Source organism: uncultured Microbacterium sp. (genome assembly GCF_947488465.1).
Lineage (GTDB): Bacteria > Actinomycetota > Actinomycetes > Actinomycetales > Microbacteriaceae > Microbacterium.
In genome coordinates, this window is the sequence record NZ_CANKZA010000001.1 from 286,390 (window position 1) to 511,294 (window position 224,905).

Annotated in this window: 222 protein-coding genes, 10 tRNA genes, 1 other RNA gene and 4 pseudogenes (2 of these 237 running past the window's edge); 161 read left to right on the forward strand and 76 right to left on the reverse strand. The window is 67.5% G+C overall.

Going from position 1 to position 224,905, the window contains the following annotated elements:
* Nucleotides 1–648, forward strand: the 3' end of a protein-coding gene (locus tag Q0653_RS01330) for an ATP-dependent helicase (RefSeq protein ID WP_298942050.1). 1,083 nt of this gene lie to the left of the window's left edge; the window shows 648 of its 1,731 coding nt (coding positions 1,084–1,731); its start codon lies beyond the left edge, outside the window; the stop codon is at nt 646–648.
* A gap of 760 nt (nt 649–1,408) precedes the next feature.
* On the opposite strand, the gene Q0653_RS01335 is transcribed toward Q0653_RS01330, so the two are convergent.
* The gene (locus tag Q0653_RS01335) at nt 1,409–2,830 is read right to left on the reverse strand and encodes a zinc-dependent metalloprotease (protein ID WP_298942051.1); all 1,422 of its coding nucleotides are present in this window, start codon (nt 2,828–2,830) and stop codon (nt 1,409–1,411) included.
* Between the two features lie 136 nt (nt 2,831–2,966).
* Between Q0653_RS01335 and Q0653_RS01340 the strand changes: the two genes are divergently transcribed.
* Together Q0653_RS01340 and Q0653_RS01345 are read left to right on the forward strand one after the other, a co-directional pair.
* Entirely contained in the window at nt 2,967–4,085 is a 1,119-nt protein-coding gene (locus Q0653_RS01340) for a S16 family serine protease (protein ID WP_298942053.1), read from the forward strand.
* Between the two features lie 37 nt (nt 4,086–4,122).
* The gene (locus Q0653_RS01345) at nt 4,123–7,020 is read left to right on the forward strand and encodes a UPF0182 family protein (RefSeq protein WP_298942055.1); all 2,898 of its coding nucleotides are present in this window, start codon (nt 4,123–4,125) and stop codon (nt 7,018–7,020) included.
* Nucleotides 7,021–7,047: 27 nt separating this feature from the next.
* Here Q0653_RS01345 and Q0653_RS01350 read toward each other — a convergent pair whose 3' ends face one another.
* The 7 genes from Q0653_RS01350 to idi are packed head-to-tail and all read right to left on the reverse strand — an operon-like array spanning nt 7,048 to nt 12,543.
* Nucleotides 7,048–7,923 (reverse strand): prenyltransferase, encoded by an 876-nt coding sequence (locus Q0653_RS01350; protein WP_298942057.1) that lies wholly within the window; start codon nt 7,921–7,923, stop codon nt 7,048–7,050.
* A complete protein-coding gene (locus Q0653_RS01355; protein ID WP_298741664.1) occupies nt 7,920–8,225 on the reverse strand; it encodes a lycopene cyclase domain-containing protein in 306 nt (101 codons plus the stop codon). The genes Q0653_RS01350 and Q0653_RS01355 overlap by 4 nt, the downstream gene beginning before the upstream one ends.
* Nucleotides 8,222–8,551, reverse strand: a complete 330-nt coding sequence (locus Q0653_RS01360) for a lycopene cyclase domain-containing protein (RefSeq protein ID WP_298741662.1) — start codon at nt 8,549–8,551, stop codon at nt 8,222–8,224. Before Q0653_RS01360 ends, Q0653_RS01355 begins: the two co-directional genes overlap by 4 nt.
* Nucleotides 8,551–10,083 (reverse strand): phytoene desaturase family protein, encoded by a 1,533-nt coding sequence (gene crtI, locus Q0653_RS01365; protein WP_298942060.1) that lies wholly within the window; start codon nt 10,081–10,083, stop codon nt 8,551–8,553. The genes Q0653_RS01360 and crtI overlap by 1 nt, the downstream gene beginning before the upstream one ends.
* Nucleotides 10,080–10,940: a squalene/phytoene synthase family protein gene (locus Q0653_RS01370; protein ID WP_298942062.1), complete on the reverse strand. Its 861-nt coding sequence runs from the start codon at nt 10,938–10,940 to the stop codon at nt 10,080–10,082. Before Q0653_RS01370 ends, crtI begins: the two co-directional genes overlap by 4 nt.
* Nucleotides 10,937–11,998: a polyprenyl synthetase family protein gene (locus Q0653_RS01375; RefSeq protein WP_298942064.1), complete on the reverse strand. Its 1,062-nt coding sequence runs from the start codon at nt 11,996–11,998 to the stop codon at nt 10,937–10,939. Before Q0653_RS01375 ends, Q0653_RS01370 begins: the two co-directional genes overlap by 4 nt.
* Nucleotides 11,995–12,543: an isopentenyl-diphosphate Delta-isomerase gene (gene idi, locus Q0653_RS01380; RefSeq protein WP_298942066.1), complete on the reverse strand. Its 549-nt coding sequence runs from the start codon at nt 12,541–12,543 to the stop codon at nt 11,995–11,997. Before idi ends, Q0653_RS01375 begins: the two co-directional genes overlap by 4 nt.
* 156 nt (nt 12,544–12,699) lie before the next feature.
* On the opposite strand from idi, the gene Q0653_RS01385 reads away from it, so the two are divergent.
* The gene (locus tag Q0653_RS01385; protein WP_366521947.1) at nt 12,700–13,086 is read left to right on the forward strand and encodes a MarR family transcriptional regulator; all 387 of its coding nucleotides are present in this window, start codon (nt 12,700–12,702) and stop codon (nt 13,084–13,086) included.
* Between the two features lie 61 nt (nt 13,087–13,147).
* Here the strand turns inward: Q0653_RS01385 and Q0653_RS01390 are convergent.
* A tRNA-Met gene (locus tag Q0653_RS01390) sits at nt 13,148–13,221 on the reverse strand.
* An 84-nt stretch (nt 13,222–13,305) separates the two neighbouring features.
* On the opposite strand from Q0653_RS01390, the gene Q0653_RS01395 reads away from it, so the two are divergent.
* Both Q0653_RS01395 and Q0653_RS01400 read left to right on the forward strand, forming a co-directional pair.
* A complete protein-coding gene (locus Q0653_RS01395; protein WP_298741650.1) occupies nt 13,306–13,818 on the forward strand; it encodes a DUF6328 family protein in 513 nt (170 codons plus the stop codon).
* Complete coding sequence (locus Q0653_RS01400; RefSeq protein WP_298942071.1) at nt 13,815–14,630, forward strand: carbon-nitrogen hydrolase family protein; 816 nt, start codon at nt 13,815–13,817, stop codon at nt 14,628–14,630. The genes Q0653_RS01395 and Q0653_RS01400 overlap by 4 nt, the downstream gene beginning before the upstream one ends.
* Here the strand turns inward: Q0653_RS01400 and Q0653_RS01405 are convergent.
* Nucleotides 14,614–15,822, reverse strand: coding sequence for an aminotransferase class I/II-fold pyridoxal phosphate-dependent enzyme (locus tag Q0653_RS01405; RefSeq protein ID WP_298942073.1), 1,209 nt, complete (start codon nt 15,820–15,822; stop codon nt 14,614–14,616). The genes Q0653_RS01400 and Q0653_RS01405 overlap by 17 nt on opposite strands.
* A 100-nt stretch (nt 15,823–15,922) precedes the next feature.
* Here Q0653_RS01405 and Q0653_RS01410 point away from each other — a divergent pair, with 100 nt between their 5' ends.
* The 3 genes from Q0653_RS01410 to Q0653_RS01420 are packed head-to-tail and all read left to right on the forward strand — an operon-like array spanning nt 15,923 to nt 20,174.
* On the forward strand, nt 15,923–17,446 hold the full coding sequence (locus Q0653_RS01410) for a trypsin-like peptidase domain-containing protein (RefSeq protein ID WP_298942075.1): 1,524 nt from the start codon (nt 15,923–15,925) through the stop codon (nt 17,444–17,446).
* 50 nt (nt 17,447–17,496) lie between these two features.
* On the forward strand, nt 17,497–18,729 hold the full coding sequence (locus Q0653_RS01415) for a CDP-glycerol glycerophosphotransferase family protein (RefSeq protein ID WP_298942077.1): 1,233 nt from the start codon (nt 17,497–17,499) through the stop codon (nt 18,727–18,729).
* Nucleotides 18,726–20,174, forward strand: a complete 1,449-nt coding sequence (locus Q0653_RS01420; protein WP_298942079.1) for a CDP-glycerol glycerophosphotransferase family protein — start codon at nt 18,726–18,728, stop codon at nt 20,172–20,174. The genes Q0653_RS01415 and Q0653_RS01420 overlap by 4 nt, the downstream gene beginning before the upstream one ends.
* A 13-nt stretch (nt 20,175–20,187) precedes the next feature.
* On the opposite strand, the gene Q0653_RS01425 is transcribed toward Q0653_RS01420, so the two are convergent.
* Complete coding sequence (locus tag Q0653_RS01425; RefSeq protein ID WP_298942080.1) at nt 20,188–21,279, reverse strand: glycosyltransferase family 2 protein; 1,092 nt, start codon at nt 21,277–21,279, stop codon at nt 20,188–20,190.
* A 64-nt stretch (nt 21,280–21,343) separates the two neighbouring features.
* Between Q0653_RS01425 and Q0653_RS01430 the strand changes: the two genes are divergently transcribed.
* Nucleotides 21,344–22,618: a CDP-glycerol glycerophosphotransferase family protein gene (locus Q0653_RS01430; protein WP_298942081.1), complete on the forward strand. Its 1,275-nt coding sequence runs from the start codon at nt 21,344–21,346 to the stop codon at nt 22,616–22,618.
* A 4-nt stretch (nt 22,619–22,622) separates the two neighbouring features.
* Here the strand turns inward: Q0653_RS01430 and Q0653_RS01435 are convergent, their stop codons facing one another.
* From Q0653_RS01435 to Q0653_RS01450, 4 genes are read right to left on the reverse strand one after another with little or no spacing between them, the layout of a single operon-like run.
* On the reverse strand, nt 22,623–23,915 hold the full coding sequence (locus Q0653_RS01435; protein WP_298942082.1) for an aminoglycoside phosphotransferase: 1,293 nt from the start codon (nt 23,913–23,915) through the stop codon (nt 22,623–22,625).
* Nucleotides 23,912–24,121: a hypothetical protein gene (locus Q0653_RS01440; RefSeq protein ID WP_298741633.1), complete on the reverse strand. Its 210-nt coding sequence runs from the start codon at nt 24,119–24,121 to the stop codon at nt 23,912–23,914. The genes Q0653_RS01435 and Q0653_RS01440 overlap by 4 nt, the downstream gene beginning before the upstream one ends.
* A 4-nt stretch (nt 24,122–24,125) precedes the next feature.
* Nucleotides 24,126–25,064, reverse strand: a complete 939-nt coding sequence (locus tag Q0653_RS01445) for a hypothetical protein (RefSeq protein WP_298942084.1) — start codon at nt 25,062–25,064, stop codon at nt 24,126–24,128.
* A gap of 44 nt (nt 25,065–25,108) precedes the next feature.
* On the reverse strand, nt 25,109–25,801 hold the full coding sequence (locus Q0653_RS01450) for an NTP transferase domain-containing protein (protein WP_298741629.1): 693 nt from the start codon (nt 25,799–25,801) through the stop codon (nt 25,109–25,111).
* A gap of 193 nt (nt 25,802–25,994) precedes the next feature.
* Between Q0653_RS01450 and Q0653_RS01455 the strand changes: the two genes are divergently transcribed.
* The 3 genes from Q0653_RS01455 to Q0653_RS01465 are packed head-to-tail and all read left to right on the forward strand — an operon-like array spanning nt 25,995 to nt 29,231.
* Complete coding sequence (locus Q0653_RS01455) at nt 25,995–27,374, forward strand: ATP-binding cassette domain-containing protein (RefSeq protein ID WP_298942086.1); 1,380 nt, start codon at nt 25,995–25,997, stop codon at nt 27,372–27,374.
* Complete coding sequence (locus Q0653_RS01460; RefSeq protein WP_298942087.1) at nt 27,350–28,906, forward strand: hypothetical protein; 1,557 nt, start codon at nt 27,350–27,352, stop codon at nt 28,904–28,906. Before Q0653_RS01455 ends, Q0653_RS01460 begins: the two co-directional genes overlap by 25 nt.
* Before the next feature lie 40 nt (nt 28,907–28,946).
* Nucleotides 28,947–29,231, forward strand: coding sequence for a DUF3039 domain-containing protein (locus Q0653_RS01465; RefSeq protein ID WP_298741623.1), 285 nt, complete (start codon nt 28,947–28,949; stop codon nt 29,229–29,231).
* A 294-nt stretch (nt 29,232–29,525) separates the two neighbouring features.
* Here Q0653_RS01465 and Q0653_RS01470 read toward each other — a convergent pair whose 3' ends face one another.
* Both Q0653_RS01470 and Q0653_RS01475 read right to left on the reverse strand, forming a co-directional pair.
* Nucleotides 29,526–30,683, reverse strand: coding sequence for a S1 family peptidase (locus tag Q0653_RS01470; RefSeq protein WP_242089264.1), 1,158 nt, complete (start codon nt 30,681–30,683; stop codon nt 29,526–29,528).
* Nucleotides 30,684–30,954: 271 nt separating this feature from the next.
* Nucleotides 30,955–31,266, reverse strand: a complete 312-nt coding sequence (locus Q0653_RS01475; protein ID WP_196382795.1) for a hypothetical protein — start codon at nt 31,264–31,266, stop codon at nt 30,955–30,957.
* 314 nt (nt 31,267–31,580) lie between these two features.
* Between Q0653_RS01475 and Q0653_RS01480 the strand changes: the two genes are divergently transcribed.
* Nucleotides 31,581–32,987, forward strand: a complete 1,407-nt coding sequence (locus Q0653_RS01480; protein WP_298942094.1) for an IS1380 family transposase — start codon at nt 31,581–31,583, stop codon at nt 32,985–32,987.
* A gap of 141 nt (nt 32,988–33,128) precedes the next feature.
* Here the strand turns inward: Q0653_RS01480 and Q0653_RS01485 are convergent, their stop codons facing one another.
* Nucleotides 33,129–34,454 (reverse strand): nicotinate phosphoribosyltransferase, encoded by a 1,326-nt coding sequence (locus Q0653_RS01485; RefSeq protein WP_298741621.1) that lies wholly within the window; start codon nt 34,452–34,454, stop codon nt 33,129–33,131.
* 53 nt (nt 34,455–34,507) lie between these two features.
* Here Q0653_RS01485 and murI point away from each other — a divergent pair, with 53 nt between their 5' ends.
* From murI to Q0653_RS01510, 5 genes are read left to right on the forward strand one after another with little or no spacing between them, the layout of a single operon-like run.
* Complete coding sequence (murI, locus tag Q0653_RS01490) at nt 34,508–35,335, forward strand: glutamate racemase (protein WP_298741619.1); 828 nt, start codon at nt 34,508–34,510, stop codon at nt 35,333–35,335.
* A complete protein-coding gene (gene rph, locus Q0653_RS01495; protein WP_298741617.1) occupies nt 35,332–36,066 on the forward strand; it encodes a ribonuclease PH in 735 nt (244 codons plus the stop codon). The genes murI and rph overlap by 4 nt, the downstream gene beginning before the upstream one ends.
* 21 nt (nt 36,067–36,087) lie before the next feature.
* Nucleotides 36,088–36,681 carry an RdgB/HAM1 family non-canonical purine NTP pyrophosphatase gene (gene rdgB, locus Q0653_RS01500; RefSeq protein WP_298741615.1) on the forward strand — a complete coding sequence of 198 codons (594 nt, stop codon included), beginning with the start codon at nt 36,088–36,090 and terminating at the stop codon, nt 36,679–36,681.
* A 59-nt stretch (nt 36,682–36,740) separates the two neighbouring features.
* Entirely contained in the window at nt 36,741–37,652 is a 912-nt protein-coding gene (locus Q0653_RS01505) for a cation diffusion facilitator family transporter (protein ID WP_298942098.1), read from the forward strand.
* The gene (locus Q0653_RS01510; RefSeq protein ID WP_298942100.1) at nt 37,653–37,988 is read left to right on the forward strand and encodes a hypothetical protein; all 336 of its coding nucleotides are present in this window, start codon (nt 37,653–37,655) and stop codon (nt 37,986–37,988) included.
* A gap of 6 nt (nt 37,989–37,994) precedes the next feature.
* On the opposite strand, the gene Q0653_RS01515 is transcribed toward Q0653_RS01510, so the two are convergent.
* Nucleotides 37,995–40,373 (reverse strand): ATP-dependent DNA ligase, encoded by a 2,379-nt coding sequence (locus tag Q0653_RS01515; protein ID WP_298942102.1) that lies wholly within the window; start codon nt 40,371–40,373, stop codon nt 37,995–37,997.
* An 80-nt stretch (nt 40,374–40,453) separates the two neighbouring features.
* Between Q0653_RS01515 and Q0653_RS01520 the strand changes: the two genes are divergently transcribed.
* Nucleotides 40,454–41,314, forward strand: coding sequence for a Ku protein (locus Q0653_RS01520; protein WP_298942104.1), 861 nt, complete (start codon nt 40,454–40,456; stop codon nt 41,312–41,314).
* A gap of 9 nt (nt 41,315–41,323) precedes the next feature.
* Here the strand turns inward: Q0653_RS01520 and Q0653_RS01525 are convergent, their stop codons facing one another.
* The 3 genes from Q0653_RS01525 to Q0653_RS01535 all read right to left on the reverse strand — a co-directional run bounded on the left by Q0653_RS01525 (nt 41,324) and on the right by Q0653_RS01535 (nt 43,145).
* Complete coding sequence (locus tag Q0653_RS01525; protein WP_298942106.1) at nt 41,324–42,151, reverse strand: DedA family protein; 828 nt, start codon at nt 42,149–42,151, stop codon at nt 41,324–41,326.
* Nucleotides 42,152–42,217: 66 nt separating this feature from the next.
* Nucleotides 42,218–42,299: transfer RNA gene (locus tag Q0653_RS01530), tRNA-Leu, on the reverse strand.
* 12 nt (nt 42,300–42,311) lie between these two features.
* The gene (locus tag Q0653_RS01535; RefSeq protein WP_298942108.1) at nt 42,312–43,145 is read right to left on the reverse strand and encodes a formate/nitrite transporter family protein; all 834 of its coding nucleotides are present in this window, start codon (nt 43,143–43,145) and stop codon (nt 42,312–42,314) included.
* A gap of 93 nt (nt 43,146–43,238) precedes the next feature.
* On the opposite strand from Q0653_RS01535, the gene Q0653_RS01540 reads away from it, so the two are divergent.
* From Q0653_RS01540 to Q0653_RS01570, 7 genes are read left to right on the forward strand one after another with little or no spacing between them, the layout of a single operon-like run.
* On the forward strand, nt 43,239–44,417 hold the full coding sequence (locus Q0653_RS01540; RefSeq protein ID WP_298942110.1) for an ATPase, T2SS/T4P/T4SS family: 1,179 nt from the start codon (nt 43,239–43,241) through the stop codon (nt 44,415–44,417).
* The gene (locus Q0653_RS01545) at nt 44,414–45,274 is read left to right on the forward strand and encodes a type II secretion system F family protein (RefSeq protein WP_298741598.1); all 861 of its coding nucleotides are present in this window, start codon (nt 44,414–44,416) and stop codon (nt 45,272–45,274) included. The genes Q0653_RS01540 and Q0653_RS01545 overlap by 4 nt, the downstream gene beginning before the upstream one ends.
* Nucleotides 45,271–46,188 (forward strand): type II secretion system F family protein, encoded by a 918-nt coding sequence (locus tag Q0653_RS01550; RefSeq protein WP_298741597.1) that lies wholly within the window; start codon nt 45,271–45,273, stop codon nt 46,186–46,188. Before Q0653_RS01545 ends, Q0653_RS01550 begins: the two co-directional genes overlap by 4 nt.
* Before the next feature lie 26 nt (nt 46,189–46,214).
* Nucleotides 46,215–46,406 carry a hypothetical protein gene (locus Q0653_RS01555; protein ID WP_298741595.1) on the forward strand — a complete coding sequence of 64 codons (192 nt, stop codon included), beginning with the start codon at nt 46,215–46,217 and terminating at the stop codon, nt 46,404–46,406.
* Between the two features lie 6 nt (nt 46,407–46,412).
* Nucleotides 46,413–46,799: a TadE family protein gene (locus tag Q0653_RS01560; protein ID WP_298741593.1), complete on the forward strand. Its 387-nt coding sequence runs from the start codon at nt 46,413–46,415 to the stop codon at nt 46,797–46,799.
* The gene (locus tag Q0653_RS01565) at nt 46,774–47,238 is read left to right on the forward strand and encodes a TadE family protein (RefSeq protein WP_298741591.1); all 465 of its coding nucleotides are present in this window, start codon (nt 46,774–46,776) and stop codon (nt 47,236–47,238) included. The genes Q0653_RS01560 and Q0653_RS01565 overlap by 26 nt, the downstream gene beginning before the upstream one ends.
* The gene (locus tag Q0653_RS01570) at nt 47,238–47,654 is read left to right on the forward strand and encodes a pilus assembly protein TadG-related protein (protein WP_298942114.1); all 417 of its coding nucleotides are present in this window, start codon (nt 47,238–47,240) and stop codon (nt 47,652–47,654) included. The genes Q0653_RS01565 and Q0653_RS01570 overlap by 1 nt, the downstream gene beginning before the upstream one ends.
* Nucleotides 47,655–47,673: 19 nt before the next feature.
* Here the strand turns inward: Q0653_RS01570 and Q0653_RS01575 are convergent, their stop codons facing one another.
* Nucleotides 47,674–48,915, reverse strand: coding sequence for an MFS transporter (locus tag Q0653_RS01575; protein WP_298943087.1), 1,242 nt, complete (start codon nt 48,913–48,915; stop codon nt 47,674–47,676).
* A 61-nt stretch (nt 48,916–48,976) separates the two neighbouring features.
* On the opposite strand from Q0653_RS01575, the gene prfB reads away from it, so the two are divergent.
* From prfB to smpB, 6 genes and pseudogenes are all read left to right on the forward strand, one after another.
* Nucleotides 48,977–50,086, forward strand: coding sequence for a peptide chain release factor 2 (gene prfB / locus Q0653_RS01580; protein ID WP_298942117.1), 1,110 nt, complete (start codon nt 48,977–48,979; stop codon nt 50,084–50,086).
* Nucleotides 50,087–50,226: 140 nt separating this feature from the next.
* Nucleotides 50,227–50,762: pseudogene (locus tag Q0653_RS01585) on the forward strand (DUF4397 domain-containing protein); the annotation flags it as partial.
* Between the two features lie 106 nt (nt 50,763–50,868).
* Nucleotides 50,869–51,462: an anti-sigma factor gene (locus Q0653_RS01590; RefSeq protein WP_298942119.1), complete on the forward strand. Its 594-nt coding sequence runs from the start codon at nt 50,869–50,871 to the stop codon at nt 51,460–51,462.
* Nucleotides 51,463–51,483: 21 nt separating this feature from the next.
* Entirely contained in the window at nt 51,484–52,497 is a 1,014-nt protein-coding gene (ftsE, locus tag Q0653_RS01595; protein WP_298942121.1) for a cell division ATP-binding protein FtsE, read from the forward strand.
* Complete coding sequence (gene ftsX / locus Q0653_RS01600) at nt 52,494–53,408, forward strand: permease-like cell division protein FtsX (protein ID WP_298741581.1); 915 nt, start codon at nt 52,494–52,496, stop codon at nt 53,406–53,408. Before ftsE ends, ftsX begins: the two co-directional genes overlap by 4 nt.
* A 54-nt stretch (nt 53,409–53,462) precedes the next feature.
* The gene (gene smpB / locus Q0653_RS01605) at nt 53,463–53,939 is read left to right on the forward strand and encodes an SsrA-binding protein SmpB (RefSeq protein WP_261606014.1); all 477 of its coding nucleotides are present in this window, start codon (nt 53,463–53,465) and stop codon (nt 53,937–53,939) included.
* Between the two features lie 138 nt (nt 53,940–54,077).
* On the opposite strand, the gene Q0653_RS01610 is transcribed toward smpB, so the two are convergent.
* A complete protein-coding gene (locus tag Q0653_RS01610) occupies nt 54,078–54,743 on the reverse strand; it encodes an SIMPL domain-containing protein (RefSeq protein WP_298942127.1) in 666 nt (221 codons plus the stop codon).
* Between the two features lie 121 nt (nt 54,744–54,864).
* Between Q0653_RS01610 and ssrA the strand changes: the two genes are divergently transcribed.
* Nucleotides 54,865–55,233: a transfer-messenger RNA gene (gene ssrA / locus Q0653_RS01615) on the forward strand.
* A gap of 72 nt (nt 55,234–55,305) precedes the next feature.
* Here ssrA and Q0653_RS01620 read toward each other — a convergent pair.
* Together Q0653_RS01620 and Q0653_RS01625 are read right to left on the reverse strand one after the other, a co-directional pair.
* Entirely contained in the window at nt 55,306–55,896 is a 591-nt protein-coding gene (locus Q0653_RS01620) for a nitrate ABC transporter substrate-binding protein (protein ID WP_298942129.1), read from the reverse strand.
* 14 nt (nt 55,897–55,910) lie between these two features.
* Nucleotides 55,911–56,741 carry an inositol monophosphatase family protein gene (locus Q0653_RS01625; RefSeq protein ID WP_298942131.1) on the reverse strand — a complete coding sequence of 277 codons (831 nt, stop codon included), beginning with the start codon at nt 56,739–56,741 and terminating at the stop codon, nt 55,911–55,913.
* 94 nt (nt 56,742–56,835) lie between these two features.
* On the opposite strand from Q0653_RS01625, the gene Q0653_RS01630 reads away from it, so the two are divergent.
* The 10 genes from Q0653_RS01630 (at nt 56,836) to Q0653_RS01675 (ending at nt 65,658) form a co-directional block, all read left to right on the forward strand.
* A tRNA-Lys gene (locus Q0653_RS01630) sits at nt 56,836–56,908 on the forward strand.
* Nucleotides 56,909–57,071: 163 nt separating this feature from the next.
* Entirely contained in the window at nt 57,072–58,277 is a 1,206-nt protein-coding gene (locus tag Q0653_RS01635; protein WP_298942133.1) for a substrate-binding domain-containing protein, read from the forward strand.
* 18 nt (nt 58,278–58,295) lie between these two features.
* A complete protein-coding gene (locus Q0653_RS01640) occupies nt 58,296–59,075 on the forward strand; it encodes an ABC transporter ATP-binding protein (protein ID WP_298942135.1) in 780 nt (259 codons plus the stop codon).
* A complete protein-coding gene (locus Q0653_RS01645) occupies nt 59,072–59,782 on the forward strand; it encodes an ABC transporter ATP-binding protein (RefSeq protein WP_298942137.1) in 711 nt (236 codons plus the stop codon). The genes Q0653_RS01640 and Q0653_RS01645 overlap by 4 nt, the downstream gene beginning before the upstream one ends.
* Nucleotides 59,779–60,654 carry a branched-chain amino acid ABC transporter permease gene (locus Q0653_RS01650; protein ID WP_298741564.1) on the forward strand — a complete coding sequence of 292 codons (876 nt, stop codon included), beginning with the start codon at nt 59,779–59,781 and terminating at the stop codon, nt 60,652–60,654. Before Q0653_RS01645 ends, Q0653_RS01650 begins: the two co-directional genes overlap by 4 nt.
* A complete protein-coding gene (locus tag Q0653_RS01655; RefSeq protein ID WP_298942140.1) occupies nt 60,651–61,793 on the forward strand; it encodes a branched-chain amino acid ABC transporter permease in 1,143 nt (380 codons plus the stop codon). Before Q0653_RS01650 ends, Q0653_RS01655 begins: the two co-directional genes overlap by 4 nt.
* Nucleotides 61,794–61,798: 5 nt before the next feature.
* Nucleotides 61,799–63,334: an AMP-binding protein gene (locus Q0653_RS01660; RefSeq protein WP_298943088.1), complete on the forward strand. Its 1,536-nt coding sequence runs from the start codon at nt 61,799–61,801 to the stop codon at nt 63,332–63,334.
* On the forward strand, nt 63,331–64,017 hold the full coding sequence (locus tag Q0653_RS01665; RefSeq protein WP_298942142.1) for a TetR/AcrR family transcriptional regulator: 687 nt from the start codon (nt 63,331–63,333) through the stop codon (nt 64,015–64,017). The genes Q0653_RS01660 and Q0653_RS01665 overlap by 4 nt, the downstream gene beginning before the upstream one ends.
* Nucleotides 64,010–64,762, forward strand: coding sequence for a 3-hydroxybutyrate dehydrogenase (locus Q0653_RS01670; protein WP_298942144.1), 753 nt, complete (start codon nt 64,010–64,012; stop codon nt 64,760–64,762). The genes Q0653_RS01665 and Q0653_RS01670 overlap by 8 nt, the downstream gene beginning before the upstream one ends.
* Nucleotides 64,759–65,658: an alpha/beta hydrolase gene (locus Q0653_RS01675; protein ID WP_298942146.1), complete on the forward strand. Its 900-nt coding sequence runs from the start codon at nt 64,759–64,761 to the stop codon at nt 65,656–65,658. The genes Q0653_RS01670 and Q0653_RS01675 overlap by 4 nt, the downstream gene beginning before the upstream one ends.
* A 5-nt stretch (nt 65,659–65,663) precedes the next feature.
* Here Q0653_RS01675 and Q0653_RS01680 read toward each other — a convergent pair whose 3' ends face one another.
* Nucleotides 65,664–66,455: an IclR family transcriptional regulator gene (locus tag Q0653_RS01680; RefSeq protein WP_298942148.1), complete on the reverse strand. Its 792-nt coding sequence runs from the start codon at nt 66,453–66,455 to the stop codon at nt 65,664–65,666.
* A 106-nt stretch (nt 66,456–66,561) separates the two neighbouring features.
* Between Q0653_RS01680 and Q0653_RS01685 the strand changes: the two genes are divergently transcribed.
* Genes Q0653_RS01685 through Q0653_RS01695 form a run of 3 tightly spaced genes read left to right on the forward strand, consistent with a single transcriptional unit; the run spans nt 66,562 to nt 69,200 of the window.
* A complete protein-coding gene (locus Q0653_RS01685; RefSeq protein WP_298942150.1) occupies nt 66,562–67,362 on the forward strand; it encodes a CoA transferase subunit A in 801 nt (266 codons plus the stop codon).
* A gap of 3 nt (nt 67,363–67,365) precedes the next feature.
* Entirely contained in the window at nt 67,366–68,019 is a 654-nt protein-coding gene (locus Q0653_RS01690; protein ID WP_298741550.1) for a 3-oxoacid CoA-transferase subunit B, read from the forward strand.
* A complete protein-coding gene (locus tag Q0653_RS01695) occupies nt 68,016–69,200 on the forward strand; it encodes an acetyl-CoA C-acetyltransferase (protein ID WP_298942152.1) in 1,185 nt (394 codons plus the stop codon). The genes Q0653_RS01690 and Q0653_RS01695 overlap by 4 nt, the downstream gene beginning before the upstream one ends.
* Nucleotides 69,201–69,351: 151 nt before the next feature.
* Here Q0653_RS01695 and Q0653_RS01700 read toward each other — a convergent pair whose 3' ends face one another.
* Nucleotides 69,352–69,606 carry a hypothetical protein gene (locus Q0653_RS01700; protein ID WP_261606030.1) on the reverse strand — a complete coding sequence of 85 codons (255 nt, stop codon included), beginning with the start codon at nt 69,604–69,606 and terminating at the stop codon, nt 69,352–69,354.
* Nucleotides 69,607–69,695: 89 nt separating this feature from the next.
* On the opposite strand from Q0653_RS01700, the gene otsA reads away from it, so the two are divergent.
* The 10 genes from otsA to serA all read left to right on the forward strand — a co-directional run bounded on the left by otsA (nt 69,696) and on the right by serA (nt 80,424).
* Complete coding sequence (otsA, locus tag Q0653_RS01705; RefSeq protein ID WP_298942155.1) at nt 69,696–71,123, forward strand: alpha,alpha-trehalose-phosphate synthase (UDP-forming); 1,428 nt, start codon at nt 69,696–69,698, stop codon at nt 71,121–71,123.
* Entirely contained in the window at nt 71,120–71,887 is a 768-nt protein-coding gene (gene otsB, locus Q0653_RS01710) for a trehalose-phosphatase (RefSeq protein ID WP_298942157.1), read from the forward strand. Before otsA ends, otsB begins: the two co-directional genes overlap by 4 nt.
* A 9-nt stretch (nt 71,888–71,896) precedes the next feature.
* The gene (gene ilvD / locus Q0653_RS01715; protein ID WP_298942159.1) at nt 71,897–73,603 is read left to right on the forward strand and encodes a dihydroxy-acid dehydratase; all 1,707 of its coding nucleotides are present in this window, start codon (nt 71,897–71,899) and stop codon (nt 73,601–73,603) included.
* A 35-nt stretch (nt 73,604–73,638) separates the two neighbouring features.
* Nucleotides 73,639–75,441 carry an acetolactate synthase large subunit gene (locus Q0653_RS01720; RefSeq protein ID WP_298942161.1) on the forward strand — a complete coding sequence of 601 codons (1,803 nt, stop codon included), beginning with the start codon at nt 73,639–73,641 and terminating at the stop codon, nt 75,439–75,441.
* Nucleotide 75,442: 1 nt separating this feature from the next.
* Nucleotides 75,443–75,952 (forward strand): acetolactate synthase small subunit, encoded by a 510-nt coding sequence (ilvN, locus tag Q0653_RS01725; protein WP_261606035.1) that lies wholly within the window; start codon nt 75,443–75,445, stop codon nt 75,950–75,952.
* Between the two features lie 35 nt (nt 75,953–75,987).
* Nucleotides 75,988–77,013, forward strand: coding sequence for a ketol-acid reductoisomerase (gene ilvC, locus Q0653_RS01730; RefSeq protein WP_298741538.1), 1,026 nt, complete (start codon nt 75,988–75,990; stop codon nt 77,011–77,013).
* Nucleotides 77,014–77,162: 149 nt separating this feature from the next.
* Nucleotides 77,163–77,888, forward strand: coding sequence for a copper homeostasis protein CutC (locus Q0653_RS01735; RefSeq protein WP_298942164.1), 726 nt, complete (start codon nt 77,163–77,165; stop codon nt 77,886–77,888).
* The gene (locus Q0653_RS01740; RefSeq protein WP_298942165.1) at nt 77,885–78,364 is read left to right on the forward strand and encodes a DNA polymerase III subunit gamma/tau; all 480 of its coding nucleotides are present in this window, start codon (nt 77,885–77,887) and stop codon (nt 78,362–78,364) included. The genes Q0653_RS01735 and Q0653_RS01740 overlap by 4 nt, the downstream gene beginning before the upstream one ends.
* Nucleotides 78,364–78,708: a bacitracin resistance protein gene (locus tag Q0653_RS01745; protein ID WP_298942166.1), complete on the forward strand. Its 345-nt coding sequence runs from the start codon at nt 78,364–78,366 to the stop codon at nt 78,706–78,708. The genes Q0653_RS01740 and Q0653_RS01745 overlap by 1 nt, the downstream gene beginning before the upstream one ends.
* A 111-nt stretch (nt 78,709–78,819) precedes the next feature.
* Nucleotides 78,820–80,424: a phosphoglycerate dehydrogenase gene (gene serA, locus Q0653_RS01750; RefSeq protein WP_298741530.1), complete on the forward strand. Its 1,605-nt coding sequence runs from the start codon at nt 78,820–78,822 to the stop codon at nt 80,422–80,424.
* Between the two features lie 138 nt (nt 80,425–80,562).
* On the opposite strand, the gene Q0653_RS01755 is transcribed toward serA, so the two are convergent.
* A complete protein-coding gene (locus Q0653_RS01755) occupies nt 80,563–81,105 on the reverse strand; it encodes a TetR/AcrR family transcriptional regulator (protein WP_298942167.1) in 543 nt (180 codons plus the stop codon).
* A 65-nt stretch (nt 81,106–81,170) separates the two neighbouring features.
* Between Q0653_RS01755 and Q0653_RS01760 the strand changes: the two genes are divergently transcribed.
* From Q0653_RS01760 to Q0653_RS01780, 5 genes are read left to right on the forward strand one after another with little or no spacing between them, the layout of a single operon-like run.
* Nucleotides 81,171–82,718, forward strand: coding sequence for an MFS transporter (locus tag Q0653_RS01760; protein ID WP_298942168.1), 1,548 nt, complete (start codon nt 81,171–81,173; stop codon nt 82,716–82,718).
* Between the two features lie 32 nt (nt 82,719–82,750).
* A complete protein-coding gene (locus Q0653_RS01765; RefSeq protein ID WP_298942171.1) occupies nt 82,751–83,800 on the forward strand; it encodes a 3-isopropylmalate dehydrogenase in 1,050 nt (349 codons plus the stop codon).
* 43 nt (nt 83,801–83,843) lie between these two features.
* Nucleotides 83,844–84,953: a branched-chain amino acid aminotransferase gene (locus Q0653_RS01770; RefSeq protein WP_298942173.1), complete on the forward strand. Its 1,110-nt coding sequence runs from the start codon at nt 83,844–83,846 to the stop codon at nt 84,951–84,953.
* Complete coding sequence (locus Q0653_RS01775) at nt 84,950–85,717, forward strand: fumarylacetoacetate hydrolase family protein (RefSeq protein ID WP_298942176.1); 768 nt, start codon at nt 84,950–84,952, stop codon at nt 85,715–85,717. Before Q0653_RS01770 ends, Q0653_RS01775 begins: the two co-directional genes overlap by 4 nt.
* Nucleotides 85,710–86,942 (forward strand): MFS transporter, encoded by a 1,233-nt coding sequence (locus Q0653_RS01780; protein WP_298942180.1) that lies wholly within the window; start codon nt 85,710–85,712, stop codon nt 86,940–86,942. The genes Q0653_RS01775 and Q0653_RS01780 overlap by 8 nt, the downstream gene beginning before the upstream one ends.
* A 3-nt stretch (nt 86,943–86,945) precedes the next feature.
* Here the strand turns inward: Q0653_RS01780 and Q0653_RS01785 are convergent, their stop codons facing one another.
* On the reverse strand, nt 86,946–87,995 hold the full coding sequence (locus tag Q0653_RS01785) for an aminotransferase class V-fold PLP-dependent enzyme (protein WP_298943090.1): 1,050 nt from the start codon (nt 87,993–87,995) through the stop codon (nt 86,946–86,948).
* A gap of 84 nt (nt 87,996–88,079) precedes the next feature.
* Between Q0653_RS01785 and Q0653_RS01790 the strand changes: the two genes are divergently transcribed.
* The 3 genes from Q0653_RS01790 to Q0653_RS01800 all read left to right on the forward strand — a co-directional run bounded on the left by Q0653_RS01790 (nt 88,080) and on the right by Q0653_RS01800 (nt 90,720).
* Nucleotides 88,080–89,051 (forward strand): LysR family transcriptional regulator, encoded by a 972-nt coding sequence (locus tag Q0653_RS01790; protein ID WP_298942182.1) that lies wholly within the window; start codon nt 88,080–88,082, stop codon nt 89,049–89,051.
* A 10-nt stretch (nt 89,052–89,061) separates the two neighbouring features.
* Nucleotides 89,062–90,576 (forward strand): glutamate--tRNA ligase, encoded by a 1,515-nt coding sequence (gene gltX / locus Q0653_RS01795; protein ID WP_298942184.1) that lies wholly within the window; start codon nt 89,062–89,064, stop codon nt 90,574–90,576.
* 72 nt (nt 90,577–90,648) lie between these two features.
* A tRNA-Gln gene (locus Q0653_RS01800) sits at nt 90,649–90,720 on the forward strand.
* Between the two features lie 46 nt (nt 90,721–90,766).
* Here Q0653_RS01800 and Q0653_RS01805 read toward each other — a convergent pair.
* On the reverse strand, nt 90,767–92,794 hold the full coding sequence (locus tag Q0653_RS01805) for a DUF262 domain-containing protein (RefSeq protein WP_298942187.1): 2,028 nt from the start codon (nt 92,792–92,794) through the stop codon (nt 90,767–90,769).
* Between the two features lie 127 nt (nt 92,795–92,921).
* Here Q0653_RS01805 and Q0653_RS01810 point away from each other — a divergent pair, with 127 nt between their 5' ends.
* Complete coding sequence (locus Q0653_RS01810; RefSeq protein WP_366521955.1) at nt 92,922–93,695, forward strand: hypothetical protein; 774 nt, start codon at nt 92,922–92,924, stop codon at nt 93,693–93,695.
* Between the two features lie 68 nt (nt 93,696–93,763).
* Here the strand turns inward: Q0653_RS01810 and Q0653_RS01815 are convergent, their stop codons facing one another.
* Nucleotides 93,764–95,605: a hypothetical protein gene (locus Q0653_RS01815; protein ID WP_298942189.1), complete on the reverse strand. Its 1,842-nt coding sequence runs from the start codon at nt 95,603–95,605 to the stop codon at nt 93,764–93,766.
* 292 nt (nt 95,606–95,897) lie between these two features.
* Between Q0653_RS01815 and Q0653_RS01820 the strand changes: the two genes are divergently transcribed.
* Genes Q0653_RS01820 through Q0653_RS01835 form a run of 4 tightly spaced genes read left to right on the forward strand, consistent with a single transcriptional unit; the run spans nt 95,898 to nt 100,006 of the window.
* Entirely contained in the window at nt 95,898–96,680 is a 783-nt protein-coding gene (locus tag Q0653_RS01820) for a DeoR/GlpR family DNA-binding transcription regulator (RefSeq protein WP_298942190.1), read from the forward strand.
* Entirely contained in the window at nt 96,677–97,624 is a 948-nt protein-coding gene (locus Q0653_RS01825) for a 1-phosphofructokinase family hexose kinase (RefSeq protein ID WP_298943092.1), read from the forward strand. The genes Q0653_RS01820 and Q0653_RS01825 overlap by 4 nt, the downstream gene beginning before the upstream one ends.
* A 40-nt stretch (nt 97,625–97,664) precedes the next feature.
* Nucleotides 97,665–99,704: a fructose-specific PTS transporter subunit EIIC gene (locus Q0653_RS01830; protein WP_298942191.1), complete on the forward strand. Its 2,040-nt coding sequence runs from the start codon at nt 97,665–97,667 to the stop codon at nt 99,702–99,704.
* 29 nt (nt 99,705–99,733) lie between these two features.
* Nucleotides 99,734–100,006 (forward strand): HPr family phosphocarrier protein, encoded by a 273-nt coding sequence (locus Q0653_RS01835; protein ID WP_298741499.1) that lies wholly within the window; start codon nt 99,734–99,736, stop codon nt 100,004–100,006.
* Nucleotides 100,007–100,069: 63 nt separating this feature from the next.
* On the opposite strand, the gene Q0653_RS01840 is transcribed toward Q0653_RS01835, so the two are convergent.
* Nucleotides 100,070–100,708, reverse strand: a complete 639-nt coding sequence (locus tag Q0653_RS01840; RefSeq protein ID WP_298741497.1) for an MBL fold metallo-hydrolase — start codon at nt 100,706–100,708, stop codon at nt 100,070–100,072.
* Between the two features lie 114 nt (nt 100,709–100,822).
* On the opposite strand from Q0653_RS01840, the gene Q0653_RS01845 reads away from it, so the two are divergent.
* Both Q0653_RS01845 and Q0653_RS01850 read left to right on the forward strand, forming a co-directional pair.
* Nucleotides 100,823–100,895: transfer RNA gene (locus Q0653_RS01845), tRNA-Glu, on the forward strand.
* A 77-nt stretch (nt 100,896–100,972) separates the two neighbouring features.
* Complete coding sequence (locus Q0653_RS01850; RefSeq protein WP_298942192.1) at nt 100,973–102,442, forward strand: NAD(P)/FAD-dependent oxidoreductase; 1,470 nt, start codon at nt 100,973–100,975, stop codon at nt 102,440–102,442.
* Nucleotides 102,443–102,451: 9 nt separating this feature from the next.
* Here Q0653_RS01850 and Q0653_RS01855 read toward each other — a convergent pair whose 3' ends face one another.
* Nucleotides 102,452–103,543: a DUF4349 domain-containing protein gene (locus Q0653_RS01855; RefSeq protein ID WP_298942193.1), complete on the reverse strand. Its 1,092-nt coding sequence runs from the start codon at nt 103,541–103,543 to the stop codon at nt 102,452–102,454.
* Complete coding sequence (locus tag Q0653_RS01860) at nt 103,540–104,100, reverse strand: sigma-70 family RNA polymerase sigma factor (protein ID WP_298741491.1); 561 nt, start codon at nt 104,098–104,100, stop codon at nt 103,540–103,542. The genes Q0653_RS01855 and Q0653_RS01860 overlap by 4 nt, the downstream gene beginning before the upstream one ends.
* Nucleotides 104,101–104,336: 236 nt before the next feature.
* Between Q0653_RS01860 and Q0653_RS01865 the strand changes: the two genes are divergently transcribed.
* The 7 genes from Q0653_RS01865 to Q0653_RS01895 all read left to right on the forward strand — a co-directional run bounded on the left by Q0653_RS01865 (nt 104,337) and on the right by Q0653_RS01895 (nt 112,123).
* A complete protein-coding gene (locus Q0653_RS01865; protein WP_298741489.1) occupies nt 104,337–105,446 on the forward strand; it encodes a TerC family protein in 1,110 nt (369 codons plus the stop codon).
* Nucleotides 105,447–105,759: 313 nt separating this feature from the next.
* On the forward strand, nt 105,760–107,205 hold the full coding sequence (leuC, locus tag Q0653_RS01870; RefSeq protein ID WP_298741487.1) for a 3-isopropylmalate dehydratase large subunit: 1,446 nt from the start codon (nt 105,760–105,762) through the stop codon (nt 107,203–107,205).
* Between the two features lies 1 nt (nt 107,206).
* Nucleotides 107,207–107,803, forward strand: coding sequence for a 3-isopropylmalate dehydratase small subunit (gene leuD, locus Q0653_RS01875; RefSeq protein ID WP_298741485.1), 597 nt, complete (start codon nt 107,207–107,209; stop codon nt 107,801–107,803).
* Between the two features lie 68 nt (nt 107,804–107,871).
* Nucleotides 107,872–109,248, forward strand: coding sequence for a UDP-N-acetylglucosamine 1-carboxyvinyltransferase (gene murA / locus Q0653_RS01880; protein ID WP_298741483.1), 1,377 nt, complete (start codon nt 107,872–107,874; stop codon nt 109,246–109,248).
* 5 nt (nt 109,249–109,253) lie between these two features.
* Nucleotides 109,254–110,018: a lysophospholipid acyltransferase family protein gene (locus Q0653_RS01885; protein ID WP_298942197.1), complete on the forward strand. Its 765-nt coding sequence runs from the start codon at nt 109,254–109,256 to the stop codon at nt 110,016–110,018.
* Nucleotides 110,008–111,135, forward strand: a complete 1,128-nt coding sequence (locus Q0653_RS01890) for an NAD(P)H-dependent glycerol-3-phosphate dehydrogenase (protein WP_298942198.1) — start codon at nt 110,008–110,010, stop codon at nt 111,133–111,135. Before Q0653_RS01885 ends, Q0653_RS01890 begins: the two co-directional genes overlap by 11 nt.
* Nucleotides 111,041–112,123, forward strand: a complete 1,083-nt coding sequence (locus Q0653_RS01895) for a D-alanine--D-alanine ligase family protein (protein WP_298942200.1) — start codon at nt 111,041–111,043, stop codon at nt 112,121–112,123. Before Q0653_RS01890 ends, Q0653_RS01895 begins: the two co-directional genes overlap by 95 nt.
* A 2-nt stretch (nt 112,124–112,125) precedes the next feature.
* Here Q0653_RS01895 and Q0653_RS01900 read toward each other — a convergent pair whose 3' ends face one another.
* Nucleotides 112,126–112,596 carry a DUF3515 family protein gene (locus tag Q0653_RS01900; RefSeq protein ID WP_298741477.1) on the reverse strand — a complete coding sequence of 157 codons (471 nt, stop codon included), beginning with the start codon at nt 112,594–112,596 and terminating at the stop codon, nt 112,126–112,128.
* A gap of 22 nt (nt 112,597–112,618) precedes the next feature.
* On the opposite strand from Q0653_RS01900, the gene thiL reads away from it, so the two are divergent.
* Nucleotides 112,619–113,602 (forward strand): thiamine-phosphate kinase, encoded by a 984-nt coding sequence (gene thiL, locus Q0653_RS01905; RefSeq protein WP_298741475.1) that lies wholly within the window; start codon nt 112,619–112,621, stop codon nt 113,600–113,602.
* Nucleotide 113,603: 1 nt separating this feature from the next.
* Here thiL and rsmD read toward each other — a convergent pair whose 3' ends face one another.
* Both rsmD and Q0653_RS01915 read right to left on the reverse strand, forming a co-directional pair.
* The gene (gene rsmD / locus Q0653_RS01910; protein ID WP_298942203.1) at nt 113,604–114,161 is read right to left on the reverse strand and encodes a 16S rRNA (guanine(966)-N(2))-methyltransferase RsmD; all 558 of its coding nucleotides are present in this window, start codon (nt 114,159–114,161) and stop codon (nt 113,604–113,606) included.
* Entirely contained in the window at nt 114,158–114,736 is a 579-nt protein-coding gene (locus Q0653_RS01915) for a 1-acyl-sn-glycerol-3-phosphate acyltransferase (RefSeq protein ID WP_298741471.1), read from the reverse strand. Before Q0653_RS01915 ends, rsmD begins: the two co-directional genes overlap by 4 nt.
* Before the next feature lie 30 nt (nt 114,737–114,766).
* On the opposite strand from Q0653_RS01915, the gene Q0653_RS01920 reads away from it, so the two are divergent.
* The 6 genes from Q0653_RS01920 to mutM all read left to right on the forward strand — a co-directional run bounded on the left by Q0653_RS01920 (nt 114,767) and on the right by mutM (nt 119,862).
* Nucleotides 114,767–116,932, forward strand: coding sequence for an ATP-dependent DNA helicase RecG (locus Q0653_RS01920; protein ID WP_298942205.1), 2,166 nt, complete (start codon nt 114,767–114,769; stop codon nt 116,930–116,932).
* Between the two features lie 9 nt (nt 116,933–116,941).
* The gene (gene coaD, locus Q0653_RS01925) at nt 116,942–117,436 is read left to right on the forward strand and encodes a pantetheine-phosphate adenylyltransferase (RefSeq protein WP_298942207.1); all 495 of its coding nucleotides are present in this window, start codon (nt 116,942–116,944) and stop codon (nt 117,434–117,436) included.
* 70 nt (nt 117,437–117,506) lie between these two features.
* Nucleotides 117,507–118,055 (forward strand): YceD family protein, encoded by a 549-nt coding sequence (locus Q0653_RS01930; RefSeq protein WP_298942209.1) that lies wholly within the window; start codon nt 117,507–117,509, stop codon nt 118,053–118,055.
* Between the two features lie 2 nt (nt 118,056–118,057).
* Nucleotides 118,058–118,267 carry a 50S ribosomal protein L32 gene (gene rpmF / locus Q0653_RS01935; protein WP_100810879.1) on the forward strand — a complete coding sequence of 70 codons (210 nt, stop codon included), beginning with the start codon at nt 118,058–118,060 and terminating at the stop codon, nt 118,265–118,267.
* A gap of 16 nt (nt 118,268–118,283) precedes the next feature.
* Nucleotides 118,284–118,976, forward strand: coding sequence for a ribonuclease III (rnc, locus tag Q0653_RS01940; protein WP_298741460.1), 693 nt, complete (start codon nt 118,284–118,286; stop codon nt 118,974–118,976).
* Entirely contained in the window at nt 118,969–119,862 is an 894-nt protein-coding gene (mutM, locus tag Q0653_RS01945) for a bifunctional DNA-formamidopyrimidine glycosylase/DNA-(apurinic or apyrimidinic site) lyase (RefSeq protein ID WP_298741458.1), read from the forward strand. Before rnc ends, mutM begins: the two co-directional genes overlap by 8 nt.
* A gap of 242 nt (nt 119,863–120,104) precedes the next feature.
* Here mutM and Q0653_RS01950 read toward each other — a convergent pair whose 3' ends face one another.
* Nucleotides 120,105–121,202 (reverse strand): GNAT family N-acetyltransferase, encoded by a 1,098-nt coding sequence (locus tag Q0653_RS01950; protein WP_298942213.1) that lies wholly within the window; start codon nt 121,200–121,202, stop codon nt 120,105–120,107.
* A gap of 37 nt (nt 121,203–121,239) precedes the next feature.
* Nucleotides 121,240–121,512 (reverse strand): hypothetical protein, encoded by a 273-nt coding sequence (locus Q0653_RS01955; protein ID WP_298741454.1) that lies wholly within the window; start codon nt 121,510–121,512, stop codon nt 121,240–121,242.
* 367 nt (nt 121,513–121,879) lie between these two features.
* Between Q0653_RS01955 and smc the strand changes: the two genes are divergently transcribed.
* From smc to Q0653_RS01970, 3 genes are read left to right on the forward strand one after another with little or no spacing between them, the layout of a single operon-like run.
* The gene (gene smc, locus Q0653_RS01960) at nt 121,880–125,380 is read left to right on the forward strand and encodes a chromosome segregation protein SMC (RefSeq protein ID WP_298943094.1); all 3,501 of its coding nucleotides are present in this window, start codon (nt 121,880–121,882) and stop codon (nt 125,378–125,380) included.
* A 31-nt stretch (nt 125,381–125,411) separates the two neighbouring features.
* Complete coding sequence (gene ftsY / locus Q0653_RS01965; RefSeq protein ID WP_298741452.1) at nt 125,412–126,284, forward strand: signal recognition particle-docking protein FtsY; 873 nt, start codon at nt 125,412–125,414, stop codon at nt 126,282–126,284.
* Nucleotides 126,285–126,340: 56 nt separating this feature from the next.
* Nucleotides 126,341–126,841, forward strand: coding sequence for a DUF2004 domain-containing protein (locus Q0653_RS01970; protein ID WP_298741450.1), 501 nt, complete (start codon nt 126,341–126,343; stop codon nt 126,839–126,841).
* A 1-nt stretch (nt 126,842) separates the two neighbouring features.
* Here Q0653_RS01970 and lipA read toward each other — a convergent pair whose 3' ends face one another.
* A complete protein-coding gene (gene lipA / locus Q0653_RS01975; RefSeq protein ID WP_298942216.1) occupies nt 126,843–127,865 on the reverse strand; it encodes a lipoyl synthase in 1,023 nt (340 codons plus the stop codon).
* Nucleotides 127,862–128,542, reverse strand: coding sequence for a lipoyl(octanoyl) transferase LipB (gene lipB / locus Q0653_RS01980; protein WP_298942219.1), 681 nt, complete (start codon nt 128,540–128,542; stop codon nt 127,862–127,864). Before lipB ends, lipA begins: the two co-directional genes overlap by 4 nt.
* A gap of 51 nt (nt 128,543–128,593) precedes the next feature.
* Here lipB and Q0653_RS01985 point away from each other — a divergent pair, with 51 nt between their 5' ends.
* Nucleotides 128,594–129,142 (forward strand): TetR/AcrR family transcriptional regulator, encoded by a 549-nt coding sequence (locus Q0653_RS01985; RefSeq protein WP_298942220.1) that lies wholly within the window; start codon nt 128,594–128,596, stop codon nt 129,140–129,142.
* Between the two features lie 46 nt (nt 129,143–129,188).
* Nucleotides 129,189–130,745 (forward strand): signal recognition particle protein, encoded by a 1,557-nt coding sequence (gene ffh, locus Q0653_RS01990; protein ID WP_298942223.1) that lies wholly within the window; start codon nt 129,189–129,191, stop codon nt 130,743–130,745.
* Nucleotides 130,746–130,758: 13 nt separating this feature from the next.
* Here ffh and Q0653_RS01995 read toward each other — a convergent pair whose 3' ends face one another.
* Nucleotides 130,759–131,922, reverse strand: a complete 1,164-nt coding sequence (locus Q0653_RS01995; RefSeq protein ID WP_298942225.1) for a glutamate--cysteine ligase — start codon at nt 131,920–131,922, stop codon at nt 130,759–130,761.
* A gap of 185 nt (nt 131,923–132,107) precedes the next feature.
* Here Q0653_RS01995 and rpsP point away from each other — a divergent pair, with 185 nt between their 5' ends.
* The 4 genes from rpsP to trmD are packed head-to-tail and all read left to right on the forward strand — an operon-like array spanning nt 132,108 to nt 134,064.
* Nucleotides 132,108–132,536, forward strand: coding sequence for a 30S ribosomal protein S16 (gene rpsP / locus Q0653_RS02000; protein ID WP_298741443.1), 429 nt, complete (start codon nt 132,108–132,110; stop codon nt 132,534–132,536).
* 5 nt (nt 132,537–132,541) lie between these two features.
* On the forward strand, nt 132,542–132,772 hold the full coding sequence (locus Q0653_RS02005) for an RNA-binding protein (RefSeq protein WP_261606087.1): 231 nt from the start codon (nt 132,542–132,544) through the stop codon (nt 132,770–132,772).
* Nucleotides 132,735–133,361 carry a ribosome maturation factor RimM gene (gene rimM / locus Q0653_RS02010; RefSeq protein ID WP_298942226.1) on the forward strand — a complete coding sequence of 209 codons (627 nt, stop codon included), beginning with the start codon at nt 132,735–132,737 and terminating at the stop codon, nt 133,359–133,361. The genes Q0653_RS02005 and rimM overlap by 38 nt, the downstream gene beginning before the upstream one ends.
* Before the next feature lies 1 nt (nt 133,362).
* A complete protein-coding gene (gene trmD, locus Q0653_RS02015; protein ID WP_298942228.1) occupies nt 133,363–134,064 on the forward strand; it encodes a tRNA (guanosine(37)-N1)-methyltransferase TrmD in 702 nt (233 codons plus the stop codon).
* A 2-nt stretch (nt 134,065–134,066) separates the two neighbouring features.
* Here trmD and map read toward each other — a convergent pair whose 3' ends face one another.
* Nucleotides 134,067–134,849 carry a type I methionyl aminopeptidase gene (gene map, locus Q0653_RS02020; protein ID WP_298741435.1) on the reverse strand — a complete coding sequence of 261 codons (783 nt, stop codon included), beginning with the start codon at nt 134,847–134,849 and terminating at the stop codon, nt 134,067–134,069.
* Between the two features lie 25 nt (nt 134,850–134,874).
* Between map and Q0653_RS02025 the strand changes: the two genes are divergently transcribed.
* The 10 genes from Q0653_RS02025 to Q0653_RS02070 all read left to right on the forward strand — a co-directional run bounded on the left by Q0653_RS02025 (nt 134,875) and on the right by Q0653_RS02070 (nt 142,195).
* Complete coding sequence (locus tag Q0653_RS02025; RefSeq protein WP_298942231.1) at nt 134,875–135,396, forward strand: MFS transporter permease; 522 nt, start codon at nt 134,875–134,877, stop codon at nt 135,394–135,396.
* A 178-nt stretch (nt 135,397–135,574) separates the two neighbouring features.
* Nucleotides 135,575–135,922, forward strand: coding sequence for a 50S ribosomal protein L19 (gene rplS / locus Q0653_RS02030; RefSeq protein ID WP_298741926.1), 348 nt, complete (start codon nt 135,575–135,577; stop codon nt 135,920–135,922).
* A gap of 159 nt (nt 135,923–136,081) precedes the next feature.
* On the forward strand, nt 136,082–136,819 hold the full coding sequence (lepB, locus tag Q0653_RS02035; protein WP_298942233.1) for a signal peptidase I: 738 nt from the start codon (nt 136,082–136,084) through the stop codon (nt 136,817–136,819).
* Nucleotides 136,816–137,475, forward strand: coding sequence for a ribonuclease HII (locus tag Q0653_RS02040; RefSeq protein ID WP_298942234.1), 660 nt, complete (start codon nt 136,816–136,818; stop codon nt 137,473–137,475). The genes lepB and Q0653_RS02040 overlap by 4 nt, the downstream gene beginning before the upstream one ends.
* 28 nt (nt 137,476–137,503) lie before the next feature.
* Nucleotides 137,504–137,827, forward strand: a complete 324-nt coding sequence (locus Q0653_RS02045; protein ID WP_144807996.1) for a DUF2469 family protein — start codon at nt 137,504–137,506, stop codon at nt 137,825–137,827.
* Nucleotides 137,828–137,930: 103 nt separating this feature from the next.
* The gene (locus tag Q0653_RS02050; protein ID WP_298741418.1) at nt 137,931–138,293 is read left to right on the forward strand and encodes a YraN family protein; all 363 of its coding nucleotides are present in this window, start codon (nt 137,931–137,933) and stop codon (nt 138,291–138,293) included.
* On the forward strand, nt 138,290–139,822 hold the full coding sequence (locus tag Q0653_RS02055) for a YifB family Mg chelatase-like AAA ATPase (RefSeq protein ID WP_298942236.1): 1,533 nt from the start codon (nt 138,290–138,292) through the stop codon (nt 139,820–139,822). Before Q0653_RS02050 ends, Q0653_RS02055 begins: the two co-directional genes overlap by 4 nt.
* Nucleotides 139,819–141,015, forward strand: coding sequence for a DNA-processing protein DprA (gene dprA / locus Q0653_RS02060; protein ID WP_298741413.1), 1,197 nt, complete (start codon nt 139,819–139,821; stop codon nt 141,013–141,015). The genes Q0653_RS02055 and dprA overlap by 4 nt, the downstream gene beginning before the upstream one ends.
* 48 nt (nt 141,016–141,063) lie before the next feature.
* Nucleotides 141,064–141,963 carry a tyrosine-type recombinase/integrase gene (locus Q0653_RS02065; protein ID WP_298741411.1) on the forward strand — a complete coding sequence of 300 codons (900 nt, stop codon included), beginning with the start codon at nt 141,064–141,066 and terminating at the stop codon, nt 141,961–141,963.
* A gap of 25 nt (nt 141,964–141,988) precedes the next feature.
* A complete protein-coding gene (locus tag Q0653_RS02070) occupies nt 141,989–142,195 on the forward strand; it encodes a hypothetical protein (RefSeq protein WP_298942239.1) in 207 nt (68 codons plus the stop codon).
* Between the two features lie 9 nt (nt 142,196–142,204).
* Here the strand turns inward: Q0653_RS02070 and Q0653_RS02075 are convergent, their stop codons facing one another.
* A complete protein-coding gene (locus tag Q0653_RS02075) occupies nt 142,205–142,771 on the reverse strand; it encodes a peptidoglycan DD-metalloendopeptidase family protein (protein WP_298741407.1) in 567 nt (188 codons plus the stop codon).
* Between the two features lie 247 nt (nt 142,772–143,018).
* Between Q0653_RS02075 and rpsB the strand changes: the two genes are divergently transcribed.
* The 9 genes from rpsB to Q0653_RS02120 all read left to right on the forward strand — a co-directional run bounded on the left by rpsB (nt 143,019) and on the right by Q0653_RS02120 (nt 149,649).
* Nucleotides 143,019–143,921: a 30S ribosomal protein S2 gene (gene rpsB, locus Q0653_RS02080; RefSeq protein ID WP_298942242.1), complete on the forward strand. Its 903-nt coding sequence runs from the start codon at nt 143,019–143,021 to the stop codon at nt 143,919–143,921.
* 92 nt (nt 143,922–144,013) lie between these two features.
* Complete coding sequence (tsf, locus tag Q0653_RS02085) at nt 144,014–144,841, forward strand: translation elongation factor Ts (protein ID WP_298942244.1); 828 nt, start codon at nt 144,014–144,016, stop codon at nt 144,839–144,841.
* A gap of 85 nt (nt 144,842–144,926) precedes the next feature.
* Entirely contained in the window at nt 144,927–145,646 is a 720-nt protein-coding gene (gene pyrH, locus Q0653_RS02090; RefSeq protein ID WP_298741401.1) for a UMP kinase, read from the forward strand.
* A 56-nt stretch (nt 145,647–145,702) separates the two neighbouring features.
* On the forward strand, nt 145,703–146,257 hold the full coding sequence (frr, locus tag Q0653_RS02095; RefSeq protein WP_298741399.1) for a ribosome recycling factor: 555 nt from the start codon (nt 145,703–145,705) through the stop codon (nt 146,255–146,257).
* Nucleotides 146,258–146,265: 8 nt separating this feature from the next.
* Entirely contained in the window at nt 146,266–147,285 is a 1,020-nt protein-coding gene (locus tag Q0653_RS02100; RefSeq protein WP_298942247.1) for a phosphatidate cytidylyltransferase, read from the forward strand.
* Nucleotides 147,282–147,848 (forward strand): DivIVA domain-containing protein, encoded by a 567-nt coding sequence (locus Q0653_RS02105; RefSeq protein ID WP_298741395.1) that lies wholly within the window; start codon nt 147,282–147,284, stop codon nt 147,846–147,848. The genes Q0653_RS02100 and Q0653_RS02105 overlap by 4 nt, the downstream gene beginning before the upstream one ends.
* 136 nt (nt 147,849–147,984) lie before the next feature.
* Nucleotides 147,985–148,650: a lytic transglycosylase domain-containing protein gene (locus Q0653_RS02110; protein ID WP_298943096.1), complete on the forward strand. Its 666-nt coding sequence runs from the start codon at nt 147,985–147,987 to the stop codon at nt 148,648–148,650.
* Between the two features lie 4 nt (nt 148,651–148,654).
* The gene (locus Q0653_RS02115) at nt 148,655–148,936 is read left to right on the forward strand and encodes a hypothetical protein (RefSeq protein WP_298741393.1); all 282 of its coding nucleotides are present in this window, start codon (nt 148,655–148,657) and stop codon (nt 148,934–148,936) included.
* Between the two features lie 2 nt (nt 148,937–148,938).
* Nucleotides 148,939–149,649 carry an alpha/beta hydrolase gene (locus Q0653_RS02120; RefSeq protein WP_298943098.1) on the forward strand — a complete coding sequence of 237 codons (711 nt, stop codon included), beginning with the start codon at nt 148,939–148,941 and terminating at the stop codon, nt 149,647–149,649.
* A 7-nt stretch (nt 149,650–149,656) separates the two neighbouring features.
* Here Q0653_RS02120 and Q0653_RS02125 read toward each other — a convergent pair whose 3' ends face one another.
* On the reverse strand, nt 149,657–150,736 hold the full coding sequence (locus Q0653_RS02125) for an AI-2E family transporter (protein ID WP_298942249.1): 1,080 nt from the start codon (nt 150,734–150,736) through the stop codon (nt 149,657–149,659).
* Between the two features lie 154 nt (nt 150,737–150,890).
* Between Q0653_RS02125 and Q0653_RS02130 the strand changes: the two genes are divergently transcribed.
* Together Q0653_RS02130 and Q0653_RS02135 are read left to right on the forward strand one after the other, a co-directional pair.
* Nucleotides 150,891–152,678, forward strand: coding sequence for a glycosyl transferase (locus Q0653_RS02130; protein WP_298942250.1), 1,788 nt, complete (start codon nt 150,891–150,893; stop codon nt 152,676–152,678).
* A complete protein-coding gene (locus Q0653_RS02135; protein ID WP_298942251.1) occupies nt 152,675–153,631 on the forward strand; it encodes a tetratricopeptide repeat protein in 957 nt (318 codons plus the stop codon). The genes Q0653_RS02130 and Q0653_RS02135 overlap by 4 nt, the downstream gene beginning before the upstream one ends.
* A 29-nt stretch (nt 153,632–153,660) precedes the next feature.
* Here the strand turns inward: Q0653_RS02135 and glgB are convergent, their stop codons facing one another.
* The 3 genes from glgB to glgX all read right to left on the reverse strand — a co-directional run bounded on the left by glgB (nt 153,661) and on the right by glgX (nt 160,059).
* Nucleotides 153,661–155,799, reverse strand: coding sequence for a 1,4-alpha-glucan branching protein GlgB (gene glgB / locus Q0653_RS02140; protein WP_298942253.1), 2,139 nt, complete (start codon nt 155,797–155,799; stop codon nt 153,661–153,663).
* Complete coding sequence (locus Q0653_RS02145) at nt 155,796–157,769, reverse strand: maltotransferase domain-containing protein (protein WP_298943100.1); 1,974 nt, start codon at nt 157,767–157,769, stop codon at nt 155,796–155,798. Before Q0653_RS02145 ends, glgB begins: the two co-directional genes overlap by 4 nt.
* 202 nt (nt 157,770–157,971) lie before the next feature.
* On the reverse strand, nt 157,972–160,059 hold the full coding sequence (gene glgX / locus Q0653_RS02150; protein ID WP_298942255.1) for a glycogen debranching protein GlgX: 2,088 nt from the start codon (nt 160,057–160,059) through the stop codon (nt 157,972–157,974).
* A 54-nt stretch (nt 160,060–160,113) separates the two neighbouring features.
* Here glgX and Q0653_RS02155 point away from each other — a divergent pair, with 54 nt between their 5' ends.
* The 3 genes from Q0653_RS02155 to ligA are packed head-to-tail and all read left to right on the forward strand — an operon-like array spanning nt 160,114 to nt 164,814.
* The gene (locus tag Q0653_RS02155; RefSeq protein WP_298942257.1) at nt 160,114–161,292 is read left to right on the forward strand and encodes a cysteine desulfurase family protein; all 1,179 of its coding nucleotides are present in this window, start codon (nt 160,114–160,116) and stop codon (nt 161,290–161,292) included.
* A gap of 9 nt (nt 161,293–161,301) precedes the next feature.
* Nucleotides 161,302–162,399, forward strand: coding sequence for a tRNA 2-thiouridine(34) synthase MnmA (gene mnmA / locus Q0653_RS02160; protein ID WP_298741378.1), 1,098 nt, complete (start codon nt 161,302–161,304; stop codon nt 162,397–162,399).
* A gap of 33 nt (nt 162,400–162,432) precedes the next feature.
* Nucleotides 162,433–164,814 carry an NAD-dependent DNA ligase LigA gene (gene ligA, locus Q0653_RS02165; protein WP_298942260.1) on the forward strand — a complete coding sequence of 794 codons (2,382 nt, stop codon included), beginning with the start codon at nt 162,433–162,435 and terminating at the stop codon, nt 164,812–164,814.
* Here ligA and Q0653_RS02170 read toward each other — a convergent pair whose 3' ends face one another.
* A complete protein-coding gene (locus Q0653_RS02170) occupies nt 164,815–166,524 on the reverse strand; it encodes a long-chain-fatty-acid--CoA ligase (RefSeq protein WP_298741374.1) in 1,710 nt (569 codons plus the stop codon).
* A gap of 56 nt (nt 166,525–166,580) precedes the next feature.
* Here Q0653_RS02170 and gatC point away from each other — a divergent pair, with 56 nt between their 5' ends.
* The 6 genes from gatC to Q0653_RS02200 are packed head-to-tail and all read left to right on the forward strand — an operon-like array spanning nt 166,581 to nt 172,121.
* The gene (gene gatC / locus Q0653_RS02175; RefSeq protein ID WP_298942262.1) at nt 166,581–166,880 is read left to right on the forward strand and encodes an Asp-tRNA(Asn)/Glu-tRNA(Gln) amidotransferase subunit GatC; all 300 of its coding nucleotides are present in this window, start codon (nt 166,581–166,583) and stop codon (nt 166,878–166,880) included.
* Entirely contained in the window at nt 166,877–168,388 is a 1,512-nt protein-coding gene (gene gatA, locus Q0653_RS02180; protein ID WP_298741370.1) for an Asp-tRNA(Asn)/Glu-tRNA(Gln) amidotransferase subunit GatA, read from the forward strand. Before gatC ends, gatA begins: the two co-directional genes overlap by 4 nt.
* Nucleotides 168,388–169,902, forward strand: a complete 1,515-nt coding sequence (gene gatB, locus Q0653_RS02185; protein WP_298741368.1) for an Asp-tRNA(Asn)/Glu-tRNA(Gln) amidotransferase subunit GatB — start codon at nt 168,388–168,390, stop codon at nt 169,900–169,902. The genes gatA and gatB overlap by 1 nt, the downstream gene beginning before the upstream one ends.
* 39 nt (nt 169,903–169,941) lie before the next feature.
* A complete protein-coding gene (gene dinB / locus Q0653_RS02190; RefSeq protein ID WP_298741366.1) occupies nt 169,942–171,207 on the forward strand; it encodes a DNA polymerase IV in 1,266 nt (421 codons plus the stop codon).
* A 43-nt stretch (nt 171,208–171,250) separates the two neighbouring features.
* On the forward strand, nt 171,251–171,568 hold the full coding sequence (locus Q0653_RS02195; protein ID WP_298942266.1) for a hypothetical protein: 318 nt from the start codon (nt 171,251–171,253) through the stop codon (nt 171,566–171,568).
* Nucleotides 171,552–172,121: a hypothetical protein gene (locus Q0653_RS02200; protein WP_298942268.1), complete on the forward strand. Its 570-nt coding sequence runs from the start codon at nt 171,552–171,554 to the stop codon at nt 172,119–172,121. The genes Q0653_RS02195 and Q0653_RS02200 overlap by 17 nt, the downstream gene beginning before the upstream one ends.
* Here the strand turns inward: Q0653_RS02200 and Q0653_RS02205 are convergent, their stop codons facing one another.
* From Q0653_RS02205 to Q0653_RS02230, 6 genes are all read right to left on the reverse strand, one after another.
* Nucleotides 172,122–172,610: a DUF2017 family protein gene (locus Q0653_RS02205; RefSeq protein WP_298942270.1), complete on the reverse strand. Its 489-nt coding sequence runs from the start codon at nt 172,608–172,610 to the stop codon at nt 172,122–172,124.
* Nucleotides 172,607–172,897 (reverse strand): ATP-dependent Clp protease adapter ClpS, encoded by a 291-nt coding sequence (gene clpS, locus Q0653_RS02210; protein WP_298741358.1) that lies wholly within the window; start codon nt 172,895–172,897, stop codon nt 172,607–172,609. Before clpS ends, Q0653_RS02205 begins: the two co-directional genes overlap by 4 nt.
* Nucleotides 172,897–173,247, reverse strand: coding sequence for a metallopeptidase family protein (locus Q0653_RS02215; protein ID WP_298942272.1), 351 nt, complete (start codon nt 173,245–173,247; stop codon nt 172,897–172,899). Before Q0653_RS02215 ends, clpS begins: the two co-directional genes overlap by 1 nt.
* A gap of 24 nt (nt 173,248–173,271) precedes the next feature.
* Nucleotides 173,272–173,347, reverse strand: a tRNA-His gene (locus Q0653_RS02220).
* Nucleotides 173,348–173,381: 34 nt separating this feature from the next.
* The gene (gene orn, locus Q0653_RS02225) at nt 173,382–174,005 is read right to left on the reverse strand and encodes an oligoribonuclease (RefSeq protein ID WP_298741355.1); all 624 of its coding nucleotides are present in this window, start codon (nt 174,003–174,005) and stop codon (nt 173,382–173,384) included.
* Nucleotides 174,006–174,076: 71 nt separating this feature from the next.
* A tRNA-Arg gene (locus Q0653_RS02230) sits at nt 174,077–174,148 on the reverse strand.
* Between the two features lie 114 nt (nt 174,149–174,262).
* Between Q0653_RS02230 and Q0653_RS02235 the strand changes: the two genes are divergently transcribed.
* Complete coding sequence (locus Q0653_RS02235) at nt 174,263–174,466, forward strand: methyltransferase (protein ID WP_298741353.1); 204 nt, start codon at nt 174,263–174,265, stop codon at nt 174,464–174,466.
* A 12-nt stretch (nt 174,467–174,478) separates the two neighbouring features.
* On the opposite strand, the gene Q0653_RS02240 is transcribed toward Q0653_RS02235, so the two are convergent.
* Nucleotides 174,479–175,093, reverse strand: coding sequence for a hypothetical protein (locus Q0653_RS02240; protein ID WP_298942275.1), 615 nt, complete (start codon nt 175,091–175,093; stop codon nt 174,479–174,481).
* 61 nt (nt 175,094–175,154) lie between these two features.
* Between Q0653_RS02240 and Q0653_RS02245 the strand changes: the two genes are divergently transcribed.
* The gene (locus Q0653_RS02245) at nt 175,155–176,585 is read left to right on the forward strand and encodes a PLP-dependent aminotransferase family protein (RefSeq protein WP_298942277.1); all 1,431 of its coding nucleotides are present in this window, start codon (nt 175,155–175,157) and stop codon (nt 176,583–176,585) included.
* Nucleotide 176,586: 1 nt separating this feature from the next.
* Here Q0653_RS02245 and Q0653_RS02250 read toward each other — a convergent pair whose 3' ends face one another.
* Nucleotides 176,587–176,835, reverse strand: coding sequence for a hypothetical protein (locus tag Q0653_RS02250; RefSeq protein WP_298942279.1), 249 nt, complete (start codon nt 176,833–176,835; stop codon nt 176,587–176,589).
* A gap of 261 nt (nt 176,836–177,096) precedes the next feature.
* Here Q0653_RS02250 and ssb point away from each other — a divergent pair, with 261 nt between their 5' ends.
* Genes ssb through Q0653_RS02270 form a run of 4 tightly spaced genes read left to right on the forward strand, consistent with a single transcriptional unit; the run spans nt 177,097 to nt 180,378 of the window.
* Nucleotides 177,097–177,642, forward strand: coding sequence for a single-stranded DNA-binding protein (ssb, locus tag Q0653_RS02255; protein WP_298741345.1), 546 nt, complete (start codon nt 177,097–177,099; stop codon nt 177,640–177,642).
* A gap of 39 nt (nt 177,643–177,681) precedes the next feature.
* Nucleotides 177,682–178,182, forward strand: coding sequence for a hypothetical protein (locus tag Q0653_RS02260; RefSeq protein WP_298741343.1), 501 nt, complete (start codon nt 177,682–177,684; stop codon nt 178,180–178,182).
* 35 nt (nt 178,183–178,217) lie between these two features.
* Nucleotides 178,218–179,897, forward strand: coding sequence for an energy-dependent translational throttle protein EttA (ettA, locus tag Q0653_RS02265; protein ID WP_298741341.1), 1,680 nt, complete (start codon nt 178,218–178,220; stop codon nt 179,895–179,897).
* Nucleotides 179,890–180,378, forward strand: a complete 489-nt coding sequence (locus tag Q0653_RS02270) for a thioesterase family protein (RefSeq protein ID WP_298741339.1) — start codon at nt 179,890–179,892, stop codon at nt 180,376–180,378. Before ettA ends, Q0653_RS02270 begins: the two co-directional genes overlap by 8 nt.
* A 19-nt stretch (nt 180,379–180,397) precedes the next feature.
* Here Q0653_RS02270 and Q0653_RS02275 read toward each other — a convergent pair whose 3' ends face one another.
* Complete coding sequence (locus Q0653_RS02275; protein ID WP_298942283.1) at nt 180,398–181,273, reverse strand: acyl-CoA thioesterase II; 876 nt, start codon at nt 181,271–181,273, stop codon at nt 180,398–180,400.
* A 49-nt stretch (nt 181,274–181,322) separates the two neighbouring features.
* Here Q0653_RS02275 and Q0653_RS02280 point away from each other — a divergent pair, with 49 nt between their 5' ends.
* Nucleotides 181,323–181,994: a hypothetical protein gene (locus tag Q0653_RS02280; protein ID WP_298942285.1), complete on the forward strand. Its 672-nt coding sequence runs from the start codon at nt 181,323–181,325 to the stop codon at nt 181,992–181,994.
* Nucleotide 181,995: 1 nt separating this feature from the next.
* On the opposite strand, the pseudogene Q0653_RS02285 reads toward Q0653_RS02280, so the two are convergent.
* The 6 genes and pseudogenes from Q0653_RS02285 to pepN all read right to left on the reverse strand — a co-directional run bounded on the left by Q0653_RS02285 (nt 181,996) and on the right by pepN (nt 189,438).
* Nucleotides 181,996–183,433: pseudogene (locus Q0653_RS02285) on the reverse strand (FAD-binding protein).
* Complete coding sequence (locus Q0653_RS02290; protein ID WP_298942286.1) at nt 183,430–183,927, reverse strand: globin; 498 nt, start codon at nt 183,925–183,927, stop codon at nt 183,430–183,432. Before Q0653_RS02290 ends, Q0653_RS02285 begins: the two are co-directional and overlap by 4 nt.
* The gene (locus Q0653_RS02295) at nt 183,924–185,030 is read right to left on the reverse strand and encodes a mechanosensitive ion channel domain-containing protein (protein WP_298942288.1); all 1,107 of its coding nucleotides are present in this window, start codon (nt 185,028–185,030) and stop codon (nt 183,924–183,926) included. The genes Q0653_RS02290 and Q0653_RS02295 overlap by 4 nt, the downstream gene beginning before the upstream one ends.
* Nucleotides 185,031–185,066: 36 nt before the next feature.
* Nucleotides 185,067–185,879 carry an ABC transporter permease subunit gene (locus Q0653_RS02300; protein ID WP_298942290.1) on the reverse strand — a complete coding sequence of 271 codons (813 nt, stop codon included), beginning with the start codon at nt 185,877–185,879 and terminating at the stop codon, nt 185,067–185,069.
* Nucleotides 185,876–186,787 (reverse strand): ATP-binding cassette domain-containing protein, encoded by a 912-nt coding sequence (locus tag Q0653_RS02305; protein ID WP_298741327.1) that lies wholly within the window; start codon nt 186,785–186,787, stop codon nt 185,876–185,878. The genes Q0653_RS02300 and Q0653_RS02305 overlap by 4 nt, the downstream gene beginning before the upstream one ends.
* 107 nt (nt 186,788–186,894) lie before the next feature.
* A complete protein-coding gene (gene pepN / locus Q0653_RS02310; RefSeq protein ID WP_298942293.1) occupies nt 186,895–189,438 on the reverse strand; it encodes an aminopeptidase N in 2,544 nt (847 codons plus the stop codon).
* Between the two features lie 97 nt (nt 189,439–189,535).
* Here pepN and Q0653_RS02315 point away from each other — a divergent pair, with 97 nt between their 5' ends.
* The 4 genes from Q0653_RS02315 to Q0653_RS02330 are packed head-to-tail and all read left to right on the forward strand — an operon-like array spanning nt 189,536 to nt 193,215.
* On the forward strand, nt 189,536–190,069 hold the full coding sequence (locus Q0653_RS02315) for a ribose-5-phosphate isomerase (RefSeq protein WP_298942295.1): 534 nt from the start codon (nt 189,536–189,538) through the stop codon (nt 190,067–190,069).
* The gene (locus Q0653_RS02320) at nt 190,069–191,064 is read left to right on the forward strand and encodes a DNA-formamidopyrimidine glycosylase family protein (protein ID WP_298741321.1); all 996 of its coding nucleotides are present in this window, start codon (nt 190,069–190,071) and stop codon (nt 191,062–191,064) included. Before Q0653_RS02315 ends, Q0653_RS02320 begins: the two co-directional genes overlap by 1 nt.
* Nucleotides 191,065–191,071: 7 nt before the next feature.
* Entirely contained in the window at nt 191,072–191,722 is a 651-nt protein-coding gene (locus Q0653_RS02325; protein ID WP_298942298.1) for an FMN-binding negative transcriptional regulator, read from the forward strand.
* On the forward strand, nt 191,719–193,215 hold the full coding sequence (locus Q0653_RS02330) for an amidohydrolase family protein (RefSeq protein WP_298942300.1): 1,497 nt from the start codon (nt 191,719–191,721) through the stop codon (nt 193,213–193,215). The genes Q0653_RS02325 and Q0653_RS02330 overlap by 4 nt, the downstream gene beginning before the upstream one ends.
* A 104-nt stretch (nt 193,216–193,319) precedes the next feature.
* Here Q0653_RS02330 and Q0653_RS02335 read toward each other — a convergent pair whose 3' ends face one another.
* Nucleotides 193,320–193,805 carry a DNA starvation/stationary phase protection protein gene (locus Q0653_RS02335; RefSeq protein ID WP_298741314.1) on the reverse strand — a complete coding sequence of 162 codons (486 nt, stop codon included), beginning with the start codon at nt 193,803–193,805 and terminating at the stop codon, nt 193,320–193,322.
* Nucleotides 193,806–193,924: 119 nt separating this feature from the next.
* On the opposite strand from Q0653_RS02335, the gene Q0653_RS02340 reads away from it, so the two are divergent.
* On the forward strand, nt 193,925–194,461 hold the full coding sequence (locus Q0653_RS02340) for a gamma carbonic anhydrase family protein (RefSeq protein ID WP_298942303.1): 537 nt from the start codon (nt 193,925–193,927) through the stop codon (nt 194,459–194,461).
* Nucleotides 194,462–194,619: 158 nt separating this feature from the next.
* On the opposite strand, the gene Q0653_RS02345 is transcribed toward Q0653_RS02340, so the two are convergent.
* Nucleotides 194,620–194,693: transfer RNA gene (locus tag Q0653_RS02345), tRNA-Gly, on the reverse strand.
* A 96-nt stretch (nt 194,694–194,789) separates the two neighbouring features.
* Here Q0653_RS02345 and Q0653_RS02350 point away from each other — a divergent pair.
* The 5 genes from Q0653_RS02350 to clpX all read left to right on the forward strand — a co-directional run bounded on the left by Q0653_RS02350 (nt 194,790) and on the right by clpX (nt 199,280).
* Nucleotides 194,790–194,863, forward strand: a tRNA-Pro gene (locus tag Q0653_RS02350).
* Between the two features lie 73 nt (nt 194,864–194,936).
* The gene (gene tig / locus Q0653_RS02355; protein WP_298942305.1) at nt 194,937–196,430 is read left to right on the forward strand and encodes a trigger factor; all 1,494 of its coding nucleotides are present in this window, start codon (nt 194,937–194,939) and stop codon (nt 196,428–196,430) included.
* Nucleotides 196,431–196,585: 155 nt separating this feature from the next.
* Entirely contained in the window at nt 196,586–197,188 is a 603-nt protein-coding gene (locus Q0653_RS02360) for an ATP-dependent Clp protease proteolytic subunit (RefSeq protein ID WP_298741308.1), read from the forward strand.
* A gap of 47 nt (nt 197,189–197,235) precedes the next feature.
* On the forward strand, nt 197,236–197,868 hold the full coding sequence (locus Q0653_RS02365) for an ATP-dependent Clp protease proteolytic subunit (protein ID WP_298741918.1): 633 nt from the start codon (nt 197,236–197,238) through the stop codon (nt 197,866–197,868).
* Between the two features lie 143 nt (nt 197,869–198,011).
* Nucleotides 198,012–199,280: an ATP-dependent Clp protease ATP-binding subunit ClpX gene (clpX, locus tag Q0653_RS02370; protein WP_298942307.1), complete on the forward strand. Its 1,269-nt coding sequence runs from the start codon at nt 198,012–198,014 to the stop codon at nt 199,278–199,280.
* A gap of 344 nt (nt 199,281–199,624) precedes the next feature.
* Here clpX and Q0653_RS02375 read toward each other — a convergent pair whose 3' ends face one another.
* Nucleotides 199,625–201,682 (reverse strand): M3 family metallopeptidase, encoded by a 2,058-nt coding sequence (locus Q0653_RS02375; RefSeq protein ID WP_298942309.1) that lies wholly within the window; start codon nt 201,680–201,682, stop codon nt 199,625–199,627.
* A gap of 88 nt (nt 201,683–201,770) precedes the next feature.
* Between Q0653_RS02375 and Q0653_RS02380 the strand changes: the two genes are divergently transcribed.
* Both Q0653_RS02380 and Q0653_RS02385 read left to right on the forward strand, forming a co-directional pair.
* Nucleotides 201,771–201,965 (forward strand): helix-turn-helix domain-containing protein, encoded by a 195-nt coding sequence (locus tag Q0653_RS02380; RefSeq protein WP_298942311.1) that lies wholly within the window; start codon nt 201,771–201,773, stop codon nt 201,963–201,965.
* Between the two features lie 46 nt (nt 201,966–202,011).
* A complete protein-coding gene (locus tag Q0653_RS02385; RefSeq protein WP_298942313.1) occupies nt 202,012–202,347 on the forward strand; it encodes a hypothetical protein in 336 nt (111 codons plus the stop codon).
* 7 nt (nt 202,348–202,354) lie between these two features.
* On the opposite strand, the gene Q0653_RS02390 is transcribed toward Q0653_RS02385, so the two are convergent.
* Nucleotides 202,355–202,603 carry a hypothetical protein gene (locus Q0653_RS02390; RefSeq protein ID WP_298741301.1) on the reverse strand — a complete coding sequence of 83 codons (249 nt, stop codon included), beginning with the start codon at nt 202,601–202,603 and terminating at the stop codon, nt 202,355–202,357.
* Nucleotide 202,604: 1 nt separating this feature from the next.
* Nucleotides 202,605–205,175: a valine--tRNA ligase gene (gene valS / locus Q0653_RS02395; RefSeq protein WP_298942315.1), complete on the reverse strand. Its 2,571-nt coding sequence runs from the start codon at nt 205,173–205,175 to the stop codon at nt 202,605–202,607.
* A 315-nt stretch (nt 205,176–205,490) separates the two neighbouring features.
* On the opposite strand from valS, the gene Q0653_RS02400 reads away from it, so the two are divergent.
* On the forward strand, nt 205,491–206,342 hold the full coding sequence (locus Q0653_RS02400; protein ID WP_298942317.1) for a type IV toxin-antitoxin system AbiEi family antitoxin domain-containing protein: 852 nt from the start codon (nt 205,491–205,493) through the stop codon (nt 206,340–206,342).
* Between the two features lie 82 nt (nt 206,343–206,424).
* Here the strand turns inward: Q0653_RS02400 and Q0653_RS02405 are convergent, their stop codons facing one another.
* Entirely contained in the window at nt 206,425–207,009 is a 585-nt protein-coding gene (locus tag Q0653_RS02405) for a hypothetical protein (protein WP_298942319.1), read from the reverse strand.
* Between the two features lie 319 nt (nt 207,010–207,328).
* On the opposite strand from Q0653_RS02405, the gene ileS reads away from it, so the two are divergent.
* From ileS to ndk, 4 genes are read left to right on the forward strand one after another with little or no spacing between them, the layout of a single operon-like run.
* On the forward strand, nt 207,329–210,721 hold the full coding sequence (gene ileS / locus Q0653_RS02410; RefSeq protein WP_298943103.1) for an isoleucine--tRNA ligase: 3,393 nt from the start codon (nt 207,329–207,331) through the stop codon (nt 210,719–210,721).
* Entirely contained in the window at nt 210,718–212,070 is a 1,353-nt protein-coding gene (locus tag Q0653_RS02415) for a folylpolyglutamate synthase/dihydrofolate synthase family protein (protein WP_298942321.1), read from the forward strand. Before ileS ends, Q0653_RS02415 begins: the two co-directional genes overlap by 4 nt.
* Nucleotides 212,067–212,465 carry a DUF4233 domain-containing protein gene (locus Q0653_RS02420; protein ID WP_366521948.1) on the forward strand — a complete coding sequence of 133 codons (399 nt, stop codon included), beginning with the start codon at nt 212,067–212,069 and terminating at the stop codon, nt 212,463–212,465. The genes Q0653_RS02415 and Q0653_RS02420 overlap by 4 nt, the downstream gene beginning before the upstream one ends.
* A 1-nt stretch (nt 212,466) precedes the next feature.
* Nucleotides 212,467–212,880: a nucleoside-diphosphate kinase gene (gene ndk / locus Q0653_RS02425; protein WP_298741290.1), complete on the forward strand. Its 414-nt coding sequence runs from the start codon at nt 212,467–212,469 to the stop codon at nt 212,878–212,880.
* Nucleotides 212,881–212,913: 33 nt separating this feature from the next.
* Here the strand turns inward: ndk and Q0653_RS02430 are convergent, their stop codons facing one another.
* Nucleotides 212,914–213,528, reverse strand: a complete 615-nt coding sequence (locus Q0653_RS02430) for a vitamin K epoxide reductase family protein (protein ID WP_298942327.1) — start codon at nt 213,526–213,528, stop codon at nt 212,914–212,916.
* 282 nt (nt 213,529–213,810) lie between these two features.
* Between Q0653_RS02430 and Q0653_RS02435 the strand changes: the two genes are divergently transcribed.
* Nucleotides 213,811–216,138: an Rne/Rng family ribonuclease gene (locus tag Q0653_RS02435; protein WP_298942329.1), complete on the forward strand. Its 2,328-nt coding sequence runs from the start codon at nt 213,811–213,813 to the stop codon at nt 216,136–216,138.
* A 7-nt stretch (nt 216,139–216,145) separates the two neighbouring features.
* On the opposite strand, the gene Q0653_RS02440 is transcribed toward Q0653_RS02435, so the two are convergent.
* Nucleotides 216,146–216,418 (reverse strand): DUF4031 domain-containing protein, encoded by a 273-nt coding sequence (locus tag Q0653_RS02440; RefSeq protein ID WP_298942330.1) that lies wholly within the window; start codon nt 216,416–216,418, stop codon nt 216,146–216,148.
* Between the two features lie 191 nt (nt 216,419–216,609).
* On the opposite strand from Q0653_RS02440, the gene rplU reads away from it, so the two are divergent.
* The 11 genes and pseudogenes from rplU to Q0653_RS02495 form a co-directional block, all read left to right on the forward strand.
* Nucleotides 216,610–216,918, forward strand: a complete 309-nt coding sequence (gene rplU, locus Q0653_RS02445) for a 50S ribosomal protein L21 (RefSeq protein ID WP_298741282.1) — start codon at nt 216,610–216,612, stop codon at nt 216,916–216,918.
* A gap of 18 nt (nt 216,919–216,936) precedes the next feature.
* The gene (gene rpmA, locus Q0653_RS02450; protein WP_261606169.1) at nt 216,937–217,200 is read left to right on the forward strand and encodes a 50S ribosomal protein L27; all 264 of its coding nucleotides are present in this window, start codon (nt 216,937–216,939) and stop codon (nt 217,198–217,200) included.
* 70 nt (nt 217,201–217,270) lie between these two features.
* Nucleotides 217,271–218,794, forward strand: coding sequence for a GTPase ObgE (gene obgE / locus Q0653_RS02455; RefSeq protein ID WP_298942331.1), 1,524 nt, complete (start codon nt 217,271–217,273; stop codon nt 218,792–218,794).
* The gene (proB, locus tag Q0653_RS02460) at nt 218,791–219,624 is read left to right on the forward strand and encodes a glutamate 5-kinase (protein ID WP_298942333.1); all 834 of its coding nucleotides are present in this window, start codon (nt 218,791–218,793) and stop codon (nt 219,622–219,624) included. The genes obgE and proB overlap by 4 nt, the downstream gene beginning before the upstream one ends.
* 30 nt (nt 219,625–219,654) lie before the next feature.
* Nucleotides 219,655–220,923 (forward strand): glutamate-5-semialdehyde dehydrogenase, encoded by a 1,269-nt coding sequence (locus Q0653_RS02465; protein WP_298942335.1) that lies wholly within the window; start codon nt 219,655–219,657, stop codon nt 220,921–220,923.
* A gap of 39 nt (nt 220,924–220,962) precedes the next feature.
* Nucleotides 220,963–221,187: a hypothetical protein gene (locus Q0653_RS02470; RefSeq protein WP_298741264.1), complete on the forward strand. Its 225-nt coding sequence runs from the start codon at nt 220,963–220,965 to the stop codon at nt 221,185–221,187.
* An 8-nt stretch (nt 221,188–221,195) separates the two neighbouring features.
* Nucleotides 221,196–221,792 carry a nicotinate-nucleotide adenylyltransferase gene (gene nadD, locus Q0653_RS02475; protein WP_298741262.1) on the forward strand — a complete coding sequence of 199 codons (597 nt, stop codon included), beginning with the start codon at nt 221,196–221,198 and terminating at the stop codon, nt 221,790–221,792.
* Complete coding sequence (locus Q0653_RS02480; protein WP_298942338.1) at nt 221,789–222,811, forward strand: hypothetical protein; 1,023 nt, start codon at nt 221,789–221,791, stop codon at nt 222,809–222,811. The genes nadD and Q0653_RS02480 overlap by 4 nt, the downstream gene beginning before the upstream one ends.
* Complete coding sequence (gene rsfS / locus Q0653_RS02485) at nt 222,808–223,185, forward strand: ribosome silencing factor (RefSeq protein WP_298942340.1); 378 nt, start codon at nt 222,808–222,810, stop codon at nt 223,183–223,185. The genes Q0653_RS02480 and rsfS overlap by 4 nt, the downstream gene beginning before the upstream one ends.
* Nucleotides 223,186–223,258: 73 nt before the next feature.
* Nucleotides 223,259–223,334 (forward strand) — tRNA-Ala (locus tag Q0653_RS02490).
* A 199-nt stretch (nt 223,335–223,533) separates the two neighbouring features.
* Nucleotides 223,534–223,689 (forward strand): annotated as a pseudogene (locus tag Q0653_RS02495) (helix-turn-helix domain-containing protein); the annotation flags it as partial.
* A gap of 39 nt (nt 223,690–223,728) precedes the next feature.
* Here the strand turns inward: Q0653_RS02495 and Q0653_RS14030 are convergent.
* The 3 genes and pseudogenes from Q0653_RS14030 to Q0653_RS02505 form a co-directional block, all read right to left on the reverse strand.
* Nucleotides 223,729–223,788, reverse strand: a pseudogene (locus Q0653_RS14030) (twin-arginine translocation signal domain-containing protein); the annotation flags it as partial.
* Nucleotides 223,789–223,950: 162 nt separating this feature from the next.
* Complete coding sequence (locus tag Q0653_RS02500) at nt 223,951–224,265, reverse strand: hypothetical protein (protein WP_366521949.1); 315 nt, start codon at nt 224,263–224,265, stop codon at nt 223,951–223,953.
* Nucleotides 224,266–224,543: 278 nt separating this feature from the next.
* Nucleotides 224,544–224,905, reverse strand: partial view of an NADP-dependent oxidoreductase gene (locus Q0653_RS02505; RefSeq protein WP_298742486.1) — the end only. 547 nt of this gene lie beyond the right edge of the window; only the last 362 of its 909 coding nucleotides appear in the window; its start codon lies beyond the right edge, outside the window; its stop codon occupies nt 224,544–224,546.

Below are 224,905 nucleotides of genomic sequence, written 5' to 3' on the forward strand. Positions count from 1 at the left end.
CAGTCCGCACCGCTCTTGGCGGCGCTGGCGGTACGCGGGATCGCGGCGTCGGTTCTCGGAGGCAAGCGGTTCTTCGACCTTCCCGAGGTGCGGCAGGCGGTCATGGCGTTGCGGGGTGCATCGGTAGCTCCGTTGGAGACGACCTTCGTGGCGGCTGTCCGAGATGTGCTGCGTTCCCTGGGGCTCACGGATGAACCGCCGCCGGCCGGTGGCGCTCTCCGGGATGCGTGGGAAGCGCGTGCGGCAGTCTTGCGCCTCGCGGAGGAGGCGCCGGCGGGCACGTCCCTGCGCGTCTTCACAGACGAACTGCTCGCTCGCGCGAAAAGCCAGCACGAGCCGACGCTGCGCACCGTGACGCTCGCGACGCTGCACGCGGCCAAGGGCCTCGAATGGGAGCACGTCCACCTCGTCGGCATGAGCGAGGGTTTGCTGCCGATCTCGTACGCGACGACGTTCGAACAGGTCGATGAGGAACGGCGTCTCGCCTACGTGGGCATCACGCGGGCCGGTCGCACGTTGTCGCTGTCGTGGTCGCAGGCGAGTGGAACTCGACCTCGCCAGATGTCGCGATTCCTTCAGGAGATCGGCACCAGCACGTTGCGTGCGTCCGGTGCCCGTGCCAGCTCCGGCGGACGTTCGCGGCGCTGACGGTGACTGACGCCGTCTGCGGCGCAGCCGGGGCCAGCAGGCGTCCCGCCAGGATGCCGGCCTCCCACAGCAGCGCCTGGTCGGTGCGCACGGGACCACGTTCGAGCATTTGCGCCGCCAGCAGGGGCCAACTGGGGTCGGCGTCACGTCGATGCGCGTGGGCACACGCCAGACATGGGGTGACGCCGGGGATCACGAAGGGTCCGACCGTGACGCGGTCGCCGGCGAGCTCGAGGGGAAGGTGCGGTACATCGCGGGCCATCAGTGTGGCGGCGCGGCGCGGGTCGACCAGGCGGTAGGCCACGAGAATCACCGGCACCGCCGGATCCGGCTCCGGCTCCGCCCATCGCGTCGTGGCCACGACCTCCACCCCGCCGACGTCGAGAGCTCCGGCGAGCGCCGCGGCGTCGGCCGCATCGACGTCAGCGGGGAGTTCCACGCGCACCCGCAGACGCGGCCGCGCGCCCGCTATCAGTGCGGGGGAGATGCGGGCAACGAACGCGGCCGCGGCGTCGGCGGGAGCCCCGGCGACCGTGGCCAGCGGGAGGAGCATCGCATCGGGGATGCCGTCGTGCAGAGCCGAGAGCAGACTCTCCTGCCAGGGCGTGACATCGTCCACACGGATGCCGGGTTCGGCCCCCAGCTGCAGGCTCGACGGCGTGCGCCAGAGCGGTGCGTGCGAGGGAGCCAGCCGGAGCATGTGCCGATTGTGCCGCGGTTCCCGTCCGCGAGACGCCGACTATCCACAGTCCCCCGGAACTCACACCGGACGCGGCTCCTCAGGGCCGTCCGCATCGCCCGGCCCCTCCGACAGCGCCGCCCCGGGGCGTGGGCCGCGATCGGCCTCGTTCAGGAGGGCATCGAGGGCGTCGTCGAAGGCGTCGCGTTCGGGCTGTTCGCCGCGGGCCCGGGCTTGCAGGCGCGCCACAAGAGCGCCCGGGTCATCGATGTCGGCGGCATCCGGCATGAGATCGGGGTAGTCCCACAGGCTGTCGCGGTCGGCGGTGCCCACCGCGTCGGTGACGGCGCGCCACATCGCCGCGGCCTCGCGGAGGCGCCTCGGGCGCAGCTCCAAGCCGACGAGCGATCCCATCGCCTGCTCGGCCGGGCCGCCGACCGCGCGACGACGCCGCACCGCTTCGGCGATCTTCGCCGCCTCCGGGAGACGTGCGGTCGCATCGGCGGTGACGACGTCCACCCAGCCTTCGATCGTGGCGAGCAGGTTCTCGAGGCGGCTGAGGGCCGCATCCTGCTCCGCCGTGCGCTGCGGGAGCAGCGCGCCCGACTCGAGCGCTGCGCGCAATTCGTCGGGAGAAGACGGATCGAATCGCGAAGCGAGGTCCTCGAGGGCGCTGGTATCGACGTGGATGCCGCGCGCGAATTCCGTCACCTGCGAGATCACGTGCAGGCGCAGCCACCGCGCGTGGCGGAACAGGCGGGCGTGGGCGAGTTCGCGCGTCGCGAGATACAGCGCCAGCTGGTCGCCGTCGACCTCCAGGTCTCGACCGAAATCGGCGAAGTTCTGCGGCAGGATCACGGCTTCGCCGTCCGGCATGATCGGGATGCCGACGTCACCGCCGGAGACCACCTCGAGCGACAGTCGGCCGATAACCGCCCCCAGCTGTGCCGCGAACAGAGATCCGCCGATTCGGCGCATGAATTGCCCGGCACCGGCGATCATGCTCTTCATGTCTTCCGGAGTGTGGTCATCGATCGCGGCGGTCAACGCCCCGGCGATCGAGTCTGCGACAGGCTCCGCCAGCTCCTGCCACACCGGCAGGGTCGCCTCGACCCATTGGCCGCGCGTGATGGCGCGCGGCGGCTGGGGCAGGTCGGAGATCGTGGTCGCCTCGCTCAGCCAGAGGGTCGCGAGGCTGAAGGCCTGATCGAAGTCCTGGCGATTGCCGGACGTGATGCCCAGCCCGTCCTTGTTGGCGAGGTGCAGCGCCCCCGTCTTCGCTGCAGACCAGTCGATACCGCCGTCACCACCGCCGGCGAAGGCCGCCTGCATCTGCTGCATCATCTGCTGAAGCATCGCGGGGTCCACGCCGAGGCCGGACAGCGCCTCCAGGCGGCTCGCGTCCAGACCCTCGGCACCCCCGCCGAGGAGGTTGCGGAGCATCTCGGCGAACTGGTCTTCGGGAGACTCGCCATCGGGTCGGTCGAGATTGTCATCAGCCATATCAGGCGCCTTTCAGCGGGCAGAACTCGTCGCGCTCTACGCTAGTCGCACGTCCTCTCGCCCTGGCCCGGATCTGGCCTGATAGAGGATCTCCCGTGTACGCCGGTCGCGAACGGCCGGCCAGGAAGGCTCCTCCGTGGCACTGTTCGACGAGAACACGACGATCGTTCCCGCCCCGCGCCGGCAGCTTCCCCGGTCGACCGTCGCCGGTATCTGGGCCCTGACGGTCGCCCTCGTCGCGCTGCTGGGCCTGACGTTCCTGCCGAGCTCGTTCGTCATCCAGCAGCCCGGCCCGGTCTTCAACACGCTCGGCACGGTCGCCACGAGTGGCGGCGAGGAAGTCCCGCTCATCAGTATCGACGGTGCCGAGACGTTCGAGACCGCCGGGGCGCTGGATCTTCTGACTGTTCAGGTCGTGGGTAACCGTGACCGCACGCCGTCGTGGTTCGAGCTCGCCCTGGCATGGTTCGATACGTCGCGCGCGGTGATTCCGCTCGACGATGTCTTTCCCGAGGGACAGAGCACGGATGAGCGCAATGAGGAGAGTGCGGTCATGATGGTCGACTCGCAGAAGGAGGCGACTGCTGCCGCGCTCACCGAACTCGGCTACGACGTGAACGCGATGGTGCGGGTCTATTCGCTCACCGAGGACTCGGCCGCGCAGGGAATCCTTGAACCCGACGACATCATCCGTGCCGCGAACGGCACTCCGCTGACCGAGACCGAAGAACTGCGCACGATCATCAACGCCGGCGACGGCGCACCGGTCGAGCTGACGGTCGACCGCGATGGGGAGACAGTGACGGAAACGGTGACGCCGACGCAGTCGACTGTCGACGGCGAGACGGTGTGGCTCGTGGGGATCTCGACGATGCACGACTACGACTTCCCGATCGACGTGACCATCCAGCTCGACAACGTCGGCGGACCCAGCGCCGGCCAGATGTTCGCCCTGGGGATCATCGACACCCTCACTCCGGGGGAGCTCAACGGGGGAGAGAACGTTGCCGGCACCGGCACGATCGATGCCGGCGGCACGATCGGGGCGATCGGCGGTGTCCGGCAGAAGATGTACGGCGCGGTGGATGCCGGGGCCGACTTCTTCTTGGCACCGGAGAGCAACTGCGGGGAGGTCATCGGTCATATTCCGTCCGGTCTGCAGGTGTTCTCGGTCGCCACGTTGGATGATTCGCTCGCGGTCCTACGCGCGATCCGCGACGACGGCGATCTCGCTTCCCTGCCCACCTGTCGCTAGCGCGTCCGGTCGTACACGGCCCGCTTAGGATGGAACAGTGACCACGACCTCAGCGCCGACCCAGGCCACGCCCAGTCCCTTCCGACGTGCGATCGGCATCACGCTTGCCGTGATCGCGGTGATCGTCGTGGCGTTCTTCATCTTCGCCAGCCTCTACGCCGATTGGCTGTGGTTCGATCAACTCGGCTTCGCGAGTGTGCTGTGGACGCAGTGGACCGCGCGTGTCGTGACGTTCCTCGTCGGCTTCGTCGCGATGGCGGTACCGGTGTTCCTGGCCATCCAGCTCGGTTACCGCTTGCGCCCCGTCTACGCGCGACTGAGTTCGCAGCTCGATCACTATCAAGAGGTGGTGGAGCCGCTCCGCCGCCTGGCGATGTGGGGGATTCCGATCTTCTTCGGATTCTTCGCCGGCTTCGCCGCATCCGCGCAGTGGGAGACCGTGTGGTTGTGGATGAACCGGGTCGATTCGGGTGACCTCGACCCTCAGTTCCAGATGGACACCGGGTTCTACCTCTTCTCGCTGCCGTTCTTCTCCTCGCTGCTCGGCTTCGTCTCTGCCGTCATCCTGGTGTGCCTCGTCGTCACGGTGCTGGTGACGTATCTCTACGGATCGATCCGGGTCGGACAGGGTGAACTGCGCATTTCCAAGCCCGCCCGCATCCAGCTGGCGATTCTCGCCGGTGTCTACCTGCTCGTGCAGGCCGCAAGCCTCTGGCTGGACAGATTCAAGACGCTGACGACGCAGAGCGAGCGCATCACGGGTGCGACCTACGTCGACGTGAATGCGATCATTCCGGGTCTCACGATCCTCGCTGTGGCGGCGATCCTCGTCGCGGTGCTGTTCTTCGTCACGGCGGTCATCGGCCGCTGGCGTTTCCCGCTCATCGGGACCGGCCTGCTCATCGTCTCGTCGCTCGTCGTCGGTATCGCCTACCCGTGGGTGCTCTCCAACATCCAGGTGCGTCCGAACCAGGAGACGCTCGAGAGCGAGTTCTATCAGCGCAACATCGACGCCACCCAGAAGGCCTACGGCATCGACGGGCTGGAAAAGAGCGACTTCCAGGCGGTGACCGACGCAGAGCCCGGCCAGTTGCGCGAAGACGCAGACACCACCGCCTCCATCCGCATCATGGACCCGGCGATCATTTCACCCACGGTGCGACAACTCGAGCAGTACCGCTCCTACTATCAGTTCACCGATCCGCTGGATGTCGACCGGTACCAGATCGACGGCGAATCGCAGGACACTGTGGTGTCCGTGCGTGAGCTGAATCTCGAACAGCTCGGCAACGCCGCGTCCTGGTACAACACGACCCTCGTCTACACGCACGGCTACGGAATGGTCGCGGCCAAGGGCAACGAACGCACCGCAGACGGCAACCCCGTGTTCGTCGAGCGCGGCATCCCCACCACGGGTGACCTGACCGACGGTGAAGACTACGAGCCGCGGATCTACTTCGGAGAAACCTCGCCGCTGTACTCCATCGTGGGAGCTCCCGAAGGCTCCGAGAACATCGAGCTCGACTACCCGCGTGGTGAGGACGGTGCCGCCCAGACCAAGACCACCTTCACCGGTGACGGCGGCCCGCTCGTGGGCAGCATCTTCAACCGGCTGATCTACTCGCTGAAGTTCCAGGCGACCGACATCCTGTTCTCCGACGGGATCAACGACGACTCGCAGATCCTCTACGACCGTGATCCGGTCGCGCGCGTGCAGAAGGCAGCGCCCTACCTGGAGCTCGACAACGACCCGTATCCGTCGGTCGTCGATGGACGGATCGTCTGGATCGTCGATGGCTACACGCTCAGCGCCGACTACCCGTACTCGTCGATCGTGAGTCTGCGTGACGCGATCAGCGATACGACCAACACGGCACCGCGCGTGGCGCTGGACGACGTCAACTACATCCGCAACTCGGTGAAGGCGACCGTCGACGCCTACGACGGCTCGGTCACGCTGTACGCGTGGGATGAAACCGACCCGCTGCTGCAGGCCTGGCAGAAGGTCTACCCGTCGACGCTCAAGCCGATCAGCAAGATGAGCGGTGACCTGATGAGCCACGTGCGCTACCCGACGGATCTGTTCAAGGTGCAGCGCGCGATGCTCGGCACGTACCACGTCGACGACGCGGCGTCCTTCTACGCGCGCGACAACGCCTGGAAGACGCCGAACGACCCCGTGTCCGAGCTCGAGGTTCTGCAGCCGCCGTATTACCTGACGATGCAGATGCCCGGCCAGGAAGCGCCGACCTACTCCATGTTCACCACCTTCATCCCCGGCGGTGAAGACACACGGAACGTCCTCATGGGGTATTTGTCCGTCGACTCCGATGCCGGCGCAGCCGACGGTACGCGCAGCGACAGCTACGGCAAGCTCCGGATGCTGGAGATCAATGCCGAGACTCCCGTTCCCGGACCGGGCCAGGTGCAGAACACCTTCGATGCCGATCCGAGCGTGTCCGCGTTCATCAACATCCTCAAGCAGGGCCAGTCCGAGGTGCTCAACGGCAACCTGCTGACGCTGCCGGTCGGTGGCGGTCTGCTGTACGTGCAGCCGGTGTTCGTGCAGTCGTCGGGCTCCACGAAGTTGCCGACGCTGCAGAAGGTGCTCGTGGCCTTCGGCAACGAGGTCGCGTTCGAAGACACGCTGCAGGGCGCGCTGGACACGTTGTTCGGTGGCGACTCCGGGGCGAACGCCGGCGATGGCGATGCCACCCCGGCGCCTGAGCCGAGCGAGTCCGCCGATCCCGGCGGCGAGACCGGTGGGGGTACCGGCAGCACGAGCATCGCCTTCCAGGCTGCTCTCGCCGACGCGCAGCAGGCCATGCTCGACCGTGACACCGCGTTGAAGTCCGGCGATCTGGCTGCGTTCGCCGAGGCTGACGCTCGCCTGACCGCAGCCGTGACGCAGCTGCTCTCCCTCTCCGGAGAGTGACGATCCGCTGAATCCGGTGGTGGCGGCTCAGTCGGTGAGCAGCCACCACCAGATCAGCAACAGCGTGACGAGGAACCCCGCCAGCTGGTTGATCCAGAGGAAGCGCCGCCATCCGGTGGTCGCGCGCTCCGCCTCGGCGTCGGACAGGTTGCGGTACGGCCAGACTGCCGCGAGGTACGGGAGGACGATCGCGGCCGCGAGCGGCCCGGGCCAGCTGACACCGAGCATGGTGAGCCCCGCCGCGGCGTAGCAGGCCAGCGCGAATCGCACGGTCCAGCGCGCACCGCGTGCCGTCGCGATCGACGCGATCCCCGCCTCGCGGTCGGCGACGACGTCTTGCACAGCGCCGAACGCATGCGAGGCGATGCCCCACAGGGCGAACGCGACGATGAGGAGGAGAAGCGACAGATCCGCCGTCGCACCGCCGAGGACCAATCCGTAGACGGCGGGGGAGAAGAAGTGGATGCTGCTCGTGATCGAATCGGCGAACGGCCGTTCCTTGAGGCGGAGCGGCGGCGCACTGTAGAACGCGACGAAGAAGAGGCTCGCCGCAAGAACGACCCAGGACAGGGGACCGCCCACAGCGACGAGATAGACGACGAAGGGCAGGCAGGACAGGCCGGCCGCCCAGAGCGTGACCGCGTGCAGGCTGCGATCGAGCACGGCCCCCTGCACCCCGCCCTTGCGCGGGTTGCGGAGGTCCGACTCGTAGTCGAACACGTCGTTGATGCCGTACATCGCGAGGTTGTAGGGGATCAGGAAGAACACGGTGCCGACGATCAGGGTGAGATCGATCTGCCGGGTCGTCAGCAGATAGGCGGCCGCGAACGGGTAGGCCGTGTTGATCCAGCTCACCGGGCGGGAGGAGACGATCAGGTGCCCGAGCACTCCTGCCGTGCTCATGCGTCACGCTCCCGTGAGAGCAGGGTGAAGACCGCCGGGACCACGAAGGCCGCGCAGAGCGGATACGAGAAGTCCTCGAGCGGCGCGAGACCGATGCGGATGCCCGAGAGATGTTCGGGAGGATAGGTGAACAGGCCGACGGCGATCATGATGTTGTCGAACACGGCGGTAAGCGCGATGAGGACCAAGGCCGCGATCGCCGAGGACCCCATGCGGCGGCCGAATCGGGGGCGGCGCACCGTGGAGAGGGTCACGAGGAGGGTGAGCACCGCGAACGGAACGATCAGCAACGCGTAGGTCACGGCATCCGCTCCCGTCGCCGGGCACCGCGTCGCTCCGCGGCAGCCCAGACGGTGAGAGCGAGTTGGCACAGGAACGCGAGGAAGAACGGTTCCTCCACCGGCAGATGCGGCGCCAGGTCGATGCCGAGGAGCAGAGGACTGTCGCCCTTGACGAAGACGCCCGCCGCGATGCCGGCGAGGTCCCACACCAGCAGCAGCAGTGTTCCGGCGAGGACGGCGAGCGCCGCGCGGCCGGGGCGGTGCCAGAAGGCGAGCCGGAACCGGGCGTCGAGCGCGGCGATGCCGGCCGCGGACACGACGATCGCGAGGAGGTAGAGGCCCGGCATCAGCGCACGGCGGCCGGGGCGTCGCGGTGGATGCGTTCGACGGCCAGCTCCGCTGAGATGAGACACATCGGCAGCCCGATCCCGGGCAGAGCCGACGCTCCCGCGTAGTACAGTCCGGACACACGGCGAGACGCGTTCTTCGGGCGGAACATCGCGCTCTGACCGAGCGTGTGGGCAAGCCCCAGCGAGTTGCCCCGCCACGCGTGCAGATCGTGGGCGAAGTCGCCCGGGGCGATGGTGCGGCGCACACGAATGCGCGCGGCGAGATCCGGGATGCCGGCCCACTGCGCCAGTTGTGCGATCGCACGGTCGGCGGCCTGCTCCACGCGCGCGTCGCCGTCACCGTCGATTCCTCCGCGGCCGATCGAGGGGTCCGCGGGGATCGGGACCAGCATGAAGACGTTCGAGGACCCGGCGGGTGCGACCGTCGGATCGGTGATGCTGGGAGTGCAGACGTAGAGTGACGCCGGGTCGGGGATGCGCGGGTCATTGCCGAAGATGGCGTCGAAGCCTTCCGACCACTCCCGCGTGAACAGGAGGGTATGGTGGGCGAGCTCCGGGAGTTCCCCGTCGACCCCGAGCAACACGAGGAGTGCGCCGGGGCTGGGGGTGCGCTTGTCCCACCACCGTTGCGGGTAGGTCTGCAGTTCCGGGGGAAGCAACGCGGTCTCGGTGTGGTGGAGATCCGCCGTGGAAACCACCGCATCCGCCGCGATGATCTCGCCGGATTCGAGAGCGACGCCGGTGGCGCGACGCCCCGCGGTGACGATGCGCGCGACCGGCGCCGCTGTGCGGATCTTCACCCCCGCCCGCCGCGCGAGCCCCTCGATCGCGCGGATGACTTCGGTCAATCCACCGGCGGGGTACAGCACGCCCTGCGTCAGGTCGAGGTGACTCATGAGGTGGTACAGGCTCGGCACGCCGTACGGTGAACCGCCGAGGAACACGGCGGGGTACCCGAGGATCTGTTGCAGCACGGGCTCGGAGAAGCGACGTTCGATGTGTCGGGAGAGCGAGGTCGTGAGCAGCGGTGCCAACTGCGGCAGTCGCCGCAGCACCTCGCGATCGCGCAATCCGGCCGTCGTGGCGTAGGAATCGTAGAGGAAGCGGGAGACGGCCAGGTCATAGGCCTCGCCGGCGGAATCGAGGTAGGACTCGATGCGGTCTCCCGACCCAGGCTCGCGCTCTTCGAAGAGCGCCCGGACCTCGTCTCGCCCGCTGATGACGTCGACCCGTTCGCCCGGGCCGTCGCCGGTGGGCTCGGCGTAGACCCGGTAGGCGGGGGTGAGTGGCGCGAGGTCGAGTTCCGCGGCCGCTGAGGTCCCGAGCAGCTCGAAGAACCGCTCGAAGACCTCGGGCATGAGGTACCAACTGGGGCCGGTGTCGAAACGGAACCCGTCCTGTTCCCACGACCCCGCGCGTCCGCCGAGCTCGTCGCGTCCTTCGACGAGTGTCACGCTGTGGCCTTCGTGTGCCAGGAGCGCCGCGGTGGCGAGGCCGGCGATGCCGCCTCCGATGATGACGACGTTCACTCGTTGACCTTTCGCGTTCCGCCGGCCACCGCGGCGCGGGCAGCGATGGCAGCTTTCTTCAGGCCCGGTACCCGCACTCGGACGTCGAGGTTCTCGGCATGACGCAAGCGTTGGGCAAGCTCTGCGAAGAGGTCGTGAGCCGTGCGCACCGCGCGCCGACAATCGGCCGGCAGATCATCGATGACCGCCGCCGCGGCGGAAAGATCGGCATCGATGCGGTCCAGGACGTCGTCGCGGGTCACCGCGCGGCCGTCCATACCCAGGTAGTCGCGCCCCAGGATGTCAGAGTCCACGGCGCGGTCGCGCAGGAAATTGATGTCCTGAAACGCGGCGCCGAGCCGACGTGCTCCGGTGACCAGGGCGTCATCGGGCGTGACCGTGAGTGCGGCACCCGCGTTCATGAACACGTGCAGGCACATCAGGCCGACGACTTCTGCCGACCCGTAGACGTACGCGTCGTGCGATGCCGGGTCATGGGTGGAGACGTCGAGGTCGGTGCGCATGGAGGCGAAGAACGGACGGATGAGGTCGCCACCGATACCGCACTCTCGTGCCGTGAGGGCGAAGGCGTGCACGACGACGTTGGTGCTGAACCCTCGGCTGAGGGCGATGAGGGTTTCGGCTTCGAGTTCGTCGAGAACGCGCCGCACGGTCGCAGGATCCAGGCCCGCTTCCGCGGCCGCCCCGTCCACGATCTCGTCCGCAATCCGCACCAGGGCGTACACAGTGCGGATATGAGGCCGAGGTCGCGCGCCGAGGAGCCGGGCGGCGAGCCCGAAGGAGGTCGAGTACTCCCCGATGACGGTCGCCGAGGCTTCGCGCGCGGCGCTGTTGTAGGTGCGGAGTGAGGTGGTCACGGCATCCGCTTCTCAACGCGGTCGGCGATGCCGGCCAGGAGTTCCACCGCGGGGGCGGGGAGCACGGGGTCGGCCGCAACGACCCGGGCCTGCTCGATCATCGATGCGATCAGATCGACCAGCGCCGCGCGCGCGCCGCTCGTCGTGAGGACCTTCTGCGCCCGTCGGATGGCGATGGGTCCGGTGGGGGCGAGGTCGAGCGCGACGCTCACGCGGGCCCAATCGGGGGAGCGCTGAGCGAGGGCGATCAGCGTGGTCCGCTTCGACTCGCGCAGGTCCGCGCCGGCTGCGCGGCCGGCTTGGGCGGGAGAGCCGAACGTGCCGATGAGGTCGTCGACCAGTTGGAAGGCCAGCCCGAGGCGGCCGGCTGCATCGCTCATCTGCGCGCGTTGCGTGGGGGAGGCACCGGCCAGGAGGGCGCCGGCGGCGATGGGGGCCTCGAAGGAGTACACCGCGGTCTTCTCGTACGCGGTGGAGAGGAGTTCGTCGGCGTCGGGAACGCGCGGGAGGATGGCGTGCTCCACGTCACGCAGTTCCCCGCCCGCCGAGCGCAGCACCGCGTCGTCCACGAGGTCGAGAAGGCCATCGCGATGCGGTTCGCTCAGCGGCGCCGAGGCGATGAGGCGGACGGTCTCGAAGAGCAGCAGGTCACCCGCGAGAACGCCGGCCGCGCTCCCCAGGAGTGCGGCATTGTCGGGGGTGGCTCCGGCATCCTCGCCGCGCCGACGGAAGCTCCCCGACACGTTCGGCACGCCTCGACGTTCGACATCGCGATCGATGACGTCATCGTGCACGACGAAGGCCGTGTGCAGCAGTTCGAACGCCGCCGCGACGTCCCAGATGGCCGGCAGCTCTTCGGTGTCGCCGCCGAACGCGCGAAACGAGGCCACGACCAGCGCCGGGCGAAATCGTTTGCCGCCGTCCGCGGCCAGCGTCGTCGCCTGCACGAGATGTGCGAGTGAGGGCGAGTAGCGCGCACCGCGCGCGCTGAGTCGCGCGAGGCTCCGATCGATCGCTGCGTCCACACGGGCGGCACTGTCCGGGGGAAGGGCAATCATGAGGCGTGACGCAATCGGGGGGCGTCGAACAGGTGCAGCTGCTCAGCCTGCAGCACGAGCCAGGGGCTGAAAGCCCACGGTGTCGCGGACAGGGCGGAGGCGAGTTCGGCGGGGTCTACCCAGCGCGAATCCATGACTTCGGCCTTATTGGGCTCCGGCTCGGCGTCGGCATACGCGATGTAGACCGGGCAGATTTCGTTCTCGACGATGCCTTCGGCATCGACGGCACGGTAACGAAAGAGAGGGAGTGCGAGTTCGAGTCCGTGGATCGACAGGCCGAGTTCATGGCCAGCGTGACGGTGCACAGCGGTAGCCACGGGCTCGGCCGGGCGCGGGTGGCCGCAGAACGAGTTGGTCCAGACACCGGGCCAGGTCTTCTTCGCCAGAGCGCGACGTGTCACGAGTACTTCGCCTCGGGCGTTGAGGACGTGGCAGGAGAAGGCGAGATGAAGGGCGGTGTCACTGCCGTGGACGCTGGACTTCGGCGCCGTGCCGATTTCGTTCCCGCTGTCGTCGAGCAGAACGACCAGATCCAGGTCTGTCATCTTTCCTCCTTTTTCGCTAGTTTATCTAGCGATATCTGGAATGCTACAGAATGGATCAGGGGGTGTCCAACGATGCAAGAGCGATGGATACCCGACGACGAGCGTGGTCTTCTCGTGCTTCGTACACTAGAGGCGGTCCAGGTCTTCAGTGATGCGATGGACCAGATGCACGGCGGGATGCGCAGCGACATGGACATGAACGCCACCGACGTCGCTGCGCTCCGAATGCTCATTATGCGCGAACGCTCCGGTCACGATGTCCAGCCGCAGGACATCGCCCGCCACCTCGCGATCTCGACCGCCTCGACGACGAAGCTCCTGGACCGTCTGAGTGCCAGCGGCCATGTGGAGCGTCGCCCACACCCGTGTGACCGGCGTGCCCGCATCGTCGTCGTCACCGATGTCGCGCGCGCCGACTTCTATCGACACTTCGGGGAGCTTCTCGGGCGCATGCGCCAGGGGATGGCTGCCTATACCGACGACGAGCTGCGAGCGATCGTGCGATTCCTCGGCGACATGTCCAGCGCACTGACCGCGAAGTGATCGGACGCAAGCGAAAGGCCCTGTAATCAGGATGTTTCCCGATCACAGGGCCTTTCTTTCGTTGCGGGGACAGGATTTGAACCTGCGACCTCTGGGTTATGAGCCCAGCGAGCTACCGAGCTGCTCCACCCCGCGTCACAAGGAATTACTCTAGCACGGGTTTGCGGCACTGCTGAACCGCGGTTGCCGTCGCGACGGTGTGCAGGCGAGGATGAGGGCATGGCATCCCCCCCTCCTGCGCGCGACCGCCCGCCTGGCGACGACCGTGTCGACGGGCGTGACGAGAGCCCCAACGAGCGGTCAGATCGTCAATGGATCGACGTCCTGCAGGAGCTGCGCGTTCTGCAGACGGGCACCCAAATCCTCACCGGATTCCTTTTGGCGCTCGCGTTCCAGCCGGGCTTCGTCGATCTCGGCGACGCGCAGCGGACCTTCTACCTGGTTCTCGTCGTGCTCGCCGCGCTCAGCGCCATCATCGCGCTCGCTCCCGTGGCACTGCACCGGATCCTCTTCCAACGTCGTGAAAAGCAGATCGTGGTCGCGTACGGGCATGCCGCTCTCGTGACGGCGCTGGTCACGGTCTCGCTCCTGCTCGTGGGCGTCGTGGCGTTCGTCTTCGACGTCGTGCTGGGCGATACCGCTGCGTGGACGGCCGGCATCGTCTTGGGGCTTCTGGTGACGGTGCTGTGGGTCATCATCCCGACGGTGCTGCGCATTCGGAGCCGGTCGTGACAGCGATCGCCGTCGCGCAGTTCGCGCCGACGACGGATCCCGACGCCAACCTTCGCGTGATCGATGAACTCGCGGCGCGGGCCGCTGCGCGCAGTGCTCGAGTCGTGGTGTTCCCGGAGTACTCGAGCTACTTCATCCATCCGTTCGACGACTCACTGGCGACCCACGCCGAGGAGATCGGAGGCCCGTTCACACAGGGGATCGCACAGATCGCACAGGCTCACGATCTCGTCATCGTCGCGGGGCTGCTCGAGCGTTCACCGGTGGCCGGGCACGTCCGCAACACGGTCATCGCCGTCGGGGCAGACGGAGTGCGCGCGACCTACCGGAAGGTGCACCTCTACGACGCGTTCGGCCAACGCGAATCGGACTGGGTGGAGCCAGGCGAGATCGTCGCACCGGAGACCTTCGCGGTCGACGGCGTGCGGTTCGCCCTCATGACGTGTTACGACCTGCGGTTCCCCGAGGTCGCGCGCACGCTCGCCGACGCCGGTGCGCACGTCGTGCTGGTGGCAGCGGAATGGGTGCGAGGACCGATGAAGGAACACCACTGGCGCACGCTGCTCCACGCCCGCGCTATCGAGAACACCGTCTACGTCGCGGGGGCCGATCACCCGCCGCCGCTCGGCGTCGGAGCCTCGATGATCGTCGATCCGCAGGGTGTGGAGATCGCAGGGGTCGGCACCGCCACCGACGTGGCGATTGCGTGGGTCGATGTCGAGACCGTCGAACAGGTCCGCCTCGTCAACCCGGCACTCGCCCTCCGGCGCTTCGACGTGCGCCCGCGCGAGGGGATCAGCGGGCGAGGGTAGCCAGTCGCTGGGATGCCTCCGCGATCACCGACGGCTTCTTGCACGCCGCGAAGCGGACAAGGGTGCGGTATTGCGCTGACCGCTCGGTGCCGACGAACGCCGTCAGCGGGATCGCCACCACCCCTGCCCGCGCGGGGAGCGCGCGGCAGAAGTCGGCGGCATCCTCGTCGGGGCCGAGGAAGGGATCGGCATCGGCAACGGTGAAATACGATCCCGCCGGACGTGAGACGGCGAATCCGGCGGCGCGCAGCCCGGAGCCCAACTGTTCGGCTTTCGCCTTCAGAGCGTCGGCGGCACCGGTAAAGAACGCATCGGGAAGTGCGAGTCCGACAGCGATCGCGGGTTGGAACGGGGCGCCGTTGACGTAGGTGAGGAACTGCTTCACCGACAGGATCGCGGTGACGAGCTCGGCGGGAGCGGTGATCCATCCGATCTTCCACCCCGTCGTAGAGAAGGTCTTCCCCGCCGACGAGATCGAGACAGTGCGCTCGGCGGCTCCCGGCAGAGACGCCAACGGAACGTGGGAACCGTCGAAGACGAGATGTTCGTAGACCTCGTCCGTCACGATGATCGCCCCGTGACGATCGGCGAGTCGGACGATCTCGGCCCGTGCTTCGGCCGAGAAGACCGCCCCCGTCGGGTTGTGCGGATCGTTCACCAGGATCAGCCGTGTGCGATCGGTGATGGCACGACCGAGCGCCTCGATGTCGGGCTGGAACGTCGGCCAGGCGAGCGGGACCGGGACCAGACGGGCGCCGGCGAGAGCGACGAGCGCCGCATAAGCGTCGTAGTACGGTTCGAACACGACGATCTCGTCGTCCGGCCCGTCGACGAGCGCAAGAATCGTCGCCGCGAGGGCTTCGGTCGCGCCGGCAGTCACGAGCACCTCACGTTCCGGATCGACCTGCAGGCCGTAGAAGCGCTGTTGGTGTGCCGCGATCGCGTGGCGGAGCGCGGGCATGCCGAGGCCTGGCGGGTATTGATTGACGCCATGGGCGATCGCTGCGCGGGCAGCATCCAACACGTCGCTCGGGCCGTCCTCATCCGGAAACCCTTGGCCCAGATTGATCGCGCCGGTGTGGGCGGCCAGCGCCGACATCTCGGCGAAGATCGTCGGCGCCGCCCTGCCGTGTCCGTCCAACAGTCCGGCACCGATTGCGGTGCGCCGCCACGCCCCCGGAATCTCTCGCATCCCGCTCACGCTACATGCATAGGCTGATGGGGGCGCGGGCATAAGGAACGCACAGAATCGCGGGGCATCCTGAAGGTGTCTTGGGAAGAAGGAAACACCGATGAGCGAACACACGCCCTCCACCGATCAGCCGTCCGACGCGCAACCGACCACTCCGCAGCCCGCTCCGGCAGCCGGCGAGCAGTCGCCCCCGGCGGCGGCGATCCCGCCGGTTCCTCCGGTGCCCGCCCAGGCGGCAGCCGCAGCGTCGGCGCCGGCCTCGGACGCCGCGTCCTACGCCACGCAGGCGCCCTACACGGCGCCGGCGGGAAGCGGGTATGCGCAGCCGGGTTTCGGGACCGCACCCACGGCGCCCTACGGAGCGTCGCCGACGTCGCCGTACCCTTCCGCGGTGCAGGCGGCGCCGGACGCGCCGGCCGCAGCGTCCGGCAAGGTCGGCGCGGGAAAGATCGTCGGAATCATGGTCGCCGCTGCCCTCGTCGGTGGTGCAGCCGGTCTCGGTGGCGCGGCGGCAGGCGCCTCGTTCTTCCCGTCGTCCCAGACGGTGGTCACCACGGGGGCCGGCACGGTGACGGTCAACAACACTGACTCGGTGAACCAGACCACGGCGATCGCCGCGAAGGTGCTGCCGAGCGTCGTCACGATCTCGGCGTCGTCGGGCTCGTCCGGCGGCACCGGCTCGGGAGTCGTGCTCACCGAGGACGGCTACGTCGTCACGAACACGCACGTCGTCACGCTCGACGGCGAAACCTCCGACCCGACGCTGAGCGTCACCACCTCCGACGGCACCGTCTACCAGGCGGAGCTGGTCGGCACCGACCCGACGTACGACCTTGCCGTCATCAAGCTGGTGGATGCCGAGGGACTCACCCCGATCGAGTTCGGTGACTCGTCGAACCTGAACGTCGGAGATCAGACGGTGGCCGTGGGCGCTCCGTTGGGGCTGGCGAACACCGTGACGACCGGTATCGTCAGCGCGCTGAACCGGTCGATCCAGATCGCATCGTCCGCGGCGCCCGAGGGAGATGCGCCTCAGCAGGAAGAGGAGGACGGCGAGAGCGAGTCGCCCTTCCGGTTCGACTACGGTCAGGGCCAGGCACCCTCCTCGGGAGCCGGTTCGATCTCGATCGCGGTCATCCAGACGGACGCGGCGATCAACCCGGGCAACTCCGGCGGCGCGCTCGTCGACGGTGAGGGAAAGCTCATCGGCATCAACGTGGCGATCGCGACGGCGGGCGGGGCGAGTTCCAGCGAGTCCGGCTCCATCGGTGTCGGGTTCTCGATCCCGTCGAACATCGTCCAGCGTGTCACCGATGAGCTGATCGCCGACGGCGTGGCCACCCACGGGCTGCTGGGCGCGATGGTCGGAGACGCCGCCACGCGAGAGGACGCGACCACTGCCGGTGCATACATCAGCGAGGTGACCGCGGGTGGAGCGGCGGCCGACGCCGGACTCCGGGCCGGTGATGTCGTGACGTCCTTCAACGGATACCCGGTCACGGATGCGACCGATCTGACCGCGCAGGTCCGCGCGCTCGCCGGCGGCAGCACGGCGACGGTCGTCTATCTCCGCGACGGCAAGACGCTCTCGGCTGACGTAACGCTCGGCACGCTCACTCCGTAGGCCACGGATCCGGCGAAGAAGGACGCCACCCCGCGCGATAGGCTCGCGGGGTGGCGTCCTTCTCTTTCGGCGCCGGCAACGCCGGGAAGCTTCTGCGCATTCCGCTGTACGCGGCGGGGCGTCTCGTGACCGCCGTCGTCCCGCGCAGCCGCGACCTGTGGGTCTTCGGGTGCGCGGCCGGCATCACCGACGGAGCCTGGGCCCTGTGGCGACACGCTGCCGACGCCGGCGAGCGGGCGGTGTGGCTCACCGCGACGCCCGCCGAGGCTCGTGAAGCGGACCGCCGGGGCATTGCGCACACGCCGAAGGCCTCGCTACGCGGGTTCTGGTGGACGGCGCGAGCGCGGGTCATCGTTGTGACCCACGGGTTCGGAGACGTCAACCGTTACGCCGCCACGAGCGGCATCATCGTGCAGCTGTGGCACGGCATCCCCCTGAAGCGCATCGGACTCGACTCGCCGGTGACGACCCAGAGCCCCCTGCCCCTTCTGAGCGGGGTGTTGCGGGGGTTCTACCGTCGCACGCAAGCGCGCATCCGCATACTCCCCGCCGCGTCGGAGCTCGTCCGGGGCCGCCTCGAATCGGCGTTCGGAGTGTCCGAAGGCCGGGTCCCGGTGGTGGGCGAGCCGCGCGTCGACGTGCTCTCGAGGGGGAGCGCGGGCGAGCGACGCCAGACCGCGCGGGCGGAACTCACGCGCCTGACTGGTCCGGCCGCGCCCGGCATCCGTCGCATCTTGTACGCGCCGACCTGGCGCGACGGCGCCCCCGACCCGGCCATTCCGACTGTTGCCGACTGGGCGAAGATCGTCGAGGTGCTCGAGGAGACCGGCGCGATGCTGCTCGTTCGCTCGCACCCCCTCGGTGCCGGCGAGTACGCGAGCCCCGACGGATCCGATCGGGTGCGCGCGCTGGGAAGCGATGTCGTCCCCGACGTCACCCCGCTCCTTCCCGGAATGGACGTCCTCGTGACGGATTACTCGTCGCTCGCCTTCGACGCGTCTCTCGTGCCCTTGCCGACCGTGTTCCTTGCTCCGGACCTCGCCGACTACGCGGGACGTCGTGGCTTCTACGGCACCTACGAGGAGGTCGCCGGAGCGGATGCGGCCGAGGACTGGGATGCGGTCATCGCGGAGCTGCGCAGAGTCCTCACGGACGACAACCACCGCGCCGCGCGGATCGAGCGATCGGCGCGCCTGAGTTCGCGCGTGCACGCCTACGTGGACGGTCGAAACACGGAGCGGGTCTACGCGCGGATCCGCGCACTGATGGAAAGAGAGTCATGACGCTTACCGCTCGGATCGACGTCGATCCCGTGCCGATGCTCACGCTGGACGGGGACGGTCCTGCCCCGACCGTTGTCGAGTTGACCGGGCGTCGTGCCCTCGTGCACGCCGACGTCTCCGCCCGCGGGGCGGGTTGGCGGGCGACACTGTCTCTCCATGTCGCACGGTGGGGCGGTGAGCCGCATCCCTTGCCGTCCGGGGAGTACCGGGTGCGCGTCGATGGCGGCGCAGTCACCGACATCGCCGCGATCCCGCTCACGATGACGCAGACACTGCGTGCGACCCTCGCGAATGGTCTCCTGATCCTCGGCCCGCCGATCGATCCCGCCTACGACTCCGGCGAAGGGCAGGATGCACTCGAACGCCGCTATGCGACGCGCCCGGTGGAGCTGGAGAACGCGGTGTTCTTCGAGAGCTTCTACGGTCGCAACGCGTCATGCAACCCGCGGGCGATCGATCGGGAACTCGCACGGGTAGCGCCCGGCGTCCGTCGGTATTGGAGTGTGGTCGATCTGTCGGTCGACGTGCCCGAGGGCGCCATCCCGGTCATCGAGGGGAGCCCGGACTGGTGGCGGGCGCGCGGCTCGGCTCGGCTGCTGGTGGTCAACGACTGGTTGCGGCGACGCTACGCGCGGCGCGCGGGACAGATCGTCGTGCAGACGTGGCACGGCACGCCGCTGAAGAAGCTGGCGCTGCACCGTCCGGGCTTCGATCCGCGGCGGATGGTCGCGGTGGTGCGCGAAGGGCGGCGCTGGGACGTCCTCCTCGCCCAGAACCTCTACGGAGCGCGCATTCTCCGCAAGGCATACGCCTTCCTCAGGCGCCCGGTGTGGGTGGAGGGATACCCACGAAATGACGTGCTCATCACGGGTGATGCGGCAGCCGCCCGCGCGGCCCTCAACATCGGACCACGCGAACGGGTGATCATGTATGCGCCGACCTGGCGCGACGACCGTGAGCAGATGGTCGATTTTCTCGATCTGTCGCGGCTCGCACGTGCGGCCCGTGCAACCCTCCTCGTGCGTGGTCACTCGCGGACCCTCCTGCCGGGCTCCGACACCGGCGGGGAGCGCGTGATCGACGTCACCGGATACCCCGACATTTCGGAGTTGCTGCTGGCTGCCGATGCGCTGATCACCGACTACTCATCCGTCATGTTCGACTTCACCGCGACCGGCAAACCGATCTACTTCTTCACCCCCGACATCGATCACTACCGCGGCGAACTGCGCGGCTTCTATTTCGACCTCGCTGCGCATGCCCCTGGTCCCGTCGTCGCCACGCAGGACGAGCTGCACGCGGCGCTCGCGGACCCCGACGCGCCCGAGCGCTACCGCGACCGCTATCGCCGGTGGCGTGAGCGCTTCAACACTCGCGACGACGGCCACGCCGCCGAACGTGTCGTGGCACGCATCCTCGATCAGGGCTTCGTGGACCGGGCCTGACATCGCGGTCTCATCACGGCAACGGCGTGTTGCGCTGCAGCCGTGAGGTGTCGATGTTCTCCCGTGCGCCACGCAGTGCTCCGATGACGAAGCCCATGCCCCAGGCGAGATGCATGGTCGGGAGGACGACGAGCGTCCACGCGCGCTCGCGGACTCCGGGGACGGCAGCCGGCGAGCAGACGTATCCGATCATGAGCACGGCGTAGGCGACGAGCGGCACGTAAACGACGGATGCCGCGAGCGCCCAGAGGCCACCCAGGACGCCCGTGATGTGCAGGAGAGCGACGATGACGGCGGCGGCCACGACGAGAACCAGTGCCGGCGGTGCGAAGAACCGGACCGAATTGCGCCGGCCGTAACGGCGCACCAGTTCGCCCCGCCAGGTGCCCGTCGAGCGGAACTGTCGCGCGAGTTTCGCCCAGTTGTCGCGCGGCCAATACGTCACCGACAGAGCGGGATCGAACCAGACGCGGTACCCGGCGCGACGGATGCGGAGATTGAGTTCCCAGTCCTCGCCGCGCCGCAGGGACTCGTCGAAGAGTCCGACCTCCTCCAGTACCGCACGACGCATGACGCCGAGGTAGGCGGACTCGGCCGGGCCCTCCTCCCCGCCGGAGTGGTACGCCCCTCCGCCGAGCCCGATCGGCGAGTTGTAGGCGCCCGCGACCGCGCGTTGGAAGGGTGTTTGACCCTCGGCGCGCATCACCCCGCCGACGTTCGCGGCGCGGGTCCGGTCGAGTGTCTGGAGCGCACGGCGCGCGTAGCCCGGCTCGAGCGCGGAATGCGCGTCGACGCGCACGACCGTGGGGTGGGTGCCGGCGCGGATCGCACGGTTGACACCGACCGGGATGTCGGCCTCCGGATTCGCCACGAGACGCACGCGCGGGTCGTCCTCGGCGAGCGCGCGCGCGATCGCGTCGGTGCCGTCCGTCGAGGGGCCGAGCGCGAGGATGAGCTCGAGGGGACCGTCGATGTCCTGTGCCAGCACGCTCGCGACGGCCCGCGCAAGATACGCCTCCTCGTTGAGGACCGGCATGACGAAGGTGACGCCTGACCCCGGTGGGACAGAGGCGGCATCCCGCGCGCGCGGCTCGTCTTCCTGCATCCGTCGATCATGCCATGGCGCAGCGCCCTCCCGAGGAGGGTGCCGAGCTGGCTAGGCTGGAGGAGTGGGCATCATTTCGGACGGGCGGAAAGCACTCGCACTCGTGCGAAAGGCAGTCAACAACCGTGTGGCGGCCCACGACGTGCGCGGGCACCTCGCCGGCGCCCCTGTCCCGCCCGCGCAGCATTTCCGTATCGCGGTGTACTTCGCCGACGGCGCCGTGAACATGTACCAGATCCGCCAGTGGTACAAACCCCTGGCCGAACTCGCGCGGACATGGCCGGTCGTCGTCCTCAGCCGCAATCCCACGGGCGCGCGCGCGTTGCTCACTGACGGCGCGTTGCCGGTCGCGTTCACTCCGACGGTCCGCTCCCTCGAGGCGTATCTCGCCGAGCAGGACATCCGCATCGTCCTCTACGTCAATCAGAACACCCGCAACTTCCAGATGTTCCGGTACGGGCACCGCTGGCACGTGTTCATCAACCACGGCGAGTCGGACAAGATGTACATGACCACCAATCAGTTCAAGGGGTACGACTACGCCTTGGTCGCTGGTGACGCTGCGCGGGAGCGGCTCGGCCGTGTGCTCTGGGACTACGACGTGGCCGCGCGGACGATCCCGATCGGCAGGCCGCAAGCCGATCACTATTCCGGGACGTTGCCCTATTCGCCCGATGAGCGCACGGTCGTCCTCTACGCGCCCACGTGGGAGGGAGACCGACCGTCGGCGCACTACGGGTCGATCCGCACGCACGGCGAAGCGCTCGCGGCGGCTCTCTTGGCGTCCCCGGATCATCGGCTGATCTATCGCCCTCACCCGCGCTCGGGCGTGGTGGATGCCGAATACGGCGCGGCGAATCAGCGCATCGTCGACGCGATCGATGCCGCCAATCGTGCCGACCCGGCCGCGCAGCACGTCTTCGACGATCGTCCGGACCTCGGGTGGCAGCTCGCGGCGGCAGACGTCGCGGTGGTCGACATTTCGGCGATGGTGTACGACCGGTTGGCGGCCGACAAGCCGCTGCTGGTCACTCGTCCGCTCGATCCCGAGGCTGTCGTCGATACCCACGGCTACCTGTCCGACGCCGAATGGCTGGATGCGGCGGCATCCGCTGGCATCGTTTCGGCCGTACGCCGGTTGCAGGAAGACCGTGCGGCTGTCGAGCGACTCGAGGGATGGGTGCGCCACTACTTCGGCGAGACCGCGCCCGGAGCGGCGACCGCGCGCTTCCACGGGGCGATCTCCGAGCTCATGGACCGGTGGGAGACCTGGCATCTGCGCACTGTGGACGACATCGACGAACCGGATCAGGACGAAGCCGACCTCGACGACGAGTGACGCGTCAGCGGGCGACGAGGCGCTCGACGGCGCTCAGCGGGATGCGAAGCCAGGCAGGGCGATGACGTGCTTCGTAGATCGTCTCGTAGACGGCCTTGTCCAATTCGAGAGCGTCCAGCAGTGATCCGGTCGGTTGGGCGCCCGATGAATCGCCGTAGCCGGTGAGGAATGCCGCGCGGGCCGCGCGCGCCCAGGCGTCGGCGACCTCGGGGTCGCCGCGGCCGTCGAGGCGGAGCGATCCGGCGACGTAGTCGAACGAACGCAGCATGCCCGCGATGTCGCGAAGTGCGAGATCGGGTGCGCGTCGCTCGGCGATCGGGCGCATCGGTTCGCCTTCGAAATCGAGAACGACCCATCCTCGTTCGGGTGAGGACAGCACCTGGCCGAGGTGGTAATCCCCGTGCACACGCTGCAGGTCGGGCCACGGGCCTGCGGTCGCCGCGGTGTAGACGGCTTCGATCGCGGGCGCGATGCTCCGCAGCTCCCGAACCTCGTCGATCGCGATCGACAGGCGACGCGCCCACGCGCCGGCCAGGGTCGCCCGGGCAGCAGCATCGGGGGGAGCGGTCGGGAACAGCCGGGCGAGGTCGCGGTGCACGTCGGCGGTCGCGCGGCCGAGATCTGCTGCCTCGGCACGGAAATCGGCGCTCGTCGACGCGGCACGCAGCGCGACTCGCCAGGCATCCTCGACGTCCGGCAGGAATTCCTGCGCGAATGCGACCGATCCTTCCCACGTGACGGTCGCGTCCGTCGGCGAGCGCCAGAATCCGTCGACCCGGCCGAGCACCCGCGGAACATGCGCTGACCCGGCATCGGCCAGCGCCGTCTGCAGCTCGATGTCGGGGTTGAGGCCGGGATTCAGCGGGCGGAACACTTTGCAGATCACCGGCGGAGCAGAGGGTGACCGGTAGATGATCGACGTGTTGGATTGCTCACCACTGAGCACCTCGGCCTCCACATCGTCCGGCTGCAGGCCGAGTTCGGTGAGGAGCGCACGCGTATACGCGGGGTCGTGCGGGCCGTCGATCAGAACGCGGCCGTCGTCCCGCGCGCCGATGACGGATGCCGCGGAAACCTCCCGCGCGGCGGTTCGCTCAACGAGCGGAACCTGGTACACGATCGGCCGTGTCGGAGCATCGTCGACGACGACCAGCACGCGCACGCGGGCGTTCTCGTCATCCTGCGCGAGCATTCGGTCGGCCAGCAGGCGCAGCCGGGGCGGCATGGCACCGGCCGTGAACCACCGCTGGCGCGGCAACCACGCTGTCAGGCACTCCAGTGTGCGATCGAGGGTCATCCGTTGAGTTTAGGCTCTTCCTCGGCCTGGGCCCGGTCGAGATAGACCTCCACGGGAACGGAGATGGCGACTCCGGCCGCGCCGAGGATCCCGAGATCATCCACCGGCGGGGGCAGAATCTCGGCGGCCTCGGCCGGCTCCCACGGTTCGGACGGAAGTCCGCCCCACTCGGTCGGCTCTTCGGGGCGGCTCTGGAAGATCCCCATGGGCCTATTCTGCCTGCGTCGCGGGCGCGACGTCGGTGGCCGTCTCCCTGCGGCGGGTCACGGTATTCACGGCGGTGCCGACGGCCTGCGTCACGGCACCGGTCACCCGCCGACCACCGGCAACGACGGCGCCACCGGCGCGGAGCACGCTGTCGGCGGCCACCCGCTCCACCGTGTGGGCGCCCTCGCGGGGCTCGAGTTCGGCCGGATAGTGTCCCGGCGGCATGCCGAACGCGCGGCGCGAACCGACGATGACGCGGCGGCCGAGAAGATGATTGCCGGTGCCGCCGACGGCAGCGCCGATCCCGAAGGGGAGCGCCTTGCCGAGGGCCGACGCCCCGCCCTTCGCCGCGAACTGACGCACGAACGTGGATTTCAGCCGGTCGACGAGCGGCCCGACCGCTGCCCGGGGGAGTGACTTGGTGACCAGTTCCCCCCAGTACTTGTCCCGCGTCACTCCCTTCCCGGTGATCTGCTTGCTGAGTTGGGCGACGAGGTCGACGCCCTCCTTGCCGAGCATGAGGGTCAGCACGAGCGCACGCGCACGATCCGGGTTCTCGACGGGGATGCCGTGGAGCTCCGACATCGACTGCGCGTAGAGGGCCGTGGCCTCCAGGAAGCCGATGGTCTCTACGCCGCTCAGCGCCAACGTGACGCCTGTTCCGATCCCGGGTACCACGGCGGTGGCGCCGACGGCGGCACCGCCGGTCGTCACCGCCGCAAGATAGCGGCGCTCGAGCATGCGCGCGATGTCCGCCGTGCTGGCATCGGGGTGTCGGAGCCGGATGCTGCGCAGGTGCGCGACGACGGCCGGGCGTTGCACCTGCAGCACACGATCGAGCGCGCGGATGGCACGTGGATGCTCCGGGGAGCCGTGCGGGGGAAGCCCGCCGTCCCAGGGGGAATCAGCGGGCAACGAGTGGATGCGGGGAACCTTGGCCATGTCGCATCGATCTTAGGAGCGCGCGCTGGGGGAGCGCTGAGCGATCAGACGTACAAGTTCGCGCGTTCGAGGTCTTCGGCGAAGTCGACCTCAACGGCATAGAGATCGGAGATGTCGAGCGGCTCGAGCAGCAGGGCGTTCTCGGCGATCGCAAGCTCCAGGCCGCGTTCGAAGTAGTCCTGGTCATCGACCCGCGCGAGCTGCGCCATGAAGGCGCGCTTGTCGGCGGCGGAGATGTAGTTGATGCCGACCGCTTCACCGATGCCACCACGCACGGTCTTGGACAGCGCGTTGATGAAGCCTTCCGCGGTGACGGTGTACTTGACCTCTTCGTCGCTGACCTTGGCGGTGTTGACCGTCACGAAGGACTGCTTGCGCTCGATCAGTTCGATCGCGCGTCCGAGGATGCGGGGGTCGAAGACCACGTCGCCGTTCATCCACAACACGCCGCCCTTGCCCGTGGCCTGGAGGGCGCGCAACAGGCTCTTGGACGTGTTGGTCTGGTCGTACCGCTCGTTGTAGACGTAGTCGACATCGGGGAACGCCTCCACGACCGTCTCGGCGCGGTAGCCGACGACCGTGGTGATGCGCGCGTCGTCGCCGAATGCCGCACGGATGTTGTCGTGCTGCTGGCGCATGATCGTGCGGCCGTCGCTGAGCTCGGTCAGCGGTTTGGGCAGGCTTCGGCCCAGTCGCGAGCCCATTCCGGCCGCAAGGATGACAGTCTGAAGAGTCAAGGGGTGCTCCTGAGGAAGGTGTTCATTGTCGGTTTGACAAAAGGACACTTCTTCGTGCCGCTTGTCATGGTAGCGAAGTCACCTGGGAACCCCCGGAGTGCGCGGACGACGTTGTCGTTTCGTGACAATCAGCGTGGTGTCGTCCCATGACACGCCCCCGACGCGATCGCGTACGGCTTGCTAGGTTGGACGAGTGACCGCCGCTTTGCCACGCCCCGAGAAAGACCCGGAGAAGGCCGTCACTTCTCGCGAATCGGCCCTCCCGCCGAAGCCGTCGGTTCCGGCCGCTGAGGCAGCATCCGACCGCGCCGAGACGACACCCGCGACGCCGCCGAAGCCGGCCCCGCCGAAGCCGGCACCGCCGGCGAAGCGGCCGACGCCCCGGGCCACACCGCCGCGCACGGGCACCCCGCGGACGCCACGAAAGAAGAAGCCCGCGCCCGCGGCGGTCGTTCCGCCCAAGCCGGAGCTTCCCGCAGACCTCGCCGCCGTCCAGTTCGCTGCGCACCAGACGCCGGTCCCCGACGACGCGATCGTGCTCGCGCCCGTCCCCGTCACGGACGCGCCATCGCACGGCGAGCCTCTACCGGAACCGTTACGGGAACCGGAGCCGGAGCCGGAGCCGGAGCCGGAGCCTCTGCCGCAACCGGAACCGCTACGGGAACCGGAGCCTCTGCCGGAACCGGAGCCTCTGCCGGAACCGGAACCGGAACCGGAGCCCGTGCCCGCGGTCGCTGTCCAGCGCGATCTCGTCGACCCGCCCCGCTCTCCTGCGGATGTCGACGCGTTGCCGGACATGGACATCGACACCGCGATCACGGCGCTGCGCGCACGTGGCATCTCCAAATCCTTCGGTCACACACGCGCGGTCGACAGTGTCGACCTGACGATTGCGGCGGGAACGTTCTACGGCATCGTCGGACCGAACGGTGCCGGCAAGACGACAACGCTGTCGATGATCGCGGGACTCCTGCGCCCGGACCGCGGCACAATCGAGGTGGCGGGCATCGATCTGCGCACGTCGCCCGCCCGGGCCAAGCGTCAGATGGGGATCCTGCCCGATCGGCTCCGCACCTTCGACCGGCTCACCGGGCGGCAATTGCTGCACTACTACGGCACGTTGCGCGGACTGAAGTCGGCTGTCGTCGAAAGCCGGACCGCAGACCTCGCTCGGGCCTTCGACCTCACCGAGGCGCTCGGTCGGCCGGTCTCGGACTACTCCGCCGGAATGACCAAGAAGGTCATGCTCGCCGGAGCCATGATCCACTCACCTCGTGTCCTCGTGCTCGACGAACCCTTCGAGGCCGTCGATCCGGTCTCCAGCGGTGTCATCCTCGACATCCTCGCTGCCTATACCTCCCACGGTGGCACGGTCATCCTGTCGAGCCATGGGATGGAGCTGGTCGAGCGCGTCTGCTCGGGCGTCGCGGTCATCGTCGCCGGGCAGGTGCTCGCCGCGGGCACTGTCGCCGAGGTCCGCGGCGAGCTCACGCTCGAACAGCGTTTCATCGAACTTGCCGGTGGGTCGAACGACGTGGAGGGCCTCGAGTGGCTGCACACGTTCTCCGGCTGAGGCTGCATCTTCTCTTCGGTGCGCTCCGCGGCGATCGCCGTCATGTCACCCGCACGCTCATCGGACTCCTCATCCTGATCGTCGCGGTTGCCGCGGTGTGCGGGGCGGTCCTGCGCTTGCGCACCGCGCCGGTCGACGTGGCACTGACGGTCTCCGTTATCGCGGGCTGTGCCGCGACGGCGGGCTTTTTCGCCGCCGCGCTCGTCGGCGGGTTCGATGATCAACTCGACCCGCGGCGGTTTGCCGTCTTCGGGCCGGCGCCCAGGCCACTCGCGGGCATCCTGCTGTTGGCGAGCTTCGTCAGCATCCCCGTTCTCGCTCTGGTCGCTGTGGGAATCTGTGTGGTGCTGCTGTGGACAGCGCAGGGTGCGCCGCTCGGTGTCAGCGTGCTCGCCGTGATTCTCGGCATCCTCACGTGCGTGCTGCTGGCGAAGATCGCGCTGGCGCTCGGCGGACTCGTTCTCCACGAACGGCGCTCGCGCGAGCTCACCGGCATCTTTCTCATCGCGATCTTGGTCGTCGTCGTGCCCGTCCTGGTGTTCTTCGTCTCGCTCGACTGGGATGGCGACGTACCGGACGCGTTGCGTGAAGCGGTCGACGTGCTCGCGGTGACGCCGTTCGGTGCCGCCGCCGCAGTGCCGGCCCGTGCGATCATCGGTGGCGTTGCCGGCCCGCTCGTCGTGGCTGTTCTCACGGTCCTCGCGCTGGCGGTGCTGTGGGTGTGGCTCGTCGAGCGCGTGCTCACGACGATCGAGCGGCCGAGTTCCGGGCGGGAGCGTGCCGGGCTCGGATGGTTCGCCGTCACTCCTGGCACTCCCTCCGGCGGGATTGCCGCCCGCAGCCTCATCTACTGGCTGCGCGATCCGCGCCATCTCGTCAACCTCGTGATCGTCCCGATCGCCGCGGTCGTCACGGTACTCCCGTTGATTCTCGTCGGGGTCCCGGTGCCGGTGGCAGCGCTGGTTCCGGTGCCGCTCATGGCGTTGTTCTTCGGATGGTTGGCGCACAACGACCTCGCTTATGACTCCACGGCGCTCTGGATGCACCTGGCTGCCGCTGTGCGCGGATACGCCGATCGGGTCGGACGCCTGGCGCCGGTCCTGCTCGTGGCGGTCCCGGTGCTCGCGCTGTCCATCCCGATCGCGGTCATGGTGCACGGCCGATGGGCCATCTTGCCGGCGATGATCGGCGTCTGCGGGAGTCTTTTCCTCTGCGGTCTCGGGTTGTCCTCGATCTCGTCCTCGCTCGCGCCGTACCCCGTCTCGCGACCCGGAGACAGCCCCTTCCAGCAGCCGCAGCGCACAGGTGGGGGACTTGCCCAGGGGATCGTCTTGATCGGTGCCATCGTCCTGTCGCTTCCGGCCCTCTGGTGGGGGTGGCTGACCCTGTCGACCGACGTCGAGTACGCGTGGACCGCGCTCTGGGGCGGCATCGCGATCGGCCTCTCCGTGCTGCTGGTCGGGGTCTTCGGCGGAGGCGCGATCTTCGACCGCCGCGGGAGCCGTCTGATGGAGTTCGTCGAGTCCATCTGACCCGCCCACCCCGATCAGGCCGCCGCTAGACTCGGGGACCATGAGCACTCCCCAAGGCGGACCCGCCCCGTTGGACAGCCCCGATCAGGGCGGGTTGGCAACGCTGGATCGCGAGCTCGAAGAGCTCCTCCGCGAAGAACACGTCGAGCCGGGCGACCACGAGCGGTTCTCCCACTACGTGAAGAAGGACAAGATCCTCGAGTCCGCTCTCACCGGCAAGCCGGTGCGCGCTCTGTGCGGCAAGAAGTGGACGCCGGGACGCGACCCGGAGAAGTTCCCGATCTGCCCGACGTGCAAGGAAATCTACGAGTCGATGGTGGGCTGAGCCTTAGCCCCGATCCACCGATGACCGTGGGTGCTGGGCAGCTAACGCGACTCGGAAATGTCCCTCTGACCGGGAAGGATGGAGCATCCCTGTGGTCCTATTCATCCAACCCTGACAGTCATCTCGTAGATGCAGCGCAAACAAGCCCCGGCGTCGGTGCCCGTAGCGTTGAGCGATCCGGACAAGGACGCGAACGCGAACGGTGATCACGCTGGGGGTGACGATGCTCGCTATGGCGGACTCAAACCACAGACATGGTGAGCGGAGCGTGACCCCGCTCACCATGCCTATCGGCTACTGCGTAGTGATGACGAGCTGATGAGTCGACTGTGCGCTGGCCCAGCGGCTCAGGGGTGCGAATCCGACGTTGGCCGAGCACTTCCGGCCCTCGTCAGGCGTCGTGCCCGTCCCCGGGTCGCCCGTGCACGTGGCGGGACTGGGGTACGGGATCATCGAGACAATGCCAATACCGTAGGCGCCAATGGTGTTGTCATCGGGTCGGGTGAGCGGCACGAAGACTGGCCCGCCGCTGTCGCCGTTTCCAGCGGCCGGCGTTCCGTCAATCTGGGTGCTCCATCGCGTCCAGTAGCACTGGAGGAACGCGATGCAGTTGTAGGTGTCGGAGTTCTCGAGGGTGTTGGCGCACACCAGGCCCGAGCGCGATCCGCTGTAGCAGACGCTGTTCCCGCCGACGGGTGACACGTAGCCACGGATGGGCAACACTGTTGACGCGTCGGTGTGGCTTCCAACGAAGATCCAGGTCGAGAGCGACGCAGGCTCGATAAACAGCTCGAGGTCCGTGTCTCCAGCTGCCTGGAATGTGGAGCTCCCGACGGTGTGCGATCCTCCGCCCCACTTCCAGCTTGCGCCCTGTATGTCGGTGCAGTGGTCTGCGGTGATCATGTTGTACTGGCTGTCTTGGTACCGCAGTACGGGATACCCGGTGGAGCAGGACATGTCGTCGCCAGATGTTGGGCCCTCCATGTAGCCGCCGGCGACGAGCGGGGCTGCGGTACGAACGCGAGTGGTTGTCTGCGCGCGCTCTTCTGCCTTGAACTCAACGGGAATGCCGAGCAACTCGTCTGGTGCCTCTTGGGCGCGGGAACGCGAGGTCGGGGATTCCTCGATACCGAGAGTGATCGATGCGCCGTCGGGTGCGGGAGTGCCGGAGACGAATGTCATTCCTGCAGGAAGCGCATCAGGGGATGAGGCCAACCGCTCGATGGTCGCTTCGAGCTCATCGATCGGCCGGGCCGACGGGATGACTTCCCACATCTGATCGCCGGGGAGTTCAGCGGCGATGGTGCGGGTGAGTTCGGAGGAGTCTCCGTAGACGTAGAACTGGATGACGTCTCTGTCGCTGTCCCAAGTCACGGTGTTGATCGAACCGTCGACGTCGTCCTGAACGATCTCACTGATGGCGAGGGTCGAGTCGATATCGAGCGCCTTCATGCCAGGCAGGTCCGCAGCGATAGTGGTGCCTTCTGGCGCGGGTTATGAGATTGCAACAGTCGGGAGCCCGGGCGCCGCTCCTTCCGAAGACGGCCTGGGCTCGGCCACTGCGGGAGATGCAGCGACCAGCGCGGCACTGATAAGCCCGAGACTGCAGGCTCCTGCGAAGATCCGTCGTTTCATGTGTTCCTCTCAAGTTGCCCCGCGAGCGCGAGACATCTTGAGAAAGTATCAATCCGGAATGCGCTTGCCTAGATGCTCCTGCATACATTTACGCCGCAGGGACCAAGAACGCGACGACTACGACGCCGACTCCACTCGCCACGATGATCGCTGCTACCCCGAGCGCCGACGAGAATCGTGGCGTGGGCCGACGTGTGAGCAACAGTGTCAGCAGCACGGCAAGGATGGAAACGAGCCCGGCGCCGACATATGCGATGGTTGCCTGCAGGGCGTAGTCCGGGGGCGGCGGTGCGGGATCCACGAGTGGTCGGGCGTAGCGGAAGCTCGCAACGTATATGAGCCCTAACACGACGAGCGCGGTGACGACCGACTCGAACACCCACACGGACCGGTTGCTCATCGACCCCTGCGCTTTCATCACAACCCTTTCTAACAGCTCAACACGGTTCTCGGTCTGGCAAGCGATCGATCAGGGTAGCCCCCTCCGCTGGAGCGGGATGCGGGGCTCGCATCGGCATGTCCCGACGCGCCACAGACCAGGGCAGAATCCATCGCGCGATCAAGCTCCATCAGTAAGCTCCTGAGCGCACCCTCGATTCACCGATGAATCGCAGTATTGAATGGGTGGGAGCATTGACCGGAAATGCCCCTCGGATCAGGGAAAATAGAGCTTGTCTAAGGTTCCAATTCCCAGAAACGAGAGGCATCTCGTAGATGCAATTCAAGCACGCTCCTGCCGCGGTGTCAGCGGTGTTCGATGATCCGAATCTCATGTCGGCCGCGGGGCTGGTGCCGATGCTGCGACTCGCGCGTTCCGCGGGGCTGGACGAGCTCGCGCGTGAGCGGTTGAGCGTCCCGACGGACAAGGGCGCGAACGCGGGCGCGAAGGTGATGTCGCTGGTGGCGGGGATGCTCGCCGGGGCGGACTCGATCGACGACATGAATCTGCTCCGCCACGGCGGGATGGGCCGGTTGTTCGATCGGACGTATACGCCATCGACGCTGGGATCGTTCCTTCGCGAGTTCCGGTTCGGACACGTCCGGCAGCTCGATGCGGTCGCCTCCCGCGTCCTGGCGAACCTCGCTTCGGCTGCGCCGCTGCTGCGGGTGCGGGCTGGTGAGCGGGTGATGGTGGATCTGGACGACACGATCATCGAGGTCCACGGATACCAGAAGCAGGGCGCCTCGTTCGGGTACTCCGGTGTCCGCGGTTTGAACGCACTGATCGCCACGGCATCGACGTCGGCATCGGCGCCGGTGATCCTCGGGCAGCGGCTGCGGCAGGGGAAGACCGGATCCCCGAAAGGCGCCGCACGGATCGTCGGTGACGCCCTCGCCACCCTGCGCCGCACCGGCGTCGCCGCAGGGGCTCGGCCGTTGCTGCGGGCGGATTCCGCGTTCTACGGCCACGCCACGATCGGCACCGCGATCAAAGCCGGCGCCGACGTGTCGGTGACCGTCCGGATGGACCCGGCGGTGAAGGCCGCGATCGCGACCATCCCGGATGACGCGTGGGAGATGATCGAGTACACCGACTCAATCCGTGACGAAGCCACAGGCCAGTTGATCTCCAAAGCCGAGGTCGCCGAGATCGACTTCACCGCGTTCCGCTCCCGCAAGAAAGCCGAACGCGTCGCGGGACGGCTGGTGGTCCGCCGGATCCCCGACCTGAACCCGGCACAGGCGGAGCAACCGACACTGTTCGACACCTGGCGGCACCACGCGTTCTTCACCACGACCAAAACGGACGACATGGACACCGTGGTGGCGGACAAGACCCACCGCGCTCACGCGATCATCGAGCAAGTCCACGCCGACCTCAAAGCCGGGCCGCTCGCGCACCTGCCCTGCGGAGTGTTCACCGCGAACAGCGCCTGGCTCGTCCTCGCCGTGATCGCGTTCAACCTCACCCGGACTGCCGGAATCATCGCCGATCGGGTGGGACGGCTCGCGAGAGCGACGACCGCGACGATCCGCCGCACCCTGATCCACGTCCCGGCGCGGCTGGCGCGCTCCGCGCGCCGGATCACGCTGCACCTACCTGAGGCCTGGCCCTGGCAGAACGCGTTCACCCAGCTATTCACGATCACGCACGCGCCGCCACCAGTCGCGGCCGTCTGACCATGGCCGCGACCGCGGCACGACCGAGGAGCCAGTGGACGACCGGGATGCGACGCCCGGAGCTCAACCCTGCCCACGACACGCCACCGCACACCGACCACGCCAGCCCGGCCCACCCAAAGCTCATCGGTGGATCGAGGCTTAGTCGGCGTCGACGTAGACGGTTGGCAACGCGGGATCTGACCTGCTGAGGGCGAGTGCGCGAACGGGGAGTTCTTCACGGACGCGCAGATGGTGCGCTCGCGCGGCGCGCACACCGGCCGGGCCCTCGGCATCGTTCACCGGTTCGCCCGCCTCGACCAGCGCGACCTGCAAGGGGCGTGCGTCCGGGTACTGCGCGGCGCTGGCGACCTGCTCGAATCCGTCGGCGACGGAGATCAGCTCGCTCGTGGCTTTGCCGCGATCCAGCGTGCGAAAGGCGGCTTTCCGACCGCCGGTGGAAGCTTTGTCGGTCGACGCCTTCGCGACCGAGACCCAGCCACCGGCGGCATCTTGACGGGCGACGAGCTTGTACACCATGCCCGCTGTGGGAGCGCCCGAGCCCGTGACGACGGAGGTGCCGACGCCGTATGCATCGACGGGGGATGCCGCCAATGCGGCGATCGCGAACTCGTCCAGATCGCTGGTGACCGTGATTTTCGTGCCGCTGGCGCCAAGCTCGTCCAGGTGAGCGCGCACCTGCGCGGCGACGGTCGGCAGATCGCCGGAATCGATGCGCACGCCGCCGAGGCCGGTGCCGGCGACGCGCACTGCCAGGGCTACTCCCTCGGTGATGTCGTAGGTGTCGATCAGCAGCGTCGTGTCGATGCCCAGAGCCTCGATCTGACTGCGAAACGCCGCCTCTTCCGTGTCGTGGAGGAGGGTCCACGCGTGTGCTGCCGTCCCCATCGTGGGGATGCCCCACGTCCGGCCAGCCTCCAGGTTGCTGGTTGCACCGAAGCCGGCGATGTAGGCGGCTCGGGCGGCCGCCACGGCCGATCGCTCGCCCGCGCGTCGTGAGCCCATCTCGGAGAGAGGTCGATCGCCGGCGGCGATGCTCATGCGGGCGGCGGCGTTCGCGACGGCGGAGTCGTGATTCATGATGCTGAGCGCGAGCGTCTCCAAGACGACCGCTTCGGCGAAGGTGCCTTCCACCGTGAGGATCGGAGAGCCGGGGAAGTACAGCTCGCCCTCGCGGTAGCCGGTGACCGACCCCGAGAATCGGTACCCCTCCAAGAATGCGAGGGTCTCCGCGCTGACCACGTGCTCGTCACGCAGGTAGCGCAACTCGTCCTCACCGAACCGGAACTCCCGAAGCTCCCGCAGGAACCGCCCCGTTCCGGCGACGACGCCGAAGCGTCGGGCGCCGGGCAGACGGCGGCCGAACAGCTCGAAGACGCAGGGGCGCCCGGCGGTCCCGTCTCGGAGGGCGGCGTCGAGCATCGTGAGCTCGTAGCGGTCGGTGAGCAGGGCGGTCGAGGGCGGCATGCGGTCACTCTATCGACGTGTCGGTGCGTCGTCGGCGAGTAGGCTGAACAATCGTGAATGACGCTCCGATCGGAATCTTCGACTCCGGCGTCGGCGGCCTCACCGTCGCCCGAGCCGTCTCACAGTTGTTGCCGCGCGAATCGATCCAGTACATCGGCGACACCGCGCACTCTCCCTATGGGCCGAAGCCGATCGCCGACGTGCGCCGGTATGGTCTCGAGGTTCTCGACACGCTGGTATCCGAGGGTGTGAAGATGCTCGTCATCGCCTGCAACACCGCATCCGCCGCTCTTCTTCGCGATGCGCGCGAGCGGTACGACGTGCCCGTCGTCGAGGTGATCGGTCCGGCTGTCCGGACGGCGATCGCCACCACCCGCAGCGGTCGGGTGGGCGTCATCGGCACCGACGGCACGATCAGCTCCGGTGTCTACCAAGACATGCTCGGCGTCCATCCCGAGCTCACGATCTCTGCGGCGGCCTGCCCCCGCTTCGTCGATTTCGTCGAGGCCGGCGTCACCGGCTCGCCGGAGGTACTCGCGGTAGCCGAGGAGTACCTGGCACCGCTGCGCCATGCGGGGGTCGACACACTCGTCCTCGGATGCACGCACTACCCGTTTCTCGAAGGGGCGATCAGCTACGTGATGGGTCCGGACGTCTCGCTCGTGAGCAGCGACACCGAAACGGCGAAGGACGTCTATCGGCAGCTGGTCTCGCGCGACCTGCTCGCGGGGCCGGATGCCGTCCCCACCCACGTGTACGAGGCCACCGGCGCGTCGGCCGATGACTTCCTCCGCCTCGCCGATCGGCTGATGGGCCGCGGCGTATCTTCCGTGCGATTGGTGCAGACCGGCGCCATCGACCTTCCGAAGGGAACCTCATGACCGAGACCATCCGAAAAGACGGACGCACCGTCGATCAGCTGCGCCCCGTCGTGATCGAGCGGGGCTGGAGCGCACACGCCGAAGGCTCGGCGCTCATCTCATTCGGTGCCACGAAGGTGCTGTGCACGGCCTCCTTCACGGGCGGCGTTCCGCGCTGGCTCACCGGCAAAGGCAAGGGGTGGGTGACGGCGGAGTATGCGATGCTGCCGCGCGCCACCAACTCGCGCAACGATCGCGAGTCGATCAAGGGCAAGGTCGGCGGTCGCACCCACGAGATCTCGCGGCTCATCGGGCGTGCGCTTCGCGCCGTCGTCGACACGAAAGCGCTGGGCGAGAACACGATCGTCATCGACTGCGATGTGCTGCAGGCCGACGGCGGCACGCGGACGGCTGCGATCACCGGAGCGTATGTCGCGTTGGCCGACGCGATCGAGTGGGGCCGAGCGAAGGGGCTTGTCGGCAAGAACGCGAAGGTTCTCATCGATTCCGTCGCCGCGATCTCGGTCGGCATCATCGACGGCGAGCCGATGCTCGACCTCGCCTACGTCGAGGACGTCCGCGCCGAGACCGACATGAACGTCGTCGTCACCGGTCGGGGCTTGTTCGTCGAGGTGCAGGGCACCGCAGAGGGTGCCCCCTTCGACAAGCGTGAGCTCGACGCCCTTCTCGACCTCGGCGTCGCCGGCTGCGCTGACCTGCGTGAGCAGCAGGCCGCGGCACTGCAGGCCTGAGTCCTCGGGCGGGGCTGACGCATGAGCAGAATCGTCCTTGCGACGCATAATCCGCACAAAGTCGAGGAGTTCGGCGCGATCGTCGCGGCGACACGGCCGGACCTCGAGGTCATCGGATACGACGGTCCTGAGCCGGTCGAAGACGGTGTGACTTTCGCTGACAACGCCCTGATCAAGGCTCGCGCCGCGGCGGCCCATACGGGGCTGCCTGCGCTGGCAGATGACTCGGGGATCTGTGTCGACGTTCTGGGGGGTGCACCCGGGGTCTTCTCCGCCTACTGGGCGGGGCACAAGAAGGATGCCGTCGCGAACCTCGAGTTGCTCCTCGATCAGCTCGCCGACATCGCCGATCCACACCGCACGGCCCGATTCGTCTCGACGATCGCGTTGGTGACGCCGGGGGGCGACGAGCACGTCGTCGAAGGGCTGTGGCCCGGACGGCTCGCACGGCGCCCGTCGGGGGACGGCGGCTTCGGATATGACCCGATCTTCCTCCCCGACGGGCAGGGCGGCAGGAGTGCGGCGGACCTCAGCGCCGAAGAGAAGAATGCGGCATCCCATCGCGCGCGCGCCTTCGTGGCACTGGCTCCGTTGCTGGCAGACCTGGAGCGATAACCGTTCCCGACTGGGTGCGGAGGCAGGCCGGCACGCGTCTCGGGGCCTAGCCTCGAAGCATGCACGATCACGCACCCGCCGGCGGCATCCGGGGTTCGAGCAACCAGCGACTGCTGGTGATGTCACTGGCGTTGACGGCAAGCGTCATGCTCGTCCAGGTCGTCGGCGCCGTCCTGACCGGATCGCTTGCGCTCCTGGCCGATGCCGCTCACATGTTCACGGATTCTTCGGCGCTCGTGATCGCCCTGATCGCCTCGCGGGTCGCGGCGCGCCCGGCGGATGACCGCAACACGTACGGCTACCAGCGTGCCGAAGTCTTCGGTGCGCTGGTGAACGCCGTCATCCTGATCGCGCTGATGGTGTGGATCGCCATCGAAGCGCTCGGACGTCTCCTTCGGCCGAGCGAGGTGGACATCGCCGCGGGGCTCATGCTCGTCGTCGCGACGGTCGGCCTCATCGCCAACGCGGTCTCGATGTACCTGCTGAGCGCCGCGCAGAAGCGCAGTATCAACGTGCGCGGCGCGTACCTCGAGGTTGTGGGCGACCTGATCGGCTCTGCCGTCGTGATCGTCGCTGCCATCGTCATCGCCGTCACCGGGTGGATGCCGGTCGACGCGATCGCGTCGCTCGTCATCGCGGCGATGATCCTGCCGCGCGCCGTGGCGCTTCTTCGGGAGGTTTTCTCGGTGCTGGGGGAGCGTGCTCCGCAGGGGACCGAGGTGAGCGCGATCCGAGAGCACATCCTCGGCGAACCGGGAGTCGTCGATGTCCACGACGTGCACGTGTGGCAACTCACTCGCGGTGCCCCGGTGTTCACCGCACACGTCGTCGTCGACGACGCGGTACTCAGCGGAGGGTCGGCACCGCTGCTGTCACGCCTGCAGGGATGCCTGTCCACGCACTTCGATGTCGAACACTCGACGTTCCAGTTCGAACCGGCGGGCCATCGTGAACACGACCGGCACGGCTGAGTGCCGCGGCGGGGTGCCCTCGCGCGTTCCTACGAGTTCCTCGGGTTGACGGTGTTGACCGTCGATGAGCCGGGGGACGAGGCGCCGCAGGCGTGTATCGCGGTCGTGCCCACCGACAGCGTCAACTTCCAAGACCGTACGTTCAGCGGGCAGGTGTACTCCGGGTGTGGGGTGGGCGCTTTCCCCGCAACGGCCGAGTTCACGGTGGAAGCGGTCGCCCCGCTCGAATTGCGTGCGCTGTTTCCGGTGGGCACGTCGCTGCAGTTCGCGCTCGTCGGCGACGAGGTGGTCGTCTTCGCCGACGACGGGAACGGCATCTCCGCCGCCGACGACTGACGCCACTCAGGGCGCGCGATGCACGTCCGCGGGGGTCATGTCCGGGCGGAGCCCCCGCCATCGCGCATGCCGCAGAGTGTCGTTGGGGGTGAACTCAGCGAACTCGACTTCGCCGACGAGACGGGGTTCCACCCAGAGCGCGTCGGATGCGTCGGCATCCGGAACCGCGAGGAAGGGGTTCACGGTCGAGCGGACGAGGATGGCGTCGAGCCGCGCGAGTTCGCGGTCGGTGAACCCCGAGCCGACTCGGCCCACGTATTCCAGTCCCTCCGGCCCCGGAATGCCGAGGAGCAGAGACCCGATCTCACCGGTTCGGCCGCCGCGCCCGGGCCGGATCCCGCCGATGACGACGTCCTGTGTGTGCGTGATCTTGACTTTGAGCCACGCCTCCGATCGGGCGCCCGCCCGGTAGACAGACCTCGGATCCTTCACCACGACGCCCTCCAGCCCGAGTGCACGTGCCGTGACCAGGGCGCTGGCGACATCGTCGGCGATGGGGGGCACCACGATCGCAGAGACGGCCCCCCGAGCGCGCTCTTCCAGGAGAGCGCGCCGCTCGGAGAGGGGGATCTCCTCGGCATCCGTCGCGCCCGACGCGAGCGCATCGAACAGCACGAAGGTCACGGGAGTGCGCGCGGCCTCGCGTTCGATCTCGCGGGGCTTCGTCACGTGCATGCGGTTCTGCAGTCGGCTGAAACTCGGGGTGCCGCCCGTGCCGAACGCGACGATCTCGCCGTCCACCGTCAACGGCTCCGGGCCGAACCCGGGGTCGCCGCCCGTGAGTTCGGGATAGCGGGATGTGATGTCGGTTCCACTGCGCGCGTGCAATGTCAGGCGGTGCCCGTCCCATCTGCCGACGGCGCGGATGCCGTCCCATTTGAACTCGACCCAGGGGGTACCCCATCGCTTCGCGGCTCGCGTGGCCTCGGCCTCGGTGGCCGGCGTGGCGAGCATGGGCCCGGCAGCTCCGACGGCGCGGCCGGGCGGCCTCGTTGAGGGATGCGCTCCCCGCGTCGCCGTCCCCGGAGCGGGTGCGAGCGGCATGCGGTGGAGAAGCCACTGCGACTTCTCACCCGCTCCCTGTGTGCGGATGAGGGCCAGCCGCGCGGACCCCAGCGGACCACCCGGTCGTCCCGCGACCGTCACGATGATCTCGTCATCGCGCCACTTCTCGGTGACGTAGCTCCCGGTGTCCCAGATCGTCATCGTCCCGGCGCCATATTCTCCTCGTGGAATGTCTCCGGCGAAGGTCAGGTACTCGGGGGGATGCGGCTCGGTCATCACGGCCAGATGATTGCGCTCGGTGGACTCGGGGATACCGCGAGGGACCGCCCAGCTCATGAGGACGCCGTCGCGCTCCAGCCGCAGATCGAAATGCAGACGCGACGCGTGGTGCTCATGGACCACGAATCTCGTCCCTGCCCCGGCGGATTCCGTCACCGCGGCCGGCATGGGCTCGGGCGTGCGCGCGGCCGACCGCTTGGCGAGGTAACTCGCGATCGGAGATGCCGAGCGCGGGGCCAGGTCGGCGAGAGGATCGCCGAACTCTTCGGCTCGGCCGAGCATCTCGTCGAAGCGCACCTGGCGGAGGCCGGGGTCATCGAGCTCCGCCCACGTGCGTGGTGCGGCGACGGTCGGCGCGTCCCGGCCCCGGAGCGAGTAGGGCGCGATCGTGGTCTTGGCCGCGTTGTTCTGGCTCCAGTCGAGGAACACGCGACCCGCCCGAAGACTCTTCGACATCTGACTGACGACGAGATCCGGGTGGTCGGCCTCGAGCAATCGGGCAAGCTCCTTCGCGAACGCCGACATCTCCTCGCTCGAGCGTGAGCCGTCGAGCCGGGCATACAGATGAAGACCTTTGCTTCCGCTCGTGACCGGAAAGCACGGCAAGCCCAGATCATCGAGGATGGCCCGCAACAGGCGTGCGACCTCCGCGCACTCCGCAAGTCCGACGCCGGATCCGGGGTCGAGGTCGAGCACGAGTCGGTCTGGATGCCTGCGCCCACCGTCCGGGGCAAAGCGCCACTGGGGCGTGTGGAGCTCCAGGCTCGCCACCTGAGCGAGGTACACAAGGGCGGGTAGGTCTTCGATGAGCGGATAGTCCTTCGCCCCGGTCGAGTGATCTATCGCGCGTCGGGGGAGCCACTCAGGTGCGCCGGCTTCGAGCGCTTTCGCGAAGAACGGGGGATGGTCGACGCCCTCGGGCCATCGGAGGCGCGTCACGGGCCGTCCCGCGAGGTGCGGCAGCATCAGTGGCGCGATGCGCGTGATGTAGTCGATAACCTCGCCCTTGGTGGTTCCGGTGTGCGGGTAGAGAACCTTGTCGAGGTTGGTCAGGCGCAGGCGGCGTCCGGCCACGTCGACGAGCTGTCCACTGCCTGGCATCTCGTCAGGCTAGCGCCCCCACGTCCAGCCAGCAGTCAAGGGAGTGGCGGTCACCACTGTGACCGGTGTTCACTGGGGTCATGAGAACGATCTGGAAAGGCGCCCTCACGTTCGGGCTCGTGAATGTGCCGGTCAAGGTGTACTCGGCCACCGAAGACCATGACGTCCCGCTCCATCAGGTGCACGGCGCCGACGGCGGACGCATCCGGTATCAGCGCATCTGCGAGATCGACGGCGAGATCGTGCCGTACGCCGAGATCGACAAGGCCTACGACGACGGGGAGCGCACGGTCGTGCTCACATCGGAGGACATCGCTGCGCTTCCCGCCGAGCGCAGTCGCGAGATCGAGGTCGTCGAGTTCGTGCCGAGCGACCAGATCGACCTGCTGACGCTCGACAAGGCTTACTACCTCGAACCCGATTCCGCCTCCCCGAAGGCCTACGTCCTGCTGCGCAAGACGCTCGAGCAGACCGACCGCACCGCCATCGTGCGGTTCTCGCTGCGTCAGAAGACGCGCCTGGCGGCTCTCCGCGTCCGCGGAGAGGTCTTGGTCCTGCAGACCCTGTTGTGGTCCGACGAAGTGCGGGAAGCGACGTTCGCCGCGCTCGATGAGCCGGTGAAGATCTCCGCGAAAGAACTGGAGCTCTCGGCATCGCTCGTGGAGAGCTTTTCGAGCGATTTCGACCCGACGCAGTTCGTCGACGAGTATCAGCAGGAACTGCGCACGCTCATCGATGCCAAGCTCGACAAGGGTGACGCGCTCGACACCTCCGAGACCTTCGGCGACCGACCCGAGAAGGATTCTGGAGGTGAGGTGATCGACCTCATGGCCGCGCTGAAGGCCAGTGTGGAGCGGAGCCGGGCAGCACGTCAGGGCGACGGGGCGGCGTCCGAATCGGCACCGAAGAAGAAGTCGGCGAAGGCCAAGAAAGCCTCCTGAGGTCGTTTCTCAGACGGCGGGTGTGGTGCCGCTGCGCGGCGCGTCGTCATCGTCTGCGTCGAAGACCTCCGGTGCCGACCGGTGGATGTCGGGTGCGACCTCGAACGACTCGGAGGTGAGGGTCAGCTCGTGGGCATCGGCGGCATCCACGACCGGGGGAACACCCTCGGCGAGCTCCTTGCGGACCTTCCGGCGTTCCGAGAAGTAATGCCACAGTGTGACCAGCGCGGTGCCGCCGACCGCGACGAGGAGGATGACGTCGATGTACTCGGTGACGAGCTCGGAGATCCAGGGGACGAATCCGATCAGGTAGCCGAGCATGGTGAGGCCGAAGCCCCACAGGATCGCGCCGATGAGGTTGTAGAGGGAGTAGCGGCGCCACGGCATGTGCCCGACGCCGGCGGCGACCGGGGCGAAGGTGCGCACGATCGGGACGAAGCGCGCGAGGATGACGGTGAGCCCCCCGTAGCGCTCGAAGAACGCGTTGGTGCGCTCGACGTTCTTCCGGCTGAAGAGGCCGGACTCCTTCTTCTCGAAGACCGCGGGACCACCCTTGTGGCCGATGTAATAGCCGACTTCACCGCCCAGGAAGGCAGAAAGCGCGATGGCGAGGGCCACGATCCACACGTTCACGCCGAACACGCCGTTGGGGAGTGTGTCGGTCGAGTGTGAAAGCAGGCCAGAGATCACGAGAAGCGTGTCACCGGGCAGCAGGAAGCCGACGAGCAGCCCCGTCTCGGCGAAGACGATGAAACAGACCACCAGCAGCGCCCACGGGCCCGCCGAATTGATGATCAACTCAGGGTCGAGCCAGGGGATGAGGGCGATGTGGTGCACTGGGAGTCCCGTCGGTCGTGCGTGCGGTCGGCGGTAGAACTGGCGTGAGCTTACTGGCCCTCACCGTGCGGAAGGTGGGACTTGAACCCACACGCTCGAAAGCACAGGAACCTAAATCCTGCGTGTCTGCCAATTTCACCACTCCCGCGCGGTGACCAGTCTATCGGCGAGCACTGAGCGATGCCGTCGACGGTTGTCCGGTCTCCGGCATCCGATCGAGGCGCGGAGATCCGCCGATGATCCAGTACCCCAATCCGACGATGAGGCCGCCGCCGATCAAGTTGCCGAGTCCGACCCACCAGAGGTTGCCGGCGAACAGGCCGAGCGTCGCGTTCGGATCACCCGAGAACAGTCCGATCGCGTAGGTCGTCATGTTCGCGACGACGTGCTCGAAGCCCGAGCTGATGAACGCGAGGATCGCGGCGAAGATCAGCAAGATCTTCGCGACGTCGGAGCGAACGCGCGCGCACATCCAGATCGCCAGGCACACGAGCACATTGCAGAGGATGCCGCGGACGATGAGCTCGAGCGGACTTTCGTGCGCCTTGCTCTCCAGCATCCCGGCCAGCATCTGCCCGGCCGGCGCGTTCGAGTGGAGCACGCCCGAGACCACGATGAGCCCGGCGAAGAGGAGCGCGCCGAGGAGGTTCATGACGAACGTGACGGCGATCGTGGCCGCCGCTCGTCCGGGGGAGACGGCGCGGATCAGGGCGCCCTGGGGGAGAGTCATCATCGCCGAGGTGACGAGGTCGCCGCCGGCGAAGACGACGAGAGTGAGGGCCACGCCGAACACCAGTCCGCTGACGAGTTTTGCCAAACCGTCGCCCGCCGTCAACAGGGGGCCGGCGACCGACACCATGAGGACGACGCCGATGCCGATGTAGGCGCCGGCGAGCATCCCGGACACGGCGAACCGTCCGAGCGTGCGCAGGCCGGCGGCCTTGTGGGCGGCGGCATCGGCCTGGACGCCGAGAGTGTCGGAGATGCTCAGCACGAGACTGAGTCTACGTGTGGCCTGACCACATCACAAGGAGCGATGCTGTGGATAATCTCCCCGCCGGTTCCGCAGAATTGTCAGGATGCCGGGGTGAGCCTTGCCCCTGTCCCTTCCGTCGCGGTGGACCCGCACGCGTCGGCCGTGCGGGCTGTCGCCGAGCGGGTGCGCGATCGCCTGCGGGCCGAGCAGGCCGACCCGATGCGTCAGCCCGACCGGGCCGAGCAACTGGCGACCGCGGAAGTGCGTGCCCACAACGACTTCGCGCTCGCGCGCGGTCTCGACCTCATCGAGGATGAGCGCGCGTGCGTGCGAGCGGTCATCGCGACGGTCACGGGGTTCGGCCCGCTGCAGGCGCTGTTGGACGATCCGACGGTCGAAGAGATCTGGATCAACTCACCCGACCGGGTGTATTTCGCGCGCGCAGGACGCAGCCATCGCGCTCCGCTCGTCCTCACCGATGACGCCGTCCGCGATCTCGTCGAGCGGATGCTGCACACCACGGGTCGCCGGGTGGATCTCAGCCAGCCGTTCGTCGATGCGTCACTTCCGGACGGCTCTCGTCTGCATTGCGTGATCCCGGACATCACGCGGGCTCATTGGGCGGTCAACATCCGGAAGTTCCTGGCGTCACACCGCACGCTGGATGATCTCGTCGTCGCGCGTTCGCTCACACCCGCGACGGCTGACCTCCTCACGAGCGCCATGGCGGCGGGGAGCAGCATCCTCGTGTCGGGTGCGACCCACGCCGGCAAGACCACCCTGTTGGCCGCGATGATCGGTGCCTGTCCACCGGATCACCGTGTCGTCACGGTCGAGGAAACGTTCGAGCTGGCCGTCCAGGCGCCGGACATCGTGGCACTCCAAGGCCGGCAGCCGAGCCTGGAGGGCACAGGAGCGGTGAGTCTTCGACGCCTGGTGAAGGAGGCACTACGCATGCGGCCCGACCGGCTCGTCGTCGGTGAAGTGCGCGACGCGGAGGCCCTCGACCTCCTCCTGGCCCTCAACACCGGCGTCCCCGGCGCCGCGACCATCCACGCCAACTCCGCCGATGAGGCGCTGCGCAAACTGGCTGCGCTGCCGTTGCTCGCCGGCCAGAACATCGACTCGGGATTCGTGCTCCCCGCCATCGCTGCATCGGTCGACCTCGTCGTGCACTGCCGCCGCGGCGTCGATGGACACCGCTTCGTGGAGGAGATCGTGCGAACGACCGGCGCTGTGGTCGAGGGGCGAGTCGAGACCGAGACGGTCATGCACGGAGCTCGGCGATGACCATCTTCTGGGGTGCGATGCTCGCCGCCGGCGTCCTGTTGGTCGCCTCGCCGTGGCTCTGGCCGGCTCGGTCGGGAGCGAAGCGGGCGTCCGCTGCCGAGGGAAAGCTCGCCCGGATGCTGCAGGAAGCGGGGTATGCGCACGCTCCTGCCGCACGACCCGTTGTCATCTCCCTCGCCTGCGCCGTGGTGGCGGCATCCGTGAGCGTGTTGGTGACGGGACTCGCCGCCGTCGCGCTGGTGGCAGCGACCGCCGGGGCGGCCGCGCCGTTCGCGTGGTTGCGGCAGCGGGCGCGGCGGTTGCGCGCCTCGCGGCGTGCCCTGTGGTCGGATGTGTGCGACCTCCTCATCGCCTCGGCCCGGGCGGGCATGTCGCTTCCGGATGCCGTATCGGCGCTCGCCGACAGTGGTCCTCCGTCGCTGCGGCCGGCGTTTGCCCGCTTCGCGGGGGATATGGCGGCATCCGGTCACTTCGACTCCAGCGCGTTGCGGCTCAAGGCGACGCTGGCTGACCCCGTCGCTGACCGGATCGTCGAGACGCTACGCATGGCGCGTCAGGTGGGCGGGAGCGAGCTCACCGCGGTCCTGCGAGCTCTGTCCACGTCCGTCCGAGCCGATGCGACCCTGCGGGCCGAGGTCGAAGCGCGCCAATCGTGGGTGCGCGGTGCCGCGATCGTCGGGGTGGTCGCACCGTGGATCGTCCTCGGGCTTCTCGCGCTTCGGCCCGAGGGAGCGCAGGCTTACGGGAGTCCAGCCGGCGTCGTGGTGATTCTGGTGGGTGCGGTGGTCTCGGTGTTCGCGTACCGGTTGACGCTCCGCGTGGGGCGGCTCCCCGAGCCGCAGCGGTGGTTCGCATGAGCGTGGTCACCGAGCTTGCGTTCGCCGTCGTGCTCGGTGCGGGGCTGTCGGCGGGAATCCTCTTGGCTGCGGTGCGCGTGCCGCGCTGGTCGGCGCCGAGCCTCGAACGACGGATCGCGCCGTACGTCCGCGACGTGGCCGATCCCCGGGGATTGACTCCGCTCGCGGCGCCCGCGTGGAGCGCCGGGTGGCAGTCGCTGCACGATCGCCTCATTTCGGCGTGGGGCGGGGAAGACGCACTGGCGATGCGCCTGCGGCAGGCGGACCGGTCCCAGACCGTGCGGTCCTTCCGCGCGACCCAACTCGCCTGGGCGCTCGCCGGGCTGGCGCTCGGGGCCGCGCTCGCCGTCGCGGTCACCCTGGCAGGCCGTGGCGGACCGATCGCGGCACTCCTCCCCCCGCTTCTCGCCGTCGCGGGTGTCCTCGTGTGTGACTACCGTCTGACCGTGGCGGCACGATCGCGCGCCGCGCGGATCGCGGACGAACTCCCCACCGTTCTGGAGTTCCTTGCGCTGTGCCTGTCAGCCGGCGAGGGATTGCGCGACGCGTTGCGCCGTGTGGGGGAGATCGGGACCGGCGAGCTGACCGCGGAGTTCCGCCGCGCAGTGCTGGCCAGTGGGACAGGCTCGAGCCTCTCCGACGCGCTCCTCGATCTGGCGCGGAACGTGGATGTCCCCGCGCTCTCTCGTGCCATCGAGCACATCGTCGCTGCCATCGATCGCGGCGCTCCGCTGGCTCACGTCCTGCAGGATCAAGCCGTCGACGCACGTGAAGACGCGAAGCGAGGGCTTCTGGAAGCGGCGGGGAGGAAGGAGATATTCATGCTTCTTCCGCTTGTCTTTCTGATCCTCCCGCTGTCGGTACTCTTCGCCGTCTTCCCAGGGATCGTCTTGCTGAAACTCGGAATCGGATGACCGGCGACGGTCGAAAGGAGGCGGGCATGATCCGCACAGGATGGGGCGCGGTGCGCGCGCTGTGGGACGAGACGATGACCGATGAACGTGGTGACGTCCCCGGCTGGGTATTGGTCACGCTCATGACCGCGGGACTCGTCGTGGCGATCTGGGCTCTCGCGGGGCCTGCGTTGGCCGACCTGTTCACCGACGCGATCAGTCGCGTGTCGGGGTTCTGACCCGTCATGACGTCGCTGTGCGAGGACGATCGCGGCTCCAGCCCCGTCGAGTTCGTCCTCGTCGGAACGTTGCTCACGGTGCTCACGCTCGCCGTCGTGCAGCTGGGGGTCGCCGTCTATGTTCGCAACGTCCTGCACGATGCCGCCGTCGAAGGCGCGTATCACGGCGCGCTCGCCGACACCTCGCTCACCGACGGCGCCGTCCGAACCGATCACCTGATCCAGACGGCCGTGAACGGACTCGACGTGGCGGTGACGGCCCGGGACACCACGGCGCTCGGTGTTCCCGCGGTTGAGGTCACGGTCATCGCGACGCTGCCACTCGTCGGTCTTCTTGGGATCCCCGCCGGGATGGAGGTGACCGCGCATGCACCGCGAGAGTCCTTCGACTGACGACCGCGCGCAAGAAGGATCGGCGGCGCTGGAGTTCATCCTGGTCGGTCTCATCCTGCTGGTGCCCATCGTCTATCTGATCGTGGCGCTCGGTGAGATCCAATCTCACGCCCTCGGCGTCGAGACGGGTGCCCGCCAACTCGCCCGGACGATCGCGACATCGGGCGACGCGGCGACCGCGGACGCCCGTGGCGAGCGTGTGATGGCCGCGATCGCGGAAGAGTACGGGATCGACCGCGACACGATGACGATCGACATCGCCTGCGCGCGGGGCGCGGTCGCGTGCCCCGAGGCGGGCGCCACACTACTGGTCACGGTGTCGGCGAGTGTCGCCTTGCCGCTCGTTCCCGCCGTGCTCGGGCTCGATGCTCTCGCTCGGGTGCCGGTCGAGGCGACGGGTGCACAGAAAGTCTCGCGCTACTGGGTCGGGCTGCCGTGATGTCCGGCTCGGCGCCGTCAGACGATGCGGGCAGTGTTCTCCTCCTCACCCTCGGCTACGCGCTTCTCGCGATCGCGCTCGTCCTCGTGTGCGTCGATGCGACGAGCCTCTATCTCGCGCAGAAGCGCGTGGAGGCTGCGGCCGACGCCGCCGCCCTCGCGGGCGCCGATGGGTTCACGTTGACGATGACCGGCGGGCAGCCGCGGGCCACGCTGACGGATGCCGGCATCCACGCGCAAGCGATAGACATCCTCGTGGTCTACGGCGACACCTCACTCGTGTCCGCAGGGACCGACGACGGCGTCTCGGCACGCGTGACGGTCTCGACGCTCTGGCGGCCACCGGTGCTCAGCATCTTCGTCCCGGAGGGGGTCCTCCTCGACGCGACGGCCACGAGCCGCACCGCGCTGCGCTGACGGGAGCGTGACGGAGAGCTCAGCTTTCGCGCGGCACGAACCGCGGCACCCACCGAAGAAAGGCGAGTGCGCCGAGCAAGCCGATCGCGCCCATCGCCGCCGTGGCGACCGCCAGGGAGAACGCGGCGGCGAGAGCCGAGACGGTCAGAGGTGCGATCGCGCCGCCGGCATCCGTCAACGTGCGCCATGAGCCGAGGAACGGCGCCGGGTCGGCTTGCGGAGCGATGTCGGCGCCGAGGGTCAGCAGGATACCGCTCGAGAGGCCATTGCCCACCCCGAGCACGGCGGCGAACAGGGCGAACCACATCTCAGACTGGCTGAGGTCGTGGGTGAGGGACAGGGCCACGAATCCCGCGCCCATCAACACCATCGCCGGCAGGGCCGCCCAGAGCCGGCCGAACCGGTCCATGACCTGGCCGCTCGCGTAGAACAGGGCGAAGTCGATCGCGCCCGAGACACCCACAACGAGCGCGATCGTCTGGGCGTCGAGCCCGATCGACACGCCCCAGAGCGGGAGCACGATCTGGCGGGCCGAGCGCACCGCCGACAGCGACGCTGCTGCCACCCCCAGTCGTGAGAGCACGCCGCGGTACTGCCACATCGTGCGGAACACCCCCACGCGGCGATGAAGGGGGATCGATCCGGTAACGGGCTCGCCGGTGTCCGCGTCGTCGAGAGCGGGTCGTGTCGCGGCGGAGGGGGAAGCGACGACCTCGGGGTCCGGACCGAGGACGACGAGGAGCACGGTGGCGATCAGGCACACACCGAAGAACCAGACAGTCGCGTGCTCGTCCTGGAAGATCGCGAGGAGAAGCGCAGCGACGAAGGGACCGATGAACATCCCCAGGCGAAACGTGCCACCGAGCAACGAGAGCGACCGTGCCCGGAACGCCCACGGCACGCGTGTGGTCATGAACGAATGCCGGGCGAGTCCGAAAGTCGCGGCGCAGAATCCGATGAGAAAGATGGCCGCGGCCAGGACCGGCAGGCTCGGCGCCACCAGCAGGCCAGCCACGCCGCCGAGTGCCAACACGCCGCCGACCGCCATCGTGACCCGCTCGCCGACACGGGCGACGGACCACCCGGCCGGGATATTGCCGAAGAGTTGGCCGATCACGAGAGCCGAGACGACGAGCGCCGCGGTCGGGACATCTGCGCCCAGTTCGGCGGCGATGACCGGGAGGAGGGGGATGACGGCACCCTCACCGAGGGCGAACAAGACCGTCGGGCCGTAGATCATCGGCGCCAACCGCCACAGCATTCCGCCCATCGATGAGGAGGAGTCGGATGCGGTCACCCTCTTCACGTTAGTCTGGACTGTCATGCTTGAATTCGATCCCGCTCCCGAAATCCAGGCCCTGCGATCTACGTTCTCCGACATCGCCGCGGTCGTCGATGTCGACGCGTTGCGCGCCGAGATCGCCCGTCTCTCCGAAGAGGCCGGCGCACCCGATCTCTGGGACGACGTCGAGAAAGCGCAGAAGGTCACCAGCGCCCTGAGCCATCGCCAGTCTGAGCTCAAGCGCGTCACCGATGTCGAACAGCGCCTGGACGACCTCGACGTGCTCGTCGAGATGGCCATCGAGATGGACGATGAGGACACCGCCGCCGAGGCGCGCAAGGAGATCGCGGATCTGCAGACGGTCATCGGTCAACTCGAAGTGCAGACGCTGCTCGACGGCGAGTACGACGATCGCGCGGCGGTCGTCACGATCCGTTCCGGCGCGGGCGGCGACGACGCCACCGACTTCGCCGAAATGCTCCTGCGGATGTACCTGCGCTGGGCCGAGCGCCACAAGTACGCCGTCAAGGTGATGGACACCTCCTATGCGGAGGGCGCCGGTATCAAGTCGACGACGTTCGAAGTGGATGCGCCGTACGCGTACGGCACGCTCTCGGTCGAAGCCGGCACACACCGCCTCGCGCGCATCAGCCCGTTCGGCGGCGCTGACAAGCGTCAGACGAGCTTCGCGGCCGTCGAGGTCATTCCGGTGATGGAAGAGGCCAAAGAGGTCGAGGTTCCCGAAGGCGATATCCGCGTCGACGTGTTCCGGTCGTCGGGTCCGGGTGGCCAGTCCGTCAACACGACCGACTCTGCCGTGCGCATCACCCACCTTCCGACCGGCATCGTCGTGTCGATGCAGAACGAAAAGTCGCAGATCCAAAACCGTGCTGCCGCGATGCGCGTCCTGCAGACGCGCCTGATGCTGCTCCAGAAGGAGCAGGAGGCCGCGACGAAGAAGGAACTCGCGGGCACCATCACAGCCAGCTGGGGCGATCAGATGCGCTCGTATTTCCTCTACGGCCAGCAACTCGTCAAGGACCTCCGCACCGGCTACGAAGTCGGCAACCCCGCCTCGGTCTTCGACGGCGACCTCGACGGTCTCATCGCCGCCGGCATCCGCTGGCGCAAGCGCAAAGACGACGACTGAGCGCCCGCGGACCCGGTGTCTGCGCACGTCAGGAAACTTCCGCGAAGAAATTCTCCGGCAGGTGCATCCGAATCTCTCGATTCGGACGAATACATCTGTGACGGCGCGAATGGCGCGCAGCGCGGAAGGAGAACATCATGATGCGATCCAGGATCGCTGTCGGCCTTGCGGCCGCAGCGCTCGCCACGCTCGGCTTCGCGGCCCCCGCTTCGGCGGCCGATGAAGCGTCACTGTCCGTCTTGCACGGCATCCCCGACACTCCCGTCGATGTCTACGTCAACGGCGCGCTGACGATCGACGACTTCCAGCCCGGCGATCTCGCCGGTCCTTTGGCGTTGCCGCCGGTGAAGGACGACTGACCGTTCGCCACGTTGCAGCGGCCCCTGCCGTCGACATCCTCGCGGGTGGTGCGGCTGTCGTCGAAGGGCTGACGAACCCGAACGAGGCGACCCTCAACCTCCCGGCGGGAACCGTCTCGGCTGCCGTTGCGCTGGCGGGCACGACCGACCCGGTCCTCGGCCCGACAGATGTGAATGTCGCCGAAGGCACCCTCACGATCGTGTACGCATGGGGAAGCGCTGCGGACAGCAACCTCGCCCTCGCCGTTCAGACGATCGACGGATTGCACTCCGACCCCAACGGCGTGAACACGGGCTCTGCCGGTCTCGTCGCGGAGAACCGTGGGGCGGGGTCGCTGCCTTGCCGAGTGCGATCTCTGCCAGGAAGACGTCCGCGCCCTGAGCCGCGCCGTCCGGGCCGGGCGCGCTACGGCACCGGATGGATTGTCGACCCCCGGCGATCATGTCTGGGACGCGATCGCCGCGGAGGTCGCCGCAGACCACCACACGCACGCCCGCACAACGGTGTCTGCGTCCACAGCATCCTCGCAGCCCCATCACGCACCCCGCCAGCGCCGACGGACCCCCCTCGCGCTCGTTGTGAGCGCGCTGACCGCGGCGGCAGCTGCGGTCGCCATCACCCTGGTGATCATGATTCCGCGCCCGGTCGGCATTGCGACCGCGAGCCTCGACGCGTTCCCGGACCATCCTGGCGCGCGGGGGACCGCTGAGCTCGAGCGAGAGCCGAACGGAACCGAACGCGTGCGCGTCGAGCTGGACGCCACCGTGCCTGCGGACGGACTCCGCGAAGTCTGGTTGCTGACCGAGGACGGAACTGCGTTGGTCAGTCTCGGCGTGCTCGACGGGAGCGTGGGCTCGTTCACGCTCCCGTCGACGTCGACACGACGCGGTATTCGGTCGTCGACATCTCCCAAGAGCCGACGGATGGCGGAGCTGAGCACTCCGGCGACTCGATCGTCCGGGGTCAACTCACCAGGTCGTGAGAGGCGGGGTGTCGCATCCGGCATCCTTGTGTGACCCGCTTAGGCTCGTCAGGTCATGATCCGGTTCGAGCACGTCACCAAGAGATTCCGTGGGACCAGCAAGCCGGCGCTGAACGACGTCGACTTCGAAGTTCAGCGCGGTGAGTTCGTCTTCCTTGTCGGAGCCTCCGGCTCGGGCAAGTCCTCGTGCCTGAGGTTGATCCTCCGAGAGGACCAACCGAGTGAGGGGCGCGTCGTGGTTCTCGGGCGCGACCTCCACTCCCTGTCCAGCCGCAAGGTCCCGTACTTCCGTCGGCACATCGGATCGGTGTTCCAGGATTTCCGGTTGCTGCCGAACAAGACGGTGTTCCAGAACGTCGCTTTCACCCTCCAGGTGATCGGGTCATCGCGCGCGTTCATCCAGCAGGCGGTGCCTGAGGTCTTGGCTCTCGTCGGGCTCGAGGGAAAAGGAAAGCGGCTCCCGCACGAATTGTCTGGTGGGGAACAGCAGCGCGTGGCGATCGCCCGTGCGCTGGTCAACAGACCTCAGATCCTCCTCGCCGATGAGCCCACCGGCAACCTCGACCCCGCGACGTCGGTCGACATCATGCAGCTGCTCGCCCGTATCAACGCGGGCGGGACCACCGTGGTGATGGCCACGCACGAAGCCGGGTTCGTCGACCAGATGAAGCGTCGCGTGATCGAGTTGCGCGGCGGCGTCATGGTGCGAGACGACCGCCACGGCGGATACGGCGACACCTCGGCGATCCCGAGCCTCACCCCGCAAGCCGAAAAGGGTGCCGCGGCCACGGCGGCGCTGACCGCTGTGCTCCAGCTTCAGCGCGAAATCGCCGCGCAACCGGCGGCAGCCGCTCCGGATGCCGCAGAGACTCCGGCATCCGAGGCTGATCCGGCAATGACCACGCCGGCACCGGTCGACCCTGCGCCCGGGACGAGGCCCATCCGCATCGCCACCCCCGCGGTGGATCTCGACGGTCTCGGCATCGGGGGGCTCGACGCGGACGGTCGGGGTGTCGCGGACCGCCTGGGACTCGGTAAGGACGACGACGAAGTGGGGCCGACGACATGAGGATGCAGTTGATCCTCGGCGAGGCGCTCACCGGCCTCCGCCGCAATGCATCGATGGTGATCTCGGTCGTGCTCGTGACCTTCGTGTCGCTGACCTTCGTCGGCGCAGCCATGCTCATGCAGATCCAGATCGGCAAGATGCAGGATTACTGGGCGGATCGCGCACAGGTCGCCGTCTTCATGTGCCGTGCGGATTCAACCGCCACGACGTGCGTCGACGGTGCCGCGACACAGGAGCAGCTCGACGCGGTCGCGACCCAGCTCGACAGTCCGGCGCTCAGCGCCGTGGTGCGCGATGTGCGGTTCGAGTCGTCGGAAGAGGCGTATCAGAACTTGTTGGACCTGTACGGCCAGGAGTACGCCGACTACGTCACGCCCGAGCAGTTGGGGGAGACCTACTGGGTCAATCTCGTCGATCCTGCCCAGTCCGACGTGATCACCGAGGCGTTCAACGGCACACCGGGTGTCGACAACGTCCGCAACCAACTGCAATACCTCGAGCCGTTGTTCTCGGCGCTCACGGTCGCGACCTACATCGCCGTCGGCATCGCCGGACTCATGCTGATCGCGGCGGTCCTCCTGATCTCCACCACGATCCGCCTGTCCGCTTTCGCACGGCGAAAAGAGCTCGGGATCATGCGCCTGGTGGGCGCCTCGAACAGATTCATCCAGACACCGTTCATCCTCGAGGGCGTCTTCGCCGCCTTCATCGGATCGTTGCTCGCGGGCGGGGCCATCGTCGCCGGCATCCATTTCGGAGTCAACGGCTATCTGCGCGACCGCATCGACTTCATCACCAATTGGGTCGACATGTCGGATGCGGCGGTCGTCATCCCCCTCATCGTCCTGATCGGGCTCGTGCTCGCAGCGCTGTCGGCGGGGTTCGCGATCAGGCGCTGGCTGCGCACCTGATCCGCGCGCACGGGTAGACTGAGAGGCTGTCATCCGGATCGAAAGGGGGAGGACATGCCGAAAGAACGTGGTGAGAAGGTCGTCGCGACCAACCGTCGCGCGCGCCACGAGTACGCGATCGAGAAGACGTACGAGGCGGGACTCGTCCTCACCGGCACCGAGGTGAAGTCACTCCGTGAAGGCCGCGCCAATCTGAGCGACGGATATGCGTACATCGACGGTGGCCAGGCGTACCTCGATGCGGTGCACATTCCCGAGTACGCGCAGGGCCACTGGACGAACCATGCGTCCAAGCGCACCCGAAAGCTCCTGCTGCACAAGGAAGAGATCATCAAGCTGTCGCACGCCGTCTCGGCCGGCGGCTACACGCTGATTCCGCTGAAGCTCTACTTCTCGGACGGGCGTGCCAAGGTGGAAATCGCGGTCGCCAAGGGTATGCGCGAGTTCGAGAAGCGCCAGACGATCCGCGAGCGTGAAGACAAGCGCGAAGCCGAACGCGCGATGCGCGCGCGCAACCGCCTCGGCGACTGACCTCGGTCAGTCCGCGTCAGGCGCCGATCTCCGCAGAATGTCGCGATCTCCGCAGGGGGATGCGGCATCCGGTGCGGAAATGTCGACATTCTGCGGCGTTCGTGAGCAGCTCCGGGCGAACCTTCCGGGATCCGACGGTCAGCTCGCGGCGAAACGGGCCTCGACGGCGGCGGTGATGACGATGTCATCGGGCTGGAAGTCGATTGCCGGAGCACCGCCGACATCCATCGACATCGCCGACCTGGCGAACATCCGCGCGCTCGGCGCGGCTTCCTGCCCGTGAGTCAGGAGCCCGAGATCGGCGATTTCGATCGGGGTGACCGTGGCGCGGTCGATCGCGGATGCGTATGCGGTCGCGCGTTCTACGGCGACCGAGACAGCGGCCGTCGCGACTTCGCGCTCGGTGCGGGCGCGGGTGTCGGGAGTGAGTTGCCACTCCACGGTGCCGACCTGGAATCCCTCCTGCATGCCGATCACGGTGAGCCAGTCGGAGAGCGCGACAAAATCCGAGAAGGTTGCGACGATCTCGACGGACGCATGGTGGACGAGATCGAGCTGCCGACCTTCGGTGTTCCAGGGGCGGTCGGACCAGATCGAGACGCGCTGTGCGGACCAGTCTTCGATCGTCCCCGCAGCCTGACGTGCTGCGAGGTCGTCGCGCACAGGTGAAGCGAGCGCCGCGATGCGTTCGACCACCCGTCCGCGTTCGGGGCCGTCGACGGATGCGGAGATGTGCGCGACAGCGCGTTCGGGAGCGATTCGCGCCTCGTCGGAGCCGCGGACTGTGATGATGACCTCACTCATACGAGCGACTCTACGCCGCACGGTGATAGTCTGGGATGCTCAGGTGCCTCGGCACCCGAGCACAACTCCACAGTGTGACAGTGGCTCATTCGCCGCACGGCCGAGAGGTCGAAGGGCTCACGGGGCTGATCGGTTTCGACAGCGCCTGCGAATCTGCGAGAAGCGGGCCGAGGATGCAGGGTTATCTCGTTAACGATCTCTGCAAACCAATAAGTGCCGAAACCAAGCGCACTGAGTTCGCCCTCGCTGCATAAGCGAGCCTGAACTCCGTCAGACCGTAGGCGATCCCGCTACGGACCCTGGCGTCATCTAGGGATCTTGCTGTGTGACGGGGTCTCGACGTCACACGGGACTCTTCTGGGACTGGGCTTGTCGACTTAGGTGTCTGTGACAAAGGTCGGAGCCGAGCAGAACGTTTTCACAGACTGCGCCCGGAGAAAACGCAGTATCTCAGCGTTGGACGGGGGTTCGATTCCCCCCAGCTCCACGACGTCACTGTCACAAGTGGAAGACCCCGGTCCGCGTGTTCGCACGCGGGCCGGGGTCTCTCGTCTATCCGAGCTCAGCCGGCGGGCCGCTCGATGAGCAGCAGATTCTGCTTCGTGTCCGAGACGGTGACCCAGCCCTCGCCGAACTCGTAGGTCATGCCGTAGCCGTTCTCGTCGACGGTGAGCGACCGCGAGGGGTCCTCGGTAACGTACGCGCCGCTTGCCGTCTCTTCAACTGACCAGCCTTGCGCGACCAACAATTCTTGCGCCCTCTCCGCGTCGGCATCCGCGATCGGGGACCATCCGACGAGCAACGAGATGCTGTTCGCGGCGGTGAAGTCGGCCCACATGCACTGCACACCCTCGTCCAGCGGGATGTCACCGACCGTGAACGTTTCTTCGCGGTAGGTCCATCCCTGGGCTGTCAGGTCGGTGAGGAGCTCCCCGGCCACGAGGCTTTCGCAGGTCGCGTCGGCGGCACCCGCGGTGGCTGTCGAGGTCGGTGTCGGCTCGGCGCCATCGGTCGCCTCGGGCGTCGGGGCAGTCGTCACGGTCGTCGCGGAGGGGGACGGTGCGGAGGCCTGCGCGGCGCATCCTGTCAAAAGAAGCGACACCGCGCCGATACCGGCGACGAAGGAGAAGGAGAGAGTGCGGGCAGATGCCATGGGGGTCCGGATCGTTAGGCGGGGGAATGCAGAAGGGACAAGAAGGAGTCGTGCAAGATGCCGTTGGTCGCCAGCGATGACCGCGACGACAGTGAGTCGGCCCCGTCGTAATCGGTGAACGTGCCGCCGGCTTCGCGGATGATCGGAACGAGCGCGGCGATGTCGTACTCTTTGACGCCGAACTCGGCGACGAACTCGAGGCGGCCCTCGGCCACAAGCATGTAGGGCCACGTGTCGCCGTACCCGCGGTCACGCCACACCGCGCGGCTCAGTCGCAACAGCGCATCGGTGTGGCCGGCTTCATCCCACTGCGCGATGCTCTGGAAGCTGACGCTGGATGCCGCGACGTCGGACACCGAGGACACAGACAGGCGACGTGGCGCGCCGGAGGGCGTGTTCGTCCACGCACCGAGTCCGCTCGCGGCCCACCAGCGACGCCCGAGGGCGGGCTGACTCGCGACACCGACACGCGGAACGCCATCGATGGACAGGGCGATCAGGGTGGTCCACATCGGGATGCCCTTGAGGTAGTTGGCGGTGCCGTCGATCGGGTCGATGATCCACTGCCGCGCGGCGTCGCCGCTCGTCCCGAATTCTTCGCCGAAGATGCCGTCGCCGGGTCGTTCATCGGCGAGGATGCCGCGGATCGCGCGTTCGGTGGCGAGATCGGCCTCGGTGACGTGCGAGGCATCGGCTTTCGTCTGCACGTCGAGATCGGGCGCGTCGAACCGGGCCATGGACACCTCGTCGGCCGCGTCCGCCAGACGCAGCGCCAGCGCCAGTTCGCCGGACAGGTCGCCGCGGAAGGGCGCGTTCCAGGAAGGCCGGGGGGCGGGGGAGCTCACCCCTCCAGGATACGGTGCGACGGATGCCTCGATTGGCGATCTGCGGCATCGGGATGGTAACGTTGGTCCTCGTTCGCCTCGCGGCGAGCGGAGCGCACCTCTAGCTCAATCGGCAGAGCAATTGACTCTTAATCAATGGGTTCAGGGTTCAAGTCCCTGGGGGTGCACGACCCGAAAAGCCCCGGAGAGATCCGGGGCTTCTCGCATGTGTGGGGGCCGATGGTTATCGGATCGTGATCGGCGCGGTGTTTGACACATCGGGTCTACCTGAACATGATTGCATTACCTGAATCAGTTCTCAGGTTCCTCTCAATGGTGAAAGGCACGCACATGCGGGTTACGAAGAAGTTGCTCCTGGGAACCGTGACCATCACGGTAGCCCTCGCCCTGGCGGCCTGCGCGCCGACCACCGGCGGAACCACCGCACCGTCGGACAGCGGCGCGGCCGGACCCGCAGAGATCACCGTCGGTGTGATCACGAGCGAGACCGGCCCCCTGGCGAGCTACGGCAAGCAGTACCTCGAGGGCTTCCGAGCGGGGCTCGACTACGCCACCGATGGCACCGACGAGGTGAACGGCACGAAGATCACGGTCGACTACCGCGACGACGCGGGAGACGCAGACACGGCGGTGGGCGCGGCCAAGGAACTCATCGGTGAGGGGGTCACAATCCTCGCCGGCAGCGCCGCGTCCGGTGTCGCCGCGGCTGTGGCCGAGCAGGCCGGCCAAAACCAGGTTCTTTTCGTTTCGGGTCCCGCGGCCGCCGACGCTCTCACGGGCATCAACGACTACACGTTCCGCAGCGGCCGCCAGTCCGCGCAGGACGTCGCGACGGCCGGAACGTTCCTGGGTGATCTCGACGGCAAGACGGTCACGGTGTTCGCCCAGAACACCGCCTTCGGTCAGGGCAACGAGGCGGCTGTCAAGGCGATCCTGGGCGCGAAGGGCGCCACCGTCAACAGCGTGCTCGTGGCGGAAGACGTCACCGAGTTCACGCCGTTCGCGCAGCAAGTGCTCACCGGCAACCCCGACCTCGTTTTCGTGGCGTGGGCCGGCGCCACCTCCGGCGCGATGTGGCAGGCGATGAGCCAGCAGGGGGTGCTCGACGCGGTTCCCGTCGTGACAGGGCTCGGCGATTCGGCGACCTTCGGGGCCTACGGCGAAGCATCCGAGAAGATCAGCTTCCTGAACCACTACTTCCCGGGCGGTCCTTCCCACGATGTCAACGACGCGATGATCGAGCTGGTCGAAGCAGCCGGTGGCACTGCGGACCTCTTCACGCCGGACGGCTTCAACGCCGCGATCATGCTCGTCCACGCCATCGGCGAAGGCCGGGGCGATGTCGATGCCATGGTTTCGGCACTCGAGGGCTACACCTTCGAGGGACCCAAGGGCAGCCTCACCGTCCGCGAGAGCGACCACGCGCTGATCCAGGAGATGTACCAGGTCAAGCTCGTCGCCGACGGCGCCTCGTTCGTTCCCCAGCTGGTCGACACGGTCGCCGCTGAGGACGTCGCGCCGGCCGAAGCACAGTAACGCGGAGAGTCGAACCCCATGAGCGCTCCCGTCCCGTCCGCGCTGTCGATCCGCGGCCTCGGCCTGCAGATCGGCGGGGCGACCATTCTGAAGGACGTCGATCTCGACATCGCACCGGGCACCCTGGTCGGTGTGATCGGACCCAACGGTGCCGGAAAGACCACGTTGTTCAACGTGATCTCCGGCGTCGCTCGGCCCACGACCGGCAGCATCCTGATGAACGGTGACGACATCACCAGCCGGTCTGTGCCCCAGCGGGCGCGGGCGGGGCTGGGGCGCACGTTCCAGACATCCAGCCTGTTTCCCCGGCTGAGCGTGCTGGAGAACGTCCGGCTGGCCGCTCAGGTGGGCCTGGGCGGGAACTACTCCCTGTTGCGCTTCCCGCGGCGCTCGGATGCCGCGACCGAACGAGCGCGGGAAGAGCTGACCAAAGTCGGCCTCACCCACAAGCTCGACACTGCTGCGGGCGACATCTCCCACGGCGACAAGCGCAAGCTCGAGATCGCGGTGCTCTTGGCCACCGACGCGAAGATCGTGCTGCTCGACGAACCCATGGCCGGCGTGGCCTCGGGTGACGTGCCCGGACTCGTCGACAACATCCGCGACATGCAGCGCGTCAGCGGATGCACGGTGCTCATGGTCGAGCATCACATCGATGTGCTGATGGGTCTCGTCGACCGTGTGGCGGTCATGTACTCCGGCTCGATCATCGCCTTCGACACGCCGCAGAACATCATGGCGAACCCCCTCGTGCAACGCGCCTACCTCGGCGTCTCGGGAACGGAGAGCGCGGCATGAGCGAGTCGATTCTCACCGTCGAGCATCTGAAAGCATCCATCGCCGGTCAACAGGTCGTCGAGGACGTGACGTTCGCCGTGCCCGCGACAGGCATCACCGCCGTCCTCGGGCGCAACGGCGTCGGAAAGACGTCGACCCTCCGCGGGATCCTCGGTCTCATCAGCCGTCAGGGCGTCGTGACGCTGGCGGGAGAGCGGATCGACGCGTTGCCCACGCACCGGATCGTCCAGCGTGGTGTCGGCTACGTCCCGGAGGACCGCGAGGTCTTCGCGAGTCTCACCGTCGCCGAGAACCTCGCCTTGGCAGCACGGACGAAAAGCCCTCGGCGCGACTTCGTCGACGCGCTTTTCCCCGACCTGGTCGCGCGCCGCGCGCAGCTTACCGGCACGCTCTCGGGCGGCCAGCAGCAGATGCTCTCGGTGGCGCGGGCACTTCTGAACGAGAACCAGATCCTCCTCGTGGACGAACCCACCAAAGGATTGGCGCCGAAGATCGTCGCCGAAGTCGCCGACGCACTGCAAGAGGCCGCGAAGATCGTGCCCATCCTGCTCGTCGAACAGAACCTCGAGGTCGTCCGGCAGCTCGCCGACGACGCGATCGTGATCGCTGGAGGGCATGTCGTCCACACCGGCCCGGCCCGAGGGATCCTGGACGATCCGACCCTGACCACGCGCCTTCTCGGCGTCAGCGCGGAGGTGCACTCGTGAGCAGCATCGTCCTCATCCTTCTGACCGGGATCGGGCTGGGAGCGCTGTACTTTCTGGTTGCCTCGGGCCTCAGCTTGATCTACGGACTCATGCACGTGCTGAACTTCGCCCACGGCGCCTTCCTCACCCTCAGCGCTTTCGTCGGGTGGCAGGTCGCTCAGGCACTCGGCACCGCGTCGTGGGGCTCTTTCCTGGTGTCGATCCTGGTAGGTGCGGTCGTCGGCGCGATCTTCGCGACGCTGACCGAACTCATCCTCATCCGTCCGCTGTACGAGCGGCACATCGAGCAGGTGCTCGTCACGGTCGGGCTTTCCTTCGCCGCCGTCGCACTGTTCGAGGGGATCTGGGGGACGGATGCCGTCAACATCGCCGGACCGCCGTGGCTGAAGGGCACGACGGAGGTTCTCGGTGCCCGCATCCCCAACACGTACTGGGTGCTGATGGCGGCCGCCGCGATCGTCCTGCTCGCCCTCGTGTTGTTCCTGCAGAAGACCCGGTACGGCATGATCATTCGCGCCGGGGTCGAGAACCGGTCGATGGTCACCGCGCTCGGCATCGATGTGCGCAAGAGCTTCACCCTCGTCTTCGCGATCGGGGGTGCAGCGGCCGGTATCGGCGGGGTGCTCGCGATGCACTACACGACGTTCGTCTCCGCACATCTGGGAGCCTCGCTGCTGATCTTCGCGTTCATCGTCACCGTCATCGGCGGGCTCGGTTCGCTGACGGGTGCGGCGATCGCCTCGGTGATCGTCGCGGTGCTCCAGCAGTTCGCCAACATCTATCTGAACGGCACCGGCGACTTCATCGTCGTCGCGCTGCTGGCGGTCGTGCTGCTCGTGCGGCCCCGCGGTCTCATGGGGAGGAAAGCATGACCGTCACCACTGGAGTGCCGACCCTCGTGCCGGGACGCAGGGGCTCCCTCCTGCCCTTCGTGATCGGTGGCGCACTCGTCGTGCTCATGGCCGTGCTGCCGCTGCTGAACGTGTCGATCCCCGGTATCCTTCCCGGACCGACCTACACACCAGGCAGCCTGGCGCTGCTCTCGCTGTGCATGGTCTTTGCCGCACTTGCGCTTTCGTACAACCTTCTGCTCGGCACAGCCGGGATGCTGTCCTTCGGACACGCGCTCTACTTCGGCGCTGGCGCCTACGGCCTCGGTCTTGCGCTGGAATACGTCGGTGTGCCGCTCTGGCCGGGCGTGCTGATCGCCCTGCTCGGGGGCCTTGTGATCGCGCTGTTCACCGGTGCGATCTCGATGCGTGTTTCCGGAATCCCGTTCGCCATGGTGACGCTCGCCTTCGCCCAGGCGGGCTCGGTGCTCGTCCGGCGCAACCAGAGCGTGACCGGCGGTGAAGAGGGCCTGCGGCTGCCGACCGAGTATGTTCCGGAGTGGTTGGTCGGGGTCGTCAACACGCGGAACCTCTACTGGTTCACGCTCGTGGTGCTCGTGATCGTCTACCTCGTGGTGCTGTGGGTGGACCGCTCGCGCCTCGGTCATCTGGCCGAAGCCACCCGCGAGAACGAGCTCCGCGTGCAGGTGTTGGGGCTGCGTCCATACGCCGCGAAGCTCATCGTCTTCGTCGTCGCGGCGCTCTGCGCCTCGCTCGCCGGCATCGCGTACATGCTTCTCCAATCCGGTACCCAGCCGGGTGCTGTGGGCGCCGACCTCACGATCACGGTGCTGGTGATGGTCGTCCTCGGTGGCGTCGGGTTCCGGTGGGGTGCCATCTTGGGGGGTGTGCTCTACACGATCCTCGACCAGCGCTTGACGGTGCTTGCACGATCGGAATGGATCCAATCCCTCCCCGACGTGTTGCGTATTCCGTTGTCGGAGCCGCTGTTCCTGCTGGGTGCGCTGTTCATCCTCGTCGTGATGTTCCTCCCCGGTGGCATCGCCGGCACCGTCGATGCGTGGGTCCGTCGACGGCGCGGCGAGCGCACCCGATCGCAGCTGCGGCAGTGGAGTGAGGCCGACGACAGCGTCGCCGAACCCGCGGAGGTGCGCGGGTGAGCGACATGCTGCCGGGTGCACCCGTGTTCGCGGACGGCCCGCACACGGTGGGACGCTGGTTGACCGATCGTGCCGCGAGTTCGCCCGACCACATCGCGATCGACGACCGTGGGGTGCGCATCGGATACGCCGACCTCGAGTTGCGAGCCCGCGAGTTGTCGCTCGGGCTGCGGCGCGGCGGATACGGCCCGGGCGATCGGGTGGCGACGATCTCGGGCAACTCGATCGATCACGTCGTCGCATTCTTCGCGTGCGCCCTGGCGGGGATCGCTTTCGTGCCCCTGTCGTGGCGACTTTCCGCGCGCGAGCTCAGCGAGGTGGTCGATCGTTCGGCGCCGGCGTTGGTGCTCGTCGAAGACGAATACGCCGGGAGTGCCGATGATGCGTTCCGGCGCCTCGCGCAGCGGCCGCTGGTTGCCGCGCTCGGCACGACCGGGATCGAAGCCGACGTTCCGCCGCGCGCCGGAGGGCCGGGGGAGCGCCGTGGCGTCCGTGACGGCGACCCGCTGCTCATCATCTACACGTCGGGTAGCGAAGCCGCACCGAAGGGTGTGGTCCTCACGCACGCGAACTGCTTCTGGAACAATCTGGCGCTGGCGGGCGCTCGTCAGCTCACCTCGGATGACATCGTGCTCGCGATGCTGCCCCAGTTCCACGTCGCAGCGTGGAACTGCCAGCCGCTCCTGGCCTGGTGGGTGGGCGCGACGGTCGTCCTGGAACGCTCTTTCCAACCGCGCCGCATCCTGCACCTCCTCGCCGATCGCGGGGTGACGGCCATGATGGGTGTGCCCACCCAGTATCGGCTCTTGGCGGATGATCCCGGCTTCGCCGCCGTGTCGCTCTCCAAGCTCCGGGTGGCGTTGGTGGGTGGCGCGACGATGCCGGACGATCTCGCCGCCCGGTGGGCTGCGGCAGGAAGGCCCCTCACCCAGGGCTACGGACTGACCGAAGCGGCACCGAACGTCCTGTGCGAGGGTAAACCGTATCCGCACGTCGACGTGTGCATCGTCGATCAGGCGACACAGCTTCCCCTGGAAGGCGCCGCCAGCGGCGAACTCTGGGTGCGTGGGCCGAGCGTCTTCGCCGGCTACCTGGGCGATCCGCAGGCGACGTCTCGCGCGCTCGTGGAGACGTCGGACGGCGTGTGGCTGCGTACCGGAGACATCGTCCATCGCGACGCGGAGGGCGGCATCCGGATCGTCGACCGGATGAAGGACATCTACATCTCCGGCGGCGAGAATGTCGCCCCGGCCGAGGTGGAACGTGCGCTGTGTCTGCACCCCGGGATTGCGGAGGCAGCCGTCGTCGGCGTGCCGGATGCTGTCTGGGGCGAGCGCGGTGTCGCCTTCGTGGTCGCAGCCTCCGGTGCGCGATTGAGCGAGGACGAGGTGCTCGCTCATGCCCGTGCCGAACTGGCGGGATTCAAGGTTCCCGCTCGGGTGGCCTTCGTCGCAGAACTCCCGCGCTCCACGATCGAGAAGCTGGCCCGCTCTCGACTGCACGTCCGGGCCATCGACCTGGTGAAAGGGAACCGCTCATGAGCATCACTGAGCACGCAGCGGCCGATGCGCCGCACGAGCCGTCGCTGTCGGCGACGGGGAAGCCGCTCACCAAGCGCGGCGAGGCGACCCGCCGGAAGTTGCTCGAAGCGGCCGAGGAGGTTTTCGCCTCGCTGGGGTATCACGAGGCCTCCATCGTGAAGATCACGGAGCGCGCAGGGATCGGCCTCGGCACCTTCTACCTCTATTTCGACAGCAAGAAGCAGATCTTCGAAGAACTCGTCATCGACCTCAACAGGCGAGTGCGTCACTCGATGACCGAGGCGATGATCGGCGCAGACAATCGCCTGGATGCCGAGCGAGCCGGCTTCGAGGGGTTCTTCCGCTTCACTGCGGCCCACCCTGCGCTGTATCGCGTGGTCCGGGAGGCCGAGTTCGTCTCACCCGAAACTCTCCGGCTGCACTACACGCGCATCGTCGACGGGTATGAAGCGGGCCTGAAAGCGGCGCAGCAGGCGGGCGACGTCGATGAGGCCCTCGACCCGGAAGTGACGGCCTGGGCGCTGATGGGCGCTGGCGAACTCATCGGCATGCGCTTCCTCCTGTGGGAGCGCGATGACGAGGGCAACCCGCCCGCGACGATGCCGGTGGAGATCATCGATCACATGATGCGGTTCATCCGCAACGCGCTGGCGGCGCGGACAGCGAGGAGCGACCATGAGTGAGCAGGACCTGGCCGGAAAGCGCGCGATCGTCACCGGGGGTGCCAGCGGGATCGGCCTGGCCTGTGCGCGTGAGTTCGCCGCCCGCGGGGCCCACGTGGTCGTCGCCGATTGCAACGCCGCCGCGGCCGCTGCCGCTGCGACGGAGATCGGTGGTGAATCCTGGGTCGTCGACCTGTCCGACACGGCAGCTCAAGAGCACCTGAACCTCGACGCCGACATCCTCGTGAACAACGCCGGGATCCAAACCGTCGCCCCGCTGCACGAATTCGATCCCGAGCGGTGGCGATTCATGCATCGGCTGATGGTCGAGTCGCCGTTCCTCCTCATTCGCGCCGCACTCCCGACGATGTACGAGCGCGGATGGGGGAGGATCATCAACATCTCCAGCGTCCACGGTCTGCGCGCGAGTGCGTTCAAGTCCGCCTATGTCGCCGCCAAGCACGCGTTGGAGGGACTGTCCAAGGTCACCGCGCTCGAAGGTGGCCCGCACGGCGTCACGAGCAACTGCGTCAACCCGGCGTACGTGCGCACCCCGCTCGTCGAGAAGCAGATCGCCGATCAAGCACAGGTGCACGGTATCGCCGAGAGCGACGTCGTCGAGAAGATCATGCTCACCGAGACGGTCGTCAAACGTCTCGTCGAAGCCGATGAGGTGGCCTCACTCGTGGGTTGGCTCGTCTCCGATCGTGCGGGGATGGTCACCGGCGCGAGTTACACACTCGACGGCGGCTGGTCGGCGCGATGACCGTGCGCACGCATCGCCTCGTTTCCCTACCGGTCGCCGGTGGCGATCTGACAGTCGGCGTCTGGGATGCCGAAGATCCGGACGCGCCGACGATCCTCGCCGTCCACGGGGTCACCTCGTCCCACCTCGCGTGGGAACAACTCGCCGCCGCGCTGCCGGGCGTGCGGATTGTCGCACCGGACCTGCGTGGTCGCGGTCAGAGCAACATGCTGCGGGGCCCGGCGGGCATGCACGCGCATGCCGCTGACCTTGCCGCGGTGGTCGCCGCCCTGGATCTCGGGCCCACGCTCGTCGTCGGCCACTCGATGGGTGGGTTCGTGAGTGTCGTGTTCGCCCACCGGTATCCCGATCTCGTCACCCGTCTCGTGCTCGTCGACGGCGGGCTTCCGCTGGCCGCGCCGTCGGGCCTCGGACCCGATGAGCTCGTGGCAGCGATTCTCGGACCGACGGCCGCGCGCCTGTCGATGCGGTTCGCCGACGTCGAGGCGTACCTCGGCTTCTGGCGGCAGCATCCGGCATTCGTCGGTGAGTGGACCCCGGAGTTCGAACGCTACCTCGCCTACGACCTGGTGCCCGACGGCGACGCGTTCCGCCCCGCAACGAGCTATGCGACGACGATCGAAGACACCGTCGACCTCCACACCGGCACGACCATCCACGAGGCCGTTCACGCTCTGTCGCGTTCGACAACGCTCATCACGGTGCCGCGAGGACTGCAGAACGACCCTCCCGGCCTGTACCCGCTCGATCACCTCGCGGCGTTGTTGGCACAGTATCCCGACATCGCGCATCAGCGCTGGGACGAGTTCAACCACTACACCGTGGTTCTCGGGCAGGCGGGCGCCGGCGCCCTGGCCGGCGTCATCGCCGGGCACCTGGCGGCGCCCGCGCGCTGACGCGCTCAGCGCGCGCTGGCCGCGATTCGGGTGGACAGTTCGTGTGCGTGGGCCAGGAGCGTACGCCCGAGCTCGGTGATCCGGTCCGGCCCGAACCGGAACTCCACGCCGGTCAGGCTCAGCGCCCACTGCGGATGACCCGAGCGGGTGAACACGGCGGCCCCCAGCCCGTAGCTTCCTTCCACGATCAGACCCGCGTTGACCGAGAACCCCCGCGACTGGGTGTCGTGGAGCCGTGCGCGCAATCGTGACTCTGTGTGGGCGGATCCCCATTCGGCCGAGAGGTGGGGGTGTCGCTCGAAGTACGCGTCCACATCGTGAGGCGGAAGGAATGCCAAGATAGCCAGTCCGGCAGAGGCGACGCCGAGGGGGAAGCGCACGCCCTCGGACAGGACGAACGACCGGATGGGGAAGCTTCCGTCCTCGCGGAGGAGGCAGACCGTCTCGTCGCCGCGGCGCACCGAGAGAAACGCGCTCTCCTCCGTACGGACGGCCAGTGAGCGGACTATGTCGCGGGCGATCGCCGTGATGTCGTAGCGGGATGCCGCTACTGTGCCCATGAGGTACAGCTCGGGTCCCGGCATCCACCGGCCGGTCGATTCGTCGTGATCGATGAGCCCTTCGTGGCGCAGTGCGGTCAGCAGGCGATGGGCGGTGGGACGCGTGAGGTCGGCGCGCTGCGCGATCTCTTGCGTTCCGATGCCGGAATCGCCGGCGCGTGTGACCAGCCGCAGGAGCGACGCCGCCCGTGCGATCGATTGCGCACCCGGGATGCTTCGCGACGGTCGGGAGTCCATAATATGGACGATACGGGGGAGTGTATCCACATCGCAAGCGCTGACGTGCACGCGGCCGAGGCGGTGCGCAGGATGGGGGGAGAGATCCGGAACGAAGGAGTCCCACGTGATCGACAAGACCGTCCCGTCCGCGGCGGAGGCTGTCACCGATATCCCCGATGGCGCCTCACTCGCTGTCGGCGGCTTCGGCCTCTCCGGTAATCCGATCGCCCTCATCACCGCGCTCCTGGCACAGGGTACGCGCGAGCTGTCGATCGTCTCGAACAACTGCGGTGTCGACGACTGGGGGCTCGGGGTGCTGCTGAACGCGAAGCGGATCCGAAAGATGACGTCGTCTTATGTGGGAGAGAACAAGGAGTTCGAGCGTCAGTTCCTCTCCGGTGAGCTCGAGCTCGAACTGACGCCTCAAGGCACTCTCGCCGAGAAGATGCGCGCGGGCGGAGCGGGCATCGCCGCGTTCTACACGCAGACCGGGGTCGGCACGCACGTGGCGGAGGGTGGCCTGCCCCGGAAGTACGACGGACGGGGAGGCATCGCGATCGCGTCGCCCGCGAAGGACGTCCGCCGCTTCGCTCCGGGCGGATCGGAGGGCGACTACGTGTTGGAGGAAGCCATCGTCACGGACTTCGCCCTGGTCCATGCCGTCCGCGGAGACACCCACGGCAACCTCGTCTTCGCGAAGTCGGCGCGCAACTTCAACCCGCTCGCCGCGATGGCCGGGAAGATCTGCATCGCCCAGGTCGAGACGCTGGTCGCGCCCGGCGAACTCGACCCCGATCAGATCCATCTCCCCGGCGTCTATGTCCACCGCGTCGTCGACGTCGGCCCCGACATCGAGAAGCGGATCGAACGGCGCACCGTGACGGTTGCCGATGCCCTCTCCCACGACATCCCGGAAGGCGCGTGACCCATGGCACTGTCCCGCAATGACATGGCCGCGCGCGCGGCTGCCGAGCTTGCCGACGGATCGTACGTCAACCTCGGCATCGGTCTTCCGACCCTGGTGCCCAACGTCGTCCCCGAGGGTGTCACGGTCGTTCTGCAGTCCGAGAACGGCATCCTCGGCGTCGGCCCGTATCCGACCGAAGAGAATGTCGATCCCGACCTCATCAACGCCGGTAAAGAGACCGTGACGGTCCTCCCCGGAGCGGCGTTCTTCGATTCCGCGCTGAGTTTCGGGATGATCCGCGGCGGCAAGATCGACGCGGCCATCCTCGGCGCGATGCAGGTCTCGGCGGCCGGTGACCTCGCGAACTGGATGATCCCGGGCAAGATGGTCAAGGGTCCGGGCGGCGCCATGGATCTCGTCCACGGGGCCGCGAAGGTCATCGTCCTGATGGAGCATGTCGCGAAAGACGGCTCCCCGAAGATCGTCGATGTGTGCTCGTTGCCGCTGACGGGCCGCGGCGTCGTCGACCGCATCATCACCGATCTCGCCGTCATCGACGTGACCGAGGCGGGCCTGCTCCTCGTCGAGACAGCGCCCGGCGTCACGGTCGCCGAGGTGGTCGCCGCGACGGAGCCTGACCTCATCATTTCCGATGCACTCAAGGAGACCGCATGAGCACGCAGGACATCGTCATCGTCGCAGCCGCCCGCACCCCTCAGGGGCGCCTGAAAGGTCAGTTGTCCTCGTTCACCGCCCCACAGCTCGGTGGCTTCGCGATCGCCGGTGCGCTGGCTCAGGGTCCGGTGACGGCTGCGGCGGTGGATGCCGTGATCATGGGCCAGGTCCTCCCCGCGGGGTCTGGGCAGAATCCCGCTCGGCAGGCCGCGATCGCCGCCGGTATCGGGTGGGACGTGCCGGCATCCTCCGTCAACAAGGTGTGTCTGTCAGGGTTGACGGCCATCATCGACGCGGGGCGCATGATCGCGTCCGGCGACGCGACCGTCGTCGTCGCCGGAGGCATGGAGTCGATGTCGCGCGCACCGCACCTCCTGATGGGATCCCGCGAGGGGTGGGCGTACGGCTCGGTCGAGGTGTTGGACCACATGGCGCACGACGGACTCACCGACGCCTACGACCGTGAAAGTATGGGCGCGTCGACCGAGCGGCTGAACCCGGGATATGACATCGACCGCACCCTTCAGGACGCCGTGGCTGCGCGGTCGCATCAGCGTGCCGCGGCGGCCCGCGACGGGGGACTCTTCGATGCGGAGATCGTCGCCGTCGAGGTGCCGCAGCGGCGCGGCCCCGCGGTGATCGTGACGACCGATGAGGGGATCCGTCCGGAGTCGACCGTCGAGAGCCTCGCGGCCCTGCGTCCTGCCTTCGCGAAGGACGGCACGATCACGGCGGGCAACTCATCCCCGATCTCCGACGGTGCCGCGGCGGTCGTGGTGACCACGCGTGCCCACGCCGACGAGAACGGGTGGCCGGTGCTCGCACTCATCGGCGCCAACGGACAGGTCGCCGGCCCCGACAACTCGCTGCACGCTCAGCCCGCCCGGGCGATCGAGCGCGCGCTCGCGAAGCAGGGGATCGCCACCACGGATCTCGATCTCGTCGAGATCAACGAAGCGTTCGGGGCCGTCGTGGCCGTGTCGCAGCGCGAGCTGGGGCTCTCGGACGATGTCGTGAACGTCCACGGCGGGGGCATTGCGGTGGGGCACCCGATCGGTGCGTCGGGGTGTCGGCTCGTCGTCCACGCCGTCCACGAGCTCGTCCGTCGCGGCAGCGGCACGGCCGCGGTGGGTCTGTGCGGAGGCGGGGGCCAGGGAGAAGCGATTATCCTTACTCGTTGACCGCTCGACCCGAGGAGGATCCCATGTGTTCGCCGATCACCTGCACGACCTGTGGCAAGACGACGTGGACCGGATGCGGTCTCCACATCGAGAGTGCGCTCGAAGGCGTTCCGGCCGAGGGCCGGTGCACCTGCGCCCGCTGAGGTGACGCTCAGGCGCCGAGACGGCGCTTGAGCAGCTTCTGCTCCTTGCCGGACACCGGCGAGTCGGGTGCGATCAGCTTGCCGCGGCCCGCGCGATAGGTGTCGACGATCGTCCCGATCGACAGCGCGAGTGTGATCCCCCAGCTGAGCCACGCCAGGCCTTGGCGCCAGGTGAACGGTGCATCACCGCGGATCCCGCGCAGCAGCGCCATGCCGGTGGACAGAGCCGTGATGATCCCAGTGCCGAAGAGGTACTTGCGCATGTGCCCACGCTACCCGGGCTTTGCCTCCTCTGCGCCCTTGTTAGCCTGGGTTCAGGTCTGCCGACACACAGGTCTGCCGAAGGAGCCCCGTGAGCGCCCCCACTTCCGCCGCCGATTTCGTGGTGGTGTCCAATCGACTTCCGGTCGACCGTTCCGACGATGACAAGGAACCGTGGCGGCCGTCGCCGGGCGGTCTGGTCGCGGCGCTCGAACCGGTGCTCCAAGCATCGGGAGGAGCGTGGGTGGGGTGGCCCGGCCAGCCGGACCTCGAGGTCGACCCGTTCGAGTTCGATGGCATGGCGCTCGTTCCCGTCGCCCTGACGGCAGACGACGTCGAGTTGTACTACGAGGGCTTCTCGAACGACACGATCTGGCCCCTGTACCACGACGTGATCTCGCCCCCGGCCTATCACCGCGTCTGGTGGGACGCCTACGTGCGCGTGAACCGTGCGTTCGCGGAGGCGGCCGCATCCATCGCCGCGCCGGAGGCGACCGTCTGGGTTCACGACTACCAGCTGCAACTCGTGCCTCGCATGCTCCGTGAACTCCGCCCGGACGTGGTGATCGGCTATTTCCATCACATTCCGTTCCCGGCATACGGCATCTACGCGCAGCTGCCCTGGCGTCGTCAGGTTCTCGAGGGTTTGCTCGGTGCCGATGTCATCGGTTTCCAGCGGGTGCAGGATGCGGGCAACTTCGCCCGCGCTGTCCGGCGTCAACTCGGGTTCGAGACGAAGGCGGGATCGATCCGGGTACCCGTGGAGGGTGCGCCCGATCGCGTGGCCGTCTCGAAGGCCTATCCGATCTCGATCGACGTCGCGACATATGACGAGCTGGCCCGTCGACCGGACGTGCAGGCGCGCGCGCAAGAGATCAGGGAGAGTCTCGGGTCGCCCGACACGATCTTGTTCGGCGTCGATCGACTGGATTACACCAAGGGGATCACGCACCGGCTGAAGGCCTATGGCGAACTCCTCGCCGAGCACCGCCTCGAGGTGGAAGACGTCACCCTTGTCCAGGTCGCCAGCCCCAGCCGTGAACGCGTGGCCGCCTATATGCAATTGCGCGACGAGATCGAGTTGACGGTCGGACGCATCAACGGTGACCACGACACGGTCGGCCACACCGCGATCCGATACCTTCATCACTCGTATCCGCGTGAGGAGATGGTCGCGCTCTACCTCGCTGCCGACGTCATGCTCGTCACCGCACTTCGCGACGGTATGAACCTCGTCGCGAAGGAGTACATCGCCAGTCGGGTCGACAACCGCGGCGTGCTGGTGTTGAGCGAGTTCACCGGAGCCGCAGACGAACTCACACAGGCCGTCAAAGTCAATCCGCACGATATCGAGGGCTTGAAAGATGCCATCGTGCAGGCGATCCAGATGCCGCCGGCGGAGCAGACCCGACGGATGCGGGCACTCCGGCGCCGGGTGCGCGACCACGATGTCTCGGATTGGTCGCGCGGATTCCTCACGGATCTCGACCGGGCACGCACACGGGGGCACCGCTCGTGACACCGGACGAGGCAGTGCGCGAGCTGGCGGCCACCGAGCGGCTTCTCGTGGCGCTGGATTTCGACGGAACCCTCGCTCCGCTACAGGACGACCCGATGGCCTCGCGGATGACACCGGACGCCGCCGCCGCGGTCGCGGCGCTGGTCGCGGCGCCGGAGACGACCGTCGCGTTCGTGTCGGGACGCGCCCTCCGGGACCTGCGTGTCATCGCCGATCACGATGACGACTCGTCGATCCTGTTGGCGGGTTCTCACGGTGCCGAGCAGTGGCCGACGGATGCCGATGTCACCGCCGACGGTGCCGCCGAGGTGTTGCGGGATGAACTCTGCACGCGTGCCGAGATGGCGGTCGCGGGGTGCGAGGGAGCCTGGATCGAGCACAAGGAGTTCGGATTCGCGCTCCACACGCGGCTCGCCCGGCCCGCCGCCGCGAGTGAAGCAGCCCGCGCGGTCGATACGATCGTCGCCGCGACAGCGCCCGAATGGCGCCGCCGCACCGGTCACGACATCCTCGAGTTCTCGTTCCGCGAGGAGGGCAAGGACGTCGCCATCGCGCGCCTCCGGCGCCTCACGGCTGCCACTGCCGTGTTGTTCGCCGGTGATGACGTCACGGATGAAGATGCCCTGCGCTCTCTTGGCCCCGGCGATGTCGGCGTGCGGGTCGGACCGGGGGAGACCGCGGCGGCCGTGCGTGTGGGGGACATTACAGAACTCGCCGAGATGCTTGTACACCTGGCGCGCGAGCGTACCCTCGCCCGGCAATAGACTTCAAGAATGCCCGCGAGCACTGACCCCATCGATATCAAGCCGCGCAGTCGCGTGGTCACCGACGGCATCGAAGCCACGACTTCCCGCGGAATGCTCCGCGCGGTGGGAATGGGTGATGAGGACTGGGAGAAGCCGCAGATCGGCATCGCTTCCAGCTGGAACGAGATCACGCCCTGCAACCTGTCCCTGGATCGACTGGCCCAGGGAGCGAAGGAAGGCGTGCACTCCGGTGGCGGCTATCCGCTGCAGTTCGGCACGATTTCGGTCTCCGACGGGATCTCCATGGGACACGAGGGGATGCACTTCTCGCTCGTGAGCCGCGAGGTGATCGCCGACTCCGTCGAGACCGTCGTCATGGCCGAGCGCCTGGACGGCACCGTCCTGCTCGCCGGCTGTGACAAGTCGCTGCCCGGCATGCTGATGGCCGCAGCCCGCCTGGATCTTGCCGGGGTCTTCCTCTACGCCGGGTCGATCGCGCCCGGCTGGGTAAAGCTCACCGATGGCACGGAGAAGGAAGTCACGATCATCGACTCCTTCGAAGCCGTCGGCGCGTGCAAGGCCGGCACCATGAGCGAAGAAGATCTCAAACGCATCGAGTGCGCGATTGCCCCGGGTGAAGGCGCGTGCGGCGGCATGTACACCGCCAACACCATGGCCTCCGTCGCCGAGGCGCTCGGGATGAGCCTGCCCGGCTCGGCGTCGCCGCCGTCGGCCGACCGTCGTCGCGACTATTACGCCCACCGCTCCGGTGAGGCCGTCGTGAACATGCTCCGCCAGGGGATCACGGCCCGCGACATCATGACCAAGAAGGCGTTCGAGAACGCGATCACGGTAGCGATGGCGCTGGGCGGCTCGACCAACGTCGTCCTGCACCTCCTCGCGATCGCGCGCGAAGCCGACGTCGAGCTCACCCTCGACGACTTCAACCGCATCGGTGACAAGGTCCCGCACCTGGCCGACATGAAGCCCTTCGGCCGCTTCGTCATGGCCGACGTCGACCGACACGGCGGCATCCCCGTGCTCATGAAGGCTCTGCTGGATGCCGGCCTTATCCACGGTGATGCGCTCACCGTCACCGGCAAGACCGTCGCCGAAAACCTCGAGGCTCTGAACCCCGACCCGCTGGATGGCACGGTCATCCGCACCCTCGACAACCCCATCCACGCGACCGGCGGCATCACGATCCTCAAGGGCTCGTTCGCCCCCGACGGCGCCGTGGTCAAGACGGCCGGCTTCGACGCGTCGGTGTTCGAAGGCCCCGCGCGGGTGTTCGAGCGCGAGCGCGGCGCGATGGATGCGCTCACCAACGGTGACATCGCCGCGGGCGACGTCATCGTCATCCGCTACGAAGGGCCGAAGGGTGGCCCCGGCATGCGCGAGATGCTCGCGATCACCGCGGCCATCAAGGGCGCGGGGCTCGGAAAAGATGTACTACTGTTGACGGACGGACGATTCTCAGGCGGCACAACCGGCCTGTGCATCGGCCACATAGCACCCGAAGCAGTGGACGCTGGTCCCATTGCCTTCGTGCGCGATGGTGATCTGATACGGGTCGATATCGCGGCTCGCTCTCTCGACCTACTCGTCGACGAGGCAGAGCTGAACTCCCGCCGCAACGGCTGGGAGCCCCTTCCCCCGCGCTATACCCGTGGCGTCCTGGCGAAATACTCGAAGCTCGTGCGCTCCGCTGCGGAGGGCGCGACGACGGGTTGAGCCGTCCCGACACACCAACATCAGAGGTCACTTTCATGTCCTTCGACACTGCGGCCGTTCCCCGCCCGCCCGCCCGAAGCGGTTCTGCTCCGATCTTGACCGGAGCCCAAGCCGTCGTCCGATCCCTGGAGCTGCTGGGGGTGACTGACGTCTTCGGCCTGCCCGGTGGCGCGATCCTCCCGGTCTACGACCCGCTCATGGATTCCACCGAGCTGCGACACATCCTCGTGCGTCACGAGCAGGGCGCCGGCCATGCCGCCGAAGGCTACGCCTCGGCATCCGGCAGGACCGGCGTTGCGATCGCGACGAGTGGCCCCGGTGCGACGAACCTCGTCACGGCGATCGCCGACGCCTACATGGACTCGGTGCCGATCGTCTGCATCACCGGGCAGGTCTTCTCGACGCTGATGGGTACCGACGCGTTCCAGGAAGCCGACATCGTGGGCATCACGATGCCGATCACGAAGCACTCCTTCCTCGTGAAGGATGCCGCGGAGATCCCCGCCGCGATCGCGGCCGCGTTCGAGATCGCGTCGACCGGCCGGCCAGGCCCCGTGCTCGTCGACGTCACGAAAGACGCGCAGCAGGCCGAGGCACCGTTCATCTGGCCGCCGAAAATCGACCTGCCGGGCTACCGTCCCGTCACGAAGGCGCACGGCAAGCAGATCCAAGCGGCCGCGCAGCTGCTGGCGACCGCCAAGAAGCCCGTTCTCTACGTGGGTGGCGGGGTCATTCGCGCGAAGGCCTCGGCAGAACTGCTGCGCTTTGCGGAGTCGACGGGTGCACCGGTCGTGACGACCCTCATGGCGCGCGGTGCCTTCCCGGATTCCCACCCGCAGCAGCTCGGCATGCCGGGTATGCACGGCACCGTCCCGGCGGTGCTGGCTCTCCAGGAAGCGGACCTCCTCGTTTCGCTCGGTGCTCGCTTCGACGATCGGGTGACCGGAAAAGCATCCCTCTTCGCTCCGAACGCGAAGGTCGTTCACGTCGACATCGACCCCGCCGAGATCTCGAAGATCCGGACGGCCGATGTCCCGATCGTCGGAGATCTCAAAGACGTGCTCGTCGACCTCGACGCCGCGTACGCCGGTGCGAGTGCGGGCGGTGCGGCCGCCGATACGACCGAGTGGTGGTCCTACCTCGACGGACTCCGCACCGAGTTCCCGCTCGGCTACACCCAGCCGAGCGACGGGCTGATGTCGCCGCAGTATGTGATCTCGCGCATCGGCGCGCTGACCGGGCCCGAGGGCGTCTACGCCGCGGGTGTCGGGCAGCACCAGATGTGGGCGGCGCAGTTCATCACGTACGAACGCCCGAACGCCTGGCTGAACTCCGGCGGCGCCGGCACGATGGGCTACTCGGTTCCCGCCGCGATGGGCGCGAAGGTCGCTGAACCCGATCGCACCGTCTGGGCGATCGACGGCGACGGATGCTTCCAGATGACCAATCAGGAACTCGCGACGTGCGTCATCAACAACATCCCGATCAAGGTCGCGATCATCAACAACTCCAGCCTCGGCATGGTGCGTCAGTGGCAGACGCTCTTCTATGACGGGCGCTACTCGAACACGAACCTCAACACCGGTCACGGCAGCATCCGCGTCCCCGACTTCGTCAAGCTCGCCGAGGCCTACGGATGCCTCGCGCTGCGCGTCGAAAAGGAAGAGGACGTCGATGCAGCCATCCAGACGGCGCTGGCCACAAACGACCGCCCCGTCGTGATCGACTTCGTCGTGTCGGCCGACGCCATGGTGTGGCCGATGGTGCCGCAGGGCGTCAGCAACAGTTACGTCCAATACGCCCGCGATCACGCGCCGAGCTTCGATCAGGAGGACTGAGATGTCGACGCACGTGCTGAGCCTCCTCGTCGAGGACAAGCCGGGTCTTCTGACCCGAGTGGCGGGTTTGTTTGCCCGCCGCGGCTTCAACATCAATTCGCTCGCGGTGGGGGTGACCGAAGTGCCGGGTCTGTCCCGCATCACGGTCGTCGTCGACGTCGACCAGTTGCCCCTCGAGCAAGTGACCAAACAGCTGAACAAGCTCGTCAACGTCATCAAGATCGTCGAGCTCGACCAGTCCGCGTCCGTCCAGCGTGAGCACATGCTCATCAAGGTGCGCGCCGACAATCAGACCCGCTCGAACGTCATCGAGGTCGTCAACCTCTTCCGCGCGTCGGTCGTCGACTACGCGACGGACGCGCTCGTGGTCGAGGTGACCGGTGACCGCGGCAAGGTCGAGGCGCTGTTGCGTGCTCTCGAGCCGTTCGGCATCAAAGAGCTCGCCCAATCCGGCATGGTCGCCATCGGCCGCGGCGGGAAATCCATCACCGAACGCGTTCTGCGCGGCTGAACTTTTCACACCACGAGCAAGGAGAAACACACACCATGGCTGAGATCTTCTACGACGCCGACGCCGACCTGTCCATCGTTCAGGGCAAGAAGGTCGCGATCGTCGGCTACGGCTCCCAGGGCCACGCCCACGCGCAGAACCTCCGCGACTCGGGCGTCGAGGTCGTCATCGCGCTGAAGGACGGCTCGAAGTCGGCCCCGAAGGCCGAGGAGGACGGGTTCGCCGTCAAGAGCGTCGCCGATGCGGCCGAGTGGGCTGACCTGATCATGATCCTCGCGCCCGACCAGCACCAGCGCTCGATCTTCAGCGAGTCGATCAAGGACAAGCTGACGGCCGGGAAGACGCTGGCCTTCGCGCACGGATTCAACATCCGTTTCGGCTACATCGACGCCCCCGAGGGCGTCGACGTCATCCTCGTCGCACCGAAGGCTCCGGGTCACACGGTGCGCCGCGAGTTCGTCGCAGGCCGCGGCATCCCCGACATCATCGCCGTCGAGAAGGATGCCTCCGGCACCGCATGGCAGACTGCGCTCTCGTACGCGAAGGCGATCGGTGGAACCCGTGCGGGCGTCATCAAGACCACGTTCACGGAAGAGACCGAGACCGACCTGTTCGGTGAGCAGGCTGTGCTCTGCGGCGGCGTCTCGCAGCTCGTCCAGTACGGCTTCGAGACCCTGACGGAAGCCGGCTACCAGCCGCAGATCGCGTACTTCGAGGTCCTGCACGAGCTGAAGCTCATCGTCGACCTCATGTGGGAGGGCGGCATCGCCAAGCAGCGGTGGTCGGTTTCCGACACCGCCGAGTACGGCGACTACGTCTCGGGCCCGCGCGTCATCGACGAGCGCGTCAAGGAGAACATGCAGGCAGTCCTCGGCGACATCCAGTCCGGCGCGTTCGCCGAGCGCTTCATCGGAGACCAGGACGCTGGTGCACCGGAATTCCTCGCCCTGCGCGAGAAGGCGGCCGCGCACCCCATCGAGGTCGTCGGCAAGGACCTTCGTTCCCTGTTCGCCTGGAAGCAGCAGGACGAGGGGTACACGGAGGGCAGCGCCGCGCGCTGACGCACAAGCTCTCGGCATACACGCCGAGCAGGTCGCTCATCGAGTGCCGCCGCAGGCGGCCTATCGCGATGATCGCCACACCGGGCCCGGTCCCTTACAAGGGGGCCGGGCCTTCGGCGTCTCTGCGCGCCCTTGCTAGCGTGAGAGGCATGACCCTCAGCGTCGAAATCGCCGTTCAGGACTCCGCCGGAGCGCGCGCCGCCATCGCGGCCGGAGCCGATCGCCTGGAACTGTGCTCCGCGCTCGGCATCGGCGGGCTGACGCCATCGGTTGCGGCACTGGATGCGGTGCTCGCCGCGGTCGACCCGACGCTCGTGAATGTGCTCGTCCGGCCGCGCGGCGGTGGGTTCGTGTACGCGCCCGACGACGTCGACCTGGTCGCCGCCGACATTCGCGCGGCAGTGTTGCGCGGGGCGGGCGGTGTCGTCGTCGGTGCGTTGACGGTGGACGGCGCGGTCGACCGTGCCGCACTCGAACAGTGGCGGGATGCCGCGGGAAACGCCACCGTCGTCTTTCACCGTGCAATCGATGCGGTCCCCGACCCGCTGGTCGCTCTGACGCAGCTGCAAGAACTGGGGGTGGATCGGATCCTCACGTCGGGCGGTGCCGTTCGGTCGGTCGACGGCATCCCGATTCTTGCTGAGCTTGTGCGCTGCCGCGGATCGGTCGAGATCATGGCCGGCGGGGGAGTGCAGGTAGCGGACATCGCCGCCATCGCGGCAACGGGGGTTGGAGCGGTCCATCTGTCCGCGCGGACGCTCATCGGCCTCGACGCGCCGGCTGGTCCGGGCGGTGGCACGGCCGGACACGACGCGACCGACGCGCGCATCGTCGCGGCGGCCGTCATGGCGGCACGTAATACGCTGAAGCCGTGAACAGCGGACGCGACGATCATGCCCTGAGCTGGGATGGCGATGATGACCCCACGATGGACGTCGGCGGTCCGGCCCCGGCGTTGCCGGACGGCTTCACCGCGGTCGGTCGAGGCAGCGACGATGTCGGTCACATCAACGATGACGGCACGATCACTCCGGCCGGCGAACCGGCGCCCCTCGGCAGTGCGGCCCTCGTGACGCTGGGAGTGATCGGCGGCATCTATGCGCTCTACGTCATCGGCTGGATCATCGGCGGGGTGCGACTGCAAGACACGGCGAATTTCCTGGTGAGCCCCGTCGGATACGGTGCCGCACTCTGGCTGGCGGTGGCGGCACCGATTCTCTGGTTCGTGACGGCCTTCGTCCTCACCCGCGCCGCGAAGTCATGGATCCGCATCAGCGCTCTTGTCGCCGGACTCGCCCTGATGGTGCCGTGGCCGTTCATTCTGGTCGGCGCAGTCGGGACAGTGGCCTGATGAGCATCGAGTCTGCCGTGCCCATGCGACGCCAGCCGACGTGGGTCACCGTGACCATCGCGGGCTTCTTCGGCCTGTTCTACGCTTACGCGGTCTGGAACGCCCTCGATTTCCTGGTGACGCAAGCGTCGGGCCCTCTCGGACTCAATACCTACGGCTGGTTCGTCCTGTTGCTCGCCGTGGTCTTCCCGGTGATTGCGTTCGGCGTCGCTTTCGCGCTCGGATGGCGCCGCCCCTGGTGGGAGATGGGCCTGGTGCTGCTGACAGGGCTCGCTCTCGTCGCGGTGTTCTGGCTCAACATCGTCGCCTACAGCGCCTCCTACGGCGCGTCGCTCCTCGGCTGAGTTCGTCATACGGTCCAGACGCCGGGGGAGACCCCGATAAGCTGAGACAGCTGTGGCCCCCGATGGTGCGGCCTGCGGCATCCCCACCCGCATCTCAAAGGTCTGCCTGCCGTGTCGAAGCCTGTCGTCCTCATCGCCGAAGAACTCTCACCCGCCACGATCGATGCGCTGGGGCCGGACTTCGATGTCCGCCACGTCGACGGCGCCGATCGGGCGGCGCTCCTGCCCGCGCTGGCCGAGGCACACGCCGTGCTGATCCGGTCCGCCACGAAGATGGATGCCGAGGCCATCGCCGCGGCGCCCGCGCTCAAGGTCATCGCCCGCGCCGGTGTCGGCCTCGACAACGTCGACATCAAGTCGGCCACGACGGCCGGTGTCATGGTCGTCAATGCACCGACCTCGAACATCATCTCGGCCGCCGAGCTCACGGTCGGTCACATCTTGAGTCTTGCTCGCCACATTCCCGCCGCGCACGCGTCGCTCGCCGCCGGCGCGTGGAAGCGGAGCTCGTTCACCGGCACGGAGCTGTTCGAGAAGACCGTCGGCATCATCGGTCTCGGTCGCATCGGTGGCCTCATCGCCGCCCGATTGCAGGGTTTCGGCGTCTCCGTGGTTGCCTACGACCCGTACGTCACCCCGGCGCGTGCGCAGCAGCTCGGTGTCACGCTCCTGAGCCTTGACGATCTCCTGGCGCAGAGCGACTTCGTCACCATCCACATGCCGAAGACGCCCGAAACGACCGGCATGATCTCCACGGCACAGTTTGCGCTCATGAAGCCGACCGCCTTCGTCGTCAACGTCGCCCGCGGCGGGTTGATCGACGAAGAAGCGCTCTACACGGCGCTCACGACCGGCGAGATCGCCGGTGCCGGTCTCGACGTCTTCACGAGCGAGCCGCCGAAAGAAGATGGCACGGCCTTCCCCCTGCTCGCCCTGCCGAACGTGATCGTCACGCCGCACCTGGGCGCCTCGACCGACGAGGCACAGGAGAAGGCCGGCGTATCGGTCGCGCGGTCGGTCAAGCTCGCCCTCGAGGGCGACCTCGTTCCCGACGCCGTCAACGTCGCCGGTGGCGTCATCGACCCGTTCGTCCGCCCGGGCATCGCGCTCGTCGAGCAGCTGGGTCAGGTCTTCGCCGGACTCGCCCCGGCGGCGCTGACGAATCTCGACATCGAGGTGCGGGGTGAGCTCGCGAACTACGACGTGAGCGTCTACCGCCTCGCGGCGCTCAAGGGCATCTTCACGAACATCGTCAGCGAGAACGTCTCCTACGTCAACGCGCCGCTGTTCGCCGAGCAGCGCGGCATCGAGACACGTCTCATCGTCGAAGCCGAAAGCCCGCTGTACCGCAACATCACGATCCTCCGCGGCACGCTCGCCGACGGTACCGTGCTCACGGTCGCCGGCACGCTTGCGGGGACCCGCATGGTCCCCAAGATCGTGGAGATCAACGGCTACGAGATCGAAGTGCCGATCGAGGCTCACCACATCGTCATGCGGTACGCCGACCGCCCCGGCATCGTCGCGATCTACGGGCAGAAGCTCGGCGAAGCGGGCATCAACATCGCCGGCCTTTTCGTCGCGCATCCCGATGCCAGCGGCCGCGCCCTCTCGGTGTTGACGGTCGACTCGCCGGTGCCGGACGGCATCCTCGATCAGATGCGCGAGTCCGTCGGCGCCGATCTCTTCCGTCAGATCGAGATCACCGAAGCCTGACCGCTTCAACATCTGCCGAGCCGACACCTTCCGCACGAGCCGACACGCTCCGCGCGAACCGACAGGTTGCGTGCGCGCGCAGCATGTCGGCTCGCGCGAAAACTGTCGGCTCGCGGGCGGGGGGATCGACGGGGTGAGTCAGCGGACGGCGGATTCCACCAGGGTCACCAGCGCGTCCAGTGCGGGGCCGCGGGGGACGGGGCCCGTCGCGCCGGCGACCGTCAGGGCGTTGTTGAAGTAGAGGCCGTCGCTCACAAGCAGCACGAGCGCGAGCGCGGTTTCGTCGCGAACGTGGGGTCGCAGAGCCTCTTCCCAGCGGGAGCGAACCTGGCGCAGCGCCTCCGTCGCATCCGTGTGGCCGCCCTGAGCGAGCCGGGATGCCGCGATCAGCGCGCGATCGAGGGGATCGCCGTCCATCACCGATGTGCGAAGGAAGAAGGCGACCGGTCCCTCCGGCGCGTTGGCCATCGCGGCGACGTCGGCGTCGACGAGCGCGCTGAGGCGATCGAGCAAGCCCTGCTCCAGGGCGTCCTTCGAGGCGAAGTGGTACAGCAGTCCGCCCTTGGAGACGCCCGCGGCGCGGGCCGCGGCATCCATCGTCGCCGCACGTTCGCCGTCGTCGATGAGCAGATGCTCGAACGCATCGAGGACACTCTCGCGGGCACGGGGTGGTCGGCTCATGGTCCCATCTTCTCGCGACAGAGCGTCGATATCTGTTACTATACCGGCTGGACGGTATATAAACTATGACTTTGACAGAAGAAATCTCGATCGCCGATGCGCAGGGCTCGCGCGTGGGCTGGCGCGGCTGGGCTGCATTGATCGTGCTCATGCTCCCGGTGCTGCTCGTCTCGGTGGACAACACGGTGCTGAGCTTCGCCTTGCCCGATATCGCGCTCGACCTCAACCCCACGAGTGCGCAGCAACTCTGGATCATCGACGCCTACCCGCTCGTGCTCGCCGGCCTCCTCGTGACGATGGGTACGCTCGGCGACCGTTTCGGACGGCGCCGGATGCTGCTGATCGGCGCGACCGGATTCGCCGCCGTGTCGGTGCTCGCCGCGTTCGCGCCGTCGGCCGAGTGGCTGATCGCGGCGCGCGCCGGGATGGGCGTGTTCGGCGCGATGCTGATGCCGTCGACATTGTCGCTGCTGCGATCGATCTTCACCGACCGCGACCAGCGCCGCCTCGCGATCGCGGTCTGGGCCGCGATGTTCTCGGCCGGTGCGGCGCTCGGCCCGATCGTCGGTGGAATCCTGCTCGAGCACTTCGCGTGGGGATCGGTCTTCTTGATGTCGGTTCCGGTCCTCGTCCCGCTGCTCGTCCTCGCTCCGCTGCTCGTACCCGAAAGCCGAGACCCGCACCCGGGTGCGATCGACCCCGTGAGCATCGTGTTGTCGATGGCCACCATGGTCCCCGTCGTCTACGCGATCAAGGAAGTCGCCGTGCACGGTTTCGGCTGGCTCCCGGTCGTCCTGACCGCCGCGGGTCTCGCTTTCGGCACGATCTTCGTGCGTCGGCAGCTGGCCTCGGACAGGCCGATGCTCGACATGCGCCTGTTCGCACGTGGGACGTTCAGCGGGGCACTCCTGGTGAACCTCCTGAGTGTGATCGCTCTGGTCGGCTTCCTCTACTTCGTCGCACAGCACCTGCAGCTGATCGTCGGCCTTTCGCCGATGAATGCCGGGTTCGCGCTCGTGCCGGGAATGCTCGCGATGATCGTCTCGGGGCTGTTGATCGTCCCGATTTCCCGCCGCGTTTCGGCGCGGATCGTGGTGCCGGTCGCCCTGTCGTTCTCGGTCGCGGCGTATCTGCTCGTTCCCGGGGCGGTCGGCGACGGCGCGCTTGCGCTTCTCGTCGCGGCATTCACCCTGCTCGGCCTCGGGATCGGCGCCGCCGAAACCGTCTCCAACGACCTGATTCTCGCGAGCGCACCGCCGGCGAAAGCGGGCGCCGCGAGCGCGGTCTCCGAGACGGCGTACGAGCTCGGCGCGGTGCTCGGCACGGCCGTCCTCGGCGGCATCCTGACCGCGGCCTACCGCTCCGGCATCGTGATTCCGACCGGCGTCTCGGGCGAAGCCGCGGATGCGGCACGCGAAACCCTCGCGGGCGCGATGTCCGTTGCCGACGGCCTCGACCCCGCCGCGGCTGAGGCGCTTCGCACCGCGGCGGCGCACGCGTTCGACGCGGGCGTGGGGATCACGGCGGTCATCGGCGCGATCCTCGTCGCGATCGCGGCCGTGATCGCGGCCACTACGCTGGGAGGGTCGCGCACCGTCGCAGTGGAGCATTGACGGCGCGGCACCCCCGATCTACGAGGAGAGTAATGTCGCGCGTCAAGCTGGCCGTCATCCCCGGTGACGGCATCGGTCCCGAAGTGATCGCCGAGGCCGAGAAGGTTCTGGATGCTGCCACGCACGGGTCCGACATCACCTTCGACAAGACGCACTTCTCGCTCGGCGCCGGGCGTTTCCTCGAAACCGGCGACACACTGACCGACGACGACCTTGCCGCGATCGCGGCCCAGGATGTCATCCTCCTCGGCGCGGTGGGGGGAGTGCCGGGCGATCCTCGCCTGAAGGACGCGAACATCGAGCGCGGGCTCTTGCTGAAGCTTCGCTTCGCGCTCGACCAGTACGTCAACCTCCGTCCGTCCAAGCTCTATCCCGGGGCTCCCGGGCCGCTCGTCGATCCCGGCGAGATCGACTTCCTGGTCGTGCGCGAAGGCACCGAAGGCCCGTACGTCGGAAACGGCGGCTCGATCCGCACCGGCACGCCTCACGAGGTCGCCAACGAGACGTCTGTCAACACGGCATTCGGCATCGAGCGGGTCGTGCGTTACGCATTCGCTCAAGCGGTTCGTCGTCGCGGCAAGGTCACCCTCGTGCACAAGACGAACGTGCTCGTCCACGCTGGTGGCATGTGGAAGCGGATCGTGGATGCCGTGGCCGCAGAGCATCCGGACGTCGCCGTAGACTATGTCCACATCGACGCGGCCACCATCTACCTGGTCACGAACCCGGCTCGTTTCGATGTCATCGTCACCGACAACCTCTTCGGAGACATCCTCACCGACCTGGCCGGCGCCGTCACCGGTGGCATCGGTCTCGCCGCATCGGGAAACATCAATCCCGACGGCGCATTCCCCTCGATGTTCGAGCCGGTGCACGGCTCGGCTCCGGACATCGCGGGCCAGCAGATCGCCGACCCCACGGCGGCGATCCTGTCGATCGCCCTCATGCTCGATCACCTCGGGCTCACGGCCGAAGCCGCGCGCGTCACCCACGCCGTGGAACAGGACATCGCCGAGCGAGACGGCTCAGCCCGCACGACCGCGCAGGTCGGCGACGCGATCTCGGCCCGCCTTCGGGCGTAGCCTGGACGCCAGCACGACCCGCCACGACTTCTCAGGAATCCTCATGAGCCTTACGTACGACCCCGACGCAGACCTCACGCCGCTGGAGTTCTCTGTCACGAAGAACCTCGCCGCGAAGACCCCCGCCGAGCGTGACGAGATCCTCGCCTCACCGGCATTCGGGACGAAGTTCACCGATCACATGATCGACATCTGCTGGTCGGTCCGCGGCGGGTGGCATCGCCCCCGCGTGCAGCCCTACGGTCCGCTGTCGCTCGATCCCGCGGCGGCCGTTCTCCACTACGGTCAGGAGATCTTCGAGGGCATCAAGGCCTACCGCCATGCGGACGGGTCCATCCACACGTTCCGTCCGCGTCAGAACGCGCTGCGTCTGCAGCGTTCGGCGCGGCGGCTCGCACTGCCCGAACTCCCCGTCGAGTACTTCATCGAGTCACTGAAGGCGCTCATCGCCGTCGACGGTGCGTGGGTGCCGTCGGGCGAGGACCAGAGCCTCTACCTCCGGCCTTTCATGTTCGCCAAGGAGGCGTTCCTGGGCGTGCGGCCCGCGAACAAGGTCGGCTACTACGTCATCGCGAGCCCGGTCGGCGCGTACTTCGCGGGCGGGGCGAAGCCGGTCTCGATCTGGCTGAGCGAGGACTACGCGCGGGCCGGCAAGGGCGGCACGGGCGCTGCCAAAACGGGCGGCAACTACGCCTCGAGCCTGCTTCCGCAGGCAGAGGCGTACGAGCAGGGATGCGACCAGGTCGTCTTCCTCGATCCCGACCGCAACGTCGAAGAGCTGGGCGGGATGAACATCGTCTTCGTCTACAAGGACGGATCCATCGTCACCCCGCAGTCCGATTCGATCCTCGAGGGCATCACCCGCGAATCGATCCTGCAGCTCGCCGCCGACCGCGGTCACACCGTCAGCGGACGCGCCGTGTCCATCGACGAGTGGCGCGAGGGCGTCGCTTCGGGTGACATCGTCGAGGTGTTCGCGTGCGGCACGGCCGCCGTCGTCGCACCGATCGGTGTGCTCAAGGGCCGCAACTTCTTCGACGAGCAGCCTCTCGGCCCGCTGGCGCTCTCGCTCCGCGAAGAGCTCACCGACATCCAGTACGGTCGCCGCGAAGACCGCCACAACTGGCTCGTGCGTCTGGACGCCGACGCATGAAGATCGTGCGGTTCAGCCACGACGAGACCATTCGATTTGGCATCGTCGACGATACCGACCTCGTCGTCCTGGCGGGAGATCCGCTCTTCGCTGGGTTCGAGACGACGGGGGAGCGCATTCCAGTGGCGGATGCCGCGCTGCTTGCTCCGGTGATTCCCCGTTCGAAAGTCGTCTGCGTCGGGAAGAACTATCGCGACCACGCGGCGGAAATGGGTGGCGAAGCGCCGGCGGCTCCGTTGCTGTTCCTGAAGCCGAACACCTCTGTCATCGGACCCGGCGACGCGATCGTCCGGCCCGCACAGTCGGAGCGCACGGATTTCGAGGGGGAGCTGGCCGTCGTCATCGGCCGCGTGGCCAAGAATGTGCCCGCCGATCGGGCGCTGGAGTATGTCTTCGGCTACACGATCGGCAATGACGTGACCGCCCGAGATCTGCAGAAGGCCGATGGCCAGTGGGCGCGCGCGAAGGGGTTCGACACGTTCTGCCCGCTCGGTCCCGCGATCGAGACGGAGTTCGATCTCGACGGCGGCGCGCGCATCGTCACGCGCGTCGACGGTGAGGTGCGGCAGGACGGACCGATTTCGGACATGGTGCACTCGGTGCCGGACATCATCGCGTACGCGTCCGCCGCGTTCACGCTGCTCCCGGGCGATGTGATCCTCACGGGAACCCCGGCGGGCATTGGGCCGTTCGACGCGGGTCAGAGCGTCGAAGTGGAGATCACCGGGCTGGGCGTGCTGCGCAATCCTGCCCGCAATGCCTGACGCCACGCTCACCTCGGGTGACGTCGAGAGCATCCAGCGTCGTACCGTCCGCGTCCTGGCCGCCGGGCAGGTTCTCGGGGGCATCGCCTTCGGCGCGACGGTGTCTCTCGGTGCCCTCCTGGCGGCGGACATCTCCGGTCAGGAGGCGCTGTCGGGTTTGGCCACGGCATCCGTCACGCTCGGTGCCGCCGTGTGCGCCATCCCGCTCGCACGACTCGCAGATCGCCGCGGGCGTCGCCTCGCGCTGACCTTGGGGAACCTGTTCGCGCTCGTCGGCATCGCCGTGGTGCTCGCCGCGGCGGGACAGCGACTCTTCCCCCTCCTGCTGGTGGGGGTCGTCCTGATCGGCGCCGGCAACGCGGGCAATCTGCAGTCGCGGTTCGCGGCGACCGACCTCGCCTCGACCGAGCGCCGCGGACGGGCGCTCGGCACTGTCGTGTGGGCGACGACCGTGGGGGGCGTGCTCGGGCCGTTGATGTTGACGCCGGGGGAGGCGTTCGGCGCGGTGATCGGGATGCCGCCGCTCACCGGTGCGTATGCGTTCTCGATCGTCGCTCAGGTGGCCGCGCTCATCCTGTACCTCGTCGCACTCCGTCCCGATCCGTTGCTGATCGCGCAACACCTGGCCCGCGGCGCCGAGGCGCGGCGAGAGCACATCGTCGAGGCCGATCGGCCCGTCGTCGCGCGTTTCGCGATCTTCGCCGTGTCCGGCTCGCACGTGGTGATGGCGTCGGTCATGGCGATGACACCGATCCATCTCGCTCACCTCGCGCCCGATCATGTGACGCTCATCGTCGGCACGACGATCGCCCTGCACGTCTTCGGGATGTACGGCCTCTCGCCGGTGTTCGGGCTGCTTGCCGACCGGTGGGGGCGGACCTCGACGATCCTGCTCGGGCAGGGGCTGTTGGCGGCATCCCTGCTCACCGCGGCACTGGCACCGACCTCGCAATGGGCGGTGCTGGTGGCACTGTTCCTGCTGGGTGTCGGGTGGAGTGCCGCGACCGTCGCGGGGGCCGCGCTTCTCACCGAAAGCACCCTCACGGCCATGCGGCCACGCCGGCAGGGCCTGAGCGACACGATCATGACATCCAGTGCGGCGGTCGGCGCCGTGCTCGCCGGGATCGTCCTCAGCCAGATCGGCTACGGCGGTCTCGCGCTCGTCGCGCTGATCGTGGTTGTCGCTGTGACCGTACTGTCGCCCTACGCGCGCGTCGGCCGCTGACCCTCAGCGCCCGAGCGCGGCCGCGGCACGCTCGACATCGGCAAGATCGTTGAACACGTGGAATGCGACACGGGCACTGCCGTTGCGGCCCGATGCCGTGATCCCGGCAGCGCTCAAGCGGGCAAGATCAGTGCCGCCGGCATCCGGCCAGGTCACGATGGCGCTGGCGCGTTCGGGGGCGGGGAGCGCGAGTCGAGCTCGAAACGATGCAGCCAACGCCGTGACGTACGCGTGGACGGCGGTCATATCGGTCTCGGCGAAAGCGCGCAGCGCCGGCTCCGCGCCGACGAACGCCTGCCACGCCGGTGACACGTCGAAGCGGCGGGCGCACCCGGCCAACGGGGCATCGCCGCCGTAGCACGAGGCCCACGGGTCGTCGCCCGCGTACCATCCGGCGTGCGCGGGGCGGAGGCCCCGTGCGAAGTCTTCGGACAGCGTGAGGAACGCGACGCCCCGTGGTGCGCACAGCCATTTGTAGGCGTGGCAGACCAGAGCATCGAAACGGGCCGCGGTCACCGGCATCCACCCGACGGCTTGCGTCGCATCGCACAGGGTTCGCGCGCCGACACGTGCGGCCGCCGCGCAGATGGCGTCGGCGTCGGCGACGGCACCGGATGCAGACTGCACGAGCGAGAAGGCGACGAGCGACGTTGCGGTCGTCACTTCGGCCGCGAGATCGGCGAGTGGCACGGGGCGTACGTGCACGCCACGTCCGGCGTGCACGAACGGCAGGACCAGCGAGGAGAACTCGTGTTCGGGGACGAGAACCTCGGCGCCGTCGGGGAGGGATGCCGCAATGAGTGAGACCTGGACGGATGTCTGCGACCCGATGGCGACGCGATCGGTCGCCACCCCCACAAGTGACGCGAAGTGAGCGCGGGTCGCTTCGACGGCGCGACAATATTCGTCGACGTCGGGGCGGCGGGAGTACTCCGCGGCCACCGCGTCGCGGGTGCCGGCGGTGGGGAGGCCCGCGGTGCAGGCGGCGAGGTAGCCCGCGGGTGCGGTGAACTGAGCGCGCAGGGGCGCCAGACTGTCTCTCGTCGCGAGCATCATGTGATCCAGCATCCTTGTAACGCACGCATAGGTCTATGGCAGGTATTGCATGAAAGGCATGCTTGCTGCTTATGTGAATTCATGGCTGAGAGCGATCCGGATTTCGACGTCCAGACCCTGCGGGTCGTCCGTGCCATCGCCGACACCGGCTCGCTCACCGGCGCGGCGGACGCGCTCGGGTACAGCCAGCCCGCACTGAGCCAGCAGATGAGGAGACTCGAGCAGCGGCTCGGCGTGCCGGTCGTCGAGCGCGTCGGACGCACGTTGCGGCTGACCGAGGCGGGACGGATCCTTGCCCGGCATGCTCCGGCAGTCACCACCGCGCTTGATGCCGCGGCCGGGGAACTCGCGGAGCTCCGGGGCCTGCGATCGGCGACCGTCCGCGTCGTCGGCTTCCCCTCCGCGTCGCCGACGGTGATTCCGCGGATGATCGCCCGGCTCGGCGTTGTGGCACCCGGAATCACGCTGACCTACGTCGAGGCCGAACCTCCCGAAGCCGTGGAGGCCGTGCGGGAAGATCGCAGTGACATCGCGCTCACCTTCAGCTACCCGGGGGATCGGGACGACCCGCACGGCGCCAGCGCACGCGGTCTGTCGGTCACCGACGTGGGAAGCGACGATCTCCTGCTGGTCTTGCCGGCCGATCATGCGCGCGCGGGTGAGGAGCGCCCGAGCCTGTCATCGTTTGCGGATGAGAACTGGATCGCGGGTTGTCCGCGATGCCGTGGCCATCTTCTCCAGGTGTGCGAGCGCGCGGGATTCACCCCCCGGATCGGGTTCGAAACCGACAACATCGCGGCGGTCGAGAGCTTGGTGGCGCACGGCACAGGTGTCGCGACGCTACCGAAGCTGGCTGTGGCATCCTTCCCCGTTTTGCCCGGAATCATCACGAGGCCATTGTCCGACGCGCACACCCGCACGCTTCACGCCATCACCGCCCACGGCGCCGAGCGGGTGCCGGCTGTCGCGGCGGTGCTGGCGGCGATGCGGGACGTCGTCGATGCCGTGACGGGGACGGGTCAGGCCGTGGGTGGGGGCGTAGCCGCGAACTAGACTGGGCACGATGCCTTCCTCGATCGATCCCCGAACCACCACCGCCAGCGGAACCGACGTCCGCGTGCGGTTCTGCCCATCGCCCACCGGCCTGCCGCACGTCGGCATGATCCGCACGGCGCTCTACAACTGGGCCTACGCCCGGCACACCGGTGGCAAGCTCATCTTCCGCGTCGAAGACACCGACGCGGCACGCGACAGTGAGGAAAGCTACCACCAGCTCGTCGATGCGCTCACGTGGCTCAAGATCGACTGGGACGAGGGCGTCGAGAAGGGCGGTCCGCACGGCCCGTACCGCCAGTCGCAGCGCGGCGAGATCTACGCCGACGTTCTGCAGAAGCTCATCGCATCCGGCGCTGTGTACGAGTCCTACTCCACTGCCGAAGAGATCGATGCGCGCAATGTTGCCGCCGGCCGGGCAAAACAGCTCGGCTACGACAACCACGACCGTCACCTGACCGACGATCAGAAGGAAGCCTTCCGCGCCGAGGGCCGCGAGCCCGCGTGGCGTCTGCGCGTGCCGGAGCACGATCTGACCTACGTCGACCTGATCCGCGGTGAGGTCACGTTTCCGGCCGGGTCCTTCCCCGATTTCGTCGTCGTGCGCGCGGGTGGCCAGTCGCTGTACACATTCACGAACCCGGTCGATGACGCGCTCATGGGCATTACCCACGTCATCCGCGGCGAGGACCTCATGCCCTCGACGGCTCGTCAGTTGGCGCTGTACGCCGCGCTCAACGACGCCGGTGTGACGGATTTCGTCCCCCGCTTCGGTCACATGCCGCTTGTACTGGGGGAGACCGGCAACAAGAAGCTCTCCAAGCGTGACCCGCAGGCCGACCTCTTCCTGCAGCGGGACAAGGGCTTCATCCACGAGGGGCTTCTGAACTACCTGGCACTTCTCGGGTGGTCGATCGCCGCCGACCGTGACATCTTCTCGCTCGACGAGTTCATCGCCGCGTTCGACATCACCGACGTCAACCCGAACCCCGCCCGCTTCGATCAGAAGAAGGCGGAGTCCATCAACGGAGACCACATCCGGATGCTGGAGCCCGCGGACTTCGCGAGCCGGCTGGTGCCGTACCTTGCCGCGGAAGGGCTCGTCTCGGAGGCGCCGACGGCGGCGCAGCAGGAGATCCTCGATGCGGCGGCACCGCTCGTGCAGGAGCGCATGCAACTCCTGGGTGAAGCGCCGGGCTTGCTCGGCTTCCTGTTCCGTGACGAGGTCGTCTACGACGAGGACGCGCTGAAGGGGCTCCCGGCCAACGCCGGCGAGGTCCTGGTCGCTTCGGTCGGCGCACTCGAACTCGTTCCGGCGCAGGACTTCACGGCGGCAGCGGTGCAGGGCGCCCTCGCAGCGGCGCTGATCGACGGGCTCGCACTCAAGCCCCGTGTTGCGTACGGTCCCTTGCGGGTGGCGGTCAGTGGCCGGCGCATCTCGCCGCCGCTGTTCGAATCGATGGAGCTTCTCGGTAAGGACGAGTCCGTCCGGCGCCTGGCGGCGCTGGTCGATCGGGTCGGCTGACGCGCCGCGGGTTTGGCTGAGCCCCGTGCGTGGGCTAAGCTTGATCTTCGGTACGGCTTCGGCCTGAACCCTTGGGGTATGGTGTAATTGGCAACACGGAGGTTTCTGGTACCTTTGTTCTTGGTTCGAGTCCAGGTACCCCAGCAAGTGAAAAACCCCCGCTCAGGCGGGGGTTTTTGCATGCTCCGAATCACTTCATCGCGTCGCCGATATACGAGTACTTGAGGAAAACCTCGCTCGCCCAGCCGGCCTCCTCCAGGACACCCTGGACGGCGGTGAGCATGTACTTCGAATCCCATCCCATGTACAGGAACTGGCCGTCGGAGAGCTCGTCCCACTGCCCGTTCCACGCCATCGCCGGGTAGACAGGTCCGCCGCGTCGGTCACTGAAATCGATCACGCTCTGGCGCGAGTCGGCCCAGAGGCGCTGGAAGATCCGGTTGAACAGGTACCGGACGTCGGGGACCTCCCAGTGCTCGCCGCGGTACTCGACATAGTCGAACTCCCGCTGCCAGCCGTGGGGCCAGCCGCGGCGCTTGCGGGCATCGAGGATCGGGGTGAGGTCGTCGTCGTCGATACTGACGAGCGCCGGTCGCCGCCACACGGTCATGAAGCGTTCGGTGAGCAGGGCCGTGCGGTTCGCGATGGATGCCGTTCCCCACACCGAGTTCTCCGCCACCTCGCGCGTCACCTCGAGCGCGCTGGCGGCGTACACATTGCGCTTCGCGGGGAACGCGGCGTCGAACGCGCGGTCGGCGAGTTCCGGCTCGAGCAAGGTGAGGTTTCCGAGCGTGTGCGCGAGCGCGCGGTGGCTGTTCTGTTCGTCGTCGGTGTAATCCGCCCAGCGGCGTTCGCCGTCGCCGGTCCAGTCATCGCCCGGCGAGAGAGGGACGATGTGCTCGAGATCGAACGGCGCAAGGGGATCGGCATCCGCGAGGCGCCCGATCACGTAGCGTGCGTGGGGGAGCTCGGAGTACTTCAACCCCACGCGCGTGCGCTCATCCGAGGGCGTGATGCGAGCGATCGCCCGGGTGAGTTCCTCCGGTCCGAGCTCGGCGGCACGGCAGAGTCGGGCGATGAGGCGATCGGTCGGAATGCCGACGACGGTCCGGCGTAGCAAGAGGGACTGCAGGCGCTCGAACGCATCGATCAGCTCGGCGCGGCCGAGGAGACCGTGGAGGTGATCGTGGCAGAGACGCATCGCGAGCGGGGCCGTCTCGGGCCCGAACGTGCCGAGGAAGGCGAACTGGCGGGCCAGGACCGCGTCCGGAGCCTCGACCGGCTCACGCAGCATCCGGTAGATGCCCGCATACTCGCGCCACTGGGCGGCGCGCTGCCGGAGCGTGTCGACATCGAGACGCGGGAACTCGTGGCGGAATGCGTCGTACACACCGCGTTCGCCTGCGGCGGTGACTTCGCGGCCCGTCAGCATGATCAGATAGTGACGCCAGAATGCGCCGATCTGGTCGCCGGTGCCCCGTTCGATGGGCACCCAGTACTCGTTCTCGATCTCGCTTTGCTCGGCGTGCGAGAGACCCATCAGGACGTAATTGTGGATCAGCTCGTGGTCTCGGAGCGGTTCGCCGGTGGAGTTGAGGCTCTCGAAGATCTGCTGAGCGTTGGCGTGCGGGCCGAGAGTGATCGACACGTGCTCGAGTCGCTGGAGTCCGCGCCAGATGTCGGCGGCTTCCCCCGGCCGGATCTGGCTGCGGAAGAACGCGTAGTTGTCGTCGAAGCGTGATTCGCGACGCGCATCACCGGGGGAGCGGCGGCCGAGCACGACGCTTTCGAACACTTCGGCCCACGCACGGTGGGGACGCAGTTTCGTCCGATCGGAGTCGTCGGCTCGCACGAGCACCCGCGCGAGTTCGCGGGCGAGTTCCGGATCGTCGTCCTGCAGCGTGTGGTGCAAGGCGGCGATGAGGAGCATGAGCGTCGTGATGCGCTGTTGGCCGTCGATGAGGACGAGCTGTGCATCATCTCGGTCACGGGTGGACGCCGTGGAGAGAATCGACCCGATGAAGTGGGTGTGGGTGCCCGTGGCGTCGACGACGGCGCGTACATCGCCCAGGAGCTGTTCGCACGCGCCGATGTCCCAGCGATACTGGCGCTGATAGACCGGGACCACGATCGTGGTGTCGGATGCCGAGAGCCATCCAATGGTGTTGACCGCGGTCGCATCGACGTGCGAAGCGGCGACATTCGTGACGGTGCTCATGTTCTCCGAATCGCATCTCGCAGGTTTCGGACGAGTCTAATCAGGTTCACCAGAGGCCTCGGTAGGCTGGCCTTAGTTGGACCTGTAAAAACGCGCTGGTCCTCTACGAAAGGGCATGACTCTCATCATGGGATACATCAAGTCTGCGGCACTGGAAGAGACGGGTTACGTCGTCCTCGACCGCTACAACAAAGAGATCGACCCGAAAGAATGGCTCGATGTCGAGTACAACGACTGGAAGAGCTCCGGCGACACTCGGTTCGCGCCGCTGGCCTCGGCCAAGGGTGAGATCGAGTGCAATGGCTTCTGGAACCACAAGCCCCCGCGCACCGACAAGGACGGCGTGTGGATCGACTCGCAGACCGAGAAGGCCCCCACGCTCACCCAGCGTGCGAAGGAGCCCGGCGCGAACGTCGGACGCTGCCGCATCATCGAACTGCAGCCGAACACGTACGCGGACTGCCTGTACAACCTGCACCAGGACGACAACAACCGGCTGAACCCGGATGGCACCGGCTGGGTCGTCCGCGGATTCTTCAACCTCACGGACGACAAGACGAGCTATTTCGTGCTCCGCGAGAACCGCACGGACCCGAGCGAAGAGACGCGGATCGCTCTCCCGGCCGGTGCTCAGCTGATCGTCGACACGCAGCGCCTGTGGCACGCCGCGGCACACTACGGTGACGAGCCGCGCTACTGCCTCATCACTTCGTGGACCAGCGGTCCCGAGCTCGACGCGTACATTGCGAAGTACAACGGCGTCAACAAGGTCGACAGTTATCCCGTCGACCAGGAGACGCTGGATGCCGGACAGGCTGAGCAGGCGCGACGTATTGCGGCCCGCGCCGCGGCCCTCGCCGCACGCGGCCAGGTCGAGGTCAACGTCATGAGCGAGGCCTGACGCTTCGCTGCAATGAGAAGCGGTCCCGACCGGGTGGTCGGGACCGCTTCTTCGTGTGGCGCCGGAGATCAGGCCATCGTCATCTCGCGGGTGCGGTGCGCCATCCGGTGCGCGACCCACGCGGCGATGCCGATGAAGCCGAGGATCGCGGCGCCGAAGAGCCAGGGCAGGAGCGTCGGGGTGAGGCTCGACGTGCCGGAGGCGAGCTGTCCCGTGCCCTCCGCGATCTGCGCGTTGCCGTCGGCGAGCGAGACCGCGCCGGCGAAGAGCTCATCCGACCCGTCGGCGAGCTGCGTGGAGCCCTCCGAGAGCGACGTGGCCCCCGCCGACAGGTCTCCGAGGCCGTCGGCGAGGCTGCCGGCTCCCGTCGAGATCTTCTGCGTGCCCTCGGCCAGCGAACCCGCGCCCTCGGCGAGGGTCCCCGCACCCGTGGACAGGTTCTGCGCACCCGACATGAGTCGCAGCGAACCGGCGCTCAGGGTCTGCGTCCCCGCGTTGAGGGTCTGGAGGCCCGCGGAGAGCTCGCCCGCCTTGCCGGCGAGCGTTGCGCCGCCGCTGGTGAGTTCACCCGACCGTGCCTTCAACGTCGCGAGGCCCGCGGCGAGCTCGCCCGCACCGCCGTCGAGCTGGCCGAGCCCGGTCACGAGTCCTCCGGACCTCGTCGACGCGGTTCCCACCCCGCCGGCCAGTTCGCCGGACTTCGTGGTGAGGAGGCCGAGTCCACTCGCGAGATCGCCCGACTTCGTGGACAGCGTGTTCAGAGCGCCGGAGAGGCTTGTGGCCGCGGTGTCGAGCCGGCCGGCGCCGCCTGCCACGACCGCGATTCCGTCCTTGAGTGCGGCAGCGCCCGCGTTCACCGTGGCGGCACCGTCGCGCGCGCCTTCGGCACCGGTCCTGAGTGTCTGTGCACCCGCGCTCACCTCATCGGCGCCCGCGCCAACGTGGCCGGCGTTGGCGGCGAGCCCCCGCAGCTGGGCGACGATCGCCGGATCGGCGGCCGCGCCTTCGAGCGCATCGGCATAGTCGGCGAGGCCCTTCTGCAACGCGGCGACCCCGCCCGCGACCTGCGCGGTGCCGGCGGCGACGTTCTGAGCCCCCGTGGCCAGCGCCGTGGTCCCTGCGGCGAGTGTCGCTGTACCCGTGGCGAGCTGCGCTGCGCCGGTGGAGACCGTGGCCGCGCCGGTGCTCAGGCTCTTCACGCCGGCGGACAGCTGCGCACCGCCGGCGGCGGCCTGGCCGATGCCGGCCGAGAGCTGTGAGGCACTGCTGGACGCGTTGCCGATGCCGCCGTTCAGTGCCTGGGCGCCGGTGGCGAGCTGGCCGAGACCGTCCGAGAGCTGGACGGCGCCGGCGTTCGCTGCCGCGGCACCGCCGTCGAGACGCGCCGCGCCGGCGTCGAGCTTGTCGATACCCGCCTTGGCGTCATTGATGCCGGACGACAGTCGACCAGCGCCGTCGGCGAGCAGGCCCGCGCCACTGGCCGCCGTCGTCGCGCCCGCGTTGAGCTTCACCGCGCCGTCGCGTGCCGTCACCGTGCCGTCGGCGAGCGTCACTGCGCCGGCCGCGAGGGTGTCCGCACCGGTCGAGAGCGCCTGCGCTCCGGCGGCCGCGCTGTCGGCCCCCGCGGAGAGCTCGGTCGCGCCGGATGCCGCCGACGCGGCGCCGGCATCCAGCTTCGCCGCTCCCGCCGACAGATCGTCGGCGCCGTCGGCGAGCGACTTCGCGCCGTCGGACAGATCGCCCGAGCCGTTCGCGGCCAGGGTCGCGCCGCTGTCGAGCTGTGCGGCTCCGTCCGACAGCTTGGCTGCCGTGAGGAAGTACATGGTCGTCATCGCGGCCAGCAGGATGCTGAGCACGATCACGGTGACGCGCATACCCATGCCATGGGTGTGGGTGCCGGTTCTCGTCATTGAGGACTCCGTTGTCTCGCGCCTGCATCGTCGCAGGCGTGGTGGGGTCTCTCCCCGGAGGGATCGGGGTGAGGCGAACCGAACGTAACAGCGGCCGATGAGCAAAATCTCATACGCGCGATGACTCTGCTGTATGAGACCAAGTTTCACGACTGCTGACCCTCAGTGTCTTAGAGGATCTCTACAATCCCCTGCTGTGTGCGCGCATGTGGCACCTGGGGCACCCTCAGGCGCCCGGCCTTGCCTTTGTGTTGTTTTGTGTTGTAATATGTGGCTAATCCGAGGAGGGGTGATGTACGCAACGGAGCGGCAGCAGATGATCGAAGAGCTCGTCAGTAGCGCCGGCCGCGTCGCGGTGGTCGATCTTGCGCGCCGATTCGGGGTGACCACGGAGACCGTGCGCCGCGATCTCGGACAGCTTGAGGCGGTCGGTTCGGTGCGGCGCGTGCATGGTGGGGCTGTTGCTCTTTCCCGGGTCAGCACGGTGGAGTCGTCGGTCGCGGAGCGTAGTGAGCGTCGTCGTGAGGCGAAGGTGTCGATCGCACGCCGCGCTCTGGAGGCTCTTCCCTCGGGTTTCGACGGGTCGATCTACCTCGACGCGGGCACAACGACCGCGGCGCTGGCGCAACTCCTGATCGAGCGGGGCCCAGCCCACCGCCCGCTCGAGGTGGTGACCCACTCGATGACGATCGCGCATGTGCTGGCGGGGTCCGCCGGGCTGAGCCTGACCGCGATCGGTGGACGCGTCCGCGGGCTGACCGCGGCGGCCGTCGGGTCGCACACCGTCGATGCGATCTCCCGTCTGCGTCCCGACATCGCCTTCATCGGGACGAACGGACTCTCGGCGGCGTTCGGCCTGTCCACGCCGGATCCTGATGAGGCCGCCGTGAAGCGCGCGATCGTTGCCGCATCCCGACGCTGCGTCGTGCTGGCAGACGCCGACAAGCTCGAGGCGGAGCTTCTCGTCTCCTTCGCGCGTCTCGATGATGCGGACGTGCTGGTGACCGACGGCTCACTGTCCCGCTCGCTCGCGGACGCCGTCGACGCGGCCGACATGGAGGTATGGCAGGCATGATCGTCACTTTGACCGTGAATCCGGCGCTCGATCGGGCGGTCACACTCTCGGGACCACTGCGTCCCGGAGAAGTGCAGACCGCGCGCAGCACGCGAGAAGATGCGGGCGGCAAAGGAATCAACGTCACGCGCGTGATCGCCGCCGCCGGCGGCGAGACGCTCGCCGTCCTGCCGCTCGATGATGAGGACCCATTCGCGGCGGCGTTGCGCGCGGCGCATGTGCCGTCGCTTGCCGTGGCTGTCCACGGTGCTGCCCGCGCGAACCTCACGATCGCCGATGGCGAGGGGACGACGACCAAGATCAATCTTCCGGGTGTCGCCCGCACCGACGCCGATGCAGACGCACTCATCGCCGCCGTCGTCAGCGCAACGGCAGCGGCCTCGTGGCTGGTGCTCGCAGGCTCACTGCCACCCGGCCTGCCGGATGACTTCTACGTCCGTGTGATCGACGCGGTCCGAGCCGCTCACGTTCCGGCGCCGCTCGTGGCGGTCGACGCGTCCGGTCCGGCGCTTCACGCCGTTGTGGCGCGTGCCCGTCCCGATCTCATCAAGCCGAACGACGAAGAGCTGGCGGAACTGGCCGGGGTCGAGTTGGACGCCGACCGTGACCTCGCCGACGCGGTCCATGCCATTGCGCGCACGCTCGTTCCGACGCACGTCGGCGCCGCCTTCATCACGCTCGGGTCGCAGGGCGCTGTGCTCGTGACCGCGGATGGTGCGTGGCACGGCACACCGCCGCCGACCCGCGTGCGCAGCACGGTGGGAGCCGGCGACAGCTCGCTCGCCGGCTTCCTGCTCGCCCGCGTGGCCGGAGCCGATGCCGCGGAGTGCGTCCGCACCGGCATCCGATTCGGGTCGGCTGCCGCATCTCTCCCCGGCACGCAGGCTCCGACTCCGGACGATCTCCTCCCCGGAGACGTGCCCGTGCGATCCCTCACCCCCTGAACACCATCCATCCACAAGAACACGACCACTGGAGGTCACCGTGTCTGACATCATCACCTCGGGGCTCGTCAGCCTCGACGAATCTCTCGGCCCGGACAAGCGCGCCGTCATCGAGGCCCTCGCCGCTCGCGTGGCATCCGCCGGACGGGCCAGCGACGCCGCTGCCCTCGCCGCCGACGCCTGGGCACGCGAGCAGAAGGACGAAACCGGACTCCCGGGCGGGATCGCGATTCCGCACGCCAAGAGTCCTGCGGTTCTCGAGGCGACGCTCGCCTTCGCGCGCCTGACCCCGGGGGTCGATTTCGGCGCCGATGACGGCCCCGCCGACCTGGTATTCCTCATCGCGGCGCCCGATACCGCCGCCGAAGAGCACCTCGCGGTGCTTTCGCGGCTCGCCCGCAGCTTCATGCGGGATGACTTCACGACGGGACTGCGATCTGCGGCGACCCCGCAGGAGGTCGTGGACCTCGTGATCGCCGCGGTCAGCGAGACCCCTGCGACGGCCGCGCCCGCGGTCGCGAGCGCCCCGGTTCCGGCTGATTCCGCTGTGTTCATCGACGGCCGACCAGCGCGCATCGTCGCCGTGACCGCGTGCGCGACGGGTATCGCGCACACCTTCATGGCCGCCGACGCCCTCACCGCTCAAGGCGCCAAGGACGGAATCGACCTGGTTGTCGAGCCACAGGGCTCGAGCGGGTACAAAGCGATCGATCAGAAGATCATCGACGACGCGGATGCTGTCATCTTCGCCGTCGATGTCGACGTGCGCGAACCGCAGCGCTTCGCCGGCAAGCCTGTCATCCGATCCGGGGTCAAGCGCGGCATCGAGCAGCCGGCTCAGTTGGTCGCCGAGGCCGTCGCGGCCGCGAAGAATCCGAATGCCGCCCGTGTCAGCGGGGCTGCAGCCGTAACCTCCGACAACGCAGGTCCGAGCAGTACGTCCCTGGGTGGAAGCATCAAACGGTCGCTGCTGACGGGTGTGAGCTACATGATCCCGTTCGTCGCCGGTGGCGGTTTGCTCATCGCTCTGGGCTTCCTGCTCGGCGGCTACGAGATCGCGTTCTCCGTCGACGACATCCTCGCGTCATCGACGATCTGGAATCTCGGCGACACGTCGCTCATCGTCTACCTCGGTGCGGTGCTGTTCAAGATCGGTTCGCTCTCGTTCAGCTTCCTCGTACCGGCCCTCGCGGGGTACATCGCCTACGGTCTCGCGGACCGTCCGGGTATCGCCCCCGGGTTCGTGGCGGGCGCGGTGGCAGGCTTCATGAACGCCGGGTTCCTCGGCGGTATCGTCGGTGGTCTTCTCGCCGGGATCGCCGCGCGCTGGCTGAACTCGCTCGATGTTCCGCGGTGGCTGCGGGGTCTCATGCCGGTCGTGATCATTCCGCTGCTCGCATCGATCTTCGCGTCGGGGCTCCTCCTCCTGGTGCTCGGCGGCCCGATCGCGTGGCTCATGACGGTCCTCAACGATTGGCTTTCCGGTCTCACCGGTGTCGGCGTCATCATCCTCGGTGTCGTCCTTGGCCTCATGATGTGCTTCGACCTCGGCGGCCCGGTCAACAAGGTCGCCTACGGTTTCGCCACGGCGAACCTCGCCGCCGGCATCGCCGGGGACGAACGCTACCTGCAGATCATGGCGGCGGTCATGGCCGCCGGAATGGTCCCGCCGCTGGCGATGGCGCTGGCATCCACCGTTCTCGGGCGGGGCCTGTTCACCGAACCGGAGAGGGAGAACGGCAAAGCTGCGTGGTTGCTCGGTGCGGCCTTCATCACGGAAGGGGCGATTCCGTTCGCTGCAGCCGATGTCCTCCGGGTGATCCCCGCGATGATGTTCGGTGGGGCGGTCACGGGCGCCCTGTCCATGGCGTTCGCGGTCACCAGCAAGGCGCCGCACGGCGGCATCTTCGTCTTCTTCGCCATCGACAGCTTCTGGCTGTGGCTGGTCGCGATTGCGGCGGGAACCGTCGTGTCGGCCTTCAGCGTCGTCGCTTTGAAGCGGTTCGCCCGCCGCGGACCCGCCGCGAACGAGGGTATTTCCGGCGCCGAAACGGTACCGCCGGTCGCCGCCACGGCATAGTCTCGAAAGACACGATCTAGGAGGATCCCATGGCAGAACGCCAGGCCACAGTCGCCAGCAGCTCGGGCCTGCATGCCCGCCCCGCGAAGCTTTTCGTCCAGGCGGTCCAGCAGACCGGTGTGCCCGTTACGATCGCCACCGAAGGTGGACCAGATCAGAACGCCGGCAGCATCCTGACCCTCATGGGTCTCGGCGCCACGCAGGGCACGGTCGTCACGCTCAAGGCCGAGGGCGAGGGTGCCGAAGAGGCACTCGATACGCTCGTCGAGTTCCTCGAGACAGATCACGACGCGCAGGTCTGATTCCTCGCAGCATGACGGATGCCGCATCCCCGCACAGCGCTCGGGATGCGGCATCCGTCTGTTCTAGAGGTCGGTGCTCTCGTCCGGATCGAGGACCACGAACTCGCCGCCGCCCTGCTCGACCGCCCACTGCAGGCGGGCTCGGCCCATGTCCAGTCCGACTCGCGACAAGGTCATGTCGTGCGTGGCGAAGGCACGCCGCGGCGCGATAGCGAGAACGAAGTCCATCGCATCGCCGATTTTCAGCCACGGCGCGCCGACCGGTGCGGCCAACAGATCGACGGTGGCGGCACCGGGCAGGGCGTACGAATCCCCGGGATAGTAGAACGCGCCGTTCACAAGAACGCCGACGTTGTCGATGACCGGGATCGACTCATGGATGACGTTGTGACGTCCCCCGAAGAAGCTCACGGTGAAGGGCCCTGCCGTGACGGTCTCTCCCGCCTCGACGACGTGGATATCCTCGCCCGCCGCAGCAGCAGCGACACCCGCCGGCCCGTACACCGGAATCTCCGGGAACTGCTGGCGGATCCGTGACAGGTGTTCCGGAGTCCAGTGATCGGGATGCTCGTGGGTGATGACGACGGCCACCACATTCCGGAGTTCGGCCAGGGGGAGAGTGAAGGATCCCGGATCGATGAGAAGAGTCCGACCCTCGAGCTCGAGACGGAGGCAGGCGTGTTCGTGCTTTGTGACGCGCATGCCCCTCAGTCAACGCCGCGCACCACCGTGCGGCAAGACTCTCGGGCCGATTTTGCCGAGACCGGGAGAGCATGGCATAATCGAACGGTTGCCTTCGGAGCTTTCGAAGGAAAGGGCCCCATCGTATAGCGGCCTAGTACGCCGCCCTCTCACGGCGGTAACGCGGGTTCGAATCCCGCTGGGGTCACAACAGGAAAAAGCCTCGACCGAACGGTCGAGGCTTTTTCCGTATCCCGATGACGTCGAGGAGCAGGGGAGGACCGCATGGCGCCCCGCCCAGACGCCGGTATCGACGTCGTCGTCGTCGGCGCTGGGCCCAACGGGCTCGCGGCCGCCGTCACTGCGGCGCGCGCCGGGCTGCGTGTGCGGGTATACGAGCGGGCCGCCTGGCCCGGCGGCAGCGCCGCGACGCGCGAGCTGACGCTCCCGGGGTTTCACCACGATGTGGGTGCCGCGATCCACCCGCTGGCGTTCATGTCCGCGTTCTTCCGCGAATTCGGCCTGCGTGATCGCGTGCGCTTCGTCACACCAGACGTGTCGTTCGCGCAGCCGCTCAGCGCTGGCCGCTCCGCGATCGCCTACCGCGACCTCGATCGGACAGCCGCCGGGCTCGGCCGAGATGGACGTGCCTATGCTCGGCTCCTGCGCCCCCTCGTCGATCGCGCCGTCAGCGTTGCGGATATCACGGGTGGATCGCTCCTCCGCGTCCCCGTTGACCCGGTCGCGGCCGCCGTTCTCTCCGCGCGTGCGCTCGAGCAGGGGAGCGGTGCGTGGGGCATCCGGTTCCGGGGTGACGCGGCGCCGGCGCTGCTGACCGGAGCGAGCGCGCACTCACTGCTGCGCCACCCCGGCGTCGCCGCCGCAGGGGCGGGGCTCGTGCTGTCCACCTACGCGCACGCCGAAGGATGGCCGGTGCCGATCGGGGGAAGCGGCGCCATCGTCGCGGCGATGGTCGCCGATCTCGAGGAGCACGGTGGTGAGATCGTGACCGACCATGAGGTCACGGGCCTCGCGGCGCTCCCGCGCGCACGCGCGACGCTGCTCGATGTCACCCCGCGCGCCTTCGCCCGGTGGGCGGGGCCGCTCCTGCCGACGCCGTACCGGCGCGCGATGGAGAGGTTCCGCTACGGGGCGGGTGTCGCCAAAGTCGACTTCGCCCTCAGCGAGCCGGTGCCCTGGGCCGATGCGGAACTCCGCAGGGCCGGCACCGTGCACCTCGGGGGCACGCGCGCGGACATGATCGCGGCCGAGCATGCGGTGCTCGCGGGCACGCATCCGGAGCGCCCGTACGTTCTCGCCGCGCAGCCGTCCGTGTTCGACGCGACGCGCGCGCCCGAAGGCCGGCACACGCTGTGGACCTACACGCACGTTCCCGCCGGGAGTTCGCGAGACCGCCGGGAGGCGGTGATCTCTCAGATCGAGAGATTCGCTCCGCACTTCCGCGACACGATCCTCGCGGTGTCCGCGCGCACCGCGCGGCAGATGGCGGATCTCAACCCGAACCTCGTCGGCGGAGACATCTCCGGCGGTGCGCCGACGCTCGCCCAGCTTGTCGGCCGCCCGGTTCTCCGTGCCGATCCGTGGCGGACACCGATCCCGGGGATCTATCTCGCCTCGGCGTCGACGTCGCCCGGACCGGGAGTCCACGGCCTCGCCGGCTGGCACGCTGCGCGAAGCGCACTGCGCCGTGAGTTCGGCATCCGCACGGCGCCCGATCTGTCACCGCGGGCCTGACCGCGATGATCAGTCCTCAGCGGCTGTGTGCTTCGGCGCGCTCGAACGCCGTGCGCGCACGACGCGACGCACCGCCCAGATGAGGGTGCCGGCGACAGCGGCCACCGCGAGCCAGGGGAGGAGGAACCCGATCGCGATGACGATCCCGTTCAGCGTCGCCGCGAGCCCCGACCAGCCGGCCGCGACCCCGTCGCCGAAGCCCGCCGGGTCGGCGGTCACGGCGGGGGCCGGCTCGACGAGGGTGATCATGACGCTCGCCATGTCGACCTGGCCCTCGAGCCACGTCAGTTGTTGACGCAGTGAGTCGAGCTCCGATTGGCGTTGCGAGAGAGCCGACTCCGCAGCAATCAGGTCGGCGGTCGATGCGCTCTCCGCCAGGAGTTCGGTGAGCCGGGCGACCGAGCCTTCCAGCGCTGCGACCCGCGCACGGAGGTCGACGGCTTCGGTCGTGACGTCACGTCGATCGATCTGCGAAGAGGTGAGCGTTCCGAGTTCTCCGAGACCCGACAGCGTCGCGGTGAGCTGGTCGGACGGCACCCGCACGGTGATCCACGTGCCGGTCGGCAGGGGGGCGTACATGTCCGTCGTGGCGAGCGGGGCCACCGGCGCGGACGAGCCGATGCTCATCGTTTCGACGTAGCCCCCGGCGAGCACAGCTGCCTCACCGATCGACGTCGCTACCTCGGCGGCATCGTCGACCTCGACCGTCGCGGACGCGGACACCGCGATCTCTCGCTCCGTGTCCGAGACGCCGGCTTCCGTGCGCGCGGCGCCGCCGCTGGCGTCGGTGAGCGGCGCTCCGCCCATCTCCGCGCCGGATGCCGGGGCCACCGCGGCTGAGTCTGCCGACCCGGCAAAGCCCGACGGTCCCGGAATGCCGGAGAGCACCTGCGGGGCGATGATCGCCGCGACGGCGACGACCGCGGCGGCGGCGGCGCCGCCCATCCACCATCGTCCACGGCGGACCGCCCGGACGCGCGCGCGCTCCAGACGCGCCCGCTCGTCGCGGCGCTCCATAGCGATCTGGCTGAAGAGCGCCGTCTCCATCTCTTCGACACGTGCATCGCTCAACGCGGGCAGTGTCACCTCGTCGGTGTTCATGTCCCCTCCGGTTCGATCGTGTTCCGCAGGTGAGTGCGGATGCGGGACAGACGATTGCGGACGACACCGTGGCTCACACCGAGCCGGTCGGCGGCCGCCTGGTACGCGTATCCATCGGCGGCGCACAGACGGAAGATCTTCTGATCGAGCAGACCGAGTGTTCCCACCTCCTGCAGAATGCGTTCCACGAGAGCCGCGTCGATGACCTGGGATTCCACGTCCACGACCGCCGGTAGCGTCTCGTCGGCCGCCGGCGTCAGGTGCGCGCGGTCACGTTGCTGGCGGCGGATGCGGTTGGCGCACTGGAACCGGCAGATCGTCACGAGCCAGGGGAGCAGCGAGTCACCGACGAGGTCGAGTTCCGGCAGTTTCCGCCATGCAGCCAAGAACGTCTCTTGCGCGACATCTTCGGCATCCGTGCGTGACCCCAGGAGACCATGCGCGAGCCAAAACACCGGCCGTACATAGGCGCGGTACAGCTGGCGGAAGGCATGGTCGCTCCCCGCCGCTGCGGCGGCGACCAGTTCTGCATCGCCGTGCGTCACGGTCTCAGCCATCGTGTCCTTGTCGTCTGGGAGAGCGACCCCTCCTGGGAGAAGAGTGTCGGTCGCGCGGTGATCGTCTCAGATGGACGGTACCGCGTGGCGGGGACTGTATTCTTGTGCGAGCGAGAGGGAGTATCCCGTCCTCGCGCGTCCGTCAGTACGGGCCTTGCAGTCGAGGCTCCGGGCGCGCGCCGCGCTCACGCGGGGGAGAGACTTTCGACGTTCTTCCACCCCTCCGAAAGGCCCACATGGACCTCCCTGTCTGGTTCGAGGTCGGCTCGCTCGTCGTGCTGACGCTCATCCTCATCGCCGATTTGCTGCTGATCCTCAAGCGTCCGCACATTCCGTCGACCCGCGAATCGACCCTGTGGGTCGTGTTCTACGTCACGCTGGCGCTGATCTTCGCGGGGTTGATGTGGTACTTCGCCGGCGGTGAGTACGCGGGTCAGTTCATTGCAGGCTGGCTGACGGAGTACAGCCTGTCGATCGACAACCTGTTCGTGTTCGTCCTGATCATGAGCCAATTCTCGGTCCCGCGCCGCTACCAGCAGGAGGTGCTGATGGTGGGCATCATCATCGCGCTGATCCTGCGTGGCCTGTTCATCCTCGCGGGCGCGGCGATCATCGAGCAGTTCAGCTGGGTGTTCTACATCTTCGGTGCGTTCCTGGTCTTCACCGCGTGGCGCCAGGCGTTCCCCGGCGGGGACCACGACTCCGACGTGAAGCAGGAGAGCTTCATCGTTCGCCTCCTGCGCCGCACGATCGACATCTCCGACGAGTACGACGGAGCGAAGGTGCGCACCGTGGTGAACGGCAAGAAGATGTTCACTCCGATGATCATCGTCTTCGCCGCGATCGGCATGACCGATCTGCTGTTCGCGCTCGACTCGATCCCGGCGATTTTCGGCATCACCCAGAGCCCGTTCATCGTCTTCACCGCGAACCTGTTCGCGCTGATGGGTCTGCGACAGCTGTACTTCCTGCTGGGGGACCTGCTCGACCGTCTCAAGTATCTGCACTACGGCATCGCGTTCATCCTCGCGTTCATCGGTGTGAAGCTCGTCTTCCACGCGATGCACGAGAACGAACTGCCCTTCATCAACGGCGGCGAGCACATCGAGTGGGCTCCGGAGATCTCCACCTGGACGTCGCTGGGCGTCATCATCGTCTCGATGATCGTCGCGACCGTCGCGAGCCTCATCGCGTCCTCGCGGGAGCGGAAGGCAGCTCCCGTCACCGCCGGCCGCATCGACGCCGAAGCCGCACCGGAGCAGACTCCGGTCACCGCTGCCGAGAAGGTCGCCGACGAGAAGGGCACGCCGCCGACCGTCGAGCAGCCCCCCACCGACGCGCGCTGAGCTCGCCGTCAGCCGCTCCGCGCGGCGCACGAACGCCGCAGAATGTTGCGAACTCCGCACCGGATGGCCGTATCCGGTGCGGAGTTCGCGCATTTCTGCGGAGATCGTGAGGCTCCCGGGGTGGTGTCGGGCGGATGTCGGGCACCCCGCGCGCCGGGTGTAACCGCACGGGTGTCCATGCGGCGGTGGTAATGTGAGCGTCGTGCGGATCGCTCGACTTCTCCTTAGCGGCCGCGACGAGATCTCGCTCTGAGCCCACTCTCGTCGCGGAGTCCTTCGCGGGCACATCCGACGTCGACAAGAACGAGACATCATGAGCACTCCTATTTCCGAGCATCCGCGCACCTTGGCCGAGAAGGTCTGGGACGACCACCTCGTCGTCAAGGGTGAGGACGGTCAGCCCGACCTCATCTACATCGACCTGCACCTGGTGCACGAGGTCACGAGCCCCCAAGCTTTCGACGGTCTCCGCGCGGAAGGTCGCCCGTTGCGCCGCGTCGATCTGACGATCGCGACCGAGGACCACAACACGCCTACCCTCGCGATCGACAAGCCGATCGCCGATCTCACCAGCCGTACCCAGATCGAGACGCTCCGCCGCAACGCGGAGGAGTTCGGGGTGCGCCTGCACTCGCTGGGCGACAAAGAGCAGGGGATCGTGCACGTCGTGGGGCCCCAGTTGGGTCTCACGATGCCGGGCATCACGGTGGTCTGCGGCGACTCGCACACCTCGACCCACGGCGCATTCGGCGCCATGGCGTTCGGGATCGGGACGAGCGAGGTGGAGCACGTCATGGCGACCCAGACGCTGCCCCTCAAGCCCTTCAAGACGATGGCGATCACGGTCGAGGGCGAGCTTGCCCCCGGCGTGAGCGCGAAAGACATCATCCTCGCGATCATCGCCAAGATCGGGGCGAACGGCGGTCAAGGTTACGTGCTCGAATTCCGCGGCTCTGCCATCCGGTCCCTCTCGATGGAGGGTCGCATGACGATCTGCAACATGGCGATCGAAGCCGGCGCCCGCGCCGGCATGATCGCTCCCGATGAGACGACGTTCGCGTACGTCAAGGACAAGCCGCACGCCCCGCAGGGCGCGGACTGGGATGAAGCGGTCGCCTATTGGCGGACCCTGCCCTCCGATGACGGTGCCGTGTACGATGCCGAGGTCTTCCTCGACGCGGGCGCCCTCGAGCCCTTCGTCACGTGGGGCACGAATCCCGGTCAGGGCGTATCGCTGAGCGACGTCGTCCCCGACCCGGCATCCTTCGCCGACCCGAACGAGCGCGCGGCGGCCGAGCGGGCGTTGGAGTACATGGATCTGACGGCCGGTACGCCGATGAAGCAGGTTCCGGTGGATGCCGTGTTCATGGGATCGTGCACGAACAGCCGTATCGAGGACCTCCGCCAATTCGCGTCGATCGTCGAAGGTCGCACCAAGGCCGACGGCGTTCGCGTCATGGTCGTCCCCGGCTCCGCGCGCGTGCGCCTGGAAGCCGAAGCCGAGGGCCTGGACAAGGTGTTCACCGACTTCGGTGCCGAGTGGCGTTTCGCGGGGTGTTCGATGTGTCTCGGGATGAACCCCGATCAGCTCGCGCCCGGTGAGCGGTGCGCGTCGACGAGCAACCGGAACTTCGAGGGGCGCCAGGGCAAGGGCGGCCGCACGCATCTCGTATCGCCGCTCGTCGCTGCCGCGACGGCCGTGCTCGGCCACCTGGCGAGTCCGAGCGATGTGCCCGCGATCGAGCGAGTGGAGGCCTGACATGGAGAAGTTCCACACCCACACCGGGATCGCCGCGCCGTTGACACGCTCGGCGGTCGACACGGATCAGATCATCCCGGCCGTCTACCTCAAGCGGGTCACGAAGACGGGCTTCGACGACGCGTTGTTCGCGAACTGGCGCCAGGATCCCGAATTCATCCTCAACCAGGCTGCCTACCAGGGCGCGTCGATTTTGGTCGCCGGGCCCGACTTCGGCACCGGCTCCAGTCGCGAGCACGCCGTCTGGGCGCTCCGCGATTTCGGCTTCCACGTCGTGCTGAGTCCGAAGTTCGCCGACATCTTCCGCGGCAACGCGGGCAAGCAGGGTCTGGTGACGGGTGTCGTGACCGAGGCAGACATCGAGGCGATCTGGGCAGCAATCCAGGCGCAACCGGGCATCTCGATGACGGTGGACCTGCAGGAGCGCACCGCCGTCATCGGCGACCTCCGAGTGGCTTTCGAGATCGACGATTACACTAGGTGGCGGCTCCTCGAAGGGCTCGATGACATCGGGCTCACGCTGCGCAACGAGGACAAGATCGCGCAGTTCGAGGCGCGCCGTGAGGCGTGGCGACCACGGACGATCCCCGTTCCGTAGCCCGGAGCACGCCCCACACCCCGGGGCGTCGCTGTCTGCATCCTCGAGAAACAAGTGAGGTTCCCTCGATGAATACCCTTCTCAGCCAGTCGGCATCGTCCCAGCCCGGCTCGGGCGGCAACGTATCGCCCGGTCAAGCGCTCACGATCCGCGGCGGACGCCCGCTCTCGGGCCGCGTCGAGGTCAAGGGGGCGAAGAACCTCGCCACAAAGGCGATGGTGGCCGCTCTTCTCGGCGAGACCGAGAGCGTGTTGCGCGACGTACCGGACATCAGCGATGTGCACGTCGTGCGCTCGTTGCTCGAGGTGCACGGTGTGACCGTGCAAGACGACGGCGACGGCGTGCTCCGGCTCGACCCGCGCGGCGCCGTGTCCGCTCACTTCGAGGAGATCGACGCGCACGCGGGGGCCTCCCGCATCCCGATCCTGTTCTGCGGCCCGTTGCTGCACCTGCTGGGTCAGGCCTTCATCCCGGACCTCGGTGGATGCCGGATCGGCGATCGACCGATCGACTTCCACCTCGATGCCTTGCGTGCGTTCGGAGCCACGGTCGAAAAGCTCCCGAGTGGGATCCGCCTGTCGGCGCCGGCAGAAGGCTTGACGGGAGCGGACATCGAGCTTCCGTACCCGAGCGTCGGTGCCACTGAGCAGGTCCTCCTGACGGCCGTCCGCGCGAAAGGAACGACAGAACTGCGCAACGCCGCGATCGAGCCTGAGATCATGGACCTCATCGCCGTGCTGCAGAAGATGGGCGCGATCATCTCGTACGAGCCCAACCGGGTCATCTTCATCGAGGGAGTCGATTCGCTGCGTGGCTACGATCACCGCTGCATCTTCGACCGCAACGAGGCCGCATCGTGGGCGTGCGCGGCGCTCGCCACGGACGGGGACATCTTCGTCGGCGGCGCGAAGCAGCAGGAAATGCTGACATTCCTCAACGTCTTCCGCAAGGCGGGCGGAGACTTCGACATCGCGGAGGATGGCATCCGTTTCCGCCGCGGCGGAGCGCTGAAGCCGGTCGTCGTCGAGACCGACGTACACCCCGGCTTCATGACCGACTGGCAGCAACCGCTCATCGTGGCCCTCACGCAGGCCGAGGGCACCTCGGTCGTCCACGAGACGGTGTACGAGAACCGGCTGGGCTTCACGCGTGCGCTCGTGCAGATGGGCGCGGACATCGTGGTCCACCCGGAGGGGATCGCCAGCGACGACCGCCGTGTTCCGCGCCGCGCGCTCGAGCAAGCGGCCGTCATCAACGGACCGACGCCGTTGCACGCCGCGGACGTCGTGGTCCCCGACCTCCGCGGCGGGTACTCGTACGTCATCGCGGCACTCGCGGCCGAGGGCACGTCGACGGTCCGCAACGTCGACATCATCCGCCGCGGCTACGAGAAGTTCCTCGACAAGCTCACCGACGTCGGCGCCGACTTCGACGTCGTCGGGTGAGTGGAGTGTCGAAGTCCCCTCGTCGGCAGATTTCGCCCGAGAAGTCGCGGCCGACGGTGTTTTGGCCGCTCGCGGCCATCGCGATCCCTGTGACCGGGTGGTTCGCCAAGATCGAGATCACGGGCCAGGAACACCTTCCGGTCGAGGGTCCCTATGTGCTCGCCCCGAATCATTACAGCGAGTTCGACCCGCTGGTTCTTGCCGTGGCGACCTGGCGCCTCGGGCGGGCGCCACGGTTCATGGCCAAAGAGAGCCTCTTCCGCGTGCCGGTCCTGGGCTGGGCGTTGCGCGCCACCGGCATGGTCCCGGTCGCACGATCGTCCTCGGCCGCAGCGGCCAAACAGACGCTCGAGCAGTCCGAAAGCCTGGTCGAGCACGGACGCGGGGTCATCGTGTATCCCGAGGGCACCCTCACGCGCGATCCCGACATGTGGCCCATGCGCGGCAAGACCGGCGCGGTGCGTCTTGCGATCGCCGGCGATATACCGGTGATCCCGGTGGCGACCTGGGGCGTCGATCAGATCATGCCGCGGTACGGGAAGCTCAGCTTCTGGCCGCCCCGAAAGCGCGTGCAGGTGCGCCTCGGACCCGCGAGCGATCTGTCCGCTTTCCGAGGGGCTTCGGGATCCGCCAAGCTCGTCGCCGCGACCGACGTGGTCATGGCCGATGTGGCTGCGCTCCTCGGAGAACTCCGCGGACTCACCCCGCCCGCCGAGCGCTGGAACCCCGCCGCGCACGGACAGAGAGAGACGGGACGCCTTGAACCGTAGAGTCGATTCCGCACTGCCGCGGGTCGCCGTCATCGGCGCGGGAAGCTGGGGCACGACGTTCGGCAAGGTCCTCGCCGACGGCGGAGCCCACGTCGTGATGTGGGCGCGCCGGTCTGAGCTTGCCCAGGAGATCCAGGAGGGCAAGCGCAACAGCGAATACCTCCCGGGGATCAACCTCCCGCGCACGATGTCGGCGACGACGCACCTGTCCGAAGCGCTCGACGGAGCCAGCCAGATTTACCTGGCGATTTCCAGTCAAGCCCTTCGGCAGAATCTCAAGGCCGTACGGCCCCTCGTCGCCCAGACGGATGCACCGATCATCTCGCTGATGAAGGGGGTGGAAAAGCGCACCGGTCTGCGCATGAGCCAGGTCATCGAGCAGGAGTTGCACTGCGACCCCTCGCGCATCGCGGTCGCCTCGGGTCCGAACCTCGCGCTCGAGATTGCGCGTGAGCAGCCGACGGCCGCGGTCATCTCATCGACGAGCCGCGAGACCGCAGAAGCTGTCGCGCTTCGCTCCCGAAACGCCTACTTCCGCACGTTCGTCAACACCGACGTCATCGGCACCGAGTTCGGCGGTGTGTTGAAGAACCTGATCGCCGTTGCGATCGGCATCGTCGACGGAGTCGGCTACGGCGAGAACACGAAGGCATCCATCATCACGCGTGGACTCGTCGAGATGACGGACTTCGCGGTCGCGCAGGGGGCTCAGCCCGAAACGCTGCAAGGGCTCGCGGGACTCGGCGATCTCATCGCGACCTGCCAGTCCCCGCTCAGCCGCAACAACACCGCCGGCCGCCTGCTCGGACAGGGTTACAGCTTTCAGGATGTCGTCAAGCAGATGAACCAGACGGCCGAGGGGCTCGCGTCGGTCGCGCCGATCCTGCAGCTCGCCCGCGAGGCGGGTGTGCAGATGCCCATCGTCGAGCAAGTGAAGATGGTGCTGGACGGCACCATGAATCCGCGTGATATCGCTCCGCACCTGACGACGGACGACAAGCCCAAGGGTGAGAGGACCCAGCATGGACAAGACGGCAGTGGCGGTGCTTTTCGGCGGTCGCTCCAGCGAACACTCGATCAGTTCCGCAACGGCCGGGGGCGTGCTGCGCGCGATTGATCGCGAGCGGTTCGACGTGATCCCCATCGGGATCACGCGTGACGGCGCCTTCATCCTGGAAGACGACGATCCCGACAAATTCGCGCTCGCTCCGGGCACCCTGCCCGACGTGCGCGACAACGGCACGCGGATCATCTGGCCGGATTCCGCGAGCTCCCGCGAGCTGAAGGTGGTGGATGCCGACGGCACCCGCTCGCTCGGCAACATCGATGTCGTGTTCCCCATTTTGCACGGGCGCTTCGGAGAGGACGGCACGATCCAGGGCTTCCTGGAGCTGCTGGATCTGCCCTACGTCGGTGCGGGGCTGCTGATGTCGGCGATCGGGATGGACAAGAACACGACGAAGAACATCCTGCGTTCGGCGGGGGTTCCGGTCGTCCCGTGGGTCACCGTGACCGAGCGGGACCTCGCGCGTGACCGCGAACTGTGGGAGCGACGCATCCACGCGCTCGGACTTCCGGCCTTCGTGAAGCCGGCTCGAGCGGGATCGAGCGTCGGCGTCTCGAAAGTCTCGGACTGGAGCGAGCTCGACGCCGCACTGGGCACGGCATTCGCCGAAGACCGGACCGTTCTCGTCGAACAGGCCGTGACCGGACGAGAGGTGGAATGCGGAGTCCTCGCCGGCCGGGACGGCGGTGCGCCCCGAGTCAGCGTCGCGGGCGAAATCGTGATCACGGGCCGTGACTTCTACGATTTCGAGGCCAAGTACCAGGGCGCCGCCGGGATCGATCTCGTCTGCCCGGCGGAGCTTGCCCCCGGCGAACTCGCCGAGATGCAGCGGATTGCGGCGCGCGCTTTCGAGGCGGTCGGCGGTGAAGGGCTTGCCCGGGTCGACTTCTTCTTCACCGGGACCGAGTTCTTCGTCAACGAGGTCAACACGATGCCCGGGTTCACCCCGATCTCGATGTTCCCGACGTGCTGGATCGCCTCGGGGATGTCGTACGAGAACCTGCTCAGTGAGCTGATCGATCTCGCCGAGGTGCGCTGAGGTCAGCCCGTGGGGCGCTCCGTGCAGACGCTGCCGTCCGCGGGAAGCTGCTGTACCGCTGTGCCGAGAGCGTCGAGCACCGTGCGGGCGCTCACCACGTCGTAGTCGAGATACACCTCGACGGCCGGGGTGCGCCCGAACGTCGTGAACCGATAGTTCGGCGCCTCGGAGTCGTCGATCAGCCAGTCCACGCCGCCGGCGCTCTGACACGGCAGGGTGGAAGGGCCCGGGGCGGCGACGCCACAGGTGAACAAGACCGAGGTCGGCGATCCCCACGCGCCGGTGGCCTGTGCATCGGTCCACCGACGGTCCTGGCCATCGACGCTGTCCGGGAGGCGCACGGTGACCGCCGCGCATCCCGGGTCGTTCGCCTCGGATGCCGGCTCCATCGCGACCGTCGTGGAGCAGCCGGTGAGGCTCGCCGCGAGGACGGCGGCGGCCAGGAGGGGCACGGTCGCGCGCAGTCGGAACACCTGACCAGGTTACCGTGGAGGCATGGAGACTGAGCGCGAGCCGACCGTGGGTGACCTGTCGGAGCGCGCGCTCCTCGCCCGGATCCTGGGCATCGTCGGCGCGGCCTCGCAGGCAGAGGTCGGTCCCGGTGACGATGCCGCCGTCCTCGCGGTACCCGGGGGGCGCGTCGTGCTCACGACCGACACGCTGGTACACGGACCCGATTTCCGCTTGGCCTGGTCGAGTGGTTACGACCTCGGGGTGAAGGCTGCGGCGGTGAACCTCGCCGATATCGCCGCGATGGGCGCGCGCCCGACGGCGTTGCTGGTGGCCCTGACGCTGCCCGAGACGCTCCCGGCCTCCTTCGTGGACGACCTTGCCCGTGGCCTGCGCGCCGCCTGCGACACCCTCGCGCCGGGCTGCGCGATCGAAGGGGGAGACCTCACGGCATCCGATACCCTCACCATCGCGGTCACGGCAGTGGGTGTGCTCGACGGCGTCGCGCCGGTGCTGCGGTCGGGGGCCCGGCCGGGCGACATCGTCGCGGTCGCGGGGGAGCTCGGCGCCGCCGCGCGAGGGCTGGCGATCCTGTTCGATCGCTTCCGGAAGCCCGACGGCAGCCCGCGACCGGTGGATGCCGGCCTCCTGACCGCGGCGGAGCGCTCAGACCTTGCCGCGCAGCTGCGCCCGCATCCCCCGATCGCCCTGGGGCCGATCGCTGCGCGCGCCGGGGCGAGCGCGCTCATGGACGTCTCGGATGGGCTCCTGCTCGATGCGACACGCCTGGCCGAGTCGTCGGGGGTCACGGTCGCCCTCGACGGGCCGCTGGACGATGCTGCGCTCCGAGGTGGCGAGGACCACGCGCTCTTGGCCTGCTTCCCGCCGACAGCGGTGATCCCGGAAGAGTTCGTGCGCGTCGGATCCGTCATCGCGGCGGGCGAGGCCGCCGTGACGGTGGGGGGAGTCGCTTCCTCCGGACGCGGCGGATGGGATCCCTACCGGGACTGGGACGCGCATCGCGGGTGAGTCACCCAGCGAATGCCCACCACAGGGTCGTATCGCCGTAGGTCTTGGATCGCTCGATCGTCACGCCCGCGGGCAGGATCGGCTCTGGCGAGCGGGAGGACCGCTCGACGATCACGGCAGCGCCGGGGCTCAGACGCGGCGGAAGGAGCGCCAGCGTCGCGGCGATGTCGGCGTCGGAGATGTCATACGGCGGATCGATGAAGACCAGATCGAACGTCACGGAGGTCGTTCGCAGGAACGCGTCCGCGCTCGCGCGGTGCACGCGAATGCGGGCATCGGGCACGGCGCGCGCCACCGTGCGGGCGTTCCGCTCGGCAACCCCCGCCGCTCGCGGAGACTTCTCCACGAGCTCCGCCTGTCCGGCGCCGCGACTGATCGCCTCGAGCGCGAGCGCGCCGGATCCCGCGTACAGATCGAGTACGACAGCCTCGTGGAGGAGGTCCGCGGATTCCAGTGCTCCGAACAACGACTCGCGCACACGGTCGCTCGTGGGTCTCGTCCCGGCATCCGGCACGACCAGCGTCAACGACCTGGCGAGGCCGGCAATGATTCTGGTCACGACGCTGACGTGCTCTCGTCTCGGAGTCGAGGCTCGGTGCGCAGATGTGGGCGCAGTCCCGCCTTGTCGGCGTAGAACGCACGGATGCGATCCATGTCGCCAGCCACGTCGCCGGTCAGATCGATCGTCGGGCCGAGTCCGGTGGTCATGGTCGTCCGATCGACATAGCCGAGCGTGACCGGCATCCCGGTCTCACGCGCGATGCGGTAGAACCCGCTCTTCCAGTGCGTGTTGCCGCCGCGCGTGCCGTCCGGAGTCACGACGAGCCCGAAGACCTCGCCCGCGTGAACCTGAGCGACGACGTCGGCGACGACTCGGCCGGCGTCGGATCGATCCACGGCGATGCCGCCGAGTCCCCGCATGATCGGCCCGCGCCATCCCGCGAAAAGGCTCTCTTTTCCCAGCCACCGGATCGGAATCCCCAGGCGCCAGGAGATGGCGAGCATCAGCACGAAGTCCCAGTTCGACGTGTGGGGTGCGCCGATGAGGATCGTGGGCCGCGTCGGGGCGGGTTGGGTGCGCAGGCGCCAGCGGCTGAGTGCCCAATATGCGCGGGCGAGTGTTCGGCGGATCACCCTGTCACCCTACGTCCCTAGACTCATTCCATGCCCGCGGTGACCCTGGAGACACGCCTGGAGGGTGTCGTGGGTGGGAAAACCGCGACCGCGCTGTCGCGGGCCTTCGGGATGGCCACCGTCGGTGATCTGATCGACCACTACCCGCGTCGGTACGCGCGACGCGGTGAACTGACTCCGATCGCCTCGTTGCCGCTGGGGGAGCAGGTCACGATCGTCGCCGAGGTGCGCAGCGTCTCGACCCGGCAGATGCGTCAGCGCAAGGGGATGCTGCTGGAAGTCGTCATCAGCGACGGTGCGGGGGTGCTCAGTCTCACGTTCTTCAACCAGCCGTGGCGCCAGAACGACCTGGTCGTGGGGCGGCAGGGCATCTTCTCGGGCAAGGTCGGCGCTTTCAAAGGCCAGCTGCAATTCGCGCACCCGGACTACCAGCTCTTCGACGACGTGGATGCTGCTCGACTCACCGCGGTTGCGCACCAGAACGAGCCGATTCCGATCTATCCGGCCACCAGCACCGTGACGAGTTGGCAGATCGCGCAGACGATGAAGGTCGTCCTGGATGTGCTCGAGGAGGTGCCCGACCCGCTACCGGATGAGTTCCGACGCGCTCAGGGGCTGCTTGATGCGCGCACCGCGATCGAACGCATCCACCGTCCGGACTTTCCGGACCAGATCGAACCGGCGCGCGCGACCCTGCGCATGCACGAAGCGTTCGTGCTGCAGGCGGCTCTTCTGCAGCAGCGGCAGTTCGTGCGGGCGATGGCGGCGACGGCCCGCCCCGCGGGCGATGTTCTGGCACGGTTCGACGCCGGCCTCCCGTTCGAGCTGACCCCGGATCAGGCTGCGGTGGGCGGGCGGATCGCGGCAGACCTCGAGGGTGAATGGCCGATGAACCGGCTCGTGCAGGGCGAGGTCGGATCGGGCAAGACCCTGGTCGCGCTTCGTGCGATGCTGCAGGTCGCGCAATCCGGCGGGCAGAGCGCCCTCATCGCGCCGACCGAAGTGCTCGCGGGACAGCACCTCCGCTCGATCGCGAGAATGCTGGGTCCCCAGCTCGCTCCCGAGCTCATGCCGACTCTTCTCACCGGGCAACAGTCCGCGGCGGAGCGACGGAAGGCGGCGCTACGCGTGGCGGCAGGGCAGGCGCGGATCGTCGTGGGCACTCATGCGCTTCTGAGCGAATCGACGACCTTCGCCGACCTGGGCCTCGTGGTCGTCGACGAGCAGCACCGTTTCGGCGTCGAGCAGCGCGAGAGCTTGCGTGCCAAAGGCACGGCGCCTCACGTCCTCGTGTTGACGGCGACCCCGATTCCGCGCACGGTGGCCATGACCGTCTTCGGTGATCTCGATGTGTCGACGATCCGCACGCTCCCCGGCGGCCGCGCCGGCATCGCGAGCCATGTCGCCCCCCTTGCCGAGAGGCCCGCGTGGTTCGGCCGGGTGTGGGAGCGGGTGGCCGAAGAAGTCGCCGCCGGTCACCAGGCCTTCGTCGTGTGCGCGGCGATCGACGCGGAGGCCACAGCGAAAGCGGGTGTCGAGCCGGGGCCCGAAGCGCCGGCCCTCGAGGGGGAGGGGGAGCGCACCCGGTGGGGTGTCGTGCAGGTCCACGCACTGTTGGCACGCCACCCTGCGTACACCGGGATCCGTGTCGAGATTCTCCACGGCAAGATGCCCGGCGAACAGAAGGACGCCACGATGCAGGCGTTCGCTCGAGGAGAGATCGACGTCCTCGTCGCGACGACCGTGGTCGAGGTGGGTGTCGACGTCGCGAACGCATCGGCGATGGTGATTCTCGAGGCTGATCGGTTCGGTGTCTCGCAGCTTCACCAGCTGCGGGGTCGGGTCGGTCGAGGGTCCGTTCCCGGCGTCTGCCTGCTCGTGACCGAAGCACAGGGCGGCACGCCCGCTCGCTCGCGTGTCGAGGCGGTCGCCGCAACGACCGACGGATTCGCGCTGGCTGAAGTCGACCTCGAACTTCGTGGCGAGGGTGACGTCCTGGGTGATGCGCAGTCCGGTGTGCGCTCGTCCTTGCGGCTGCTCCGTGTCGTCACGGATGCCGATCTCATCTCTCTCGCGCGAGCGGCTGCCGAAGGCGTGCTCGAGAGTGACCCTGCGCTCCTGCGCCATCCCGGATTGGCGGCATCCATCACCCGTCGCGTGGGGCAGCAGGAGCGCGCAGCGCTCGCCAAAAACTAGGATGGACGCATGAGCAACCGCATCGCCGTGGTTCCCGGTTCGTTCGACCCGCCGACCCTCGGACACCTCGATGTGATCCGGCGCGCGGCGGCGCTGTACGACGAGCTGCACGTTCTCGTCGTCCACAATCCTGGTAAAGAGGCGATGCTGCCGATCGCTCAGCGGCTGGCCCTGCTGGAACAGTCGATCGCGGACGAGAACGTTGAGGGCAACGTGATCGTCGCCTCGTGGAGTATGGGCCTCCTCGTCGACTACGCCGAGGACGTCGGAGCCGGCGTCCTCGTCAAAGGCATCCGCTCGCAGGTGGATGTCGCCTACGAGACGCCGATGGCGATCGTGAACCGGCACCTGGCGCACATCGAAACGGTATTCCTGCTGCCCGATCCGTCGCACGCGCTCGTCTCGAGTTCGTTGGTGCGACAGGTCGCCGGGCTCGGCGGCGACGTGTCGCCGTTCGTCCCAGGCCCGGTGGCCCGATTCCTCTCGACCGGCGCTGAGCGCTGAGACCTCTCGCGCGCCGAGCCTTCGCCCAGCCGGTGGCCGATAGCATGGCGTGGTGGTCAAAAGAAGGCATGTGAGCGGTCCGTTCAGCTATCCGGTGCGCGACATCGTGGGACACCCGGGCGAAATGCGGGAGTTCGAGAGCACGGTCGATGCGCCCGAGAAATGGGGCGAAGGACTCGTCGCCGTCCAGGAGGGTGAACCGCTTGACCTTTCGGTGCGCCTGGAGGCCGTGCACGAGGGGATCCTCGTCACCGCCGACATCGTCACGGAGTACTCCGGTGTCTGCGGCCGGTGCCTCATCGACATCGTCCAGTCGCTGGAAGTCGAGTTTCAGGAACTCTTCGGGTATCCTGGGGAGGAAGGGACTGACTTCGACGTTCAAGACGACCACGTGGATCTTGAAAGTCTGGTCAGGGATTCGATCGTCCTGTCGCTTCCGTTCCAGCCGGTGTGTCAGCCGGATTGTCCGGGCCTTGATCCGGCCACGGGTGACAAGCTGACCGAAACAGCCGAGCCGGAGATTCCGATCGACGAGCGCTGGGCCGCGCTAAAGGCCCTCACCCCAGACCCAGAGGACGAGGCCCCGCGCCGCGCCGCCTCCAACACAGAGAAGAGCTAGCCATGGCAGGTAACCCCCCGAAGCGGAAGGTCTCCCGCTCCAACACTCGTTCGCGTCGCGCGCAGTGGAAGGCCGAGCCGATCGCGCTCGTCAAGACCGTTGAGAACGGCAAGGTCGTCTACAGCCGTCCCCACCAGGCGAAGGTCGTCACCGACTCGCAGGGAACCGAACTGTTCCTGGAGTACAAGGGCCGCAAGGTCGCCGACGTTTGATCATCGCGGCACAGCCGTGACGAACATTTCTGCTGAGCACTCGATGCTCACCGACAAGCTCGGGGTCGATATCGACCCCGAGCTTCTGTCGCTTGCGCTGACCCATCGCTCGTACGCGTACGAGCACGGGGGCCTCGCCCACAACGAACGGCTCGAGTTTCTCGGTGACTCGATTTTGGGGCAGGCCGTCACCGTGCACCTCTTCACCACTCATCCGGGGCTCGACGAAGGCTCTCTCGCAAAGCGGCGGGCGAGTGTGGTGTCCACTGTCGCTCTCGCCGAGGTGGCGCGCTCGATCGGCCTCGGTGCGCACGTGCGCCTCGGACGTGGCGAGGACCAGACCGGCGGTCGCGACAAGGACTCGATCCTCGCTGACACGATGGAAGCTGTCATCGGCGCAGCGTTCCTCTCCGCGGGAGCGGAAGAATCCGGCGCGCTGGTCCTGCGTCTCGTCGCGCCGCTCATGGCCGACCCGGAACGGTACGGGGCGGCGATGGATCCGAAGACCAGCCTGCAGGAACGCGCGGCTCAACTCGGCATGTCCCCGCCGGTCTACACGGTGACCGCCGAAGGCCCCGACCACAATCGCATGTTCACGGCGACCGTCGCGGTCAGCGAGGTGGAGCGCTCGGGCGTGGGCTCCAGCAAGAAGCAGGCGGAGATGGCGGCGGCTCTCGCCGTCTGGCACGCGCTGTCCGACCGTGCCTGAACTCCCCGAAGTCGAGGTCGTCCGCGCAGGGCTCGCCCCCGCCGTCACGGGGGGCACCGTCACCGGCGTCACGGTCCAGGATGAACGTGCGCTCACTCGGCATCTCGGCGATGGATCACACTTTGACGCGACTCTCACCGGTCGCAGGTTCGTCGGTGCCGCTCGCCGGGGCAAATTCCTCTGGCTGCCCATCGAGGGCGTGGACCAAGCGCTTCTCGTCCATCTGGGGATGAGTGGCCAGATGCTGTTGCGTGCTCCGGGCGCCGCGGGCGAGCGACACGAACGCATCCGCCTGGACATCTTTCACCCCCTGCACGGAGAATTGGCGATCGTGTTCGCCGATCAGCGCACGTTCGGCTCGCTCGCGATCGACACCCTCGTCCCGACGGCCGATGGAGCGGCGGGCGGGTGGGGGACAGATGCGCCGACGGTGCCACAGCAAGTCGCCCACATCGCTCGCGATCCACTCGATCCTGCGTTCGATGGAAGTGCATTCTCTGCGCGGGTGCGGCGGAAAGTGTCCGCCATCAAGCGGGTCCTCCTGGATCAGACGGTCGCGAGCGGCATCGGGAACATCTACGCCGATGAGGCACTGTGGGCAGCCCGCATCCATCCGGAGACGCCGGCAGCGTCACTGACGCCGCGTGCAGTCATCCGCCTCCTCCTGGAGGTGCGGGCCGTGCTCGAGAAGGCCCTCGCCGAAGGCGGGACCAGTTTCGACGCCCAGTACGTCAACGTCAACGGGCAGGCGGGGTACTTTGCGCACAGTTTGACTGCGTATGGGCGTCAGGGAAAGCCGTGCCCGCGCTGCGGGACTCCGATCGTTCGGGAGAATTTCATGAACCGAGGCTCACACTTCTGCCCGAGGTGCCAGCGGCAGGTGTGAGTGCGCGCCCGGTCACAGGCGTCGCTCCCACGCGCCCGCGACGGTGAGGGGAGTGACCCCGATCCGCTCGTCCACGTCGGGCGCCACCCGCTCGGGGACTGCCCGGTCCGTATTCAGTCTCGCTGCTGACGTGACGGCGCCGCACCCTCGGACTTCCGGGATTGAGTGGGCCGAGGGCATGTGCGCAGACTGAATACGGACCGAGGGTCGGGGGATAGTGGACGGCGCAGCCGAGCATCCACTCATTCGAGCACTTTCTTCCACGCGCCCTCGTAGGCCACCGGGACGAAGCCGATCGCCTCATTCACATCGAGCATGGGACGGTTCTCCTCGGCGTTGTAGGTGACCACGCGGGTCGAGAGGGGTGCGAGAGCCGGCCACGCGAGCAGCCCGGCGCACTTCACGAGCATTCCCAGGCGATGGCCTCGGTGCTCTGTCAGGACGAGCGTGTCCTCCTGCGACGTGACCCCTTCCGGGTCGGACTGGATCGTCAGTTCGTTGAAGGCGACGAGGCGTCCTGTCTCGATGTGCTGCGCAGCGGTCACGAGAGCTCGCCCGCCCTGGCCGCGCACGAGAGTCGCATCGTGTCGAGCGATGCGCTCGGCATCCCACGGCTCCTCGTCCCACTCCAGATCCGCGGCCGGCGCGTCTGTACTCATCCGCGACTTGAGCCAGGCGTAGTCCTCGACGTACTCCGCCGGGGTGGGCACCTGCCACTGGACGATTCGATACCCCTCGGCGGCGGTCTGCGCGGCGGCGAAGAGAACTTCGACGTGTGGCAGACCCGTCGTCAGATCGAACTCGCTACGCCGTTCGACCTGAGCGAGGGTGTAGCCGAGGGCCAACCCGAACCGCGCGGCATGGTCTCGGGGCACCGAGCCGAGGCCGGCAGGAGAGGCGAGCCTTTCTCCCGGCTCTTCGGCGTGCTGGGCCCAGGTCTGCAGAACGGTGCGGCCGTGCGCGCGTGCGGTCGGTTCGACGATCTCCGCGTGGACACGGGTGCCGATTCCCTGCCCGTGGTGCGCGGCCAGAATGTCGAGAAACCAAAAGGTGGTGCGCGAACCGTCGATCTGTGGGATGTCCACGCCGAGTCGGCCGATGACCTCCCCGCCCCGACGGATGAGCCACAGGTAGCGCAGTTCGTCGGGGTCGGGAACGAACAAGGGCGCCAGATCCTCGGGAGTCTGGGCGTCGACATCCGACCCCATGACCTCGCGGAGGACGGCGTTGCGCACGCGCGTCATCTCCTCGAAGTCGGGAGAGAGCCCCTCGTCCGACGCGGTCGGAAGAGCGACGGGATCGAACGAGACGGTGCTGTCGGTCGAGATGTGTGTGTTCATGATGTCCCGCGGACGGGGCCTTTCGGAGAGAGCGAGGTCAGGAGGGATGCGTCTGACGCGCGAGGGCCAGCCAGGCCTGTTCGCGTGCGGCGCGATCGACATCCCGACGGTGAGCGAGCCAGAGGTCATCGCGTGCGACGCGCCTGTGGGGAGCGCGCGCAGGGCGCGTTCCCCACAGTACGAGCCAGAGCGCCACGCGCATGGCGAGGCGATCGGGGAGCGCCGTGCGCGGCGTGCGACCCGGCAATCGGAGGGTGTCGGATGGGCGGAGCGGCCCGGACCGTAGGGTCTCGGACGTGGTCGTCTTCACGGTGTGTGCCTTCGGAGAAGAAGATGGATGCAGAGCACTCAGCCGGTCCGGTGATGCCCGGACGGCGTGCGGATGCCGGAGCCAGCGAAGCGCCGACAGACCCGGCGGACGGCCGGAATACCGGCGGAAGAAGCAGCACCTGTATCAAGGAGGTCGCTGCCGAACGTCGCCCGGAGGCGGTGCGCGTCGCTAGGAAACGCGGTTGCGGACGGAGACGGGCCCCGTCGTACGGATCGGCGTGATCATCATCATGTCAGGGACCTCCTCTCGACGTTCTACGCGAGAAGTGACGCTAGCGCGTGGCGAGCGCCGGTGTCAAGAGGGTGCCGGTAGCGTGGGTGCCGACACCCGCATCCGAGAGGCGAGCATGCACCTGAAGAGCCTGACGCTCAAGGGCTTCAAGTCGTTCGCACAGCCGACGACGTTCGCCCTGGAACCGGGCGTCACGTGCATCGTCGGCCCGAACGGGTCCGGCAAGTCCAATGTCGTCGATGCTCTCGCGTGGGTCATGGGCGAGCAAGGCGCGAAGACCCTCCGCGGCGGCAAGATGGAGGACGTCATCTTCGCCGGTACCTCAACGCGGGGCCCTCTCGGTCGCGCGGAAGTGCAGCTGACGATCGACAATGCCGACGGAGCCCTCCCGATCGAGTACAGCGAAGTGACGATCAGCCGCACCCTCTTCCGCAACGGCGCGAGCGAGTACGCGATCAACGGACAGACGTGTCGTCTCCTGGACGTCCAAGAACTCTTGAGTGACTCCGGACTGGGCCGTGAGATGCACGTGATCGTCGGGCAGGGTCGGCTCGACAGCGTCTTGGCCGCGAGTCCCGAAGATCGGCGCGGCTTCATCGAGGAGGCCGCCGGCATCCTCAAACATCGTCGACGCAAGGAGAAGACGCTCCGCAAACTCGAGGCGATGGAGGCCAACCTCACGCGCCTGAGCGATCTCGCCGGTGAGCTTCGTCGTCAGCTCAAACCGCTGGGCAAGCAGGCCGAGATCGCCCGCGAAGCCGCGACGATCGCGGCGGTCGTGCGCGACGCGAAGGCCCGACTGTACGCCGATGACCTGGTCGCCCTTCGCACCCAGCTCGCTGATCACGCGCGCAACGAGCAAGAACGCCACGCCGAGCGACTCGTTCTGCAGGACGAATCCGATCAGCTGAAGATCCGCATCGACACCCTCGAAGCACAGCAGCGTTCGGAGGCAGTCGACCGCGCTCGGAGCGTCACATTCTCGCTCTCGCAGGTGCAGGAGCGTCTACGCGGGCTGTACTCGCTGGCCGGTCAACGGCTTGCTCTTCTCGAAGACGACGGCCAACTCGCGCTCGAGGTCGCTTCGGTGAGCCAGGGCACGATCGATGAGGCCCGTGCCGAGATCGACGAGATCGGCGGGGGACTCGGTGCGGCGCAGGATGCCGCGGCCGCCGCGTCCCGCGACGTCATCCGGGCACGCGCCGAGCTCGATGCGCTCGACGCGGACATCGCGGCCCAGAGCGCATTGGTGTCGGCTCACGACATGCGTCTGAGCAAACTCCGCGGCGCGGCCGATGCGGCGGCGTCGCGGCTGGAGGCTGTGCGCGGGGCGGTGGACCGCCAGCAACGCGCGTGGGATGCCGCGCTCGTCCGGCGCGCCGAAGCGGAGGACGTTCTTGCGGGCGTCGATCGGACCCTCGTGCCGGAGGGATCGGCTGCCGAGCATGCATCTTCGTACGAACGAGCTCAGCGTGACGCCGCATCCGGGGAGACGCACGTGACAGCTCTCCGTGAGCGCCTGCACGCCGCCGAGCGTGAAGTCGAGTCGCTCACGGCGCAGGCCGCTGCACTGGGCCGGGCGCTCGATGTCCGCAACGCGGCCGCGGCGGTCGTGGCGCGCGGCGGGCGCGGCGTGCGAGGGCTGATCGGGGATGCGGTGAAAGTCACGCCCGGTTTCGAACCGGCCATCGCCGCCGCGCTGGGCGCGATGGCGGAGGGTGTCTTGGTCGATGACGTCGCTGCGGCGCTCGAGGTGGCCACCACCGCCCGCGACGAGGACCTCGGGACGATCGACATCGCTGTGGCCGACGCCCCGGCGCCGACGACGACGCCGGCCGTCATCGGCGGCGCGACGTTCGCGCGCGACGTGGTGACGGCTCCCGACGGCATCCTCGGCGTCCTCTCGCGCGTGATGATCGTCGATGACTTGGCGGCCGCCCGGGCGGCACTGACCGCAGAGGGCGCGTCGGAGGTGATTTTCGTCACCCGGGCGGGGGAGATCGTCACGACCTTCACCGTGCGCGCGGGGTCCGGGTCTGGCCGGTCTCGACTGGAACTGGCGGCTGAGCGGGACGGCGCCCGCGCCCGGCTGAGCGAGATCACGGTGGTGGTCGACTCGCTTCGCGACGCCCTCGCCGTCGGGCAGGCGACGTGGGAAGAATCTCGGCGACGGACTCGGGATGCCCTCACTCGACTACGCGAGCACGATGCGGCACTCGCGGCGCACGCGGAGCAGGTGAACCGTGCGACTGTGCGGCACGAAGCAGCCGTCGCGGAGTGCGAGCGACTCGAGAGCGGGGTGCGCCAGGCGCAGGCCGCGGTGACGGAAGCAGAGAACGCCGCCCGCGCCGCCGACGACGCGTTGACCGTCGCGCGGGAAGCGCCCCGCCCGATGCTCGATGCGTCGGCACGCGAGGGAATGCTCGGCGCACTGGAGGCCGCTCGGGATGCGGAGATGCGCGCCCGGCTTGACGTCGAGACGCTCAAAGAGCGCGTGCGAGCGGGGGAAGCGCGTGTCGTCCAGCTGGAGCGTCAGCGTGAGCGAGAACGTGCCGCCGCAGAAGAAGCCGCACGACGGGCGGTGATCCGTCGCGCGCAACGTGAGCTCGCGGCCGAGGTGGCCCAGACGCTGCCGCCGATTCTTGATTCCGTGGATCGCTCTGTCGCCCAGGCGCGGGTGGAGCTGGAGCTCGCTGAGCAGACCCGGAGTGCCGTCGCGGCCGACCTCGCGCAGTTGCGCGCCCACGAGACGAGTGTCCGTGAGCGGCTCAGCGGCCTGACCGAGAGCGTGCACGGACTCGAACTGCAGATGCACGAGAAGCGTTTGCACGTGACGAGCCTGCGGGAGCGGATCAGTTCTGAGCTGGGCCTTGATGAAAACATTCTCATTCAGGAATATGGCCCGGATCAGGCTGTTCCCGCGGACGATGGCGAGGGGGAGGCGGTCGCCTATGACCGTGCCGCGCAACGCCGCCGCCTCCAAGACGCCGACCGGAAGCTCGGCCAACTCGGTCGCGTCAATCCCTTGGCACTGGAGGAATACGCCGCGCTCGAACAGCGCCATGCCTTCCTTACCGAGCAACTCGCCGATCTCGTGCAGACGCGAGCGGACCTCATGACGATCATCGAAGAACTCGACGAGCGGATGCAGACGATCTTCCTCGCAGCGTTCGAAGACACCCGTGTCGCCTTCGGCGAGGTCTTTCCCATCCTCTTCCCCGGGGGGACGGGCAGCATTTCGCTCACCGATCCGGACCACCCGCTGACGACCGGCATCGAGGTGTCGGTGCGTCCGGTGGGGAAGAAGATCGAACGCCTCTCGCTGCTCTCCGGGGGAGAGCGTTCGTTGGCGGCCGTGGCTCTGCTGACCGCGATCTTCAAGGCTCGGCCCAGCCCGTTCTATATCCTCGACGAGGTGGAGGCAGCCCTCGACGACGCGAACCTCGGACGCCTGCTGGGGGTTTTCGAACAGTTGCGTGCGTCCAGTCAGCTCATCGTCATCACTCATCAGAAGCGCACCATGGAGATCGCGGATGCGCTCTACGGCGTCTCGATGCGGCAGGACGGCGTGTCTGCCGTCGTCGGACAGCGCGTGCGCGAGCGTGAGACGGCGTAGCGGGCGGGCCGGACGACCGTAGGCTGGAGTCATGGCGGAAAATCCCTGGTCGCTCGGTCGCGCGCTACGCGGCATGTTCGTCAAACCCACGATCGATGAGACCACGTGGGAGGACCTCGAGACGGCTCTGCTGACGGCGGATTTCGGTCCTGACATCACCGAACGCCTCCTCGATGAGTTGCACGAGAAGGTCGACCGGTATCGGACGACGGACCCGCGCGATCTCCAGCGCATGCTCAAGGAGACACTCGAAGAACATTTCGCGAGGTTCGACACGACGCTCCGGCTGACCGAACGGCCCGCGGTCGTCCTCGTCGTCGGCGTCAACGGCGTGGGCAAGACGACCACGATCGGCAAGTTCGCCCACTATCTCAAACGCTTCGGCCGCACCGTGGTCGTCGGCGCGGCCGACACGTTCCGCGCAGCTGCCGTCGCGCAGCTGGCGACGTGGGCCGAGCGCGGCGGTGCGACGATCGTCCGCCCGCAACACGAGGGTCAGGACCCGGCATCCGTCGCCTACCAGACGATCGACTACGCCAAGCAGAACGGCACCGAGATCGTTCTCGTCGACACGGCGGGGCGTCTCCACACCAAAGCCGGGCTCATGGACGAGCTCACCAAGATCCGCCGGGTCATCGAGAAGCAGGCGCCCATCAGTGAGGTGCTTCTCGTTCTCGACGCGACGACGGGGCAGAACGGCGTGATGCAGGCCTCGGCTTTTCTCGAGCACGCCGGCGTCACGGGGCTGGTGATCACGAAGCTGGATGGCTCGGCCAAAGGCGGGTTCGTCCTTGCTGTTCAGGAGCGCACCGGCATCCCCGTGAAGCTTCTCGGTCAGGGAGAGGGCGTCGGCGATCTCACCGGTTTCACCCCGCACGTGTTCGTCGCCGCGCTCGTGGACTGACACGCCGACACGCCGTCGGGGTCGCGAACCGGCGGCGGTGCTGGTTTCATGGGCGTATGGCGATCGAGCACGACTACTTCGGACTCTTGGAGTCCGGCCCCGACGGGTCGATCTTTTGGTCTGAGCACGTCGAGCTGGGCGATCAGCACGTCACGATCGATCTCACGGCGCCGGATCAGGACGATGTCTCGGAAGCGGCGCTCGATGTCGCCGCCGCCATGATCTCGGCGCTCGAAGCGATCGACCTGAAGTCGCGGAACGCCATGGTCACCGAACTCGACGACCGCACGAGCGAGGTGACCGAGTACCTGCTGCAGCAACAGGAAGCCCTCGGGGATGAGATCGAGGACGTGCTCGTCGATATCTCCGGCGACGTGCATATCGACATCATCCGCTCGTTGCAGCTGGTGAGCATGACGATCCTCGCCGACGAGCACGGCGGCTCAGATCCCTTCGCGGTGCTGGAATACGCGCTCGACCCCGACGACACCGACGAGGTGCTGTTGGTGAACCTCACGAGTGACGGCGATGTGCAGTCGGTGACGAGCGCCGACTAAGTCAGACCGCCTGCGCGAACCCGCGGTCTGCGGATGCGGCCAGGTGCTCGAGCCCTGGCGGGAGCACGCGACCTTTCGAGACCATCGACTGGGCCCACAGGCGGCCCGCACGGTACGACGAGCGTACGAGCGGGCCGGCCAGGACGCCCAAGAAGCCGATCCGCTCGGCCTCTTCTTTGAAGGCGACGAACTCGTCGGGTTTCACCCACCGGGCCACCGGCACGTGTCGGGGCGTCGGCCGCAGGTACTGGGTGATCGTGACGATGTCCGTGCCGGCGTCGTGAAGATCCTGCAACGCGTGGATGACCTCTTCGGGCTCTTCGCCCATCCCGAGGATGAGGTTCGACTTCGTGATGAGGCCCGCATCCCGCGCCTGCGTGAGGACATTCAGTGAGCGCTCGTAGCGAAACGCCGGGCGGATGCGTCTGAAGATGCGGGGGACGGTTTCGACGTTGTGCGCGAAGACCTCCGGTCGGGCATCGAAGACCTCGTTCAGCAAATTTGATTTGCCGTTGAAATCCGTGGCCAGCAGCTCCACCCCGGTACCGGGATTCATCGCGTGGATCTGCCGGGTCGTTTCGGCGTTCAGCCAGGCTCCACCGTCGGGCAGATCATCTCGTGCGACGCAGGTCACGGTCGCGTAGCGCAACTGCATGCGTTGCACGCTGTCGGCGATGCGACGCGGCTCATCCGTGTCGTAGGCGGCGGGTTTGCCCGTGTCGATCTGGCAGAAGTCGCAGCGGCGCGTGCATTGCGAGCCACCGATCAGGAAGGTCGCTTCGCGGTCCTCCCAGCACTCGTAGATGTTCGGACATCCGGCCTCCTGACACACGGTGTGCAGGCCTTCGTCCTTCACAAGCGAGTGGAGTGCCTGATACTCGGGCCCCATTTTCGCGCGCGTCTTGATCCATTCCGGTTTGCGCTCGATCGGTGTCTGGGCGTTGCGGACCTCCAGTCGCAGGAGCTTGCGCCCGTCGGGTCCGCCGGCAGGCAGGGCGGATGCCGGCGAGCCGCAGGCGCTCACGCCGCCACCTCGCCGGCGACCGTGGCGAAAGCCGCAGCGAAGGCCGGCGCGACGCGGGGGAGGACATCGGCGGGCGTGAGGTCGGCGCCGAGGACTTCGCTCACGGTGGTCACTCCAGCATCGGCGATCCCGCACGGAACGATCTGTCCGAACGGCAGGAGCGAGTTGTCGCAGTTCAGCGCGAACCCGTGCATCGTCACACCGCGTTGGACGCGCACCCCGATCGCGGCGATCTTGTCTTCGCGGAGCGGCCGCCGCACCCAGACGCCACTGCGTCCTTCGACGCGATAGGCATCGATGTCGTAGCTGCGGAGGACGTCGATCAGGATGCCTTCGATCCGCCGCACGTGGGCGACGACATCGATGGGTTCATGAAGACGCACGAGCGGATATCCCACGAGCTGCCCGGGTCCGTGCCACGTGATCTTGCCCCCGCGGTCGACATCGACGACGGGAGTGCCGTCTGTGGGGCGCTCATGGCGAGCTGTCCGCGCTCCGGCCGTGAACACGGGCTCGTGCTCGAGGAGCAGCAGCGTGTCCGGATGCCTCCCGGCGACGATCTCCGCGTGCATGCGACGCTGCAGATCCCACCCCTCCTGGTAGGGGACGAGATGAGGAGCGAGTCCTACCGTCTGGATTTCCAGCATCCACTGCTCGACCTTCACTCTGAGGAACAAATCCCGGATTGTTGTACCGCGTCCAACAATATAGCCCGATACGATGCGAAAGTGAGTTCCGGTCGCCCCAAGTCCTCGTCGCGTGACACGTTGGCAGAGGCCGCCTGCGAACTGTTCCTCGAGCAGGGCTATGCGGCCACGTCTGTGTCGGATATCGCGGTGCGGGCCGGAGTGAGCCGATCGAGCTTCTTCAACTATTTCTCGTCGAAGTCAGACGTGATCTGGGGCGGATTCGACGCCCGTGCTCGGGCCGCGTGCGACGCAATCGCGCAGGCCGAGATACCGATCACGGCGTTGCGGGGCATCGCGGTGGGATTCGCTCCGGACAGCCTGGCGCTGGCCATCACCCACGCGGATGCGATGGGGCTCGCGCATGACCTCGACGCCGAACGTGCGCTGCGGCAGGCAGTGCTCGGGCGCGCGGTGAGTGATCGGCTGGTGGCGCAGGGGCACTCGCGTTTGGTAGCGGATGTTCGTGGGGCAGCGGCGGGTGGGGCCGTCCTTGCTGCCGTGTGGGCGTGGTCCGCGGCGGGGCCCGCGCGCGCGGAGTTGGCTCCCGTCCTCGACGAAGCCCTCGCGATCACCGTTCCGAGTGCCTAGGCGCTCGGACAGGCATCTGCCGGCCGCCAGATAGAATCGGGGAATCATGGCGACTTTCGGCACACTCAGCGATCGGCTGACAGAGACCTTCCGCAATCTCCGCACCAAAGGCAAGCTCACGCCTGCCGACGTGGACGGCACCGTCCGGGAGATCCGGCGCGCACTGCTCGACGCCGATGTCGCGCTCGTGGTCGTGAAAGAGTTCACCGGCAAGGTGCGCGAGCGTGCGCTGGGCGATGAAGTCAACAAGGCGCTGAATCCCGCGCAGCAGGTCGTGCAGATCGTCAATGAAGAACTCATCGCGATCCTCGGCGGTCAGCAGCGCCGGTTGCAGTTCGCCAAGACAGCGCCCACCGTGATCATGCTCGCGGGTCTCCAAGGGTCGGGAAAGACCACGTTCGCCGGAAAGCTCGCGAAGCAGCTCGAGAAGGACGGCCACACTCCGCTCCTCGTCGCCGCCGACCTCCAGCGTCCGAACGCCGTCACCCAGCTCCAGGTCGTTGCCGAGCAGGCTGGCGCTGCGGTGTACGCCCCCGAGCCCGGAAACGGCGTGGGGGACCCCGTGCGCGTCGCGCGCGACGGCGTCGAGACCGCTCGTCGTCAGCAGCACGACGTCGTGATCATCGACACGGCCGGGCGCCTCGGTGTGGATGCCGAGCTGATGAAGCAGGCATCCAACATTCGCAAGGCTGTGGACCCCGACGAAGTGCTCTTCGTGATCGACGCGATGATCGGCCAGGATGCCGTCACGACGGCCAAAGCCTTCCAGGACGGTGTCGATTTCACCGGTGTGGTTCTCTCCAAGCTCGACGGCGATGCGCGCGGTGGCGCGGCGCTGTCGGTGGCTTCCGTGACCGGACGTCCGATCATCTACGCGTCCACGGGTGAGGGTCTCGACGACCTCGAGGCATTCCACCCCGACCGCATGGCGAGCCGCATCCTGGATCTCGGCGACATTCTCACCCTGATCGAGCAGGCCCAGACCGCGTTCGATGAAGCCGAAGCCATGAAGATGGCCGAGAAGCTCGCGACCGAGCAGTTCACTCTCGAAGACTTCCTCGACCAGCTTCAGCAGATGAAGAAGATGGGTTCGATGAAGAAGATGCTCGGGATGCTCCCGGGTATGGGTCAGATGAAGCAGCAGCTGGACAACTTCGACGACAAGGAGATCGATCGCACCGAGGCGATCATCCGCTCGATGACGGTCGCCGAGCGCCGCAATCCCAAGCTTCTCAACGGTTCGCGCCGCCTGCGTATCGCGCGCGGATCGGGCATGACGGTCACCGACGTCAATCAGCTCGTGCAGCGTTTCGACCAGGCCGCGAAGATGATGAGGACCGTCGCCCGTGGCGGAGTCCCCAATATTCCCGGAATGGGACCGATGGGCGGAAAGCCCGGCGCCTCGGCCAAGCGCGGCGGCAAGCAGAAGGCGAAGAGCACGGGTTCACGCTCCGGCAACCCCGCCAAGCGCGCGGCAGAGAACGCGGGGATCGCAGCCACGACCTCCACCCCAACCGGATCCGGCTTCGGCCTCGGCGGGCCTGCGGCAGAGCCGACGGCCGAGGATTTGGCTCAGATCCAGAAGCTCTTCGGCAAGAGCTGAGCGTCGTCGCGCGTCAAGTGCCGAGCGACGCGAGATGGTCGCGCAGCGTGGGTCCGGCGCGGAACTCGCGGATCAAGTGCTGCACGACCGCACGGAGATCTCCGTCTGCCTCGTCGGCAACCCGCATCTGACGCGTCGAGCTTGCGCCGCGCGAGATGATCGTCTCGACTTCGGCGAACTCGCGTGAGCAGTGCAGATCAGCGGCGACTGGCCCGAGGGCGATGAGCGTTTCGCGAAGGTGGTCGTCGACCGGGCGTTGCGTCCCATCCCGGTCGACAATGACCCGCGCATCCAACCCGTAGCGGGCGGCCCGCCACTTGTTCTCCCGGACGAACCACGGCTGCAGCGAGGGTAATTCGCGGCCCGCATCGAGCTCACGGGAGAAGTGCTCGACCAGGACCTGGACGAGCGCGGCTACGGCGGCCATCTCCGGAAGAGTGGACATCCCGTCGCAGGTACGGACCTCGATCGTCCCCCAGCGGGGGGCGGGTCGGATGTCCCAGCGCACTTCGGTCGAGTCGTCGAGCACGCCCGTGCGCACGAGATCCTCGAGATACGACTCGTACTGTGACCAGTCGGTCAGCGGCCAGGGGAGTCCTGCCGTCGGGAGCTGCTGGAAGACGAGTGCGCGGTTGGACGCGTATCCGGTGCGCTCGCCCGCCCAGAACGGACTCGATGCGGAGAGCGCCTGCAGATGCGGAAGGTAGATCGCGAGCGCGTTGATGATCGGGAAGACCTTGTTCACATCATCCACGCCGATATGCACGTGGATACCCCAGATCATCATGTTGCGACCCCACCACTGAGTGCGCTCGATGAGCTTGTGATAGCGCGTCTTGTCGGTGACCTGCTGTTCGTACCACTGCGCGAACGGATGGCTGCCGGCGCAGAGGAGTTCAACGCCGAGCGGATCGGTGATCGTGCGGACTTCCGCGATCGCGTCGGCGATGTCATCGACGACCGCGGCAACGGTGTCACCGATTCCGCTCGTGACCTCGATCGTGTTGGTCAGCAGTTCACCCGTGATCGTGTAGCGCTCCAGCGCATCACGTTCCCCCAGAGCCGCGAGGATCTCGGGTGCGCGGGGGACCAGGTCGCCGGTCTTCCCGTCGGCCAACATGAGTTCCCATTCCAGGCCCACGGACGAGCGGGCGGATGTGGCGAACGGCTCCGTCATCCGCACAGTCTGACACGCGAACGGCTGTGGTTCGCGGCATGGCCCATGATCTGGCAAAATAGACGGTTGGACCACTTGCTCGACCCTCTCATCCCGCAAACAGGTCCATCACAGAGCTTCCGCCGGGTGTGCACCCCACAGCCCAGGCGACGTTCATCAACTCACAACAGCACTCAAGGAGAACTGTGGCTGTCAAGATCCGTCTCAAGCGCCTCGGCAAGATCCGCGCACCCTACTACCGCATCGTCGTCGCCGACTCGCGCACCAAGCGCGATGGTCGCGTCATCGAAGAGATCGGCAAGTACCACCCCACCGAGGAGCCCTCGTTCATCGAGGTCGACTCCGAGCGGGCTCAGTACTGGCTCTCGGTCGGCGCTCAGCCCACCGAGCAGGTCGCCGCGCTCCTGAAGCTCACGGGTGACTGGGGCAAGTTCCAGGGCGACGCCGACGCGGTCTCGACCGTCAAGGTCAAGGCTGCCAAGGAAGAGTTCCAGGTCGACGCCGCCAAGAAGTCCGTCGTCAAGCCGAAGGCCGAGAAGAAGGCCGAGGAGCCTGCTGCTCCTGCTGCCGACGACGCCGACGCGCCCGCCGCCGACGCCACGGACGCAGAGTAATCACGGTGCTGGCCGCCGCGCTCGAGCACATCGTCAAGGGGATCGTCGATCACCCGGACGATGTCGCCATCCGATCCTCTACGTCACCCCGCGGTGACGTGCTCGAGGTGCGCGTGCACCCCGATGACCGTGGACGGGTGATCGGGCGCGGCGGACGCACTGCCAAGGCGCTGCGCACCCTGGTATCGGCTCTCGCCGATGGTGCGCGCGTCCGCGTCGACGTCGCGGACGACTGACGTGGCTGCCGGACCTGCGCGCACGCAGCTGCGTGTCGGGCGCCTCGTCAAGGCTCATGGCCTGAAGGGCGCTCTGAAGCTCGAGCTCTACACCGACGATCCGGACGGGCGCTTCGTCCCCGGCGCCGTCTTCACTCTGCAGGTGCCGGAATCGTCGCCCTGGCACGGGAAGACCGTGACTGTTCGGGAGTTCCGGTGGATGAACTCGCACCCCGTTGTCTTCTTCGAGGACATCGAAGACCGCGAAGGTGCCGACACGATTGTGCGCGCGATCCTCTGGGTCGATCAGGACGTCACCGAGGGCGCGGTCGAAGAGGATGCCTGGTTCGATCATCAGCTCGTCGGACTCGACGTCATCCGTGACGGTGCCTCGATCGGCCGCATCATCCGGGTCGACCACCTGCCGTCCCAGGACCTGTTGATCGTTGCTCCCGCGGACGGCGATGGCGAGATCCTCGTGCCCTTCGTCGCCGCGATCGTGCCCGAAGTCGACCCGGTCGCGGGTCACGTCGTGGTCACCCCGCCGCCGGGACTCTTCGAAGATCTCCCGACCGATGCTGGCGAGACGGAAGAGACACCCGAGGACTGACGTGCGCATCGACGTCGTCACGATTTTCCCCACCTTCTTCGACATCCTGGATGTCTCGCTCCTGGGCAAGGCCCGCGGGGCAGGGCTGCTCGATGTCCGCATCCATGATCTGCGCGCACACACGCACGACCGCCACCGCACGGTAGACGATTCGCCGTACGGCGGCGGCGCGGGAATGGTCATGAAGCCGGAGCCCTGGGGCGACGCGCTCGACGAGATCGCGCGTCCGGCGGATGCCGACATCCGGCCGACGATCATCTTCCCCTCGCCTGCCGGGGAGCTCTTCACCCAGGCGACCGCGCGCGACCTGTCGACACGCAGCCATCTCGTGTTCGGCTGCGGGCGGTACGAGGGCATCGACGAGCGTGTGTTCGCCTACGCGGCCACGCTCGGCGAGGTGCGTCTCGTCAGCCTGGGCGATTATGTCCTCAACGGGGGAGAAGTCGCTTCGATGGCGATGATCGAGGCGATCGGGCGGCTCGTCCCGGGCGTCGTCGGAAACCCGGAGAGCTTGGTCGAGGAATCACACGAGGACGGTCTTCTCGAGTATCCGTCGTACACGAAGCCCGCGTCCTGGCGGGGATACGACGTCCCCGATGTGCTGCTCAGCGGTCATCACGGACGCGTGGCGCAATGGCGCCGCGAGCAGCAGATCGAGCGCACGCGTGAGCGCCGCCCCGATCTGCTTCGGGATCAGGACTGACGTCAGTCGACGCCGAGGAATGACCGGTCGGTCAGGACGATCGGTCCATCCTCGGTGATCGCGATGGTGTGCTCGGAGTGTGCCCCGCGTGAGCCGTCGACGCTGCGCAGCGTCCACCCGTCGGGGTCGGTGACGAGTTCGTCGGTCGTCTGCAGAAACCAGGGCTCGAGCGCGAGGACGAGTCCTGCGCGGAGCGGGTAGCCGCGGCCGGGTTTGCCGTCGTTCGCGACGTGCGGGTCGCCGTGCATGACGCGACCGACACCGTGGCCACCGAAATCCATGTTGATGTCGTAGCCGTCGCCGCGGGCGACGTCACCGATCGCGGACGAGATGTCACCGATCCGGTTGCCGACGACCGCAGCGGCGATCGCGGCATCCAAGGCGCGGCGCGTCGTGTCGATCAGCGCGAGATCCTCGTCGCGCGGGGTGCCGACGACGAACGAAACGGCCGAGTCTGCGACCCACCCGCCCTGCGCGACGGCGAAGTCGAGCGAGACGAGGTCACCGTCGCGCAGGTCGTAGTCGAACGGGAGGCCGTGCAGGACGGCGTCGTTGACCGATGTGCAGATGACCTTTCCGAACGGGCTGGCGCCGAAGGATGGGTGGTAGTCGATGTAGCAGGATTCCGCCCCCGCGCGTCGGATCAACTCGTGTGCGCGGCGGTCGATCGACAGCAGGTTCGTCCCCACTGCGGTCTCCGCGCGCAACGTGGCGAGCGTCTCCGCGACGAATCGGCCGACCGGCCGCATCGCATCGATCTCGGCGGGGGTGCGCAGCTCGATCATCGTGATCCTTTCCTCAGCCTCCATTGTGTCTGACCGGCGTACGATCGAGGACATGTGGTTGCGTCGCGCGTTCTTCCAGTGGCTGATTCCGGCCGCCTTCGTGTTGCCTCTGTGGTTGTTCGTCGGCTGGATCATCTTCGGAGCCAGCCCGTGGGCGTTGCTCTGGGTGTTCGTCTCGGTGCCGGTCGTGTTCATCGGGCAACTGGTGCTCGCCCTCCTGGTGCGTGCGCGCGGCACGGTCCGCACGGAGCGTGCCGTCTCCTGGACGGATGTCGCGCTGTTCGGATCCTGGCATGCGCTGCTCATCGCGCTCGGAGTGTTCTCGAACCCGTGGTGGTGGCTCGTCCTCGGAATCACCGTGGCCGTCGGCATCGCTCTGCTGTGGACGCAACTCTGGGAACTCTGGCGCGAAGCCAAGCCGACCGCCGCCCTCCGGCACACTGCTGAGGGCGTGGCCTACATCCCCGCACCGCGGTCCGACGCGGCGCAGGGTGGCCTTCCGGAGGTCATCGTGGTCACCGAGCGCCCGGCACCGCCCGCATCCTGAATCGCGTTCGACGCGGGTTTGGTGCGTGCCCCCGTCCATGGCAGAATGGACGTTCGTGTCCTGAACCAGCTCTGCCTCAGGGGAGCACGGCATCGCGGAAACGCCTGCCTCGGACGCACACCACCTTTTCCTCTTACATTTTGCGGTCGACCTGATGCGGTCGCAGGAAGTGACGATCATGCAGATCCTCGACTCCGTCGATGCGGCTTCGCTCCGCTCCGACATTCCCGAATTCGGCCCCGGCGACACTGTCAAGGTCCACGTCAACATCACCGAGGGAACCCGTTCCCGTGTCCAGGTCTTCCAGGGCGTCGTCATCGGCCGCTCCGGTGATGGTGTGCGCGAGACGTTCTGCGTCCGCAAGATCAGCTTCCAGGTGGGCGTCGAGCGCACGTTCCCCGTGCACAGCCCGGTGATCGACCACATCGAGGTCGTCACTCGCGGTGACGTGCGCCGCGCGAAGCTGTACTACCTCCGCGAACTCCGCGGCAAGAAGGCCAAGATCAAGGAGAAGCGCGACCGCTGAGTCGCTCGCTCGTCTCCGACGGATGCCCCGGGTTTTCCCGGGGCATCCGTCGTTTCTCCGGCGACGCCCTCGCCGAGCCGTGCGCACGACGGTGCGCCGGATGTGCGACGCTTGACAGCGGAGATCCGACACACGGGTCGGCCCACCAGAAGGACGAGAATGACCTCCGAGACCACCGCCACACCCCGTGGCGCGCTGCCCGTCTCCCGTCGCCGTGGTGCCTGGCCACTCGTGCGCGACATCCTGGTGATCCTCCTCATCGCCATCGTGGTGTCGTTTCTCATCAAGACCTTCCTCGTGCGCTCGTTCTACATCCCCTCGGGGTCGATGGAACAGACACTGCAGAGCAAGGACCGCATCCTGGTCGACGAACTGACTCCGCGGTTCGGTGGGTACGACCGTGGTGACATCGTGGTCTTCCGGGATCCGGGCGGGTGGTTGCCGGCGGAATCAGCACCCGCGCAGAGCCTTCCCGTGCAAGCCGTCGACTGGCTGCTGTCGGTCGTCGGGCTGTCCGCGCCGGACAGCAAGGATCACCTCATCAAACGCATCATCGGTGTCGGAGGAGACCACGTCGTGTGCTGCAACGCACTGGGGCAGATCACGGTCAACGACACCCCGATCGACGAGACCGCGTACCTCAATCTCGCGGAAGGGCAGACCGCGCCTGAGGTGGTGTCCTTCGACGTCACCGTCCCGGAAGGGTCGTTGTGGGTCCTGGGTGACAATCGTGACCACTCCCGCGACTCGCGCTTCAACGTCGATCAGCCGTCGCAGGGCTTCGTGCCGATCGACAATGTCGTCGGTCGCGCGTTCCTCATCACCTGGCCGCTCCCGAGATTCGGCGCGCTCGACTTCCACCACGAGGTCTTCGATGGGGTCCCGGACGCGCAATGACGCTCGTGAGCCCGCGGCTGACCATCGAGCGTCGCCTGCTGCGCGAGCACGCGCTCATCATCGCGTGCGACGAAGTCGGTCGTGGCGCGTTGGCAGGTCCCGTCGCGGTGGGCGCGATCGTGATGGATGCTGCTGGCGCCCGCCGCCGGATCCCCGAGGGTTTGAGGGATTCGAAGCTCGTCTCCGAGCGCCATCGCCCCGCCGTGGCCGAACGCGCGGCGGGGTGGGTACAGGCATCCAGTGTGGGATGGGCGTCGGCCGCCGAGATCGATGATGTCGGCATCATCCGCGCGCTGGGTCTTGCCGCGCTCCGCGCTATCGCGGATCTTCGTGGCATCGGTGTCGTTCCGGAAGAGGCCGTCGTGATTCTCGACGGCAACCACGACTACATCACCCCGGCCGGGGGAGCAGGACTGCATGTTCGGCCGATCGTGAAGGCCGACCGGGACTGCGCCTCGGCCGCGGCGGCGTCGGTGTTGGCCAAGGTGGCACGCGACGATCTGATGGTCGCTCTGCACGATGAGCATCCTGCCTACGCCTGGGCGCGCAACAAAGGCTATGCGAGCGCGGTACATCGTGAGGCGATCCGCTCTCACGGGCTGAGTCGTCACCATCGGTCCTCCTGGGCGATCGCCGACGCCCCGACGCTGTTCTGAGCCGCGCGACATCTAGACTGGAAGCACCATGGACGACGAAGTATTCGAGGACTACGACCGCGAGCTGGAATTGGCGCTCTACAAGGAGTACCGCGACGTCGTTTCGCAGTTTCAGTACGTGATCGAGACCGAGCGTCGGTTCTATCTGGCCAACGACGTGAACGTCGTCCGGCGCGATACCGAACACGATTTCTACTTCGAGATCTCGATGACCGACGTCTGGGTGTGGGATATCTATCGCGCGGACCGCTTCGTGAAGTCGGTGCGGGTGCTGACCTTCAAGGACGTCAACGTCGAGGAGTTGCAGCGGCGCGATTTCCAGATTCCCGACGAATTGTCGCTCGACTCCTGATCTGAGGGGCATCGCTTCCTCCCCAGACGACTGATCGGCGCGACTGTCCACCGATCGTCGTCGCCCTGCAGTCTGCGCGCTGTGACGCGGGCACCATGCCGTTATGGCACAAAAGGACGATCGGGGTCGCGCCGGTGAGCAGCGCGCGGCGCGACACCTGCAGGAACACGGGTTTACCCTGCTCGATCGCAATTGGCGGTGCGCGGCGGGGGAACTCGACATCGTCGCGACAGACGGACGCCACCTGGTGGTGGTCGAGGTCAAGACGCGTCGTACCGAGTGGTTCGGTCACCCGTTCGACGCTGTCGACAAGCGCAAACGCGATCGCCTGTGGCGCGTCGCGTGTGCGTGGGTGACCGCTCATCCGGATCTCGTCCAGCGGCGGCGTCTACGCCTCGACGTCATCGGCATCACGGGGGAGGACCCCGCGACAGCCGTGCTCGAGCACCTGGTGGACCTCCGATGACGCTTGGGCGCACCTGGGGCGTGGTCCTGACCGGCCTCAGCGGCGATCTCGTCGAAGTCGAAGCCGATCTGTCGAACCAGGTTCCTGGTTTCCAGATCATCGGCCTGGCCGATAAGGCGATCGGCGAGGCCCACCAACGGGTGTACAACGCCTGCGCGAACAGCGATCTGCCCCTGCCGCGACGCAAGCTCACGGTGAATCTCTCACCGGCGAGCCTTCCGAAGCAGGGATCAGGGCTCGACGTGGCCATCGCGATTTCGGCGATCGCGACCGAGCAGGCGTTGGATGCCGCATCCCTGGCCGCGACCGTGCACATCGGTGAGCTCGGACTGGATGGTCGCTTGCGCCCCGTTCCGGGCGTCTTGCCGGCCGTTCTGGCGGCGGCGCGGGCCGGGAAGAGTCGGGTCGTCGTTCCGGCGGCCAATCGCGCGGAAGCCGAACTGGTGTCGGGTGTGGAGGTCACGGGGGCCGTCGACCTGCGGGACGTGGCGCGCCACCATGGTCTGGACGTCGACGATGCGGGTCTCGATCCTGTGCCGATAGCCCGTATCGCGGCGTCCGTGCCCGCAGAGCGGATGGATCTCGCGGATGTCATCGGACAACAGGACGCGGTGGACGCACTGATCGTCGCCGCGGCCGGTGGTCATCACGTCCTGATGAGCGGTCCGCCGGGGGCGGGTAAAACGATGCTCGCGCGGCGGTTGCCGGGCATCTTGCCCGACCTCGATGACGACGCTGCACTCCAGACCGCCTCGTTGCGGTCCCTCGCGGGGCTACCGGTCTCGACGCTCAGCCGAACGCCGCCGTTCGAGGCGCCGCATCATTCGGCCAGCGTGGCAGCGCTCGTCGGCGGCGGGAGCCGCACCGTGCGCCCGGGCGCGATCGCGCGCGCGAGCGGCGGTGTGCTGTTCCTCGACGAGGCAGGTGAGTACAGCGGGCAGGCGCTCGACGCGCTACGGCAGCCGCTGGAGAGCGGGGAGATCGAGATCCATCGAGCCGGATTCCGCGCGAGCTTTCCTGCACGGTTCCAATTGATCCTCGCGACCAACCCGTGCCCCTGCGGGAACTACGGCGTGCCGGGAGGTGCGTGCGTGTGTCCGTCGCTGGCGATTCGCCGTTACCTGGGCAAGCTTTCGGGTCCGCTCCTGGACCGGATCGACATCGAACTGTCTCTGCAGCGGGTCGCGGTGGCGCGCCGCGCCGACGCCGATGCCGCGGCGCTGACGACCGCGGTCGCTCGCGAGCGCGTGGCGGCGGCACGGGAACGCGCCGGCGTCCGTCTGCGTGGCACCCCCTGGCGGATGAACGCCCAGGTCTCGGGCTCGTGGCTCCGCAACGGTCCGATGGCTCCCGAGCCGGCGATCCGGCGGCCGTTGGATGCCGCCCTCCACCGCGGCTCGTTGACACTGCGTGGCTACGACCGGGTGTTGCGGGTGGCCTGGAGCGTGGTGGATTTGGCCGGACGTGACCGACTGTCGGTGGCCGACATCGGTCGTGCGCTGTATTTGAAGAAGGGGAATCTCGCATGATCGCGATCACTCCAGATCCCGACGCCGCGCGGACCGCACTGGGGCCGCTCCTGAGTGCCCGGGATGACGCGGGTGCCGTGACGGCCTATGCGCGCGCGGTCTGGTCGACGCTGGCTGAGCCGGGGGACGGCGTGGCTGGCGCGCTCGTGTCGGCCTTCGGCGCCGCAGACGCTCTGGAGATCGCGCTTGCCGCCGATGCCGACATCGGCACGGCCATCGGGGCCGGGCTCGCTCCCGCCGCACTGTCGGCCGGGCGCGCCCGCTGGCTGCCGCGGCGCGAGGAGATCGCCCCCGCGCTTGCCGCCGCGCGCCGCGCGGGTGCACGGCTGCTGACGCCCGAAGATGCGGCCTGGCCCGCACGCCTCGGTGACCTGGGCGTCCATGCTCCCCTGTGCCTGTGGACACTCGGCGATGTTGCGCAGCTGAGTCCCGATGCCGGTGTGGCGTTGGTCGGTGCGCGCGCGGCCTCGGCCTACGGCGAACATGTCGCGACCGAACTGGCCGCCGAGTGTGCAGCATCCGGCATCGCCGTCGTCTCGGGCGCCGCGTATGGGATCGACGGAGCCGCACACCGCGGTGCGCTGTCTGCCGGAGGATCGACGATCGCCGTCCTGGCGGGCGGAGTGGATCGACCCTACCCGGCCGGACACCGAGACCTCATCGATCGGATCGCCGCGCACGGCGTCGTCGTCGCCGACGTGCCGTGTGGGTCGGCGCCGACCAAGTGGCGCTTTCTGGCGCGCAATCGATTGATCGCCGCGCTGTCCGATGCCACGGTGGTCGTGGAGGCGGGGTGGCGATCAGGTGCGCTGAATACGGCACACCACGCGGCGGAGATCGGACGCCCCCTCGGCGCGGTGCCGGGTCCCGTGACCAGTGCCGCGTCGGCAGGCTGCCACCGGTTGCTCCGCGAGGTGGATGCCGTGTGCATCACCGGAGCCGCCGATGTCCGAGAACTCTGCGGAATCGGCGATGAGAGCGCGACGGACCAGGGGCTCTTCGATGCCCGTGAGTACACGGGGGAGCGCACACGCATCCTGGATGCGGTCACGGCTCGCTCGGAGCGGACCACTGCCGATGTCGCTCGGCGCAGTGGGTACGCCATCGCCGAGGCCGCAGCGCTGCTGGGTCTCCTCGAGCTCGAAGGTGCGGTGAAGCGACAGGGCGAGGGGTGGTGTCGGGCTCGGTCGTGACGGTGTGGCCGACGCCGCCCGGGAGGTGGAAGAGGGCATGCTGGAGTCATGCGGATCTCGGAAGCTGCCGATACCTGGGCGCGCGAGCTGACCCACGTGCGCCGCCTGGCGACGGCCACGGTCCGGGCGTACCGTAGCGACCTCCGTGACTTCGCGGCAGCCCTGGATGATCCGATGCTGGTGGATGTCGATCTCGAGATGCTTCGCGAGTGGCTCTGGCGCGCCACGCAGCGGGGAGACGCGCGGTCGACGCTGGCGCGACGCGCGGCATCCGTGCGCGGATTTTTCGCGTGGGCGGCCGATGAGCAGCTTGTTCCGCTCGACCCGAGTCTCCGCCTCGTGTCGCCCAAACGAGGACGGACACTGCCCACCATCGCGACCGCACCCACGATGACCACCGTGCTCGACGGCGCGCGGGCGCGGGCGGTGGACGGTGACCCGGTCGCGCTTCGCGATGCAGCCCTGCTCGAACTGCTGTACGCGGCCGCGCTGCGTGTCTCGGAGGTCTGCGGGACGGACCTCGACGATCTCGACCGATCGCGGCGGACGGTCCGTGTTCTCGGCAAGGGCGGCAAGGAGCGCGTCGTGCCCTATGGAGGTCCGGCCGCCGAGGCGCTCGAGGCGTATGTGGTGCGGGGTCGTCCGGTACTCGTCGGGCGTGGCGCGGGGACAGGCGCGGTGTTCGTTGGTGCGCGGGGAGCTCGACTCGGCGCGCGCTCGGCCTACGAGATCGTCTCCCGCACGGTCGCCCCGGCGCTGGGCGCCGCTGCGGTCGGCCCCCACGCGCTGCGGCATTCCGCAGCGACGCATCTCCTCGATGGGGGTGCTGACCTGCGCACGGTCCAGGAAATGCTCGGCCATGCGAGCCTGGGAACAACGCAGATCTATACGCACGTGTCAGCTGAGAAGCTGACTGCGACCTACCGACTGGCCCATCCGCGCGCATGAATGTGGCGGCCGGTGGCCTGGTCTGATGATCGCTCGCGGCCTCCGTGCACTCGTCGTCGCCACCCTGGCAGTAGCACTGTGCGGGTGCGCGCCGGAATCGCCGAACCCGCCATTTACGGCGAGTGGCGCGCCGACGGCGCCGACAGTGCAGGGCAACAGCAACGCCGTTACCGCGACGGCGCTGGGCGCGGTCGCCGATCAGGGCGAGGCCAACTCCATCGCCCCGCGTTGAGGCACATCCTCAACAGCACGGCAGGAGTACGGCGCGCGGAACGTTGCGCAGCAGCACGATCGGGCTGATGTACTCGCCGTTCTCCCGCACCCCGAAGTGCACCGCTCCAGCCGGAGTGTGCCCGCCGGTCGACACGCTGCCCACGGTGTCTCCCGCCCGGACGACGGCGCCGACCGGCACCGTGGCGGCCACCGGCTCCAGCGTGCTGACGAGACCGACGCCGTGATCGATCGTCACGATCGGGCGCCCGGCGACATCGCCGGCGAACGCGACGACGCCAGCGGCGGGGGCCGCCACGCGCGCGCCGATCGGAGCACCGAGATCGATGCCGCGATGTCCCGGCCCATAGCGGTGCGCGGGAGCGCGGTAGGGCTCGATGATGTGTGGCGGGTCGACCGGCCATTGCCAGCCCGCGAGTCGCGCGGAGGTGGCGGGCACGGCGGGAGAGCTCGGTACGGTCGCGCCGGTCCACACCAGAGCGACGAGCAGGATGCCGGTGACGATGTGCATGGAGGCCAGCATCGCCGCGTCACACCGCGTCGGCGGGACGAGATCGTCGATCCGTGGACAACTCATCGCCAGAGCCGACGGGGGAGGAGGCTCTGCGACTGATACACTGAAAGGGCATCCCGCGTGTCGGGGTGACTCCGCGTGCCCATAGCACCGCGAGAGCTTTTCGCTCTCGCATCGCGGCATCCACATCCCAGGTCTTTCCGCTCCGGCGGAGGGTGGGTGTGCGCCGGGCACCAGGCTTGCCGTGACCGACCGGTCCGGCAAGGACAACCGAAAGGGCGCCTCCGTGCGCCGGAACAGGAGAACGGCCATGGCCGTCGTCACTATTCGCCAGCTGCTCGACAGCGGCGTTCACTTCGGACACCAGACTCGGCGCTGGAACCCGAAGGTCAAGCGCTTCATCCTCACGGAGCGCTCCGGCATCCACATCATCGACCTGCAGCAGTCGCTCGGGTACATCGACAAGGCGTACGAGTTCGTCCGCGAAACGGTGGCCCACGGTGGCACCGTGCTGTTCGTCGGCACGAAGAAGCAGGCGCAGGAAGTCATCGCGGAGCAGGCCACGCGCGTCGGCCAGCCCTACGTGAACCAGCGGTGGCTCGGTGGACTTCTCACCAACTTCCAGACGATCTCCAAGCGTCTTGCCCGGATGAAGGAGCTCGAGGAGCTCGACTACGAGGTTCCCGCGAACAGCGGCTTCACGAAGAAGGAACTCCTGCTGAAGAAGCGCGAGCTCGACAAGCTGCACAAGTCGCTCGGTGGTATCCGCAACCTCACCAAGACGCCGTCGGCAATCTGGGTGGTCGACGCCAAGCGCGAGCACCTCGCGATCGACGAGGCCAAGAAGCTCGGCATCCCCGTCATCGGCATTCTCGACACGAACGCCGACCCGGACGAGTTCCAGTTCCCGATCCCGGGCAACGACGACGCGATCCGCTCGGTGGGCCTGCTGACCCGCATCATCGCGGACGCCGCTGCAGAGGGACTCATCCAGCGTCACCAGCCGACCGACGAGGCTCAGGCCGCAGAGCCGCTCGCCGACTGGGAGCTCGCACTTCTCGAGACCCCCGTCGTCACCGATGTCGCCGAGGTGGAGACCATCGCCACCGAGTCCGACGCCGACCGTGCCGGTGCTGCCGCCGCGGCCGAGGTCGCCGGTGAGCCGGCCGTTGAGGCCGACGCTGCCGAGGCCGTCGCGGACGCCGCGGAGTAACTCCGCCACCGGACACCGTCCCGGCCGGCGCGCAGAGATGCGGCCGGCCGGGACATCCACGAGAACTCACCACAACCTAGGAGCCACCACCCATGGCAAACTTCACGATCGCTGACATCAAGACGCTGCGCGAGCAGCTCGGCACGGGAATGGTCGACACCAAGAAGGCGCTCGAGGAAGCCGACGGCGACCTCGAGAAGGCTGTCGAGATCCTGCGCCTCAAGGGAGCGAAGGGCAACGCGAAGCGTGCCGACCGCTCCACGAGCGAGGGTCTCGTCGCCGCCGCTGAGGTGGACGGCAAGGTCACGGTCATCGAGCTGAACACCGAGACCGACTTCGTCGCGAAGAACGACCGCTTCATCGCACTGGCCGACAACGTGCTCGCTGCTGCGGCCGCCGTCGGCGCTGACTCGGTCGAGGCCGCTCTCGCTGCCGACGCCCACGGTCAGTCCGTCGCCGACCTCATCTCCGGTGAGGCCGCGATCCTCGGCGAGAAGGTCGAGCTTCGCCGCGTCCGTACGCTCGTCGGCGACGCGTTCGAGATCTACCTGCACAAGACCAGCAAGGACCTGCCCCCGCAGATCGGCGTCGTGGTCGCGTACTCGGGTACCGATGCCGAGACCGCGCGCAGCATCGCGCAGCACATCTCGTTCGCCAACCCGACGTACCTGTCGCGCGCGGATGTTCCCGAGGCCGAGGTCGAGAAGGAGCGCGAGATCGTGACCGAGATCTCCCGCAACGAAGGCAAGCCCGAAGCCGCTCTGCCCAAGATCGTCGAAGGACGTGTCGGCGCGTTCTTCAAGCAGGTCGCCCTGCTTGACCAGGACTATGCGAAGGACAACAAGCTGTCCGTCGCGAAGGTCGCTGAGGCCGCCGGCATCACTGTCACGGACTTCGCCCGCTTCAAGGTCGGCGCGTAAGCAATCGACAGGGCCCGCATCTTCGGATGCGGGCCCTTTTCGATGCCTCCGTTTTCGATAGTCTGCATCCGAGAAGAGGAACCACGTGATCGATGAGAACACCGGACGCCGTCGCGTCCTTCTGAAGCTGTCCGGCGAGGCGTTCGGGGGAGGGCAGCTGGGGGTGAACCCGGATGTCGTCGGCCAGATCGCGCGCGAAATCGCCGCTGCGGCCGACCAGGTCGAGATTGCCATCGTCGTCGGCGGGGGAAACTTCTTCCGCGGTGCGGAGCTCAGCCAGCGTGGAATGGACCGGGGACGCGCCGACTACATGGGCATGCTCGGTACCGTGATGAACGCTCTCGCTCTCCAGGACTTCTTGGAGCAGGCGGGGGCGGCCACCCGCGTGCAGTCGGCAATTGCCATGACGCAGGTCGCCGAGCCGTACATCCCGCGCCGCGCCGAGCGCCACATGGAGAAGGGGCGCGTGGTCATCTTCGGTGCCGGAGCCGGGTTGCCGTACTTCTCGACCGATACCGTCGCCGCCCAGCGCGCCTTGGAGATCGGAGCGGATGAGGTCCTCGTCGCCAAGAACGGCGTCGACGGCGTCTACACGGCCGATCCGAAGAAGGATGCCGGCGCGACCAAAATCGACCGCATCACCTATCAGGACGCCCTGCAGCGTGGCCTCAAGGTCGTCGACTCGACAGCCTTCAGCCTCTGCATGGACAACGGAATCGACATGCGCGTGTTCGGCATGGAGCCGGCGGGCAATGTCACCCGGGCGCTTGTGGGGGAGACGATCGGCACGCTCGTCACGGTCTGAGTTCCGGCGGTCCCCGGCACTAGACTTGCAAGGACGTACCGACGAATGGAGTGACCGTGATCGCCGAGATCCTGGCAGACACGAAGACGCGCATGGCCCGCGCCGTGGAGTCGGCGAAGGAGGACTTCGCCACCGTCCGCACGGGCCGTGCCAACCCGCAACTCTTCCAGAAGATCCTGGTCGACTACTACGGATCACCGACCCCCCTGGCACAGCTCGCGTCGTTGAACAATCCGGAGGCGCGAACGCTCATCGTCACGCCGTACGACAAGTCGGCGCTCAAGGCGATCGAGCAGGCCATTCGCGACACCCCCAACATCGGCGCGAACCCCACCAACGACGGCAACATCGTGCGCGTGACGTTGCCCGAGCTCACGGCGGATCGCCGCAAGGAGTACGTGAAGATCGTCCGCACCAAGGGTGAGGACGCCAAGGTGCACCTTCGGGGCATCCGCCGCAAATCCAAGGATGAGCTCGACGCACTCAAGAGCGAGGTCGGCGAAGACGACCTCGCCCGGGCCGAGAAGGAACTCGACGCCCTCACGCGCGCGCACGTCGACGAGGTCGACGCGGCGTTGGGGCGCAAAGAGGCCGAACTGCTCGAGGTCTGAGACCGTCGATGACCGATCCTTCGGACTCCGCGGCGACGGGTGATGCCCCGCCGCCGTCGCGCACGACGCGGCGGGTGACGGAGAACAATCCGTCCTTCCAGGCACACGTTCGTGCGGCCCGGAGCGAGCTCGAACAGCACGTCGGCAAGGCGCGCGCGGATTTCGAACACGTGCAGGAACGGATCAACGAACGGACGGGGCGCAACCTCCTTCTTGCCGTGCTGATCTCGTTGGCGATCGGCGCGATCGTTCTCGGGTCGTTGCTCTTCGTGAAGTGGCTCTTCTTGATCTTCGCGATCCCCGTATGTCTTCTGGGTCTCTTCGAGTTCTCGCGCGCACTGCAGACCTCCGGGCGACGGGTCGATGTGTGGCCGCAGTTGGTCGCCGGGGCCGTCATCACGGCATCCGGCTTCTTCGTCGGTCACTGGACGCACTGGGTGATCACGTTCACCGCTGTCGCCTTCGTCGTGGTGTGGCGGATGCTCGGTCAGATGGTGGCCGCAGACGGGCGAAGCTACGGCGACGTGCTCTCGGATGTGCTGGTCGCCGGATTCATCCCGATCTACGTCCCGTTTCTGGCGAGCTTCGCTCTCCTGTTGCTGCGGCAAGACCAGGGCGAGTATTGGGTGCTCGCGATGATCGCGACGGTCGTCGCCGCCGATACGGGGGCCTACGCGAGCGGCCTTGCGTTCGGTCGCCACCCGATGGCTCCCCGCATCAGCCCCAAGAAGACGTGGGAGGGCTTTGCGGGCGCAGCTCTTGCCGCTGCACTCGTCGCGACGCTGTTCGCGATCTTCGTCTTGCACGCGCCGGCATGGGCGGGCGCGATCTTCGGCCTCGTCGTGTTGGCGTCGGCGACCATCGGTGATCTCGGGGAGTCGATGATCAAGCGCGACATGGGGATCAAAGACATGAGCTCGTGGCTTCCGGGTCACGGCGGCGTTCTGGACCGGCTTGATTCGATCCTTCCGTCGGCGCCGGCGGCGCTCGCGATGTACTTTCTCTTCTTCCCCCTGGTGACGTCATGACAGACCCTCAGACGCCCGTGGCGTCGCCCTTCCCGCATACGGCCGGCCGCACCAAGGGGTACGCGCCGGACGCGGTAGACGCGTTCCTCACGCGGGCACGGGACGCCTTTCAGTCCGACGAGGTGAGCGACCTTGATGCCGGCACGATCCGCACGGTCGCCTTCCCGCTCGTCAAGCGGGGCTACCAGGTGGCGGCAGTGGATGCTGCCCTGGGCCGAATCGAGGATGCGTTTGCCGCGCGCGAGCGTGAGCGTGCTCTGTCGCGCGCGGGTGCGCGGGCGTGGGTGGGCCAGTCGCGTCAACTCGGGCAGGAAGTCCTCGACCGATTGACACGGCCCAAGCGCCACCGTTTCGCGCGTACTTCTCTGCTGCGGTACGGCTACCGCATCGATGAGGTCGACCTCGTCGCTGATCGGATCGCCCGCTTCCTCGAGACAGGCGAGGGTGTGTCCGTCGAGCAGATTCGAACCGTCGCTTTTCGCATGCAGCGGCGGGGCTACAACGAAGCGCAGGTGGATGCCGTCCTCGATGCCGTGGTCGAGGTCATGCTCGCTGTTGTGTGAGCGGCCTCTCATCACAGCGGTCTCACGCGCCCGCTAGAATCAGGGAACTGTGACTTCCGAAGCCGACTTGGTCCCCCAGGAACCCCGCCCGATTGCCACGCAGTCGTCCGAGGTGCGCCCTGCTGCGCGGCCGCGGATGCCGCAGCAGCCCGCGCGTTGGTCGCGCCGTCGCGGTGTGGTCGGCACCTTTGCTGTTCTCGCGGTGGCGGCATTCGCCGCAGCCTACGTCGGGCCCCTCACGACGTCTACGCCGGCCGCTCACGCTGCCGAAGTCGACCCGGTGTCGCTCTATGCGCACACGATCCATGATGCGCAGGAGTACCTGGCAGCGTCTGAAGCCGCGGGGGTCGACCTCGGCCGAGACGGCCTGGCGTATACCGTGTACGTCACCCCGACACCCACCCCCACGCCCACCGCGACTCCCACGAAGAAGCCTGCCTCCACGGGGGGATCATCGTCCTCGGGTGGCGGGTGGTCACCGCCGTTCGTTTCACCCGATCCGGGGTCTGCCCAGGCGATCGCCTACGAGATGGTGATGGCTCGTGGCTGGGGAGACAGTGAATTCGCCTGCCTCGTCGCTCTCTGGAACAAGGAATCGGGCTGGCGTGTCAACGCCTACAACGCCTCGAGCGGCGCGTATGGGATTCCGCAGTCGCTGCCGGGGAACAAGATGGCAACAGCCGGCGCTGACTGGGCGACCAACCCGGCAACTCAGATCAGTTGGGGACTCGGTTACATCGGTGGCCGCTACGGTGCACCCTGTGGAGCGTGGGGACACTCTCAGGCCAAGGGCTGGTACTGATCGCATGCCCCGCGCGCACCGTCGCAGGCCCGAGCCCGCCGACGACTCGTTCGACCGTCTGCTGAACGGGTGGAAGCGGAGCGAGACCCGCCGTGGTGTCGAGTGGACCGTGCAACCCGTGTCGGCAGCGAAAGCCCAGAAGACCTATACCTGCCCGGGCTGCGGCCGAGATGTGGTTCCCGGCACCGCGCACGTCGTCGTCTGGCGCGCAGACGGGGTCCTCGGCGACGCCGCGGACGTGGCGGCGCGGCGCCACTGGCACTCCGCGTGTTGGAAGATCGGATGACGATGGAAATTCGCGGACCCGTCCAGCTCCCGGCTCGCCGTGAGGACATCGAGCTGCACACCCTCGATGGGCTCACCCTCGTCGGCGAGCTCGCGCTTCCCGAGCACACAGATCCCGTCGCCACACTGGTGACGCTGCATCCCTTGCCGACAGCCGGTGGCTTCATGGATTCGCACATCCTGCGCAAAGCGGCCGGGCGCCTGCCCGCTCTGGCCGACCTGGCCGTGTTGCGCTTCAACACGCGAGGCACCACCTCACCGCGGGGGACGAGCGAGGGCACCTTCGACGGCGGCGCCGCGGAGGAATTCGACGTCGCCGCCGCGATGGCGTTCGTCCACGATCGCGGTTTGCCGCATCCCTGGATCGTTGGATGGTCCTTCGGCACAGAACTCGCGCTGAAGTATGGGCGCGATCACGCGATCGAGGGCGCCATTCTGCTCTCCCCGCCGCTGCATCGTGCGACAGCCGACGACGTGGCCGGCTGGAGCGGCGATCCGCGGCGTCTTGTCGTCATCGTTCCCGAGTTCGACGATTATCTGCGCCCGGCGGAGGCGAGAGAGCGATTCTCCTCGGTACCCGGTGCCACCCTCGTCGCGGTGGACGGGGGAAAGCACCTGTGGGTGGGAGAGACGCAGACCCGCAGGGTCCTCACCGAGATCGTCGCCGTCACGCATCCCGACGCGTTGCCGTTGCCGACGGAATGGGACGTCTGAGGTATTTCTAGAGCTCGTTTTGCCGCGGGATGATCACCTGGCGGTAAATGATCAGGATGCTCGCGGCCACAGGAATGGCGATCAGCGCGCCGAGGAGCCCGAGGAGTGAACCACCCGCCAACGCGGCAATGACGACGACGGCGCCGGGCACCGAGACCGCGCGGTTCATGATGCGGGGAGAGAGGATGTATGCCTCGACCTGCATGTAGATCGCGTACCAGATCAGGGCGACGAGCGCCGTGAGCGGCGATCCGAGTCCGGGGATCAGGCACGTGAGCACGATGATCGCCGAACCGGTGAGCGTACCCACGAGGGGAATGAGCGAGAAGAAGAACGCCACCACCGCGAGCACCGCGGGGAACGGCGCGCCGATGATCGAGAGGAAGATCGCGCTCAGCACGCCGTTGATCACACCGAGAGTCACTTGCCCGGCGACGTAGTAGCCGACGGAGGCGGTGATCTGCTCGCTGAGGTCGATGAACCGGGCACGCTTGGATGCGGGCACCAGCTGGTAGACCGCAGCCTTGAGCGACGGCGTCGAGGAGGTGAAGTAGATCGTGAGGATGAGCACGATGAGCGCACCGGTGAAGCCGGCGACGATGCCCGCTCCGATGCCGAGGAGAGTCTCGCCGGCCGCGCCGCCGATCGTGGCGACATCCAGCGTCGCGTACCAATCGGAGATGTACTGGAAGACCCGGTCGACATCCAGGGCGGGGAAGACGTCGTTCAACCATGTGCGCGCTGTCTCGACCGGATCCCATTCCAGATTGACAGCGCTCTCGATGAGTTTCTGGACCTGGGTCACGAGCTGCGAGATCTGCGTGACGATGATCGGCACGATCATCAGGATGATGCCCGCGAACACCGTCAGAACGGCGAAGAAGGTGACCAGCAGTGCGGCCCAGCGGGGGAGTCCGCGGCGCTCCAACCACGACACGAGCGGATCGAGGCCGAGCGACAGGAACAGCGCCGTGCCCACGTAAAGCAGCACCGTCGACAGTGAGGACACGCTCTGGATCAACACGATGCCGACGCCGACCCCGAGCGTCGCGATCAGCGCAGTGCGAAACGGATGCTGGAGTTTCACGGAGACCTTCTTGCCATGGTGGTGTGTGACACACATTACGCAGGGAGCGGCGGAAATCCGTCGCGGCACCCCCTCCCGGGCGACATTCAGGTCGTTTTCGCTACGCTGGAATGTCGATTGTGTGTCTGCGGGCTTTCCGCGCGCGCAGAAAGGTGTGTCATCCGTGCGTTTCGTCTGGGCTGTGGTGGCCTTCGTGCTTGCCGCCGTCATGATCGGGGCGGGGATCGCTCAGCGAACTGTCCTGCAGGGACCGAGGACGGTCAGTCAGGCCATCGAAGTCACCGGCGATGTGCCGTATGTGCTGATCGACGGAGCGGTCCTGCGCAGTCACGAGGGCACGCAAACCCTCCGTGCCCAGGGCGACGGCACGATCTTTGCCGCCTACGGGCGCACGAACGATCTGACGACGTGGCTGCAGAGGACGGAGTACGCCCACCTGACCCTCGGTGATGACGACACGATCGTCTCGGAAACCGTCCCGCAAGAGGAGGCACCGGCCGAGGATGCAGTCGCGCTGACACCCGTCGATTCAGACCTCTGGCTCGATCAATTCCAGCAGGACGATCTACTCATCACCCAGCTCCAACTGCCCGAAGACATGAGCGTGCTCGTGGCGACCGACGGGACCGAGCCGGCACCCCGCGACGTGACGCTGTCCTGGCCGACCGGAGCAGCGACTCCGTGGGCGGGCCCGCTCATCGTCGGCGGAAGCTTGCTTCTCCTCCTGGGCGTGATCCTCTACGTGCTCGGTGTTCGTCACGCGCGCCGCTCGCGCGGACCCCGACGCAAGGGCCTGCCGGTGCCGGTGACAGAGCCCATCGACCTTCGCGTCGACACCGATGCCAAGGGCGTCATCTCGGCCACCCCGACCCGCCGTTCGATCACTCGGGGCAAGCGTTCGTTCGTCGTCCTTCCGATCGTTGCGGTCTCTTCGTTGATGTTCACGGGGTGCTCGCCGGATGCCTGGCCGGAGCTCGTCGGCTCCCCGACACCGTCGGCGACACCGAGCATCATCGTTCCCGACGACCAGGGGAGCCCTGCGGTGACCGAAGCGCAGGCGGAGCGCATTATCTCGCGGATCGCCGCTCAGGTGACCACCGCCGATGAGACGAACGACGCGGCAGCGGCGGCGCTGCGGATGGACGGGCCCGCGTTGCAGACTCGCGAGACCAACTACCGCCTCCGCACGGCGATCCCGGATCAGGCCTCGCTCGACCCGATTCCCACCTCGGGTATTCGCGTACTGCTCCCCGAGGCGTTCGACGGGTGGCCACGGACCTTCTTCGCGGTCGTGGGCACGGGCGCCGACGCCCCGGACACCATCATGAGCGTCACCCAGGCCGATGCGTGGTCCGACTACAAGGTCACGTACGTCGCCGACCTCGCGGCTGACACCAGCCTCAACCTGGCCCCGCCCTACGTCGGTGCCGTCTCCATCGACCCCGACTCCCCGTTCCTTCTCCTGCCGCCCTCGAAGCTCGCGGGCGCGTACGCGGACATCTTGGACAAGGGTGCGGACAGTGAATTCGCGCCGCTCTTCGATCCGGAGACCGATATGTTCCGTACTCAGGTCGCGGCCAACCGGACGTCCCGGCTCGAGAGCTTCAACCAGACGGCGGCCGAGACCGGAACCCTGACGTTTGCGGCCTCCGCCGGAGACACGACGCCGGTCGCACTGGCGACACTCGACAGCGGGGCGATCGTGGCCGTCACCGTGAACGAGACGGATACCGTCACCCCGACGAGCTCCGACGCGGTCATCAAGCTCGATGACAGCCCGACTGTGAAGGCTCTTGCAGGCGTCAGTCAGTCCGCGACGGGTTTCACAACGACGTTCGCCGATCAACTCTTCTTCTTCGTGCCCGCGCAGAGTTCGACAGAGCGGATTCAGTTCCTCGGCTATTCCTCCAGCATCCTCGACGTGAAGGCGGTTACTCCGTGAGCGATCAGACCCTCGGCACCCCGCACCCTGGCGCCGTCCTCCGTGGCGCCGTCGACCTTTCGTCGCTGCGTGCGCGGGCGACGACTCCCCCCTCGGCTGCGGCTACGGCTGCCGGTGAGGCGCCGACGCCCCCGCTCATCTTCGACGCCACGGATGCGAACTTCGCCACCGTGCTCGAGCTCTCGCGCACCGTGCCGGTCGTCGTCGATCTGTGGGCCGAGTGGTGCGGGCCGTGCACGCAACTCAGCCCCGTGCTCGAGAAGGTGATCACCGATCTGGGCGGACGCCTCGTGCTCGCCAAGGTCGACGTCGACGCGAACCCGCAGTTGGCACAGAGCTTTCGCGCGCAGGCCATTCCGCTCGTCGTTGCGCTCGTCGCCGGTCAGCCCGTGCAATTGTTCACCGGTGCCGTCCCTGAGCAGCAGCTGCGAGAGGTTTTCGCCCAGTTGTTGCAACTCGCCGCACAGCAGGGAGTGACCGGCACAGTGCCGCAATCCCCGGGCGATTCCGACGCAACGACCGAGGATGCCGAGCCGCCGCTCCCGCCGCTTCACCAGGAAGCATTCGATGCGATCGAGGGCGGCGACTACGCACGTGCCGCGGCCGCGTACGAGGCTGCTCTGGCCGAGAATCCGCGCGATGATCAGGCACGCGCGGGGCTCGGCCAAGTGCGGTTGCTCGACCGGGTGCAGGGCCTCGATCTTCAGGAGGCGCGAGCTGCGGCTGCGGCTGCGCCGACGGATCCGCACGCGCAATTCGCGGTCGCGGATCTCGACCTCGCCGGCGGACACGTGGACGATGCGTTCGGCCGCTTGCTCGACCTCTTCGCCGTCCTGCCGGACGAGGAGCGGGCGCCGGTGCGCGAGCGGCTGCTCGAGCTCTTCGGACTCGTCGGTGACGCCGACGCCCGCGTCCTGCGTGCCCGCGGACGTCTGTCGAGCCTGCTGTTCTGATCCGGTCCTCGCCGCTCAGCGGGTGTTGCTCAGCCGCTGTGGCTCAGCCACAGCACGCCCAGCGGAGGAAGCGTCATGCTCGCGCGCCCGGATTCGTCGGCATGAACCGATCCGAAATTTCCGACACCGGAGCCGCCGTACTCGGGAACGTCCGAGTTGAGAATCTCGGTCCAGTCGCCGCTCTCACCCAGGTCGAGTGAGAAGTCGTACAGCGGAGCACCCGAGAAGTTGCAGATGATCGCGACGGAGTTTCCGTGATGGTCGCGCCGCGAGAATGCGATGACGTTGGGATTCCAGTGCGGCGCCCCCAAGCGCGTGAACGCATCGCCGTCGCTGTCGCGTGACCACAGTGCGGAGTGGTCGCGATAGACCCCGTTGAGGGCGCCCACGAAGTTGAAGAGCTCGCGGTGTGCCGGTTGGTCCAGCAGCCACCAGTCCAGGCTCCGGGACTCCGACCACTCCGACATCTGGCCGAACTCCTGACCCATGAACAGGAGCTGCTTGCCGGGGTGACCCCACATGTACGCGAGGAACGCGCGCATGTTGGCGAGCTTCTGCCAGTGATCGCCCGGCATCCGTGTGAAGAGGGTTCCCTTGCCGTGGACGACCTCGTCGTGACTGATCGGCAGCAGGTAGTTCTCGCTGAACGCGTAGACGAACGAGAACGACAGCTCGCCCTCGTGGTGCGATCGGTACATGGGGTCGCGCTTCATGTACTCGAGGGAGTCGTTCATCCAGCCCATGTTCCATTTGAGGCCGAATCCGAGGCCGCCCTCGCTGGTGGGTGCGGTCACTCCGGGATAACTCGTCGACTCTTCGGCGATCATGGCGATACCGGGGTAGCGCTTGTACGCGGTTGCGGTGACCTCTTGGAGGAAGCGGATCGCTTCGAGGTTCTCCCTCCCGCCGTAGATGTTCGCTTCCCACTCGCCCGCTTCGCGGGAGTAGTCGAGATAGAGCATGGACGCCACGGCATCCACCCGCAGGCCGTCGACGTGAAACTCTTCGAACCAGAACAACGCGTTCGCCACGAGGAAATTGCGCACCTCGTTGCGGCCGTAGTCGAAGATCAGCGTTCCCCAGTCTTTGTGCTCACCACGCCGGGGATCGGGGTGTTCGTAGAGCGCTTGCCCATCGAATCGTGCCAGCGCGAACTCGTCTTTCGGGAAGTGGCCGGGAACCCAGTCCATGATCACGCCGATGCCGGCCTGGTGGAGGCGGTCGATGAGGTAGCGAAGGTCGTCGGGCGTCCCGAATCGGCTGGTCGCTGCGTAGTAGCCGGTGACCTGGTACCCCCACGAGCCCCCGAAGGGATGCTCCGCCAGCGGCAGGAACTCGACGTGCGTGAAGCCCTGCTCGAGAAGGTAGCCGACGAGCGGATCGGCGGCCTCACGGTAGGTGAGCCCCGCTCGCCACGACGCGAAGTGCAGTTCGTACACGGACATGGGTTGGTCGATGGGGGAGCGGGATCCGCGCTGAGCGAGCCATGCGTCGTCGGTCCACGCGTGAGTGCTGTCGCTGACGATGGATGCCGTCGCCGGCGGCACCTCGGCGTGGCGCGCCATCGGATCGGCTTTCGTGATCCACGGGCCGGCCTGCGTGAGCAGCTCGAACTTGTACGTCGTGCCCACTCCCAGCCCCGGGATAAAGAGCTCCCAGACGCCGCTCGAGCCGAGGGAGCGCATCGAGTGCCCCTGCCCGTCCCACGAGTTGAAATCGCCGACGACACGAACAGCGCGCGCGTTCGGCGCCCAGACCGCGAACGACACGCCATCGGTGCCGTCCACGTGGTGCAGGCGCGCTCCGAGCACGCGCCAGAGCTCTTCGTGGCGTCCTTCGCGGATGAGGTGCAGATCAAGCTCACCGACCGTCGGCGCGTGCCGATAGGGGTCGTCTGCGGTGAAGGCGACGCCGTGGTCGTAGGACGTCTCGAGCGTGTACGAAAGGGGGGCAGTGTCTGTCTGGCCCTCCCAGATCCCCCCGCGGAGGTGCGTGAGAACCACTCGCTCTCCGTCCGCGAGTACGGCCGTCACCGTCTGAGCGAGCGGGCGCCGTGCGCGGATGACCCAGGTGCCGTCTGCCTGCCCGTGAAACCCCAGCACATCGTGCGGTGCATGGTAGGACCCGGTGGCTACGGTGTCGAGGACGGCGTCGTCGGGACGATTCATCGGTTTCCCCTCACGTGCAGGATGTGGACGGGCTCGGCGAAGGCGTCGAGTCGGACGAAGTTGTGATCCGACCAGGTCCACGTCGCGCCCGTGATGAGGTCCTCGACGCTGAACTCGTCGCCCGGTGTTCCTCCCCACGCCGTCTGGTCGAGATGGACGGTCGTCTGACGCACCGAGTGGGGGTCGACGTTGACCACGACGATGATCGTGTCGGAACGTCCGTCTGCGGTCACACCGCCGGGGACGTGCTTAGAGTACACGAGGATCGCGTCATCGTCGCTGAAGTGCACGCGCAGGCCCCGCAATTGTCGTAGCGCGGGGTGTGCCCGGCGGATCTCGTTGAGGCGCTGGAGATACGGAGCCAGGGAATCGCCCGCCGCTTCGGCGGCCGCCCAATCGCGGACCTTGTACTCGAATTTCTCGTTGTCGATGTTCTCTTCGGCGCCCGCACGCGCCACGTTCTCGTACAACTCGTAGCCGGCGTAGACGCCGTAACTCGCGCCCGCTGTCGCGGCGATGGCAGCGCGTATCTTGTACGCCGGTCGCCCACCGTACTGGAGATACTCGGTCAAAATGTCGGGCGTGTTCACGAACAGGTTCGGCCGCATGATGTCGGCCGTCTCGTCGGAGATCCAGGTGAGGAACTCTTCGAGTTCGGGCTTCGTGTTGCGCCACGTGAAATACGAGTAGCTCTGCTGGAATCCCGCCTGTGCGAGCCCGAGGAGCGGCGCCGGACGAGTGAACGCCTCGGCCAGGAAGACGACATCCGGATGCTCGGCGTTCACTGTGGCGATCAACCACTCCCAGAACTGCAAGGGTTTCGTGTGCGGATTGTCCACGCGGAAGATCTTCACCCCGTGCCCGATCCAGAGGCGAACGATCCGGAGAACTTCGGCACGGATACCGTCCGGATCGTTGTCGAAGTTGATCGGATAGATGTCCTGATACTTCTTCGGCGGATTCTCGGCGTACGCGATCGTCCCGTCCGGGAGCGTGGTGAACCACTCCGGATGTGCGGTGACCCAGGGATGATCGGGCGCCGCTTGCAGCGCGAGGTCGAGCGCCACCTCCAGCCCGTTCGCGGTCGCCGTGCGCACGAAGGCCCGGAAATCGGCGATCGAGCCGAGGTCCGGGTGCACGGTGTCATGTCCGCCGGCGGATGAGCCGATCGCCCAGGGCGAACCCGGGTCGCCCGGACCTGCGGTCAGGGTGTTGTTGGGCCCCTTGCGGTTGCGCTCACCGATCGGATGGATCGGCGGGAGGTAGACGACGTCGAACCCCATCGCTGCCACGGCGGGTAGCCGCTTCGCGGCGGAGCGGAAGGTGCCACTCTTGATGCTTCCGTCCTTGCGGCGGACGGCGCCCTCGGACCGGGGGAAGAACTCGTACCAGGCACCGACCCCTGCGCGCTCACGCTCCACGAGCAGCTCGTGCGTGCGGCCGACCGTCGTGAGCGAGGAGAGGGGCCTCGCCGCGAACATCGCCGCCACGCGAGGATCCCGGACGATGGTCAGCGCCTGGTCGTCGCTGACCACGTCGTCGCGGAGCGCCTCCGCCGCGGTCTTCAGCGCGCGGCGTTCGGCCACGGGGCGGTCCTTTTCCTTCGCTGCACGCAGGAACAGCTCGGCCCCCATGGTGCGCATGAGTTCGGCATCCACCCCCGCGGCGATCTTGAGGTCGGCAGCGTGCTCCCACGTCGCGAAATCGTCCGCAAACGACTCGAACCGGAACCTCCAAATGCCTTGCTCGAGCGGCGAGAGGAGGACACGCCAGCGGTCGAAACCGTCCTGAAGAGCCGTCAACCGGTGCAGGGACTCCTGACCCGACGGAGAGAACAGTCGCACGTGCACACCGATCAGGTCGTGTCCTTCTCGGAACGCGGTGGCGGTGAACGGGACGGCTTCGCCGGAGAAGGCGGACGGGCGGAACTCAGGGTCGATCGCGCGCGGGCGCTCGTTCCCGAGCGGGATCCGGCCGGTGCGCGCGGTCGCATCCGGAGCCGGAGACCCGACAGGTCGGAGGGGAATCTCGGCCGTACTGCGAACTGCCGGGGAGGAAGGGGTGCTCGTCGTCGTCGCCACGTCTCGAACCTACCGCCGTTGCGTCGTGGTGTGCACCTGTGGATCGGCGCGGCCGCGCTCCCACCCCCGCGAGACAGGGTGAAAGGGCGGGTCAGGCCATGCGGAAGAGCTGCATTGCGGTGCCGGGGAGAGCGACGACGTCGCCCGGCGCGAAAACCTGCTCGGATGCCTCAGGGCGCTCGGGCACGCTCGACCACAGCGCGACGAACTCGGTGATGCCGTCGATGCGGGGGAGCGTGACATCGATCGGGCGCTCGTTGCCGTGCACGATGAGCAGAATCCGGTTGGGGTCCTCTGACTCCGGCGTTGACTGGGCGTCGTACTGCAGCGTGCGATGCGCCGGGTTCGTCCACCTGTCGATCGACATCGTCTCACCGTTCTCGTCGTACCAGTCGATCACCGACGAGTTCGGGACAGGATGCACGGCGTGCGCGAACCGGCGCGGGCGCAGTGCCGGGTTCTCTCTCCGGAGTTGGATCAGGCGCTGCACGTGCGCGAACAGGTCTTCCTGCCACGGCGCGTGTTGCCAGTCGACCCACGTGAGCGGCGACGAATGGCAGTAGGCGTTGTTGTTGCCGCGCTGGGTGCGGGCGAACTCATCGCCCGCAGTGATCATGGGGATGCCGGCCGAAAGCAGCAGTGTTCCCATGAGGTTGCGCATCGCGCGCCGCCGCGCGGCGAGGATGCCGGGATCGTCGGTGGGGCCTTCCGCACCGTGATTGAACGAGCGGTTCGTGTCGGCTCCGTCGCGCCCCTGCTCGCCGTTGCCCATATTGTGCGTGATGTCGTACGAGACGAGGTCGCGAAGAGTGAACCCGTCGTGTGCAGTGACGAAGTTGACACTGGCGAGCGGCCCGCGCTCGTCGCTGAAGGTGTTCGACGATCCGGCGAGTCGGGTCGCGAACCCGCCGACACCGACGGGCGAGGTGCCCGCCCGGCGCGCGTAGTCGACGTCGCTGAGCCAGAAGTTTCGCACACGGTCGCGATAGCGGTCGTTCCACTCGGCCCATCCGGCGCCGAAGTTCCCCGTCTGCCAGCCGCCCATCCCGACATCCCACGGCTCGGCGATGTTCTTGATGCCGGCCAGGGCGGGGTCGTCGATGATCGCGCGCAACAGCGGGTGATCGGCGGTGAAGACGTGGTTCTCGTCGCGACCGAGCGTCGCGGCCAGATCGAAACGGAATCCGTCGACCTGCAGATCGTTCGCCCAATAGCGCAGTGAATCGAGCACCAGGCGGGCCGCGGCATCCGTCGACGTGTTCAGGGAGTTGCCGCATCCGGTGAGATCGATGTACGCGCCATCCTCACGCTGCCGGTAGTAGGCCCGATTGTCGATGCCGCGCAGGCTCGACCGCGGATCGGCCATGCCGAGTTCGGATGTGTGGTTGAAGACGACGTCGAGGATCACCTCGATGCCCGCCGCGTGCAGGGACTTGACCATCTGCTGGAACTCACGCACGACACCTACCGGCCCTTGGGCTGAAGCCTCGGCGGTCGCGTAGCCGCCGTGCGGCGTGAAGAAGTTGAGGGTGTTGTACCCCCAGTAGTTCGTCAGGCCGTGCTGCAGCAGACGCGGCTCGGTTTCGAACGCGTGCACGGGCAGGAGTTCGACGGCCGTGACGCCGAGCGCGTGCAGATGCGCGATCATCGCGGGGTGCCCGAGCCCGGCATACGTGCCGTGGAGGGCGGGCGGAACGCCGGGGTGCCTCTTGGAAAGCCCCGTGACGTGCGCTTCGTAGATCACGGTCCGATCCAACGGCGTCTCGGGCTTCGTGACGCCCTCCCAATCGAAGCCGGGCTCGACGACGACCGATCGCCACTGACCGCGCCGCACCGGCACGAGGCCACGCCCGTAGGGGTCGATCAGCAGGCTCTCGGGGTTGAAGGTGTTGCCGGGGCCGGCCGGGCCGTCGACGCGGAGCGCGTAGCGCGTGCCGGGTCGCAGGCTCGGCGTCGTGATCTCCCAGACACCGTCGCCGACGGGCGCGAGCGGAAACGCCTCCGTGATCCAATCGAGGTCGATCTCGTCGAAGATCACCATCTCGACGCTCGTGGCCGCTCCTGACCAGACCCGCAGGCGCCCCACATCGCCCCGCAGAGTCACCCCGAGGTCATCGAGCGAGGAATCGAGGAATGCGGGGGGAGCTGCGAGGGTGGGGGAAGGCGTCGGGCTGGCCATGCGCTCTACAGTAGTAACGCCGCGAGTCCGGCACGTAACGCGACGAGGAGGGTCATGTCGATCTACCTCGATCATGCATCGTTCTCGCCGCTGCGGTCCTCCGCGAGAGAGGCCTGGTTGGCCGCTTCCGAGGTGGTCGGAAACGCGTCCTCGGTGCACGGGGCCGGCCAGGACGCACGACGCCTGCTGGAGGAATCGCGCGAGTCTTTGGCCGCTGCCCTGCGGTGCGAGCCGATCGAAGTCGTGTTCACCTCCGGCGGCACGGAGGCGATCAATCTTGCGCTGAAGGGGCTGTGGTGGTCCCGCGCCACAGGGGCGGATGCCGTGGTTCTGCCGGACGGTGAGCATCACGCGACGATGGACTCGGTCGCGTGGCTCGTCGCAGCCGAGAGCGCGCAGGTGCGCCACGTCCCGCTCGACGGGTGGGGGCGGATCGACCCCGAGGTGTTCGCGGCGGCGACGCCCGGCGCGGCGCTCGCGACCGCGCTGATCGCCAACAACGAGGTGGGGACGATCCAGGAGGCCGCGGTCCTGGCCGGCGCGGCGGCGACGGCCGGCATACCACTCCACCTCGACGGGGTCGCTGCGCTCGGTCACCTCCCGATCGACTTCGCCGGCTGGCGCGGCGACGGAAGCGGCTCCGGCGGTCTCGTCGCGCTCAGCATCTCGGGACACAAGATCGGCGCGCCGGTCGGCACGGGGGCGCTCGTGGTGTCGCGGCACGCCGCCCTCACCCCGGTGCTTCACGGCGGTGGCCAGCAGCGAGGCTTGCGCTCGGGAACGCCCGACGTCGCCGGCGCTGCGGCTCTCGCCGTCGCGGCGACGGAGGCCGTCGCCGAGCAAGCCGGGGAGCATGCGCGTCTGGAGGCGCTCCGTACGCGTCTGATCTCGGGGATCCGCATCGCGGTGCCTGCCGCCGAGCTCCTCGGCGACCCGGGCGACCGTCTCCCGGGCAACGTCCACCTGCATTTCCCCGGCGCCGCGGGGGAGTCTCTGCTCTTTCTCCTGGACCAGGCGGGGATCTCGGTCTCGACCGGATCCGCCTGCCAAGCGGGCGTCGCCGAACCCTCGCACGTCGTGCTGGCGCTCGGCCGGGACGAGCGTGTGGCGCGGTCGGTCCTGCGCATCACGCTCGGCCGGACGACGACCGCCGCGGACGTCGACGCCGTGCTGGCGGTGCTGCCGGAGGCGTATGCGCGGGCATCCGGAGCCCGCACGGCCGCACGCTCGTAGACTGGTCCGGTGCGAATACTGGCGGCGATGAGTGGTGGGGTCGACTCTGCCGTTGCTGCGGCGCGTGCCGTGGAAGCGGGTCACGACGTCGTCGGTGTCCACCTGGCACTCTCGCGCGCGGGGGGCACGTTGCGCGCGGGGAGCCGCGGATGCTGCACGATCGAAGATGCCCTGGACGCGCGCCGCGCGGCCGATCGCCTCGGCATCCCGTTCTACGTCTGGGATTTCTCGGAGCGCTTCCGCGAAGACGTCATCGCCGACTTCGTCGCCGAGTATCAGGCGGGGCGCACCCCGAACCCGTGCATGCGGTGCAACGAGAAGATCAAGTTCGCAGCCCTGCTGGAGCGCGCCGTGGAACTCGGATTCGATGCGGTCTGCACGGGTCACTATGCACTCCTGGTCGACGGACCCGAGGGCCGGGAACTGCACCGCGCGTCGGATGCGGCGAAAGACCAGTCCTATGTGCTGGGTGTTCTCACGGCTGAGCAGCTTGCACACACGTACTTCCCGCTGGGCGACACGCCATCCAAGGCGCTCGTGCGCGCCGAGGCTGCCGAGCGCGGCCTGACGGTTGCGCAGAAGCCGGACAGCCATGACATCTGCTTCATTCCGGACGGCGATACGCGCGGCTGGTTGGCCGACAAGGTCGGCGCAGAGCGTGGTGAGATCCTCGATCGCGCAGGTGAGGTGATCGGAACCCACGAGGGGGCGCATGCCTTCACCGTGGGCCAGCGTCGGGGACTTTCGATCGGTGTTCCCGCCGCCGACGGCAAGCCACGCTTCGTCCTCGAAGTGCGCCCCGTCTCGAACACGGTCGTCGTCGGCCCGAAGGAGGCCCTCGCCACCGCGGAGATCTCCGGCATCCGGGCGACCTGGACGGGAGCCCCGCCGGACGCGGCCGAGTTCGACTGCCACGTGCAGATCCGCGCGCACTCCGATCCGGTCCCCGCCCGCGCGCAGTGGAGCGCGCAGGGTGTCACCGTTGTCCCTGAGATGCCGTTCGACGGCGTCGCCCCGGGCCAGACCGCGGTGTTGTACCTCGGTACGCGCGTGCTGGGTCAGTTCACGGTCGACGCGACGGTATCTGCGGTTCCCGTCGACGCCTGAGGCGATGTCGGATGTGCGTCCTACACTTACGGGGTGACGGATGCCGGTGACGACAACTCAGCGCCCGATGATCTCGACGCGGCGCGCTCCGAATCGGAGCGCCTGACCGCCCTCATCCTCGATGCCCGCGAGGCATACTACGGACGTGACGCCGAGCTCGTCGACGACGCGACCTATGACACGTGGATGCGCGACCTCGAAGCCCTGGAGCGCCGCTTTCCCGAAGTGCAGGGCCACGACTCGCCCACCATTACGGTGGGAGCAGCCGAATCGTCGCTGTTCGCACCGGTCACGCACGCCGAACGGATGCTGAGCCTGGACAACGTCTTCAGCGCCGACGAGCTCACGCACTGGTGCGAGAAAACGAGCGCCGCTGCCGGACGAGCAGTCCGATGGCTCACCGAGCTGAAGATCGACGGGCTCGCGATCAATCTGCGTTATGCGTACGGTGAGCTCGTTTCGGCCGCGACGCGTGGCGACGGGCGAGTGGGAGAAGACGTCACCGAGAATGCCCTGCGGGTCGTGGGGATCCCGCGTCGGCTGGAGGGCACGGGGCATCCGGCGCTTGTCGAGGTACGCGGCGAGGTGTACATCCCCGTGGCGGCCTTCGACGACCTCAACGCGCTGCAGGCGCGCCTTCGTGACCAGGTGGTGACCGAGGCTCTCGCGCGCGGCATCGATGAGGAGAAAGCGACCCGCAGTGCCGCTCGGCGGTTCCCGGCCTTCGCCAACCCGCGCAACGCGGCCAGCGGCGGCCTGCGTCAGCAGCTCGAGAAGAAGAGCGGGCTGGAGCTCGAAGCCGGTCGTGCCCGGGTCGAATCGCTGCGTCTCTATGTCCACGGTGTCGGCGCGTGGCCGGATCCGCCCGTGTCGTCGCAGAGTGAGATCTACGCGCTGTTGGCCGACTGGGGGCTGCCGACGAGCCCGTATTTCCGCACGTTCGACGATGTCGCCGGGGTACAGGAGTTCGTCGCACACTACGGCACTCACCGGCACGATGTTGCCCACGAGATCGACGGCATCGTCGTCAAGGTCGACGAGCTGGAGCTGCACGACGAGTTGGGGGCGACGAGTCGTGCACCCCGCTGGGCCATCGCGTACAAGTACCCGCCGGAGCAGGTCAACACCCAGCTGCTCGACATCGTTGTGTCGGTCGGGCGTACCGGACGCGCGACTCCTTTCGCGGTCATGGCGCCCGCGCGCGTGGCAGGCTCGGTGGTTCGCCAAGCGACGCTGCACAACCAGGACGTGGTCAAGGCCAAGGGCGTCTTGATCGGCGACACGATCGTGCTGCGCAAAGCGGGTGACGTGATCCCCGAAGTGCTCGGTCCTGTCGTCGAGCTGCGTGACGGCACGGAGCGGGCTTTCGTCATGCCGACGCAGTGTCCCGAATGCGGATCGCGCCTTGCCCCCGCGAAGGAGGGCGACATCGATCTGCGGTGCCCGAACACGCGCTCGTGTCCCGCGCAGGTGCGCGGACGTGTGGAGCACATCGGTTCCCGTGGAGCGCTCGACATCGAGGTTCTGGGCGAAGTGACCGCCGCAGCGTTGACGCAACCCGACGTGCCGGCAACGCCGCCGCTCGTGACGGAGGCAGCACTGTTCGAGCTGACCCTCGATGATCTCGTTCCGATCGAGGTGGTCGTCCGTGACGCCGAGACGGGAGAGCGGCGCGTCGACGAAGTGACCGGCGAGCTCGTCCGGCGCGCGCCCTTCCAGAAGCTCGGTCCGGCGTCGTATCCGCCCGAGGCGGCGGGCATGGACGCCGCGCAGCGACGTACAGCCGGCATTCGCAAGAACTATCGGGAGGTGTTGCCTTCCGAGGCCGCGCTCAAACTGCTGACCGAGCTCGAGAAGGCGAAGACGAAAGAACTCTGGCGCTTCTTGGTGGCGCTCAGCATCCGTCACGTCGGGCCGGTCGCCGCACGTGCTCTCGCGCAGTGGTTCGGGTCCCTCGACGCGATTCGTGCTGCCACGCGGGATGAGCTCGCGGCCGTCGACGGCGTGGGAGTTATCATCGCCGACTCGCTACGGGAATGGTTCGAGGTCGACTGGCATCGCGAGATCGTCGAGCGGTGGGCAGCGGCAGGAGCGCAGCTGAGTACACCGGGCCACCCAGGGCCGGGTGCCGCGAGGGCGTCCGGCGGGGTCCTCGAAGGGGTCACCGTGGTCGCGACCGGCAGCCTGGAGGGATACACGCGGGAAGGTGCGCAGGAGGCGATCATCGCCGCAGGCGGAAAAGCGGCATCGAGCGTCTCGAAGAAGACCGACTTCGTTGCTGCGGGACCGGGGGCCGGATCAAAGCTCGGCAAGGCAGAAGAGCTCGGCGTCCGCATCATCGACGCGGCGCAGTTCCGCGTCCTCGTCGAGCACGGTCCCGATGCGCTCGCCGCGCCGTCACCGGATGCGGGCTGATTACGCCGTTGGCGCTGTTCCGTTCGTGAGCGACAGCAGCGACTCGCGCACCTGACGACGCAGGACCTTGCCGATGAGCGATGTCGGCAACTCGTCGACGACGAAGATCCGTCGTGGCACTTTGTACGGCGTGAGAATGCCGCGCACGTAGTCGCGGATGCTTTCCACATCCATGTCGGCACCGTCGAGGACGACGGCAGCGACGACGTCTTCGCCGGAGTGGGCGCTGGGCAATCCGACGACCGCGGCGTCGATGACGTGCGGGTGTTGCCGAAGGGCGTTTTCGACCTCGGTCGGCGCGACGTTGAACCCACCGGTGATGATGAGCTCCTTGATCCGGTCCACGATCCGCACGAAACCACCCGCGTCGATCGTGACGATGTCGCCGGTGCGGAACCACCCGTCGACGAACACCTTCTCGGTCTCCTCCGGCCGGCCATAGTAGCCCTGGAACACCTGCGGTCCGCGCACCAACAGCTCACCGCGCTCGCCCGGTGGGACATCACGCGTGGGCTCATCGGGGTCGACGACGCGGCACTCGGTGCCCGGCAGAGGCAAGCCCACCGTCCCGGCGACTCGGTTATCCGACACAGGGTTCGCCATGAGCACCGGCGAGCATTCCGACAGGCCGTACCCCTCGACCAGGAAACCGCCCGTGGCCTCTTCGAACGGCACCACGATGCTCTGCGACAACGCCATGGCTCCGGAAATGGCGACCTCCGTGCCCGCGAGGGACACGCCCGCCTCGCGGGCGGCCGTCAAGAGACGTTCGGCGATCGGTGGAACGAGGGGCAGGAAGGTTGCCGGGTGCTTCTTCGTCACGTCGAGCACGAGCTCGGGCTCGAACCGCGGAAAGAGCACCAGTCGTGCACCCATCGACATCGCGAACGTCAGGCAGAGCGTGAGCCCATACGCGTGAAACATCGGAAGAACCGCGTACACGACACAGCCGTTGCCGCGCTGGATCGACGGAACCCACGCTTGCGACTGACGCGCGTTCGACAGCAGGTTGCGGTGCGTCAACGCCGCACCCTTGGGAGCGCCGGTCGTGCCGCTCGTGTACTGGATGATCGCAAGATCATCGCACTGCGGTCCGGGTCGAGACGCCGGCAGCGGGTCGTTCGCAAGCAGCTTCTCCCATGCGGTTGCTCCCGAGACGCGCTCGGTGAGGGCCGCGCGCGACGCCCGCGCCTTCGCGATCGGCAGCGTCAGCGCAAGGCGGAGATGCACCGGCATGGCGCGGGTGATATCGACGGAGATCAGGTTGTCGACGGCGACGTCTGCCGGGAACTCCTGCACCGTACGGATGACCTTGCTCCAGACGATCGCTGTCTTCGCGCCGTGATCCTCGAACTGCTTGCGAAGTTCGCGCGGTGTGTAAAGCGGGTTGTGTTCGACCACGACGGCGCCGAGCCGCAGGATCGCGTAGAACGCGACGATGTGCTGGGGGCAGTTCGGCAGAACGATCGCGACGGGGTCCCCGGCGCCGACGCCCAGTGCGGCCAGGCCGGCGGCGGCGCGGTCGATCGCATCCTGCAGGTCGCGGTAGGTCGTCTCCCTGCCGAAAAACTGCAGGGCCGGAGCGTCGGGGTAGTCCCGGGCGGAGGCGGTGACGATGTCCAGGAGCGAACCGTCGACGGGCTCCAGGTCGTCGGGAACCCCGTCGGCGTAGCTGGCAATCCAAGGGCGAGGGGGATCGTAGGTCGTCACGGCATCAGCCTAACGGTGCGACAGGAAGCGACGAAGGGCCACCGTAGACTGGTCGCGTGTCTGAAATCACCCCTGATCTCGTGCGCCATCTCGGCGTGCTCGCCCGGATCGAACTGAGCGACGAGGAGGTGCAGCGTCTCACCGGTCAGCTCGACGCCATCGTCGACAACATCGCCAAGGTGTCCGAGGTCGCCACCCCCGACGTCCCCGCGACGAGCCACCCGATTCCGCTGCACAACGTGTTCCGTCCCGATGTGGTGGGCCGGATGCTGACCCGCGACGAGGTGCTGCAGAATGCCCCGGATGCCGCCGACGGACGTTTCCGCGTGACCGCCATCCTGGGAGAAGAGCAGTGAGCGAACTGATCCGAATGAGCGCCGCGGACCTCGCCGCGCGCCTGTCGACCGGCGAAGTATCGAGCGTCGAAGCGACGCAGGCTCACCTCGACCGCATCGCCGCGGTCGACGGCGACGTGCACGCATTCCTTCACGTCAGTGATCACGCGCTCGACGTCGCGGCCGACATCGATCGTCGCCGCGCCGCGGGTGAGCAGCTCGGTGACCTCGCCGGCGTTCCGCTGGCGATCAAGGACGTCCTCGTGACGACCGACATGCCCTCGACCAGCGGATCGAAGATCCTCGAGGGATTCCTGTCGCCCTACGACGCGACCGTCGTCGCCCGTGCGCGTGCGGCGGGCCTCGTACCCCTCGGTAAGACGAACATGGACGAATTCGCGATGGGCTCCTCCACCGAGCACTCCGCGTACGGACCGACCCATAACCCGTGGGACCTCGACCGGATCCCCGGCGGCTCCGGCGGAGGCTCGGCTGCGGCCGTTGCCGCGTTCGAAGCGCCGATCGCCCTCGGCTCGGACACCGGCGGTTCGATCCGTCAGCCCGCACACGTGACCGGGACAGTGGGGCTCAAGCCGACGTATGGCGGCGTCAGCCGCTTCGGCGCGATCGCTCTGGCTTCAAGCCTCGACCAGGTCGGCCCCGTCTCGCGCACCGTCCTCGACTCGGCGCTGCTGCACGACGTCATCGGCGGGCATGACCCGCACGATTCCACGTCGCTGACCGACGCCTGGCCGTCGTTCGCCGCGGCCGCGCGCGAAGGTGCCCGCGGTGACGTGCTGAAGGGCCTGAAGGTCGGCGTCATTCGCGAACTGCCCGACAGCGGCTTCCAGGAGGGAGTGTCGGCATCCTTCCGCGCCTCACTCGCGCTCCTCGAGGCGCAGGGCGCAGAGATCGTGGAGATCAGCGCCCCGCACTTCGAGTACGGCGTGGCGGCGTACTACCTGATCCTGCCCGCCGAGGCATCGAGCAATCTCGCGAAGTTCGACTCGGTCCGCTTCGGTCTTCGTGTCGACGTGCCGGGCGGCACGGTCGAGGACGTGATGGCGCGCTCGCGCGACCTCGGCTTCGGAGACGAGGTCAAGCGCCGCATCATTCTCGGCACCTACGCGCTGTCGGCCGGCTACTACGACGCGTATTACGGCAGCGCACAGAAGGTGCGCACGCTCATTCAGCGCGACTTCGACGACGCCTTCGCGCAGGTCGATGTGATCGCCACGCCGTCGGCGCCCACCACGGCCTTCCGGCTGGGGGAGAAGATCGATGACCCGCTGCAGATGTACCTCAACGACGTCACCACGATTCCGGTGAACCTCGCCGGCGTCCCCGGGATCTCGATCCCCTCCGGACTGGCGGCAGAAGACGGACTGCCGGTCGGCATCCAATTCATCGCTCCCGCCCGCGAGGATGCCCGCCTGTACCGCGTAGGTGCTGCGCTGGAAGCTCTGCTCGTCGATGAATGGGGTGGTCCGCTGCTGGACCGCGCCCCGCTGCTGGGAGGGGCCCGCTGATGGCCAAGGATGCACTGCTCGACTTCGACAAGGCGCTCGAGCTCTATGAGCCGGTGCTGGGCTTCGAGGTTCACGTCGAGCTCAACACCGCCACGAAGATGTTCTCGGCCGCCGGCAACCCGGCCCACGCCGACAATCACGATGCGGCGCCGAACACCCTCGTCGCCCCGGTCGATATGGGTCTCCCCGGCTCGCTGCCGGTCGTCAACGAGACGGCGGTGCGCTACTCGATCAGCCTCGGTCTCGCTCTCGGGTGCTCGATCGCGCCGACGAGCCGTTTCGCGCGGAAGAACTACTTCTATCCCGACCTCGGCAAGAACTACCAGATCTCGCAGTACGACGAGCCGATCGCCTTCGAGGGTGAGGTGCAGATCGAACTCTCCGACGGCACCGTGATCGATGTGCCGATCGAGCGTGCGCACATGGAGGAGGATGCCGGCAAGCTGACCCACGTGGGTGGGTCGACGGGCCGAATCCAGGGGGCGGAATACTCGCTCGTCGACTACAACCGTGCGGGTGTGCCGCTCGTCGAGATCGTCACGAAGCCGATCTACGGCACCGAGCATCGCGCTCCCGAAGTGGCGAAGGCCTATGTTGCGGCGATCCGTGACATCGTCCTCGCACTGGGCATCTCGGAGGCGCGGATGGAGCGGGGCAACTTGCGGTGCGACGCGAACGTGTCCCTGCGCCCGCGTGGGCAGGAGAAACTCGGCACGCGCACCGAGACGAAGAACGTCAACTCGATGCGCTCGGTCGAGCGTGCCGTTCGCTACGAGATCCAGCGACAGGCCGCGATTCTCGCCGCGGGCGGGTCGATCACGCAGGAGACTCGGCACTGGCACGAAGACACCGGGCGCACGTCGCCGGGTCGTCCCAAGTCGGATGCCGATGATTACCGGTATTTCCCCGAGCCCGATCTGTTGCCTGTGGTTCCCTCCGACGCTCTCATCGAAGAGTTGCGCGCAGCTCTCCCCGAGGCGCCGTCCGTCCGCCGTCGCCGGTTGAAGGGTGACTGGGGCTTCACCGACCTCGAGTTCCAGGATGTCGCCAACGGCGGGCTCCTCGCGGAAGTCGAGGCCACGGTTGCGGCCGGTGCCACGCCTGCCGCCGCGCGCAAGTGGTGGACCGGGGAGATCTCGCGCCTTGCCAACGCGCAGGGCGTCGAGGCGACCTCGTTGATCGGGCCTGCCTCGGTGGCCGCGCTCCAGTTGCTCGTCGATGCGGGCACTCTCAACGACAAGCTGGCCCGTCAGGTCCTCGAAGGCGTCATCGCCGGTGAAGGCACGCCGCAAGAGGTCGTCGACGCGCGCGGACTCGCGGTCGTTTCGGACGATGGCCCGCTGATCGCTGCGATCGACGATGCGCTTGCTGCCCAGCCAGATGTGCTGGAGAAGATTCGCGACGGCAAAGTGCAGGCGGCGGGCGCCGTCATCGGCGCCGTCATGAAGGCGATGCGCGGGCAGGCCGACGCGGGCCGGGTGCGCGAACTCGTGCTCGAGCGCGCCGCGCAGTAGCTCGCGCCGACTGTCGGAGGTGACCGGCAGAATGGATGCATGGGACGCGGCGACGGAACGGGGCGGATCGTCTCGCCGGACGGCGCCGACGATTCGGGTACCCGGATCCTGCATGTCGACATGGATGCCTTCTACCCGTCGGTCGAAGTGCTCGACAACCCATCGCTCGCCGGAAAGCCGATCATCGTCGGCGGCACGGAGGGGCGTGGCGTGGTCTCCAGCGCCTCGTACGAAGCGCGCCGTTACGGTGTGCGATCGGCGATGTCGATGCAGGTGGCCCTGAGGCTCTGTCCGACGGCGATCGTGGTTGTCCCGCATTTCGATCGGTATGCGGCACTTTCACGGCAGGTCATGGACATTTTCCACTCGGTGACTCCGCTCGTCGAGCCGCTGTCGATCGATGAGGCCTTCCTCGATGTCGCAGGCGCGGGCCGCTTGTGGGGGAGCCCGGGGCAGATCGCGCGCGCACTGCGTGCTCGGGTGCTCGCGGAGACCGGTCTGGTGTGCAGCATCGGAGTCGCCTCGACCAAGCACGTCGCGAAGATCGCCTCGACCCTGGCAAAGCCCGACGGTCTCCTCATCGTGAGCGCCGCAGATACTCCGGCGTTCCTCGCGTCCCGGCCGGTCGGGGCACTGTGGGGTGTCGGACCGAAAGCGGCCGAGGCGTTGGAGGGTCGCGGCATCCACACGGTCGCCGACATTCTCGCCACACCGCCGTCTGTGCTCGAGCGTGCGCTCGGAGCGGCCACCGGCCAGCGAATCCGGCACCTGGCGCAGGGACACGACCCGCGCACGGTGGAGGTCGAACGCGTCGAGAAAAGCGTCGGGCACGAAGAGACCTTCCTTGAAGATGTCGCCGACCCGGTGGTGCTGCGCAGCGAGCTACGCCGACTCGCCGATCGCGTGGCTGCACGGTTGCGCGCCGGGGGATGGGAAGCGGGCACGATCGCGCTGAAGCTTCGCTACGCGGACTTCACCACGCTGACGCGGGCGTCGACTCCTGCCGAACCCACCGACGTGGGCCAACGGATCGGCGACGTCGCAATCGGTCTCTTCGATCAGCTCGACCTCTCCCAGCCTGTGCGGCTCATCGGCGTCCGCGCGGAAAAGCTGCGCTCTCCCGGCGGTGGCATGGTGCCGCTGTGGGACGAGGACGCGGGCTGGAAACGTATCGATGCGGCGCTCGACGGCGCACGCGAGCGCTTCGGAGGGGGTGCGGTGACGCGTGCCAGCGTGATCGGCCCGCGCCGCGACGTCAATGCGCTCCCCACCAACCCCCGGCTTCCGCACCGACCGCACGACTGACGATGCCGTGCGCCGGACCCACCCGCGCAGTACGGTGGAACACATGCCCAACCTCGCACTCGAACTCGGCAAGCAGACAGCCTCGCTCGGCGTCACCAGCGTCTACGGACAGCAACAAGACGTGGGGGGAGTGACGCTCGTGCCGGTCGCGCTCGCGTGCACCGGATTCGGTGCCGGAGAAGCGGCCGAGGGCAGCGGTGGCGGCGGTGGCGGATATGCGATTCCGCTGGGCGCCTACATCCGCAAGGGCGATGATCTGCGATTCGAACCGAACCTCGTCTCGCTCGCAGCGATCGCGATCCCGCTCGTGTGGGTCGTGGGTCGGGCGCTCAGCCGCATCATCCGTGCGCTCAAGCGCTGACGTGGATTTCGCGGCGGCGCTCTCCGGTGCGGCCGATAGGCTCCACGCTGAGCTCGGTTCCACGCCGAGGCCGCTCGCGCTGATCGACGGTCGTTCGGGGTCCGGGAAGTCGACGTTGGCGGCCGATCTGGTGGCGCGCAGTGGCGGGCGTCTGCAACTCGTTGCCCTGGACGATCTCTACCCGGGCTGGGACGGCCTGGCGGCCGGCGTGGCGGAGGCGCTGCGATGCATCCTCAGGCCGCACGCGGACGGCGGCTCCGGAACCTGGCATCGATGGGAGTGGTCTCTCGGGAGACGTGCGGAGGCGCACACGATCGATCCGAACCGGCCGCTCTTGGTCGAAGGAGCAGGCCTGCTCACACCCGAGAGCGTGGCACTGGCCGACGTTTCCGTCTGGCTGGAGGCGCCCGAATCCTCGCGCAAGCGACGGGCGCTCGATCGGGATGGCGAGACCTACCGTCCGCACTGGGATCAGTGGGCTGCACAGGAGGAAACGCATCTCGCTCAGCACCGGCCGCAGGATCTCGCGACGTTCGTGTTCTCGATGCCGTGATCAGCGGTCGAGAGCGCGTACCAGCCCGTCCAACCGATAGCCCAGCCAGTCGTAGATACCGAACCGACCATCCGTGTCGTCATGGTCGTCCTCGGAATGGATGCCCAGCCTGGTCGCCAGCACCAACCGCAGGGCGCTGAGTGTCCGCAGCCATGCCCCGGACGCCGGGCGGTCCAGCACGACATGCAGGCGCTCGTCGAACTGCGTGACGTTGAGGGACGCCGGCGACAACCGCTCGCCGTCCCGGAGCAGCGTCGTGGCGACGACCTGCGCATCGACCCGTCGACGATCGAGCAGATCGGACTGCGTGAGGCGTCGAAACTCACTCGCGGCGGCCTCGTCGTCTCGGTAGGCGTCCGGAACGAGTCGTGCGACCGCGGGATCGTCGGTGGATCCCGGGGCGGTGACGACCTCGAGGAACTGATCGATGAGATCGGTCAGGTGCGCCGCCTCGATCAGCGACAGGTCGAGTTCGATTGACCCCGTCACGCGCCCGCCTCGCGCACCGTTGCCCACAGGCCGTAGTCGTGCATGGCCTGGACATGCAATTCCATCTGCTCGCGGGCGCCCTCGGCCACGACCGCGTGCCCGTCGTGGTGCACTGCGAGCATGAGGTTCTCTGCGCGTTCGGCCGTGAATCCGAAGTACTCGCGAAAGACGTGCGCGACGTAGCTCATGAGGTTGACCGGATCGTTCCACACCACCGTCTGCCAAGAGCCGAAAGGCGTCTCCTCGAGACGCAGATCGACGTCCCCGAGCGGGAGCGCGACGCTCATCACGCCCACCCCAGTTCGTGCAGTCGTTCGTCATCGATGCCGTAGAAGTGCGCGATCTCGTGGACGAGCGTGGTGTGCACTTCCTCGCGAAGTTCGTCGACGTCGTCGCACACGTGCAGGTGGGGCTCGCGGTAGACGATGATGCGGTCGGGGAGTTCGCCCATGCCGTACCTGTCCCGCTCGGTGAGCGCGAGCCCGTCGTACAGGCCGAGAAGATCCAGGCTCCCGTCTTCCGGGCGATCCTCGACGACGAACACGAGGTTGTCGAGCCCGTCGAGCACCTCGTCGGGGAGTCGGTCGAGTTCGTCGGTGACGAGGTGATCGAACGCCGCAGCATCCATCTCGATCATGTCACCCTCCCACCGGGGAGTACTTGGGGTGAGTAACGGGGCTCGAACCCGCGACATCGGCCACCACAAGGCCGCGCTCTACCAACTGAGCTATACCCACCATGTGCCCATCTCCGGGCAACCCCACAAGTGTATTACAGCTCGTGGGTGAACGACGACACGGCGGACGCCGCTGCTTCCCGCGCCTCGTCGGATGTCGGTCCGGGCGCGGCGACGAAGACCGCCTCGCGGTAGTACGCGAGTTCGCGAATGGACTCTCGGATATCGGCGAGCGCTCGGTGTCCACCGTCTTTCGCAGGCGCCTGGAAATAGGCGCGTGGGTACCATCGGCGGGAGAGTTCCTTGATGCTGGACACGTCCACGTTGCGGTAGTGCAGCCAGCGATCGACGCGGGGCATGTACTTGGCGAGGAACATGCGGTCGGTGCCGATCGTGTTGCCACCGAGGGGCGCTTTTCCTTCGGGCACGAAGCGCTGGATGTACTCGAGCGCGTCGAATTCTGCCTCGGCCAGGCTCACGCCCTGGGGGATCTCCGCCAGCAGCCCCGAGGATGCGTGCATGTTCGTCACGAACTCGTTCATATTCGCCAGAGCGGAATCGTCGGGTTTGATGACGATCTGGAAACCGGGATCGAGAATGTTCAGCTCGAAATCGGTCACGACGATCGCGATCTCGACGAGCTCATCGACGGCAAGATCGAGCCCCGTCATCTCGCAGTCGATCCAGACGATCCGGTCGCTTTCCGCGGCATTCACCATTCCGACATCCTAACGAGCCGGTCGACACGCCGGTCCCACGCACGGGCGATGACGCGCAGGTCGGCTCAAAGTCCCCCCAGGAGGATTCGAACCCCCGACCTTGCGGGTAGAAACCGCTCGCTCTTCCGCTGAGCTATGGAGGGTGGTGAGACCGCTTCTACCGTACCGTGCGTCGCTGTGCGCGGCGATTCGGCCCTGACCATGGCGCGACGTGCGCGTGCGGCGTAGCGTCGGTGAAGGACGAGAGGGGCACCACCATGAGTTCATCCAGTCTGTGGGTCGCGTACGGCAGCGAGGGGAATGTCGTCGGGAGCGTGCGGAAGCAGGGCGACGGGTACACCGTGACTCTCGCCGGCGCGGAAGCCAGCCTCGGCACGTATCCCTCGATGGACATCGCCAAGAACGCGTTGCACGGTCATCTGAGCCCAGGTTCGGACTGGCCGCAGTTTCGGGAGCACTGAGCGCGGCTTCGATCAACCGGGGTGCGTCACGCGCGCGGCGCGGCGCGCTCGGGTGCGCCGGTGGTCGAACGGCGGAAGCGCGACGTGGACGAGGGGTCCGATGCAGAGAGCGAAGATGACCGTCCCGAGCCCCACGGTGCCGCCCAGGAGCCAGCCGGCGACGAGCACAGTGGCTTCGACGCCGAGCCGCGCAGCCCAGATCGGCCAGCCGAAGCGTGAATTGAGGCCGGTCATGAGGCCGTCGCGCGGGCCCGGCCCGAAGTCGGCGCCGATGTAGAGGCCAGATGCCACAGCGACCAACAGCATCCCGCCGAGGAAGATCAGCAGGTCCCACACGAAGCCATCGACGTGCGGGACGAGCGCGATCGTCGCCTGCATGCTGGTGCCCACGAGCAGAATGTTCGCGATCGTGCCGATACCCGGGCGCTGCCGCAGGGGAATCCAGAGCAACAGCACCAAGAATCCGACGATGTTCGTGACCCACCCGATGCCGATGCCCGTCTGCAGCGACAATCCCTGCGCGAACACGGTCCACGGATCCAGCCCGATGCCCGCTTGCACCATGACCCCGCACCCGGCCCCGAACAGAACCAATCCCGCCAAGAGCTGAAGGAGACGAAAACCCATAGAGCCATCCAATCCCATGATTGGCATTTAGGCACCAGTCCAATTCGCCTATCGTGGATGCATGGACTCTCGACTCACCGCGCGGGCACTGGCGGCTGCCCTCGGCGGGTGGCGCACGCGCGAACCGGCCTACGAGGCGCTGGCAGACGGTATCCGTCTGCTGTGCCTCGACAATCGTCTCGCGCCGCGGACGGCTCTTCCGGCCGAGCGCGAACTCGCGGGGGCTCTCGGGCTGAGCCGGACGACGGTTGCCACTGCATACCGCAGCTTGCGCGACACGGGACACATCGAGAGCGTGCGAGGTTCGGGGAGCATGACTTTGCCGCTCCGGCGCCGCGAGCTCGGTCGGGTCGCCGTGGACGAGGATGACATCGACCTTCAGCAAGCGAGCCCGGCCGCCTGGCCGGGTTTGGCGGGAGTGATGAGCGAGACGGCGCTGGATGCAGCCTCTCTCGTGGCGCGCTCCGGCTACGACGTCCTCGGCTCCCTGGAGCTGCGCTCCGCGGTCGCCGCGCGCTTCACCCGACGCGGTATCGAGACCTCGGTGGACCAGATCATGATCACGACGGGAGCGCAGGCTGCCATCCACCTCCTGGCGAGCGTGCTGATGCATCGTGGGGACCGGGCGGTGATCGAGACGCCGACCTACCCCCACGCGGCGGAAGCGTTGCGCGAAGCCGGTGCACGTCTGGTCGGTGTCCCCGTGACCACAGAAGGATGGGATCTGGATCGCGCCGTGCAGGCGTTCGCGAGGACCTCGCCGACGCTCGCGTACCTGATGCCCAGTTTCCAGAACCCCACGGGCCGCAGCATGTCCGCTCACGAGCAATCCGTCATCGCTCAGGCCGCGGTCCGCGCCGGAACAACTCTCGTGATCGACGAGACGACGGCGGAGCTCGCGATCGACCCCCGCCTCGCGGGAGCCACGTTCGTCGATGCCAGCGTGTCCGCGCACGCGGACATCATTCGCCTGGGGTCGTTGGGCAAGACGGTCTGGGGTGGCCTGCGGGTCGGATGGATCCGAGCCGATCCAGAACTGATCCGACGTCTGGTCGCGGCTCGGCCCCGCCGTGACCTCGGTACTCCGGAGTTCGAGCAAGCCGTCGCGGCGCGGCTCCTGCCGGTGATGCCCGAGATCCTGGTCCAGCGCTCGGCGCTCCTCCGCGAGGGGCGGGATACCCTGACCGCCGCGTTGCGGTGCGAGCTTCCGGGCTGGCGCGTACCGCACGTCCCCGGCGGCGTTGCCCTCTGGGTGGAATTGGACGCTCCGCTCAGCTCGGGTCTCGTGCTGGCGGCGCGCGCTCACGGGGTATATCTCTCGGCCGGTTCGAGGTTCGCGGTCGACGGTGGGCACGACCGTCACCTCCGCATCCCGTTCACTGCTCCCGCCGATCAGCTGCGCAGGGCCGTCGACGTTCTCGCGCGCGTGTGGCCCACCGTGCGCGCGGCGGCGCCGGTGTCCGGGGGAGAGCTCCTCGAAGCGGTCATCTGAATCACCGCAGGAGGCGCAGACACTCGAGTGCGTCGCTCGCTCGCCAGAAGTCGCCGAGATCGTGGAACGTGCCGGTCGAGGGGGAGAACCTGCGGGCACGGAAACGTGGGCCGTCCGGTCCGTCGGTGACCACGAGTTGCCCGCGTGCGCGACCGAGGCGGTCGAGCACGCGCCAGCGCTGCATGCCGATCGGGATGATCTGCACGCCAGCGGCGTTCAGGGCAGTGGGAGGGAGAATCTGCGCCGACATGAAAGCTCCTCACAGATCGATGATGTGCCGCCTCGAAGGGATGCTTCGCACGCTACCCGCGACCTCCGACATCGAGAGTTCTTCCGTGGTCACCGCGCTTCCTCCCCAGCGTGCTCGTTCCCGGAACTGTCCACAGATCGATGTGCGGCGCGTCTCGCCTGCGACGTCGCGCTACAGGCTGAACGTGCTCCGGTACCCGGCGGGCACCCGGGTGCCGGAGCGGGCCGAGGACCGTCTTCGGCGCAGCAGAGAGGATTCGTCATGAACGAACACATCACCGTCGTCGGCAATATCGCGAACGCCCCGGAGCCGCGCTCCCTTCCCGGGGGCGAACCCATCGCCAGGTTCCGCCTGGCGGCGACCAGTCAGAAACGTCAGCAGGACGGCACGTGGGTCGACGCACACACGAGCTGGTACACAGTGTCGGCATACCGCCGCCTGGCCGAACACGTCCTCGCCTCGCTCACGAAAGGCCAGCGCGTCATCGTCACCGGGCGATTCCGGGTGCGGCACTGGGAGGCAGGCGACAAGCAGGGTACCGAAGCAGAGATCGACGCGGATGCCGTGGGACCCGATCTGCTGTTCGGCACGGCGACGTTTCATCGCGATGAGCGCAACCGAGTGGCGACACGTCCCCAGGAGGAGTCAGCCGGACACACCGAATGGGCGCCGTCCGTCGAGGAGCAGTCCGGGCAGGTCGTCCGTGCGGCGCAAGCGGAGGAATCCGCCACCGTCGCACCTGCGCCCGACCTCGTCGGTGCGGGGACCTGGGACACCCGCCCGTTGGGGGATTCGACGCCGTTCTGACCGGCGGAGGTCACAGGTTCGGCGCCCTAGACTGCTCGGGTGCGCCGAACCACCTCGCTTCCCCGTCGCCTCTCCGTCGCAGCGACAACCATGCTCGTGGGCGCTCTCACATGGGCCGGGTGTACCGGCGGACCCGATGTGGTACCCGCGCCGGAGTCGTCCGCTACGGCGTCCGTCGCCGCGAGCGCAACTCCGACGTCCGCGGTTCCGGTGCTCCTGGCCGACGGATCCGCCGAGGACAACCTGCCGTTCTTCGCACAGGTGATGGAGAGTGTGTGGGCCGTCGATCAGAGCTATCAAGGTCGCCCTTACATCGACGCGCTCGTTGCCGCCGGGTTCCCGAAGGCCGACATGGAACTCACGCAGGATCGCACCACGGTCGATAACCCCGCCGACGCGATCCAGTTCTCGGTCCGCTGGCAGGGGGAGTGCTTGGTCGGGCAGGTCGGACCCTCCACCCCGACTCCGACCGCGGTCGTGCTCCCTGAAGTGCCGGGCGGCTCGTGTCTGATCGGGCAGACGCGACCCATCGACTGGTGAGGCCTGCGCGGTAGCCCACGTAGACTGGGCCTGTTATGGCCGAATACATCTACTCCATGGTCCGTGCCCGCAAAGCTGTGGGCGAAAAGCTGATCCTCGACGACGTCACAATGGCGTTCCTTCCCGGTGCCAAGATCGGCATGGTCGGGCCGAACGGCGCGGGAAAGTCGACGATCCTCAAGATCATGGCGGGCCTGGACACACCGTCCAACGGCGAAGCGAAGCTCGCTCCCGGCTTCACGGTCGGCATCCTCATGCAGGAGCCCGAACTCGACGACACCAAGACGGTGCTGGAGAACATCGAGGACGGTGTCGCGATCAAGCCGAAACTCGATCGGTTCAACGAGATCTCCGCGCTGATGGCCGACCCCGACGCCGATTTCGACGCACTCCTGGCCGAGATGGGGACACTCCAGGAAGAAATCGACGCGGCTGACGGGTGGGAACTCGATTCGCAGCTGCACCAGGCGATGGATGCCCTGCGCACCCCTCCGGCCGATGCTGCCGTGGCACCGTTGTCCGGTGGTGAGCGTCGCCGAGTCGCACTCGCGAAGCTCCTCCTGCAGAAGCCCGACCTCCTTCTCCTCGATGAGCCCACCAACCACCTCGACGCCGAAAGCGTGCTCTGGCTCGAGCAGCACCTGCAGGCCTACAAGGGTGCGGTCATCGCCATCACCCACGACCGCTACTTCCTCGACAACGTCGCTGAATGGATCGCGGAGGTCGACCGCGGCCGCCTCATCGGCTACGAGGGCAACTACTCGACCTATCTCGAAAAGAAGGCCGAACGTCTCGATATTCAGGGCAAACGCGACGCGAAACTCGCCAAGCGTCTGAAGGACGAACTCGATTGGGTCCGTTCGAGTGCGAAGGGCCGTCAGACCAAGTCGAAGGCGCGGCTCGCTCGGTACGAAGAGATGGCGACCGAGGCCGAGAGCAAGCGGAAACTCGACTTCGAAGAGATTCAGATTCCCGCGGGCCCCCGCCTCGGCAGTGTCGTGATCGACGCGAAAAAGCTGTACAAGGCGTTCGGCGACCGTGTCCTCATCGACGGCCTGAGCTTCAGCCTCCCGCCCAACGGCATCATCGGCGTGATCGGACCCAACGGCGTCGGAAAGACCACGCTGTTCAAAACGATCGTCGGGCTCGAACCCCTCGACGGCGGCGACCTGAAAATCGGCGAGACCGTCAAGATCAGCTACGTCGACCAGTCGCGCAGCAGCATCGACCCCGAGAAGACCCTGTGGGAGGTGGTTTCCGACGGCCTGGACATCATCACGGTCGGCAAGACGGAGATTCCGTCCCGCGCGTATGTGTCGAAGTTCGGCTTCAAGGGACCCGACCAGCAGAAGAAGGCGGGCGTCCTCTCCGGCGGTGAGCGCAACCGGCTGAACCTCGCTCTCACGCTCAAGGAGGGTGGCAACCTGCTGCTCCTCGACGAGCCGACCAACGACCTCGACGTCGAAACGCTCGGATCCCTCGAGAACGCGCTCCTCGAGTTCCCCGGGTGCGCCGTCGTGATCACTCACGACCGGTGGTTCCTCGACCGTATCGCCACCCACATCCTCGCCTACGAGGGCACGGACGAGAACCCGGCGCAGTGGTATTGGTTCGAGGGGAACTTCGAGTCGTACGAGGCGAACAAGGTCGAACGCTTGGGCGCGGACGCGGCGAACCCGGCGAAGTCGACCTACCGCAAGCTCACGCGTGACTGATACCTCGGCGAGTGTGCGGCTGCACGTTCCGATCCATCTGCGGTGGGGTGACCTCGACGCGTTCAATCATGTGAACAACGCGACGATGCTCACGCTCCTCGAAGAGGCGCGTGTGCGGGTGTTCTGGTCGCCGATCGACGGCGAGCAGGCGCCCGACACCGCCGTGATCGAGGCGGGGGTGGATGCCGGCGCGCTCACGCTCATCGCGCGCCAGGAGATCGAGTACCTCGCTCCCGTGCCGTACCGGCGCGAGCCGCTGGACATCCAGATGTGGTTCGGGAAGATCGGCGGCTCGAGCATCGAAGTCTGCTACGAGGTCTACAGCCCGCTGAGCGATGCGCCGCAGACGCTCTATGCGCGCGCATCGTCGGCTGTCGTGCTCGTCGACGCGCAGACGTTCCGGCCGGTCCGTTTGAGTGACCGGATGCGATCGGCGTGGACGCCTTACCTCGGCGAGTCCGTCGTTTTCACGCGGCGGTAGCCGCCCCTCGGATTCGTCGTCAGGCGGGGACTCGGATCATGATCTCCTGAGCGACGGTGGCGACCAGCACGCCGTCGCGGGTGAAGAGTCGACCTCGGGCGAGCCCGCGGCCACCTCGGGCGCTCGGGGATTCCTGTGCATAGAGGAGCCACTCGTCAGCTCGCGCCGGACGGTGCCACCACATCGCGTGATCCAGGCTCGCAACCTTCACGCCCGGTAGCGACCACGCCACGCCGTGGGCGCGCAACACCGTCTCCTGGATCGTCAGATCGCTCATGTAGGCCAGGACCGCGCGGTGAATCGCCGGGTCATCGCCGAGCGACCGCCGTGCCCGCATCCAGACGTTCTGCATCGGGGACGCCGTTGTCGGTGCGGTGTCGTAGATTGCGCCGTCGACATGGAGTACCTCGATGGGGCTCGAATCGAGGAGCCGACGAGACAGCGGATGAAGATCGGGCGCGGTGGCGGCCACCGTTTCGGGAGCGGGGATGCCCGGGGGCATCTCGCTCTGATGATCGAGTCCGGGATCCTCTCGTTCGAACGACGAGATCATCGAGAAGATCGGCACCCCGTTTTGGAACGCCTGGGTCCGCCTCGTCGAGAAGGATCGGCCGTCGTGGATGCGATCCACCGACAGCGTGAGTCCTCGCGTCGCGTCGCCGGGACGCAGGAAATAGCCGTGCATGGAGTGGGGAACGCGATCGTCGTCCGTCGTCCGGTCTGCGGCGATGATGGCCTGTGCGAGCACCTGCCCGCCGAAGATCCGTCCCGACGGCATGGGATGCGAGCCGCCGGTGAAGATGTCTTCCGTTGTGCGCGCGTCGCTGGATGCGAGATCCAGGACGCTCAGCATCATCGCGACCGCATCGTTCTCGTCCGCCACGTCTGCTCCCATCCGGGGCAGGCCACCTGGTGTGGGCTGTCCGCTTGATAGTTTAGGGCGGATGTCCCCTCGACTCCTTTTCCCCGACGCCCCCACCGCGAGCGATGCCTTGACCTTCGCGCAGCGTGCCGTCCGCCTGGGCGACGGCGCTGTACGGCTCCGTGCCGCCGACGGCACGCTCGCTCTCACGTCTGCTCCACTCGCGCCCGAGAGCCTGCTGGATGCGACGCCGACGGTGTTGGGGATGCGTCTCGTGCGCGTGGATCCCGAGTTGGTATGCGACCTCGTCGTCGAGGCATCCGCACTCGCGCCGACCGACGATCCCCATGAATTGTCCCTCCCGGAAACTGCCGTGTCGGCGGCCTGGGCGGGGATCTCACCGCCGCGTGCCGGATGGGAATCTGCGGGAGGGATCGCAGCGGCCACACTGGCTGCTCGAGCGCAGTGGGGAATCGCGGCGGTCGCCGAAGCCGTGCCGACGACAGCGGGAGAAGAAGTCGTCCGCAAAGTCCGCGCCGATGTCTGGGGCCGCCTCGATGACGAGCTCGACGGGCTTCCGCTGGGCGTGGCATTCGCCGCCTTCGCGTTGGGCTTCATCGGCGGCGAGGAGGTCGCCGCGGTCCGCCGTCTGGGGCCGTGGACGCGACTCACGCTCACGCGGGGGCACGTCCTCACCCGAGGTACCGTCCGCAACGGTCTCACCGGCGTCAGAACGACCGGGCCGTCGCTCTGACTCAGACGGCGGCAGCCGCGGCCCGACCGGCGATGCGGCCGGAGAACAGGCATCCGCCGACGAACGTCCCTTCCAATGCGCGGTACCCGTGTACCCCGCCGCACCCGAAGCCGGACGCCTCGCCCGCTGCGTACAGACCTGGGACGGGCTGACCGTCCGCGCCGAGTGCGCGTCCCGACAGGTCGGTCTCGATCCCGCCCAGCGACTTGCGGGTCAGGATGTGGAGCTTCACCGCGATCAGCGGCCCCGACTTCGGGTCGAGGATTTTGTGCGGGGACGCGGTGCGCACCAGCCGGTCGCCCCGGTATGCGCGTGCGGAACGCAGCATCGCGACCTGCGCGTCCTTCGTGAAGTCGTTGTCCATCTCGCGGTCACGCGCTTCGACCTCGAGGCGCACACGTGTGCCGTCGAGCGCGTCACCTCCGGGAAGCTCCCGCATCCCGTCGATGAGGGAGTCGAGGGTGTCCCGCACGACGAAATCGGCGCCGTGGTCGAGGAACGCCTGCACGGGACCCGCGGCCCCCTTGCCGAGTCGTGATTTCACCAGCAGGGGAACGTCCTTGTCGGTGAGGTCCGGATTCTGTTCGCTGCCCGACAGGGTGAACTCTTTCTCGACGATGGCGCGCGACAGGACGAACCATGAGTGGTCATGGCCGGTGGCTCGAAGATGTGCGAGTGTGCCGAGCGTTCGCCGGAGGCGTGCCGAGGCGCGCCGGCCATTGGGCGCGCACGAGATCGTGGTTTCCGCCGATTCCCCCCGAAGAGACGATCGTGGCGGATGCTGCGACGTGGAACGATCCGACCACCTCGCGCGAGGTCGCGGCTCCGCGGACCGCACCGGAAGGCGCGAGGATGTCGCCCGAGGCGCCCACGACGGTCTCGTCCACCGTCGTGAGTTGCGTCACCTTGTGGCGAGGCAGGATGGTGATCCGGCCGGCTGCTTCGCCCGATTCGACCGCGGCCTGGAACGGCGCCACGATTCCCGGTCCCGTGCCCCAGGTGATGTGGAAGCGGGGGACGGAGTTCCCCGGCCCGGTCGCGGTGTACCCGCCGCGCTCGGCCCACCCGACGACGGGGAAGAACCCGACGCCCTTCTCCCGCAGCCATGCCCGCTTTTCGGTGTGCGCGAACTGGAGGTAGGCCTCGGCCCACTGGCGGGGCCAATGGTCTTCCGCCCGATCGAAACCGGCGGTCGCGAACCAATCCTGCCGTGCCAGCTCGTACGAATCCTTGATGCCCATCCGCCGTTGCTCGGGAGAGTCGATGAACAAGAGGCCGCCGAAGGACCAGAACGCCTGTCCGCCGAGGTTGGGGCGGGACTCCTGATCGACGATCACCACGCTCTTGCCCGCCGCCGCGGCCTCGCTGGCAGCGACGATCCCCGCGAGGCCCCATCCGACGACGAGGACATCCGCAGAGTGGGTCTGGCTGACGGTCATGGCGACTCCTTCGTCGACGGGGGGGAGACAGCGGCGTCCGGCGTCTCGGGGTGCACGAGCAGTCCGGGCGCGCCGTTCGCCGGGCGAGCCGGGCCGATGCCGGACGGCTCGAACGTGTTGACCATGGCGAAGGCGGCGCGCTCCAGGTAGTCCCACAGCGTCGCGGCATGCAGGGGAGAAAGGCCGAGTTCCTCCACTGCTGTGCGCATGTGGGCGAGCCAGCGGTCCCGTGCATCCGGATTCACGTGAAAGGGAACGTGCCGCATGCGCAGGCGAGGGTGCCCACGGCGCTGGCTGTAGGTCGATGGACCGCCCCAGTACTGTTCGAGGAACATCGTGAGGCGCTCTGCTGCCGGGCCGAGATCTTCCTCGGGATACATCGGCTTCAGGACCTCGTCCTCAGCGACGCCTCGGTAGAAGGCATCCACCAGGCGTACGAAGGTATCGTGACCGCCGACCTCGTCGTAGAAGCTGATCGGGCTGTCATCGGTCACGAGCGGGGTTCCTTTGTGGTGTCGGGGCCGGAGTCGTCGGACGAGTCGCCCAGGGCCTCCGTGAGCGGCGGTGTGGTGTTCGCCGTTCGCTTCGGCTTCCACAGCGGCTTCTCGGGGGTGATGGGCGTCGGGTGTGTTTTGGGCGGATTCGCTCCACGCACGCGTTGGGCACCATCGAGACCGGTCAGGGTGATCGAGTTGAGTTGGGGCAGAGTGAGGCCGAGGGCGTCGATCGCATGCTTGAGACGCATCCGAAGCTCCCGCGCCACATCATCCTTCGAGCCGGCGCGGGTCTTCATGACGAGACGGATCACCAATGCGTCGCCGGAGACCGATTCGAGTCCCCAGACCTCAGGTTGCTCAATGATTCGCGTGCGCCACTTGGGGTCTTTGGCGAGGTCTTTCGCCGCGTGGAGCATGGCCTTCTCGACCTGGTTCACGTCGGAGTCGGCCGCGACCGCCAGGTCGATGATGACGCGAGACCACCCCTGCGACATGTTGCCGATCCGGGTGATCTCACCGTTGCGGACGTACCAGAGGGTGCCGTTGACATCCCGCACGTGTGTGATGCGGACGCTGACGTACTCGACGATGCCGGTTGCGAGCCCGAGGTCGACGACGTCGCCGATGCCCACCTGATCCTCGGCCACGATGAAGATGCCGTTCAGCACGTCTTTGACGATGTTCTGTGCGCCGAAGCCGAGTCCGGCGCCGATCGCCGCTGACAGCAATGCGAACGAGCCCAGCACGCTCTGATCGATGACATTGACGATCATCAAGAGCGCGACGATCGCGAGTGCGATGTTGACGATGTTCTGCAGGATGGTGCCGAGCGTGCGGGTGCGCTGCACGAGTCGCACCTGTGCCAGCGGTGAGGCGTCGATCGCGCGGGTGTCGTCGACGTTGGCCTTCGACTTCGCTCCCGCGACGATACGGCGCACGACCCGGTAAATGACGAGGCGGAGCAACCACGACAGGAGAATCGCCCCGACGATGATCCCCACGATTGCCGCGAGCCTCACGCCGACGACGACGGCGAGATTGCCCCACCATCCCCACGACCAGTCGGGAGGAGGTGCGGTGGTGCTCGGCAGGATGCTCATCGAGACGATCCTAACGAGTGGGCCCTCTGGACCGCCTCAGGCGTCGCGGGTGCGGAGGATCATCCATCCCACGACGAGCGTGGCCACCGGCCACGCGATCATGGTGATGATCGGCACGGCGACGTCGCCGCCACCACCACCGGTCAGCGTCGACGCAGCACTCATCGGGAGGTACTGCGTGAGCTCGACGATCCAGAGCCACGCCTCACCGCCGATCGAGAAGAGACTCAGAATGATCGGCGCGACGAACAGCAGGCCCACGGTCGCCGCGATCGCGCCGGCGCCGTTGCGGATGATGAATCCCCACCCGAGACCGATGAGGCCGAACGACACCATGGCGAGCAGGCTGTACGCGAGCGGAATGGTCGACATACTCGGGTCGCTCCAGTCAAGCCCTGCGTCACCGAGAAGAGGCGCAGTGATGACGACGGCGATCACGGTGCTCACGAGCACGGTGATGAGAAGGAAGACGGCGACCGCCAACGACTTGGCCAGCACAACAGCGCCGCGACGCGGTTCGGCAGTGAGGGTCGACCGGATCATCCCGGTCGAGTACTCGCCGGTGATCGCCATGGCGCCGAAGATCCCGGCGACGAGCATCGTGAACTGCATCGGCGCCGTGATCGCGCCCACCGCGGGAAAATCGCCGCCGAAGTCGCGTGAAGCTGCAGCGATGAGTGCGGCGATGCCGACGGATAGCGCCACGGTGATGCCCAGCGACCACCACGTCGAGCGCAGGGTGGCGAGTTTGACCATCTCGCTGCGGAGAACGCGCGGGAAGGAGAGTCGGGCTGAGCGTGGCACGGAGGATGTCGAGCGGGCCCGTGTCGGGGCGGTGGTCGCGGTCATCGTGCATCCTTCGTCTTGTATTCGACGGCGTCTTCGGTCAGCGCGAGATACGCGTCTTCCAGCGACCCCGCGCGGGGTGTGAGCTCGTGCAGCGGGATGCCGTGGGCCGCGGCGGCGTCGCCGATCGCGGCGGCGGCGAGTCCGCTGATCTCGAGGACCCCTGGAGCGATGTCGGTGATGGTGACATCGGGGCCACCGATCGCGCCGGTGAGCTCCGTGGCGCGCGGGGTGCGCACGGTGACCACCGAGCGTGTCCAGGCTCCGACCAGGTCGGTGAGGGAGGCGTCGGCGAGAACCCGTCCGCGGCCGAGGACGATGACGTGGTCGGCGGTGAGCGCCATCTCGCTCATGAGGTGGCTGGACAACAGAACCGTGCGTCCCTCCGCGGCCAGTGCCCGCACGAACTGACGTACCCAGATGACACCCTCCGGGTCGAGACCGTTCACGGGCTCGTCGAGAATCAGCGTGCGAGGGTCACCGAGGAGCGCCGCCGCGATCCCCAATCGCTGACCCATGCCGAGCGAGAACTTGCCGGCACGGCGCCGGGCGACAGAGGCGATGCCGGTAAGCGCGATGACCTCATCGACCCGCGAGCGGGGGATGCCGTGCGTGGCGGCCATGGCCAACAGATGATTGCGGGCACTTCGCCCGGTGTGCACGGCCTTCGCATCGAGAAGAACCCCCACCTCGGTCAGCGGGGACCGCAGCGACGAGTACGGGCGCCCATCGACGGTGACCGAGCCGGACGTGGGCTTGTCGAGCCCCACGATCATGCGCATCGTCGTGGACTTTCCGGCGCCGTTGGGCCCGAGGAAGCCGGTGACTTTCCCGGCCTGCACGGTGAAGGAGGCGTCAGAGACGGCCGCCTTGTCGCCGAATCGTTTGGTGAGGTTTTCTGCAACGATCATGGCTTCGACGCTACCCGGGCCCCCACGTCCCCGCATCCGACGTCGGGATGAGCACACGGGGACGGCCTCCACCCGAAGGAGGAGGCCGTCACTCGGGACGCGGTCCGTTACTGTGCGTCGCGCTCCTGCACGGCGAGGGCCCGCTCGACACCCGCGAGGTTCTCGCTGACGAGGCGGCGCAGCGCCGGAGCCGCTTCGGCATGGACCTCGAGCCAGCCACGGGTCGCGTCTCGCAGCGCCGTGTTGGCCAGGGGAGCCGGGTACAGTCCGACGATCAGGTAGTTCGCGATCTGGTAGGTCCGCGACGTCCAGATCGGCAACAGCATCTCGAAATACGGTTCGATGAACGACGACAGCGCCTCGACGCCGGCCGGATGCGTGAGCCCGAGCGCGGCCGAGCGGATCACCGTGTTGGGCAAGCCTTCGGTGTCCACCAGGGACGCCCACGCGAGTTGCTTGTCGGTGACGGCGGGCAGCGCGGCCTTCGCCTGGGCGGCGAATTCTCCGCCCTTGGCGGTGTTGTCGGCCGCGAGTGCGGTGTCGATGTCGGACGCCGTGACGAGGCCGCCCGCGGCGAGCGAGACCAGCAGCGCCCAGGAGAGGTCAGCGTCGATCTCGAGGCCGTCGAGCACGGTCTCACCGTCGCGGAGCGCGCGGACGGTCTCCCACTGGGCACTCGTGGCGGCAGCAGAGGCGAAAGCTGTCGCGAACTGCAATTGACTGTCGCTGCCGGCCGGGGCGGATTGAGCGAGGTTCCAGAGCCCGTCGGCGACCTTCTGCCGCGTCGCGGCCCGGGACTCCGGTGCCACATAGGAGTTCGCGGCCAACTGCAGTTGACCGAGCGTCGTGCGAATCGTGGTCGACTCGGTCTCGGCGCCGATGTTGCGGAGAACCAGGTCGACGTAGTCGGACGCCGAAGCCTCTGCATCCCGCGTCTGATCCCAGGCGGCACCCCACACGAGGGAGCGTGCGAGCGGGTCAGAGATCTTGCCGAGGTGCGCGATCGCCGTGCGCAGGGACCGCTCGTCGAGCCGGATCTTCGCGTAGGCGAGGTCTTCGTCGTTCAGGAGGACGAGATCCGGTTGATTCAGACCCTTCAGCTCCGGCACCTCGGTGAGGTCGCCGTCGACGTCCAACTCGACGTGGTGCGTGCGGATGAGCGCGTCGCCCTCGAGCGTATAGAAGCCGACGCCCAGACGGTGCGGGCGGATCGTCGGATAGTCCGCGGGTGCGGTCTGCACGATCGCGAACCGGGTGATCACGCCGTCGGCGTCGGTCTTGATCTCGGGGGAGAGCGTGTTCACTCCGGCTGTCTCGAGCCACTTCTTCGACCAGGTCTCGAGCTCACGCCCGCTCGTCGCTTCGAGTTCGACGAGCAGGTCGCTGAGCTCGGTGTTGCCCCATGCGTGCTTCTGGAAGTACTGCGAGACGCCGGCGAAGAACGCCTCGATGCCGACCCATGCCGCCAACTGCTTGAGGACCGAACCGCCCTTGGCGTAGGTGATCCCGTCGAAGTTCACCTGCACGTCTTCGAGATCGTTGATCGTCGCGACGACGGGGTGGGTGGAGGGCAACTGGTCCTGACGATAGGCCCAGGTCTTTTCCATCGCGTTGAACGTCGTCCACGCCTCGGTCCACTCGGTGGCTTCAGCCGTGGCGATCGTCGACGCCCACTCGGCGAACGACTCGTTGAGCCACAGGTCGTTCCACCACTTCATCGTCACGAGGTCGCCGAACCACATGTGCGCGAGCTCGTGCAAGATCGTCACGACGCGACGTTCCTTCACGGCATCGGTGACCTTGGAGCGGAAGACGTAGGTCTCGGTGAACGTCACCGCGCCCGCGTTCTCCATGGCGCCGGCGTTGAACTCCGGAACGAACAGCTGGTCGTACTTGGCGAACGGGTAGGGAACGCCGAACTTCTCCTCGTAGTACGCGAACCCTTGGCGGGTCTTGTCGAAGATGTAGTCAGCGTCGAGGTGCTGCCACAGGCTCTTGCGTCCGTAGACCCCGAGCGGGATGACCCGGCCGGAGGCACTGGTGAGTTCGGAGAACGTTTCTTCGTAGGGCCCGGCGATGATCGCCGTGATGTACGACGAGATGCTGGGGGTCGGCTCGAACGTCCAGGTCGCGTTCGCGCCATCGACGGCGGGGACCGGTGTCGGCGAGTTGGAGATGACCTTCCACGCGGCCGGAGCCGTCACGGTGAATTGAAACGTTGCCTTCAGATCAGGCTGCTCGAACACGGCGAACACGCGCCGCGAATCGGGAACCTCGAACTGCGAGTACAGATAGACCTCGCCATCGGCCGGATCGACGAAGCGGTGCAGGCCCTCGCCCGTGTTCGTGTAGAGGCCGTCGGCTTCGACGACCAGTTCGTTCTCGGCGGAAAGCGCGTCGAGCGTGATGCGCGAGTCGGCGAAAGCCGTGGCTGGGTCGACCGATCGGCCGTTCAGCGTGATCTCGTGCACGTCCCGCGCGATCAGGTCGATGAAGGTAGAGGCGCCTTCGGTCGCGGTGAAGTGGATGACGGTGCGGCTGCGGAACACCTCCGGGCCGGTGGTCAGATCCAACGCGATCTCGTACGCGCTCGTCGAGACGATCGCGTGGCGCTCCTGCGCTTCGCTGCGGGTGAGGTTCTCTCCAGGCACTGCAGTACTCCCGTGGGGTGAGGGTGTGCCACCGCGGACGGGCGCTGCTGGCGCCGACGGCAACCCGACCAGCCTACGGCTTCATAGGATGGGAGGCATGCGCATCCACATCGCCACGGACCACGCCGGGCTCGAGTTCTCGACCCAGTTGCAGCACCATCTGGCCGAGCAGGGACACGACGTCGTCGACCACGGCCCCATCGAATACGACCCGCTCGATGACTATCCGGCGTTCTGCATCCGTGCCGCACAGGCTGTCGTCCACGATCAGGATGCCGGCATCCCGACTCTCGGCATCGTGTTCGGCGGCTCGGGCAATGGGGAACAGATCGCTGCGAACAAGGTCGCGGGCGTGCGCGCCGCCCTCGTGTGGAGCATCGCGACGGCCGAGCTCGCCCGCGAGCACAACGACGCGAACGTGATCGCGATCGGTGCGCGTCAGCACACTGTGCAGGAAGCCATCGGCTTCATCGACCGCTTCATCGAGACACCCTTCTCGGGCGAGGAACGCCATGCGCGCCGCATCGCGCAGCTCGCCGCGTTCGAGGTCGACGGATCGCTCGAGCCCGACCCGCGTGCGACCCTCGCGGGAGGCGAGTCGGCCGACGCGATGGATCCCGAAGCCGGCTGATGCCCGAAGGCCACTCTGTCCATCGCATCGCACGTCAGTTCGCTCGGAACATCGTCGGACGCCGGGTGTCCGCATCCAGCCCGCAGGGACGGTTCACCGAGGGCGCGTCGATGCTCGACGGGCGCGCGGCGACGGAGGTCCGCGCCGTCGGTAAACAGATGTTCCTCGAATTCGAGGACGACATCTGGTTGCGCGTGCATCTCGGGATGTACGGTGCGTGGGATTTCGCGGGCGAGATCCAGATCGATCCCACGATCGCTTCCGCGAACGGCCGCATGGGCCAGACCAACCAGCGGGGCACCGATCTGTCGCCGATCCTCGACTCGGCGGGGGAGAACTCACTGAATTCGATCGGAGCGCCACGGCGGGCTCGCGTGAACGTGCGGATGAGCGAGCAGACGAGGGGACTCGGCGATGCCGTGGATGAGTGGCCGCCGCCCGTCGTCGGGCAGGTGCGCCTGCGGTTGTTGACCGAGGCCACCTGCGCTGATCTGCGTGGACCGACGGCGTGCCAGCTGCAGACCCCGGACGAGGTCGCGGCGACGATCGCGAAGCTCGGACCGGACCCGCTCGTCGATGATCCCGGCCAGGGCGAAGAGCGCTTCGTGTCCGTCGTCCGCCGCAAACCCACGTCGATCGGTCTTCTGCTGATGGATCAGAGCGTCGTCAGTGGGATCGGCAACGTCTACCGCGCCGAGCTCTTGTTCCGCGCGAACCTCGACCCGCATACGCCGGGACGAGATGTGCCGGAAGACGTGATCCGAGCCCTCTGGCAGGACTGGGTGCGTCTCTTGGGCATCGGCGTCGAAACCGGCCAGATGATGACGATGGATGATCTCGATCCCGAGGCGTACCGTCGTGCGATGGCCCATCGTGACGATCGCCACTGGGTCTATCACCGCGCCGGATTGCCCTGCCGGGTCTGTGGCACGTCGATCGTGCTCGAAGAGATGGCCGCCCGCAAGCTGTACTGGTGTCCGACGTGTCAGGTGTGAGGATGAGATGAGACAGAATCCGAGTTTCGCGATGACCGACGTGACGGAGTTGCGTCGCGTCATCGATCAGAATCCGTGGATGACCCTGGTCGCCAAGACGGATGCCGGGCTCGTCGCCTCGCACTACGCGGTGCTTTTGGACGAGGACCGCGAAGACCTGACGATCGTGGGCCATGTGGGCAGACCCGACGACGCCATCCTTGAGCTCGGCGAGAGTGAATTGCTCGTGATCGTGCAGGGACCGCACGGCTACATCTCCCCGGCGTGGTACGGCGATGGTCCGAACGTGCCGACGTGGAACTTCGTCTCGGTGCACCTCTCCGGGGTCCCGGAGATTCTCACCCCGGAGGAGAACCTCGTTGTTCTCGATCGCCTCGTGCGGCGCTTCGAATCCGCTCAGTCGGATCCGCGCTATCTGTGGGAGCTGCCCAATGACGCGCACTTCGTCCGAGGGCTCGAACGTGGCACGGTGGGCTTTCGCCTCGCGCCCACGAAGGTCGTCGCCAAGCGCAAACTGAGCCAGAACCGCCCTGATGATGTCGTGGACGAGATCATCCTGCAGCTCGAGCGGGGCGGCGGCGGGTACGGTGATCCACGCTTGCCCGCAGAGATGCGGCGGGCTCACGAGACGCTCCGCGCCGCACGGGGCTCACGATGAGTCTGGGCCGCGGCGACGGTATCGACGTCGTCATCAACGCGCGGTTGACCGGCGGAGATCGTCTCGACCCGTTCGGTGCGGATCTCGTCGACATCCACCTGCGCGGTGGCGTTATCTCCGACATCGCCCCGGCGGGTGCGTTGTCGCGCCGGGGGGCTGTGCTCGATGCCGGCGGCGGATGGGTGGTGCCCGGACTCTGGGACCACCACGTGCACACCGTGCAGTGGGCCCTCGCCGCTCAGCGCACGCCCGTGGGCGAGGCTGCCTCGGCCGCCGAAGCCGCTGCACTGATGGTCGGTGCAGGGGTGCTCGCCGATGGGCGTCGGATCGGTACCGGGTTTCGCGACGCGCTGTGGCCCGATGCCATGGAGCGCGAGATCTTGGATGCCGCAACCGGCGACGTCCCGACCTACCTCATCAACGCCGACGTCCACAGCGTCTGGCTGAACTCCGCGGCGCTGCGCCGTGAAGGCTTCGCGCTCACCGCATCCGGAGTTCTGCGCGAAGAGCCCGCGTTCGAGATCTCGCGTCGACTCAACGCGGCCGATCCGGTGGTCAGCGACGCGCTGGTGGACACGAGCCTGCGGGCAGCCGCCGCCCGGGGGATCGTCGGCGTCGTCGACTTCGACATGGCCTGGAACGCCGAGGCCTGGGCGCGACGGGTGGATGCGGGGTTCACTGCGACGCGTGTGTCGTTCGGCGTCTACCCCGACCACCTCGACCGTGCGGTCGCCGATGGACTCGGAACAGGCAATGCCCTCGACCCGGCGGGCCTCGTGCGGATGGGTCCCCTCAAAGTGATCACCGATGGTTCCCTCGGAACCCGCACGGCCGCCTGCTCACACGCGTATCCCGGCGACCCGCACAATCACGGTGTGCTGACGGTTCCGCCGGACGAGCTCGTCGCGCTTCTCACCCGCGCGACGGGTGCCGGATTCGCCTGCGCGGTCCATGCGATCGGCGACCGGGCGAACACGAATGCGCTCGATGCGTTCGCCCTCGCCGGAGCGCACGGCACGATCGAACACGCGCAGTTGGTCGCGCACGCGGACATCGCCCGGTTCGCCCGGCTCGGGGTGGCCGCGAGCGTGCAGCCGGAGCACGCGGTCGATGATCGCGACATGACCGACGCGATCTGGGCGACCCAGACGGCGATGCCCTATCCCTTGCGCTCCCTCGCCGAAGCAGGCGCCAATCTGCTGTTCGGGTCAGACGCGCCGGTGTCGCCGCTGGATCCCTGGGCCGCCATGGCGGCCGCTGTCCATCGCACCCGCGACGGCCGTGCGCCGTGGCAACCCCGTCAGGGCGTGGATGCCGCGACGGCTCTGGCGGCATCCACCGCCGGCGGATCGCACACCGGCAGCGCGCTTGCGCCCGGAACCCTCGCGGATCTCGCGATCATCGATCGTGACCCGCTCGCGGCAGATGAGCCGTCCCTCCGCGCGACTGCGGTAGCCGCCACCATGATCGCCGGGCGTCTCACTCACCTCTGACCCGCCGGCATTTCGTGAGACGCCACAGACACGATGAGACGACACGCAACGCGTGCCGTCTCATCGGAAATGGGCCGTCTCACCGGGGGAGCGGCGGAAGGAACCTACTCGGCGAGGTGCGCCGAGAGGAACCAGCGATCCTTTTCGAGACCCGCCTTGATCGAAATCGCGACGTCCTGGCTGGTCAGATCGGTCTCGTCGAGTCCGTCGATCGCGGCCTGGACGTCGGCGATGACGGCATCCATGTCGGTGACGACAGCGGTGATGATCTGCTGCCACGGCGTGAAGCCGGCCGGAACAGCTGTCGCGGCAGTCTTGTCGGCAACCGTCGACACGCGTGCGTCGATCGGCAAGCCGAGGGCGACGATCCGCTCGGCGGCGAGGTCGGCGGATGCCTGCGCGTTCGCGACGAGGGTGTCCAGGAGTTCGTGGATCGCGATGAAGTTCGAGCCGCGCACGTTCCAGTGCGCCTGCTTGCCGTTGACGGCGAGCGACTGGAGTCCCAGAACCACCGGCGTGAGGAACTGGGCGGTGCTGGCGGATGCCTCGGGGCCCGCGGCCGTCATCGAGATCGTCTGCGTTTTCGTCATTTCTCGTCCTCCTCCAAAACTCCGAGCGCACGACTACGCCCGCGGATGTCAACGCTACTCAGCGGGAAACATTCCGCAAGCAAGACAAGGCTCCGCTTACACCGGCTAATGTCGGGGCCATGACGGTCGCCGATGACGCCTCGATCCTGTCCCTCTCCGGTCACGCACCTCGCCTGCACGAGACTGCTTTCGTCGCTTCCGGCGCCCGCGTGATCGGTGACGTCACCCTCGCCGAGGGTGCCAGCGTCTGGTACAACGCGGTCGTACGCGGCGACAGCTCATCGATCATGCTCGGCGCCGGCAGCAACCTGCAGGACAACGTGTCCGTCCACGTGGATGCCGGTCATCCCGTCGTCATCGGTCGCGATGTCTCGGTCGGGCACAACGCCGTCGTGCACGGGTGTTCGATCGGTGACGGATCACTGATAGGGATGGGGAGCGTGGTGCTCTCGGGCGCGCAGATAGGCCGGGGGTGCCTGATCGCTGGGGGAGCGGTCGTGCTGGAGGGAACCGTCGTGCCCGACGGTTCGCTCGTCGCCGGCGTGCCCGGAAAGGTTCGGCGGGCCCTCAGCGAGGAGGAGCGGGCCGGTATCCTGCGGAACGCCGAGACCTATCGCGTGCATTCCGCGACACACGCCGCTGCGCAGGTCATTTAGTTCAAGAAGTGGAGGGGCTGACGAGAATCGTCCCCACCGCCTCCTCCACACGCCGCTGCGCGGCGCGCGGAGCCTCGGGCGGCGTGGGCCCACTCCGGAGTTCGATCCCTTCAACACGAACGTCCCGCCGCACCACCTGGGGTGGCGCGTCGGGACGTTGGAGGGGCTGACGAGAATCGAACTCGCATCATCTGTTTGGAAGACAGAGGCTTTACCACTAAGCTACAGCCCCGAATCCGCGGGTGAACGCGGCATCCAGACGAGTCTACAAGGTCATGTCGGCTAGACTGACCAACGGCCGTTTTCGGCGCACATAAATGTGCGCGCCCGGGGCGTAGCTCAGCTTGGTAGAGCGCCCGCTTTGGGAGCGGGAGGCCGCAGGTTCAAATCCTGTCGCCCCGACATCGGCCCCATGAACCCCAGACCCACACGGATGCGCTCTCGCGCGACCGGGACACAAGGAGAACGAACAGGTATGGTCACCAGCACCGTCGAGACGCTCAGCCCCACCCGGGTGAAGCTCCACATCACGGTCACGCCGGACGAGCTCAAGCCCGCCATCGCGCACGCCTACGAGCACATCGCCCAGGACATCCAGATCCCCGGCTTCCGCAAGGGCAAGGTCCCCGCGCCGATCATCGATCAGCGTGTCGGGCGCACGGCGGTCATCGAGCACGCCGTCAGCGAAGGCCTCGACGGGTTCTACCGCCAGGCGGTCGCCGAGACCGAGGTGCGCGTCGTCGGTCGTCCGGCCGCCGAGGTCACCGTGTGGCCGAACGAGAAGGATTTCTCCGGCGACCTCGAGGTCGAGGTGGAGGTCGACGTCCGCCCCGAGTTCGATCTGCCCGAGCTGTCGACCATCACGGTCGAGATCGACGCCGTCGAGACCGACGACGCCGCTGTGGATGCCGAGCTCGACCGCCTGCGCGGCCGCTTCGGCACGCTGATCACGGTCGACCGCCCCGCTGCGAAGGGCGACTTCGTCGAGCTCAACCTCGTCGCCACCATCGACGGGAACGAGATCGACCGCGCCGAGGGTGTCTCCTACGAGGTCGGCTCGGGCGAACTGCTCGAGGGGATCGATGAGGCGCTCGACTCGCTCACCGCGGGTGAGGACACGACGTTCCGTTCGACCCTCGTCGGCGGTGACCACGCCGGTGAAGAGGCCGAGGTCTCCGTCTCCGTCGTTGCCGTCAAGGAGCGTGAGCTTCCCGAGGCCGATGACGACTTCGCTCAGATGGCCAGCGAGTTCGACACGATCGCCGAGCTGCGCGAGAGCCTCGTGGCCCGTGTCGCTGAGCAGTCCGTGTTCACGCAGGGTGCCGCCGCGCGCGACAAGCTCGTCGACACGCTGATCGAGCAGATCGACATCCCGGTGCCGGCCCAGCTGGTCGAGGACGAGGTCCACCAGCACCTCGAGGGCGAAGGCCGTCTCGAGGACGACGAGCACCGCGCCGAGGTCACCGAGGCGTCGCAGAAGCAGTTCCGCACGCAGATGATCCTCGACAAGCTCGCCGAGGCACACGAGGTCCAGGTCTCGCAGGAAGAGCTCACGCAGTACCTCATCCAGTCGGCCGCTCAGTACGGCATGGCTCCCCAGGAGTTCGTCGACGCTCTGCAGCAGGGCAACCAGCTGCCGGCGATGGTCGGCGAGGTCGCGCGCAACAAGGCGCTCGCGATCGTGCTCGGCAAGGTGACGGTCGTCGACACCAACGGCAAGGCCGTCGACCTCACCGGTTTCGTTGCGGAAGAGGATGAGGCCGAGGCTGAGGTCGTGGAGGAAGCTCAGGAGATCGCGGATGCTTCGGCCGACGACGCCGCTCCCGCCAAGAAGGCTCCCGCCAAGAAGCCGGCTGCCAAGAAGGCGCCGGCGAAGAAGGCTGACGAGTCGGATGCCCCGGCCGCCGAGAAGGCGCCGGCCAAGAAGCCCGCTGCCAAGAAGGCGCCGGCGAAGAAGGCTGCCGAGTAATACGTCGCGTTCGCACGCGGGGGTGGATGCCAGGGCATCCACCCCCGCGTCGTTTCGCCCCGACACGCTCTCCGCCGACGGCGAACACGGGCAGAGGGTCGTCGGCGCGTGGGTAGATTCGGTGACGAACGCAAAACCGCACACCAGGAGCATTCATGGCTGAACCACTTATCGCGACCAGCGTCTTCGACAGGCTGCTGCGTGACCGCATCATCTGGCTGGGGTCGGAGGTGCGCGACGAGAACGCGAACGAGATCTGCGCGAAGATCCTCCTCCTCGCCGCCGAAGACTCCGAGAAGGACATCTTCCTCTACGTCAACTCACCCGGCGGATCGATCACCGCAGGTATGGCGATCTACGACACGATGCAGTTCGTTCCGAACGACATCGTCACGGTCGGGATCGGCATGGCCGCGTCGATGGGTCAGCTGCTGCTGACTGCAGGCACGAAGGGCAAGCGCTACATCACCCCGAATGCGCGTGTGCTGCTGCACCAGCCGCACGGTGGTTTCGGTGGCACGTCCAGCGACATCCAGACGCAGGCGCAGCTCATCATCTCGATGAAGAACCGCCTCGCCGAGATCACGGCCGCCCAGACCGGCAAGTCGGTCGAACAGGTCAACGCCGACGGCGACCGGGACCGGTGGTTCACCGCTGAGGAAGCGCTCGCCTACGGGTTCGTCGACCACATTCGCGAATCGGCCTCCGACGTCGTCGGCGGCGGCGGCACCGAAACCAACGAAGGAAGCGCACTGTGAACACCCCCGCCTTCGGATCTCCCCAGCACGCAGTCTCCGGCTTGCAGATGCCGTCGAGCCGGTACATCCTGCCGCAGTTCGAGGAGCGGACGGCCTACGGCTACAAGCGCCAGGACCCGTACAACAAGCTGTTCGAAGATCGCGTCATCTTCCTGGGCGTCCAGGTGGACGACGCATCGGCTGACGATGTCATGGCCCAGTTGCTCGTGCTGGAGTCGCAGGACCCCGACCGCGACATCATCATGTACATCAACTCGCCCGGTGGCTCGTTCACCGCGATGACGGCGATCTACGACACGATGCAGTACGTCTCTCCCCAGATCCAGACCGTGGTGCTGGGTCAGGCGGCCTCGGCCGCCTCGGTGCTTCTGGCCGCCGGCGCGCCGGGCAAGCGTCTCGCCCTCCCGAACGCCCGCATCCTCATCCACCAGCCCGCCGTCGGCGAAGCGGGCCACGGTCAGGCATCCGACATCGAGATCCAGGCGGCGGAGATCCTCCGCATGCGTACCTGGCTCGAGGAGACGATGGCGCGGCACACGAACCGCACCCAGGAGCAGGTGAACAAGGACATCGACCGCGACAAGATCCTCTCCGCCCACGAGGCGCTCGAGTACGGGATCGTCGACCAGGTGCTCACGTCGCGCAAGCGCGTCCCCGCTGCAGCGGCGATCACGTCCTGACCTCGTCAACGCCCCGCCGGTCTTCCCGATCGTCGGGGCGTTGTGCGGTCGTCCTCCACACCCGCGTCTCAATCCGCCGAGATGTCGTCGGTTGCGGTTAGGCTCGAAAAGCATTCTGGGTGGTTCGATGAAAGAGGCGCATCATGGCTCGTATCGGTGAAAGTGCCGACCTGTTCAAATGCTCCTTCTGCGGCAAGAGTCAAAAGCAAGTGCAGCAGCTGATCGCCGGCCCCGGTGTCTACATCTGCGACGAGTGCGTCGAGCTCTGCAACGAGATCATCGAAGAGCGCATGGCCGAGTCCGGTGAGGGCGCCGTTGCCGATTTCGATCTGCCCAAGCCGCGGGAAATCTTCTCGTTCCTGGCGGAGTACGTCGTCGGACAGGATGCCGCGAAGCGCGCTCTGTCGGTCGCCGTCTACAACCACTACAAGCGGGTACGCGCCCACGGCACTCTCCAGCCCGCAGAACAGCGGGTCGACGAAGTCGAGATCGCCAAGAGCAACATCCTGCTCCTCGGCCCGACCGGCTGCGGCAAGACGTATCTGGCCCAGACCCTCGCGAAGCGGCTGAACGTCCCGTTTGCCGTCGCCGACGCCACGGCGCTGACCGAGGCCGGCTACGTCGGCGAGGATGTCGAGAACATCCTCCTGAAGCTTCTTCAGGCCGCGGACTTCGACGTCAAGCGTGCCGAGACCGGCATCATCTACATCGACGAGGTCGACAAGATCGCCCGCAAGGCCGAGAATCCCTCGATCACGCGTGATGTCTCGGGCGAAGGTGTGCAGCAGGCGCTGCTGAAGATCCTCGAGGGGACGGTCGCATCGGTGCCCCCGCAGGGCGGACGCAAGCATCCGCACCAGGAGTTCATCCAGATCGACACCACGAATGTGTTGTTCATCGTCGCCGGCGCCTTCGCCGGTCTCGAGGAGATCATCTCGTCGCGCGTCGGCAAGCATGGCGTCGGATTCGGCGCACCGCTGCAGGAGAAGGGCAAGGAGCTCGACCTCTTCAGCGAGGTCGAACCCGAGGACCTGCACAAGTTCGGGCTGATCCCGGAGTTCATCGGCCGTCTGCCGGTCGTCACGTCTGTCGCGCCCCTCGACCAGGCTGCGCTCATCGAGATTCTCACGGGGCCGAAGAATGCGTTCGTGAAGCAGTATCAGCGGATGTTCGAGCTCGACGGCGTCGAACTCGAGTTCGACGATGACGCGTTGCTCGCCATCGCCGATCTCGCGGTCGCGCGTAAGACCGGTGCCCGCGGGCTCCGAGCCATCCTCGAGGACGTACTCGGGCCGATCATGTTCGACATCCCGTCGACAGAGGATGTCGCCAAGGTCATTGTGACCCGTGCTGCCGTGAGCGATGGTGCTGCACCGACCCTCGTGCTGCAGCAGAAGCGCAAGACCGCCTGAGCTCGACCCTTTCAGCCGCCGGCGACCTCGTCGGCCATTTGCGGGATCTTCCGAGGCAGCGGTGGGGCGCCAGCGCTTCGCCAGTCGGATGCCGCGATCTCGGCCGGATGAATCTCCGGTGCAGCGGCTTATCCGGCTGAAATGCTGCCCGTAGCGTCCGGATGCGGTGATTTGGGCCGGATGAATTTCCGGCATCCGCTCATCCGGTTGAAATGCTGCCCGTAGCGTCCGGATGCGGTGATTTGGGCCGGATGAATTTCCGGCATCCTCTCATCCGGTTGAAATGCTGCCTGTGGCGTTCGGATGCCGCGATTTGGGCCGGATGAATCTCCGGCATCCGCTCGTCAGCCGTCCAGTCCGCGGCGGTGCAGGAGCGGGGCGATGTCGGCGTCACGCCCGCGGAAGTCGCGGTAGGCCTCGAGCGGATCCTTCGACCCGCCCACGCCGAGCAGGCGGCTCCGGAACCGCTCCCCGTTTTCGCGGGTGAGACCGCCGTTCTCACCGAACCACTCCACCGTGTCAGCGTCGAGCACTTCGCTCCAGATATAGGAGTAGTAGCCGGCACTGTATCCGCCAGAGAACACGTGCGCGAAGTACGTCGAGGAGTAGCGAGTGGGGACCACGGGATTGTCCAGCCCGATGTCGACGAGTGCCGCGGCTTCGAACTCGGCGACGTCGAGGTCGGATGCCGCCTGTTCTGCGGTGAGCGAGTGCCACGCCTGATCGATCCAGGAGGCGGCGAGGTACTCACTCGTCGCGAATCCCTGGTTGAAGGCTTCGGACGCACGCAGTTTGTCCACGACGCTCGAGGGGAGCGGTTCGCCCGTGTCGACGTGGCGGGCGTAGGCGGCCAGTACCTCGGGCCACAGGATCCACATTTCGTTGACCTGGCTCGGGAACTCGACGAAGTCGCGGAACACCGCGGTCCCGGCGAAATGCGGATAGGTGACGACCGCGAACAGTCCGTGCAAGGCATGACCGAACTCGTGGAACAGCGTGGTCACTTCGTCGAGCGTGAGCAGGGTCGGCTGACCGGCAGCGGGTTTGGGGACGTTGAGATTGTTGACGACGACCGGATCGGTCCCGCGTAGCCGGGACTGGGAAACGATCGAGTTCATCCATGCACCGCCGCGCTTGGAGTCGCGGGTATACAGATCGAGGAGGAACAGACCCAGCGCGCTTCCGTCTGCATTGTGCAGTTCGAAGACCCGCACATCCGGGTGGTACCCGGGGAGATCCCGGCGCTCGGTGAACGTCACACCGTACAGCTCGGTGGCGGCCCGGAAGACACCGTCCTGCAGCACGCGTTCCGCTTCGAACCAGGGTCGGAGGGCCGTGCGGTCGAGATCGTACTCAGCTTCGCGCACCTTCTCGGTATAGAACGCCCAATCGTGGGCTTCGAGCGTGAACGGAGTGTCCTCGGCATCCACGATCGCCTGCAAGGCGATCTGCTCCCGCGCGGCGTTGCGCGCAGCCGGGATCGCGAGGCGGCGGAGGAGGGTGTGGACGGCCTCCGGTGATCCTGCCGTCTCGTCACTCGTGATGTAGGCGGCGTGGCTGTCGAAGCCGAGAAGCGCGGCGCGCTCCGCGCGGAGGCGGACGATGGTGCGCAGCACCTCCCGGTTGTCGTTCTCATTGCCCCGCGACCCGCGCGAGCGGGATGCCGTGAGCAACCGCTCGCGGCTTTCGCGCCTCGTCAGGGTGGACAGGTACGGATGCCCGGTGAACAACGTCAGCGTGACGACGTAACGCCCGGGAAGGCCCCGGTCGGCCGCATTTTGGGCGGCGGCAGACAATTCGCCCGCCGTCAGGCCATCCAGTTCGTCCGCGGTGTCGAACACCACCGCCAGGTCGTTCGTGTCCGCGAGGAGGTTCTTCTCGAACGTCGTGGTGAGGATGGAGAGTCTCTGATTCAGATCGGTCAGGGTGGCCTTTTGCTCGTCGTCGAGCCCCGCTCCCGCGTGTGTCATCTCGCGATAGTGGCGCTCGACGAGGTAGCGGTCCTCGGGAGCCAGGTCCGCCGCGTCGAGGTGATCGTGCAGAGTTTTGATGCGCCAGTACAGGGCGCCGTCGAGGCCGATCGCGTCGTGATGGGCCGACATCAGGGGAGCGAGCGTTTCGTCGATCTCCTGGATCGGAGCCGTCGCGTCTGCGGAAGAGACCGTGTAGAACGTCCGGGCCACTCGTCCCAGGAGATCACCGGCTCTCTCCAGCGGCACCATGGTGTTCTCGAAGGTCGGCATGGACCGCACGCGGGTGATCGCGGCTATCTCGGCACGGTGTTCTGCGAACGCCGCCTCGAACGCCGGCAGGTAGTGTTCCGGCGCGATCTCTCGGTAATCCGGAAGGCCGTACGGCAGGGTGCTCGGAGCGAGGAGGGGATTCGAAGAAGCATCCGTCATTCCTTCACCTTAAGGCCGTGCCCCGGCACCCCTCTCCGGGTGCAAAGAGGTCATTGCAAAGGGATGTGTGCAACAGCATCTTTGGAACATGCCCGCGGATCACGACCCCACTCCCGTCCAGATACTGGATGCCGGCGCGCTTCGCGCGTTGGCCCACCCGATTCGTGTGCGCATCTTCGACATCTTGAGTCAGTACGGCCCGCAGACTGCGAGCTCGCTCGCCGAACGGCTGCACGAGTCTTCCGGATCGACCAGTTATCACCCTGATCCGGGAGGTACCTGATCGAGGCACCGCCCGGGAGCGGTGGTGGGAGCGGCCGCACGGAGCGGTGTCGTTCGGCAATCCGGACGCGCTCCGCACACCCTCGGGTCGGGCGGCGACGCAGGTCGTCGTCACCGAGACGCTCAACCGACGCCACCAGCAATTGATGGAGTTCATCGACCGCTGGCTCAGTCCCGACATGGACGGCGAGTGGCGGGACTCGACCATCATCACGACCGCGACAGCACGGCTCACTCCGCCGCAGTTGCGTGAGCTCTCCGACAAGGTCCAGGCACTCATCGACGAGTACGTCACCACCTATCGCGACCAGACGGGTGACGGCGTTCGTCAGCGCGATGACACGCGCACCGGTGCGGTGGTGTGGGGAGTGCTGCGGCGGTGAGGGCGACTCAGGCGAACTCGTCTTCGTCGTCGTGGCGCACGATGACCTCGCCGCTCGCGGTGGACTCCACGATCACTCCGGTGTCCAACTCCGCAATCGGTCGACCTTCCAGGAAGGTGAGCGTCCACCGCGGGCGCGGCTGTCCGAGATCATCCGCGGGAATCGCCGCATCGACCGCGGCGATCTGCCGGTGCAACACCGCCGGCACCGCCGCCGGAGGCTGCTGACCGCTGGTCCATCGGGTTCCGAGTTGCATCTCAGGCCTCCTGAGGTGCGAGAACGATGTCGCCGACCGACAGTGATTCTCCCGGTGCGTAGGTGATCGTGCCGACTCGTCCGACCGCGCGCAGGTCATCCTCCGCTCGTCGCAACACCTCGAGGGTCGCCTCCGGGGCTGCGATCGTCAGCGTCTCGACGGGGGTCTTCTGCGAGGCCTTCGCCTCGGTCTTCGCCCGGCGGATTCCGATGAGTGCAGCACTGGTGGCAACAAGCACGGCAGGGTCGCCGTCGATGCCGAGCGGCTCCGGCCACGCGGCGGTGTGGATGGAGCCGTCCTCGAACCATGACCACGCCTCTTCGGTGGCGAACGCAAGTACCGGCGCGAGGAGGCGCAGCAGGGTCGAGAGCGCGAGGCGCAGCGCCAGTGCAGCGGAGGCCTGACCGGTATTCGTCTCGTTGTACGCGCGCTCCTTCACGAGCTCGAGGTAGTCATCACAGAAAGTCCAGAAGAACGCCTCGGTGATCTCGAGCGCACGGGCGTGATCGAAAGCGTCGAACGCGCGGGTCGCATCCGCGACTACCTGGTCGAGGGTCGCGAGCATCGACGCGTCGAGCGCGAGCGTGATCTCCGCATCCGCGGGCACAGGGAAGGAGAGGACGAACTTCGCGGCGTTGAGCACCTTTATCGCCAGGCGCCGACCGATCTTCACCTGCGTCGGATTCTGCGGGTCGAACGCGGCGTCCGCGCCCAGGCGGCTCGACGCCGACCAGTAGCGGACGGCATCCGTGCCGTGCTGGTCGAGGATGTCGGCGGGCGTGACGACGTTGCCCTTGGACTTGGACATCTTCTTGCGGTCGGGGTCGACGATGAAGCCGGAGATCGACGCATCCGTCCACGGGGCACGGTCGTCTTCCAGGGCGCTGCGGAGCATCGTGGAAAAGAGCCAGGTGCGGATGATGTCTTGCCCCTGCGGGCGTACATCGAACGGCGCCACCAGATTCCACAGTTCCTCGTCGCGCTGCCAGCCACCGGCGAGCTGCGGAGTGAGCGAGGACGTCGCCCACGTGTCGAAAATGTCCTTCTCCGCCTCAAACCCGCCGGCGACTCCGCGCTGCGCCTCGGTGTACCCGTCGGGGACGTCGGTCGTGGGATCGATGGGGAGGGAGGCCAGATCCGGCGTGATCACCCGGTCGAAGTCGCGCTCACCGTTCTCATCCAGTCCGTACCAGACCGGGATCGGTACGCCGAAGAACCGCTGGCGCGAAACCAGCCAGTCGCCGGTCAGACCGTTCGTCCAGTTCTCGTACCGCACGCGCATGAAGTCGGGATGCCAGCTCATGTCCGCACCGAGTGCGATGAGCTTGTCGCGCAGAGCACCGTCACGGGCGCCGTTGCGCAGATACCACTGGCGCGTCGAGACGATCTCGAGTGGACGGTCGCCCTTCTCGTAGAACTTGACGGGGTGGGAGAACGGCTTCGACACGTCGAGCAGTTCGCCCGAGGCCTCCAGCAGCTCCACTGTCTTCTTCTTCGCGCTGAAGACCGTGAGACCGGCGATTTCGGCGTACGCGGCCCGGGCCGCGTCAGTCACGAGAGCCTCTGGCGCCTCGGCGAGGATACGGCCGTCGAGGCCCAAGATCGAGCGGTTGGGGAGGTCGAGCTCGCGCCACCAGATGATGTCAGTCACGTCGCCGAAGGTGCAGGTCATGGCGATGCCCGACCCCTTGTCCTTCTGAGCGAGCGGATGGGCGAGAACGGGCACCTCGACGTCGAACAGTGGGGTGCGGACCGTCTGGCCGAAGTACGGCTGGTAGCGCTCGTCCTCCGGGTTGGCGACCAGGGCGACACACGCCGCGAGCAGCTCGGGCCGCGTGGTCTCGATGTGCAGGTCACCGGAGCCATCGGTTTTGTGGAACGCGATGCGGTGGTAGCTCGCCTGCTGTTCGCGGTCCTCCAGCTCGGCCTGCGCGATCGCCGAGCGGAAATCGATGTCCCACAGCGTCGGCGCCATCGACTGGTACGCCTCGCCGCGCTCGAGGTTGCGCAAGAATGCGAGCTGGCTCGTGCGGATGGTGTCTTTCGAAATTGTCCGATAGGTCTGGTTCCAATCGACCGAAAGACCCAGCTGGCGGAAGACCGCTTCGAACGCCTTCTCGTCTTCCCGCGTCAGCTCCTCGCACAGAGCGATGAAGTTGGGCCGGCTGATCGGAACCTGGTCGGCGGGCTTCAGGCTCTTCGCGTCGCCGTGGAAGGGGGGAGTGAAGTCCGGGTCGAACGCCAACGACGGATCGCAGCGCACGCCGTAGAAGTTCTGCACGCGGCGTTCGGTCGGCAAGCCGTTGTCGTCCCAGCCCATCGGGTAGAACACGGTCTTCCCGCGCATGCGCTCGTAACGCACTTTCACGTCGGTGTGGGTGTAGCTGAAGACGTGGCCGATGTGGAGCGATCCGGAGGCCGTCGGCGGTGGGGTGTCGATCGAGAAGACACCCGCGCGACCGCTCGCCTTGGCCGCGTCACGATCGAAGAGGTAGGTGCCCTGCGCAGTCCATGCGGCATCCCACTTCTGCTCGAGGCCTTCCAATGCCGGCTTGTCGGGAATGCTGGTCATGACTGTCTCCTCGAGCGATATGTGCGGCACTGTGTGAGCGTGCCTGAGTGTGGATGCCTGGACGAGTCTACCGAGCGCGCGCAAGCGTGTCGGCCGATGGCGGGGGCGTCAGGAGCCTGCGCCGGTTGCCGAGGCGATGGCGGATGCTGAGGATGGAACCCGCGGAGTCGATGCGCGGCATCCGCCATCTCCTCATGAACCGGCGCGATGCGTGTCGCAGTCACCGCCTCCTCCCCACCGCCGGATCGCCCGGAACCCTCCACAGATCCCGCTTCGTGCACCCCGCATCGCCGCGCGGCGGGCGAGTCTGGGGTCATGACCATCGCGGACGAGGTGCGCACCCAGGGAGGCGTCGTCCGGGTTCGATGTGTGCGTGACGCGGGGTGGAGCGAGCGCGCCGTGCGCGCAGCGGTCGACGGTGGACAACTGGTCCGCCCGCGGAAGGGGTGGGTCGCGGTCCCCGGCGCGGACCCGATGCTCGTCGCGGCCGCGCGCGACGGCGTCGTGCTCTCGTGCGTGACCGCCGCGGTGCGCTTGGGTCTCTGGGTGTTGGATGCCGGAGACCGCCCGCACGTCGCGGCCAACCCGCGCTCGGGCGGAGTGTCGATCCGGACGGAGACCAGCACAGGACGGCGAAGGGCAACGGTGCACTGGGGGCGGCCGGTGGTCCCGCGGCATCCGAACGCCCTGGTCGACCCTGTGGAGAACGTCCTCGCGCTCGTCGCCGGCTGCCTGCCGCGGGAACAGGCCCTCGCGATCTGGGAATCGGCGCTGGATCGACGCCTCGTGACGCTCCCCGAGCTACGCCGCCTGCCGTACCGCGGTCGCGCGCGAGACGTGCGGGAAGCCGCGTCGCCGTTCTCCAACTCAGGCCTCGAGACCTTCATCCCGGTGCGCCTCGCGTGGCTCGGTCTGCCGATCGTGCAACAGGTATGGATCTGCGGGCACCGCGTCGATGCCTTGATCGGCGAGCGGCTCGTTCTCCAAGCCGATGGGGGCAGCCACATCGGGCGGCAACGCGAGCTCGACAATGCCCACGATGCGCAGCTCATGCTGCTGGGGTATCACGTCATCCGCGTGGGCTACGACCGGATCGTGAATCACTGGCACGAGGTACAGGACCTCGTGACGCGCGCGGTGGCGCAAGGCCTGCACCTCGAACGGTGAACGTGTCCACGTCGGTTGCCGAGGCGATGGCGGATGCTGAGGATGAGTTCGGCGCCAGCGATCCGCGACATCCTCCATCTCCTCAGGAACCTGGCGCGAGGCGGATGCCGAGGGCTGCCGCGAACGCCGGACCGTGCAGCTCTGCCTGCCGCACCGACAGTGTCGCGCCCGTGAGACCCCGCGCGTCCGTGAACCTCAGCGCCTCCAAGCCGCGGAGATCCAGATGTTCTCCGCGGAGCCCTCGCGTGTCTACCTCGTCGACGCGGCAGTCCTCGAAGGCGACCCGGACGAGGCGCGCCTGCGGCACATCCAGAGTCCCGATGTCGCACCCGACGAGCACCAGGTCACCCACGTCGGCCGCGGCGAGGGAGAGGTAATCGATCCGGAGACCCTCGAGCCGCACGCCGTCCCAGGCCGCTCGCGACGCATCGAGGGTCGCGATCCGTCCACCGATGATTTCCACGCTCCGCCATGCGCCGTCGCGGGTGATCACCTCGGTTGCGCGGAGGTCAGCGATCCGCACATCCGTCAGGGTCGCTCCCGTGAGGTCCCATCGGCCGAGGGAGGCGCCCTCGACGAGCCCGTCGATCAGTCGCCCGTGTGCCAGGGACACGTCTCCGGACATGGCGTCGATCGACACACCGGAGAGGTCATCTCTCGCCGCCATGGCCGTGTGCGAGTCGAGGCGCTCGGGAAGATCGGGAGGGGACTCTCGCGGCGGAGTGGGACCTGTGCGAGCGCGAGCCATGGCATTCACCCTACGGTGCGTCTCTCCGCTCACCCGGGTAGGATGAACCCACCAGCATCGATCCGACCATCACCGGGGAGCTCGCGGAAGAACGTCCTTCGGGATCAGTAGAACCGCGCGGGGCAGGCCCGTCATCGCCGCAGTGAGAGGGGTTCGCCGCATCCGCGTCGGGCAAGCGGGGTGGTACCGCGATCGGAAGATCGTCCTCGCAGGAGCATCGCAACCTGCTGGAGTGACAATGACCTACCCTCGTCCGTCTGAATCCGCCTTCGGCGCGGCCGCCGATTCCGTCGTGCCCAGCCCGCGCTTTCCCGAGATCGAGCGGACCATCCTCGACTTCTGGGCGCAGGATGACACCTTCCGTGCCTCCCTCGCGCAGCGCGAGGGCGCCGACGAATGGGTGTTCTACGACGGCCCGCCGTTCGCCAACGGTCTGCCGCACTACGGCCACCTCCTCACCGGCTATGCCAAGGACCTCTTCCCGCGGTTCCAGACGATGCGCGGCAAGAAGGTCGACCGCGTGTTCGGGTGGGACACGCACGGCCTTCCGGCCGAGCTCGAGGCGATGAAGCAGCTCGGAATCACGGAGAAGAGTCAGATCGAGCAGATGGGCCTCGCGGCGTTCAACGCGAAGGCCCGCGAATCGGTTCTCGAGTACACGCAGCAGTGGCAGGATTACGTGACCCGCCAGGCGCGGTGGGTCGACTTCGAGCGCGGCTACAAGACGCTCGACCCCGGATTCATGGAGTCGGTCCTCTGGGCCTTCAGCGAGCTCTGGGATAAGGGCCTCGCCTACGAGGGCTACCGTGTGTTGCCCTATTGCTGGCGAGACGAGACGCCGCTCAGCAACCACGAGCTCCGCATGGACGATGACGTCTACAAGATGCGGCAGGACCCGTCGGTGACGGTCACTTTCCCCCTGGTGGGCGTCAAGGCCGAGACGTTGGGTCTCACCGGCGTGCGCGCGCTCGCGTGGACGACGACTCCGTGGACTCTCCCGACCAACCTTGCCCTTGCCGTCGGGCCCGAGATCTCGTACGTCGTGCTCCCGGGTGGGCCGTCGGGTGCGGCCGACGTGCACACCGACCGCGCCGAGGGGGAGTCGCACCGGTATCTCCTGGCCGAGGACTTGCTCGCCGGCTACGCCAAAGATCTCGGGTACGGCTCGGCCGAGGAAGCGACAGCTGCGGTCCAACAGACCGTGCGCGGCGCCGACCTCGAGGGCGTGCACTACGACGCGCTGTTCGACTACTACGCCGACGTGGAGACCTGGGGCACGCAGAACGCCTGGCGCATCCTGGTCGATGACTACGTCACCACCACCGACGGCACCGGCATCGTCCATCAGGCCCCGGCCTACGGTGAAGACGACCAGCGGGTCACCGAGGCCGCCGGCATCCCGCTCATCATGAGTCTCGACGACGGCGGCCGCTTCCTGCCGCACGTCACCGACGTCGCGGGTGAGTTGTGGATGGATGCCAACCGTCCGCTCATCCGTGCGCTCACCGCCGGTGGACGCCTGCTGCGTGAAGCCAGCTACGAGCACTCCTACCCGCACTGCTGGCGCTGCCGGAACCCCCTGATCTACAAGGCGGTGTCGAGCTGGTTCGTCCGCGTCACGGCGATCAAGGACCGCCTGGTCGAGCTCAACGAGCAGATCACGTGGGCACCGGAAAACGTCAAGCACGGTCAGTTCGGCAAGTGGCTCGAGGGCGCGCGCGACTGGTCGATCAGCCGCAATCGTTTCTGGGGGTCGCCCATCCCGGTATGGAAGAGCGATGACCCGGCCTACCCGCGCACCGATGTCTATGGCTCACTCGCCGACATCGAGCGCGATTTCGGTCGGCTGCCGCACAACGAGGCCGGCGAGGTCGACCTGCACCGCCCGTTCATCGACGAGCTCGTGCGGCCGAACCCCGACGACCCGACCGGCCGTTCCACGATGCGTCGCATCGAGGACGTGTTCGACGTCTGGTTCGACTCCGGATCGATGCCGTACGCGCAGGTGCACTACCCGTTCGAGAACCGCGAATGGTTCGATGAGCACGCGCCCGCGGACTTCATCGTCGAGTACATCGGCCAAACCCGAGGCTGGTTCTACGTGATGCACGTGCTCTCGGGCGCATTGTTCGATCGCCCGGCCTTCACCGGCGTCGCGTGCCACGGCATCGTGCTGGGCAGCGACGGGCAGAAGATGTCCAAGTCGTTGCGCAACTATCCGGACGTGAGTGATGTGCTCGATCGCGATGGCTCCGACGCGATGCGCTGGTTCCTGATGGCTTCCTCGGTGCTGCGCGGGGGCAACCTCGTCGTGACGGAAGAAGGCATCCGCGCGGGCGTCCGGGAGTTCCTGCTGCCGCTGTGGAGCTCGTGGTACTTCTTTTCGACGTACGCGAACGTCGCCGCTCCCGGGGGCTATGACGCCCAGTGGCGCACGGACTCGACGCACGTGCTCGACCGGTACATCCTCGCGCTCACGGGGGACCTCGTCCGCGACGTGGCGGCCGACCTCGAGGCGCTCGATTCGACGACGGCCGCCGCTCGGCTGCGTGACTTCGTCGAGGCCCTGACGAACTGGTACATCCGGCGCTCGCGCGACCGGTTCTGGGTGGGGGTTTCGGAAGACCCGGCATCCACCGAGGCGTTCGACACCCTGTACACGGTGCTCGAGACCCTGACCCGGGTTGCCGCGCCGCTGATCCCGTTGGTGTCCGAGCAGATCTGGCAAGGACTCACGGGCGGGCGCAGCGTCCACCTGCAGGACTGGCCGGATGCGGGCGTCTTCGCGCACGCGACCGACATCCGCTCTGCCATGGACACGGTCCGGTCGGTCTCCAGCATCGCGAACGCGCTGCGCAAGAAGGAAGGCAAGCGCGTGCGCCTGCCGCTGCGGCGTCTGACCGTGGTCGTGCCGGATGCCGCGGACCTCGCGCAGTTCGAAGGAATCCTCCGGGAGGAGCTGAACGTCAAGGCGGTCGAACTCGTCGCCCTCGCCGAGGGGACCGCGGCAGAGTACGGCATCACGCATCGCCTTGCCGTCAACGCTCGCACCGCCGGACCGCGCCTCGGCAAGCAGGTGCAGCAGGTCATCGCGGCAGCACGCGGTGGCGACTGGTCGGAAGCGGATGGGATCGTGACCGCGGGCGGCGTTGCGCTGTCGCCGGGGGAGTACGACCTCGTGCTCGAAACGGCCGGGCGCCCCGAGGGTGAGGCGCTGGCCATCATCCCCGAGGGCGGTTTCGTCCTGCTCGACACGACGACCACCCCCGAACTGGAGGCGGAGGGGCTGGCGCGCGACATCATCCGGGCTGTGCAGGACACGCGCAAGGCAGCCGGCTTCGACGTGAGCGACCGCATCCACCTGCAGATGCTCTTCTCGAACGCGTCGGATGCCGACGCGGTGGCATCTGCATTCGGCGCGGCAGACGTCGCAGGCGAGACGCTGGCGCTCCAGCACTCGCTGGCCGTCACGGGGCGCGATGTACAGCTTCCCGCCGACGCGCCCGCGGAGGTCTGGCATCCCGTTGCCTTCGGACAGGTTCCCGAGCACGTCGGTTACGTCGCGCCCGGTCAGTACGCGAACGAAGGCGGCATTCATGTCGCCGTGACACGGATCGGAGGCGGCGCATGAGTGACCGTTCCAGAGCGGATGCCGTCTACTCGACACTGCTGACCCGGCAGGGCGAGCAGTGGGTACAGCCCCGTGTCGAACGCACGCGACGCGTGTTGGAACTCCTCGACGACCCGCAGCGGACCTATCGCGTCGTCCACGTGACCGGCACCAACGGCAAGACCTCGACGAGCCGGATCATCGAGTCGATCATCCGCGCACACGGGCTGCGCACCGGGCTGTTCACGAGTCCGCACCTGGAACGCTTCACCGAGCGCATCATGATCGACGGTGAACCCATCGATGACGCCCTGGTGGCGGAGGCCTGGGACGAGATCTCACCGTTCATCGATCTCGTCGACGCGGAGCTGACCGCGGCCGGCGATGCGCCGCTGACGTTCTTCGAGCTGCTGACCGTGCTCGCCTTCGCCGCCTTCGCCGACGCACCGGTGGACGTCGCGGTGATCGAGGTCGGGATGGGCGGATCGTGGGACTCGACCAACGCCGCCGACGGTGACGTCGCCGTCTTCGCGCCGATCAGCCTCGACCACCAGGACCGCCTCGGAGACACGATCGCGGAGATCGCCGGTGAGAAAGCGGGCATCATCAAGCAGGGCGCAGCGGTCGTCTCCGCGACGCAGTCGCCGGATGCCGAGCGCGTCCTGCGCGCGGCGGCGCAGGGACGTGAAGCGACGATCGCGGTGGAGGACAGCGCCTTCGCCGTCACAGATGCGCAGCTGGCCGTCGGTGGCCAGATGGTCTCTGTCCGCGGCCTTGCGGGCACCTATGACGACCTGTACCTCCCGCTGTACGGCGCGCACCAGGGTCACAACGCCGCGTTGGCGATCGCCGCGGTCGAGTCCCTCATCGGCGGGGGATCCCAGGCGATCGCGCCCGACATCCTCACCGACGGCCTCGCGCAGGTCACCTCGCCCGGCCGGCTCCAGCTGATCGGTATCGCCCCGACCGTGTTGGTCGACAGCGCACACAATCCACACGGAGCGGAGGCGCTCGTGCGGGCACTGGGACAATCCTTCGACTTCGACGAATGGGGCATCGTCCTCGGGGTGTTCGGTGACAAGGACGTGGCGGGGATCGTCTCGCGCATCGCCCCGGCAGCGGCTCACGTGTTCGCGACGGCTCCTGACTCCGAACGCGCCGCGGAAGCGGATGAGGTCGCCGATCTGGTCGAACCGACCGGGATCGCCGTGACGGTTCACCGCGATCTCGATGACGCGGCCGAGGCAGCCCGGGCGTGGGCCGCGGCCTCCGACCGCCGAGCCGTGGTCATCGCAGGGAGCGTCGTTTTGGCTGGCGAAGCGGTGCATCTCGCCGCTACGCAAGACTGGAAGGACGGGTGGCAGCCGTGAACGCTCGCCCCGCTCGTCCCCGTCGCCCCCGCGGCGCCGAAGAGTCGCTCGCAGCGGTCGTCCTCGGGTTCGAGTCGATCATCGTCTTCCTCGGAGGGCTCGCTCTCTACGGTCTGAATCAGTTGCCGCCGGGGGTCGCGCCGTGGTGGGGGATCATCGCCGGCGCCGTCCTCGCCCTCCTCATGGTCGCGACGACCGGCGTACTGCGCCACCGCTGGGGGATCGCCCTCGGCTGGTTCTGGCAACTCATTCTCGCCCTGGGCGGGTTCCTCGTTCCGGCTCTCGCGGTCGTCGCGCTCATTTTCGGTGCGATGTACGCGTATGCAACGATCAAGGGCGGCGCGCTCGACCGTCGAAACGCCCAGCGCGCCGATCCCGCAACGAACGGAGACTGACATGCCCACGGAAGAAACCCTCGTCCTTGTGAAGCCGGACGGTGTTGCCCGCGGCCTGACCGGTGCGATTCTGCACCGCATCGAAGCGAAGGGCTACGCGCTCGTCGACATCAAGCTCGTCGAGCCCGATCGCGACCTGTTGGAGCAGCACTACGCGGAACACGCCGGGAAGCCGTTCTACGAGCCACTCCTGGACTTCATGCTCTCCGGTCCTTCGGTCGCGATCCGTCTGGCCGGCAACCGCGTGATCGAAGGCTTCCGTTCGCTCGCGGGGACGACCGATCCCACGACGGCGTCGCCCGGAACGATCCGCGGCGACTTCGGTCGCGACTGGGGTCTGAAGGTTCAGCAGAACCTGGTCCACGGCAGCGACAGTCCCGAGTCGGCCGCCCGCGAACTCGCCATCTGGTTCTGAGCGCCGGCACCGGCGAGGAGCATCGGCACCCGGTCAGAAGATGATGTCGACGAGCTGAGGGATCGCGTCGAGTCGCACCTGCGCGAGCAGCAGCACGATTGCGTACGTCAGGATCGCCATCAACGGCACCCAGGCCGTGAGGGCGGCTCCCGCGGCGCGTACCCTCTGCGATCGCGACACGACGCCCGAGCGGAGGAGATGCACCCACACGGCGTAGAAGGTCGGGATGGTCACTACCCAGGTGACCATGCACCAGGGGCAGAGTGTGCCGAGCACGAAGACGCTCTGACCGATCAGCCACAGGACGAACCCGAACGCGAAGGTGATGCCCGCGGCGAAGGCCCACCAGAACCATCGGGCGAAGCGTGCGCCGGCCAGGATGGCCACTCCGACGACGATCGGTGCCACCCACCCGGTGAGCCCCAGAATCGGATTCGGAAATCCGAACACACTTCCCTGCGGAGAGTCGAGATTAGCCGAGCACTGCACGATCACGCTGAAGTCGCAGGACGCGGCATCGGTCGGGTTCACCAGCTTGTCGAACTTCTCGATGGTCAACGCGAACGCCGCGATCCAGCCGATGAGTCCCGCGATCACCATCCACACGGCCAACGCGAGGGGACGAGCGGTGACGGGGCGTGAAGGCATGGCGCGATTATCCCATCCGGACCGCGGGAACACCTGTGTACCTGGGCATGGGCGCAATCCCGAAGGGATAGTGCGATAATGAACCGTGATGCCCCGCGGCCGCGCCGCGAACGAGCATCACCGAAGACTTCGGGCGATGAACGCCCTAGGCAGCACGAGCCTCAGCCCATGAGCAGGCTCATGTTGCAGACCTGATGAGTTCGCGGGCCCTCCGGACCGGAGCGGCACCGCCAGATTTTCGTAGGACGGCACGCGGAGCCGTCCCGCTAGGAGTAGCCAGAGATGGCCGATGAGCACAACGACCAGCCCACTCCGACCACCGATGACGCGCCTGCGCTGACCCCCGACATCACCGTGGCTGACGCGGAGATCGCCGCCGTGGTGGCGGAGGTCGCCGCCGTCGAGGGTGAGGCGTCGCCGCCCGCATCCGATGTGGCGACGGATGCTGCCGACACGGCGTCGGATGTCGCCGCGCCTGCGCCGGCAGAGACCTCGCCGTCTGAGCCCGTGGGGGAGTCGGCAGCTTCCGAGCCCGCCGCGGTCGACGAGCCGACCGAAGGGCAGCCGGTCACGGCGGTGTCGCTGGGCCTCCTTCCCGAGACCTTCGTGTCGGCCGTGTCGACGCAGTTGTTCTTCCACGCCCCGCCCGCGCTTCCGGCGCCGGTGCGCGTGAACGATCGCGACGAGGATGTGCCCGAGTCGTCCGCGAGCGCGCGCCGCCGCACGCGCCGCCGCACCGGCGGCGCATCGGGCGATGCCGACGACGCTCCCGCACAGCAGCAGCCCGCGCAGCAGCCCAACCCGCCGCGGCGCCGTGCGGTGGAACTCATCACCGAACCGCAGCGCATCAAGGGGTCGACCCGCCTGGAGGCGAAGAAGCAGCGTCGTCGCGATGGTCGCGAGGCTGGCCGGCGACGGACGGTCGTCACCGAAGCCGAGTTCCTCGCCCGCCGCGAAGCGGTCGATCGCGACATGATCGTCCGGTCGAAAAATGGACGCATCCAGATCGCTGTCCTCGAAGACAACGTGCTCGTGGAGCACTATGTCGCACGCAGCCAGGAATCGTCGCTCATCGGCAACGTCTACCTGGGGCGCGTGCAGAACGTCCTGCCGAGTATGGAAGCCGCCTTCGTCGACATCGGCCGGGGGCGCAATGCTGTGCTCTACTCCGGTGAGGTCGACTGGGATGCCGTCGAGACCGGCAACCAGCCGCGCCGCATCGAACTGGCGCTCAAGTCGGGGGACCGCGTCCTCGTTCAGGTGACGAAGGACCCGGTCGGGCACAAGGGTGCGCGCCTGACGAGTCAGATCTCCCTGCCGGGTCGGTACCTCGTGTACGTGCCCGGTGGCGCCATGAACGGCATCTCCCGGAAGCTCCCGGACACGGAGCGCGCACGCCTCAAGCGGATCCTCAAGGAGGTCCTCCCCGAGTCGAGCGGTGTCATCGTCCGCACGGCTGCCGAGGGGGCGACAGAGGACCAGCTCACTCGCGATGTGCAGCGCTTGACGGCGCAGTGGGAGCACATCTCGAGTCAGGTCGAGTCGATCCAGGCCCCGGCTCTGCTGCACGCTGAGCCCGACCTGCTCGTGAAGATCGTTCGTGATGTCTTCAACGAGGACTTCCGGAAGATGCTCATCCAAGGCGAGGATGCGCACCAGACGATCACCGCGTACCTCGCCGGCGTCGCCCCGGACCTGCTCGAACGCATCGAGAAGTACGAGGACGAGCAAGACCCCTTCGACCGCTTCCGCGTGAGCGAGCAGATCGAAAAGGCGCTCGACCGCAAGGTCTGGCTGCCGTCTGGCGGGTCACTCGTGATCGACCGCACCGAGGCGATGACGGTCGTCGACGTCAACACCGGCAAGTTCGTCGGGACCGGCGGCAACCTCGAAGAGACCGTCACGAAGAACAACCTCGAAGCGGCCGAGGAGATCGTCCGTCAGCTCCGACTCCGCGACATCGGCGGGATCATCGTCGTCGACTTCATCGACATGGTGCTCGAGTCGAACCGGGATCTCGTGTTGCGCCGCGTGGTGGAATGCCTGAGCCGCGACCGCACGAAGCATCAGGTCGCGGAGGTGACCTCGCTCGGCCTCGTGCAGATGACGCGAAAGAAGCTCGGCCTGGGGCTCCTGGAGACCTTCAGCGAAGCGTGCGAGGTGTGCGCCGGCCGCGGTGTCATCGTTCATCACGACCCGGTGGTCAAGCACCGCACGGGCCCGCAGGCCCAGCAGGGTGGGGGACGCCGTCCGCGACAGAACGCCCAGGCACCCACGACGGGTTCGACCGCGAACGGTGGGACCCACGTGATCACGGAGAGTGCCAAGTCGGCGCTCGCGCAGATCGCGGCATCCACCATCCACCCCGTGACGGAGGATGCTGTCGCCGAACCGATCGTCGAGATCGCCCCCGAGCGGCCCAAGAAGGTGCGCAAGAAGCGCGAACCGGCCGCCACCGAGAACCGGCCGCGGACGGAGAAGGACGTGCTGCTCGACTCGGTACTGAGCGCTCTTCCCGAGCCGAAGGCTCCGGGCCAGGGGCGCGGACGTCGCCGTGTGACGACGGCGGCTCTCACCGGCACGCCCATCGCCACGGCGTCCGAGGACTGAGTGGGCTTCAGCGGGCGCGGCGCTCACGCGCGGTGACCCGCAGCCCCGAGGCGATGAGCCGGCGCACGAGATCGTGCCCGGTGACGTGTTCGGCACCGCCTGCGATCAGCCGTGGCACCGCGTCGTCGGGCACGTCGTAGTGGTCGAGGTCGAAAGCGCGGCGGGGGATGCCGTGCGTTTCGGCGAACGCATGCAGCTCGTCAAGGTCGTGGTCGCTGACGAGATGGGCCCACAATCTGCCATGTGCGGGCCAGCGTGCGTCGTCGATGAGAATGGCCATGTCGGCTCATCCTAGAGCGCGCCGCGACACGCCAGGCGGGTGCTTTTGCCCGATTGCCCAGCATCCGGTAAAGTAGACCCTTGGTGCGCCGTGTACCCCTCTGTACCGTTGAGTCGAGGGCCGCACCAAGACTTCCCAGTCTCACAAAGACAATCGGAGCCGTGCGCTCCAACAGAAGAAACAGGTGTGAAGTGGTTTACGCAGTTGTGCGCGCCGGTGGCCGTCAGGAAAAGGTTGAGGTCGGCACCATCGTCGTCCTCGACCGTCAGAAGGCGAAGGTCGGCGAGAAGCTCGAGCTGTCCGCCGTTCTGCTCGTCGACGGCGACGCCGTCACGACGGATGCCGACAAGCTCGCCAAGGTCACCGTGACCGCCGAGGTTCTCGGCGAGGAGCGCGGCCCGAAGATCGTCATTCAGAAGTTCAAGAACAAGACCGGCTACAAGAAGCGCCAGGGGCACCGTCAGGACCTCACGCGCGTCAAGATCACCGGCATCAAGTAAGTCTCGGGAGACGTAGAGATGGCACACAAAAAGGGCGCAAGCTCCACCCGTAACGGTCGTGATTCCAACGCTCAGCGCCTCGGCGTGAAGCGCTTCGGCGGCCAGAAGGTCCTCGCCGGCGAGATCATCGTCCGCCAGCGCGGCACGCACTTCCACCCCGGCGCGAACGTCGGCCGTGGTGGCGACGACACGCTGTTCGCCCTCGAGGCCGGCGCAGTCGAGTTCGGCCAGAAGGGCGGCCGCAAGGTCGTCAACATCGTGTCGCTGGTTGCGGCCGAGTAACGCACACACAATCCTGTGATGAGGGGCGGGCTTCGGCCCGCCCCTCTCTCATTTTCTCAAGGAGAACTCCATGGTCACCTTCGTCGATCGCGTGACGCTGCACTTGCGCGCGGGCAAGGGCGGCAACGGATGCGTCTCCGTCAAGCGCGAGAAGTTCAAACCGCTGGCCGGTCCGGATGGCGGTAACGGCGGGCACGGCGGCGACGTCGTCCTGGTCGCGGACCCGCAGGTGACGACGTTGCTGTCCTACCACCACTCGCCCCACCGCTCGGGTGACAACGGCGGGTTCGGCATGGGCGACCACCGATCCGGCGCCAACGGCGAGAGCGTCGAACTGCGCGTGCCGGTGGGCACCGTGGTGAAGGATGCCGCCGGTGAGACGATCATCGACCTCGTGGTCCCGGGCATGCGCTACGTCGCCGCGCCCGGGGGACAGGGCGGGCTCGGCAACGCTGCGTTGGCAAACCCCAAGCGCAAGGCACCCGGATTCGCGTTGCTCGGCACGCCCGGATGGGAAGGCGACGTCTTTCTCGAGCTGAAGACCGTCGCAGATGTGGCCCTCGTGGGGTACCCCTCCGCGGGCAAGTCCAGTCTGATCGCGGCGATGTCGGCGGCACGACCGAAGATCGCCGATTACCCGTTCACGACCCTGCATCCGAACCTCGGCGTCGTCCAGGCCGGCGACATCCGGTACACGGTCGCCGATGTTCCCGGCCTGATCGAGGGTGCCAGCGAAGGCAAGGGTCTGGGGCTGGAATTCCTCCGTCACGTCGAGCGCTGCACGGCTCTTGTGCACGTGCTCGACTGCGCGACGCTCGAGCCCGGTCGCGATCCGCTGTCCGACCTCGATGTCATTCTGGCGGAGCTCGGCAACTACCCGGTTCCCGAGGGGCAGCTGCCGCTCCTGGAGCGTCCGCAGCTCATCGCCCTGAACAAGATCGACGTCCCTGAGGCGCAGGATCTCGCTGACCTCGTCCGGCCGGACCTGGAAGCACGGGGCTACCGCGTTTTCGAGATTTCCACCGTGAGCCACGCGGGCCTCCGTCAGCTCTCGTTCGCGCTGGCCGACATCATCGCCCAGCACCGCGCGGTGCTCGCGGCGGCTCCCGAGCCGGAGCGGGTCGTCATCCGCCCGAAGGGTGCGGTGAAGGAATTCGAGATCCGTGTCGAGGGCGGCACCTACGGCAACGTGTACCGCATCCTCGGTGAGAAGCCTGTGCGGTGGGTTCAGCAGTGTGATTTCCAGAACGAAGAGGCCGTCGGCTTCCTCGCCGATCGCCTCGAGAAGCTCGGCGTGGAAAACGAACTCTTCCGTGTCGGCGCCGTTGCCGGATCAACGGTCGTCATCGGTGAGGGCGACGCGATCGTCTTCGACTGGCACCCGGCGCTGTCATCGGCGGCCGAACTGATGACCGCTCCCCGCGGAACCGACCCGCGCCTGGATCTCAATCCGCGACGGACGACCGCGCAGCGCCGTGACTGGTATCACGAGCGCATGGATGCCAAGGCGGACGCACGCGCCGAACTCGAGGCGGAACGCATCGCTGTGCGGCGCGCTCAGGGCGCCGACGCTGCGGAGGACGAGCAGGAGTGAGCGTGCAGGATCGCGCGGGCCTCGTCGGTGCGCGCCGCGTCGTCGTCAAGGTCGGCTCATCCTCGATCAGTGGTGAGAACGCCGAGAAGATCCAGCCGATCGTCGAGGCCCTCGCCGCTGCCCACGCGCGCGGCACCGAGGTGGTGCTGGTTTCGTCCGGAGCGATTGCGACAGGCATGCCGTACCTCGCACTGGAAGAACGGCCCGTCGACCTTGCGACGCAGCAGGCAGCCGCCGCGGTCGGTCAGAACGTCTTGATCTATCGCTATCAAGACGCGCTGCGCGCGTTTGAGATCGTGGCCGGTCAGGTTCTGCTCACGGCCGGTGATCTGGAGAACCCGACGCATCGCTCCAACGCGCGCCGAGCGATGGAACGACTTCTGGGGCTGCGCATCCTCCCGATCGTCAACGAGAACGACACCGTCGCGACGCACGAGATCCGCTTCGGTGACAACGACCGCCTCGCGGCGCTCGTCGCCCAGCTCATCGGCGCGGACGCCCTCGTGCTGCTGAGCGACATCGAGTCCCTCTACACGCGCCCGCCGAGCGAACCCGGCGCGCGTCCGATCGACGTTGTCGCGCATGACGACGACATGAACGGGTTCGAGTTCGGCTCGGTCGTCGTCAACAGCGTCGGCACCGGGGGAGCGGCGACGAAGGCGTCGGCCGCGCGGTTGGCCACGGCATCCGGAATCGGCGTCTTGGTCACGAGTGCCGACCTGGTCGCCGATGCGCTGGAGGGCGCCCACATCGGCACGTGGTTCACGCCGTCTCCCGGGGTCGTGCCGGCCAGTGCGACCGGCTCGGTGCGGGCGGTCTCGGCATCCTGACCGGCGCGTCGTGCTCGGTAGACTGGCGGGATGACCTCGACCGCCACGATCGCCGCCACCGCGCAGGAGCGCCTCGTTCTCGCGAAGGAGGCGTCGCGTCAGGTCGCACTGCTTACGGATGACGCCAAGGCCAGTGCGCTCCGCGGCATCGCCGACGCGGTCGCCGATGCCGCTGACCGGATCATCGCTGCCAACGCGGAAGATCTCGACCGTGGGCGCGCGAACGCCATCTCAGACGGACTTGTCGACCGGCTCCGCCTCGATCTGCCGCGCGTGCAGGCTCTCGCCGCCGCGGTGCGCGACGTCGCGGACCTTCCCGACCCGGTGGGCCGGGTGCTCGACGAGCGGACGCTGACGAACGGCGTGCGTCTGCAGAAAGTCGCGGTGCCGTTCGGCGTCATCGGTTCGATCTACGAGGCACGGCCGAACGTCACGGTGGACATTGCGGCTCTGGCGCTACGATCCGGCAACGCCGTGGTCCTCCGCGGAGGTACCGCTGCGCAGAGCACGAACGCCGCGCTCGTCGAGGTGATGCGGGCGGCGCTCGATGCGCAGGGAATCGATCCCGAGGCGATCCAGACCGTCGACGACTTCGGCCGCGACGGCGCGCACGCGCTCATGCAGGCGCGGGGGCTCGTGGACGTCCTCGTGCCGCGCGGCAGCGCCGAGCTCATCGAGACGGTCGTCACGCAGTCCTCGGTCCCGGTGATCGAGACCGGTGCCGGTGTCGTGCACATCGTCCTCGACGAGTCCGCACCGCTGGAGTGGGCCGAACAGATCGTCGTCAACGCCAAGGCTCAGCGCCCGAGCGTCTGCAACGCGGTCGAGACCGTCCTCATCCTCCGCGGCGGCGCCGAGCGCCTCATTCCGCCGGTGTCAGCCGCGCTCCAGGCTGCGGGAGTGACGATCCATGGCGACGAAGAAGTGCGTGTCTTCATTCCCGAGGCTGTCCCCACGACCGACGCGGACTGGGCGACAGAGCACATGAGTCTCGATGTGTCGCTCCGGATCGTCGACGATCTGGATGCCGCGCTCGCCCACATTCGGCAATACTCCACCCACCACACCGAGTCGATCATCACGACAGATGAGGCGAACGCCGAGCGTTTCCTCGCCGAAGTGGACTCCGCCGTCGTCATGGCGAATGCATCCACCCGTTTCACCGATGGAGGCGAGTTCGGTTTCGGCGCCGAAGTCGGCATCTCGACGCAGAAGCTGCACGCGCGTGGTCCGATGGGTCTCCCTGAACTGACGAGCACGAAATGGCTCGCTCGTGGCGCCGGGCAGATTCGTCCCTGACCGCCTAAGCTGGATGAACCCGACCCGAACGGAGTACGAATGACTTTCGCCACGATCGTCGCCCTCGCCTCAGAAGAGGTAGCAGAGCACGGCAACGTCCAGGCCGAGACGTTCATCTTCGGCGTGATCGCCTTCGTCGTCTTCCTTGCGCTGGGCGCAGTGACCCTCTCGTATCGCAACGTCGCCAACCGTCACGCGCACAAGGCGGATGCCTACGCGAAGGCGCACCCGGTCGATCTCCAGGCGGGACACGGCCACCACTAGGCCGTCCGATGTCTTCTGCGCGTGCCCCGCGGATCGGGGTGATGGGCGGCACGTTCGACCCGATCCATCACGGGCACCTCGTTGCCGCGAGTGAAGTGGCGCAGTCGTTCGGGCTCGATGAGGTGATCTTCGTCCCCACCGGCTTGCCTTGGCAAAAGGACAAGGTCACCGAGAGCGAACACCGCTATCTGATGACGGTGATCGCCACCGCATCCAACCCGCGCTTCACGGTCAGCCGCGTCGATATCGATCGCGACGGTCCGACGTACACGATCGACACGCTCCGCGACCTGAAGTCTGCGCGACCGGATGCCGAACTCTTCTTCATCACGGGTGCAGACGCGATCGCGCAGATCATCGGCTGGCGCGATCACGACGAACTCTGGGACCTCGCCCATTTCGTGGCCGTCTCGCGACCCGGCCACGTGCTGAGCACCGAGGGACTCCCGACCGAAGACGTCAGCCAACTCGAGATCCCGGCGCTGTCGATCTCATCCACCGACTGCCGCGCGAGAGTTCGTCGGGGTCACCCGGTGTGGTACCTCGTTCCCGACGGCGTCGTCCAATACATTGCGAAGCACGACCTTTACCGGAGCGAGGCATGAGCACACCCGACCAGCCCGATTCCCCACAGCTGACACGCCGTCAGCTCCGTGAGATGCGTAACACCGCATCCACGCCCATCATCACGCCTGAGGACCTCGCCGACGCCGAAGCTGAGGCAACCGCGGCGAGCGAGGCCGACGCGGCGCCCGTCGTCGCGCCGCTGCCACGCGCCGCTGAGCCGACGGCTGTCGCGGACGCGCCGCCGCCGGCCACGGAGGTCGACCTCGACTCGCCCGCTCTGACGCGCCGTCGTGCACGTCAGCAGGAACGCATTCGCACCGCGTCGGTGCCGATCGTCACGGAGTTCGGCCCGGTGGCCGCGGTTCCGGTTGACGCCACACCCGCACTGGCCGAAGCCGCCGTCGGAGTACCCGAAGGGGAGCCCGCGGCCCAGGGAGACGTACCGAGTGAGGTGGGCGCGGCCGCAGAAGATGATTCGTCCGAGGACGCTGAGGCCCCCGTCGCGCACGTGGACGAGGCTGCAGTTGAGAACGAAGCCGAGCAGGCGCCGCGTCCGGTGATCGCACCGACGTTCGGTTCGGGGCTGCTCACCGGGCACGCCGTGGAGGTCGAGCTCCCGGCATCCTTCGACCAGCTGTTGTCACGCGGCTCGGGGGCGACCGGTTCGGCGGCGGCGACGAACGCCCTCATTCTGTCGCAGACACCCGAGACCGGTTCATTCGCATCGCCGGTGACAGCGACCGGTGAAGTGCTCATCACCGGCACCTTCAACCTTCCGGACCACTTCGGGTCGACGGGCACGGTGCCCGGAACGGCCGATGGCAAGGACGTCGACGCGGTGTTGGTCGACGGCGAACTGCCCGCCTCATCTTCCCCCACGCCGATCGCGGCGAGTGCCGCGATCAGCACCATCAAGAGCGCCGAAGACATCATCAAGCCGCCCGCACCGGAGAAGGGGGGCCGACTGATGTTGGCCCTCGTCATCACCGCGGGCGCGCTAGCCCTCGCCTTGACCGGCGTACTGATCGTCGCGCTCGTCACCGGAGCATTTTCATGACCGCATCTGACCACACTCACGAGATCGTCCAGATCGCCGCGCGCGCGGCGGAGAGCAAAGGCGGGGAGGATCTGGTCGCCTTCGACGTCTCCGAGCCGCTGCCGCTCGTCGACGCCTTCCTGCTGATCACCGGAAACAGTGAGCGCAACGTCGCCGCGATCGCCGATGCCATCGAAGAGGCCATGCTCGAGGTGGGCGTCAAGCGCCTGCGCCGCGAGGGTCGCCAGGAGTCCCGCTGGGTTCTGCTCGATTTCGGGGATCTCGTCGCCCACGTGTTCCACGAGCAGGAGCGCATCTTCTACGGCCTTGAGCGCCTGTGGAAGGACTGCCCGATCATCCCGATTACGGCGGATGCCGGGGCCCCCGCAAACTGACCCGTGTTCGTCTGCGGCCGCTCGATGTAGTAAGCTTGCAGGGTTGCCGCGAGCGGTGACAACCCAACGAAATGGGCCTGTGGCGCAGCTGGTAGCGCACCTGCATGGCATGCAGGGGGTCAGGGGTTCGAGTCCCCTCAGGTCCACCAAAACTCCCGGTAAAGAACTGAATCTTCACTCCCTGATAAGGGAGCTTGAATGTTTGGTAGTCGTTTACTGGACACTTCGCCGGGTCGCCGCAGTGCGCTCTCGGACCTTCTCGAAGTATCTGGAAGGTACGCGGCAAGGCCCGCGCACCTTGGGACTGCTGCGCGAGTAGGTGACATCTGATCTGGCGTTGTGCGCGTCGTGCGGAACCGTGAGCCCGGAGTGGCGATCGAGCAGATCGCGAAGGACTTCGGGGTTCACCCGATGACGCTGCAGAAGTGGCTGCGTCGTGCCGATATCGACGAGGGTGCCAAGCCGGGCCTGTCGCGGACCGAGGCGGCGGAGATCCGTGAGTTGCGCCGCCGGAACCGGTTGCTGGAGCAGGAGAACGAGGGTTATCCCGATCGCCACCGCTGCTGCGGCTGAAGTACAGGCTCTAAGCAGACCACGACGCATTCTTGCCTCCGTTGGTTCGTGGGGTTGTCCCCGTCCTTCACCGAAGGCTAATCCGCCCCACGAGAAAGCGCTGTCCCCCAAATGGGGGGCTGGTCCCCCTGCCAGTCATCCTGCCCCGATGACGTCGAGATCTCGCTATGGCAGGAAGATTGGGGGTCCAGATCAACCCGTAATGTGGGTCCGATTCGGCTTGACAAGGCCACCCAGCCGCAGCGCCTGAGCCGGTTCCGTGTAGATCGTCTCCACCAGTCCCTGGTCATCGAGCCGGTCCTGGAGCAGCCCGGCACGCTGCCAGAACACCTGGTCCACCAGGTAGTCGGTGTCCAGGTAGACCGTGGTGACGGTGATGTGGCCCTCCGGTTCGCTGCCACACAAGACATTCGCGCTCAGGACCACCACATCGCCCGCGCCGACGGGCTTCTGCCCGAACTCACTGAACAGGATCGCCGAACCCGATCGGACCACGATCACCTTCACGCAGTCATAGGCCACCGGGCCCACCGGGGAATGCACGGTCCGGGTCCGAGCAAGGATCGGAGAAGACCGGCGACGACTGGCACCCGCAGGGGGTGCGGCGTTGCTCTCGGCCGCGGGCGATCCCATCAGCCGCCCTCCCCACCAGTGCGGCTGACATCATCACGTGCCAGGGACGAGGTTCGCGACCTCGTCAGCGACGACGCAGATCGGGCCATGATGGACGCGTTGCGTAAGGGCATCCGCAGTACGCAACTCGCCCCCACGCCCGGCATGGCTGATCAGCCTTCGGGAACCACGACGACCTTGCCGCCGGCGTGCCCGGTCTCCACGGCTGCGATCGCCTGACCTGCGTCATTGAGGTCGTACTGGGTGTCCGCATGGGGGTCGACCAGCCCGTACTGGATCACCCCGGTGATCTTCCCCATGGCCTCAGTCGTACGTGCCAAGCCCCGGCCGCCCAGTTCGACCGCGGCGTCCGGATCGGCCGCGGAGATAATCCGCCCCGGATCGGCCACCAGATCCGCGACGGCACGCAGCGCGTCACCGCCGACGAGATCGACGATCAGGTCGACGCTGGAAGCGACTTCTCGCACGCGATCGGCCACGCCCGAACCGGATCCGATGAAGGCCGCACCGGTGG

Bases quoted from the DNA above. Each gene is read 5' to 3' on its own strand.
- Q0653_RS01335 (WP_298942051.1), bottom strand. From the start codon at position 2,830: ATGGCTGATGACAATCTCGACCGACCCGATGGCGAGTCTCCCGAAGAC.
- Q0653_RS01350 (WP_298942057.1), bottom strand. From the start codon at position 7,923: ATGAGCACGGCAGGAGTGCTCGGGCACCTGATCGTCTCCTCCCGCCCG.
- Q0653_RS01360 (WP_298741662.1), bottom strand. From the start codon at position 8,551: ATGCCGGGCCTCTACCTCCTCGCGATCGTCGTGTCCGCGGCCGGCATC.
- Q0653_RS01375 (WP_298942064.1), bottom strand. From the start codon at position 11,998: ATGATTGCCCTTCCCCCGGACAGTGCCGCCCGTGTGGACGCAGCGATC.
- idi (WP_298942066.1), bottom strand. From the start codon at position 12,543: ATGACAGACCTGGATCTGGTCGTTCTGCTCGACGACAGCGGGAACGAA.
- Q0653_RS01385 (WP_366521947.1), top strand. From the start codon at position 12,700: ATGGACCAGATGCACGGCGGGATGCGCAGCGACATGGACATGAACGCC.
- Q0653_RS01395 (WP_298741650.1), top strand. From the start codon at position 13,306: ATGGCATCCCCCCCTCCTGCGCGCGACCGCCCGCCTGGCGACGACCGT.
- Q0653_RS01405 (WP_298942073.1), bottom strand. From the start codon at position 15,822: ATGCGAGAGATTCCGGGGGCGTGGCGGCGCACCGCAATCGGTGCCGGA.
- Q0653_RS01410 (WP_298942075.1), top strand. From the start codon at position 15,923: ATGAGCGAACACACGCCCTCCACCGATCAGCCGTCCGACGCGCAACCG.
- Q0653_RS01420 (WP_298942079.1), top strand. From the start codon at position 18,726: ATGACGCTTACCGCTCGGATCGACGTCGATCCCGTGCCGATGCTCACG.
- Q0653_RS01425 (WP_298942080.1), bottom strand. From the start codon at position 21,279: ATGCAGGAAGACGAGCCGCGCGCGCGGGATGCCGCCTCTGTCCCACCG.
- Q0653_RS01435 (WP_298942082.1), bottom strand. From the start codon at position 23,915: ATGACCCTCGATCGCACACTGGAGTGCCTGACAGCGTGGTTGCCGCGC.
- Q0653_RS01440 (WP_298741633.1), bottom strand. From the start codon at position 24,121: ATGGGGATCTTCCAGAGCCGCCCCGAAGAGCCGACCGAGTGGGGCGGA.
- Q0653_RS01445 (WP_298942084.1), bottom strand. From the start codon at position 25,064: ATGGCCAAGGTTCCCCGCATCCACTCGTTGCCCGCTGATTCCCCCTGG.
- Q0653_RS01465 (WP_298741623.1), top strand. From the start codon at position 28,947: ATGAGCACTCCCCAAGGCGGACCCGCCCCGTTGGACAGCCCCGATCAG.
- Q0653_RS01470 (WP_242089264.1), bottom strand. From the start codon at position 30,683: ATGAAGGCGCTCGATATCGACTCGACCCTCGCCATCAGTGAGATCGTT.
- Q0653_RS01475 (WP_196382795.1), bottom strand. From the start codon at position 31,266: ATGAGCAACCGGTCCGTGTGGGTGTTCGAGTCGGTCGTCACCGCGCTC.
- Q0653_RS01480 (WP_298942094.1), top strand. From the start codon at position 31,581: ATGCAATTCAAGCACGCTCCTGCCGCGGTGTCAGCGGTGTTCGATGAT.
- Q0653_RS01485 (WP_298741621.1), bottom strand. From the start codon at position 34,454: ATGCCGCCCTCGACCGCCCTGCTCACCGACCGCTACGAGCTCACGATG.
- rph (WP_298741617.1), top strand. From the start codon at position 35,332: ATGACCGAGACCATCCGAAAAGACGGACGCACCGTCGATCAGCTGCGC.
- rdgB (WP_298741615.1), top strand. From the start codon at position 36,088: ATGAGCAGAATCGTCCTTGCGACGCATAATCCGCACAAAGTCGAGGAG.
- Q0653_RS01505 (WP_298942098.1), top strand. From the start codon at position 36,741: ATGCACGATCACGCACCCGCCGGCGGCATCCGGGGTTCGAGCAACCAG.
- Q0653_RS01515 (WP_298942102.1), bottom strand. From the start codon at position 40,373: ATGCCAGGCAGTGGACAGCTCGTCGACGTGGCCGGACGCCGCCTGCGC.
- Q0653_RS01520 (WP_298942104.1), top strand. From the start codon at position 40,454: ATGAGAACGATCTGGAAAGGCGCCCTCACGTTCGGGCTCGTGAATGTG.
- Q0653_RS01545 (WP_298741598.1), top strand. From the start codon at position 44,414: ATGACCATCTTCTGGGGTGCGATGCTCGCCGCCGGCGTCCTGTTGGTC.
- Q0653_RS01550 (WP_298741597.1), top strand. From the start codon at position 45,271: ATGAGCGTGGTCACCGAGCTTGCGTTCGCCGTCGTGCTCGGTGCGGGG.
- Q0653_RS01555 (WP_298741595.1), top strand. From the start codon at position 46,215: ATGATCCGCACAGGATGGGGCGCGGTGCGCGCGCTGTGGGACGAGACG.
- Q0653_RS01560 (WP_298741593.1), top strand. From the start codon at position 46,413: ATGACGTCGCTGTGCGAGGACGATCGCGGCTCCAGCCCCGTCGAGTTC.
- Q0653_RS01565 (WP_298741591.1), top strand. From the start codon at position 46,774: ATGCACCGCGAGAGTCCTTCGACTGACGACCGCGCGCAAGAAGGATCG.
- Q0653_RS01570 (WP_298942114.1), top strand. From the start codon at position 47,238: ATGTCCGGCTCGGCGCCGTCAGACGATGCGGGCAGTGTTCTCCTCCTC.
- Q0653_RS01575 (WP_298943087.1), bottom strand. From the start codon at position 48,915: ATGCTGTGGCGGTTGGCGCCGATGATCTACGGCCCGACGGTCTTGTTC.
- prfB (WP_298942117.1), top strand. From the start codon at position 48,977: ATGCTTGAATTCGATCCCGCTCCCGAAATCCAGGCCCTGCGATCTACG.
- ftsE (WP_298942121.1), top strand. From the start codon at position 51,484: ATGATCCGGTTCGAGCACGTCACCAAGAGATTCCGTGGGACCAGCAAG.
- ftsX (WP_298741581.1), top strand. From the start codon at position 52,494: ATGAGGATGCAGTTGATCCTCGGCGAGGCGCTCACCGGCCTCCGCCGC.
- smpB (WP_261606014.1), top strand. From the start codon at position 53,463: ATGCCGAAAGAACGTGGTGAGAAGGTCGTCGCGACCAACCGTCGCGCG.
- Q0653_RS01610 (WP_298942127.1), bottom strand. From the start codon at position 54,743: ATGAGTGAGGTCATCATCACAGTCCGCGGCTCCGACGAGGCGCGAATC.
- Q0653_RS01620 (WP_298942129.1), bottom strand. From the start codon at position 55,896: ATGGCATCTGCCCGCACTCTCTCCTTCTCCTTCGTCGCCGGTATCGGC.
- Q0653_RS01635 (WP_298942133.1), top strand. From the start codon at position 57,072: ATGCGGGTTACGAAGAAGTTGCTCCTGGGAACCGTGACCATCACGGTA.
- Q0653_RS01640 (WP_298942135.1), top strand. From the start codon at position 58,296: ATGAGCGCTCCCGTCCCGTCCGCGCTGTCGATCCGCGGCCTCGGCCTG.
- Q0653_RS01645 (WP_298942137.1), top strand. From the start codon at position 59,072: ATGAGCGAGTCGATTCTCACCGTCGAGCATCTGAAAGCATCCATCGCC.
- Q0653_RS01655 (WP_298942140.1), top strand. From the start codon at position 60,651: ATGACCGTCACCACTGGAGTGCCGACCCTCGTGCCGGGACGCAGGGGC.
- Q0653_RS01660 (WP_298943088.1), top strand. From the start codon at position 61,799: ATGCTGCCGGGTGCACCCGTGTTCGCGGACGGCCCGCACACGGTGGGA.
- Q0653_RS01665 (WP_298942142.1), top strand. From the start codon at position 63,331: ATGAGCATCACTGAGCACGCAGCGGCCGATGCGCCGCACGAGCCGTCG.
- Q0653_RS01670 (WP_298942144.1), top strand. From the start codon at position 64,010: ATGAGTGAGCAGGACCTGGCCGGAAAGCGCGCGATCGTCACCGGGGGT.
- Q0653_RS01675 (WP_298942146.1), top strand. From the start codon at position 64,759: ATGACCGTGCGCACGCATCGCCTCGTTTCCCTACCGGTCGCCGGTGGC.
- Q0653_RS01680 (WP_298942148.1), bottom strand. From the start codon at position 66,455: ATGGACTCCCGACCGTCGCGAAGCATCCCGGGTGCGCAATCGATCGCA.
- Q0653_RS01690 (WP_298741550.1), top strand. From the start codon at position 67,366: ATGGCACTGTCCCGCAATGACATGGCCGCGCGCGCGGCTGCCGAGCTT.
- Q0653_RS01695 (WP_298942152.1), top strand. From the start codon at position 68,016: ATGAGCACGCAGGACATCGTCATCGTCGCAGCCGCCCGCACCCCTCAG.
- Q0653_RS01700 (WP_261606030.1), bottom strand. From the start codon at position 69,606: ATGCGCAAGTACCTCTTCGGCACTGGGATCATCACGGCTCTGTCCACC.
- ilvD (WP_298942159.1), top strand. From the start codon at position 71,897: ATGCCCGCGAGCACTGACCCCATCGATATCAAGCCGCGCAGTCGCGTG.
- Q0653_RS01720 (WP_298942161.1), top strand. From the start codon at position 73,639: ATGTCCTTCGACACTGCGGCCGTTCCCCGCCCGCCCGCCCGAAGCGGT.
- ilvN (WP_261606035.1), top strand. From the start codon at position 75,443: ATGTCGACGCACGTGCTGAGCCTCCTCGTCGAGGACAAGCCGGGTCTT.
- ilvC (WP_298741538.1), top strand. From the start codon at position 75,988: ATGGCTGAGATCTTCTACGACGCCGACGCCGACCTGTCCATCGTTCAG.
- Q0653_RS01735 (WP_298942164.1), top strand. From the start codon at position 77,163: ATGACCCTCAGCGTCGAAATCGCCGTTCAGGACTCCGCCGGAGCGCGC.
- Q0653_RS01745 (WP_298942166.1), top strand. From the start codon at position 78,364: ATGAGCATCGAGTCTGCCGTGCCCATGCGACGCCAGCCGACGTGGGTC.
- Q0653_RS01755 (WP_298942167.1), bottom strand. From the start codon at position 81,105: ATGAGCCGACCACCCCGTGCCCGCGAGAGTGTCCTCGATGCGTTCGAG.
- Q0653_RS01760 (WP_298942168.1), top strand. From the start codon at position 81,171: ATGACTTTGACAGAAGAAATCTCGATCGCCGATGCGCAGGGCTCGCGC.
- Q0653_RS01765 (WP_298942171.1), top strand. From the start codon at position 82,751: ATGTCGCGCGTCAAGCTGGCCGTCATCCCCGGTGACGGCATCGGTCCC.
- Q0653_RS01770 (WP_298942173.1), top strand. From the start codon at position 83,844: ATGAGCCTTACGTACGACCCCGACGCAGACCTCACGCCGCTGGAGTTC.
- Q0653_RS01775 (WP_298942176.1), top strand. From the start codon at position 84,950: ATGAAGATCGTGCGGTTCAGCCACGACGAGACCATTCGATTTGGCATC.
- Q0653_RS01780 (WP_298942180.1), top strand. From the start codon at position 85,710: ATGCCTGACGCCACGCTCACCTCGGGTGACGTCGAGAGCATCCAGCGT.
- Q0653_RS01785 (WP_298943090.1), bottom strand. From the start codon at position 87,995: ATGCTCGCGACGAGAGACAGTCTGGCGCCCCTGCGCGCTCAGTTCACC.
- Q0653_RS01790 (WP_298942182.1), top strand. From the start codon at position 88,080: ATGGCTGAGAGCGATCCGGATTTCGACGTCCAGACCCTGCGGGTCGTC.
- gltX (WP_298942184.1), top strand. From the start codon at position 89,062: ATGCCTTCCTCGATCGATCCCCGAACCACCACCGCCAGCGGAACCGAC.
- Q0653_RS01805 (WP_298942187.1), bottom strand. From the start codon at position 92,794: ATGAGCACCGTCACGAATGTCGCCGCTTCGCACGTCGATGCGACCGCG.
- Q0653_RS01810 (WP_366521955.1), top strand. From the start codon at position 92,922: ATGGGATACATCAAGTCTGCGGCACTGGAAGAGACGGGTTACGTCGTC.
- Q0653_RS01815 (WP_298942189.1), bottom strand. From the start codon at position 95,605: ATGACGAGAACCGGCACCCACACCCATGGCATGGGTATGCGCGTCACC.
- Q0653_RS01820 (WP_298942190.1), top strand. From the start codon at position 95,898: ATGTACGCAACGGAGCGGCAGCAGATGATCGAAGAGCTCGTCAGTAGC.
- Q0653_RS01825 (WP_298943092.1), top strand. From the start codon at position 96,677: ATGATCGTCACTTTGACCGTGAATCCGGCGCTCGATCGGGCGGTCACA.
- Q0653_RS01835 (WP_298741499.1), top strand. From the start codon at position 99,734: ATGGCAGAACGCCAGGCCACAGTCGCCAGCAGCTCGGGCCTGCATGCC.
- Q0653_RS01840 (WP_298741497.1), bottom strand. From the start codon at position 100,708: ATGCGCGTCACAAAGCACGAACACGCCTGCCTCCGTCTCGAGCTCGAG.
- Q0653_RS01850 (WP_298942192.1), top strand. From the start codon at position 100,973: ATGGCGCCCCGCCCAGACGCCGGTATCGACGTCGTCGTCGTCGGCGCT.
- Q0653_RS01855 (WP_298942193.1), bottom strand. From the start codon at position 103,543: ATGAACACCGACGAGGTGACACTGCCCGCGTTGAGCGATGCACGTGTC.
- Q0653_RS01860 (WP_298741491.1), bottom strand. From the start codon at position 104,100: ATGGCTGAGACCGTGACGCACGGCGATGCAGAACTGGTCGCCGCCGCA.
- Q0653_RS01865 (WP_298741489.1), top strand. From the start codon at position 104,337: ATGGACCTCCCTGTCTGGTTCGAGGTCGGCTCGCTCGTCGTGCTGACG.
- leuC (WP_298741487.1), top strand. From the start codon at position 105,760: ATGAGCACTCCTATTTCCGAGCATCCGCGCACCTTGGCCGAGAAGGTC.
- leuD (WP_298741485.1), top strand. From the start codon at position 107,207: ATGGAGAAGTTCCACACCCACACCGGGATCGCCGCGCCGTTGACACGC.
- murA (WP_298741483.1), top strand. From the start codon at position 107,872: ATGAATACCCTTCTCAGCCAGTCGGCATCGTCCCAGCCCGGCTCGGGC.
- Q0653_RS01895 (WP_298942200.1), top strand. From the start codon at position 111,041: ATGGACAAGACGGCAGTGGCGGTGCTTTTCGGCGGTCGCTCCAGCGAA.
- thiL (WP_298741475.1), top strand. From the start codon at position 112,619: ATGGAGACTGAGCGCGAGCCGACCGTGGGTGACCTGTCGGAGCGCGCG.
- Q0653_RS01920 (WP_298942205.1), top strand. From the start codon at position 114,767: ATGCCCGCGGTGACCCTGGAGACACGCCTGGAGGGTGTCGTGGGTGGG.
- coaD (WP_298942207.1), top strand. From the start codon at position 116,942: ATGAGCAACCGCATCGCCGTGGTTCCCGGTTCGTTCGACCCGCCGACC.
- rpmF (WP_100810879.1), top strand. From the start codon at position 118,058: ATGGCAGGTAACCCCCCGAAGCGGAAGGTCTCCCGCTCCAACACTCGT.
- Q0653_RS01950 (WP_298942213.1), bottom strand. From the start codon at position 121,202: ATGAACACACACATCTCGACCGACAGCACCGTCTCGTTCGATCCCGTC.
- smc (WP_298943094.1), top strand. From the start codon at position 121,880: ATGCACCTGAAGAGCCTGACGCTCAAGGGCTTCAAGTCGTTCGCACAG.
- ftsY (WP_298741452.1), top strand. From the start codon at position 125,412: ATGGCGGAAAATCCCTGGTCGCTCGGTCGCGCGCTACGCGGCATGTTC.
- Q0653_RS01970 (WP_298741450.1), top strand. From the start codon at position 126,341: ATGGCGATCGAGCACGACTACTTCGGACTCTTGGAGTCCGGCCCCGAC.
- ffh (WP_298942223.1), top strand. From the start codon at position 129,189: ATGGCGACTTTCGGCACACTCAGCGATCGGCTGACAGAGACCTTCCGC.
- Q0653_RS01995 (WP_298942225.1), bottom strand. From the start codon at position 131,922: ATGACGGAGCCGTTCGCCACATCCGCCCGCTCGTCCGTGGGCCTGGAA.
- rimM (WP_298942226.1), top strand. From the start codon at position 132,735: ATGGTGCGCGCGTCCGCGTCGACGTCGCGGACGACTGACGTGGCTGCC.
- map (WP_298741435.1), bottom strand. From the start codon at position 134,849: ATGATCGAGCTGCGCACCCCCGCCGAGATCGATGCGATGCGGCCGGTC.
- rplS (WP_298741926.1), top strand. From the start codon at position 135,575: ATGCAGATCCTCGACTCCGTCGATGCGGCTTCGCTCCGCTCCGACATT.
- lepB (WP_298942233.1), top strand. From the start codon at position 136,082: ATGACCTCCGAGACCACCGCCACACCCCGTGGCGCGCTGCCCGTCTCC.
- Q0653_RS02040 (WP_298942234.1), top strand. From the start codon at position 136,816: ATGACGCTCGTGAGCCCGCGGCTGACCATCGAGCGTCGCCTGCTGCGC.
- Q0653_RS02045 (WP_144807996.1), top strand. From the start codon at position 137,504: ATGGACGACGAAGTATTCGAGGACTACGACCGCGAGCTGGAATTGGCG.
- Q0653_RS02050 (WP_298741418.1), top strand. From the start codon at position 137,931: ATGGCACAAAAGGACGATCGGGGTCGCGCCGGTGAGCAGCGCGCGGCG.
- Q0653_RS02055 (WP_298942236.1), top strand. From the start codon at position 138,290: ATGACGCTTGGGCGCACCTGGGGCGTGGTCCTGACCGGCCTCAGCGGC.
- dprA (WP_298741413.1), top strand. From the start codon at position 139,819: ATGATCGCGATCACTCCAGATCCCGACGCCGCGCGGACCGCACTGGGG.
- Q0653_RS02065 (WP_298741411.1), top strand. From the start codon at position 141,064: ATGCGGATCTCGGAAGCTGCCGATACCTGGGCGCGCGAGCTGACCCAC.
- Q0653_RS02070 (WP_298942239.1), top strand. From the start codon at position 141,989: ATGATCGCTCGCGGCCTCCGTGCACTCGTCGTCGCCACCCTGGCAGTA.
- Q0653_RS02075 (WP_298741407.1), bottom strand. From the start codon at position 142,771: ATGAGTTGTCCACGGATCGACGATCTCGTCCCGCCGACGCGGTGTGAC.
- rpsB (WP_298942242.1), top strand. From the start codon at position 143,019: ATGGCCGTCGTCACTATTCGCCAGCTGCTCGACAGCGGCGTTCACTTC.
- tsf (WP_298942244.1), top strand. From the start codon at position 144,014: ATGGCAAACTTCACGATCGCTGACATCAAGACGCTGCGCGAGCAGCTC.
- Q0653_RS02100 (WP_298942247.1), top strand. From the start codon at position 146,266: ATGACCGATCCTTCGGACTCCGCGGCGACGGGTGATGCCCCGCCGCCG.
- Q0653_RS02105 (WP_298741395.1), top strand. From the start codon at position 147,282: ATGACAGACCCTCAGACGCCCGTGGCGTCGCCCTTCCCGCATACGGCC.
- Q0653_RS02110 (WP_298943096.1), top strand. From the start codon at position 147,985: ATGCCGCAGCAGCCCGCGCGTTGGTCGCGCCGTCGCGGTGTGGTCGGC.
- Q0653_RS02115 (WP_298741393.1), top strand. From the start codon at position 148,655: ATGCCCCGCGCGCACCGTCGCAGGCCCGAGCCCGCCGACGACTCGTTC.
- Q0653_RS02120 (WP_298943098.1), top strand. From the start codon at position 148,939: ATGGAAATTCGCGGACCCGTCCAGCTCCCGGCTCGCCGTGAGGACATC.
- glgB (WP_298942253.1), bottom strand. From the start codon at position 155,799: ATGAATCGTCCCGACGACGCCGTCCTCGACACCGTAGCCACCGGGTCC.
- glgX (WP_298942255.1), bottom strand. From the start codon at position 160,059: ATGGCCAGCCCGACGCCTTCCCCCACCCTCGCAGCTCCCCCCGCATTC.
- Q0653_RS02155 (WP_298942257.1), top strand. From the start codon at position 160,114: ATGTCGATCTACCTCGATCATGCATCGTTCTCGCCGCTGCGGTCCTCC.
- gatB (WP_298741368.1), top strand. From the start codon at position 168,388: ATGGCCAAGGATGCACTGCTCGACTTCGACAAGGCGCTCGAGCTCTAT.
- dinB (WP_298741366.1), top strand. From the start codon at position 169,942: ATGGGACGCGGCGACGGAACGGGGCGGATCGTCTCGCCGGACGGCGCC.
- Q0653_RS02195 (WP_298942266.1), top strand. From the start codon at position 171,251: ATGCCCAACCTCGCACTCGAACTCGGCAAGCAGACAGCCTCGCTCGGC.
- clpS (WP_298741358.1), bottom strand. From the start codon at position 172,897: ATGAGCGTCGCGCTCCCGCTCGGGGACGTCGATCTGCGTCTCGAGGAG.
- Q0653_RS02215 (WP_298942272.1), bottom strand. From the start codon at position 173,247: ATGATCGAGATGGATGCTGCGGCGTTCGATCACCTCGTCACCGACGAA.
- orn (WP_298741355.1), bottom strand. From the start codon at position 174,005: ATGGTGAATGCCGCGGAAAGCGACCGGATCGTCTGGATCGACTGCGAG.
- Q0653_RS02235 (WP_298741353.1), top strand. From the start codon at position 174,263: ATGAGTTCATCCAGTCTGTGGGTCGCGTACGGCAGCGAGGGGAATGTC.
- Q0653_RS02240 (WP_298942275.1), bottom strand. From the start codon at position 175,093: ATGGGTTTTCGTCTCCTTCAGCTCTTGGCGGGATTGGTTCTGTTCGGG.
- Q0653_RS02245 (WP_298942277.1), top strand. From the start codon at position 175,155: ATGGACTCTCGACTCACCGCGCGGGCACTGGCGGCTGCCCTCGGCGGG.
- Q0653_RS02250 (WP_298942279.1), bottom strand. From the start codon at position 176,835: ATGTCGGCGCAGATTCTCCCTCCCACTGCCCTGAACGCCGCTGGCGTG.
- ssb (WP_298741345.1), top strand. From the start codon at position 177,097: ATGAACGAACACATCACCGTCGTCGGCAATATCGCGAACGCCCCGGAG.
- ettA (WP_298741341.1), top strand. From the start codon at position 178,218: ATGGCCGAATACATCTACTCCATGGTCCGTGCCCGCAAAGCTGTGGGC.
- Q0653_RS02275 (WP_298942283.1), bottom strand. From the start codon at position 181,273: ATGGGAGCAGACGTGGCGGACGAGAACGATGCGGTCGCGATGATGCTG.
- Q0653_RS02280 (WP_298942285.1), top strand. From the start codon at position 181,323: ATGTCCCCTCGACTCCTTTTCCCCGACGCCCCCACCGCGAGCGATGCC.
- Q0653_RS02295 (WP_298942288.1), bottom strand. From the start codon at position 185,030: ATGAGCATCCTGCCGAGCACCACCGCACCTCCTCCCGACTGGTCGTGG.
- Q0653_RS02300 (WP_298942290.1), bottom strand. From the start codon at position 185,879: ATGACCGCGACCACCGCCCCGACACGGGCCCGCTCGACATCCTCCGTG.
- Q0653_RS02305 (WP_298741327.1), bottom strand. From the start codon at position 186,787: ATGATCGTTGCAGAAAACCTCACCAAACGATTCGGCGACAAGGCGGCC.
- Q0653_RS02315 (WP_298942295.1), top strand. From the start codon at position 189,536: ATGCGCATCCACATCGCCACGGACCACGCCGGGCTCGAGTTCTCGACC.
- Q0653_RS02320 (WP_298741321.1), top strand. From the start codon at position 190,069: ATGCCCGAAGGCCACTCTGTCCATCGCATCGCACGTCAGTTCGCTCGG.
- Q0653_RS02325 (WP_298942298.1), top strand. From the start codon at position 191,072: ATGAGACAGAATCCGAGTTTCGCGATGACCGACGTGACGGAGTTGCGT.
- Q0653_RS02330 (WP_298942300.1), top strand. From the start codon at position 191,719: ATGAGTCTGGGCCGCGGCGACGGTATCGACGTCGTCATCAACGCGCGG.
- Q0653_RS02335 (WP_298741314.1), bottom strand. From the start codon at position 193,805: ATGACGAAAACGCAGACGATCTCGATGACGGCCGCGGGCCCCGAGGCA.
- Q0653_RS02340 (WP_298942303.1), top strand. From the start codon at position 193,925: ATGACGGTCGCCGATGACGCCTCGATCCTGTCCCTCTCCGGTCACGCA.
- tig (WP_298942305.1), top strand. From the start codon at position 194,937: ATGGTCACCAGCACCGTCGAGACGCTCAGCCCCACCCGGGTGAAGCTC.
- Q0653_RS02360 (WP_298741308.1), top strand. From the start codon at position 196,586: ATGGCTGAACCACTTATCGCGACCAGCGTCTTCGACAGGCTGCTGCGT.
- Q0653_RS02365 (WP_298741918.1), top strand. From the start codon at position 197,236: ATGCCGTCGAGCCGGTACATCCTGCCGCAGTTCGAGGAGCGGACGGCC.
- clpX (WP_298942307.1), top strand. From the start codon at position 198,012: ATGGCTCGTATCGGTGAAAGTGCCGACCTGTTCAAATGCTCCTTCTGC.
- Q0653_RS02375 (WP_298942309.1), bottom strand. From the start codon at position 201,682: ATGACGGATGCTTCTTCGAATCCCCTCCTCGCTCCGAGCACCCTGCCG.
- Q0653_RS02380 (WP_298942311.1), top strand. From the start codon at position 201,771: ATGCCCGCGGATCACGACCCCACTCCCGTCCAGATACTGGATGCCGGC.
- Q0653_RS02390 (WP_298741301.1), bottom strand. From the start codon at position 202,603: ATGCAACTCGGAACCCGATGGACCAGCGGTCAGCAGCCTCCGGCGGCG.
- valS (WP_298942315.1), bottom strand. From the start codon at position 205,175: ATGACCAGCATTCCCGACAAGCCGGCATTGGAAGGCCTCGAGCAGAAG.
- Q0653_RS02400 (WP_298942317.1), top strand. From the start codon at position 205,491: ATGACCATCGCGGACGAGGTGCGCACCCAGGGAGGCGTCGTCCGGGTT.
- Q0653_RS02405 (WP_298942319.1), bottom strand. From the start codon at position 207,009: ATGGCGGCGAGAGATGACCTCTCCGGTGTGTCGATCGACGCCATGTCC.
- ileS (WP_298943103.1), top strand. From the start codon at position 207,329: ATGACCTACCCTCGTCCGTCTGAATCCGCCTTCGGCGCGGCCGCCGAT.
- Q0653_RS02415 (WP_298942321.1), top strand. From the start codon at position 210,718: ATGAGTGACCGTTCCAGAGCGGATGCCGTCTACTCGACACTGCTGACC.
- ndk (WP_298741290.1), top strand. From the start codon at position 212,467: ATGCCCACGGAAGAAACCCTCGTCCTTGTGAAGCCGGACGGTGTTGCC.
- Q0653_RS02430 (WP_298942327.1), bottom strand. From the start codon at position 213,528: ATGCCTTCACGCCCCGTCACCGCTCGTCCCCTCGCGTTGGCCGTGTGG.
- Q0653_RS02435 (WP_298942329.1), top strand. From the start codon at position 213,811: ATGGCCGATGAGCACAACGACCAGCCCACTCCGACCACCGATGACGCG.
- Q0653_RS02440 (WP_298942330.1), bottom strand. From the start codon at position 216,418: ATGGCCATTCTCATCGACGACGCACGCTGGCCCGCACATGGCAGATTG.
- rpmA (WP_261606169.1), top strand. From the start codon at position 216,937: ATGGCACACAAAAAGGGCGCAAGCTCCACCCGTAACGGTCGTGATTCC.
- obgE (WP_298942331.1), top strand. From the start codon at position 217,271: ATGGTCACCTTCGTCGATCGCGTGACGCTGCACTTGCGCGCGGGCAAG.
- Q0653_RS02465 (WP_298942335.1), top strand. From the start codon at position 219,655: ATGACCTCGACCGCCACGATCGCCGCCACCGCGCAGGAGCGCCTCGTT.
- Q0653_RS02470 (WP_298741264.1), top strand. From the start codon at position 220,963: ATGACTTTCGCCACGATCGTCGCCCTCGCCTCAGAAGAGGTAGCAGAG.
- nadD (WP_298741262.1), top strand. From the start codon at position 221,196: ATGTCTTCTGCGCGTGCCCCGCGGATCGGGGTGATGGGCGGCACGTTC.
- Q0653_RS02480 (WP_298942338.1), top strand. From the start codon at position 221,789: ATGAGCACACCCGACCAGCCCGATTCCCCACAGCTGACACGCCGTCAG.
- rsfS (WP_298942340.1), top strand. From the start codon at position 222,808: ATGACCGCATCTGACCACACTCACGAGATCGTCCAGATCGCCGCGCGC.